The sequence below is a fragment of the Streptomyces gossypii genome (assembly GCF_025165795.1).
Lineage (GTDB): Bacteria > Actinomycetota > Actinomycetes > Streptomycetales > Streptomycetaceae > Streptomyces > Streptomyces gossypii.
The window spans coordinates 341,998-569,717 of the sequence record NZ_JAJAGO010000003.1 but is presented as its reverse complement, the minus strand read 5'-3'; the positions used below and the strand labels follow the sequence as shown (position 1 = coordinate 569,717).

Sequence of the window (227,720 nt, the reverse complement as noted above, 5' to 3'; positions counted from 1 at the left end):
TCGGCCAGGACCGGATCGAGACGGTCCGCGGCTTCGGCTACAAGCTGAAGGGTTGAGGGCTCGGTCCCGCCACGCAGATGAAGCGCCTCCCCCTCCCCGGCCCGCTCCGCCACGGCTTCCTCCGCAACGGCCTGCGCACCGGTCTCCGCTGGAAGCTGAGTGCCGCCATCGCGCTGGTCGGTGCGCTGGTCGCGCTCGCGCTCAGCCTCGTCGTGCACAACGCCGCGCGCGGCACCATGCAGGACAGCAGCCGCGATGTGCAGGACGAGCGGCTGCAGTACGCGCGCCGCATCTACGACTCCACGGGGCAGATCCCCTTCGGGGCGCGGATCGACGATCCCGCACTTCCCGCTGCGCTGCGTGGGGCTGTCGAGCAGGGAAGGCGGGCGACCTACCTGGAGGAGCGAGGCGGCGGCCCGCCCGTCGTGTGGGCGGCCACCCCGCTGCCGGACGACCGGATCATGTCCCTGCGCACCCGCTTCGCCGACCGCTACGACGTGCTCACCGACCTCGACCGCTCGCTGATCATCGGTTCGCTGTCGGTGGTGCTGGGCGGCTGCGCGCTGGGAGTGCTGGTCGGCGGCCAGCTCTCACGCCGCCTGCGCAAGGCCGCCGACGCGGCGAGCGAGGTCGCGGGCGGCGACACCGAGGTGCGGGTACGGGACGCCATCGGCGGGCGGCGGCTGCGGGTACGCGACGAGGCGGACGAACTCGCCGACGCCATCGACGCCATGGCCGACGCCCTCCAGGCCCGGCTGGAGGCGGAGCGCCGCGTGACGGCCGACATCGCGCACGAACTGCGCACCCCGGTCACCGGCCTGCTCACCGCCGCCGAACTGCTGCCCGAGGGCCGCCCTGCCGAGCTGGTACGGGACCGCGCGCAGGCGCTGCGCCAGCTGGTCGAGGACGTGCTGGAAGTCGCCCGGCTGGACGGCGCGCGGGAGCGGGCCGAGCTCCAGGAGGTGGCGCTCGGGGCGTTCGTACGGCGCCGGGTCTCGGTCGCGGCACCGGAGGCGCGGGTACGGATCGTCGCGGACGCCATCGTCACCACCGACCCCCGGCGGCTGGAGCGCATCCTGGGGAATCTCCTGGCGAACGCCGCCCGGCACGGCCGCCCCCCGGTCGTCGTGACCGTGGACGGCCGCCGCATCCGGATACGGGATCACGGCCCCGGATTTCCGGAGCGGCTGCTGAAGGAGGGGCTGAGCCGGTTCCGCACCGGGAGCACCGACCGCTCGCAGTCCGGGTACGGGCTGGGGCTGACCATCGCGGCAGGTCAGGCCCGGGTGCTGGGGGCACGTCTGACGTTCCGCAACGCGGAGCCGGACGAGCCGGCCGCGCCCGGCGAGGAGGCGGCCGGGGTTGCCCGGACTGCCGGGGGCGGCACCGGGGAGAACGGGGAGGCAACCGGGGAGAGCGGGGAGGTGACCGGGGAGCCGGGCGCCGGGGGCGGCACCGGTGCGGTGGCCGTGCTGTGGCTGCCGGAGTCGCCCCCGACCGAGCCCTCCACCCCGCCCGGTGGGGTCCCCCTCATGATCCGCCGCCGCTGACGCAGTCGCCCGCTCCCGACGAAAGACCCTGGTGCCGCGCGACGCCGGGCGTACTCATGCCTCCACGGTGACACGCCCCTCTGACAGCGGGCCCTCCCCGGACTCCTTGCCGGTTGCCACCCCTGAAGCATTCTCGGGCGCGTCACCCGAGGCGCCGCCGGCCGTCTCACCGGAGGTGTCGCCCGAGGTGCCGCCGGAGTCCTCGGCGGGCGAGTCGGCGCCGCCCCGCAGCGGGGTCTCCCTGATGAACCACGCCAGGACGAAGATCAGCACCGTCAGCGAGGCCGCCAGCAGGAAGACCGTGTGCGTGCCGTTGGAGACGGCCTGCTCGTACGCCCTGCGCACCCCGTCGGGCAGCTTGGCCAGCGAGGCCGCGTCGAGCTGGCTGTTGCCGCCCGCCGCTCGTTCCGCCCCGGCGCTGCCGAGCCGGTCGGTCATGGTGTCCTCCACCTGGCCGGCGAAGAGGGTGCCCATCAGCGCGACGCCGAAGGAGCCGCCGATCGTACGGAAGAGGGTGGCCGAGGAGGAGGCGACGCCCAGGTCCTTCGGCTCCACACTGTTCTGCGCGATCAGCATCGTGAGCTGCATCAGGAAGCCCATCCCGGTGCCGAGCAGGGCCATGTAGAGCCCGGCGGTCAGCCGGCTGGTGCCGGTGTCCATCTGGGCGAGCAGGAAGAGGCCGACGGGGATCAGCGCGCCACCGATGAGCGGGTAGACGCGGTACTTGCCGGTGGCGGTCGTGGCGCGGCCGACGAAGACGGAGACGATCATCAGCGGCAGCAGCAACGGCAGCAGCAGGAGCCCCGAGTTGGTGGCGGAGGCGCCCTGGACCGCCTGCTGGAAGAGCGGCAGGAAGGTCATGGAGCCGAACATCACGAAGCCCAGCAGGAAGCCGATGACGATGACGAGGGAGAAGTTCCGGTTCCGGAAGATCCCGAAGGGCATTATCGGTTCGGGGACGCGCTGCTCGACGTAGACGAAACCGGCCAGGGAGGCCAGCGCCAGCACCGACAGCCCGATGATCACACCGGAACCCCACGCGTACTCCGTACCGCCCCAGCTGGCGACCAGCACGGTCGCGGTGATGACGGTGGTGAGCAGCGCCGCGCCCACATAGTCGATGCGCCCCTCCGAGCGCTTCTTCGGCAGGTGCAGCAGCGTCACGACCATGACCATGGCGATGATGCCGAGCGGCAGGTTGATGTAGAACGCCCAGCGCCACCCCAGATGGTCGGTGAGGGTGCCGCCGACCAGCGGCCCGCCGATCATGGCGAACGACATCACCCCGGCCATCATGCCCATGTACTTGCCGCGCTCGCGGGGCGGCACCAGGTCGGCCAGGATCGCCATGGCACCGACCAGCAGACCGCCCGCGCCCAGGCCCTGCAGCGCCCGGAAGCCGATCAGCTGCCCCATGCTCTGCGCCGCTCCCGAGGTGGCGGAGCCCACCAGGAAGATGACGATGGAGATGAGGAAGGTGCCCTTCCTCCCGTACATGTCGCCGAGCTTGCCCCACAGCGGGGTCGAGGCGGCGGTCGTGAGGGTGTACGCGGTGACCACCCACGCCAGGTGGTCCAGGCCGCCCAGCTCGCCGACGATGGTGGGCATCGCGGTGCCCACCACCATGTTGTCGAGCATGGCCAGCATGACGGCGATCATCAGGGCGGAGAGCATGACACGGAGGCTGCGCTGGTCGGGCAGGTGAGAGGGTGGCGCTTCGGTCTTCAGGGCTGCGTCACTCATGATCTTCTTCCACCGGGTTCAGGAATGCGGCTGGCGGCTGGCGGCTAGCACGGAGAGCCACGACTTACTTGACGCCCGGCTAGTTGAGTACAGTGGAGAAACTAGAGCGCTACTAGCCGGGCGTCAAGTAAGTATCTGAGAGGGTAGCCATGAGCAGGGGAAACACCCGCCAGCGGATTCAGGACGTCGCGCTGGAACTGTTCGCCGAGCGGGGCTACGAGAAGACGTCGCTGCGCGAGATCGCCGAGCAGCTCGACGTCACCAAGGCCGCGCTCTACTACCACTTCAAGACCAAGGAAGACATCCTCCTCAGCATCTTCGAGGACCTGAACCGGCCGATCGTCGAGCTGATCGCCTGGGGCGAGCAGCAGCCCCGCACGCTGGAGACCAAGAAGGAGATCCTCCGCCGGTACGGCCAGGCGCTCTACGACGCGGAGCCGCTCTTCCGCTTCATGCAGGAGAACCAGGCCTCCATCCGCGAACTGAGCCTCGGCGAACGCATCAAGCAGCGGATGTTCGCGCTGTCCGGCCTGCTGGTGGAGCAGGACGCCGAACTGATCGACCGGGTCCGCGCGCTCACCTCGCTGTTCGCCATGCACGCGGGCATGTTCGCCATGCTGCAGACGGACGACGACCTCAAGGAGCGGCAGGAGGCGCACCTCCTCGTGGCGCACGAACTGATCACCACCGCGCACCACGGCGACTGACCTCACCCGGCACCCGCCCGTCCGGAGGAGTACGGTCCGGATCAGCAGCCCGGCCCGAAGAGAGGTGCACGACCATGCCGCAATCCGAGACCGCCACCGGCATACGCCTCGCCCTGTGGTCGAAGGACGATCTCGACCTCCTGCACCAGGTCAACACCCCCGAGATGCGCGCACACCTCGGAGGACCGGAGCGCGAGGAGCAGATCCTCTCCCGCCACGAGCGCTATCTCCAGCCCACCGACCCGGGCGTCAGCTGCATGTTCCGCATCGCCCTGCTCCCGGACGACGAATCGGCGGGCATCATCGGCTACTGGGAACGCGAGTGGCAGGGCGAGACCGTGTACGAGACCGGCTGGGGCGTGCTCCCCCACCTCCAGGGCCGGGGCATCGCGGTCGCGGCGGCCGTACGGACAATCGCGGCGGCACGCGCCCAGCGCAGGCACGCCCGCATCCACGCGTTCCCGTCCACCGGCAACCCCGCCTCGAACGCGATCTGCCGCAAGGCCGGCTTCACGCTGAGCGGCCAGTGCGACCTCGAATACCCGCCGGAAACGGGCAACATCATGCACTGCAACGACTGGAGCCTGGACCTGACGGACCCGGCTCCGCCCCCGCCCCCGGCGCGCTGAAGGGGCAACGCCCAAGACCGCAGAGTCCGTTCACCTCTCCGCCTCCCCCTGCCCAAGCCATAGCATCACCGTATGGAGCCCGCGACCCTCGGCGTACGACTCGCCACCACCGCCGTAGTGCCCCTGGTCAAGAAGCTGTTCGCACGGCCCGGCCCCGGAGCGGGGCTGGTCGCGGAGCCCGTGCGGATCTCCTCCCTCGTCTCCTTCCGGGGCGAGCAGCGCACCCTGGAGGAGGCCGACTTGGAGCGGCTGGCCGCCGAACTGACGCACCGCGCCATACAGTCCACCGGGCCGCACGAACACCCGGTTCCCGCCGACGAGGAGACGGCCGTCGCCCACGCGCTGGCGGGAACCCTCCAGGCCCTCGGTACCCTCACCATGGACGACGCGCAGGCGGTGCGCCTCGGCCCGCGGGAGTTCGCCCGCGAACTGCGGCGCCACGCCCCGCCGTCGGCCGGACACCTGAGTGCGGACGCCACGGGGCTGTACGAACGACTCGTGGACACCGCCGCCCTGCACATCCTGAACTTCTTCACCCAGCGCTCCGACTTCGTACCCCGCACCCTCGCGGAGCAGACCCGGCAGCTCGCCGAACACACCGCCGTACTCGACCTCCTGATCGCGCGCGTGCCCTCGCAGAGCGCCGAGGACGCCCGCTTCGAGCAGCGGTACGCCGAGCACATCATCCGTGGGCACGGCGAGTTGACCATCTACGGCCTCGACCTCCAGCACGCCCGCGAGTGGCCGTTGGACGCCGCGTACATCCCGCTGGAGGCCACGAACGGCGCGGGCACGCCGACGACCGCCGAACGCGCCCTGACCGGGCAGGACAGGGTGCTGTTGCGCGGCGCAGCGGGCTCCGGCAAGAGCACACTGGTGCAGTGGCTCGCGGTCACGGCGGCCCGCCGGACCTACTCCCCGCACCTCGCCCACCTGGTCGGCCGGGTGCCCTTCGTGCTGCCGCTGCGCCGGGTCGTACGGGAGGGACTGCCGCCCACGCCCGACCACTTCCTGCACGCCGTACGCAGCAGCACGGCCGGAGCACAGCCGCCCGGCTGGGCGGACCGGGTGCTGCGTGCGGGCCGGGGGCTGGTGCTTGTCGACGGGGTCGACGAGATCCCGGAGCACGAGCGGGAGGAGGTGCGGCGCTGGCTGCGCGAGCTGATGGGCGAGTTCCCCGGCAACCTGTGGCTGGTCACCTGCCGCCCCTCGGCCGTACGGGAGGACTGGCTCGCCGGAGAGGACTTCACGGAACTGACCCTCTCGCCCATGTCGCGAAACGATGTCGCGGGCTTCGTAGGCCGCTGGCACACCGCCGCAGGGGCCGGCACGGAACTGGCGGACGATCTGCTCGCCGCGATCCGCACCAGTGGCGACCTCGGCCGTCTCGCCGTAAACCCGCTGATGTGCGGCCTGCTGTGCGCGCTGCACCGCGAGCGGCGCGGCTTCCTGCCGCACAGCCGCAAGGACCTCTACGACGCGGCCCTGTCCATGCTGCTGGAGCGGCGCGACGTCGAACGCGCGGTGGGCGCGAGGTCGGAGCTGCGGCTCTCCAAGGACACCCAGGTCCAGCTGCTGCAACGGCTGGCGTACTGGCTCATCCGCAACGGCCAGGCAGAGATGAGCCGTGCGGACGCACTGGCCCAACTCACCGCGGCGCTGCGGAACATGGCGCACATCGAGGCGGACACGGAGACGGTCTACCGACTGCTGCTGGAACGCTCGGGCCTGCTGCGTGAACCCGCCTGGGAGCGCGTCGACTTCGTACACCGCACCTTCCAGGACTACCTGGGCGCCAAAGCGGCGGTGGAGGAGGGCGACTTCGGACTGCTCGTCGGCCACGGGGACGACGAGCAGTGGGAAGACGTGATCCGCATGGCCGTCGCCCACGCGCGCCCCGCAGAGCGGGCCCGGATCATGGAGGGGTTGCTCGACAAGTCATCTGTCCGCTCCGTCGTCCTGGCCGCAGCCTGCCTGGAGCAGGCGACCGAACTCGATCCGGACGTACGGCAACGCGCCCTGAGGTCCACCGCGGGTCTCCTGCCCCCCAGCAGGGTCTCCATGGCGCTGCTGCTCGCCGACTGCGGCCCGATGGTGCTGAGTCTGCTCCCCGGTCCGGCCGGACTGACGGAGAGCGAGGCGGAGGCGGTAGTCGTCACCGCGAGCCGCATCGGCACCGACGCCGCCCTCCCGGTGCTCAGGCGCTTCCGCACACACCCGTCACTCGCCGTGCGCAGCCAGCTCGCCTGGACCTGGCACCGCTTCGACACCCGGACCTACGCCGAGGAGATCATCGGCCATCTGCCGCAGGACGACCTCTACTTCGCGGTGCAGGACACCGCCCGGCTTCGGGCCCTACGAGAACTGGGCGGGCGCAGCCGCATCCAGCTCCGGGGAGCGTTCGACCTGTCCGAACTGGCCGCTCTCCCGCTCACGCATCTCTGGCTGCCGGGCGGCCTCCCCCCGGGCGACCGGGGTGAGTGGCTGCGCGACCTCCCCGACCTGCGCAGTCTCCGCCTTCCGCCGGAATCCGCATCCGACCCCGCCCCCATGCTCGCCCCGCACATCGCTGTCACTTACAGCGATGACGGGACGCCCCCGCCTCACGACGCTCGGCGTCCATCCGGACCTACTCGACGGAGCCACCGTGCACCTGGGCCCGCTGGCTGAGCTGGCACGGCTGCGGCGGGTCGAGTTGTTCCGCGTGCGCCGCACGCTGCACGCCGACCGTCTCCCACCGGAGGTGGAGGTCACCCGGACGCCCCGCCCCCGGCGAGACGTGGACCAGTTCCGGCCTCAGACCCCCCGGTAGACCTCACGCCGATGACCGAGGCCAATCACCTCGATGACGAGCTGCCCCTCGTCAACGCGGTAGATGACGCGGTAGTCGCCCACCCGCAGGCGGTAGCGGTCACCGTGGCCGGTGAGCTTGCGCACGGCCACGTCCGGCCGGTACGGGTCCTCACCAAGCGGGGTGAGGGCCTCCAGGATGCGCATCGCCGCATGCGGGTCGACGGCACGGAGCTGGCGACGCGCGTGCGCGGTGAAAGCGAAGCGGTACTTCACGCCGCGTGCCCCTGGTCGTTCTCTCCGAAGATGTCGGCCACGACCTGGGACATCGTGTAATGCGCCTGCCCCTCCTCGGTGCGAGCGGTCTCCTCGGCCTGGCGCGCGAAGTATTCGTCGATGGCATCCTCCAGCGCGTTGTAGTCGTCCATGGAGACCACGGCGGCGACGGGCTTGCCGTCGCGGGTGATGACGGTGGACCCGCCGCTCACCGAGCGGTCGATGATCTCAGCGAGGTGGGCTCGGGCTTCGCGGACTGTCACGGTGTCGTCCATGGGGGAAAATGTACACAGTAGTGCGTACACACGCCTTTCTCTGGACACCAACACGTCCTTTCTTGACTGATCGTTCTGAGTACGCGTAGCGTAGAGCCGTGGCCAGGACAAAGGAATTCGATCCCGATGCCGCGCTGCAGGCAGCTTTGGAGCTGTTCTGGCGGCGCGGGTACGAGGCGACGTCGATGAGCGATCTCGTGGAGCAGCTCGGCATCGGGCGGGCCAGCATCTACGCCACCTTCGGGAACAAGCACGAGCTGTACCTCAAGGCACTCGACCGCTATGGCGAGAAGCAGGACCCGGGGCTGCTCGAAGCGCTGTCGCAGCCGGGCGCCGCGCTGCCCGCAGTGCGGGAGCTGGTGCGCCGCTTCGCCGCCGAGGCGGGCTCGGAGCAGCGCTCGCGCGGATGCTTCGTCACCAACACCGCCGCCGAACTGGCGGCCCATGACCGCGAGGCCGCCCGCCGGGTGGAGGCCAGCTGGAGTCATCTGGAGACCCTGATGCACTCGGCCCTGGCGCGGGCGGGAATGCAGGGCGAGCTGCCCCCCGGGCGTGACCCGAAGCCGCTCGCGCGGATGCTGATCGTCCTGATGCAGGGCATGCGGGTGGTCGGGAAGGCATCGGCGGACCCGGCCCGGGTGCACGACGCGGCCGAGCAGGCACTCACGCTGCTGGACTGAGCCCGCACACCCCGTACCGCCGCACGCCCTCCGCTGCCGCGCCGCGCAGCGGACCCGCATGCCCAAATACTAGAACGCTCGGTCAATTATCAGGAGGGTCCAGCAGCATGAAAGCCGCCAGCCCACCCACGCTGGACAGCCCTCCGGCCGGCGCCGAGCGCAGCGCCCGCACCGCGTGGGCCTTCGCGCTGCTCGGTACCGTCCAGGCCGTCCTGATCTTCACGCTCGCCGCCCTCGCCGTGCCGCTGCCCCGCATCGGCGCCGAGTACGGCCTCCGACGGGCCGACCTGATCCTCCTCAACTCCGCCTACGGTCTGACCTTCGCCGGGCTGCTGCTCCTCGGTGCCAGGCTTGTCGACCGCCACGGCGCGCGGCGCGTGCTCACCGCGGGCCTGCTGGTGTTCGCTGCCGCCTCGCTCGCCGCTCCCTTCGCGCCCGGCTATCCCACCCTGCTCACCGCCCGCTTCGCGCAGGGCACCGGAGCGGCACTGCTCGCGCCGGCCGCCATGGGACTGCTGCGCGCACTGTTCCCCGACCCCCTTGCCCACGGGCGCGCCCTGGCCACCTGGGGCGGGCTCTCCCTGCTGGGGGCCACCGCCGGAACTCTGCTCTCCGGCGCCATCTCGGCCTCGGTGTCCTGGCGCTGGACCTTCGCCGTACCGCTGCTGGTCGCGGTCGCCGGGCTCGCGCTCGGACCCCGGCTGCTGCCCGCAACCGCCCCGCCGCCCCCGCACGAGAAGCGGCCCGCACTGGACCTGACCGGGGCCCTGCTCGCGACCTCGGGCATCATCCTGGCCAGTTACGGCCTGGTGCTCACCGACGCGCGGGCGTGGTCCTCGGCGGCCGTGCTGGTGCCCCTGCTCACCGGTGCCGTCCTGCTCGGCGCCTTCCTCCTCGCCGAACTGCGGGCCCCCGACCCGCTGCTGCCCCCGCGCTTCCTGCTGCGGCCCCGCCGCGCGCTGGCACTGGCCGCCATCGCGCTCACCGCCACCGGCACCGCGATCACCTTTCTCCTGCTCTCCCTGCACCTCCAGCAGGTGCGGGGCTGGTCACCGCTGGAGAACTCCGGCGCGTTCGTGCCGTTCGCCGTCGCGCTGCTGTGCTCCTCCCGTGCCGCCGGGCCGCTGATCGCCCGCCGGGGCACCGTCGCCGTGACCGCCACCGGCCTCGCCGTCGGCGCGGTGGGGCTGGCCCTGCTGTCGGCCACCGGGCTCGACCCCGAACTCCCGTACGCACTCGGGCTGCTGCCCGGCCTCGTCCTGCTGGCCGCCGGGGCCGCCGCCGCGTTCGCCGGGGCCGCCGTGCTGGCCGCCGCGGACGTGCCGCCGCGCCAGACCGGCCTGGCCGGAGGCGTGCTCAACACCGCGATGGAGCTGGGACCGACGGTGGTCCTCGCCCTGCTGCTCACCTTCGGCGGCGACGCGCGCCCGCTGGCGGCGGCCGGCGCGGGCCTGGGGCTCACCGCCCTCGGCATCACCACCCTGCGCGGCCGCCCGCACCGCCTGCGAAGCCCGAGCGCCGCCCGACGGACCACCTGAAGCGCACCACCGAACCGAACCAACCGAACGAACCGACGAAACCCACACCACCCACTGGGAGACCCCTATGTCCACGCCCGCCACCACCGCTCCCACCACCGGCCCCGGCCGTTTCGACGGCAGCAGTGTCCTCGTCACCGGCGCCGGGTCCGGCCTGGGCCGTGCCATCGCCCTCGCCTTCGCCGCAGAGGGCGCGCGGGTGTCCGTCGCCGGGCGCACCGCCGCCACCCTCGACGAGACCGCCGCCCTGATCGAGGCGGCGGGCGGCACCGCCCTCGCCGTCACCGCCGACGTCACCCGCGCCACCGACGTACGGGCCCTGGTCGCCCGCACGGTCGAGCACTTCGGCGGCCTCGACATCGCCGTCAACAACGCCGGACTTCTCCGGGGCGGCGGCCAGCCCCTCGGTGATCTGGCCGAGGAGGACTGGCAGGCGCTGCTCGACACCAACGTCACGGGCGTGCTGCTCTCCATGCAGGCCGAGATCGCCCACATGCGCGCCAACGGCGGCGGCGCGATCGTGAACCTCTCCTCCAATCTCGGAGCGCACATCAGGATTCCCGGTGTTGCCGGGTACATCGCGTCCAAGGCCGCCGTCAGCGCGCTCACCCGCGCCGGGGCCCTGGACCACATCGGCGACGGCATCCGGATCAACGCCGTGAGCCCCGGTGCCTCGGACACCCTCATGTCCCTGCAGCCCGGTGAGAGCGAAGCCGAGCGGGCCGTGCGCATGAAGGAGCAGTCGCCGGTCGGCCGGGTCTCCACGACGGCCGAGGTCGCCGCGGCGGTGCTCTTCCTGGCCTCGCCGGAGGCCGGGTCGGCCGTCGGCGTCGACCTGGTGATCGACGGCGGTTCCTCCGCCTGACGGGACCCGCACGGCTGGACGACCGGTACGACCAGCATGGCTGTTCTCATCCCAGGGGCCGCCCGGCCACGTGTCCGCCGGGTGGCCCCACCGCCAGTTCGGCCCAGACCGTCTTGCCCGGCGCAGGGGTCCGGGAGGCGATGCCCCAGCGGGTGGCGAGCGCGTCCACCAGGCACAGCCCGCGGCCCGCGTCGGCGAGCGGACACGGCGGCGCCAGCAGGTCCGGGCCCGGCGGTACGCGGTCGCCACGGGTGTCGGAGACCTCGACGCGCAGCGAACCCATGGTCAGCAAGAGGCCGAGCTCGAAGTCCCGCCCCGGCACGCAGCCGTGCGTGGCGGCGTTGGTGGCCAACTCGGCGACGATGAGCCCGACGGACTCGGAAAGCGAGCTGCGGTAGGGGATCAGCCAGCTGTCGAGCTGGTGGAGAGCCAACAGCCGGGCCAGCCGCGCACCGCGTCGGGTGGAGCTGAACCGCTGATTGAACACACGTACGGTAACCGAAGGTTGGCGCTGCGTCTGAGGTGCCATGCACTCACCGTGCCCCGCACACGCGCTGGTTGATCCGACTCCGAATTAATACGCTCGGTAGTATTGCGCACGCGTACGGTTACCTACGTCTCGTCGCGTCCTCCCGCCCTCAGGCCCGAACGGACGTACGGGCCTGTCGGGTGGCCTGGGACCACGGCACCCACCGAGTACCTGTACCCGGAGTCGATCCGCCGCACAGGCCCTACCCTGGAGCCGGGTACTCAAGGTACCCGCGCAATCACCGATGTCGGCGTCAACTTACGCCGTACGCCTGCCAGATGGCCCCCGGGGGAGCCTCATGGAACCGGTACGCCTGCCCTCCAGCGCCACCGCACCGCTCGTCGCAAAGCTCTTCGGCGCCCAACCGCCGACCGCCGACACGGACGAACTGATCGCCGGGCTCGTCTCCTTCCGAGGCGTCAGCCCGCAGTGCAGCTACGGCGACCTGGACCGGCTGGCCGCGGAGTTCGTACGGCTCGGCCTGGCCGGGCGAGAGCTGCCCGGCACCGAGGCCGACGAGGTGGCGTCGGTACTGGCCCGCACTCTCGCCATCATGGGCGAGCTGGACACCACCGACGTGCTGGCCGTACGGCTGGGCCCGCAGGACTACGCGCGCCGACTGCGTGCCGAAGTCCCAGGTGCGGCTCGGGAGTTGTCCCAGGAGTCGGCCTGTTTCCACGACAGCCTGCTGGTGGCCGTCTGCCTGCACGTGCTGAACCTGCTGATCGACCGCTCCCCCGGGCTGGCCGAGCGGCTGCCGGAGCGCAGCCACCGCATCCGGCAGCTGGTCGACCTCGGCGACGTGGCGGCCGTACGGCGGCGCCCCGCGCCGTCACCGCAGGACGCGGAGTTCGAGGAGCGGTATCTGCGCAGCATCGTCGGGAAGTACAACCGGGTCACCATCTACGGCATCGACCTGCCGAACCCCAACACCCCCGACAACTGGCCCCTGGACGCCACCTACCTCAGCCTGGGCGCCGAGTTCGACGCCACGGAGGACCCATCGCCGCCGGAGCCCGTCATGCCGGCGGACAGAGCGCTGGCGGGCCAGGAGCGCGTACTGCTGCGCGGCGTCGCCGGTTCCGGAAAGACCACCCTTGTGCAGTGGCTGGCGGTCTCCACGGCGCGCGGACAGCTGCCGGAGGAGCTGGAGCCGTTGCGCGGACGCATCCCCTTCGTACTGCCCGTGCGCCGCTTCGCCCGCGACGGCTTTCCCAACCCCGACGACTTCCTGACCGCCGTCGGCCATCCCCTCGCGGCCGAGGCCCCCGAGGGGTGGGTGGTACGCGTGCTGGCGGAGGAGCGGGCGCTGCTGCTGATCGACGGGATCGACGAGGCGCCGGAGGGGCGGCGGGATGAGCTGCGGGACCAACTGCGCCGAGTGCTGCGGATCTACAGCGGCAACTTCTGCCTGGTCACCGCACGCCCGCCGGCCGTCGGCGCGGAATGGCTGGCCGACGAGGGCTTCAACGAACTCTCCCTCGTCCCGATGACCCGCGACCAGGTCGCCTCGTTCATCACCGCCTGGCACCACGCGGCCCGTACCGACGAGGGCAAAGACCACCGCAAGCTGGACGACTACCGGGAGAAGCTCGTCCAGTCCATTCCGCTCTACCGCGAGCTGCGCGGGCTGGCCACCAACCCGCTGATGTGCGGCCTGATCTGCGCGCTCAACCGGGACCGCTCCGGCTCCCTGCCCAAGGGCCGCCGCGAACTGTACGAGGCGGCGATGGAGATGCTGCTCCAGCGGCGCGACCCGGAGCGGCGGGTGCTGTACGCGGACGAGGTGTCCGTCCAGCGGGCACCGCGCGAGCGGCTGCTGCGGAAGCTCGCCTACCGGATGCTCGTCGACCAGCGGCCCGTACTGGACGAGGCCGCCGCGGTCGGGGAGATCGCCCGCCATCTGCCCGCGATCCCGGCACTGGCCCGGCAGGGCTCGCCGGAGGAGATCTTCAGCCATCTGCTCCAGCGCACCGGTCTGCTGCGGGCCCAGCAGGACGGTGCGGTGGAGTTCGTCCACCGGACCGTGCAGGACTACCTGGCCGCCAAGGAGGCCGTCGAACGCCGCGCCTTCGGCCTGCTGCTGGAACACGCGCACGAGCCGGAGTGGGAGGAGGTGATCCGGATGGCCGTCGCGCACGCACGCCCCAGTGAGTGCGCCGAGCTGCTGGAGGGCCTGATCGCCCCCGGATACACCGGCTTCCAGCGCAACCGGCGGCGGCTGCTCGCAGCCGCCTGCCTGGAGCATGTAACCGAGCTGGACCCGGAGACGCACGCCCGTATCCGCCGGGAGACCCAGAACATGGTGCGGCCCTCGAACATCGCCGCCGCGCGCGGGCTGGGCTGGGTCGGACCGATCGTGCTGGAGATGCTGCCCGACCCCGGGACGGTCTCCGACGACGAGGCACACCGGCTCGCCGTCACCGTGACCCGGATCAACGATGACGCGGCCGTCCACTACCTGGCCAGCCTGCGGGACCGCTCCTCGCTGCCGCTGCGGGCGGAACTCGCACGCGGCTGGCGCAACTTCGACACCGAGCGGTACGCGGACGAGGTCATCCGGCACCTCGACCCGGAGGGCCTCTACTTCCCCGTCACGGAACGGGTGGAACTGGCGGTGCTGGCGAAACTCGGCGGACGGGAGTGCGTACAGATCGCGGGGCACTTCACGGTCGACGAGCTGCGGGAGGGGCTGGTACGGGAGCGGCTGACACACCTGTGGCTGGCGTACGACCTGGGCGCGGGCGGCCTGGAATGGCTGGAGGCGTTCCCGAAGCTGACGACGTTGCGGGTGAATCCGCGGCTCCCCCGCGTCACCGGCATCCCGGAGGGCATCCGCCTCATCTCCTGACCGTGCGGGACCTCTCGCCGCGAGGTACCCACACGTCAGGGCCCCTGCCTGGTGGCAGGGGCCCTGACGGTGAGCGTGCGGCTTACGCCTCCTTGGAGAGGTTCGGCGTCGTGCCACCCGCCGCGGACTCGACCGGCGGCGCGTCCGGCAGCGGCGACTTCTCCTCGCCCCGGAAGGTGAAGGTCTTCGCGTCGCCCTCACCCTCCGTGCCGACGACCACGATGTGGCCGGGCCGCAGCTCACCGAAGAGGATCTTCTCGGAGAGCAGGTCCTCGATCTCGCGCTGGATCGTCCGGCGCAGCGGCCGGGCGCCCATCACGGGGTCGTAGCCCTTCTTCGCGAGCAGTTCCTTCGCCTCCGTGGACAGCTCGATGCCCATGTCCCGGTCCTTCAGCCGCTCGTCCACCTGGTGGAGCATCAGGTCGACGATCTGGATGATGTCTTCCCGGGTGAGCTGGTGGAAGACCACCGTGTCGTCGACACGGTTCAGGAACTCCGGGCGGAAGTGCTGCTTCAGCTCGTCGTTGACCTTGTTCTTCATCCGCTCGTAGCCCGTGTGGACGTCGCCCTGGGCCGCGAAGCCGAGGTTGAAGCCCTTGGAGATGTCCCGGGTGCCGAGGTTGGTCGTCATGATGATGACCGTGTTCTTGAAGTCCACGACCCGGCCCTGGGAGTCGGTCAGCCGACCGTCCTCCAGGATCTGCAGCAGTGAGTTGAAGATGTCCGGGTGAGCCTTCTCGACCTCGTCGAAGAGGACGACTGAGAACGGCTTGCGGCGCACCTTCTCGGTGAGCTGGCCGCCCTCCTCGTACCCCACGTATCCCGGGGGCGAGCCGAACAGCCGGGAGACGGTGTGCTTCTCGCTGAACTCCGACATGTCGAGGGAGATCAGCGCGTCCTCGTCGCCGAAGAGGAACTCGGCGAGCGTCTTGGACAGCTCCGTCTTACCGACGCCGGACGGGCCCGCGAAGATGAACGAGCCACCGGGACGCTTGGGGTCCTTCAGCCCGGCACGGGTACGGCGGATCGCCATGGAGAGCGCCTTGATGGCGTCCTTCTGACCGATGACGCGCTTGTGCAGCTCGTCCTCCATGCGCAGGAGCCTGCTCGACTCCTCCTCGGTCAGCTTGAAGACCGGGATGCCGGTGGCGGTTGCCAGGACCTCGGCGATCAGATCCTCGTCCACCTCGGCGACGACATCCATGTCGCCGGCCTTCCATTCCTTCTCCCGCTTCGCCTTCTGGGCGAGCAGCTGCTTCTCCGTGTCGCGGAGCGAGGCAGCCTTCTCGAAGTCCTGCGAGTCGATCGCCGACTCCTTGTCCCGGCGGACGTTGGCGATCTTCTCGTCGAACTCGCGCAGGTCCGGCGGCGCCGTCATCCGGCGGATCCGCATGCGGGACCCTGCCTCGTCGATGAGGTCGATCGCCTTGTCCGGCAGGAAGCGGTCCGAGATGTAACGGTCTGCGAGCGTGGCGGCGGCGACCAGGGCCGGGTCCGTGATGGACACCCGGTGGTGCGCCTCGTAACGGTCGCGCAGACCCTTGAGGATCTCGATGGTGTGCGGCAGCGACGGCTCCGCGACCTGGATGGGCTGGAAGCGACGCTCCAGGGCGGCGTCCTTCTCCAGGTGCTTGCGGTATTCGTCGAGCGTCGTGGCACCGATCGTCTGCAGCTCGCCGCGGGCCAGCATGGGCTTGAGGATGCTGGCGGCGTCGATCGCGCCCTCGGCGGCGCCCGCGCCGACCAGGGTGTGCAGCTCGTCGATGAACAGGATGATGTCGCCCCGGGTGCGGATCTCCTTGAGCACCTTCTTCAGGCGCTCCTCGAAGTCACCGCGGTAGCGGGAACCGGCGACCAGGGCACCCAGGTCCAGGGTGTAGAGGTGCTTGTCCTTGAGGGTCTCGGGCACCTCGCCCTTGACGATCGCCTGGGCCAGGCCCTCGACGACCGCGGTCTTGCCGACACCCGGCTCACCGATGAGCACCGGGTTGTTTTTCGTGCGACGGGACAGCACCTGCATGACCCGCTCGATCTCCTTCTCGCGCCCGATGACCGGGTCGAGCTTGGATTCGCGGGCGGCCTGCGTCAGGTTGCGGCCGAACTGGTCCAGCACCAGGGAGGTGGAGGGGGTGCCCTCGGCAGGGCCACCCGCGGTGGCCGCCTCCTTGCCGCCGGAGTAACCGGAGAGCAGCTGGATCACCTGCTGCCGCACGCGGTTCAGATCGGCGCCCAGCTTCACCAGGACCTGGGCTGCGACGCCCTCGCCCTCGCGGATCAGGCCGAGCAGGATGTGCTCCGTGCCGATGTAGTTGTGGCCGAGCTGAAGCGCTTCCCGGAGCGACAGCTCCAGGACCTTCTTCGCACGGGGAGTGAAGGGGATGTGGCCGGAGGGCGCCTGCTGGCCCTGGCCGATGATCTCCTCCACCTGCTGGCGGACCGCCTCGAGCGAAATCCCGAGGCTCTCCAGTGCCTTAGCGGCGACACCCTCTCCTTCATGGATCAGTCCCAGAAGGATGTGCTCGGTGCCGATGTAGTTGTGGTTGAGCATCCGGGCTTCTTCCTGAGCCAGGACGACAACCCGCCGCGCGCGGTCGGTGAACCTCTCGAACATCGTTAATCGCTCCTCAGAGCGGTCAGGCAGTTAGGGGTCGGTCCCCTCCCTGTCCTTCCGCAGCTTAGTCCCGCAACGGGGGACCGCTCATTCCAACTGCCGACGCCCGTCCCGGGCCTCCTGCCCCGAACAGCTGACAACAGTTCCAACCCGATGGTGCGAGACGATGTTCCCGCAGGCCAGGCGTATTCACCTGGATCACGTACGCCGATGGCGAACGCTGCACCGCCGACACGCCCGTCTCCCCTGCCCATCGCCACTTGACCCCCGTTCCACTAGGAACTTCCTACCCGCTGACACTGACAGTCCATGCGGGGTGACCGTATGCATCCGCTGCGAGCGAACAAGCTTGCGCACACGCTGCGTCCCGTGGCCCCGACTGTTCGTCACCCGGACGCCTTCCGCGGTCGACTCGCATACGCCACCTCCCGCACGACTCCTACCCGCTCAGCTCACGATCCCACGGCCGTACGCCGGACACCCGGACGTCCGCTGGTGCCGCGGGGAACGAGGAACTCGGCCGGGGCGGGCCGGAAAGCCGGGAATGAGGCGCGAAGGCCCGTCCGGCCGGCCCGCCGGACGTGAGCGGCGGGAGGCCGCCGTCTGGCTGCGGCCTCCCGCACGGGGACGCAAGGGCGAGCGAGCCCACCGAACCCTGCCCGCGCTGGATCTCGATCGGTGCGGCACCCGAATCCGATCCCGCACCCGATCTCGTACGCCTGGTCGACGCCGTGGCGGCAGAAAGCCACCGGGCTCGTTTGCGGCGTACGCATTTCCCTACCGCTTCGGCTGTCGCCGCGGCGGTTCAGCCGTTGGCCTTCTCGTAAGCCTCACGGATGTTGGCCGGGACGCGGCCGCGGTCATTGACCTCGTAACCCTGCTCCTTCGCCCAGGCACGGATCTTTGCCGTGTCCTGACCAGAGCCACCCGCCGCTGCCGCAGCACGGCCCTTTCCTCGCGCGGAACGGCCGCCGGTGCGGCGGCCGGCCTTCACAAAGTCCGCCAGTGCGTCACGGAGCTTGTCCGCGTTGGCGGTGGTGAGGTCGATCTCGTAGCTCTTGCCGTCGAGCGCGAACGTCACGGTCTCATCGGCCTCGCCGCCTTCGAGGTCATCGACCAGAAGAACCTGAACCTTCTGTGCCACCGGTAACTCCCATTCGTCATCGAAAACCGATTACGGATACTGCCGACGAAAGCAAACCGCTTTTCCGCGAGAAACACAAACCCTCGATGAGAGTTTACCCTCCCACCCCGAGGGGATTCACGGGATCTTTCGGACATAGCGGATCAGTCAGAGATGCAGCAGCATCCGGCTGTTACCCAAGGTGTTGGGCTTCACCCGTTCGAGACCGAGGAACTCGGCGACACCCTCGTCATAGGAACGCAGGAGCTCGCTGTAGACATCACCGTCGACCGGCGTCTCGCCGATCTCGGTGAAGCCGTGCTTGACGAAGAACTCCACTTCGAAGGTGAGACAGAAAATGCGGCGCACGCCGAGCCAGCGAGCCGTCTGCAACAGCTTCTCCAGCAGCAGATGCCCCACCCCGGAGCCCTTCAGCGCCGGGTCGACCGCGAGAGTTCTGACCTCAGCCAAGTCCTCCCACATGACATGCAGCGCACCGCAGGCGACCACCTCGGCGTCATGGTCGCGTTCTGCGACCCAGAACTCCTGGATGTCCTCATAAAGGGTCACGGTCGCTTTGTCGAGCAGGATACGATCGCGCGAGTAGGAGTCCACGAGACGGCGTACGGCATGGACATCAGCCGTACGCGCGCGCCGCACGGTCACCGCACTCGCGCGGGTCAGATGATCGGGCATACCAGGACGCTATCTCTCCGGCACATCGGAGCGCACGCCGCTCACCTGTACGACCCGAAGAGCATCCCGGAGCGCGTCGCCCTCTTCCGCCGACATCATCCCGAAGAAGTCCACGAGCGCGGCCGCGAGGTTGTCACTGGCCGACCACGCTTCGTGCATCAGCGCGGCCGAGTAGGCGGCCCTGGTGGAGACGGCGGCATATCGATAGGCTCGGCCCTCTTGTTCGCGCCGGAGCCAACCCTTCTGATGCAGGTTGTCCATTACCGTCATCACTGTCGTGTAGGCGATCGACCGTTCCTGTTGCAGGTCTTCGAGCACTTCTCGCACAGTGACCGGGCGGTTCCACTGCCATACCCGTGTCATGACGACGTCTTCCAACTCTCCCAATGGCCGAGGCACAGGAGAATAATAGGCGGAGATGTCGCGAATTCAGCCGTCCGTCTTGCGTGCGGCCGCGTCCACGATGGCATCCTCCTTGGCCTTGTTCGCGCCGCCCTGGCTCTTCACGATGGTCACGACCAGCGCGGTGAAGGCGATCGCCATCACGATCGGCGGGGTCAGAGCAGAGACGTAATCCATGGCCGTCGGCCTCCTCGGTGTGCGGCTTTCCTCAGCCTAACCCCCGGGCGGGACGGTCCCGGGCGTGCCCCTGGGCCTGACGGCCCGGACCCGATCGCCCGCTGCGCAGCGCATTCGCGGCGGGGCGCGGCGGGTGTGCGCGTGGCCGGCCACGGCCTGATCCCCTGAACCGCCCCTCCCCACTGCCGCCGCTCTACGGCTCCGCCGCGCGGCGGGACTGCACCGCTGACCCGGCCCCGACCACCGCTGACCCGGCCCCGACCCGAGCGGACTCACGCAGGAAACGCCCCGCCCGACTGTGCGCAGCCGGGCGCGACCCGCTCCGGTGACCCGCCCATACCCGCTGCCCCCGATCTGCGGCCCCGCGCGCGGCGCGGCTCCGGCCCCCCGGTTCGCCGGGGAACCGGGGCGAACTCGGCTCATGCGCGGAACGCCGCACGCGGTGAGGCGCGTGGGCGTGCGGGACCGGGCGGAGCCACCCAGGCCCCCGGCAGCGCGGGGCTGCCGGGGGCCTGGGTGGCTGGGTGGCTGGGTGGCTGGGTGGCTGGGCGGCTGGGTGCTCGCGACCTCCCCCGCGACAGGGGGGAGGTCGTTTTGGGCAGGGGCTACTCGGAGGCCGCTGCCGCACAGCAGAGGTGCGGGTCGGGGGGTGGGAGAAAGGGGGGTACTTCCTGGGCGGGCAGAGCCCAGGGGGAGGAGCTCCGGCGGCACCCCCAGTCCGGGAGGGCCTCCTGCGGGGGCTCCGCCGGGCGCCTGCGGGGCGGGAACACTTCGGCCGGGGTGGGCACCGGGCGGGACGGTGCGGGGGCCTCCGGGGGTGCGGCGGGCTTTTTGGCGGGACGCTTGGCGGGGGGCTTCTCCGGGGCCTCGTCCGGACGCTCCTCGGGAGCGGACGCAGGTGCGACTGCGGGCGGCTCGGCAGGGTTCTCGCCCGGTGCTTGTTCCCCGGTCTCCTCCCCCGCTTCCTCCGGGGCCTCGTCCGGGCCGCCGGCGCGCGGGTGCCCGCTGCCCCCGGCCGTCCGCTCCGCGGAGAGCGCGGAACGGCCCCCGGGGAGTACGAGCAGCCGCGCCCGTACCGCTCGCGCGGCGAGCCGTTCACCGCGCCGGAGCAGTTCCGCACGGCGGGCCGCCTCCACCGGGCCCGCGGGATCCGCACACAGCAGTCGGAGTGCGGCCAGATCGTCGGGACGGGGCAGATAGCCCGCGGCGAGGGCGTCTTCCAGTTGCTCGAGATAGCCCGCCGCGGAGCCGGGCAGGGCTGCGCGGTCTCGGGCCAGGTCGGCCAGCACGAAGGAGCGGAGTCTGCTCCCCTCGCGGACGGCTTCGTCCAGAGCCTCGGCTAGCTGGCGGTAGGCCCCGGTGTCGCCGGTGTCGGAGCTGTGCACCGGTGCGGGCTGAAGGGCGACGGCGAGGGCGCCTCGGAGCACACGCAGCTCGTCAGCGCTGAACGCCATGCCGCCTCGGGATCCGTATGGCGTGGGCATGGGGTGACTTTAGGTGTTTTGGCCACTAAATCGCCTTATGAACCGGCCTATGGCGTGGCGCCAGACCCAGGCCGGGTCCGGGCGGGTCAGCGGAGCAGGCCGCGCTCAGCCGCGCGCGACGTTGCGTTCGTAGACGAGGCGCAGCCCGATCAGCGTGAGCCAGGGCTCGTGCTCGTCGATGACCGGGGACTCGCCGAGGACCATGGGCGCGAGGCCGCCCGTCGCGATGACGGTGACATCGTCCGGCTCGTCGGCCAGCTCGACCGACATCCGCCGGACCACACCGTCGACCTGGCCCGCGAAGCCGTAGAGGATGCCCGCCTGCATGGCCTCCACCGTGTTCTTGCCGATCACGCTCCGGGGCCGTGCCAGCTCGATCTTGCGCAGCTGTGCGCCCTTCACGCCCAGCGCCTCGACGGAGATCTCGATGCCGGGGGCGATGACGCCGCCGACGTACTCTCCGCGTGCCGAGACCGCGTCGAACGTGGTGGCGGTGCCGAAGTCGACGACGACGCACGGGCCGCCGTACAGCTCGATCGCGGCCAGCGCGTTGATGATCCGGTCGGCGCCGACCTCCTTCGGGTTGTCCATGAGGATCGGCACCCCGGTCTTCACCCCCGGTTCGACGAGTACGGCGGGGATGTCGCCGTAGTAGCGGCGGGTGACCTCGCGCAGCTCGTGCAGGACGGACGGCACCGTCGAACAGATCGCGATGCCCTCGATGTTGTCGCCCAACTCCTCGCCGAGCAGCGGGTGCATGCCCATCAGACCCTGGAGGAGTACTGCCAGTTCGTCGGCGGTGCGGCGGGCGTCGGTGGAGATGCGCCAGTGTTCGACGATCTCCTCGCCGTCGAAGAGGCCGAGGACGGTGTGGGTGTTCCCGACGTCGATCGTCAGCAGCATGTCAGCGGCCCCCGCCGTCGCGTCCGGCGTCCTGGCCTTCGGCCTCGGCCGCGTCTTCCCGCAGGTCGAGTCCGATGTCGAGGATCGGGGACGAGTGGGTGAGGGCGCCGACGGCGAGGTAGTCGACGCCGGTCTCCGCGTACGCGCGTGCGTTGTCCAGGGTGAGGCGGCCGGACGACTCCAGCTTCGCGCGGCCCGCGACGAGTGCCACCGCCTCGGCGGTCAGCTCCGGCGAGAAGTTGTCGAGCAGCAGCAGTTCGGCCCCTTCCCCGAGGACGGGTTCGATCTGGTCGAGCCGGTCGACCTCCACCTCGATGGGCAGGTCGCCGGCGCCGGATTCCCGCAGCGCGTCGCGTACCTGTTTGAAGGCCTGGACGACGCCGCCCGCCGCGATCACATGGTTGTCCTTGATGAGCGCCGCGTCCGAGAGCGCGAATCGGTGGTTGACCCCGCCCCCGCAGCGGACGGCGTACTTCTCCAGGGCGCGCAGCCCCGGGGTGGTCTTACGGGTGTCGCGGACCCGCGCGTCCGTCCCGGCTAGGGCGTCCGTCCAGGCGCGGGTGGCGGTGGCGATGCCGGACAGGCGGCAGAGCAGGTTGAGCGCGCTGCGCTCCGCGGTCAGCAGGTCGCGGGTGCGGGCGCGTACGGTCAGCAGCAGCTGGCCCTGGGCCACCCGGTCGCCGTCCTCGGCGTGCCGCTCGACCTCCAGCTCGTCGGAGCAGACGACCGACAGGACGGCCTCCGCGACCCGGAGCCCGGCGACGGTGCCCGCCTCGCGGGCGGTGAAGTCGGCGGTGGCCCGCGCGTCTTCGGCGATCGTCGCCACCGTGGTCACATCCACGCCGTGGGCGAGATCCTCCTCGACGGCGAGGTGCGCGACGTCCTCGACCTGGACGGGGTCGAGACCCGCGTCCTGGAGGAGCTCGGCGAGCCCGGGGTCGAGGCCGCAGTCGAGCGGGTCGAGACCGTAGTCGCGGCCCTGGCCGCCCTCCCGGTCCCCGCAGCCGCAGCTGTCGCCGCAGCCCCCCGTGGTGGCCTCGGGGGCGGCGCCGATGTGGAGCAGCGGCACGTCCACCGATTGCGGGCGGCGCTCTTCGTCGGAGGTGGGGCTGGTCAAGACTTCTCCTTGCGGGCGGCCGGATCGGCCGCCGCTGCGGTGACGGGCGGGAAGGCGGTCGCGTCGGTCGTACGAAACGCGAGCGTGTCGAGCGTAGGGCTCTGCTGGTCCGGGCGCAGGGTGATGACGAGATGGCGCCGCCACGCGGCGTCGTCGCGCTCCGGGTGGTCCTCGCGCCAGTGGCAGCCGCGGGTCTCGGTGCGGCGGATCGCGGCGGCCACCAGTACCCGCGCCACCAGCTGGAGGTTTGCGGTCTCCCAGGTGTCCACTCCGGGCTCGGCGGGCTTGTCCTCGGTGTCCGCGTGCAGCGCGGCGAGCTGGGCGGCGGCCTGGGTGAGGCTCTCCTCGGAGCGGAGTACGCCGGCGCCGTGGGTCATGATCCGCTGGAGTGCGGTCCGGGCGGCGGGCGGCAGCAGCGGCGTCACGGTGGCGGCACTGTCGGCGCTGTCGGCGCTGTCGGCGCTGTCGGCGCTGTCGGCCGGGGAGAGCGCGGGCGCCGGGCCGCTCTGCCCGGTGGGCTGCCCGGTGGCCTGCTCCGTGCTCAGTTCCGAGATGTGCTCGGCGATGTGCTCGGCGAAGACCAGGCCCTCCAGCAGGGAGTTCGAGGCCAGCCGGTTCGCCCCGTGCACCCCCGTGCAGGCGGTCTCCCCGCAGGCGTACAGCCCGGGGACGGTCGTACGCCCGTGCAGGTCGGTGCGGACGCCGCCGGACGCGTAGTGCGCGGCCGGGGCGACGGGTATGGGTTCCGTGACGGGGTCGATGCCGTGGGCGCGGCAGGCGGCCAGGATCGTCGGGAAGCGCTGCTCCCACATGGGCGCGCCGAAGTGCCGGGCGTCCAGATACATGTGGGTGGTGCCCTGTTCGCGCATCCGCCGGGTGATCGCCTTGGCGACGATGTCGCGCGGTGCCAGTTCGGCCAGTTCGTGCTGGCCGAGCATGAAGCGCTCACCGTCCGCGTCGACCAGATGTGCGCCCTCTCCGCGTATGGCCTCCGAGATGAGCGGCTGCTGCCCCTCCGCGTCCGGGCCCAGGAAGAGCACGGTGGGGTGGAACTGCACGAACTCCAGGTCGCTCACCTCCGCCCCCGCGCGCAGCGCCAGCGCCACACCGTCCCCCGTCGAGACGGCCGGGTTCGTCGTCGCGGAGAAGACCTGGCCCATGCCTCCGGTCGCCAGTACGACGGCCGGGGCGTGGACGGCGCCGACGCCGTCGTGCTGCCCCTCGCCCATGACATGGAGGGTGACGCCCCTGGTGCGCCCGTCGGGACCGGTGAGGAGGTCGAGGACGAGCGCGTTCTCGACCGTGCGTATGCCCTGCCCCTGCTGGGCCCGCACCGCCTCCACCAGGGCGCGCGATATCTCCGCGCCCGTCGCGTCGCCGCCCGCGTGGGCGATGCGGCGCCGGTGGTGGCCGCCTTCGCGGGTGAGCGCCACGGTGCCGGTGCGGGGGGACGTGTCGAAGCGTGCGCCGCTGGCGATCAGCCGGTGTACGGCGGCCGGGCCCTCGGTGACGAGCGCGCGGACGGCGTCGTCGGCGCACAGGCCGACGCCCGCGACCAGGGTGTCGGCCTCGTGCTGCTCGGGGGTGTCGTCCTCGCCGAGCGCGGCGGCTATCCCGCCCTGCGCCCAGCGGGTCGAGCCGTCGTCCAGGCGCGCCTTGGTGACCACGACGGTGCGCCGGCCCGCCGCCGCACAGCGCAGCGCGGTGGTGAGCCCGGCGACACCGGAGCCGACCACGACGACATCCGCGTCCAGTGTCCAGCCGGGGGCGGGGGCGGGCAGGTTGGTCACCCGTGGTGCGGGCGCGGTGGGTGCCGGTGCCCTGCCGGTCCCGGTCGGGATCTCGGTCTCGGTCGGGGTCTCGGTCTCCGCGTCGGGGGTGTCGTCGGGGGTCATGCGGCGCCTCCTGGCTCTGCGCGGCGGCGTGCGGGTGCGCGGTCTGTCCACAGCATGTGCAGAAACGCTCCAGCACGGGGGCGTACTGCGAAGGTAGCGCCGTGGCGCCCGTCAGGGCGGCGCGGGATGGCGGCAGGCGCGTGCGGCTGCAAGGCGCAGGGAGGAGAGCGCAGCGGGCTGCGCCGACGACGGACAACGCAGCGAGCGTGCGTGCCGGACCCCGCGAGACAGGCGGGACTTCTCCAGCACGCCCCAGGCCCGCCGCGGCTGCGCGCGGGGATTGCTGTCATCAGTGGGCTCCCGGTGAGACGGCCGGGACGGTGGTGCCGGGTGCGGGACCGGCCGGGGCGGGCGCCGTGCCGGGGAGGTGGACGGGCATGTTGTCGATCAGCCGGGTGGCGCCGACCCGGGCGGCAACCGCGAGCAGCGCTTCGCCCGCGAAATCGTCCGCGACCCCGGTGAAGTCCGCCGGGTCGACGAGCGCCAGATAGTCCAGGGCGAGGGATGGTCCGGCACCGGCCGCCGCCTCGTCCAGCACCCGCCGCGCCGCTTCCCGTACGGCCACCGGCCCCCCGTCCGCCGCCGAACGGGCGGTGGTCAGGGCGCGGGAGAGCGCCAGCGCCGTGTCCCGCTCCGCCGCCGAGAGGTAGCGGTTCCGGCTGGAGAGCGCGAGTCCGTCGGGCTCGCGGACGGTGGGGACCCCGACGATCTCGACGGGGAAGTTCAGGTCGCGCACCATCCGCCGTATGAGGGCCAGCTGCTGGGCGTCCTTGCGGCCGTAGAAGGAGACTCCGGGCCGGGTCAGATGGAGCAGCTTGGCCACGACCGTGAGCATGCCGTCGAAGTGGCCCGGCCGCGCGGCGCCCTCCAGCCGCTCGCCCATCGGCCCGGCGGTGATCCGCACCTGGGGCTCGCCGCCGGGGTAGACCTCCTCGGCTGCGGGCGCGAAGACGGTGTCGGCGCCCGCGTCGCCGGCGATGCGCAGATCGGCGTCCAGCGTGCGGGGATAGCGGTCGAGGTCCTCGCCCGCTCCGAACTGGAGTGGGTTGACGAAGACCGTGACGATCACCTGGCCGTCCGGGCCGACCCTTCGGCGGGCGGCTCGGATCAGGGCGGCGTGACCGTCGTGCAGTGCGCCCATGGTCATCACGACCGCGCGCTCCGACAAGGGCGTCTCGGACGGTTCGGACAGCTCCGCTGCCGTACGGGCCAGTCGCGGGAGACTGCCGGTCATCTCCGGTGCCGCCGGATCTCCCTCGGCATGGCCGCTCGCCGTTGCGGCGGAAGGATGTGTCACTGCTCTCCTCCTCGGTCGCCGTCGTTACCGTCGTCGCCGCCGCCGGGCTCGCCGCCGCCGCCCGCCGGGCCGGGGGCCGGGGGCTGCGGCGCGGACAGCACTCCGAGCAGGTCCTCCGCCAGCTCCGGCTTGAGCAGCCCGTGCGCCAGCGCGCGGTCCGCGGTCGTACGTGCCATCGCCAGATATCCGGCGACGGCGTGCGGCGCGTGCGCGCGCAGTTCGGTGATGTGCGCCGCGACGGTGCCCGCGTCACCGCGGGCCACCGGCCCGGTGAGGGCCGCGTCCCCGGAGCGCAGCGCGTTGTCGAGCGCGGCGCCGAGCAGCGGGCCGAGCATCCGGTCGGGGGCGGACACGCCGGCGCTCCGCAGCAGTTCGAGGGACTGTGCGACCAGCGTGACCAGGTGGTTCGCGCCGATGGCCAGCGCCGCGTGGTAGAGCGGGCGGGCCTCCTCCTCGATCCACTCCGGTTCGCCGCCCATCTCGATGACGAGCGCCTCGGCGGCGAGCCGCAGCTCCTCGGGCGCGGTCACGCCGAACGAGCAGCCCGCGAGCCGCTCCACGTCCACCTGTGTACCGGAGAAGGTCATCGCCGGGTGCAGCGCCAGCGGCAGCCCGCCCGCCCGCGTCGCCGGCTCCAGCACCGCGGCCCCGTACCGCCCGGAGGTGTGCACCAGGAGCTGCCCCTGGCGGACGGCACCGGTCTCGGCGAGCCCCGCCACCAGGCCGGGCAGCGCGTCGTCGGGGACGGTGAGCAGCACCAGATCGGCGCGGGCCAGTACCTCCGCGGGACCGACGAGCGGGACACCGGGGAGCAGGGCCGCCGCTCTCCTGCGGGAGGCGTCGGAGACGCCGGAGGCCGCGACCGGACGGTGCCCGGCGAGCCGCAGCGCCGCGGCGAGGGCGGATCCGACCCTGCCGGTACCGACGACGCCGACGCTGAGCCGTGCCGGGCGGTCCTCGGCCCGCAGGGCGGGTGCGGGGTGCTGCTGAGCGTTCACGGAGCCATGACCTTCCGTCTTCCGTTCCGGTCCGCGGTGGGTACCGGACGATGCCCGGCCATGCTACGTGAGCGCGTCAGCGACCCGGATCCGGCGGCGGCGCACGCCGCCGGATCCAAGCCTGGCGTCACTTGTCGATGTCGCCGACCACGAAGAAGAAGGACCCCAGGATCGCCACCATGTCGGCGACGAGCGTGCCGGGCAGCAGCTCCACCAGGGCCTGGATGTTGTTGAACGAGGCCGAGCGGAGCTTCAGCCGGTGCGGCGTCTTCTCGCCCTTGGAGACGAGGTAGTAGCCGTTCAGCCCGAGCGGGTTCTCCGTCCAGGCGTAGGTCGCGCCCTCGGGAGCCTTCAGCACCTTGGGCAGCCGCTGGTTCACCGGCCCGGGGGGCAGCTCGGCGAGCCGGTCGAGGCAGGCGTCGGCCAGGTCGAGGGAGTTGTGCGCCTGCCCGAGCAGCACCTCGAAGCGGGAGAGGCAGTCGCCTTCCCGCCGGGTGACGACCCGCAGTACGTCCTGCAGTTCGCCGTAGGCGAGATAGGGCTCGTCGCGGCGCAGGTCGAAGTCCACGCCGGAGGCCCGTGCGATGGGCCCGCTCACGCCGTAAGCGTGTACGACCGAGGGTGCCAGCTCTCCCACGCCGCGGGTGCGCCCACGGAAGATCTCATTGCCCAGCACGAGCCGGTCGTAGACGTCCATCCGGGAGCGTACGGCCGCCACGGCCTGCCGGGCGCGCCCCGCCCAGCCCGCCGGGAGGTCCTCCTTGAGGCCGCCGACCCGGTTGAACATGTAGTGCATGCGTCCGCCGGAGACCTCCTCCATGACGTTCTGGAGCTCTTCGCGTTCACGGAAGGAGTGGAAGACGGGCGTGATGCCGCCGAGTTCCAGGGGGTAGGAGCCGAGGAACATCATGTGGTTCAGCACGCGGTTCAGCTCGGCGAGCAGGGTGCGGGTCCACACGGCGCGCTCGGGGACCTCCATGCCGAGCATCCGTTCGACGGCCAGTACGACACCCAGCTCGTTGGAGAACGCCGAGAGCCAGTCGTGCCGGTTGGCCAGCACGATGATCTGGCGGTAGTCGCGTGCTTCGAAGAGCTTCTCGGCGCCCCGGTGCATGTAGCCGACCACCGGTTCGGCGGCGCCGATCCGCTCGCCGTCCAGGACGAGCCGCAGCCGCAGCACGCCGTGCGTCGAGGGGTGCTGAGGGCCGATGTTGAGCACCATGTCCGTGCTCTCCGCGGCACCTCCGATACCGACCGTCGTCTCCGTCATGGCCATAGTCTGACAGCCTTCTCGATGCGCGCGGTTCGCCCGTGATGCGCTCGGTTCGCCTCATGCGCTCCGCTCCCTCGGGACACCGCTGCCCACCGACGTCGGTTTTCCGTTCCCCTCTGAGGAGTACCGAGCGCATCGAACCCCATACCCTGACGCCATGACGACGGCCACCGAAGCCCACCGCTCCCCCGGCGAACGGTGGCGCGGTGTGGAGGGTGCACTGCTGCGCCTGCGGCGGCTCGTGCTGCTCTGCGCCCTGCTGCCGCTCGCGTTGCTCGCCGGGCTGCTGCCCGGTCTGCTGGCGGGCGCGGTGTGGTCCCTGTGGGCGCTGCCGCCGCTGGCCGGCGCGGCCTGGGGCTGGGGCGCACTCGCCCGCAACTGGCGCTCCTGGAGATACGCGGAGCGTGCGGACGACCTGCTGATCGCCCACGGCGTGCAGTGGCGGAAGACGACGGTGGTGCCGTACGGGCGGATGCAGCTTGTCGAGGTCACCTCGGGCCCGCTGGAGCGGCGGTACGGGCTGGCCCGGCTCCAGCTGCACACCGCCGCCGCGACGACGGACGCGACGGTTCCCGGCCTGACGCCCGCCGAGGCCGAGCGGCTCCGGGACCGCCTCACTGAACTGGGCGAGGCCCGCTCGGCGGGTCTGTGAGCGGCCGGACGGCGAGCGGAGCGGGACGCATGACGGTAAGGTCCCGGCTCCCGCAGCGCCCGGAGGGCAACCGGCTGCACCCGATCACCCCCTGGCGCCGCGCCTGGGCGCCCATCGCCGGCCTCACCGCGTTCGCCGTGCAGGACTTCGAGCGCACCCGCGGGTGGTTCGAGGAGCTGACGGTGGGCTGGCTGATCCTCGGCTTCGCCGCGGTGATCCCGGCCGCCGCCGCGTACGGCTTCTTCTCCTGGTGGTTCACCAGTTACGTGGTGACGGACACCGAGCTGCGCATCCGCACCGGACTGGTCTTCCGGCGGGTCGCGCACATCCGGCTGGACAGGATCCAGGCGGTCGACGTGAGCCGCCCGCTGCTCGCCCGTATCGCCCAGGTCGCCAAGCTCAAGCTGGACGTCGTCGGCACCGAGGCCAAGGACGAACTCGCCTATCTGGGGGAACGCGAGGCCGTGGCGCTGCGCGCCGAGCTGCTCGCGCGGGCGGGCGGTATGGCGCCCGACGCGGCACCGGAGGTGGGCGAGGCACCGGCCAGGGAGCTGCTGCGGGTGCGTTCTGGCACGCTGATCGTCGGGCTGCTGCTGCTCGGCGGGGTGTGGGCAGCGCTGGCGGCCGTACTGGTCATACCGACGCTGATCTATCTGGCCACCGAAAGCCTGTGGCCCACGCTCGCCGTCGCCCTGCCGCTGCTCGGCGGCGTGTGGGCGAGCAGCATCGGCCGCTTCCTCACCGAGTACGACTGGACGGTGGCCGAATCACCGGACGGCCTGCGCATCGACCACGGCCTGCTGGACCGGGACCACGCGACCGTACCGCCGGGACGCGTGCAGTATGTGCGGATCAGCGAGCCGCTGCTGTGGCGGCGGCGCGGCTGGGTGCGGGTAGAGCTGGAGATCGCGGGCGCGGCGAAGGGCAAGGGCGGCGTGCTGCTGCCGGTCGCCACCCGTGAGGACGCGGCGGGCGTACTGGCGCGGGTGCTGCCCGGGGTCGACCTGGCCGCCGCCGCCGGTGCCGCCACACCGCCGCCGAAGCGGTCCCGCTGGTGCGCCCCGGTGCGCCGGTGCGGCTACGCGCACGGGGTGACCGGCACCGTCTTCGTCACCCGGTACGGACTGCTGCGCCGCCGTACGGAGCTGGTGCCGCACGCGAAGGTGCAGAGCGTCCGCTTCGGGCAGGGGCCGTGGCAGCGGCGGATGCGGCTGGCGAACGTCTCGGTCGACCACGGTGCGAACGGCTGGGCGGAGGCGCGGCTGCGCGACGAGGAGGAGGCACGGGCACTCGTCGCCGCTCAGGCAGAACGCTCCCGCACGGGCCGCCGCGAGGCGGGCCCGGAGCGGTGGCTGACGGGACCGGCTCAGTAGAGCGGAAACTGCGAGGTGTCTATGGTCCACTCGCCGACACTGACGGTCTCACCAAAGGTGAAGGACTCGCGGTGCTGGTATGCGGGCCCGCCGTCTTCCCCAGGGCCGATCTCGGAGAGCACGACGCCGGTGCCGAGGCGCGGATCGACGATGACATAGCACGGGATGCCGATCCTCGGGTAGTCGCGCATCTTGCCCGTGTAGTCGTTCTCCGGGTTGGACTTCGAGACGACCTCCATGGCGACACGGATCTCCTTGGGGTCCACGTAGTCGCCCTGCTCGTCCAAGGAGTCCAAGGGGAGCACCAACAGGTCCGGACGGCGCATCACGCCTGCGGCCGGGTCCTCGATCTCCGCACCGCCATGGGCGACCAGGCTCGGATCGATGTCGTCCAGCTGATGGTTCAGCTGACGGGCCGTGAGGGCCACGATGAACTCGTGACGTTTTGCCGGACTCATCATGATGGTGATCTCTCCCCCTGAGACCTCGACGGCCCACGCCTCGGGCACATGGGACATCTCTTCGGCGATCTCGCGCATCCGCGCGTAGGCCACAGCCATGGCGACACCTCTCTCGGTGGGTCTCGTCCTGATCAGCTTACGGGTGGCGGGCGCCGCACCGCGTCACCCGAACGGGTCGGCTACACCCACCGGGCACACCAGCCAGCTGAAGGCGCCCAGGCCGTGCGGGTCGGTCAGCTCAGCCGCCTCGCCCGCAGTGCGCAGGGCACGGACGTAGCCTGCCGGGTCGGCGGACGCCAGAGCCAGTGGCGGGCGGCCGCCGTGCACACCGAGGGCGTGCAGCACGGCGCGCTGGGTGTGCACGGCGCCGACGCCACCGTCACCGTCACCCGCCGCGGCTGCCGCGCAGGCGTCCAGTGCCACATGTGCGGTCAGATCGCGCTCGCCGTCCGGGACGGGCCGCACCTCGCGTCCGTCGAGGTAGCCGGTGAGGGTGCCGAACGGCGGACGGTCCGCACGCGTGTGCCCGTAGTCGGCGGCGACGGCCAGCCCCGCGTCCAGCGTGTGCACGGCCTCGGCCCAGGCCGTGTCGCGCGGGCTGCCGATCTCCGCCCGCAGCCCCGGCCAGGGAGCGCCTCCCGGGACGGGAGGAGCCCCGTCCCGGCCGCCGAGCGGCCACCAGCGGGCCAGCCAGTCGGCATCCTCGCCGACTACCGGGCCGCCGAGCCGCTCCGTGCCCGTACGGTCCACCTCCACATAGCGCGGAACGCCCACCGCGTCCGTCTCCGCGAGGTCCACCGGCACGTTGTCCAGCCATTCGTTGGCGAAGACCAGCCCCGTCACCGAGCCCGGCGGCGGCAGCTCGCGCCGCCAGCCGATCCGCGGGTCGAGCCCCTCCGGCCGCGATGCCCGCTCGACCGCGACCGGCCGCACCCGGCGGGCGAGGCCCGCCGCCGGGCCCCCGTCCGCACCGTCCGTCTCGGCCAGCGCGTCCAGCACTCCGCGCAACAGCTCCCCTCGCCCCGCGCCGACATCCAGCAGGGTCAGCTCCGCGGGGTGCCCCAGCGCGGCGTCGACCCGGGCCAGCAACCGGGCCACCGCCTCCGCGAAGAGCGGCGAGACGTGCACGGAGGTACGGAAGTGGGCCCCGGGCTCCTCCCGCATGAAGAAGCCGTCCGGGCCGTACAGCGCCCGGTCCATCGCCCTCCGCCAGCCGCAAGGGCACCCGCCCCCGCCGTGCCCGCCGTCTCCATCGCTGTTCAGCTGCCCGCTCACGCCGATACGGTACGGGGACGGCCGCTTCCGGCGGCGCGGCCTCCACCTTGTGGAGTAGGTGAACGTTTTACGGATCGGCCGTCCGGCTGACCCATCCACCCGCTTCCCGTACATACGCTGGGTTACGTGCACCGCATCTATGATTTCATCCGCAGACACCCGACAGGGGTGGACGTCTTCTGGGCCGTCCTGCTGCTGCTGACGTCCGCAGGTTGGATCATCGCGAGCACCCAGGCCGACCTGGAGGGTGCGCCGCAGGGCCCCGTGGCGCAGGCGGCGGCCGTACCCATCTCACTTGCGCTGAGCGCCGTGGTGGCGTGGCGCAGGCGGGCCCCCGAGCGCATGCTGCTGCTCGCCGCGGGCACGGGGTGCGTCCAGCTCGTCGTGGACGTCCCGCAGTTCTTCGGAGACTTCGCCTTCCTGGTGATCATCTTCACCGTGGCCTCCCGGTCGGTGCAGTGGGCGTCCCGGTTCGCCCTGGCCAGCGCCTTCGCCGCGCCCACCATCGCCTCCGTCCGGTGGCCCTCACCGAAGCAGGACACCACCGAGGCCGTGTTCGCCTGCCTGCTGCTCACCGCGGTCTTCCTGCTGGCCTGGGTGCTCGGCGACTCGATGCGCACCCGGCGCGCCTACTACGACCAGCTGGAGGAGCGCGCCGCCCGGCTGGAGAAGGAGCGCGAGGCGCAGGCAAAGGTCGCGGTCGCCGCGGAGCGTGCCCGGATCGCACGCGAGCTGCACGACGTCGTGGCGCACAACGTGTCGGTGATGGTCGTGCAGGCGGACGGCGCCGCGTACGTCCTGGACGCCGCTCCAGGCCAGGCCAGGCAGGCGCTGGAGACCATCTCGGGCACCGGCCGCCAGGCGCTCGCCGAGATGCGCCGCCTGCTGGGGGTGCTGCGGACGGGTGAACCGGCGAAGGACGGCGGCGAGTACGTACCGCAGCCCGGGGTCGAGCAGCTCGCGGACCTCGTCGACCAGGTGCGCGGGGCCGGGCTCACCGTGAGCTTCAAGATCCAGGGAACGCCGCGTCCGCTGCCCAGCAGCGTGGAACTCACGGCCTACCGCATCGTCCAGGAAGCGCTGACCAACACCCGCAAGCACGGCGGTCCGGACGTCGGCGCGAATGTGCGACTCACCTACGGTGACGGCGAGCTCGCCCTCCTCGCCGAGGACGACGGGCGCGGCTCGCAGCGCGATCTCTACGAGGACGGCGGGACGGACGGTCTCGGCCACGGGCTCATCGGTATGCGGGAGCGGGTGGGTATGGTCGGCGGAAATCTGGAGGCGGGGCCCAGGCCGGGCGGCGGCTTCCGCATCAGCGCGGTGCTGCCGCTGAAGGGCGCGCACTGACGCGGCCACGGCCGCACACGCCCCGCACCCACCTCACCGACCCTGTCGCATCAGCCCTCGCTCGCCCCAGGCCCGCACCGCCCCCAAGCCACCAGATCCGCACGCACCAGATCCGCACGCACCAGCCCGCGCCGAGCGGGTACCGAGAGTTAGGGACTTCCGCATGGCCATCCGCGTGATGCTCGTCGACGATCAGGCGCTGCTGCGCACCGGCTTCCGCATGGTGCTCGCGGCGCAGCCGGACATGGAGGTCGTCGCCGAAGCCGGAGACGGCGTGCAGGCCCTGGAGGTGCTGCGCGGCACGAAGGTCGACGTGATCCTCATGGACGTCCGGATGCCGCATCTGGACGGAGTGGAGGCGACCCGCCGCATCTGCGACGGCAGCGGCGGCCACGAGCCGAAGGTGCTGATCCTGACCACCTTCGACCTGGACGAGTACGCCTTCAGCGCGCTCAAGGCCGGTGCCAGCGGCTTCATGCTCAAGGACGTGCCGCCCGACGAGCTGCTGAGCGCCATCCGCGCCGTGCACAGCGGTGACGCGGTGGTCGCGCCGAGCACCACCCGGCGGCTGATCGACCGCTTCTCGAGCGTGCTGCCCGCCACCGTGCCCGAACCGCTCGCCCGGGAACTGGAGCGGCTCACCACCCGGGAGCGGGAGGTGCTGGTCCTCATCGCGCAGGGCCTGTCGAACGGCGAGATAGCGGCCAACCTGACCCTGTCGGAGGCCACGGTCAAGACGCATGTGGGCCGGATACTGACCAAGCTGGGGCTGCGCGACCGCGTGCAGGCGGTGGTCCTCGCGTACGAGACGGGGCTGGTGCGGGCGGGCGGCTAGCGGAGGATGCCCGCCAGGAAATCGCTGCCGAGCCTGGCGGCGACCGTCAGGTCCAGCTGGTGCAGCACGTACCGCCCCCGCCGCCGGGTGGTGACCAGTCCCGCCTTCTTCATCGTCGACAGATGCCGGGAGACCTCCGGCGCGCTCATCCCGACCACCTCCACCAGCTCCACCGTTGAATACGCGCCACGCGCCAGGAAGCGGGCCAGCTCCATCCGCCTCGGGTGCGCCAGCGCCTCCAGCCGCTGCCGCACGATCTGGACGGACGGCGGCCGCGGCAGGTCCGGTTCGTCCACGGGATAGTGCACGACGGGACGCCAGCCCGCCGCGTGCAGCACCAGCAGGTGCGGCCAGCCCATCGTGGTCGGCACGAAGGTGATCCCGGCCCCGACGGCCGGGTCCAGGGCCGTGGCGAGCCCGTCCGTCAGCTTGTCGGCGGAGATGCGGCCCTCGCCCGTCAGGCTCAGCGCGGGCGAGATCGCGGCCAGCGCCTCGGCGAGCCCCTTGTGGCGCAGCAGATCCGCCTTGTGACGCGCGTCGGCGGCCAGCTGTACGCGCAGCCGCTGCCAGGTGTCCGCGAAGAACGCCTGCTCGCAGTCCTCCAGGAGGCGCCGTATCCAGGCCCGTATGGCGGGCGGATCGGTCAGCAGCCGACGGGTGAAGTCCTCCTGCCGCGGACCGCGCGCCGCGGCTGTCTGCAGTGCGCGCTCCCGGCCGGGCGGGTCGATCAACGGGGAAGGACCGCCCGAGTTGTAGGTGGCGGAGCAGCTGAATTCCAGCGCGGACGCGACGAAACGCTCGTCGTCCAGCTGGTCCAGGATGTCCAGCTCCTCGGCCAGCGTCGCACCGGGCTGCCCCTGCCGGTCCGGCACCGCCGCGAACGCCATCAGGATGTCGGAGAAGCCCGGACTCCACAGGAAGTGCGCCTCGTACAGCCGGTCGGCGAGGTCCGGCTTGAGCCCGGCGGCGGTAGCGGCGGTCCAGCCGTGCAGACCGGGATGGTGGCCCGGCGCCGCGAGTGCGTGCAGGGCGTTGCCCAGCTCGGCCAGCGGGGAGGGGCTGAAGACGATCCGCTCGGCAGGCAGGCCGGTGATGTCGATGTCCACGCTCATGACGCCATGATGCATGGCACCCGAACGAGTGACGGCCTCGTTTGACTGCCTCGGTCAATCGGCACGACGGGCCGGACGGGCAGGTTGCACGGTGGTGCTCAGCCCACCCGAGGGCAGCTTCGGATCACCTCGGGCCGCGTCGGTCGCAGCGGTCCGCAGCGGCCGATGTCTGTCCACGCCGGACCAGGAGGACACCATGAGCGTCACCCAGCAGTACGCACTCGACCTCTACCGCTCCACCCAGCACGGCACCACGCCCCCGCCCGCCCCCGGCACCCACGACTGGCGGACCGTACGGGAGCTGCGCGACGCGCACCTGGATTCCCGGCGGCTACGGAGGCGCGGCGGCGACGGGCCGAAGGGCGCGGGACTTCTCGGGCGCCTGGCACGCCGGGTGACGCGCACGCCGCGTGCCCGTCGGCCGGAGGCGGCGTCACCCTCCGGCTCCGGGCAGGCGCAGTGCTGCGCGTGAGACCCGAGGGCGAGGGATCAGATCGCGCGGCGCAGTGCGGAGGCGCCCAGCTCTGAGCTGTCCGCAGCGGGCTTGCCGTCCTGGTGCCCCGGCCGGTCCACGCGCTCGACACGATCCACCCGGTCGACGGCGCCTTCGCCATAGACGTCGTCGTCGGGGCCGGGATCGTCGGGCTCGGCCAGATCGATCACCTTCCCCGCGCCGCCGGGCGGCGAGGGCCTCGCCACCGCGACCGCTGTCCCCGGCCCGGACGTGTCCTCAGCCGGTTCGGCGCTCGCCTCCTTGGGTGACCCGAAGAAGTCGAACTGGCCTTCCGTCTGCTGCGACTGCGGCCGAGGAGCAGGGGTGCGGGGGACGAGCGCGGAAGCCGTCGCGCCCGCCCCGGGCTCCGGCACCGGACGCGACTGCACCCGCGCCTGCTCCGGGTGCTGCTCCGGGTGCTGCTCCGGATGCTGTTCCGGATGCTGTTCCGGCGACTGCGCCCGTGGCGCTTCCTGCTGGGCCAGCCGCAGCTCCCGCTGCCGTGCGGCGCTCCGCTTCAGATGCCGGAGCGCCTCACTCGCCTGCAGATACGTCAGCGGGGTCGGGGCTCCCGAGGCGGCACGGTGGTCCGTCACCTGTGCGGTCAGTGCGGGTGCCGCTGCGCCGGCCTCTATCTCCAGCTGCCGCCGTCCCTCCAGTGCGCTGGCCCGCCCGGTCTCCGCCTTGGCGTACCGCCGCAGCAGCGCCGCGTGCTCACTGCGCAATCCGGCCAGTTCGGCGCGCTTGTCGCCGAGCTTCGCCTCCAGGGCCGCGCGCAGCTCGCGGGCCTCCTCGAGGTCACCCTCCAGATCGGCCTGGCGTTCCTCGGCCCGCCATTCCACGCCCGTCTGCCGCGCCTTCACTTCGGCAAGGCGGCGGCCCGCGCGCCGGTCCCACCTGCGCGCCAGCACCGCCGCCGAGACCCCGGCCAGCGCGGCGGCGGCGGTGAGGCCGCGGAGCAGCACGGTGTCCGGATCTCCCAGGCCGGGATCACCGACCAGCCAGGCGCCACCCGCACAGGCCAGTCCGAAGGCCGCTATGGCCGTCGGTGGCAGGAGCCGGTGCAGAGACGGCGCATGGCGATGGCGTCCTCGTGACATGGCCTGAAATTTACCGGGTTCACCCCGGTCCGCGACACCGTGCGATGTCATCCTTTGCCCTCTCCACGCCACGGACCGTACAGACGCCGTCGCGGGTCCGGTCGGTTCCCGTCAGCCGCCCAGCAGGTCCTTCGACTTCAGATACTCCTCCGCGACATCCTTGGGCTTCTTGCGCTCGGAGTCGACCTGACGGTTCAGATCCATCAGGTCGTCGGTGGTGAGTACGCGGGTGAGCTTGCCGAGCACGGACGCGATGTCCTTGCTCCCCGCGTCCTTCGCGTTCACGACCGGAAGGACGTTGTCGGCGTTCTGCAGCTTCTTGTCGTCCTCCAGCACGACCAGGTCGAAGTCGGGGAGCGTGGCGTCGGTGGTGGTGGTGAGCACCATCTGGTCCTTGCCGTCCTTGACCGCCTGCTTCGACTGGACGGTGCCCACGCCCTTGGGGTCGACAGCGGCGACGTCGATACCGTACGTCTCCTCCAGACCGGGACGGCAGAAGGGGCGTTCCTCACATTCGTCACCGGCGGCGATCCGCACGGAGACGTCTGTGGCGCCGAGGTCGGACAGCGTCTTGAGCTTGTGCTTCTCCGCGAAGTCCTTGGTCACCGCGAAGGCGTTCTGGTCGACGGCTTCACCGGCCTCCAGGACCTTCAGGCCGCGTGGGCCGGCCAGCTTCTTCAATGCGGCGACGGTCTCGTCGACATCGCTGGAGGCGACGGGCTTCTCGGCGGCGGTCTTCGCGCCGTTCACCTTGGTGTTGAGGAATTCGGCGAGCGTGGCCGCGTACTCCGGAACGACGTCGATCTGGCCCTTCTCCAAGGCGGGTGCGTACAGCTCGCGGTTGTTCACCGTCTTGATCGTGGTGTCGTAACCCGCGTCGGAGAGCAGCTTCTCGTACATGTTCGCCAAGAGTTTCGATTCGGTGAATCCGGCCGAACCGATCGTCAGGGAGCCCTTGGCGTCGGCGTCCGCACCGCTGCCTCCTTCCTCCTCCAGGCTGTCGCTCCCGCAGGCGGAGATGCCCGCCGCCAGTACCGCCGTGGTGGCGAGGGCGAGAGTGCCGCGTGCTCCGCGCCGCAGGCGGGAGGAGCTCCTAGGTGCGTTCACAACTTCACCGTCCAAGTGTTCGAATATGAGAAGCACAGCATTACACAAGGGCTGTACGGCCTTCGGACGGCCTTTTGCCCTCTTCCCCGTCGTGCAACGGCGCTCCGGGGCCGGGCCGGGCTGCCTTGCGCTCCGCTCCCGCCCGCCTCCGCACCGGATCGAACAGCCTGCTCGCCACCACCAGCACCGCCTCGACCAGCAGCGCCAGCGCCGCGACCAGCAGCGCACCCGCCACCACCTGCGGCGTGTCGTACGTGTTGAAGCCTGCCGTGATGATCCTCCCGAGTCCTCCCCCGCCGGGCAGCGCTGCAAGCGTCGCCGTAGCGACGACCTGCACCGACGCGGACCGCACACCCGTCATGATCAGCGGGAAGGCCAGCGGCAGCTCGACTCGCACCAGCAGCTGACGCCCGTTCATCCCCATCCCCCGGGCGGCCTCCACCACGTCCCGGTCGGCCTCGCGCAGGCCCACATAGGCGTTGGTCAGCAGCGGCGGGACGGCGAACAGCACCAGCGCGACGATCGTGGGCCAGCTGCCGTACTCGCCCAGCGGGCTGAGCGTGAGCAGCACCAGCACCGCGAAGGTGGGCACGGCCCGGCCCGCATTGGAGATGTTGACGGCGAGAGCGCCGCCCCGGCCGATATGACCGAGCCAGAAGGCGATCGGGAGGGCGATCGCACAGGCCAGCCCGAGACTGACCACCGTCAGGACCAGATGCTCACTGAGCCGCTGCCACGCGCCGCCCTCACCGGACCAGTTGGCACCTGTGATCAGCCATTCCCAGGCCCCCGAGACCATGTCCACCGGCTCAACCCGCCTTTCCCGGCCGCACCCGGGCGGCTCGTGTCCGGTGCCGGGCCCATGGTGTCAGCAGCCGCTGGAGCCCGAGCAGCAGGACGTCCGCCAGTACGGCGAGCAGCACGCAGACCGCCGAGGCGGTGAGCACCTCCGCCTTGAAGAAGCCCTCCATGCCGCTGTAGATCAGATTGCCCAGCCCGCCGTAACCGACGATGGCACCGACCGTGGTCAGCGAGATGGCCGACACCGTGGCGATGCGCACGCCCGCCATCAGGGCAGGCACCATCAGCGGCAGCTCCACGCCCAGCAGCAGCTGGCGCGGCCCGTAACCCATGCCGCGCGCGGCCTCCCTCGCCTCCTCGGGCACCGAGGCGAAGCCCGCCAGTATGTTGCGGACCAGCACGGTCAGGGAGTAGAGGACCAGCCCGGTGACGACGACCGACGCCGAGATGCCGAAGAGAGGCAGCAGCAGCGCGAACATCGCGAGCGAGGGCACGGTGTAGAGCACCGTGGTCAGCGTCAGCACCGGCCCCGCGCCCCAGCGGCGCGCGGCCAGGGCCAGCGGAAACGCGGCGATCAGGCCGAGGAGCACGGACGAGAAGGCGATCCCCACATGCTGCAGCGTCGCGTCGAACAACTCCTCCTGGCGGGAACGTACGTACTCACCGCAGATCCACTCGTTGGCCGCCATGCAGCCTGCCGTGGTCACACTCGCTCACATCCATAGCAGTCAGGGACCTTTTCCGAGCTGCACACGACACAGCTGTCATGATGAAGTGTGATTCGTTTCGAACAGGTCAGCAAGCGCTACCCCGACGGCACTTGGGCAGTGAACGATCTCTCCTTCCAAGTGGCGGAAGGCGAACTGGTCACGCTCGTGGGTCCGTCCGGATGCGGCAAGACGACGACCATGAAAATGGTGAACCGGCTCATCGAGCCCACCGATGGCCGCATCCTGCTGGACGGGGCCGACATCTCCACCGTCGACCCGGTCGAGCTGCGCCGCCGGATCGGCTATGTCATCCAGCAGGTCGGGCTGTTTCCGCACAAGACCGTCCTGGACAACACCGCCACCGTCCCGCACCTGCTGGGCTGGCGGCGCTCGCAGGCCCGCGCGCGGGCAGCGGAGCTGCTCGAACTCGTCGGGCTGGATCCGGGCACGCACGGGGACCGCTACCCCGACCAGCTCTCGGGCGGCCAGCGGCAGCGGGTGGGCGTGGCGCGCGCCCTCGCCGCCGATCCCCCCGTCCTCCTGATGGACGAGCCGTTCGGCGCCGTCGACCCCCTCGTGCGCGAGCACCTGCAGAACGAATTCCTGAAGCTCCAGGAGACCGTGCGCAAGACCGTGCTCTTCGTCACGCACGACATCGAGGAGGCGGTACGCCTCGGCGACCGGATGGCCGTGTACGGGCACGGGCGCATCGAACAGCTCGACGCACCCGCCAAGATCCTCGGCGCCCCGGAAACCCCCTATGTGGCGGACTTCGTGGGCGCGGACCGAGGGCTGAAACGGCTGTCGGTGACGCCCGTACGGCGGAGCGACCTGGAGCAGCCACCGGTCGTCCGCCTAGACGACCTGCGGGAGACCGCCGCGGACCGCATGCGCGCCGAGGGCGCCCGCTGGGCCGTCGTGCTGGACGCCGCGGGCGGGCTGCACGGCTGGGTTTCGGCCGACACGCTGGATCCGTCGGCGCTGGGCTCAGAGGCGGCGTCGCCGGACAAGGACGCGACGGTGCAGCGGTACGCACGGCGGATGGAGGCGTGGCTCGCCGTGGGCTCCTCGCTCAAGCATGCCTTCAGCACCATGCTCCAGCACGACGCGGGGTGGATCGCCGTCCTGGACGGCGACCGCTTCGAAGGCGTCCTCACCCCTGCGGGGCTGCACGAGGCGCTGCGGCGCTCCATCGGCGAGGACGTGAACGTCACCGGCACGGCCGGCCAGGTGCCCACCGAGGCGGCGAAGCCCACCGCCTGACCCCGCTCACCGATCCAGCACGATCCGAACGACAGACCCTGAGGGCTGTCCCGTAGCCCCTGGTGGATCAGCGCGCGGCGTCAGATGCGGTGCTTCGCAAGGCGGAGGGGCGTCCTCATACTGGGCGTGTCCGGGCGTCCCGGCAACGCAGCGAGGTGCCGTAACTGTCGTCCTCCGCCCGCCAGGGATTACGGGACAGCCCTCAGGCGGGCGTCGCCGTCGGGTTGTCGTCGTCCTCGTCCTCCGGAAGCTTGCACACGCGTTCCAGATAGACCGCCGCCGCCAAGACCGCGACACCGGCCGCCACCGACAGCCCGGCGTACAGCGCCTGATCGCCACGGGCTGGCAGATCGATCTCGCTGAGCAGCAGAAAGACCCCTGTGCCGCCGTACATGCCCGACACCAGGGCGGCCACCAGCGCGCTCGCCTGTGCGAAGACCACCGCACGCGCGGCCATCATCGGATCGACGCCCTTCGCGCCCGGCTGCCGCTCCCGCTGCGCCTTGAGCCGGGAACGCAGCGACAGCGCCGTGGCGAGCAGCACCGCGGCGATGGCCGTCAGCACGATGGGCGCCTCGACCGGCACGCTGGGCAGCGAGCCCAGCGCGTCCAGCATCCGGGCGCCGGCCCAGGAGAGGACCCCGGCGATGGCGAAGAGCCCCGCCAGTGTCCTGATTCGCAGTTGTCTCACAGGTCACCAACGTCAGTCGGGCAGGCTCAGTTCCAGGTCGGCACGCGGCGAGACGTCTTCTCTGCCCACCGCGGTCAGCAGGTCGGCCACCGCGCCTCGGCCCGGCACCTCGGCCGCGGGCTCGATGTCGAACCACGGGGCGAGCACGAAAGCCCGCTCGTGCGCACGCGGATGCGGCAGCGTGAGGACCGGATCATCGGAGACGACGTCCTGGTACGCCACGATGTCGACGTCGATGGTGCGCGCGGCCCATTTCTCGTCGCGCACCCGCTCCAGGGCCTCCTCGATCGCCTGCCCGCGCTCCAGCAGCGAGGAGGGCGGCAGTGTCGTCCTGATCAGCACCACCGCGTTGAAGTAGGTGGGCTGGCTGCCCGGCTCGACCCCCCAGGGCACCGTCTCGTACACCGGGGAGACCGCCTTGACCCGCAGGCCGGGAGTGTCCGCCAGCGCGTCGACGGCGCTCTGCATGGTCTCGAGGCGGTTGCCGAGGTTGCTGCCGAGCGCGATCACTGCCCGCTGCGGATTGCTCAGTGTCGTGTCCGCCGCATCGACCTGGTGCACCACGGATGCGGGCACCGGCTGCACGGTCGGGTCGCTGTTCGGTGTCATACGTGGCTCCGCTTGATAGTGATGGTCACGTCGTCGAAGGGGACGGTGACCGGTGCCTCCGGCTTGTGGACGACGACCTCGACCTCACGGACGGCCTCGTGCGCGAGGCAGGCTTCGGCGATCCGCTCGGCGAGCGTCTCGATCAGATCGACGGGCTCACCTTCGACGAGGGCCACGACCTCCTCGGCCACGATGCCGTAGTGGACGGTCTTCGAGAGATCGTCGCTCGCGGCGGCGGGGCGGGTGTCCAGACCCAGGTCGAGGTCGACGATGAACGTCTGTCCCTCTTCACGTTCCCTCGCGAACACGCCGTGATGCCCACGGGCTCTCAGTCCGCGCAGTGCGACGCGGTCCACGCGCATCACTCCCGTCGGTAATCCCGGTCGGTCATCCCGGTTCTTCGGTCTGTCTGTCGGCGGGTCGGCGGACCGTACGGTGCACGCTGACCTGTCGAATCTACCTGCGGGCACTGACAGTCCCTGCCCGCGGGGGTCCGGCCCGTATGCGTCCGCGGCCCGGACACCGACGCGCGATCACGCGGCTCCCGGCCTCTACCCTTCGACACCTGGAGCCACTCCACCATTCCCGGACGAGAGCACCACGCGGCACCGGCACCACATTCCTGCGCCACTGCGCGAATGCGCCGCTGCGCCCTCCGCGGTCACCACTCGGTGCCTCGCCGCACAGGTCCTGCGGCGGGTGGACGCCTGGTGACGCCTGGTACGGCCATCCGACGCCGCACCGACCCTCGCGGGACCTGTGCGGCGAAGCACTAGGCTGGCGACATGACGACCTTGCGTGGCCGGGTGACTGGTCTGCCGGAGCTGGACCGGTGCGCGGTCATGGGCGTGGTGAACGTCACGCCCGACTCCTTCTCCGACGGAGGCCGGTGGTTCGACGTCGAGACCGCCGTCAAGCACGGGCTGGATCTGGTCGCCCAGGGCGCCGATCTCGTCGACGTCGGAGGAGAGTCCACCCGGCCCGGCGCGGCGCGGGTGGACGAGGCGGAGGAGCTGCGCCGGGTGCTGCCGGTCGTGCGCGGCCTGGCGGCGGACGGCGTGCGCGTCAGCGTCGACACCATGCGCGCCGCGGTGGCCGAGCTGGCGGTGGAGGCGGGCGCGGTCCTGGTCAACGACGTGAGCGGCGGCCAGGCGGACCCGGACATGATCCGCGCGGTGGCAGCCGCCGACGTGCCCTTCGTCGTGATGCACTGGCGCGGACAGTCGATCGACATGAACAACCGAGCAGCGTACGGAGAGGTCGTCCCCGAGGTGATCGCGGAGCTGCGGGCAACACTGGATCATGCGGTCTCCGGCGGCATCTCCCCGGAGCGGATCGTCATCGACCCGGGCCTCGGCTTCGCCAAGCGCGCCCAGCACGATCTGGCACTGGTGGCCGCGCTGTCCCGGCTGCGCGGCGAGCTGGGACGTCCGATCCTGGTCGCGGCCTCCCGTAAGCGGTTCCTCGGTGATGTGCTCGCAGGCGAGGGGGCCACCGTCCCGCCCCCGGCCCGGGAGCGGGACGCGGCCACGGCCGCAGTCACCGCACTGGCCGCCCGTGAGGGCGCCTGGGCGGTCCGGGTGCACGAGGTCCGCGCCAGCGCGGACGCGGTACGCGTCGCCCGTGCCGTCGAGGGCGCTGCGTGAGCGGGGCGACCGCGGACGGCGAAGCCGTCGAGGCGGCGAACACCGCGCTCTACGACGCGGTGGAACGCGGCGATCTCGACGCCCTGGCGGAGCTGTGGCTCGACGACGAGATCAGCGTCGTCCATCCCGGCTGGCCGGTCCTCACCGGGCGCGGCGAGGTGATGCGCTCCTACGCGCTGATCATGGCGAACACCGACTACATCCAGTTCTTCCTCACCGATGTGGAGGTCACGGTCCTCGGGGACACCGCGCTCGTCAGCTGCACGGAGAACATCCTCAGCGGCGGCCCGGCTGAGGAGGACGGCTCGGCGGGGCCACTGGTCGGCGGCCTGGTGGTGGCCACCAACGTCTTCCGCAGGGCGGAGGACGGCGGCTGGAAGGTGTGGTCCCACCACGGCTCGCCGGTGCTGGTCGAGGGCGAGGACGAACCGGACGAGGAGGACATCGAAGGCTGAGCCTGCCACCCGGCAGGCTCCAGCCGTCGGGTGGCCGGAGTCACCCTCCGCTCCCGGTCAGCCACTTTCGGAGGCCATTCCCCTCCGAGACGCCCTTGCGTCACAGCCAACTCGCCTATATTGATGCGGTATTGGCCAGAGTTTTTTGCCGTCCGGAACTGACCTGTGCATGAGGACTGTGAGAAATGACATCTGACGCATCGCGGTCCCCGGACCCGGTTCCAGCCCCCACCCCCACCCCCACCCCCACCCACGCCATCACCGGCGCCGACGGTGGCCCAACCGGCATCGGCCCCCGCACCGCACTCGCCGCACTCTGCGCACTGCTGGTCACCGCCCCCGCCTGCCTGCTCTCGGTGTACGCGGCACCGCAGTCGGCCAGGGCCGGAATCGCCTGGGGCAGCGGAGCGGCGGGGCTCGCGCTCTGTGCCGCCGTCGGCTTCGCCGCCTGGCAGCTCCTGGCCGGCCGTCGCCTGCGCGTCCTGCTCGCCGCCCAGCACGCGGAGGCCGACGCCCTCCGCGACGGCACGCTCCGGTTCGCCGAAGAGACCGTACCGGCCCTGGTGACGCGGCTGCGTGGCGGAGCCTCGGCGGACACCGCGCTGGCCGGCTTATCCCCGGCACCGTCGGACCCGGCGCAACGACGGGTGCTCGGCACGCTCGCCGCCGAGCTGCACCGCAGCGAGACCGCCCGGGCCACGGCGATGGCCGCCTGCGCGACCGCGGCGGGCCGGGCGCAGGCACTCACCACCAGCATGGCCGCAGACCTGCGGGAGATGGAGCACCAGCACGACGACGCCGACGTGCTGGGCGATCTGCTGCGGCTGGACCACCGCACTGCACAGACCGGGCGGCTCGCCGACTCCATCGCCGTGCTCGCCGGCGCCCGCTCGGAACGGCGCTGGGCCAAGCCCATCGTGATGGAGAGCATCCTGCGCGGCGCGATGGGGCGGATCAACGACTACCGGCGCGTCCGGCTGCACTCCACCTGCACCGCGGCAGTCGACGGGGACTCGGCCGAGGGTGTCATGCACGCACTCGCCGAACTGCTGGACAACGCGGCCACGTTCTCGCCGCCCACAGCGGAGGTCCATGTCTATGTGGAGGAGGTCTCCTCCGGTGTGGTCATCGCCGTCGAGGACGGCGGCCTGCTGATGGACGAGGCGGCGCTCGGCCGCGCCCAGAAAGCGGTCAACTCAGGTGCCGTGGCACCGGACACCCGCTCCGCCGCCCGGCTCGGGCTCACCGTGGTGGGACTGCTCGCCCGCAGACACGACCTGACGGTCTCCTACCGACCGTCCGCGCACGGCGGCACCGGCGTCCTGCTGCGGATACCGCAGGCGCTGATCACCCATCCGCACCCGGACACGGACACGGACACCCCGACGAGAGCGGCCGCCGTACGGGAACCGAGGCATCCCCGGCACGTGCAGCGCATGCGGGACGTGCAGGGCATCCTGGACGTGCGGGGCGTAGAGGATCTGCAGGACGCGCCGGAGGTCCCCGTCGTCCCGAGGGGCGCGGACGAGCCGCAGGCGGAGCACGGTGGCGCCGTACGGGACGAGGAGAGCGGCCTGCCCCTGCGGCGCTCCGTACGGAAACCGGCCGCCGCCCAGCGTCCGCCGGCCACCCCGCCCGCCGCTCAGCCGCGGGAGGCGCGCTCCCCCGAGGAGTCGGGCGCACGGTTCGCCGGCTTCCGCCGCGCCGGACGGGAACGCGTTGACGGGCCGGACGGGGCTGATGGGCCTGACTGGCAGGGCGGCACCCCGTCCACTCCCAGCGGCCCGCCCGCGTCCGCCCGTCCACGTCCGGAGGAGGGGGCTGAATGATCACCGGCACCCGGTACGCACGCCTCCTCCTACGTGACGGTCTCAGGCTCCGCCGGACGACCGGCCACTCCGAGGGCCGCCATGGGAACGGGCTCCTGGAAGAGCTGGGCGAGCGCCTCCGCGCGACCCCGCGCCGACAGGTCGACAGCTGCGGTCCACGATGACCAGGCCGGGCCGTGACGAAGTCCCGGACCGGCTCTACACCCTCACCGGTGGCCGCAGCCGCGCCGACACCCAGGTGTTCGACCTCGTGACGCTCGTCGTCGGCGCGTGCGACCCGGCGCCGGGCATGCAGTCCGAACACTCCGCCATCCTGCGGATCTGCCGCGCACCCACCGCGGTGGTGGAGCTGGCCTCCGACCTGGACCTGCCGGTCGGCATCGTGCGGATACTTCTGAGCGACCTGCTGGCGGCGGGGCGGATCACCGCGCGCCATCCACGGCCTGACGCGGCCGGTGCGGGCGGACGGCTGCCCGACACCGACCTCCTCCAGCAGGTACTCGCGGGCCTCCGCAGGCTCTGACCGCCGAGCGGGCCCATGCCCCTCGACTCTGTCACGTCCCTAGCGGGCCATGCCCCTCGACTCTGTCACGTCCCTAGCGGGCCATGATCAGACTCATCGCCTCGGCACGCGTGGTGGCGTCCCGCAGCTGGCCCCGTACGGCCGAGGTCAGTGTCTTGGCGCCGGGCTTGCGGACGCCGCGCAGCGACATGCACATGTGCTCGCACTCGATCACGACGATCACGCCGCGCGGTTCGAGGATCTCAAGCAGGGAGTCGGCGATCTGGGTGGTCAGCCGCTCCTGGACCTGGGGGCGGCGGGCGAAGACCTCCACCAGCCGCGCCAGCTTCGACAGCCCGGTGATCTTCCCGCTGGACGCCGGAATGTATCCGACATGCGCCACACCGTGGAACGGCAGCAGGTGGTGCTCGCACTGGCTGACCACCTCGATGTCCTTGACCAGCACCATCTCGTCATGGCCGAGATCGAAGGTGGTGGTCAGCACGTCCTCCGGGCGCTGCCGGAGACCGGCGAACAGCTCCCGGTAGGCACGCGCCACGCGGGCCGGCGTCTCCCGGAGGCCCTCCCGGTCAGGGTCCTCGCCCACCGCGAGAAGGAGCTCACGCACGGCGTTCTCAGCCCGCTTCTCGTCGAACTCGGCTATCGGCCCCTCGCCGTCCAGCGTCACCGGGTCGGTCATGTCTTCCTCGTTCCTCACGCGCGTACGCGCTGCAAAAGCGCGCGCCCCTCAGGCTGAAGAACCTGAGGGGCGCGGCCAGAATTCCGGGCAGGACGGCCCGGTGCGGTGTCAGGCCTCTGGGCGGGGCTCCTCGACCAGGTCGACGGACTCCCCGAGGGGGTCGGTCGGGCCGATCTCCTTGCCCTTCTCGATCGCCGGGGGCCCCCCGTTGGGGTTGGCCACGGAGGGCGGAGTGGTGACCGGAGGCCGGGTGGAGGGCGTGCGTCGCGAGGAGCCCGTCCACGCCGGGCGAAGCGGACGCTTGACGACGGTGGCGAAGATCTCGGCGATCTGCTCCTTGTTCAGCGTCTCCTTCTCGAGCAGCGCCAGCACGAGGTTGTCCAGGACGTCCCGGTTCTCGACCAGGATCTCCCAGGCGTCGTTGTGCGCCGTCTCGATCAGCTTCTTGACCTCCTCGTCCACCAGCCCGGCGACCTCCTCGGAGTAGTCGCGCTGGTGGCCCATCTCCTTGCCGAGGAACGGCTCGGAGCTGTCGGAGCCGAACTTGATCGCGCCGAGCCGCTCGGTCATGCCGTACTGCGTGACCATGGCACGAGCCGTCGCGGTCGCCTTCTCGATGTCGTTCGCCGCGCCCGTCGTCGGGTCGTGGAAGACGAGCTCCTCGGCCGCGCGGCCGCCCAGCATGTACGACAGCTGGTCGAGCATTTCGTTCCGCGTGGTGGAGTACTTGTCCTCGTCCGGCAGGACCATCGTGTACCCGAGGGCACGGCCTCTGGAGAGGATCGTGATCTTGTGCACCGGATCGGAGTTCGGCGAGGCTGCCGCGACCAGGGCGTGACCGCCCTCGTGGTACGCGGTGATCTTCTTTTCCTTGTCGCTCATGATCCTGGTCCGCTTCTGCGGACCGGCCACGACACGGTCGATCGCCTCGTCGAGGAAGTGGTTGTCGACAAGCTTCTTGTCGCTGCGGGCCGTGAGCAGCGCCGCCTCGTTGAGCACATTGCTCAGGTCGGCGCCGGTGAAGCCCGGAGTACGCCGTGCCACCGCGCTCAGGTCGACGTCGTCCGCGACCGGCTTGCCCTTCTGGTGCACCTTGAGGATCTCCAGGCGCCCCAGCATGTCCGGGCGGTCCACCGCGATCTGGCGGTCGAACCGGCCGGGACGCAGCAGCGCCGGGTCCAGGATGTCGGGGCGGTTCGTGGCGGCGATCAGGATGACGCCGCCCTTCACGTCGAAGCCGTCCATCTCGACCAGCAGCTGGTTCAGCGTCTGCTCGCGCTCGTCGTGGCCGCCGCCCATGCCGGCGCCTCGGTGGCGGCCGACCGCGTCGATCTCGTCGACGAAGACGATGGCCGGGGCGTTCTGCTTCGCCTGCTCGAACAAGTCACGCACCCGGGAGGCGCCGACACCGACGAACATCTCGACGAAGTCGGACCCGGAGATCGAGTAGAACGGGACACCCGCCTCACCCGCGACAGCCCGCGCGAGCAGCGTCTTGCCGGTGCCGGGGGGCCCGTAGAGCAGTACGCCCTTGGGGATCTTGGCGCCCACTGCCTGGAACTTCGCAGGCTCCTGCAGGAACTCCTTGATCTCTTCGAGCTCCTCGCACGCCTCATCCGCTCCGGCGACGTCCGAGAACGTCGTCTTCGGGGTGTCCTTGGTGATGAGCTTCGCCTTGGACTTCCCGAACTGCATGACGCGGGAGCCGCCGCCCTGCATCTGATTCATCAGGAACAGGAACACGACGATGATCAGCACGAAAGGCAGCAGCGAGAGCAGCATCCCGACGAACGGGTTCTGCTTCTGCGGCGAGACGGTGTAGCCGTCCGGAATCTTCTCGGCTTCGTATTGCGTGCGCAGCTTCTCAGCGAGGGCGACCCCCTGGTCGCCGATATAGCTTGCCTTGACCTTGTCGCTGCCCTCGACCTTGGCGCCGTCCTTCAGCTCGATCTTGACGACGTGCTCGTCGCCCGTCGTGAGCTGCGCGGACTTGACCTTGTCGTCGTAGATGGCTTGGACAACCTGACCGGTGTCCACCGTCTTGTGGCCCTCGGAAGAGCTGACGACCTGCATCAACACGACTACGGCGAGGACGGCCAGCACGATCCACATGACCGGCCCACGGAAGTATCGCTTCACGTCCATCCATACGGAGCGCGGTGGCGCCCCGTCCCTCCTGCCACAGTGAGTTGAAAAAGACTGACCTTCGGACGGTACCTCAGCATTGTCACCCGGCGCCGCCGAGGACAGTCAACTAGTCCCGTTCCCGTCTGTACCAACGGTGGACGGCCCGGATCCGTTCCCGGATGACGGACGGGCCCGCCGGCCCCGTCAGCCGCCGTAGACCGCGGGCGCCAGGGTGCCCACGAACGGCAGGTTCCGGTACTTCTCCGCGTAGTCCAGGCCGTAGCCGACGACGAACTCGTTGGGGATGTCGAAACCGACCCACTTCACGTCGATCGCCACCTTGGCGGCGTCCGGCTTGCGGAGCAGCGTGCACACGTTGAGCGAGGCGGGCTCCCGCGAGCCCAGGTTGGACAGCAGCCAGGAAAGCGTGAGGCCGGAGTCGATGATGTCCTCGACGATCAGCACGTGCTTGCCCTGGATGTCGGTGTCCAGATCCTTGAGGATGCGGACCACACCGGAGGACTGCGTCCCGGCGCCGTACGAGGAGACCGCCATCCAGTCCATGGTGACGGGAGACGACAGCGTCCGGGCCAGATCCGCCATGACCATGACGGCGCCCTTGAGCACCCCGACAAGCAGCAGATCCCGGCCCGCGTATTCGGCGTCGATCCCGGCGGCCAGCTCGGCCAGCTTCGCGTCGATCTCTTCCTTGGTGATGAGCACCGACTCCAGGTCGGTGCTCATGTCTTTCTCATTCACCCGTGCCGCTCTCGCTCGATGCCGGACCAGCCGGCGCTGTCAGCTCTGCCGGATGACCAGTCTGCCACCCTGCCTGCGCGCCTCCACCAGCCCGGGCAGGTTGATGGCCTGCTGGCCGTGCCAGGCCGTGATCAGCCGGTCCACCTCCTCGATGTGCCGGGCGAAGAGCGAGCCGGCGGGTGCACCGGCGGCGATGGCCGTACGGCGCAGCACTCGGCGGCGAACGGCGGGTGGCAGTGCGTGGAGCCGGGCGACATCCAGCTCACCGACGGCCGGCTCACCGACGGGCAGCTCGCCGACGGGCAGGCCGCGGACGGAGCGCTCGGCCTCGTCCGTCCAGGCATCCAGGGCGTCCGCGTCGTCGCGGGAGAGCCTTGCCGTGCGTGCGAGAGCCTCGATGACGCCCTTGCCGAGGGCCTTCTCCAGAGTCGGCAGCGCCTCGTGGCGGACCCGGGAGCGGGTGTAGGCCGGATCCGCGTTGTGCGGGTCGTCCCAGACGGGGAGCGACTGGACCATGCAGGCCCGGCGGGTCGTCTGCCGGTCGATGGCGAGGAAGGGGCGGCGATAGCGCCCGGACGGCCCGGACACCGCGGCCATGCCGGCCAGCGAGCGGGTGCCGGAGCCGCGGGCCAGGCCGAGCAGCACGGTCTCGGCCTGGTCGTCGCGGGTGTGGCCGAGCAGCACGGCGGCCGCTCCGGCGCGCTCGGCGGCGGCGTCCAGGGCGGCGTAGCGCGCCTCCCGGGCGGCAGCCTCGGGCCCGCCCTCGCGGCCGACGGCCACGGTGACGGTCTCGACAGGGTCGAGCCGGAGGGCGGTCAGCCGGGCGACGACGTCGAGTGCGCGCTCGGGCGAGCCGGACTGCAGACCGTGGTCGACGGTGATCCCCCCGGCGCGGACGCCGAGCCGTGGGGCCTCGAAGGCGACGGCGGAGGCGAGGGCCATCGAGTCGGCCCCGCCCGAACAGGCGACCAGGACCAGCGGCGGCACCGGGTGGGCGGTGTTTCCGGACTGGCCGGGCTGAGCAGAGTGAGCGGGGTGGGTGGAGTGAGTGGAGTGCTGCTGGCCGGAGCGCGCGGAGTGCTCGCGCAGGACGTCACGAAGAACGCGGCGGACCGCCAGGCGTATTGCGGCGACCGCGGGATGGGGACCCATGTCCGATTCACTTCCTCGAAGGGAGTTTTGTCACGCTGAGTGGATTGATGGTGACAGAGACGGGCTGCGTCCCTGAGCATCGCACGCTGACCCGTGACTAACGGTCCCTCGGATGGGTGATTGGTGAAGCACTCGGCAGGGTCAGTCAGCCTTGCGGTGCACCCTCGCAATCCAGTCCGCCGGTTTGGCGATCTCCGATTTGGTCGGCAGCGTGTTCGGCGAAGTCCATACCCGATTGAAACCGTCCATACCGACCTCCTCCACGACGGCCCGCACGAACCGCTCGCCGTCCCGGTACTGGCGCAGTTTGGCGTCCAGCCCGAGCAGCTTGCGCAGCGCCTGGTCGAGCCGCCCCGCCCCGGTCGCGCGCCGCTTCTGGAACTTCTCCCGGATCTCGGCGACGGTCGGCACCACCTCCGGCCCGACCCCGTCCATGACGTAGTCCGCGTGGCCCTCCAGCAGCGACATCACGGCGGTGAGGCGGTTCAGGATCTCGCGCTGCACGGGAGTCTGCACAAGCTCGACGAAGCTGCGGTCGCTCGCCTCCTCGCCCTCCTCCCCGGACGGCCTGGCACCCGTCAACGACTGCGCGGCCTCGCGCAGTCGTTCGAGGAGTGTGGACGGATCCACGTCCGTCTCACTCAGGAAGGACTGGATCTCACCCTGGATGTGATCCCGCAGCCAGGGCACGGCGGTGAACTGCGTGCGGTGCGTCTCCTCGTGCAGGCAGACCCAGAGCCGGAAGTCGTGCGGGGAGACGGCCAGCTCGCGCTCCACGTGCACGATGTTGGGCGCGACCAGCAGCAGTCGGCCGCCGCCCTCCGAGGACGCGGGCAGCTCCCGCGTCGCCGGTGCGAAGGTCTCGTACTGCCCGAGCACCCGGGAGGCGAGGAAGGAGAGCAGCATGCCGACCTCGACGCCCGTCACCTTGCCGCCGACGGCACCGAGCATGGCGCCGCCGGGACCGCCGGTGCGCCGCTCGTGCATCTTGCCCAGCAGGGGTGACAGCAGCTCGCGGAAGCCCGCGACGTTCGCCTTCACCCAGCCGGCCCGGTCCACGACCAGGACCGGGGGCGGGGTGTCGCCCGAGGCTGCGGCCTCCGCGTCCGTGCGGTTACCCATCCGGGTGAAGGTGCGCACATGCTCCTCGGACACCTTCGCGTGCTGCCGCAGCTCGGCGACGACGGCGCGCGCCTCGTCCCGGCTCACCTCGGGCCCCGGCCGCACCAGTCGGGTCGCGGTCGCGACCGCGAGATTCCAGTCGACCATCTCCACACCACCGAGGCTCGTCATAGCTTCACGGTACGTGCCACGGCCTCGCGGCGGGAGCCGACGACGGTAATGACCGGACGCGCGGCGCTCAGCGGCAGCCGCAGTTCGCCAGCGAGGAGGCGAGCTTGTCCAGCGCGGCCCCCGCTCCCTGCCGGTCCGTGGTGCCGGTGGTCATGAACGCGAAGACCAACTGCCGCCCGTCCGCGTCCACGACCGTGCCCGCCAGCGTGTTGACCCCGGTGAGGGTCCCCGTTTTCGCCCGAACGAGACCCGCGCCGCGCTCCGCGTCCGGGTAGCGGCTCTTCAGGGTGCCGGTGAAGCCCGCGACCGGCAGGCCGCTCAGGACCGGCCGCAGCTCCGGATGCTCCCCTCCGACTGCCTGCGCCAGGATGCTGGTCAGCAGCGATGCCGGAACCCGGTCGTCCCGGCTGAGCCCGCTCCCGTCCGCGAAGCGCGCGCCCTTGACCGGCAGGCCCAGCTTGGCCAGCCGCTTCCGCACCGCCTCGTCCGCGCCCTCGAAGCTCGCCGGCGCGCCGTCCGCCAGGGCGGTCTGCCGGGCGAGGGCCTCGGCGATGTCGTTGTCGCTGTGCGTCAGCGCCTGCTCGGCCAGCGCCGCGAGCGGAGCGGAGCGGTGCGCGGCCAGTTCCTCGGCGCCCTTCGGGGCCGTCGCAGGCCGGGTCGCGGTCCTGGTGACCTTCACTCCGGCCTTCGTCAGGCGCTGGGTGAACGCGCGTGCCGCCGCCGGAGCGGGGTCGACGGCGCGGGGCGCCGGGCCGTGGCGGCTTTCGTCCAGCCGGCCCTCGTTGACCATCAGAGGGGTGACGAGAGCGAGGTTCTCGTTCACTCCGATGCTGTGCCGCGCCGGGCCGGAGTAGAGCGAGGTGTCGTAGCCGACGGAGACCTCCACGGCGCCGCCCTCGCCGCCGCCGTCCTTGAGTGCGCGGGCGGTGTCCCGGGCGAGCTTGTCCAGCTGCTCGGCGGAGAGCGTGGGATCGCCGCCGCCGACGAGGATGACCTTGCCCTCCCCGGCCCGCACCACCCGGGTCTCGATCCGGTACTCGGGGCCGCGTGCGGACAGCGCGGCCACCGCCGTTGCGAGCTTGATCGTGGACGCGGGGGTGACGGGCCGCCCGGAGTCGACGTCCAGCAGCTGCCTGCCGCTGGCCGCGTCCACCACGGACGCCGTGCGCACCGGCCCCAGCGCCGCATCCTCCATCAGCGGTTCCAGGGCGTCCGCCAGCCCCTCGAGGGTGGGCGGCGGCGGGACGCCCGCGCCGCGTTCGCGGCCCGGCCCGGCCTTCGGCTCGCCGCCCAGCGCGGGCAGCACCGGGTGGGCGCTGGGGGCGGGGGCGACCATGCCCGGGCCCTTGTCCGAGGTGTGGTCCGCGCCACTCCCGTCCTCCCGGTCGGCCGCGCGGGCGCGCTCGGCCGTACGCTGGCCCGAGTCCCATGGTCCTGCCGCGGTCACCGCCGCGATCGCGACCACCAGTCCGACGGCGGCGGAACCCGCCGTCAGCCGCCAGGTCTGCCGCTGCTGCGGCGTGGCGGCCCGCCAACGCCGCCGGGTCCGCCGTACGGCGGCACGGGCGGTCTCGACGGTGGCGGCGGTTGCCCGTACAGCCCTGTCACGCACCTCGGACCAGCCCCTTTCGCAAGCACACATGTGCGTAGGGGACACTTAATCACCAGAACATGTGTTGATCACGGAGGAGCCTCCCTTGGAGTTCGACGTCGTCATCGAGATCCCGAAGGGGTCGCGGAACAAGTACGAGGTGGACCACGAAACCGGTCGCATCCGACTTGACCGCCACCTCTTCACCTCGACCGTGTACCCGGCCGACTACGGCTTCGTCGACCACACCCTGGGCGAGGACGGCGACCCGCTGGACGCCCTGGTGCTGCTCGAGGAGCCGACTTTCCCGGGCTGCATCATCAAGTGCCGGGCAATCGGTATGTTCCGTATGACCGACGAGGCAGGCGGCGACGACAAGCTGCTGTGCGTGCCCTCGTCGGACCCCCGGGTGGAGCATCTGCGCGACATCCATCACGTCAGCGAGTTCGACCGGCTGGAGATCCAGCACTTCTTCGAGGTCTACAAGGACCTGGAGCCCGGCAAGTCCGTCGAAGGGGCGAACTGGGTCGGCCGTACGGACGCAGAGGCGGAGGTCGAGGCGTCCCGCAAGCGCCTGGAGGCCCAGGGCGGTCACTGACCGCTGGGAAGCTGTTGTCCTACGAGAGCCCCTGCCGGGCGATCGGCGGCACGGTCACCGCACCGGGGCCAGCGTGCACCGGCAGCAGACGGGTGCCGCCGATCAGCTCGGGATGTCCTGCTCCGCCCAGACGACCTTGCCGGTCGTCGTGCGGCAGGAACCCCAGCGGCGGCAGAGCATGTTGATCAGCTGGAGGCCGCGTCCGCCCTCGTCCTGGAGGTCGGCGTGCTGGATCTGGGGCAGGTCGGGGCCGGTGTCCGAGACCTCGACCATCACCCGGTCGTCCCGCAGCAGCCGCAGCTGCCCCGGGCCGCTGCCGTAACGCAGCGCGTTGGCGACCAGCTCGCTGACGACGAGTTCGGTGATGTCCGACAGGTCGGCCAGTCCCCAGAGCTCCAGCTGCTCGGTCACCAGTTTGCGCGCGGCCGAGGCGGCCGTCCCGTCCCCGGGCAGTTCCCAGACGCGCAGTTCGGCGTCCGGCATGGTGCTGCGGCTGGTGGCCACCAGCAGTACGGCCTCGTCGAAACGGCCTTCGGCGTCATGCTCGGAGGCCATCAGCCCGGCCGCGTCCAGCTCTCCGAACGCCATCGCGGCCGCGGAGTCGCGCAGCCGGTCGAGCTGGATGTCCACATCCTCGTGCCGGTCCTTGACCAGGCCGTCGGAGTAGAGGACGAGCCGGTCGCCGTCGCGCACCGGTAGTTCCAGGGCGTCGTAGGGGATGACCCCTGCGCCGAGCGGCGCGCCGACCGGGACGTCGAGGAAGGTCGCCCGGCCCTCCGCGTCCACCAGGAGCGGAGGCGGATGCCCCGCACTGGCCAGCGTGTACGTCCCCTCGGCCGGGTCGTGGACCGCGCACAGGCAGGTGGCGACCTGTTCGTCCTCCAGGTCACGGGTGGCCAGATCCAGCCGGGCGAGCACCCGTTCGGGCGCGATGTCGAGGGTCATGAGGGTCCGTGCCACCGTACGCAGCCTGCCCATGGTGGCGGCCGCGGGCAGCCCGTGACCCATCACGTCGCCCACCACCAGGGCGATACGGCCGCTGGGCAGCGACACCACGTCGTACCAGTCGCCGCCCACGCCGTGCGCGTCGGCGGCGGGCGCGTAGTCGGCGGAGACGGTCAGGCCCGGCGTCTTGGGCGTGACCCGTGGCAGCAGGCTGCGCTGCAAGGAGACGACATGCTCGCGCTCCCGCCCGTAGAGCCGGGCGTTGTCCACGAAGACCGCCGCCTTGGACGCCAGTTCCTCGGCGAGCGCGACATCCGTCTCGGTGAACGGCGGGCTGCTGCCCGCCCGTACGAAGTCGGCGGTGCCGAGCAGCACTCCGCGGGCCATCAGCGGCACCGCCATGAAGCTGTGCACACCCTTCTCGCGCAGCTTGTCCGCCCGGCGGGGAGAGGGCGCCACCTTCAGGAAGTCGGCGGGGGCCTCCAGGTTGACCATGACGGACTCGCGGCGCATCAGGCACCGGTCGGTGGAGAGGGCGCCGGGATGTACGGCGACGTCGCCGATCGGGTCCGGCTCCAGGTCGGCGAGCGCCGGGACCGAGGCGACCGCTATGGCACGGGTGACTGGGATGCCCGTACTGGTGGAACGTTCCCCCTCCTCGCCTCGCAGCACCGACTCCAGCAGGTCGACGGCGCAGCCGTCGGAGAGCCGGGGCACGGCGAACTCGGCGAGTTCCCGTGCGGTCTGCTCCAGGTCGAGGGTGGTCCCGATCCTGCTGCTCGCGTCGTTCAGCCAGGCGAGGCGGCTGCGTTCGCCGAAGCGGTCGGCGAGGGCGGCGGCCTTGCGGCGCAGTCGGAACCGCCGGGAGACCTGGGAGAGCCGGGAACCTGCGGACTCACCGGACTTACCTTGGTCACCGGACTCACCGGGGCCACCAGGCTCACCGGAACGACCGGATTCACCGCCCCATCCGGACAGGCGCCGATCGCGGCTGCCGCGGTTCACCGTGCCGGCCTCCCGTCCCGTCCCTCGACGACTCGTGGCTCAAGTGTGTCCCCGCGGCGGAACCGCTGCCCGCCGGGGATCGCCATGTTAGCCACGTCACGGCGGGTGCAACCCCTTCTCGACGCTCTTGATCCTGTCCGTGACACCGCTGCCGATCCCAGGGGACGGAGTCGCTACGTTTCTCCCGCCACCCGCACCTTGACACGCGAAGGGCCGGCCGGGGGTGCCGGGGGCGGCGGAGGTCAGAATCCACGGGTGCGCTTGGCGGCACGGCGGCCCGGCAAGGGGGTCTCCACACCCGGGGTCTTGATGAACAGCCGGGCGAGCTCCCCGCCGAGGTTGACGCCGATGGCGATGGCGAGGGCGAGCGCGATGGCCTGGGAGATGTTCTCGATGCCCGGGTCCATGTTCCCCTGGGCCAGGTTGAGCAGACCGAAATAGGTGGCGCTGCCGGGCAGCAGCGGGCCGATGGCCGCGGTGATGTACGGCAGCGAGGAGGCGAACTGGTAACGCGACATCAGCTGCCCGAAGAGGCCCACCAGACCGGCCGCGGCGAAGGTGGCGGCGACCGGGTTGAGCTCGCCGACGTCCCGCATCGCCCCGTAGATCAGCCAGGCGACGCCGCCGTTGAAGGTGGCCAGCACCACAGTGTGACGTTCCTGCTGGAGCAGCACGCAGAAGGCCAGCGCCAGCAGCATCGCGGCGAACAACTGGATCTCCGGCCGCTCCTGGTGCTGCAGCGCTTCCGGGTCGAGCTCCGCGCCCAGCTCTCCACCGATGTACAGCACGATCAGCACACCGCAGACGATGCCGACGATGAGATAGATGACCTCCAGCAGCCGGGCGGAGGCGGTGATGTAGAAACCGGTGAGACCGTCGTGGACGGCGGCGACGAGTGCCCGGCCGGGGATCAGCGCGAAGAGACCGCCGGTGATCACGGCACCGGCCTGGATCTCGGCGGTGACGTTGGTCTCGATGAGCACGACCGAGACACCCATCGCGGCGGGCGGCATCGCCGCGGCCACGAACTGGTAGAACTCCGGCAGCCCCCGCCCGGAGCACAACCAGGCCAGCCAGTCGCCCAGGATCGCGCCGATCGCCGCCAGCACGAAAACCAGCCAGCCGCCGCCGACCAGCATCGAGGCGGCTCCGGCCAGCAGGCCGCTGGCCATCGACAGGGCACCCTTGCTGAACGGGTGACGGTTACGGCGCATGTCCGCGAGCCGCCGGTAGGACTCCTCCAGCGTCAGTTCGCCGGTGGTGACATCGGTGACCAGCCGGAACACGGCGGCCAGTCGGGTGTAGTCGGTGCCGCGGCGCCGTACGGTCCGGCTGAGCGTCACCGGGTCGTCCACCAGCGAGGGCTGATGGGTGATGGACAGCAGGGTGAAGGTGACCGTCGGCTCGCAGCGGTCCAGACCGAACGCGTGCGCGACGGCGAACATCGCCGCCTCGACGTCCTCCGCGCCCTCGCCGCCCGCGAGCAGCAGTTCACCGATACGCAGGGTGAGGTCGAGCACGCGGGGCACCGACGGGCCGACCGTGCCCTCCTCCTCGCCGCGGCTGCTCAGCTCCGGAGCGGGCCGCTCCGCCAGCGGCATCCGGACCATCGTGCGCATCCGGTCCTGCCAGGGCGGCAACGGGCGGGCCCCCAGGCGCGGAATGCCCTCCGGCGGAGTGAAACTGCTGGAGGGCTCGGCGGGGGGCGAGGCCAGCAGCCCCTCGGGTACGGCGAATTCCGAAGTGGTGTGCTCCTCCTCGGGCGGCGGCGGCAGCGGTACGCCGAACGGTGGCGTGAACGCGCTGTGCACCTCGTCCGGATGTGGTGCGCCGTCTGCCGGCTCCGGCTCGCTCCCGGACCCGGATCCGTCGTGCTGGGACTCCCCGGCCACTGTCCTCCTGCTCCTCGTCTACGTACGCAACCCCCTTGGCCGACGAGTTCCTCAACATCGGACAAGCCTCCGGCGTTCCCGCTCCCCGGCCGGAAACAAACGTTTCAGCCGGTGAACCGCCGCCTGCTGGCAGCATAGGAGGGTTCACCTCGACCCGCCCGAGGGGGGCGCGAAAGGCGCATGCGCCGGGGGCCCGCACCATGGGTGCGAGCCCCCTCCCCTGTCGCCGTCCGCCGGACCGGGCGGACGGCCCCCTACCGCTACACGCTCCGTACGGCGTTGGCCAGGATCGCGTCATGCAGATAGCGGGCCATGCCCGGCCTGATGTCCTCGTAATACGAGCGGAAGCGCTCGTCCCCCACATACATTCCGGCGAGCCCGGTGTGGATCTCGTAGTCGCAGTCGTAGTAGAAGCGGCAGATCTGCTGCCGGGCCTCCTCGGCCAGATCCATCGCAGCCTCGCCCTCCGAAGCTGCGCCGGAGTCCATCAGGGCGACGAAGCGGCGCTGCCAGTCCTCTTGTTCACCCTTGATCCGCAGCCAGTCCTCCTTGCCGTACGCGGCGGTGCGCCGCTGCGACTGGCGGTACGCGTCGCTGTCGCCCCAGCGCCGCTCCACCTCTTCGGCGTGCTCCTCGGGGTCGAAGTCGCCGAAGACCTCGAACTTCTCCTCAGGTGTGAGACTGATCCCCATCTTGTGTGCCTCCATTGCGTGTTCGACGGCCGTGGCCATCTCCCGCAGCCTGCCGATCCGCGTCTCCAGCAGCCGGTGCCGACGGCGCAGATGCTCGACCGGATCCGCGTCCGGATCGTCGAGCAGCACGGCGACCTCGTCCAGCGGGAAGCCCAGCTCCCGGTAGAAGAGGATCTGCTGCAGCCGGTCCAGGTCGGCGTCGGTGTACCGCCGGTGCCCCGCGTGGTTGCGCCCGCACGGGACGAGCAGGCCGATCCCGTCGTAGTGGTGCAGCGTGCGCACCGTGATGCCGGCGAACCGGGCCACCTGACCGACGGAGTAGCTCACGTCCGTCTCCTCTCTCGGATGTGAGCCCCAGCCTGCTGCCTCACGCCGCGTGGGGTGCAAGCAGCTCAGTCACCCAGCCGCTGATACCGCCGCACCGCCAGCGGGAGGAAGACCGCCAGCATGACCACCGGCCAGACCACCGCCATCAGCACCGCGTGATCCGTGACCCAGGAGTCACCGCCGCCCCAGACCGGGTTGGCGAACAGCTCCCGCACAGCCTGTGCCGTCGCCGACATCGGATTCCATTCGGCGATCGTGCCCATCCAGCCGGGCATGGTGTCCGGCGAGGTGAACGCGTTGGAGAGGAAGGCGACCGGCCAGATGAGGATCTGCACCGCCTGGACCATCTCCGGCCTGCCCGCCACCATGCCGAGATAGATCCCGGCCCACAGCATCGCGAAGCGCAGCAGGAGCAGCAGCCCGACGGCCGCCAGTGCGGCTGCGGGGCCGCCGTGCCAGCGCCACCCCATCACGAGCCCGGTGCCGATGAGCACCAGCAGGCCGAGCGCCGACTGGAGCAGGTCGATGATGCTGCGGCCGATCAGTACCGCCGAGGGTGCCATCGGCATCGAGCGGAAACGGTCGATGACGCCCTTGTCGAGATCCCGGGTGAGCTCGACCATCGTCGCCTCCAGGCCGAACGCCATGGCCAGCGCGAACATCCCGGGCACCAGGTACTCGCGATAGTCCCCGACCTCCATTCCGCCGCCGAGGAGGTAGGCGAACATCACCATCATCATGACGGGGAAGGCCAGCCCGACGATCACCGCCACGGGCTGCCGCCCCCAGTGGGCCAGGCCGCGCCGGGTCATCGTCCAGGAGTCGGAGAGTATGTACGCCGCGCTCATGCGCTCGCCTCCTCATACGTGCCGGTGACGGTGCCGGTGGCGCCGGTCAGGTGCAGGAAGACCTCGTCGAGGGTGGGCCGCCGCAGGGCGATGTCCTCCGCTTCGATACCGGCCGCGGCCAGGGCCCGTACGGTCTCCGCCAGCGCCGTCATCCGGTCCGTCACCGGGGCGCTGAGCAGCCGCCGGTCGGCGTCCGTGGTCACCGTGTCCGCGCGGGCCGCCATGCCGACGACCGAGGCCGCCGCAGCGAGCCCCTCGCGGTCGCGCACCACCACGTCGATCCGGTCCCCTCCCAGCCGGGCTTTCAGCTGGTCGGCCGTACCCTCCGCGACGATCCGCCCGTCGTCGACAAGGCACAGGGCGTCGGCGAGCTGATCGGCCTCCTCCAGATACTGGGTGGTGAGCAGCACCGTGGTGCCGCCGCCCACCAGCGTGCGCACGGCCTCCCAGACCTCCGTACGGCCGCGCGGGTCGAGGCCGGTGGTCGGCTCGTCCAGGAAGAGGATCTCCGGGTCCAGGATCAGGCTGGCGGCGAGGTCCAGCCGCCGCCGCATGCCGCCGCTGTACTTGCCGATGGGTTTGCGGCCGGTGTCGGCCAGCCCGAAGCGCGTCAGCAGTTCGTCCGCCCGGCTCCGCGCCCGCCGGGCCCCCAGGTGGTACAGCCGGGCGAACATCTCCAGGTTCTGCATTCCGCTCAGGTGTTCGTCCACGGCCGCGTGCTGGCCGAGCAGCCCGATCCTGCGGCGCACTTCGTCCGGGTGCCGGGCCACGTCGACTCCCGCGACCTCGGCGCGGCCCGCGGTGGGCCGCAGCAGGGTGGCGAGGATGCGGACGAGGGTGCTCTTGCCCGCGCCGTTCGGGCCCAGTACGCCCTGGACGGTGCCGCGCGGGACGGTCAGGTCCAGCCCGGCGAGCGCGTGCTTGGTGCCGTACTCCTTGCGCAGCCCCTCGGCAACGATCGCGTGATCGCCAGTCGTCAAAGCATCTCCTCCCAGGTCGTGCAGCTCGCACGAGTAATCAAATTTGACTACTTCGGCCAGAGGTTAGCGCCTCGCCACCTTGTAGTCAAACTTGATTACCGGGCTTGCCGAGAGCTAGCCGTTCTCGTCCGCGTACGGGTTGCCCGACTCGGGCGCCAGCACCTCCGGGCGGGCGCCGCTCTCCCCCGCCATCACGTACGCGCCGCTCGAAAGCCGTTCGATCAGACCGCGGGCCCACTGGGCACCGCTCTCCGCGGTGCTCACCCAGAGCCTCATGATCTCGCCGATGTGGCCCCATTCCTCGGGGTCACTGCCCCGCGGCGTCCAGTGCTCGCCCACCTCGTCGCGCCAGGCATCCAGCAGCGCCACCCGCTGCTGGAGCAGCTTGATCGCCTCGTCCCGGGGAAGGTCGACGATGAAGCCCACGCCGGAGGTGAGCATGTCGGGCTTCTCGTCGATGGCTGTCAGCGCGCTCCGCAGCAGCGCCAGGTACTCCGCCTCGCCCGCCTCGGTCAGCTCGTACTCGGTGCGGGGCGGGCCTCCCGCCGTACTGGGTGCGACGTCGTGGGCGAGCAGCAGTCCCTGCTTAGCCATCTGCTTGAGCGCGTGATAGATCGAGCCCGGCTTGGCGTTGGACCACTCGTTCGCGCCCCAGTACTCCAGGTCGTTGCGGACCTGGTAGCCGTGCGCCCGCCCGTGCTGGCGGACCGCGCCCAGCACCAGCAGCCGGATCGCTGACATCTCGCGTCCTCTTTCCCGAATCGTGCCGGACGACGGCCACCGGGTGGCCGTGATCCGGCACGGCCCAGCCTAGAGCGCACTGCCGGGCGCGGCGTCGCTGCCCCGGCTCAGCCGAAGTCCGGCTTCGGTGCCGCGCCGGTCTCCCAGACCAGTTCGAAGGCCGTCCGGCCGTCGATCGACTCGCGGATAACGTCCGCGTGGCCCGCGTGCCGGGCCACCTCGACGATCAGGGTCAGCAGCATCCAGCGCCAGGAGCGCGGCTCGTCGGGGTTCCACGGCGCCTGCGGCAGGTCGAACACGTCGTCGAGCGAGGGCACCGCACGTACCAGTTCCTCGGTCTCCCGGGCCACGTCCTCGTAGAAGGCGAGCACGCTCTCGACGGTCTCCGTACCTTCGAGCCGGAAGCAGCCGTCCCAGTTGGTCTCGTCACGGGCCACCGCGTGCGGCAGTCCGCAGGCGTCGCGCAGCCAGCCCTGCTCGACCTCGGCGACATGCTTGAGCAGCCCGGCGAGTGACAGGCTGCTCGCGCTCGGAGCGCTCACCGCCTGCTCGGGGCTCAGTCCGTGCAGCGCGCGCCGCATGCCGCCGCGCTGGGCTTCCAGATAGCCGAGCAGCGCACCGCGCTCGTCACCGGCGGTCTCGGCGTCAACCAGAGTGGGCATGGGCGTCACCTCTCGTCAGGGCCCTGTCGGGGCCTCGTTCCTGATGACTCCAAAGCTATGCGGTCATGCGGACAGCTCTGGTCCTCAAGCAGGAGCCTCACGGGAGGTTCTCAAGCAGGGATTCTCAAGCAGGGGTTTCTCATGCATCAGGTCCTCGGGCCCGGACGCACAAAACGCCGGGTGCGGGGTCTGCCCCCTCACACCCGGCGTCGGCATCCGTCTGCCCGGCCTCCTGTCCGCACCACAGCGCCGGACGGCGTCAGAACGGAAAAGCGCTGCGGCCGTGCTGGATGGAGATCCACTTGGTGACGGTGAACGCCTCCACCATCTGGTCGCCGTTCAGCCTGCCCAGTCCGGAGTGCTTCTCGCCGCCGAAGGGGACTATCGGCTCGTCCCCCACGGTCGAGTCGTTGACATGGACCATCCCTGTCTCGATGCGCCGGGCCACCGCGATGCCGCGCTCGACATCGCGAGTGTGAACGGCACCGCCGAGCCCGTACGGCGTGTCGTTGGCGACTCGTACGGCCTCCTCCTCGCCGTCCACCGGGATGATCAGGGCGACCGGGCCGAAGACCTCCTGGTGCAGCACCGCGGAGTCGGCCGGTATGTCCGTGAGCACGGTGGGCGAGACGACGTTGCCCTCGGTGCCGCCCCGCACCAGGACGGTCGCACCGTCCTCGATGGTCTGGTCGACGACGGCGGTGATGCTCTCGGCCTGACCGGAGTTGATCAGCGGGCCGATGTGCGTCGTCGGATCCTGCGGGTCGCCGACCTTCAGGGTGCGCACCTTGGCGACGAACTTCTCGGTGAACTCCTCCAGCACACTGCGGTCCACGATCAGCCGGTTGGCCGCCATGCAGACCTGGCCCTGGTGCACGAAGCGGCTGAACACGGCGGCGTCGACCGCGTAGTCGACGTCGGCGTCGTCCAGCACCAGCATCGCGCTGTTGCCACCCAGCTCCAGGATGACCTTCTTGAAGTGCGAGGCGCCGACCGTGGCGACATGGCGCCCGACCTTGTCCGAGCCGGTGAAGGAGATGACGTTCGCGGAGGGGTGCTCGATGAGGGAGTCGCCGATCTCGGCGATGTCGGTCACGACGACATTGAGCAGACCCGGCGGGAGTCCCGCCTCCTCCAGCACCTTGGCGACCAGCGCGCCGCCGCACACCGGGGTGTTCTGGTGCGGCTTGAGCACGACCGCGTTTCCCAGGGCGAGCGCGGGGGCGACGGACTTGATGGAGAGCAGGAAGGGGAAGTTGAAGGGGGAGATCACCGCGACCACGCCCACCGGGACGCGATACACGCGGTTCTCCTTGCCGTCCACCGGGGACGGCACGATCCTGCCCTCGGCGCGGAGCGCCAGCTGTATCGCCTCGCGAAGGAACTCCTTGGCGAGGTGCAGCTCGAACGCGGCTTTCAGACGGGTGCCGCCGAGTTCGGCGATGATCGCCTCGGTGAACTCCTGCTCGCGGTCCTCGATGATGCGCACCGCGCGCTCGAAGACGATCCGCCGCGAGTACGGGTTGGTGGCCGCCCACGCGGGCTGGTGGCGCTTGGCCGCGCGGTATGCCTGGTCGATCTCTTCGGTCGTGGCCACGGTGATCGAGGCGAGCTTCTCTCCGTTGTACGGATTGAAGTCGATGATGTCCCAGGAGCCGTTCCCGGGACGCCACTCACCGTCGATGTACTGAAGCGCCAAGTCCGTGAAGTAGGACATGCCATTCCTTCGGGGGGGTCGGAAGAGGCCGGATTCAACTTTTGATGGCATGTCATCGTACTTCTGTTTCAGGCAAGTTGGCGGATCTTCTGAAGCTGATCCCGCGTCTTGTCCGCACAGAGACTGACTTCGGCCAACCGGTTGAGCACGGCCTCGTAGCGGTCGACTTCTTCGCGCTTGTCGAGATACAGCGCACTGGTCAGCTGCTCCAGATAGACGACGTCCGACAGGTCCGACTCCGGGAAGCGAAGCAGCGTGAAAGCACCGCTCTCCGCGGCGTGCCCGCCGAGCTCGAACGGGACGACCTGCAGCCGGACGTTCGAGGCCTCCGAGATCTCGGCGAGATGCCTCAGCTGGGCGTCGAGCACGGCCCGGCCGCCGAACGGGCGGCGCAGCGCGGCCTCGTCCAGCACGCAGAGCAGCTGGGTGGCCTGCTCGGACAGCAGGAGCTTCTGCCGCTCCAGCCGGAGCGCGACCCGCCGGTCTATCTCCTCGTCGGGCAGACCCGTCTTGTGACCGCTGCTGATGACGGCGCGGGCGTAGTCCTCGGTCTGCAGCAGGCCGTGGACGAACTGCACCTCGTAGGTGTTGATGTGCGAGGCGGCGCCCTCGAGGCCCACGTATGTCTGGAACCAGCCGGGCAGCACGTCGCTGTAACTGTGCCACCAGCCGGCCTTGTTGGAGTCCCGGGCGAGGCCCAGCAGCGGCTCGCGCTCCGCCTCGTCCGTCACGCCGTAGAGCGTGAGCAGGTCCTGGACGTCACGCGCCTTGAAACTCACCCTGCCCAGCTCCATCCGGCTGATCTTGGACTCGGAGGCGCGGATCGAGTAACCGGCTGCCTCACGGGTGACCCCGCGTGCCTCGCGGAGTCGCCGCAGCTGGGAGCCGAGCAGGATACGGCGGACCATGGATCCGCTTGAACTACTCGTCCCGTTCACGCCGTAACTCTCACTGTTTGCCGGTCTTGTGTTCATTTCGATTAACCCTCCACCCCTTACTCGGGGGCAGTCTGCCATCTCCGGGCTTCGTTGCGTGCTCGTGTGATTACACACGATCGAAAGTAGCGCGTGCACGTGCATCTGCCCTTGCATCCGCCCAAGTCTTTGGGAACCATAGGGATCGCACAAGTGCACGCGGTGCTAAGGAAGTTGAAGACTCTACGACCAATGGTCTTGAGCTTTCTACGGGGGAGCACCGAGGACCGGGATCCGCGAGGATCATCACAGCCGCAAATGCCCAGGAGTGGCTCGCCATGGGGACCGAAGCATCGACCGTGCTCGAGCCGTTACGGCATGGACTCCCCGCACTCGATGCCGCCGCCCTGTCCGGGGCGGCGTCATGCGCGCTCCCGGCTCGCTACGAAGCCGTCAAGAACGCGCGGGAGTTCACCCGCAGGACACTCCACCGCTGGAGCATTACGGCCGAGTTCGACGACGTGGCGCTGGTGGTCTCCGAACTGGTGACCAATGCCATGCGGCACGGCGTGCCATCGAGTGCGCTTCCGGAGCTCGAACCTCCGGTACGGCTTCACCTGATGCGCTGGTCCGCGCGTCTGGTGTGCGCCGTGCGGGATCCGAGCTCCGAGGCGCCCGAGGTCACCGCCGTGGAGGACAGCGGCTTCGGTGAGTTCGTGGATTTCGCGGCGGAGTCGGGCCGTGGGCTGTGCCTCGTCGACTCCTTCAGCGACTGCTGGGGCTGGCACCCGCTGGCGGGCATGCTGCCGGGGAAGGTCGTCTGGGCGATGTTCCGGCTCAGCTCCTGCAGCTGAGGGCTGTCCCGTAATCCCTGGCGGGCGCACGACGACAGCCACGGCACCTCGCTGCGTTGCCGGAACGCCCGGACACGCCCAGCATGAGGACGCCCCTCCACCTTGCGAAGCACCGCATCTGACGCCGCGCGCTGATCCACCAGGGATCACGGGACAGCCCTCAGGGCGTGTTTTGAGAAGTCCCGCCGGAGGGGGATGGAATCAGCCCTGCACCAGGTGGTCGAACTCGCCGTCCTTGATCCCCAGCAGCATCGCCTGCACCTCGGCCGGCGTGTAGACGAGCGCGGGCCCCTCCGGGAAGCGTGAGTTCCGCACGGCCACATCACCCCCCGGCAGCTTGGCGAACTCCACACACGTGCCCTGTGAGTTGCTGTGCCGGCTCTTCTGCCACTGGACCCCTCGGAGGTCTCTGGCGGCCATTCCGTTGTACGCGTGAGGCACTGGAGTCTCCTGGGGGGTGGCACTGCGTCTGGTGCCCACGAGAAAGCGGCACCTCCAACTCTCCCGGATCATAACGCTGTTCACGTGCCAATGCATGCGTCAATGCACGTGCACGACCCCCAGTCGCTAGGTCATCACAGCCGGTCAGAAGCGTATGCATATGCCAGCGTCACAAGCGGAATACCTCTTATCGCTATCAATTCGATGTGCACGCATCCGATGACGGACGGTCTGTGTCATGTCTCAGGAAAAACTCACCGGCGTTCGCACGAACGGAAAGACGCAATTAACGCCCGTCTGCCTCCAGCGATCCGGAAAAAGATATAGCCCACGAGTACGGGGGCAGCGGAGGGCGTACGGCGCGACCTCGCGCGCGGGCGCATCATCGTAAGAAGGCTCGGCTGGCGTGGTGCGTGCGCCGCCGCGAGGGCAGGACGCAGGCAGGGCGCAGAGGCGTCCGCCGACCCTGGGAGGTGGCCGGGATGGCCGCATGGACAGCGGGCAGACAGGCCCGTGACACCTGGACCGCACAGCGGGCAGCGCCGACCCGGCGGGCACGAGGGCAGGCGCGGCGGGCCGCACGCCGCCTGCTGGCGCTGACGGCCGCGGCACTCCTCTGCGTGACCGCCGCCTGCGACACCTCCGAGGACGACTCGCAGCGCGATCCGCATGAGCGCGACCAGGCGCCGACGCACGGCCGCTCGCCGTTCACCGACGTGTCCGGCCGGCTCGGCCCCGTGCTGGCCGTCAAGATAGACAACGCGCCCGGGGCGCGCCCGCCCACCGGCCTCGAGAAGGCCGACCTCGTCTTCGTCGAGCAGGTGGAGGGCGGATCGAGCAGGCTGATGGCCGTCTACTCCCGGCGACTGCCGGATTCCGTCGGCCCGGTGCGCAGTGCGCGCGAGTCGGACATCGAACTGCTGGGCCAGTTCGGCCGTCCGGCGCTCGCCTATTCCGGTGTGCGTTCCGCTCTCCAGGACGACCTGCGCCGCGCTCCTGTGCGGCGGCTGCCACCCTCGAAGGCACCCGCCGCCTACTCCCGCTCGGACACCCGTGCGGCACCCCACAACCTCTTCCTCCGCCCCGAGGAGGCGCTGCGGTCCGCACCGGGCGTGAGCGCGCCCCGGGACATAGGCTTCCGCTTCGGTGCCGCACCGGCGGGCGGCGAGCCGGCCGCCCAGCACACCGTGCGCTATCCGGCGGCTTCCTTCCGCTTCGACTGGTCGCCCGGGGAGGGGCGCTGGCTGGTCTCGATGGACGGTACGGCGGCGCGCACGGCGGACGGCGAGCGGCTCGGCGCGCCGACGGTCATCGAGCAGCGGGTGACGGTCAGAGCCTCACGCTTCCGCGACGTCGCCGGGGCGGTCACCCCGTACATCGAGACCGTCGGCACCGGGAAGGCCACGGTGCTGCGTGACGGCAAGGCGTACGCAACCGAGTGGAAGCGGCCCACGGACGACTCCGGCACCACGTACACGCTGCCGGAGGGCGACGAGCGGATGACGTTCGCCCGCGGGCCGGTTTGGGTCGTCTACACGGCCCGCTGAGCGGCGCGGGAAGCACTTGACTTGAAGTGCCGTTGAACTTCTACGGTCATCCTATTCACTACTCGAGGGGCGACGGACATGAGCATGGAAATGACCGCGTGGAGCGCACTGCACCACGCACGCAACGCCAAGGAAGACCTGCACCCCTTCTCCAAGGCTGCGCTGGGCCGCATCGTGCGCTTCGCCCACCCGCACCACCGGAAGATCGGCTTCTTCCTGGCGCTGAGCAGTGTGCTCGCCGTGCTCACCGTCGCGACACCGCTGCTCGCGGGCCAGGTAGTCGACGCGATCGTGGACGGCAGCGAGACCAGCGTGGTGCTGTGGCTGGCCGGGGTGATCGCCCTCATCGCGGTGGCCGAGGCGGCGGTCGGCATCGGCACGCGCTGGCTGTCGGCACGGATCGGCGAGGGCCTGATCCTCCAACTGCGCACCGCGGTCTACGACCACGTGCAGCGGATGCCCGTCGCCTTCTTCACCCGCACCCGTACGGGCGCACTGGTCAGCCGCCTCAACAACGACGTGATCGGCGCCCAGCGCGCGTTCAGCGACACCCTCTCCGGAGTGGTGAGCAATCTGGTCACGCTGCTGCTGACGCTGGTCGTGATGCTGCGGATCTCCTGGGAGATCACGCTGCTGGCGCTCGTACTGCTGCCGGTCTTCGTGCTGCCCGCGCGCCGGATGGGCGCCCGGCTGGCCCAGCTGGAGCGCGAGCGCGCCCAGCACAACTCCGCGATGAGCACCCAGATGACCGAGCGCTTCTCCGCCCCGGGCGCGACCCTGGTCAAGCTCTTCGGGCGACCGGACGAGGAGTCGGCGGAGTTCGGCGACCGGGCGAGCCGGGTCCGGGACATCGGCGTGCGTACGGCGATGGTGCAGCACTACTTCATCACCGCGCTCACCCTCGTCTCCGCCCTCGCACTGGCCCTGGTCTACGGCCTGGGCGGCTTCTTCGCCCTGCGCGGCTCCCTGGAACCGGGCGCCGTCGTCGCGCTGGCGATGCTGCTCACCCGGCTCTACGCCCCGCTGACCGCACTGGCCAGCGCGCGGATGGAGGTGATGACCGCACTGGTCAGCTTCCAGCGGGTGTTCGAGGTGCTGGATCTGAAGCCGCTGATCGCGGAGAAGCCGGACGCGAAGGCGGTGCCGCCGGGGCCCGTCTCGGTCGAGTTCGACGACGTCCGCTTCGCCTACCCGTCCGCCGAGAAGGTCTCCCTCGCCTCCCTGGAGGAGGTCGCCACGCTGGACACCCGGGGCGGCGAGGAAGTGCTGCACGGCATCTCCTTCCGCGCCGAGCCGGGCCAGATGGTGGCACTCGTCGGCTCCTCGGGCGCGGGCAAGTCGACGATCGCGCAGCTCGCCCCGCGGCTGTACGACACCGACAGCGGCACCGTCCGGCTCGCGGGCACGGACGTACGGGATCTGACCGCCGCCTCGGTGCGGCACACCCTGGGCATGGTCACCCAGGACGGACACCTCTTCCACGACACGATCCGCGCCAACCTGCTGCTGCCCAGGCCGGAGGCGACGGACGAGGAGGTCTGGGACGCGCTGCGCCGCGCCCGGCTGGACGGGCTGATCGCGGGGCTGGCGGACGGGCTGGACACCGTGGTCGGAGAGCGCGGCTACCGGCTCTCCGGCGGTGAGCGGCAGCGGCTGACCATCGCCCGGCTGCTGCTGGCTCAGCCGCAGGTGGTGATCCTGGACGAGGCTACCGCCCATCTGGACTCGACCTCGGAGGCGGCGGTACAGGAGGCGCTGTCGGAGGCACTGCAGGGGCGCACGTCGGTGGTGATCGCGCACCGGCTGTCCACCGTGCGGGCGGCCGACCTGATCCTCGTACTGGAGGAGGGGCGGATCGTGGAGCGCGGAACGCACACCGAACTGCTCGCGGCGCAGGGGCGGTACGAGCAGCTGTACAGGACACAGTTCAGCGAGGAGGACGACTCCGGGAGCACGGGCGCAGGCCGGGCCGGTGAAGACCAGCCCGGTGCGGAGCTGACCCCGGCCGGCGGCTGAGCCGGCGCAGGCAGCAGCGGCACGGCGACGCGTACGAGCTGACTGGCCGTCATCAGGCGCTCCACAGGCCTCGCCCGACCGGACCCTCCCGGCGGGCGGGGCCTTCGTGCCGCCCGCACGATGAGCGGAGGGGCCGCCGGGTGGGCGGTCCGTCAGTCCGTCCACCGGGAAGGACCCGATCCGCCGTGACCTTCAGCCTTGACCAGCTGCGTCGCTGCACCGTGGCAGTCGACCTCGGCGCAGCCCGGACCCGCGTCCACGTCAAACACTCCGGACTCGTCGTCGACGAGCCGTCCGTCGTCGCGGTCAACACCTTCTCCGGTGCGCTGATCGCGGTCGGTGCCGGCGCCGAACGGATGGCGGGTCGCACGCCCGCGCACATCCGGGTCGTGCACCCCGTCACGGGCGGCATGGTCGTCGACATCGAGATGGCCCAGCGGATGCTGCGGGCCCTGGTCGGCGAGAAGGTACGGCGGGCCTGGCGGCGGCGCCCGATGCTGCGGGCCGCCGTGTGCGTACCGCAGAACGCGGACCCGCTCGCCCGGCGGGCGGCGGTGGAGACGCTGGCGGGGGTGGGTGCTCGCAGGGTCGAACTGGTGGACGCGCCGACTGCGGCAGGGGTGGGCTGCGGGCTCCCGGTGGAGCAGCCGGAGGCCACCATGATCCTGGTCTGCGGTGCCACCACCACCCAGGTGGCGGTGCTGTCGCTGGGCGCGATCGTCTCCGCGGCCACTGTGCCGATGGGCGGCGACACCATCCACCACACGCTCGTCCAGCACCTGCGCAACCACCACGAACTGCTGCTGCCCAGCCATGCCGTACGTCCGCTGCACATCGCGCTGAGCGACGCCGCCGCCGCCTCCTCCGTACCGACCGAGGTGCACGGGCGCGATGTGGTCACCGGCCTCGCCCGCACGGTCAGCGTCGATCCGCAGGACGTACGGAACGCCGTCCAGGCACCCGTCACCGCGCTGATCGACGCGATCCGTTCGGTACTCCACAACTGCCCGCCGGACCTGGTCGCCGATCTGGCCGAACGGGGCATGGTGTTGTCGGGTGGCACGGCGCTGCTGCCCGGTCTGGACGCCCGGCTGCGGGAGAGCACCGGCATGAGCGTGCACATCGCGGAGGACCCCGCGGGCTGCGCGGTGCGGGGGCTGGCGGCGATGATGGAAGGCAACGCACGGCCGTTGACGGTGCACGGCTGCCGCTGATCCGCCCGCATCCCCCGCATCCCCCGCACAGCCCGCACAGCCCGCACAGCCCGCACAGCCCGCACAGCCCGGACGCCTCCACAGCCCAGAACGCCCTGACAGTCCAGAAGCCCTGACGGCCCGGAAAACGCGGCGGAGGCGTGGGCCAGCTGGGAGCTGGACACCACGCCTCCGGTTCGGTCCGCAGCCGGCGTCAGGCGCTGGGCTGGCGCATGCGCTGAGGTTGCGGAGTAGTTGTCAGGGACATCGGGACGCTGTGAACTGACCGTGACGTATACGGGGGTGGGGACGGATGCTTGCCGTGCCACACCGCGTTCATCGAATCGATGCCGTAAGCCACTTCCCTGCACACACGGACCATCGCCGTCCAGGATGCGCGCATGGGTTCCTCCAGATGCCAATCAGGGGGCGGACCCAGTTGTTCTTACCGCCGATAGTGCCTCCCATAAGCCCTGTGTGCCAGCGATTCGGTTATCAGATTTTGTCCACTTCCTGCCATGGCGGGAGGCTGCTCCGCGCGCACCTTCGTACGCTGCTGCGATGCTGGTCGGAAGCGGTATGGAGCGGAGTGTGAAGCACGTTACGGCGGGCGGTTCGGAGGCAGTTCGGACGAGACGGGCGCCTTGGGCAATCATCTGGAGGCCCGGCAGGACAAGGGCCGGTCCCCCGCCGCAAATTACTCCAGACGGGGGACCGGTCAGCGGGCTCGGCTGGTTCAGGCGCCCACGGTGCCTGCCGGCTCCTCGGTCGGGGTGAGCGACCGGAAGCGCCGCAGCCGCAGGCTGTTGGCGACGACGAACACCGAGGAGAAGGCCATGGCCGCACCGGCGAGCATCGGGTTGAGCAGCCCGGCGGCGGCGAGCGGCAGCGCGGCGACGTTGTAGGCGAAGGCCCAGAACAGGTTGGACTTGATGGTGCCCAGCGTGCGCCGGGAGAGCCGGATGGCGTCCGCGGCCACCCGCAGGTCTCCCCTTACCAGCGTGAGGTCACCCGCCTCGATGGCGGCGTCAGTGCCGGAGCCCATCGCCAGCCCGAGATCGGCCTGGGCGAGGGCGGCGGCGTCGTTCACCCCGTCACCGACCATGGCGACACTGCGGCCCTCCGCCTGCAGGCGCTTCACCACGTCGACCTTTTCCTCGGGCATCACCTCGGCGATCACCTCTTCGACACCGACCTCGGCGGCGACGGACTCGGCGACCGCCTTGTTGTCCCCCGTCAGGAGAACCGGGGTCAGCCCCAGTTCACGCAGGCGGCGGACGGCCTCCGCACTGCCGGGCTTGACCGCGTCCGCCACCTCCAGCACCGCGCGGGCCTCGCCGTCCCAGGCCACCGCGATCGCCGTACGGCCCGCCGCCTCCGCCTCCGAGGCAGCGCGCCGCAGCACCGGGGGCAACTCCATCGCCCACTCCCGCAGCAGCCGCTGCCGTCCGACGAGCACCGCGTGGCCCTCCACGATGCCCTGCACGCCGAGGCCGGGGACGTTTCTGAAGTCCTCCGCCGCAGGGAGCGCACCCACCCGCTCCTCGGCACCACGGGCCACCGCACGGGCGATGGGGTGCTCGGAGGCGTGCTCCAGCGCACCGGCCAGCCGGAGCACCAGCTCCTCCTGGGCGCCCGCGTCACCCCGCTGCCCGTCGGCGGCCGTGCGCACGGCAAGCAGTGTCATGGTGCCGGTGGTGACGGTGCCGGTCTTGTCCAGCACCACGGTGTCCACGCTGCGGGTGGTCTCCAGTACTTCGGGCCCCTTGATCAGGATGCCGAGCTGGGCGCCGCGGCCGGTGCCGACCATCAGTGCGGTGGGCGTCGCCAGACCGAGCGCGCAGGGGCAGGCGATGATCAGCACGGACACCGCAGCGGTGAACGCGGCCGTCCAGCCCGCGCCGCTGCCCAGCCAGAAGCCGAGGGTGCCGAGCGCCAGTGCGATGACGACGGGCACGAAGACGCCCGAGATCCGGTCGGCGAGCCGCTGCACCGACGCCTTGCCGTTCTGCGCGTCCTCCACCAGCTTCGCCATCCGGGCCAGCTGGGTGTCGGCCCCGACGCCGGTCGCCTCGACCAGCAGCCTGCCGCCGACATTGACGGTGGCGCCGGTCACCGGGTCACCGGCCGCGACCTCTACCGGCACCGACTCACCGGTCAGCATGGAGGCGTCCACTGCCGAACTGCCCTCGATCACCCGCCCGTCAGTGGCGATCTTCTCCCCCGGCCGTACGACGAAGCGCTCGCCGACGGTGAGGTCCTCGGTGCGGATCAGCTCCTCGCGGCCGCCACGCAGCACCGTCACCTCGTTCGCACCCAGCTCCATCAGTGCGCGCAGAGCGGCACCGGCGGTGCGCTTGGAGCGCGCCTCGAAGTAGCGCCCGGCCAGGATGAACGCGGTGACCCCGGCTGCCGCCTCCAGATAGATGTTCCCCGCCCCGTCGCTGCGGGTGACGGTGAGCTCGAAGCCGTGCGTCATCCCGGGTGTCCCGGCCGTCCCGAAGAACAGCGCCCACAGCGACCACAGGAACGCCGCCGAGGTGCCCACCGAGACCAGCGTGTCCATCGTCGCCGCGCCGTGCCGGGCGTTGGTGAACGCCGCACGGTGGAAGGGCCAGGCCGCGTAGGTGACAACCGGGGCGGCGAGGGTGAGCGAGAGCCACTGCCAGTATTCGAACTGCCAGGCCGGGACCATCGCCATCGCGATCACCGGGACCGCCAGCAGCGCCGCCGTGATCAGCCGCTGCCGCAGGGGGGCCAGCACATCGGCGGCTTCGGCCCCCGGATGGTCGCCGCCGGGCGGACCGGGCGTGCCGTCCGGACGGGCCGGGGCGGGCGGGGTGGCCGAATAGCCCGTCGCCTCGACCGTGGCGACCAGGTCGTCCACCGCGACCTCCGCCGCCGCGTCGAAGGTGACCTTGGCCTTCTCGGTGGCGTAGTTGACGGTGGCCTGCACGCCCTCCATCCGGTTGAGCTTCTTCTCGACGCGGGCAGCGCAGGAGGCGCAGGTCATCCCGCCGATGGCGAGCTCCACCTCATGCTGGACGACGGGCGATGCGGTGGTCATACCGTGCTCCCTGAGTGCCGACTGGTGCGCCTGTTGACGACAACGTATACCCCAAGGGGGTATCTAGCCAAGCCTCGGATGCCCGCTTCACGCCGACCCGGCGCACCGGCCGCCCACGCCGCCAATGGGGTGACACGCCCCGCGCGACCGTAACCACAACGGGCCGCCATTCGTCACCAACAGTGACCGACCTGGTGCTGCTGTCTCCGTGGAGTCCGTACAGATACAGATTGAGGCGATCGACGATGGCCGACCCGCACGCCATCACGGTGCCGGTGATTCAGCTGCCCGCGCTGCCTCCTCCGGTGACCGAGGGTGCGGCCGCACTCGGCGCCCGAGGTCTCACCGATCAGCACCGGATGCGGCTGCACACGGAGCTGATCCGGGCGGGTGTGCCGCCGCACCCCGGCGATCTGCGGACCATCAAAGCGCTCGCGGAGCTGGACGAGAGCGCGGTGACCAGCGTCGCGCGGTGGATCCGGCAGGCGGCCCGCATCCCCGCAGCCCTGCCCCTGGCGCCGCCCGGCCGACCGGACCCGAGGATCGACCCCCGCCTCGTCGCCTGGTGAGAGAACAGCAAGAAGGCCCGGCAGCTGGCTGCCGGGCCTTCTTATGCAGTAGCGGGGACAGGATTTGAACCTGCGACCTCTGGGTTATGAGCCCAGCGAGCTACCGAGCTGCTCCACCCCGCGTCGTTGAAATGAACTCTACGGCACGCCTGACCGAATGCGAAATCCATTGCCGACGACCCCGACGAACCCGACGGCCGGACGCGCGGGAGGTGCGCTCCGGCCGCCGGGGCCACGGTGCCCGCCGGCACGCGAGGGGGGAGGCGGGGGTGAAGAGGCCGGCGCTACATCAGACGCGCTGCCAGAGCGCGGGTACGTTCGGGGGCTCCCAGCCTGCCTGGGCCTGGTGGCCCTGGAGGCATCGGTAGGTGACGCCGCCGTAGGTGACGCTGTCACCCGGCTGGTAGACGGTGCTCGCCGCCCAGGTGCCGCCCGGCGGCTCCGGGTCAGGACCGCCGCCGTCGTCGGTCGTGGTGAGTGTGGCGCCGTAGACCTGAAGCGCCTCGTTCACCGGCTGGAAGTACGTGGTGCCGCCGGAGGTGCAGTTGCCGGAACCGCCGGAGGTCATGCCCTGGGCCTGATCTCCCGATATGAACGAGCCGCCGGAGTCACCGGGCTCGGCACAGACATTGGTGCGGGTGACGCCCGAGACCGTGCCCTGCGGGTAGGTGACGCTGGTGTTCAGCTGCTGGACGGAGCCGCAGTGCCAGCCGGTGGTGGAACCGGAGCGACAGATCGAGGAGCCGACCTGTGCCACCGTGGACCCGGCCACCTGCTGCGGGCTGCTGTTCACCGTGGGGGTGGAGGTCCACTGGCTGTTGGCCGCGACATGGGCGTAGTCGTTGCCGGGGAAGCTGGAGCCGGTGAAGCTGCCCTGCGCCTGGCGGTTGGAGCCGGTGGTGGTCTGGCCGGGCTGACCGCAGTGGCCGGCCGTGACAAAGCCGGACTGGCCGCCCCTCGTCACGGAGAAGCCGACCGAACAGCGGCTGCCGCTGCCTATGTAGTAGGCGTCGCCACCGCGGATGTCGTAGAGCGCGCGGGGCTTGGCGTGCGACCGCTTCACGGAGACGGCGTCCGCGGCCACACCCGCGTCCTCGGCGAAGGTTCTCGCCTCGGACGGCTTGGAGCTGAGCAGCTCCACGGTGTTGGTGCGCACCTCCACGTACCAGACGGGGGTGGCGTCCGGCGCGTGCCGCTTCGCCGCGCGGTCCAGGGCGGACTTCGCGGCCTCCAGCTCGGCCAGGCTGTGCTTGACCACCTTGGCGCGGGCGCCCTGGCCCTCGATGCGGGAGACGGCCGAGGCGTCGGTGGTGGCCACCGTCAGCTTCGAGGTGTCACCGCTGACCCACGAACCACCGAAATCGCCCTCGAGCGCGAGCCGCAGACTGCCCGCGGTGGCACCCGCCTCCCGCTCGTTCACGAGCTTGGTCTTGGCCTCTGCGGTGCTGAGGCCCAAGTCCCGCTTCATGGCCTTGAGCATTCCGGGAGACACCTCCGGCGCATGAGCGGACGCCGAGGGGGGTGGCGATTCTGCGGGCCGTGCGGCTGCCGTGCCCGGCAGTCCGGCCAGCGCGAGTGCGCCGACCGCCACCACGGCGGAACACGCACCCATGACACGTCTGTGGAGCATGCGAATCTCCTTGGTTTCGGGGGTGCCGAAACCGTAGCGGCGGGTACGGCCTCCGGAGGAGCTGTCAGTCGGCCCCTGCCCTCGCGTTATGACCCCCTCCTCCCCCCTCCTCGTCCGGATGTGCCGCCAGCCACTTGGCATAGCTGACGCTGCGCTCCGCGGCCTCCGCGTGAGCCGCCCGTGCATGGGCGACTACCTCAGGAGCCGCCTCCGCCGCCGGGGCTTCGGAGTGCCAGCCGATCAAGTGCCGCCATTTCAACGGCACTCCGGCCAGCGGTACGGTCACCATCCCGGGCGTCGGCGGAAAGGTCGCCCGGCACAGCCCGACCGCCCGCCCCACCTGTACGAGATGCACACACGACGCGGTGTCCGTCTCGTACACCGAGGCGGGGGTGAACCCGGCGCGAGCGCAGGCCGCCGCGAAGCAGTCCGCGAAGCAGCCGTCACCCGGTACGTCGGCCCACGACTCACCCGCCAGTTCGTGCAGATCGATCTCCGTACGCCCGGCCAGCGGATGGCCGTTGCCCAGCATCACGAACACCGGGTCGATCCCGATCTCCCGCCACACCAGCCGGTCCGCCTCCGGCGGCAGGCTCTGCCCGCAGGCGCCGATCAACGCGAAGTCGACCCGCCCCTCGATCACCATCGACGCGATCTCCCGCTCCGACCAGGAGGTGTGTGTCGTCACCGGAGCGGAAGGATGGCTGCCGGCCAGCCGGTCCAGTACGCCGCCGAGCAGCGGCCCATGTGTGCCGCTGAGCCGCAAGCGCGGCATCCCCTGCGTCGCCTGGGTGAACCGCACGGCCTCCTCCTGGAGTTCACGCACCGTCGGCAGCAGGACTCGGACCCGCTCCAGCACCATCTCGCCGAGTGCCGTGGGCCGCACACCCTGGCGGCTCCGCTGGAACAGCTCCCCGCCGAGGGTCCGTTCGATCCGCTTCAGCTGTGCGCTGAGCGCGGGCTGCGCCACTCCGAGTGCCGTAGCAGCCCCAGTGAGACTGCCCGCGTCGGCGATGGCCCGGATCGTCTTCAGGTGCCGCAGCTCCAGATCCATGTGGCACAGCTTGGGGCTCCCCACCCTCCCCGGCAATACACGGGAACCCAGGCTCATTGACTATTCCGCGCCGCACCCGACAGGCCCTCAGCCCGCCCGGCGGCTCATCGCCTCCCCTCGCGCAAGCTCCTCACTACGGGCCTCCGCCATCTGACACACCTGGTCATAGGCGAGCCCGCCGAGGACGAGCCGATTGGGCGGACGCTCCATGGCGACCACCTCGCGTATCACCGGGGCGGCCTCCTCTGGGTTCGGATCGACGGTGTCCGCCCACATCGCGGCCAGCTTGGCGCGCAGTTGTGCGTACTCCTCCCGCTCCGCCGTCGCCGTCGTGCCCTGGGTGAACAAGCCGGTGGCATATCCGCCCGGCTGCAGGATGGTCACCTTGATTCCGAAGGGCTCCAGCTCCATCGCCAGGCCCTCACTCATCGAATCCAGCGCCGCCTTGCCCGCGCCGTACAGCGCGACGGAGGCGAAGCCGCTGCCGGAGCCCATGGAAGACATCTGCAGGAGATGCCCCGAGCCCTGCTCCCGCAACTGCGGCACGACGGCCTGGCTGACCCACAGCGCGCCGAAGAAGTTGGTGTCGAAGTGTGCACGGGCCTGCGCCTCCGTCACCTCCTCCGTCATCCCGAAGAGGAGCCCGCCCGCGTTGTTGACCACGACGTCCAGCCGCCCGAACACGGCGACGGCGCGCTCCACCCCGGCGAACACCGCCGCGCGGTCGGAGACGTCGAGCGAGAAGGTGACGAGAGCGCCCTCGTACTCGGCGGTGAGCGGTGCGAGCGGTGAGACATCGCGTGCCGTCGCGATGACGCGGTCGCCCCCGGCCAGCGCCGCCCTTGTCAGGGCGCGGCCCAGACCGCGCGAGGCGCCGGTGATGAACCAGACGCGGGAACCGGCGCTGCTGTTGGTGTTGGTGTTGGTGTTGGTGAGCATGTCACTCCTTGGCTGGGAAGGCAGGACGGTGAACAACGAGACGGTACGTCGCGTCTCGTCACGATGCTGACGTTAGTCCCGCCTCGATCCTCGCGTCAAGACGGACCGTCGCGTCTCGCCTGTGCGCTACCCTGGTGCCGTGTCGAATGAGAAGAAGCCCGATCCCACACGCCGCAGCGAAGCCTCCCGCCGGGCGATCCTCGCCGCCACCCGCGAGCTGGTCTCCGAGGCGGGGTACGGCAAGCTGACGATCGAGTCCATCGCCGCCCGCGCCGGTGTCGGCAAACAGACGATCTACCGCTGGTGGCCGTCGAAGGGCGCGGTGGTCTTCGACGCGTTCCTGGCCCTGAGCGACCCCGGCGGCTCCGGAGGCTCCGGCGGCTCCGGCGGCTCCGGCGGCTCCGGCGAGGGCATCGCGCTTCCCGACAGCGGGGACCTCGAAGCGGACCTCAAAGCGATCCTCCGGGCGACGGTCGCGGAGTTCGCGGATCCTGCCTTCGAGGCCCCCGTGCGGGCGTTGAACGCCGAGATCATCCACGATCCGGCGCTGGCCGACGCCTACCGCAAGAAGATAGCGAAGCCGGTCGACGAGGCGAAGAAGGAGCGGCTGCGCTCCGGCCAGCAGGCCGGCCAGCTGGACCCGGAGGCGGACCTCGACCTCGTACTGGAGGTGCTCTACGGCCCCCTGTACCAGCGCTGGCTGCTGGGCACGGGCCCGCTGACCCCGGAGTACGCGGACAGCCTGGCCGAGGCGGCACTCCGGGCGTTCGGCCCCCGCTGACGGCGGCCCGTCAGGAGTCCTCGGCGTCCTGCGGGTACCAGCGCAGTTCGACGGTGTTGCCGTCCGGGTCACCGATGTAGAGGGACTCCCCTGTGCCCCGGGCGCCGAAGCGGCGGCCGGGGCCGTCCAGCACGGTGAAGACTCCCGAATCCACCACCTCCTGCCAGTCCAGCGGCTCGACGGTCAGGCAGATGTGGTCCACGTTGGTCTCGCCCCGGGGCTGTTCCACCAGATCGATGATGCTGGTGGGGCTCACCCGCACCGACGGGAAGGGCGCTTTGCCCGCCCGCCACTCCTCGACGCGCACGGGCTCCAGCCCGAGCGGCCCGCAGTAGAAGTCGAGCGCACGCTCGGCGTCCGCGACGTTGAGCACGACATGATCGAACGCGACAACACGCATGGTGGTACCTCTTCCTGGCACGTATGTACGCATGTACATACTGGTGGTCAACCGGTCAGCACGGCGGGGCCCGTGAGCGGGCTCGGCGGCGTGCCCACTCTGGGCGCGGTGCCGCGTTCCCTCTTCCGGTACTCCTGCGGGCTGACGCCGTGCAGCCGTTTGAAGGCGGTGCTGAGCGCGAAGGCGCTGCTGTAGCCCACCTCCCGGGCGACCCGGGCCACGGTAGCGTCCGGCTCCCGCAGCAGGTCCGCGGCGAGCCCCAGCCGCCAGCCCGACAGGTACGTCATCGGCGGCTCGCCCACCAGTTCGGAGAAGCGGCGGGCGAGTGCCGCCCGGGAGACGCCGACTCGGGCGGCCAGCGCCGCCACCGTCCACGGATGCGCCGGGCTGCCGTGCAGCAGCCGCAGCGCCGGGCCGACCACCGGGTCACCCTGCGCCCGGTACCAGCCGGGTGCGCCGGAGTCCGGGCCCGCCAGCCAGGACCGCAGGATGTTGACGAGCAGCAGATCCAGCAGCCGGTCCAGCACCAGTTCCTGCCCCGGCTCGTCCCGGCCGATCTCCTCGGCGAGCAGCCCCACGAGTGCCGTCTCACCGGAGCCCGCGGGACGTATCAGCAGCGGGGGGAGCGCACCGAGGAGCCGTCGGCCGATCTCGCGGTCCAGCTGGTACGTCCCGCTGAGCAGCACGGCGGCCCCGCCGGAGTCGTCGCCCCAGGTGCGGACGCCCAGCGCCCTCGCATCCGTGACGTCCTCCCCCGCTCCCGTGCTGCACCGCTGGTCGGGGCCGACGACGACCTGGACGGGTGTGCCCGGGTCGTCGGCGAGGGTGTACGGGGCGGGCCCGCGCATCAGCGCGACGTCCCCCGGCCGCAGCCGCACGGGGCTGCCGCCGTCCGGCAGCACCCATGCCTCGCCGCGCACCATTGTCGCCAGTGAGAGCGGTGCCCCGTCCTCGATGCGCAGGGCCCAGGGCGGATTCAGGATCGACCGGAGCAGGAAGGCCCCGCTCGCCTTGGGTCCGTCCAGCAGTCCCGTGAAGCTGTCCATGCAACGGAGCGTAGACGCCGGATCGGCGCTGCGCACAGCGCTTTCGGCCCCGGGCCGCCACCGCTCCGGACGCCACCGCCCAGGCTCCGGCGCGCCGGAGGCACCCTCCTCGTTCAGGCGTCCCATACGCCGGTGGCCGCCGCGTCCCGGGCGAAGTCGGCGAAGTCCCGCGGCTCCCGCCCCAGCACGCGCTGCACACCGTCGGTGAGATGCGCGTTGCGGCCGTCCAGGATCAGCTGGAAGAGGGCGGCGAAGTCCTCCGGCAGGCCCTGTCGCTTCAGCTCCGCCCGGAACTCGTCGGCGCTGACCGGCGCATAGCGCACCTCGCGGCCGGTCGTCTCGGAGAGAATCGCGGCCACCTGGCGGAAGCTCAGCAGCCGGGGCCCCGACAGCTCGTACACCTCCTGGACGTGGCCGTCCTCGGTCAGCGCGGCGACGGCGACGTCCGCGATGTCGTCCGCGTCGATGAACGCCTCGGCTGCTTCGCCGGTCGGCAGCGCGAGTTCGCCCGCGCGCACCGGCTCCAGGAAGAAGCTCTCGTTGAAGTTCTGGTTGAACCAACTGGCGCGCAGAACCGTCCAGTCCGCTCCGGAGTCCCGCATGGCGCGCTCGCTCGCCTCCGCGCCCTCCTCGCCCCGGCCGGAGAGCAGCACCAGCCGCCGTGCTCCCTTGCTGACGGCGAACTCGGAGAACGCGCCCACGGCTTCGGCGGCGCCGGGGAAGGCGAGGTCCGGATAGTAGGTGAGGTAGACCGCGCCGGCACCTTCCAGCGCGGCCTCCCAGGTGGCCGGGTCCTCCCAGACGAACGGGGGTTCGGCGGACCGTGAGCCGATCCGTACGGGGCGGCCGAGTGCGGTCAGCCGTTCGGCGACGCGGCGGCCGGTCTTGCCGGTGCCGCCGATGACGAGTGTGTTCCGCTGTGCGGCCTGCTGAGGGTTCGCGTTGTCCGGTGTCATGTGTCCAGTACAGCCCTGGCCCGCGCGCCGGGCCATAGCCGAGAGGCTCACCGGCATGTGCGCACGTCCACGGGGTACGCCGGGCGCTGCCACGGCCGTCGGGGCACTCGACTCGCCGTGCCGCAATACAGCTGTTAAGCAACCAGAAAGGACCATTGTGGTCCGGTGCGGTGCGCACGACCATCGAGGCGAGGAGTTGTCGCCGTGACGACCACCGGCAGCACAGAGACGGAGCCACCGCGGGAGCGGCCGGGGCCGGTCCCGACGAGTCCGGGGAGGAAGGTCATCCAGTGGATGACCACCACGGACCACAAGACGATCGGCACCCTCTACCTGGTGACGACCTTCGCCTTCTTCATCTTCGGCGGGGCGCTGGCACTCATCATGCGCGCCGAACTCGCCCGGCCGGGCATCCAGCTCGTCTCGCACGAACAGTTCAACCAGGCCTTCACGCTGCACGGCACGATCATGCTGCTGATGTTCGCCACTCCCCTGTTCGCGGGCTTCGCCAACTGGATCATGCCGCTCCAGATCGGTGCTCCGGATGTGGCGTTCCCTCGGCTGAACATGCTGTCGTACTGGCTGTACCTCTTCGGCTCGCTCATCGTCGTCGGCGCCCTCCTCACCCCGGACGGGGCCGCCTCCTTCGGCTGGTTCGCCTACGCGCCGCTGAACAGCGAGTCGTTCTCACCGGGCGTCGGTCCCGACATGTGGATCATGGGGCTGGCCTTCTCCGGCTTCGGCACCATCCTCACCACCGTCAACTTTCTGACCACCATCATCTGCATGCGCGCCCCGGGCATGACGATGTTCCGGATGCCGATCTTCGTCTGGAACGTGCTGCTGACCGGCGTGCTGGTGCTGCTGGCCTTCCCGGTACTGGCTGCCGCGCTGCTGATGCTGGAGTCGGACCGGCAATTCGGCTCGCACGTCTTCCAGGCCTCGAACGGCGGCGCACTGCTGTGGCAGCATTTGTTCTGGTTCTTCGGACATCCCGAGGTGTACATCATCGCGCTGCCGTTCTTCGGCATCATTTCCGAGATCGTGCCCGTCTTCAGCCGTAAGCCGATTTTCGGTTATATCAGTCTCATCGGCGCCACCATCGCCATCGCGGGCCTTTCGGCGACGGTGTGGGCGCACCATATGTTCGCCACCGGCAGTGTGCTGCTGCCGTTCTTCTCGCTTCTGTCGTTTCTGATCGCCGTACCGACCGGCGTGAAGTTCTTCAACTGGATCGGCACGATGTGGCACGGGTCGCTCTCCTTCGAGACACCGATGCTCTGGTCGATCGGCTTTCTGGTGACCTTCCTCTTCGGCGGTCTGACCGGGGTGATCCTGGCGTCGCCGCCGATGGACTTCCAGGTGTCCGACACCTATTTCGTGGTCGCCCACTTCCACTATGTGGTATTCGGCACGGTCGTCTTCGCGATGTTCGCCGGGTTCCACTTCTGGTGGCCCAAATTCACCGGGAAGATGCTCGACGAACGGCTCGGGAAAATCACCTTCTGGACGCTCTTCACCGGCTTTCACGGCACCTTCCTCGTCCAGCACTGGCTGGGAGTGGAAGGGATGCCGCGCAGGTACGCGGACTATCTGGCGGCCGACGGCTTCACGGCTCTGAACACGGTGTCGACGGTCAGCTCGTTTCTGCTCGGGCTTTCCATGCTGCCGTTCATGTACAACGTGTGGAAGACGGGCCGGTACGGCAAGAAGATCGAGGTCGACGATCCGTGGGGCTACGGGCGTTCACTCGAATGGGCGACTGCGTGTCCGCCGCCACGGCACAACTTCCGCGCACTGCCGCGCATCCGTTCCGAATCCCCTGCGCTCGACCTGCACCGCCCGGATATCGAGCTGACCCCGCAGGCCAGGCACCAGCGCCTGGTCACGGGACTTGGGGAAACCGACACCAGGAGGGCACCATGACCGGCACGCCTCGACCCCCCGCAGAAGCCCGTCCGATCGTCGTCGGTACGGACGGCTCGCCGCACGCCGACAAGGCCGTGCTCTTCGCGCTCCGGGAGGCCCAGCTGCGCGGGGTCGGCCTGCGGGCCGTCTGCGCGTACTTCTACACCCCTGACCGCTACACGACGTACGGCTGGATGACCGTCCCGGACCCGGAGGGCAGCCTGTACACACAGCTTCGGGACAACGCTCTCGCGGAGGCGCACGAATCGGTAACCCGGCTGAAGGAGCGGATCGGCGGCCCCACGGTGGACGTGGAGATCATGGCCGAGCCCGGCCGGCCGGCGGAGGTGCTGCTGGACGTGAGCCGTGACGCCGGTCTGCTCGTCGTCGGCTCCCGGGGCTCCGGCATGTGGGGCAGGCTGACACTCGGGTCGACAAGCACCGAGGTGGTGCATCACGCGCATCTTCCCGTTGTCGTCGTCCCCGCCGACAGTGAGGTCGCCAGCGGCTGACGCGAGGCGGACATGCCGTCAGGTGCGGTCGATATGGACGCTGGTGGACTTCACCCGGGCCGTCGCCCGCATGCCGACCTCCAGCCCCAGCTCCTCCACCGCCTCCCTGGTCAGCAGTGAGACCAGGCGGTGCGGCCCCGCCTGGATCTCCACCTGGGCGGCGACATCGCCGAGCTTGACCGCGGTGACGATGCCGGGGAAGGCGTTGCGCGCCGAGGTGTAGGACGGCTCGTCCTCGGCGCCGCCCTGGCCTGCCTCGACCGAGAAGGCGGCCAGGTCCCTGCCGTCGATCACCCGGCGCCCGGCGTCGTCCCGGTGCGTCGCGACCCGCCCGGCATCCGCCCAGCGCCGCGCGGTATCGGGGCTGACGCCGAGCAGCCGCGCCGCCTGACCAATGGTGTAGGACTGCATACGCGCCAGAGTAGGCCAGTCTTCCTGGCAACTACGGCCTACCGGGCAGACACGCCTCCACCTGCGGCCCGCCACCGGCCGGTCAGGCGGGACTCACATGTCAGGCGGGGACCACGTGGAAGAAGTGCGTGGGCAGCTGGACGGCGACGGATTCGTGCACCTGCGCACACACCGCCGTGCCCGGCCGGTCGAAGGTGCCCTCCGGCGGCTCCGCGACCTTGATCACCGACTGGCCGGATTCGAGCAGCCGCGCGGCCATGGCGAAGTCCCCCACCAGCGCGCAGCCGGGCGCCACATGACGGTGGCGGCAGATCTGCACGTCCTCGCGGTCGAGATCCGCCAGCAGGCTCCCCGCGCCCACCAGTTCGGCGTAGTAGTCGCGTGGGTTCACCATCAGGGCGCGGCCGGTGCCGCCCGTCTGCTCTATCTCGTTGAAGGCGGCGAGCACCCCGTCGGTGTAGGAGCCGGTGTAGGGAAGCCGCGCCACATCCGGGTGCCGGAGCACGTCGAGGGTGAGCGCCCGGTTCTCGGCGGTGCCGAGCCGCACCATGAGCCTGCGGTCGATGAACGAGGCCAGGCCCTCCGGTTCGGCTGCCAGGCCCTCGGGGATCTGCGCCCAGGCGGTGATCGGCTCGATGCCGTACTCGGCCAGCGAGAAGCGGAAGTTCTCCTCCCGCAGCCGCCCCTCGCGCTGCTCCCCGGCCGCAGTCGCCCCGTCCGGCCTGGTCCCGTCCGGCCTGGTCCCGTCCGGCCTGGTCCCGTCCGGCCTGGTCTCATGCCAGGAGCGCACCTGCTCGGTGTCGGCCCGCTGGGCGCGGAAGAGGTTGCGGGCCGTCATCCGCGGCCGCTGCTTGCCCACCGCGAAGGCCTCGGTGAGGGTGAACTGGAAGTGCACCTCGGCCTTCTCGGGGTCGGCGAGATAGGCGCGGGCGAACTCCTCGCCCGGGGTGGCCGGTGTCGTGCTCGTCATGGAGGTCTCCTGGGTCTGGGTCCGGTGCCGCAACTGCTCAGTAGGCATGCGCGATGAGCTGCTCGTAGAAGGGGAGGTGGTGCTCGTAGAAGCCGCGCAGCCGCGCGTCGTTCTCGACGGTGACCTCGTACTCCCGCGCCGGGGCACGGAAGGCCGAGCTGGCGCTCGCGTCCCGGTGCCAGCGCTCGTTCTGGCGCCACTCGGGGCGTTCGCCCGGCCGCCAGGTCAGCGCCTCGGGCAGGAAGGGCAGGCCGACGCGCTCGCAGTAGCCGGCGACCACGGCGGACGGGTCCGCCAGCAGTCGTTCGGCCGAGACGACCACGGGGCGCCGGCCAGTCGCCTTCCAGGCCAGCTCGAACAGCGCGTACTGGTGCTCGTAGCCGATCTCGTGGCAGGCCAGTTCGGGCTTTACCGCGTGGTGGGAGGCGATCGTACGGGCCGGTTCGCGGACGATGAAGGTGTGGGTGAAGGAGGCGATCCGCTCCGGGTGGTCGAAGAGATGCTGGTAGTGGTACTCCAGCGTGTCCTTGAAGAAGACCTGTTTCCGGGTGCCCAGTTCCGCCAGCTGGGACAGCAGTTCGGCGGGCGTGCGGACGGTGACCGTACGCCCTTCCGCGCCCTCCGCACCGTCCACAGCGTCCACAGCGTCCACAGCGTCCACAGCGGGAACGGTGACCTCGCCGTGGTCGGTGAGCAGCACCAGCGGCTCGTGCACCACCGTGACGTCACCGCGCTCGGCCATCATCCGCAGAAATGCCGTGGAGACCGCACGCGGGTGGGCCCACAGGGCGATGACGGTCACATCGACCATGCCGTGGGCAGCCGGTCCCAGCGGTGGCCGCGCAGTTCGTCCAGCAGGGCGGGGTCGAGCGCGGGCGCCGCCCCGGAGACCGCCAGGTTGGCGCGTACGTGCTCGGGCCTGCGCATGCCCGGGATGACCGTGCTCACGGCGGGATGGTGCAGGATGAAGCGGAGGCTCAGCTCCGGCAGCGACATGCCCTCGGGCAGCACCTTCTTCAGCCGTTCGGCGCGCTCCACCGTCGGGCCGAGGTTCTCCGGGCCGAAGTAGACGGCTCGCCAGTCGTCCTCGGGGAAGACGGTGTCGCGGGTGAGGGTGCCGGTGAGGCCGCCCTCGTCGAAGGGGACGCGGGCGATGATGCCGATGTCGTCGCGCAGCGCGCGTGCGAACAGCTCGTCCTCCGGCGCCTGGTCGAAGATGTTGTAGATCACCTGGATGGCGTCGACCAGGCCGGTGTCCAGTGCCCGCAGGCAGTTGACCGGTTCCCAGCGGTTGACGCTGAGGCCGAAGCCGTCGATCACACCCTCCGCCTTGAGGTCGGCGACCACCCGCTGCCAGCTCTCCTCGCCGCTCCAGCGGTCCTCCCAGACATGGAACTGGAGCAGGTCGATCCGGTCGGTCCCGAAGTTCTCCAGGCTGCGGTGGACGTACTCGCGGATGTGGGCGGCGGGGTAGACGTCGTCCAGCGTGTCGTCCGGGCCGGGCGGCCATTCCCGGTTCAGCGGCGGGACCTTGGTCGCCACCCGCAGCCGCTCGCTGCCGGTGCGGTCGGCGTGCCGCCGGAGGAGGGCGCCCAGCATCTGTTCGCTGATACCCCGGCCGTAGGCCCAGGCGGTGTCGAAGAACGTGCAGCCGTCCTCGACCGCGAGGTCCAGGCAGTCCGGGGCCACGTCGTAGTCCCAGCCGGTGAATCCTCCGGGGCCGCCGCCGATCCCCCACATGCCGTAGCCGATCTCGCTGACCTGCCAGCCCAGTCGTCCCATGGTGCGGTAGTGCACGGTCGTCCTCTCGTTTCGTACGGGTCTGCGCGGTAGCCGCGCAGCGTGCTCAGAGCCCGGCAGGCTCTCCAGCGGTGAGCGTGGTGCTGTAGGCGTGGAGGGCCGCCTCCAGCGGCCGTTCCCGGAAGCCGTGCCGCGCGTCCAGGGCGGCGCACGCCTCCTTGGTGAAAAACCCGGGGTTGTCCGCCAGCAGCCGCCGGAAGTCCGGTACGCCACCCGGCCCGGTGGCCGGGAGCGCCGTCAGCAGACCGTGCAGCACGGCCACGGCGGGCTCCCCGCCCCCGGCCGCCCTCTCCCGCAGCGCGGCCATGAACTCCGCGGGCGGCACCGTACGCAGGGCGCCCCCACGCTCCGGACCGCCCCCCAGGTCGAGCGCGGCGAAGTCCACGCTGCCGTCCCGGAAGACGTGGTAGACGGCGCCGTCGGAAGGCTCGGCGAGCCCGGCGACCAGCCGAGCGGCCGCCTCGTCCACCGGCGTGTAGTCGGACCGCATCGGCACGTCGGGCCGGATGCCGAGCCGGAGCACGGCGGACAGCAGCAGATGGGTGAGCGCCCTCGGGTTGGGCACGCCGTTGTCGGCGGCGGGCATCACCTCGCCGAGCCGGTAGAGGGTCACCGGCGCGCCCCGCCTCCGGGCGGCGGTGAGCAGCCGCTCGGCCACCCACTTGGAGCGGCTGTACCCGCTGTTCGGTGCGGTGGCTGTGGCCGGGTCGAAGTCCTCCCGGAGGCGGCCCGGGGTACGGGAGGCGTGCTGTTCGAGGATCCCGAGGGTGGAGACGTGGTGCAGCGGTTTGGGCCGCACGGAGAGCGCGAAGCGGAGCACCTCGGCCGTGCCGGTGACGTTGGCGGCGCGGTGGGCCCGGTAGTCGAGGAGGAAGTTGACAAGGGCCCCGATGTGCAGCACGGCGTCACAGCTGGCGGCGTACGTCTCCCAGGTCTCCCGCGCCCAGCCGAACCGGGGGGCGCCCAGTTCGCCGGCGCGTGCGTCGAGGCGTTCCCCGAGGGACTCCTCCCACAGGCCCTGGGCGCGCAGCGTCCGTACGATCCGGTCCCGGGCGTGGGCGTCGTCGCGGGCCCGTACGACGCACACGGCACGGGCCGGGGTTGCCGACAGCAGCCGGTGCAGGGTCCTCGCCCCGACGAAGCCGGTGGCGCCGGTGACCAGGACGGTGCGTGGCGGAAGCGCCACCGGGGTGCCGGTGCCGGTGCCCGTGAACCGCTGGGCGCGGGCGGCCAGTTCGGCGAGATCGGCGGGCAGGCCGGAGTCGCGCTCCATGAGGGAGGCCACGACGGACGCGTCCCCGCCGCCCGCGTCCGGCCCGGTTCGTGTCCCTGCCTGCGACAGCACCGCCGCCAGGGCCTCCGGGGTGCGGTGCTCGTACAGTTCGGCCAGACCCACCGCCCGTGTCCCCGGTGCCGCGCTCTCCCTGATCCGCAGCATCGCGCTCAGCGCGGTCAGCGAGTCGGCGCCGCGCAGCAGGAAGTCGTCCCGCGTCCCGAAGGCGGGGAGGTCGAGGACGGTACGCATCACCTCGGCGATGCGTTCCGCGAGGGAGCCGCCGGGCCGGGGCACCGAGGCGGCGGGGGCCTCCGGGTCATCCGCGGCGGCCGGGCCGGCCGGCGGGACGGGCCGCGCCTCCGACTCCAGCTTCTCCTCGGCGAGCAGCCGGAGCGCCCGCAGGTCGACCTTGCCGTTGTCGGAGAGCGGCAGGCTCTCCACCACGAAGCAGTGCTGCGGCACCTGGATGCGCGGCAGCATGGCCACCAGGTGGGCGCGGAGCGCCGCCGGGGTGGTTCCCTCCTCGGCCGCCGCCGCGACCACCAGCCGGTTGCGCCCGTGCCGCCGGAGAGTCAGGGCCTTGGCCTGGATGACGCCGTGGCAGCCTTCGGCGGTGGTCTCGATCTCGGCCAGTTCTATCCGTACGCCGTCCACCTTGGTCTGCCGGTCGCGGCGGCCGGTGAAGCGCAGCAGTCCGGCCTGGTCGAACCAGCCCAGGTCACCGGTCCGGTAGAGGGTGTCGCCGGGTATCCGCGGGAACGGGTTGGGCACGAACACCTCGGCGGTGCGCGCCTGGTCCCCAAGGTAGCCGGCGCCGACGCAGGCGCCGCCGATCACGATCTCGCCGGTGGTGCCCGCGGGCAGCGGGCGCAGCTGCTCGTCGATGACGACGGCGTAGCAGTTGTCGATGGGGCGCCCGAGCGGGATGTGGTCGCCCTCGCTGCCGTCGATCCGGTGGAAGACCACGCCGATGGACGTCTCGGACGGGCCGTAGCCGTTGGTGATCTCCAGGCCGGGGAGCAGGGCGCGCAGCCGGTGCACGGCGTGCGGGATGATCTCCTCGCCGCCGACGACCAGATGACGCAACGAGGTCACCTTGCGCACCGCCGCGGGCTCGGCCTCCAGCAAGGCCAGCAGCATGCCGAGGATCGCCGGGACGAAGTCGGTGACCGTGACCCGGTAGCGGTGGATCGCCTCGACCGTCCGCTCCAGATCCAGGAACTCGCCCTGCTCGGGGATGATCGTGCGGCCACCGGTCGTCAGCGGCCACAGCAGCTGCCAGATCGCCGAGTCGAAGGTGTGGCGGCTGTTCTGGAGCACCACCTCCTCGCCGGTGGCGCCGAAGTAGCGGGACATGAAGCGGAAGCGGTTGGTCAGTCCCCCGTGCAGATTCACGGCGCACTTCGGCGTCCCCGTCGTGCCCGAGGTGAACACCCCGTAGACAGGCTGCTCCGGGCCCGGCGTCGGACGGGGGCGCACGGTGCTCGGCGTGATCCGCCCGGCCGAGACGACCAGCGCGGGCCGGTCCGTGCGGACCAGCGGCCCGGAGGTGACGACCCTGTCGGCGACAGGCGACGTGCCGGCCGCCGTGAGCCCGCTGGCTGTCGCCGACAGGGTCGTAAGCACCAGCGGCGGGTCCAGCTCCTCCAGCACGGAGCGCAGCCGCTCGTCCGGCCAGGCCGGGTCACAGAGCGCGAAGGCCGCGCCCGCCTTCATCAGCGCCACCATGCACAGCGGGAGTTCGACGCTGTTGCCGGTGACGACGGGCACCATGGCGCCGGGGCCGACACCGGCCGCCGCCAGTTCGGCGGCCAGGCCGTTGGCGAGCGCGTCGAACTCCGCGTAGGTCAGGGTCGTCTGGGCGGTTCCCCGGTGGATCAGGGCGATGCGGTCCGGTGTCCGGTCGGCCTGTTCCTCGATCAGCCTGTGCACGGGGCGGTACGGGCCGTGGTCGACACGGCTGCCGGCGGTCTGCCAGATGGTTTCCGACATGTCTCCGACCTCTCTGCGGGTGACAGGGTGGGGGCGCGGGGAGGTGGGTTCACGGCTCCTCGCGATCGGGTCCGTGGTCGCGGGCGGGGGTGAGGCCCGGGACCAGCGCGGCGAGCGCGGGCGGCGGCGCGTTTCCGGTGGCGAGCGCGGCCAGCAGCGCGCCGGCCGCGGGGGCCGTCTGGATTCCGTAGCCGCCCAGACCGGCCAGCCAGCAGAAGCCGGGGGCCCGGGGGTCGGTACCGATGACGGGTGTGTCGTCCGGGGTCGAGGTACGCAGCCCGGCCCAGATGTGGCCGACGTGCCGCAGGCGCAGGGTGCTCACCTGCTCGAAGCGGTGGACGGCGGTGGCGACGTCGAGGTCGCGGGCCCGTATGTCGCCGGGCGGCTCGGGGGTGTCGTCCACCGGGGAGAGCAGCAGGCCGCCGGACTCCGGTTTGGCGTAGAAGGTGTCCGCGACGTCGGAGACCATCGGCCAGCTGGACGCATCGGCCCCGTCCGGTGTCCGGGCGAGTGCGGCGGTGCGGCGGCGCGGCACGAGCCCCAGCGCCCGTACGCCCGCCGACCGCGCCAGCCGTGCCAGCTCATCGGCCCAGGCGCCGGCGGCGTTGACCACGACCGGGGCGGCGAACTCCCCCACCGCCGTGGACACCTGCCACTCCCCGGCGTCCCGGCGGAGGGCGTGTACCCGTGCGCCGGTCACCACGCTGCCGCCGGCGGCGCGCAGGCCCCGCAGGAAGCCCTGGTGGGTGGCGTCCACATCGACGTCGCAGGCGCCCGGCTTGTACAGCGCGCGGCCGAACGCCCCGGGCAGCAGCGCCGGGCAGAGATCCAGGGCGCGCTCCTCGTCGAGTTCGACGACCGGCTGCGGGGCGGTGGCCCCGGACACCTTGGCGGCCTCGAACTGCGCGGCGGTGCCCGGGGTTTCCAGTGCGAGCACGCCGCGCGGGGTGAGCAGCGGGGCGGTGGTGAAGCCGTCGGGCGGGGCCGTGTAGAAGCCCCGTGCGGCTATGGTCAGCGCCCGTACGGTGGGGTTGCCGAAGTACTCGGAGAACAGCGCGGCGGACCGTCCGGTGGCGTGCAGACCCGGGGACCGTTCCGCCTCCAGGAGGACGACGCGGCCGTGCCGGGCGAGGAAGTAGCCTGCCGCAGCACCCGCGATGCCGCCGCCGACGACCAGGAAGTCCGCCGCACCGCGGGCCGTGCCGGGGCTGGTGCCGTATCTCCCGGACACCGCGTTCACCCCTTCCCGGGCGCGGCGGTGTCGGCCGCGGCGGAATCGGGCACGGCCGTGCCGGGCACGGCCGTGCCGCCGGAGCGCGCCGCGTCCCGGGGCATCGTCAGGTACGCCACCAGCAGCGACAGCGCGGCGACTCCGGCCGCGACCAGGAAGCCCCGGCCGATGCCCGTGGCGAGCGCGTCCTCGGCGGAGGTGGTATCGGCCGCCGAGCCGACCGTCGACCAGACGACGGTGCCGAGCACGGCCAGCCCGGTCGCGCCGCCGATCTGCCGGGCCATGCTGAGGAGTCCGGAGGCGGCGCCCGAGTCCTCGTCGGCCACATCCGCCAGCGCGGCCAGCGTCAGCGGCACGCCGGTCACCGCGAGCCCGGCGTAGGTCAGCACGGTGGGCACCAGCATCCCGGTGGCGTAACCCCCGGACTCGCCGATCCGGGACAGCCACAGCATCCCGACGGTGGCGGTCAGCAGGCCGCAGCACACCAGCCTGCGGGCGCCGACGAGCGTGACGAGGCGGGAGCTGGCCCGTGCGCCGACGACGAGCAGGCAGGTCAGCGGGATGTAGACGAGCGCGGTCTCCAGCGGGCTGTAGTCCCAGACCTGCTGGAGGAAGAGAGTGAGGAAGAAGAAGATGCCGAACATCGCGGTGTTGGTCAGCGCCAGCACCGCGTACGTGCCGAAGCGGGTGCGGTCGGCGAACAGCCGCAGCGGCACGAGCGGCTGGCTCCCGCGCTTCTCGATCACCACGAACGCCGGGAGCAGCACGGCCGCCGCACCCAGCGCCGCGAGCACGGAGGGGTCGCTCCACTGGCCGCTCTCCGAGGCCCCGCTGATCAGGCCGTGCACCAGCAGCAGTGCGGCCAGCGTGCCGGTGAGCGCCCCGGCCACGTCGAACGTGCCGTGCTGGCGGGGCGTCTCGCGCAGCACCCGCCGGGAGAGGGCGAGAACGACGACGCCGACCGGGACGTTCACGAACATCACCCAGCGCCAGGACAGATAGGCGGTGATCACGCCCCCGGCCAGCAGCCCCACGCCGCCGCCCGCCGTGGCCACGGCGGTGTACCAGGCCACCGCCCGGTTGCGCTCCGGGCCCTCCGGGAAGGTCACCGCGATCAGCGACAGCGCGGCGGGCGAGGCGGCTGCGGCACCGACCCCCTGCGCCGTACGGCAGACGATCAGCAGCCACGGCTCCTCCGCGAACCCGCCGAGCAGCGAGGCGGCGGTGAACAGCACCACACCCGCCGTGAACATCCGGCGCCGCCCCAGGATGTCCCCGACCCGGCCGCCGAGGATCAGCAGCCCGCCGAAGGCGACGGAGAAGGAGGCGACGATCCATTCCAGGTCGGAGCCGCTCAGCCGCAACGACTCCTGGATGCTGGGCAGCGCGACATTGACGATGGTGGCGTCCAGCAGGAACATCAGCTGGGCCACGGAGATGACGGCGAGCGCGATCGCCCGCCGCCGGGCTCCGTCCGTGGTCATCGGTGGGTGGCGTATTCGATCTGGAGACGCTGACGCAGCGGGTGCCGGAGGACCTTCCCCAGGGAGTTCTTGGGCAGCTCCCAGACGAACTGCACCCGGTCCGGCCAGAGCACCTCGGCCATCCTCTCCTCCGCCAGATGGCGCCGCAGCTCCTCCAGAGTGGGCGGTTCCCCCTCGGCCACCACCACGGCGCAGACCAGTTCCGCGACGGGCACGCGCGGGTCCGGGTAGCCGACGAGCGCCACCTCCCGCACGCCCGGGTGCCGGATCAGCACGGACTCCACCTCGAGCGTCGAGACCTTCTGGCCGCTGGCCCGGGTGACCTGGTCCACGGACCGGCCGACGATACGGATGCCGCCGCGGCCGTCGTCGCGGGCCAGGTCGCTGGTGTCGAACCAGCCGTCCTCGTCCAGGCACGCCTCGTAGACGTCGCGCTGGCCGAGATAGCCGAGGCACTGGGAGGCGCCGCGCACCAGCAGCCGCCCGCCGCCGGCGTCCGTGTCCCCGCCGGTGCCGGCCGGGCCCCCGGCCTCCTCGGCGCCCGTCTCCGGCGCGATCCGCACCTCCATCGACGGCTCCGCGCGCCCGTCGCTGTGCCCCGCCCACCCCTCCGGGTCGTCGTCCCGGGTGACGGTGACCGCGCCGTTCTCCGTCATCCCCCACAGGGCCCGCACCGGGATGTCGAAGACCTCCCGCATCCGGGCGATCAACTGCGGCTGGATCGGCGCCGATCCGGAGACGATCTGCACCACGCTGGAGGTGTCCCGGGGCTCCTTGCCCTGCGCGTCCAGCATGTCGAGGAGATAGGCGGGCGAGGCGTACGCCCAGGTGATGCCGTGCCGCGCGATGAGGTCGAGCAGCAGTTCCATGTCGCGGTTCGTGTCCTGCACGACGCAGGTCGCGCCGAGCAGCAGCGGCATGAAGCAGGCGTACGACAGCCCCGCCATGTGGGTGGCGAAGTTGGGGATGGAGATGACGTCGTCGCCGGTGAGCCGGTGCGGGACGGAGACCGCGAGCACTGCCGCGTGCAGGGTGTTCTGGCTGTGCACCACGCCCTTCATCCGCCCGGTGGTGCCGGAGGTGTAGAGCAGCAGCGCCGGGTCGTCGGGGCCCAGCCGGTCCGCCTCGTCGACGCTGCTGCGCTCCTCCCAGGGCGTACGGACGAAGAAGGCGTCGAAGCCGAGCGCGCCGGTCGCCTCGGCGTCGCCGCACACCACCCGGTGCGCGAGGGTCTGCGGGGCGGCCTCCTGGAGGCGGGCGCCGTAGTCGATGTCCTGGAAGCGGTCAACGGTCACGCAGACCCGCGCCTCGCTCTCCCGCAGCACATGGCCCAGCTCGCGCACGTCCAGGGCGGGGATCACCGGAGTGGCGACGGCGCCCATCCGGTAGCAGGCCAGGTACAGGGCCGTCAGCTCCCAGCGGTTCGGCAGGTAGAGCGCGACCACATCACCGCGGCCTACCCCGAGTTCGCTCAGTGCAGCTGCGAATCGCTCGACGTACAACTGGAGGTCGGCATAGCTCAGTTCCCGAGCCGGGGCAGAGTCCTCGTACGCGATCACGGCGGGGTGGTCCCCCCGGTCGCGGGCCGCGGCCGACAGGTCGTCCAGGAAGGTGGTTTCGCGCCACCAGCCGGCCGCCCGGTACGCGGCGGCCCGCTCGGGCTCCGGCAAGACCAGTGTGTCCCACTTACCCACTGCGGCACCTCTCCTACGCGAGCAACTCCACCTGAGCAACCCAACCGAGCGGCTGAGCCTAGAGGATGACCGAAGGCTCGCGGAAGCCCCGTGCGCGAGCACCGTTTAGTCACTTGCAGAACCCAACTCCCGGCGGTGCTTGCCCCCTTGACAACGCTTCGGGTGCAGGTCAGGCTCACCCGAACAGCACGTGAGTGCGACGAGCGTGCAGCGCGGCACGTCAGTTCTGGGAGGCAGCGTGAAGATCGGCGTGCTCGGCTGGGACTACTCCGGAATCGATCCCGACGGCCACCACCTCGTCGACTACGGCCGCGAACGCGGGCACGAGACCTCCTTCTTCACGCTGGAGGACATCGCCTACCACCCGGGACCCGAGGGCCCCTCACTGACGCTCCGCGGTGAGCCCGCAGAGTCGTTTCAGGCCATCATCAACAGGTGCAAGCTCTACGGTGACGACTGGCAGGACCGGGTCGAGCGGCTGACCATGCTCAGCAACGTCCCAGGCGTCAGTCTCTTCGACCCCGCGGACGCCTGGGTCACCGGTTACAGCAAATTTCTGATGGCACAGCGGCTGGCCGCGGCCGGGCTGCCCATACCACCGATCCGGTCCGTGATGTCGCTCGCGGACGTCGAGTCGGCCTGTGCCGCGTGGGGGCCGGTGATCCTCAAACCGTCCTTCGGCTACCGCGGGATGGATGTGGAGCGCATCGTCGACCCGAGCGCCGACAAGGCGGTCGTGGAGGACCTGCTCGCCCGCTTCCCGACCCTGGTGTGCCAGCCGTACTGCCCGACCGAGGGCGGCGAGTACCGGATCGTGGTGGCGGGCGACGCCACCCCGCTCAACCTCCTCAAGCTGCCGGCCGCCGGTTCCTGGCGCTGCAAGACGATGGAGGGTGCGAGCTACGAGCGCTTCGACGCCCCCGAGGAGCTGGTCGACCTGTCCCTGCGCGCCACCCGCGCCATGGGGATGACACTCTCCGGGCTGGACGTCCTGCCGACCCGGGACGGCTATCTGATCCTCGAGGTCAACCCCATCCCCGGCTTCCTCGCCCTGATGGGGCGGGAGCAGCACCGGCAGGTGCTGGGCGGGGTGTACGACTGGGTCGAGGAGCGGACCGCGGCGGCCTGACCCGCGGAGAGCGGAGCCACCGTGCGCGACGCGCAGGCGGGGCGGCCGGACGGAGACCGGCGCGGCGGCGCTGGAGGGCCCGCACGTGGTCCACGGTCTCGTGCGAACAACCCCGTGCCGGGTCACGCCGGTGGCGTGCGGCCAGGGCCCCCAGGGGCCCGTACGGTCAGGGACTCCAGGAACGGCGCGTGGTAGAGCTCGGCGTCGACGAGTGCCTCGCAGAACAGATGGCCCGCCAGGCTCCGGCCGGGCCGGCCCGCGGCAGGCCCGGCGTAGCCGAGGATCAGCGTCGGGTCGTTCAGCGCGTCCAGCCGCAGCACCAGATCCGCCTCGTCGCCGCCCTGCGGATCTGCACACTCCTGCGAGGGCACCGCCCGGAAGCCCAGCGCCGTCTTGAAGCGCAGCAGCCCCGGCTGGGTGAGATGGCCCAGCAGGTTCGGCTCGTTCCCCATGGAGGCCCTACTGTATCCGCGTTCCCGCCCGGCCCGCATCGCCGCGAGATAGAGCGGGCGGGCCAGGCTGGAGCGGCGCCACCGGGCGCTGACCGCGGAGAAGCGGAGCACCACCAGGTCGACGGCCGGGCACTCCAGCAGCAGAACGCCGCCCGCCATTTCGTCACCCTCATAGCTGAAGACGCCGAAGAACTTCCGCGGCCCGTGCAGCACCACGTCCCGGTAGTCCAGCGCGAAGGGCACGCCGAAACGCATCTCGGACACCCGGTCCTGGTACAGCGCGAAGAACCGGTCGAGCGAATCCGGCGTCACCGGATCCTCCACCACCTCCCGCAGCCCGGCCGCGGCCGCCTCACGGCGGGCGCACCGTACGGACCTGCGCGCCGTGCGGTTCAGCCCGGCCAGGTGGGTGTCCTCGTCGGGACCCAGCGCGGACACCCAGGTGAGCACGGACGGCTTGTGGACGAAGCCCCGCTCGGCGAGCTCGGCCCAGCTCGCCGCGGGCGGATCCGGCACCCGGACGACGTCAACCGGCCGGTCCGCGCCGAGCCAGGGCTCGTCCGCCAGTTCCCTGGCCTCGATCAGTGCCAGCGCGAGACCGTATCGGTCGACGACCTCCAATGGTCTTCCCCGCTCAGGCCGTCGCCGCGGCGGACTCCGGCGAAGCCCCGGCCAGCCTGCCCGCGAAGCACTCCAGAGCACCGGACCAGCTGTCCACGTACTCGCCGACCAGCCGCTCGAACTCCGCAGCCTCCGCCTCCGTGGTGACCATCATCGTCATGCCGGTCTCCTCGTCGCTGACCTGCGCGGCATGCACGGTCTCCGCCTTGATGTGTGCGTCGATCCAGGCGAACTGGGGCGTCTCTCCGAAGACCTTCTCTCCCTCCACCCACACCTTCGCGTACATCCGGCGGAAGCCCACGGCGATGTCCAGCGCGATGGTCTCCACCACCCGCAGCTGGACGGCGGCGCCCAGCGGGGAGTCGGCCAGCCGCTCCATGTTCGTCAGCAAGTCCGCCACAGGTGCGGGGAGTTCCTCCGCGAGCTCCTGCGCCGCCGGGCCCAGCCGTGAGGCCAGCGGGGCGACGATGGTGTCGTCCCACCAGATGTAGTGAATTCCCGCGGGGCCCTTCGGGGCGACCGCGCTGAACTCCGGGGCCGCGTTGTCCAAGTCGTCACCGATGACCTGATACACCGTCTGGAAGGCGCCGAGCAGATCGCGCGTCGGTGCCTCCCGAGTGGAAAACGCACGGGCCATGGTGCCCAGTCCGGCGAGGGTGCTGAACATGAAACTCTTCGTCATCATCCGCCACCAGACGGCGACGTCGAGCGCGGCCTGCGGGGTGACGGAATCCACACTTCGCGCTTTGCCGAAGAAATTGTTGTCGGCACGTCGCAGACGCGCCCTGTCGATTTCCTTGTCCACCCGCTCGTCGAGCGCGTCGCGGTCGGTGGTGGAGAATTCAACGGCAGTGGTCACAATCACTCCTGATACTGGTGAGAGTTCCTGCGGACAGCCCCGGGGCGGGGCCTAGGGCCTGTCCTAGATGCCCAGCTTCTTCTTGACCTCGGCGAAGAACGGCACGTAGCGGTAGTCACGGGCCACCGGGTCGTAGTCGGTGTACTTGTCGGTGAGTGCGAGCAGTCGCTTGCGAACCGCCGCCACCGGCTCCTCCCGTATGTGCGCCTCGATTGCGTGGATCTCGGCGAGGAACCGTGCCAGCACCTCGGGGATCTCCGGACTCAGCTGTATGACCGAGTCCTTGACCCGGATACCTTCGTGCTGCTCCAGATATCCGAAGAGCAGCTGTGACGCCACCGCGTCGTAGTTCGGCCGCGGTATGCCCTCCACCGCGTAGCGCAGCAGCCGTTCCGAGAGGATGTACTCGTAGGCGGTGAGCGCCTCCTCGCGCGGAAGTTTCTCGTCGCCCAGCAGGGCGAGCATCGCGGAGACGTCCACCCGCAACTCCTCGAGCCCGGCCAGCGGCTTGTACTTCTTCGCGTCGAGGAAGTCCGGTATGGGCATGTCGCCCTGCCGGTGGTGGTACTCGTGCAGCCGCACCCACCAGGACGAGGCCTGCTCGACCGTCGCGTCCGGCGCTCCCTGGATCAGCGGGAAGCTGCCCTCGGCCATCACCGCGTCGATCATGCCCCGGGTGATCCGGTTGTGCCGCTCCACGAACTTGTCGATGAAGTAGAAGATGAGGTCGTCCGGGTCCTGGAGCCCGTCGAGGTGGTTCTCCGGAAAGAGCGCCACGACCACCCGGGAATGGAATCCCGCCGAGCGCCCGGTGATGCGCACCGGGGCGGTGTTGCTCGCGTACCGCTCGGCCAGATGCGCGTCCGCGGGCAGTTCCTCGTAGGTCAGGTAGTCCAGCGACAGCTTCGGGAAGTAGGAGGCGTCGAACAGCGAGAAGAGATGGTTGTCCCGGCGGCTGTTGATGTGTTCCTTCGTGGCCCGCAGACGCTCACCGGGAGTGAACGAGCGGATATCCTCCAGGAATGCCTGAGCGGCCGGTTGCCGGGAAAGATGCCGGGTGCCCTCGATCTGACGGGCCAGCTCCTTCAGGGTTTCTTCCGAGCGGTACGAGGCACGCTCCGGGAGCCCTTTCCGCAATGCGTCCACCTCGGCGAACACCGAGCTCATCTCGTCCATCACACGCCCCTCCTGGCTACCCACCCGGGCCATGCCGCGAAACACCCGATCCGGCGGGAAGGATTTGCGGCCGCACCGGCTTGCGCTGAGTCTCGCCGCACACACCCTCCGCTACCGCATGGTCCCGGTAAAGGCCGCGGTGACCACCGGAAACGCGGTGACCAAGAGGGAGCCTAACCGCGCCGACAGAGCCTGACCAGATCCTGGATCAGGCTCTTCCGCACATTCCCGCGCAGCACCAACTCGCCCCTGAATACTCGGGTGTTATCTCCCCAATGAGCCATTCCTGGGTGTGCCGAGCGGTGCCGCCCCAGCCGTGGGCCGTCCTCACTCCCCCGGGGCGGGGGTGAGGACCACGAACTCCGCCCCGGACGGGTCGGCGCAGACGGCCAGCCGGCCGACGCCGGGCGCGTCCTCCGGGCCCATCGACACCGTGCCCCGCTGGGCGGTGACGCCGGCCACCGTGGCGTCGCAGTCGTCCGAGCCGAACACCGGGTGCCAGTACGGCGTGCCGCCGGTCATCTGGAGGTACTCGGCAGGCACCTCGACCATGCCGCCGTGCATCCGCTCCTCGCTGACGCCCGCCGGGGTCAGCAGCGTGTACGTCCCCTCGCTGTCGCCCGGCATCGCCACGTCCTTGGTCTCCCAGCCGAAGAGACCACGGTAGAAGCCCCGCGCGGCGGAGGCGTCCGTCGTGCACAACTCGACCCAGGTCAGCGTGCCCGCCTCGTCCGCCGCCTCGATGCCCCGCACCCCGGCAGCCTCCCAGACCGCGAACTCGGCGCCGACGGGATCGGTGTACTGCGCCAGCCGCCCCGCGCCCTCCACCTCCATCGGCGGGACGCGGACCGAGCCGCCCAGCCGCTCCACCGCACGCGTCGCCGCGTCCGCGTCGGAGGTGCTGAAGTAGATCATCCAGGAAGAGCGGGCCTCTTCACCGCTCAGCGGGCCGAGCGCGCCCACCGTCCTGCCGTCGAGCTGGAAGAAGCCGAATCCGTCCGGCGCGGGCTCGTACGGCTCGATCCGCCAGCCGAACACCGCACCGTAGAACGCCGCTGCCGCGCGGGCGTCCCGCACGCCCAGATCCAGCCAGCACGGCGAGCCGGGAACGAAATCAGTCGTGATCATGATCATTTCCCTTCACGGATACCGATGCCACCAGCGTGGCACCCGCCACGGACATCCGCAGGCCGACGGGGCCGCCACCTCCGCGGGTCCTCGGGCCCGGCGTCGCCACCGCCGCGTCCGGCCTGCGCCGGAGACGGTGCGGGGCGACAATCGAGGAGGGGCCGCTTCGCGACCAGAGTCAGGAGTCGCCCATGAAGGCCGTGCAATACCGGAGTGTGGGCGCCGCCCCCGAGGTGGTCACCGTCCCCACCCCCGAGCCGGGCCCCGGGCAGGTGCTGCTCAAAGTGACCGCCGCCGGGGTCTGCCACTCGGACGTCGTCGTGATGAGCTGGTCGGCGGAGAACCTGCCCTTCCCGCTGCCGCTGACTCTCGGCCACGAGGGCGCCGGCACCATCGAGGCCGCTGGGCCGGGCGTCGAGACGCTGCCGCCGGGGACGCCGGTGGCGGTGTACGGCCCGTGGGGCTGCGGCGGCTGCCTCAGCTGCGCCCGAGGCCAGGAGAACTACTGCCGCCGCGCCGCCGAGCTGGGCATCTACCCGCCGGGGCTGGGCGCGCCGGGTGCCCTCGCCGAGTACCTGCTCGTCGACGATCCGCGCCACCTGGTGCCGCTCGGGGAACTGGACCCGGTGACAGCCGTCCCGCTCACCGACGCCGGACTGACCCCGTACCACGCGGTGAAGACCTCGCTGCCCAAGCTCGTCCCGGGCACCAGCGCCGTGGTGATCGGCACCGGTGGTCTCGGCCATGTGGCGATTCAGCTGCTGCGGGCGCTCACTCCCGCCCGGGTGTTCGCCCTGGATGTCACCGAGGAGAAGCTGCGGCTGGCCCGTGCGGTCGGCGCGCACGCGGCGCTGCAGTCCGACCTCGAAGCGCCCGACGCGATCCTGGAGATGACGGAGGGTCACGGCGCCGAGGCCGTCCTCGACTTCGTCGGCGCCCCGGCGACCGTGGACATCGCGACGGGCTGCGCGGCCGTCGAGAGCGACGTGTCCGTCGTCGGCATCGGCGGCGGTACGGCGTCCGTCGGCTTCGGCATCACCCCGTACGACGCGGCGGTGCGCGCACCGTACTGGGGCAGCCGGTCGGAGCTGATCGAGGTGCTGGAGCTGGCACGGACCGGGGTGATCGAAGTGCAGGTCGAGTCCTACGCGCTCGACGACGCTCCCCAGGTGTACGAGCGGTTGCAGGAGGGGCAGGTGAGCGGCCGCGCGGTGATCCTGCCCCACGGCTGACATCTGCGGCGGGACGATCCGCGGCTGGGGCCGGTGCTCGACCAGCTGAGCGAGGATCACCACGCGACACACCGACCGATACGCGCCGGTCGACCCGCCGACCCGCCGACCCGGCGCTAGCCGTGCCGCGCGTAGTGCCGCAGGGCCTTGGCGCGGTTGCCGCAGCCCGCCATCGAGCACCAGCGGCGGGTGCCGTTCTTGGAAACGTCGTAGAAGTGCAGGACGCAGTCCTCGTTCGTGCAGCCCCGGATGCGCTCGGGGCGGTCCGCGAGCAGCCGGAGGAAGTCCTCGGCGGCCAGCCAGGCGGGCAGCCAGGACGCCGCGTCCACCTCGACCTCGGTGCGCGGCTCGCCGTCCGGGGGCAGCAGTCGGCGGAGCCGTCCCCGGTCGAGCACGGAGTTGAGCGTGTCCGCGAGGCCGGGCTCCCAGGGGGCCGGGGCGTCGATGAGCGAGGCGAGCCCGGTCCGCGCCAGCAGCAGCCGGTCCAGGGTGGCGCGGTCGGCGGTGACCGCGCCGTCTCCGTCGCCGGTGGAGCCGCCGACGGAGACGGTGCGGTCACCGAGGGCCTTGCGCAGCGGCGAGCCGTCGAGCCAGCGGGCCAGGCCGCCGGTCGATTCCAGCAGGTCGTGGGCGCCGCCGGCGTCTTTCCAGCGCGTATTGAGCAGGTCGACCGACAGTGGCTCGCCGGTCAGCGGCCGCGGGTCGGTCTCGGATTGCCGGGGCACCGGGCGCTCCTTCCTTCGCGAGGACTGTGGCACCCAGCCTAACCGCCCATTCGGGGATCATCGGTTGAGCGCCTGCCGGGTCAGCCTGGGAACGGCCGGCGGCATCTGAAACCGCGCCGGTGCGCCGGGGGGCGGCACCGTGCGGCAGCACGGTCGCCAGCCCCCTGGACGCGGAGGCCCAGCACGGCGACAGGTCTCCTTGACACCCGTATTGGCCTACGCCAACATCCAAATTGGACTGTACCAAGTCCCCCCCTGTCACCGCGTCGACCAACTGGCGGGCCTCCGTGCGCGCCATGGGAGGTCTCTGCCATGGAGTCGAACAGCCGCTGCCGGGAAACGGCGCAGTTGGCCAACTGCGTACTGCAACCCGGGTTCGAAGGGACCACCGCCCCCGACTGGGTGCGCCGCAGAATCGCCGAAGGACTGCACTCCGTCGTGCTGTTCGGGCGGAACATCGTCGATGCCGAGCAGGTCGCCCGGCTGAACGACTCGCTGCGCGCCGAGAATCCGGATCTGATCATCGCCATCGACGAGGAGGCCGGGGACGTCACCCGGCTCGAAGCGTGGACGGGAGCCTCCCGGCCCGGCAACCTCGCGCTCGGCGCCGTCGACGACGTGGAACTCACCGAGGCCGTCGCGTACGACATCGGCAGCGAGCTGCGCAGCGTCGGCGTCTCGCTCAACTACGCGCCGAGCGCGGACGTCAACTCCAATCCCAGGAACCCGGTCATCGGCGTACGCTCCTTCGGCGCGGAGACCGGCGCCGTCGCCCGGCACACCGCCGCCTGGGTCCGCGGGCTCCAGAAGGCCGGTGTCGCCGCCTGCGCCAAGCACTTCCCCGGCCACGGCGACACGGCCGTCGACTCGCATCACGGCCTGCCCCAAGTCACCGCGAGCGCCCAGGAGATCGCGGCCACCGCCCTGCCGCCCTTCACCGCCGCGATGGAGGCGGGCGTACGGGCGGTGATGACGGCGCATCTGCTGGTACCGGCCTACGACGCCGAACTGCCCGCCACTCTCAGCCGCCGCATCCTGGTCGACCTGCTCCGTGACCAACTCGGTTTCGACGGCATGGTGGTCACCGACGCCATCGAGATGGGCGCGGTGACCGAGCGGTACGGCATCGACGGGGCGACCGTCCGCGCCGTGGTCAACGGGGTCGACGCGGTCTGCGTCGGAGGCGAGGACGCCGAGGAGTCGACCTTCGACCTGCTCTCGGCCGCGCTGGTGAAGGCCGTGGAGGGCGGCACGCTGGACGCCGAGCGGCTCGCCGAAGCGGCGGGCCGGGTACGGCACTTCGCTGCCTGGTCGGCGAGCCGCACCCGCGCGGCGGAGGCAGCCCCGGGCACCGGCGCGGTGGCCGGGCCGCAGATCGGACTGGTCGCCGCCCGGCGGGCCGTACGGGTGCTCGGCGCATCGGGGTCCGGATCACTGCTGCCGCTGCCCGACGCTCCTCATGTCGTGGAGCTGTCCCCGACGATGAACCTCGCCATAGGCGGCGTGACTCCGTGGGGAGTGGCCGCCCCGCTGAGCGAACTGCTGCCGGGCACCACCTCCGTCCGGCTGACCGAAACGGAACTGGCCGAAACGGAACTGGCCGGGGCGGACGGCCTGCTGGAGCGCTCCACGCTGGCACCCGCGGTCGGACGGCCACTGGTCGTCGTGGTCCGCGACGCGGCAAGGCACCCCTGGATGGAGGACGCGGTGCACCGGATGCTGCGCAGCCGCCCGGACGCGGTGGTCGTCGAGATGGGCGTCCCGAACGGACTGGCACCCGGCGCCGTGCACCTGCTCACGCACGGGGCCACCAGGGTCTCTGGCCTGGCGGCGGCGGAGGTGCTGGCCGGGAGGCCGTAACGGCCGGGCCGCAGCCGATGGGCCGCAGCGGCGCACCACGCGAACTAACCCCTTAAATGCGTTTGACAGGTTAGCGTCGGCATGGTCTCCTGATCACGTCAGCGCTAACCAGTCAAAGCATTTACAGGGGTTAGAAATGTCGAAGATCCACCACCGCACCGCCCTCGTCGACGGCCAGACCGTCTTCTACCGCGAGGCAGGCAACCCCGAAGCCCCCTCCGTCGTACTGCTGCACGGGTTCCCGACCAGTTCACACATGTTCCGCGAGCTGATCCCCGCCCTGTCCGACCGGTACCACGTCATCGCACCGGACCACATCGGGTTCGGCCGCTCCAGCACCCCCACCGTCGAGGAGTTCGACTACACCTTCGACTCCCTGGCAAGCGTCACCGGCCATTTCCTCGAACACCTCGGCGTGGACCGCTACTCGCTCTACGTGCAGGACTACGGCGCACCCATCGGGTGGCGGCTCGCCCTGGCCCACCCCGAGCGGATCACGGCGATCATCTCCCAGAACGGCAACGCCTACGAGGCGGGCTTCGACGCGTCCTTCTGGCCGCCGGTCTGGGCCTACGCCGCAAACCCCGGGCCCGAGACCGAGTCGGCCGTGCGAAGCGCGCTCGAACTCGACTCCATCCGCTGGCAGTACCTCCACGGCGTGCCCGACCCCAGCCTGGTCAGCCCCGACACCTGGGAGCACGATCACGCGAGGGTCCACCGGCCCGGCAACGAGGCGGTGCAGCTCCGGCTGTTCCGCGACTACGCGACGAACGTCGAGCGGTATCCGCAGGTGCACGAGTACTTCCGCACCAGCCAGGTGCCGCTGCTCGCCGTCTGGGGCGCCAACGACGAGATCTTCGTCCCCGACGGGGCCCGCGCCTTCGCCCGCGACCTTCCCGATGCCGAGATCCACCTGCTCGACGCCGGGCACTTCGCACTCGAGAGCGACCTCGACACCATCACCGGCTACATCCGGGGCTTCCTCGGCCGCGTCCTCCGCTGAGTCTCCCCCTCACCGCCGCGCCACATAGACCGTGTTGGTCGCGGTGCCCTCCTGGAGCGGATTGGCGAAGGTGACCACGCGCGCCTCCGACTCCGCGAAGACCTCCGCGAGCACGGCGCTGAACCGCTCCTCCGGCGGGTCGTTCGACCACAGCGCGAACACACCGCCCGGGTAGAGGCGTTCCGCCAGCGCCCGCAGGCCCTCGGGGCGGTAGAGCGAGGCGTGGCTCGGGTGCAGCACATGTTCCGGTGAGTGGTCGACGTCCAGCAGCACCGCGTGGAAGCGGCGCCCGGCGGTATCCGGGTCGAGGCCGTCGGGGTGGGTGGCCATAGCGAAGAAGTCGCCGTGGACGAAACGGCAGCGCGCGTCCTCCGCCAGCCGCTCCCCCAGCGGCACCAGCCCGCGTTCATGCCATCCGATGACCTCCCCCAGCGCCTCCACGACGGTCAGCGAGCGGACCCGCGTGTCGTCCAGCACAGCGTCGGCGGTGTAGCCGAGCCCGAGCCCGCCGACCACGACGTCCAGCTCCCCGCCCGCCGCCTGCGCCAGCCCGAGCCGCGCCAGCGCGATCTCCCCTGCCGTGAACATGCTGGACATCAGGAACTCGTCGCCGAGCTTGACCTCGTACACCTGCTCACCAGACGAGGGGTCGGCCCGGCGCCGGAGGCTGATCTCCCCCATCGGCGTCGGCTGCCAGTCGATCTCCTCGAAACGTGCCCTCATCCGGTTCCTCTCTCGGCTCTCGGCTCTCGGCTCTCCGCGCGCGGTGTCGTCCCCGCGGGTTCACCAGGGTGACACCGAATGCGGAGCCGGACGTTCACCGCTCGGACGTTCGCCGCTCCGGGGTCACGGATCGCGGCGTACGGTGAGCAGTGCCCCCACCAGCAGGGCCGCCGCGGCGTACGCGGCGAGCACGCCCAGGCCCGCCCAGGGTCCGATCGGCTGCCGTTCGAGATGCGTGGTGGCCTGCACGGCCAGCCCGGCGGGCATCGGCGCGTACCGCTGGATCCGTTCCTGCCACTGCGGGTCGGCGATGAGCCCGGAGAGCACGGGGGCGAGGTACAGCAGGGTCAGTACGGAGGTGAGGGCTCCGGCCGTGTCACGTACGGCGGCGGCGACCCCCAGCGCCAGCAGCGCGACCAGGGCGAGGTACAGCAACGTCCCGACTGCCGCCCGCAGCGTCGGACCGTCCGCGAGGGAGAGCGGCGGATAGCCGTGGGCCTCGGTGAAGCCGTTGCCGGGCAGCAGCGCGCGGCCCGCCGCCAGGGACCCGAGCACCGCGAGAGCCCCGGCGCCGAGCACGGCGCCCGCGACGACGGCCGCCTTGGCGAGCAGCAGCGTGACCCGGCGGGGGGTCGCCGCGAAGGTGACGCTGATGGTCCCGGTGCTGTACTCGCCGCTGATCATGAGTACGGCGAGTACGACGACCACGGCCTGTCCGAGCCGTACGCCGGTGAGGCTGAGTTCGGCGGTGTCCTCGAAGCACTGCGCGGGCGTGGGGCAGTTCTCCGTACCGACCGTGCCGGTGGCCGCGGCGCCCACCAGCACGGTCGAAGCGACCAGCGCGAGCAGCAGCCAGCCGGTGCTGGGCAGGGTGCGCAGCTTCGTCCACTCGGCGTGTACCGCGTGCCCGGCACGTACCGCGTGCCCGGCACGTACCGCGTGCCCGGCACGTACCGCGTGCCCGGCACGTACCGCGTGCTGCGGGCCCAGCGCGTCTTCCCGCGCGCTCATGCGTCACGTGTCCGGAGCCGACGGGCCGCCAGCGCCAGCGCGATCACGGTGTAGCCGCACAGCACGCCGAGCCCGGCCCACGGATCGATCACGGTGTCGTACCGGTGCACGGTCTGCTGGATGGCGAACCCGGCAGCAGGCGTCAGGCGTTCGAGCCAGGTCGCGGCCGACAGCGGGAGTCCGGTGGCCACGATCAGCGGCAGCAGCACGAGCAGCAGGACAGTGGTGATCGCGGCGGCACTGTGCCGCAGGAGCGCACCGACGGCCAGGCTGAACACGGCGATGACGGCCAGCAGCAGCGCCGTCCCCAGGACCGCGCGCAGGACAGGGCCCTCGGAGAGCGGCACGGGTTGACGGCCGCCCGAGCGGAGCACCGGCGCGGCGAGCAGGAACGCGCCGAAGGAGGCGACGAGCCCTGCGGCGAACGTGGCGGCTCCGATCACCACGGCCTTGGCGGCGAGGACGCGTCCGCGGCGCGGGCTGGCGGTGAAGGTGGTGCGGATCATGCCGCGGCGGTATTCGGCGGTGATGAACAGCACGCCGAGCGCGACGACCGCCATCAGCCCGATCAGCACACCGGAGAGCGTGTCCCGGGTGAGGTCGTCGACGAACTCGTCCCGTCCGATGTCACCCGTTCCGGTCACGGTGAAGGTGCCGTCCGCCTGAGTGAAGCCGCCTCCCGCGTGCCCGGCCGTCCGCTCGCGGTCGCGCCACGGCACGGACTGCGGCCCTCCCGCCTGCCCCTCCACCCGCACCTGATCGAAGGTGGCTTTGCCGTCGGTGGGGCGCCCCTCGACGGCCTCGCCGCCGAACTGCCGCGTCACCTCCACGTCGTCGGGCGAGCCGACGAACAGCCCGACCTTGACCGTACGGGGCAGTCCGCCGAGTTCGACGGTGCCGATCCTGTGCCAGTCGGCGCCGTCGGCCGAGACATGGCCGGTGACGGAGTCACCCGCGCGGGTCAGCTTCAGCCAGCGGGGCAGCGGGGCGTCCGCACCGCGCGCGGTGCCCGTCGTGTCGCCGCTGAAGCCCGTCTGCATCCGGACGCCGTGGTCGGGCGTACGGACGACCGCCGCGTACGAAGCCCCCGTCTGGTTGCTCTCCTTGAGCATGAGCCCGGCCTTGGCCCACGGGTCGCTGTTCTTCTGCGCGGTCACCCGGGCGACGAGGGTGCCGTCCCCGGTCAGCGGCCGGTGCACTAGGTGGCCCCGGTCCTGGTCGTCGCGGAGCACGCTCGCCCGCGCGTTGGTCTCGCCGTCGCCGCCCGCGTGGTCGGCGTTCGCCCCTCCGGCGGTGATCAGGGCGACCAGGATGGTCAGCACGACGGCCGCCGCCATGGTCAGTGCCCAGCGAGGGACCGACCTGAGCTTGGTCCACTCGGCAAGCAGCAGTTGCGGAAAGCCGTCCCGCGCGCCCTGCACCGAACTCCGGTACGGCGCTGGACTTCCCGTCGCGGACGCCGCGCCCGCGTCCGCGCCCGCGTCCGGTGCCGCGTCCGGTGCCGCCGCCCCTCCCGTCACGTCACTCACCGCTGCTCCCCGCCGTACCCCTGAAGTCGACCGCGTCCCTGGTGAGTTCCATGTACGCCTCCTCCAGCGACGCGCTGTGTTCGGCGACCCCCGAGAAGGGCACACCGCCCTCTCCCAGCAGCGCGACGATCCGCTCGGCGGTCATCCCTACGATGGTCAGCGCCTCCCGGTCGGTGGCGGCCACCACCGCGCCGGCGCCCGCAAGCACGGTCATTGCCTCCGACCGGCTCGCCGTACGCACCAGCACCCGGTCGCCCGAGGCCGCGGCCAGCAGTTCACGCACGCTGGTGTCGGCGACGAGACGGCCACGGCCGACCACCACCAGATGGTCCGCGCTGTCCTCCAGCTCGCTCATCAGATGGCTGGAGACGAGCACGGCGCGGCCCTCCGCCGCGAGTGACCGCAGCAGTCCGCGCATCCAGGCGATGCCCTCCGGGTCCAGGCCGTTGACCGGCTCGTCCAGGATCAGCACCGGCGGGTCGCCCAGGAGCGCGACCGCTATGCCGAGCCGCTGCCGCATCCCGAGTGAGAAGCCCCCGGCGGACCTGCCCGCCGCGCCGGACAGCCCGACGATGTCGATGACCTCGTCCACCCGCCGCGCGGGCAGACCGTTGGCGTGGGCGACCCAGAGCAGATGATGACGGGCGCCCCGGCTGGGGTGTACGGCCGCCGAGTCCAGCATGGCGCCGACCTCGCACAGCGGCGTGCGCAGCGACCGGTAGGGGCGGCCGCCGATGAGCGCGGTGCCCTCCTCGGGCCGGTCAAGGCCCATGATCATGCGCATCGTGGTGGACTTGCCCGCCCCGTTGGGGCCGACGAAGCCGGTGACCTGGCCCGGCCGAACCATGAAGGACAGTCCGTCGACGGCGACTGTCTGCCCGTACCGCTTGCGCAGCCCCCGGACTTCGATTGTTGCTTCCATACCCGGAGGCTACGAACCGGACGGGTGCCGGGTCGTCACCGTGCGGGGGCATTCCCGGCGGCCCTGCCCTGGGGACGGGCGCCGGGCTCGTCCCCCTGGCGGGGGACGCGGCGATCCGGTGACGGGGGACTCGCGGGCGGCGTCCGGGCGGTCACAATGGCGTCCATGAGGCAGACGGGGGTGCCCTACGGGGGTGCGTCGACGAGTCCGGCGGACAGGGGCGGCGGCGCGGCGCGCGACGGCATGCTGGTGGCCGGGGTCGTGCTCGCGCTGCTCGCGATCGCCGAGACGGTACTCCGCACCACGGTGGCCAAGACCGACGGCTCCGCCGTCTTCCTGCCGCTGGCCCTGCTGGTCGGGCTGTGCTGTACGGCACCGCTGACCGCCGCCCGCCACCACGCCGGGGCCGCCGCGACGGTGATCACGGCCGCCACCGTCCCCGCCGCAGTACTCCACCGTGGGCCGCTCGCCACCGGCCTGGTCGCCCTGTTCACCGTCTGGACCGTCCTCGCCCGGCGCCGCGTGCGCAGGGTCCGTGCCGAGGCCGCCGAGCGGGACACCTCCCGGCAGGACATCGAACACCGGCTCCTCGAATTCTCCGCGCGCGGCGAACGGGCCCGGATCGCACGCGAGTTGCACGACGTGGTGGCGCACCACATCTCGATGATCTCGGTGCAGGCCGAGACCGCACGGCTGACCACCCCCGGAATGCCGGAGGAGGGCGCGAAGAAACTGCTCGCCATCGGCGACACCGCCCGGACCGCGCTCACCGAAATGCGCAGGCTGCTCGGGGTGTTGCGCGAGGACGCCGGGGCCGGAGCCGAACCGACCCGGCAGCCGCAGCCGGGACTTCAGCAGCTCCTCGAACTGCTCGACGAGACCCGGGAGTCGGCGGGCGCGAGCACCCGGCTCATCGTCACGGGCCGGGTCACCGCGCTCGATCCGGGGCTGGAGTTGACGGCATACCGCATCGTCCAGGAGGCGCTGACCAACGTGCGCCGCCACGCGCCCGGCGCCGCCGCCGATGTGGAGATCGTCTACGGCCCGGACACGCTGCACCTGCGGGTACGCGACAACGGCCCCGGGCCCACGGCCAGTCGTGCCCGGAGAGGCGAGAACCGGGGCGACAGCCAGGGTCACGGCCTGCTGGGCATGCGCGAGCGCGCCGCCTCCGTGGGCGGCGAACTGCGGACCAGTCGGGCGCCGGTGGGCGGCTTCCTCGTCGAGGCCACCCTGCCCACCACACCGGGCACCGACAGCACCGAGACCGGTCCCGCCCAGCGGGAAGGAACCGCCGCATGACCGCCTCCTCCCCCGCTTCCTCCCCCGGCCCCGGCCCCGGCCCCGGTCTCGGTCCCGTGCGCGTCGCCGTGGCGGACGACCAGCAGGTCGTACGCGCCGGATTCGCCGCCCTGCTCGACACCCAGCCGGACCTCACCGTGGTCGGCACCGCCGCCGACGGCGCGGAAGCGATCCGGCTCTGCCACCACCAGCGCCCCGACGTGATCCTGATGGACGTGCGCATGCCCACCGTCGACGGCATCGAGGCGACCCGCCGCATCGTGGCCGCCACCGCCCACGACGATCCGCCGCGCGTCCTGATGCTGACCACCTTCGACCTCGACGAGCATGTGTACGACGCCCTCGCCGCAGGCGCCAGCGGCTTCCTCCTCAAGGACGTCACTGCCGAACGGCTCTTCGACGCCGTGCGGGTCGTCGCGGCCGGTGAGGCGCTGCTCGCCCCGAACATCACCCGCCGCCTGATCGGCGAGTTCACCCGCCTCCGCCCGCCCCCGGTGGCTCCCTCGCTGGGCGAGCTGACACCGCGCGAGACCGAGGTGCTGTGCCTCATCGCCGAGGGGCTGTCCAATGCCGAGATCGCCGCCCGGCTGGTGGTGGGCGAGGAGACGGTGAAGACCCATGTGAGCCGTCTGCTGCGCAAACTCGGACTGCGCGACCGGGCACAGGCGGTCATGACCGCGTACGAATCCGGGCTCGTCATCGCCCGCGCGAAGGGCCCGCACATCCCGCACCGGCGCGGAGGCGGCGAGCGCGTCTGACGGCCCCGGTCCCGTTCCCGTTCCCGGGCCCCTGCCCACGCCGTGAGCCCCGCAGTACCGTCGTGTGGAGCCGCGTACGGCGGGCCACAGGAAGGGAGTCGGCATGCAGATCGGCCAGCTGTCCGAACGCACCGGCGCGAGCCGCCGTTCGATCCGCTACTACGAGCAGCAGGGCCTGCTGGAGGCGCGGCGCACCAGCAAGGGCTGGCGGGAGTACGACGACCGGGCCGTCAACCAGGTGCGGAACCTGCGCGAGCTGCTGCGTGCCGGACTGCTGCTGGACGACATCCGCCAGGTGGCGCCCTGCCTGGAGATGAAGACCTCCGACTTCCTGGCCTGCGACAGCCCCGATGAGGGGACGCTCGCCATGTACGAGGGACGGCTCGCGGAGGTGGAGGCGAAGGCGGCCCAGCTCCAGCGGTACCGGGCCGAGCTGGTGGAGCGCATCGCGCGGCTGCGGGCCGGGGCGGCGGACACGGAGCACTTCTCGGAGCTGCTGCGCTCCGGCGCTTGACCTTGACACCGGTGTCACTGCCTAGCGTGCGGATCGATCCCATGACCCACGTAGGAGGTAGTGCCCCATGGCGCGATCCGCCGCCCTGCCCGGCTGGCTGTACGTACTGTTCCTGACCCTGCTGGCCACCGCCACCGACGAGTTCATCATCGCGGGTGTGCTGCGGGAGATCGCCGGGGACCTCTCGGTCAGCGTCTCGGCCGCGGGCCAGCTGGTCACCGTCTTCGCGGTCGTGTACGCGCTGGGCGCACCGACGCTCGCGCTGGTCTTCGCCCGTTTCCCCCGGCGCCCGGTGATGGTGGCCGGGCTGGCGGTGTTCGTCCTGGCCAACGTGGCGGCGGCGCTCTCCCCCGGATACGCCTCGCTGCTGGCGGCCCGGATCGCGGCGGCCCTGGCCGCGGCCGTGGTCACCGCGGCGGCGTTCACGATGGTGGCGATGCGGGCCCCGGAAGGCCAGCAGGGCCGCTACCTCGGCGTCGCCACGGCGGGCATGACAGCCGCGCTGTTCACCGGCGTCCCGCTGGGCACCTGGCTGGGCGGCGCCCTGGGCTGGCGCGCCACCTTCTGGCTTCTCGCCGCGGTCGGCACCCTCGCCGTCATCGGCCTGCTGACCACGGCCCCCTCGGTGCCGGGCGGCCCGAGCACGCCGCTGCGCGAACGGCTCGCTCCGCTGCGCCGCGTCGCCGTACTGCGGCTGGTCGCGGTGACCTTCCTGGCGGGCAGTGGAGGACTGATGTTCTACACCTACCTGTCCGCCTATGTGGCCGAGGCCGCCTCCGGCTCAGGCACCCTGCTGTCCGTCGTCCTGCTCGTCGTCGGCCTCGCGGGCCTGGCGGGCGCGCTGCTGGCAGGCCGGGCCGCCGACGCCTTCGGGCCCCGGCGGAGTCTGCGGGTGGTGATCGGCGGACACGCGCTGACGCTGCTGCTCGCCGCCGCGTTCGGCTTCAGCGGCATGGACGGGACGGCCGCGCCGGCGGTGCTGGTCGTACTGATCGCCTTCTGGTCGGTGTTCGCCTGGGCACTCAACCCGCCGATCCAGGGCAGCATCATGGCCGCGGCGGGCCCCGAGGCCGCCATGCCCGCGCTGGCGCTGAACATCTCGGGGCTGTACCTGGGCACCGGGGTGGCCGGGGCGGTGGGCGGCATCGTCATCGCCACCGCCGACATCCGGTTCGTCCCGTTGGCGGGCGGCGCCCTGATGCTGCTGTCCTTCCTGCTCACCCTCGCCCCGGAGCACACCCCCTCGTCAGACCGTGTGCGAGTACGGCCACCTGGTGGCCGTACTCGCACACGGACTCACGGGACAGCCAGCACGGAACAGTCCGTGTAACCCGTCTCTCCGGCCGCCGATGCGGTGCCGGGGGGCGGCGCGGGATTCCGTCCCGGTGTCACTCACCGGATCGCGCTACCGCGCATGGCGGGGAAGCCGTGGGTGCGTGCGGCGATCACCACGGCGAGGACCGGTACCAGGAGCAGCAGGATCGTCCAGGGGAAGGACGTGGTGCCGACCAGTCCGAGGAGGATGCCGCCCGCGACTCCGCCACCGGCCATCGCGGCGTTCCAGAGGGTGACCAGCATGGCCTGCACGGCGTCGCCGGAGTCACCGCCCGCGTCACCCGCGGCGGTCTGCAGGAGGGTGGGGGCGCCGCCCCAGCCCAGACCCCACAGCGTCACCGCGAGGTAGACCATGGCGGGGCTGTCGGACAGTACGGCGAGCAGCGCCGCCGCCACGCCGACCAGCAGGGTGCTGGCAAGGGTCAGCGCGCGCAGCCGGCGGTTGATGTGGGAGCCGACGGCCCAGATGCTGACCAGCGAGGCGGCACCGAAGACCAGCAGCACGACGTCCGTGGAGCCGCCCATGCCCAGCTCGTCCAGGTAGGTGGCGATGAAGGTGTAGAGGATGGTGTGGGCCAGCACGAAGACGAGGGTGACGAAGAGGACCGGGGCCACGCCCGGGATGCGCAGCGTGGGCAGCATCCGGGTACGGGCCTCCCGCCGCTGACCGGGGAAGTCCGGGACGGCCGCCGTGATCCAGCCGAGCAGTACGACCGTGAGCACCGTCATGATCAGGAAGGCCACCCGCCAGCCCAGCGTCTCGCCGAGGAAGGTCCCGGCGGGCACACCCAGCGCCAGGGCGACCGGGATGCCCGCCATGGCGAGGGCGATCGCCTTGCCCTGGAGGTGTGCGGGCGCCATCCGGCGGGCGTATCCGGCCAGCAGCGCCCAGGCGAGGCCCGCGGCCACCCCGGCGACGAAGCGGGCGGCCATGGTCAGGGGGTAGGCGGAGGAGAAGGCGGTGACGGTGTTGGCGACGGCGAAGAGCGCCATCGACGTCAGCAGCAGCCGCTTGCGCCGCCAGGCGGCGGTGGCCGCGGTCAGCGGGATCGCGGTCAGCGCCGTACCGATCGCGTAGACCGTGACGGTCTGCCCCGTCGCGGACTCGCTGACTCCGAGCTCGGCGCTCATCGCGGGCAGCAGCCCGGCGGGCAGCGTCTCGGTGAGGCTGGTGATGAAGACGGCCGTGGCCAGCGCCAGCAGCGCCAGTACGGGGAGTCTCTGCTGTTCCTGTTCCTGTTCCTGTTCCTGTTCCTGTTCCTGGGCACCGGTGGTGGGTGCGGTGGTCTTCGCTGCGGTCTTCGCTGCGGTACGCATCGTTGTGGTGTCCGTTCTGTGCTCCGGGTGTGGTGACGACAGTGCCCGCGAGCGCTTCGGAGGCGCTGATGGTCCGCTGACGGTCGGCCGCAGCAGGCCGCTCCGCCGTGTGTACGGTTCACGCATGCTGTTCGGGGTGCTCGGTCCGCTGGCGGTGTGGGACGGCGAAGGCCGGCCGGTCAGGGTTCCCGAGGTGAAGGTGCGGGCGCTGCTGGCCGATCTTCTGGTGCACGAGGGGCGGCCCGTCTCCGCCGACCGGCTCATCGACGACCTCTGGGGCGGGGAGCCGCCGGGCAATCCCGCCAACGCGCTCCAGGCCAAGGTCTCCCAGCTGCGCCGCGCCCTCGGCCGCGACCGCGTGCTGCACCAGCCGCCCGGCTACCGGCTTCGCCTCGACGGCGCCGGACAGCCCGAGACCGAGGCCGAGGTGGACGCGGACCGCTTCCGCTCCCTGACGGCCCGCGCCCGACTCCTGCCCGATCCGGGCGCCCGAGCGGCACAGCTCAGCGAGGCGCTGGAGATGTGGCGCGGCCCGGCGTACGCCGACTTCGCGGACGAGGAGTTCGTCCGCGCAGCCGCCCACCGCTTGGCGGAGTTGCGGCTCGCCGTCCTGGAGGAGCAGGCCGAGGCCCGTCTGGCGGCGGGCGACCACACCCTGCTCAGCGGGGAACTGGCCGATCTGGTCGCGCACCATCCGCTACGGGAACGGCTGCGCGCCGTCCAGCTGCGTGCCCTCTACCGGGCCGGTCGCCAGAACGAGGCGCTCGCCTCGTACGCGGAACTGCGGGAGCGCCTGGCGGATGAGCTGGGCCTCGATCCGGGCCCCGAACTGGCCGCGCTCCACCAGGCGATCCTGCGCCAGGACGTGTCACTCGCCCCGCCGCCGGTCGCCGCGTCCGCCCTGGAGCAGGCACCGCCCACCCCCGTTCGTCCCCGCTCGAACCTTCCGGCTTCGCTCACGGCGCTGGTCGGCCGCGACCGGTCGCTGGGCGAGCTCGGTCAGCTCCTCGGTCCGGCGGCGTCGGCGCCGCGGCTGGTCACGCTGACCGGTCCCGGCGGTGTCGGCAAGACGCGGCTCGCCGTGGAGGCCGCCACCCGCCTCGCCCAGGGCGCGGAAGCCGAAGCGGATGTCCCTGACGGCGTGTGGCTCGTCGAGCTGGCAGGTCAGCGCGGGGGCGGCGTCGACGAGCTCGTACAGCTGATCTCCACCGTGCTCGGCGTCCGCGACGACGCGCCCTCCGGCCTGCCCGGACTCGGCGGCGCTCCCCCGGCCCCCGCCGACCGGCTCGCGGCCGCCCTGCGCGACCGCCGCACGCTCCTCGTCCTCGACAACTGCGAACAGGTGGTCGGCCCGGCCGCCGAACTCGCGGAACTCCTGCTGCGCGCCGCACCCGGCCTGCGTGTGCTGGCCACCAGCCGGGAACCGCTGGGCCTCACGGGCGAGGCGGTGTATCTGGTCGAACCGCTCCAGACCGCCGACGCCGTACGGCTGTTCACGGCCCGCGCCGCCGCCTCCGCACCCGGCTTCGCACCGGACGAGGCCGCGACACGGGAAGCCGTCGCGGAGATCTGCCGCCGCCTGGACGGCATCCCGCTGGCCCTCGAACTGGCAGCGACCCGCGTCCGTGGCCTGGGCATACGGGAGTTGGCGGCCCGCCTCGGCGACAGCTTCCGGGTGCTCACCTCCGGCCGACGCGGCGCGCCCGCGCGGCAGCAGACGCTGCGGGCGGTCATCGACTGGAGCTGGGAACTGCTCAGCACCCCTGAGCGCGTCGTGCTGAGCCGCCTCGCCGTGCACCGCGACGGCTGCACTCTGGAGGCGGCCGAAGCGGTGTGCGCGGGCGACGGCGTGCCCCGCGAGGAAGTCCTCGATCTGGTGACGCGGCTGGTCGACCGGTCCCTCGTCGTCATGGTGGACGGAGGCTCCGCCGGTACGGCCCCCCGCTACCGGCTGTTCGAATCCGTCGCCGCGTACGCGACGGAGCGCCTGCGCGAGCGGGAGGACCTCACCGGCGTACGCGTACGGCATCTGCGCTACTACCTGGAGCTGGCCGAACGCGCCGAACCCCGTCTTCGCGGCGGCGACCAGCAGGCATGGCTCGCCCGCCTCGACGCCGAGTCCGCCAACCTGCGGGCCGCGCTCGACGAGGCGGGCGGCACGGAAGAGGCGGTACGGCTCGCCACCGCCCTCGCCTGGTGGTGGCTGCTGCGCGGCCGCCTCAGCGAGGCCCACCGCAGCCTTGCGGCCGTACTCTCCGCCGCCCCGGAGGACGCCGTACGTAGCGAACTTCCCCTCCTCCGCCAGGCGTTCGCCCTGCTCACAGGTGACCGGACGTCTGCGCCCGCCGCCGACGCGCCCCAGTCGTCCCTGGCACCGGCCCACGCCCTGCGGCACGCCCGTTCCCTCTGGCTCTTCGCGTACGGGCTCTTCAACGCGGGCGACCCGGCCGCCAGCGAGGACGCCAACGCCCGCGCGTTCGACCTCTTCACCAGCGGCGCCCCCGACGCAGCGGACCCGGCCGACCCGGCCGACGTCCGATGGGGCACGGCCGCGACTCTCGGTCTGCGTGCGATGCACGCACTCACACGGGGCGATCTCACCACTCTGGAGTACGACGGGCTGCGCAGCGCCGGGATTCACCGTGAAGTCGGTGACCGTTGGGGTGAGTTGCAGACGGTGCAGCCGCTCGCCGCACTGGCCGAGATCAAGGGCGACTACGCGGAGGCCGCACACCTCCAGGGCGAAGGTCTGCACATCGCCGAGGAGTTGGGCCTCGAAGCGGAGGTCTCCACCCGCCTCTCCGGCCTCGGCCGCCTGGCGCTGCTCGCCCACGAATGGGACCGGGCCCGCGCACTGCACGAGCGGGCACGGCAGTTGGCCGCCACACAGGGCTCCCGGTATGGCGAGATCCACGCGGAGATGGGCCTCGCCCTCGGCGCCCGCCGCTCCGGCGACCTGGACGGCGCCGAGCGGCATCTGCTGCACATCCGCGACCGCCACAGCCAGGTGTCCTCGGCGGTGGGCGACCATCTGCTTCACGCCGAGTTGGGCTTCCTCGCCGAACAGCGCGGCGACGCGGCCCAGGCTTCGGCCCACCACCTCCGCGGACTCGACCTCGCCCGCTCCATCGGGGACCCGCGCGCCCTGGCCCTCTCCCTGGAGGGCCTGGCGGGCGCGGCGGCGCTTGCCGGGGACCCGGCAGCGGCAGCGCGCGCGGCCCTGCTCCTCGGCGCAGCGCACGCCGCCCGCCACAGCGTGAACGCCCCACTGCCACGGGCCGAACGCGCCGACGTCGACCGCATCACGGCCACTGCGACCGCGACCCTCGGCCAAGCCGCCTTCACGGAGTCCTTCCAGCAGGGCACGACCCTCGCCCCAGCGGCGGCCGTCCGCTGCTGAGACACGCCCGCTTCGAACTTGTGTGCGATGAAGGGCCTACAGTGGTACTCCTGGAGATCACAGGGACACATCTCTTCTCGCTTGGAGTGAGCAATGTCTGTTCGCCGTGTCGTGCCCAACATCCAGTCGGAGGCCGAGCAGGAGAACCGGGAGTTCTACGGCCTGCTGGGCTTCCAGGAGGTCATGAACCTCGGCTGGATCATGACGCTCGCCTCCCCGTCCCACCCGACGGCCCAGGTGAGCATCATGCCCAGCGACAAGACCGCACCCGTCACCCCCGACATGAGCGTCGAGGTGGACGACGTCGACGCGGTCCATGCGGCCGTACGGAAGAGCGGCGCGGAGATCGTCCACCCCTTGCAGGACGAGGAGTGGGGCGTACGGCGATTCTTCGTCCGCGACCCCAGCGGCCGAGTGATCAACGTACTCACCCACCGCTGACATCACTCCCGTCCTCCTGCTCCTCGGGCACCCCCTGCTCAAGACGTGGGATCCGGTCGCCTCTGCTCCGCGCGATGCGGTGCACCTCGCGCAGCGACTCGGTCATGCGCGCCGCGACGAAGCGGATCTGCTCGGGCGTGGCCGTGCCGTCGGAGAGCAGGTCCGCCACGTGGTCGAGCAGATCGGCGGCCATGTCGAGTTGCACACTCTCGACATTGTCAGCGACCCGCGAGATATACCCGGTGCCGTCACCGATGACGTAGCACGGGTTCCCCTCGGGGTTGCACCACGGCAGCAGTCGGCTGTTGTGGGCGCCCGTCTGCCCTGCATGGCTGATCACGCGGGCACCCCCACCCCGTGAACGGGGCACCAGCACGCCATCTCACGCTCGTACGCGACGAGGTAGGGCCGTACGAGTGCGCTGTCCTCACCCCGCAGGACGGGTTCCGCGGGCGCTGGGCGAGGCTGCGGCATAGGGGTTACGGGTGGCGGCCGGGTGCCGAGGCGCTCGGTTTCGAGCGCCCGATGATGGCCGGGCGGGGGCCACAGGAGGCGCAGCAGCGGCTCCAGGAGACGGGCGATAAGGTTCAGCACGTCGTCAACTCCACTCTGTTAGTTGATGGCCACGCCCCGGACCGTGTGCAGCGGTCGCGGGGTTTTTCGCGTGCGGACGACCAGCCGAGTGGCCGGACCACGCTGTAGTAATCCACTCACAGAGTGAGACGAGTCGGGCTACGCTCACCGGGGGTTTGATGTGACAACGCCTTCGTCTCACAGGAGTTGACGGTGAGTAATACCTATGGGGAATGGCTGAAAGCCCAACGCGAGACGACGGGCCTGACCCAGCAGGAGTTGGCCGACGCGGTCATCATGACCCGCTCGCACATCTCCCACATCGAAGCGGGCCGGCGCGTCCCCTCCAAGGAGGACGCCCGCCGCCTGGACAAGGCCCTGAACACGGGTGACGTGCTGAGCAGTTTTCTCCCGCAGACGGACGCGGTCGTAGCCGACTACTTCGAAACGGCTCGCCTACTCGAACAGCAGGCGACAGTAATCCGCGAGTTCGCGCTGTCTTTCGTGCCCGGCATTCTCCAGACCGAGCCGTACGCACGCGCGGTTCTGCGTGTCGGCTTCCCTCCTCTGAGCGAAGAGGAACGTGACAGGCTCGTCGTCACACGGCTTGAGCGATCGAAGATCCTTTCCGCCCCAGTACAGCCCGTAGTGTGGGCGCTGCTGGACGAGGCGGTACTACGCCGCCCTGCTGGCGGCCCAGAGGTCATGGCGGCACAGATCACGCATCTCGTCCGCCTGGTGGAGGACGAGCGCGTCCGCGTACACGTGGTGCCGTTCGGGCTGGGCATCCACCCACTCATGCAGAGCATGTTGACCCTGATGTGGTTCGAGGACCAGCCCCCGGTTGCCTACTCTGAGGGCCTGCAGATCGGCAAGATCCACGATGCCCCGGCCACCGTCGAACGGCTCCGGGGCGCCTATGATCTCGCGCTAGGCGACGCACTGCCGTTGAACGAGTCCCTTGCCCTGATGCAAGCGACAGCAAAGGAATACCAACGTCATGAGTGACTGCACCATACCGCTCTCTTCCTCCCTGACCGGCTGGCGCAAGTCGTCCTACAGCGGGAACGAGGGCGGCAGTTGCGTCGAGGTGCTGGACGGGCACCCGTCCGGCGTCCCCGTCCGGGACTCCAAGTCCCCGCACGGCCCCGCACTCGTCTTCGGCACACACAGCTGGTCAGCGTTCATCACGGCCGTCAAGACGCGCGGTTAGCCGACGCGTCAGCGGCCGGTGGAGCCGTCGATCCGCTCGCGGAGAATGTCGGCGTGGCCCGCGTGGCGGCCGGTCTCTTCGATCATGTGCACCAGGACCCATCGCATCGATGGTGGCTGGCCCCGGCGCGGGGGTCGCGGGGCGGGGAGAGCCAGATCCGGGCAGGCGTCGATTACCTGGTTCGCCTGCTCGACGCTCTTCCGGTAGTCGGCGAGCACGCCGTCGGCTGTGTCCTCTGCTGACGGCCGCAGGGTCGCGGGCCAGTTGGCGACGTCCTCACCGAGGAAGTAGAAACGTTCGACGCACGCCAGGTGCTTGAGCAGGCCGAGAAGGTTGGTGCCCGAGGGCACTCCGCCCGTACGGACTTGCGGTTCCGGCACGTCCGCGACCTTGTCCGCGACCGACGCCCGCAGATAGTCGAGGAAGCCTTGCAGGGTGGCCTTCTCGTCGGCGCCTGTCGACGGAGGTCCGGCGTTGGCTGGCATCGAGTCAGTCCGTTCCGGTGAACTGTACGAGCAGGACGTTGTCGATGACGGTGGCGGTCTCACCAGCGGGTCCGGTGGCCTGGCGGTGGGGCATGTCGGCGCGCAGGACGGACCAGCGCGCGGGGTCGAGGTCCAGTTCGGCGGCGGTCTCTGTCGGTGTGGCGTAATGAGTGTCGGGGTCCTGGTTCCATGACCAGGGCGCGGTGGAGCCGTGGTCGACGATCAGTAGGAGGCCGCCGGGTCGCAGGGCCCGTGCTGCGGTGCGCAGGACTCGGCTGCGGGGCAGCGCGAACGGGGTGTGGAAGTACTGGGCGGAGACGAGATCGAACTTGTCGGCCGGGAAGCTCCTGGCCAGATCGTGCTGCTCGGTGGTGGTCCGGTCGGCGAGGCCGAGCTCGCGGGCGCGTTCCCGCACCCCTTCGACCGCGGTGGTGGAGATGTCCACTGCGGTGACCTGCCACCCCTGCTGGGCGAGCCAGATGGCGTCGCCGCCTGCACCGCAGCCCAGGTCCAGGGCGGCGCCGGGGTCCAGCGGCGCGGCGGTCTCGGCGAGCAGCGGGTTGGCGCGTGCGCCCCAGGTGCGCTGGGTGCGGTAGTGCCGCTCCCAGAACACCTCGGGCTCCTCGCCTGCGGCGGCGTCGGGTCGTGAGCGTGTGGAATCCATCAGAGTTGCCCCTTCGTCGACCGGCGTGCCGAGCGTGATCGGATACGCACCTTCGCCGCCGGTGATGTACCGACAGCATCGCCACCGCTGTTCCGTCCTTGCAAGAAAAGTTGCGGATCCGCATTATCGAGGCATGGACAGGGACAGCATGGAAATACCCGCAGGAGACGTTCTGGCCGGAGTCGGGCCGCATCTGCGTGCTCTGCGCAGGGCGCGGAGCGCCACGCTGGCGACGCTGGCGGACGAAACCGGGCTCACGGCGAGCACTCTGTCCCGGCTGGAGAACGGCAAGCTCCGCCCCACGCTGGAGCAGCTGCTTCCGCTTGCCCGGGCGCACGGTGTCCCACTCGACGATCTCGTCGCGGCGCCGCCCACCGGCGACCCGCGCATCCACTTGCGACCCGTGCGGCGATCCGGGCTGGTGATGGTGCCACTGACCCGGCGGGCCGGCGGCATCCAGGCTTACAAGGTGATCTATCCGCCCGCCGGTCGAGCATCCACGAGGAACCTGCAGACTCACGACGGCTACGAGTGGTTCTATATCCTCAACGGACACGTCCGATTCGTGCTCGGCGAGCAGGAGTTCCGACTCGGGGTCGGCGAGGCCGCGGAGTTCGACACCCGCACACCGCACTGGATCGGCAGCGCCGACAGTCAGCCCGCGGAGCTGCTCGCCCTCTTCGGCGCACAAGGAGAACGCGCCCACCTGGCACCGTCCAAGCCCTGACCGTCTCAGTGTCCCGACGAAAGCCGGTCGGCTTCCTGCGCTGCACGCTCCAGCCGGCTCCGGTACTCCTCCCACCAGGCCGCGTCGCCCGGCGGCATGCTGTCGTTGCTCTTGTTCATCCCCACGGAACCGTCCATGAGTTCCCGGAGGATGTCGGCGTGCCCGGCGTGCCGGTGCGTATCGGCGATCACGCGTACCACGGCGTGATGCAAGGTCACCTCGTCCCGGTCGTCGGGCCACCACGGCACTCTGCCGACCGTGTCCAACGCCAGCGCGTCGATCGTCGCGTCCGCGTGCGCCCACGCCCGGCGGTAGAGCCCCACGATGTCCTCGCGCGACTCCTCCGCGGTGACCCACATGTCCCCGTTGGACTCGGCAGCGTCTTCGAGCCAGGGCAGCAGCTCACCGGACGGCCGCCCGAAGGTGTCGCCGAGATAGCCCAGCTCCACGGTGGCCACGTGCTTCACCAGACCGAGGAGGTTCGTCCCGGTCGGCGTCAACGGACGGCGAATGTCGTACTCCGAGAGCCCGTCGAGCTTCCACACCAGCGCATCACGCGCGGACTGCAGATAAAAGCGAAGATCAGCCTTGGCATCCCATGCGGTCATCAACTCAGTCTGCTGCCCGCAAGATCCCCGTCAACCCCTTTCCTCCACCGCTGACAGCGGCCTCCGGTCAGGGGCGGCGGGCCGCAAGGACGCAGAACTCGTTCCCCTCCGGGTCGAAAAGTGTGACCCAGCTCTCCTCACCCGTTTGGCCGACGTCGGCGTGACGAGCACCTAGGCCGACCAGGCGACGGACCTCTTCGTCTTGCTCCCTGTCTGCCGGGTTGACGTCGATGTGGAGCCTGTTCTTCACGGTCTTGCCCTCGGGCACGTGCGCGAATGTCAACAGCGGTGGCACTGGGCCACGAGGGTTCTTGCCTTCAGGCTCCACAGGCGGCCCAATGGTGACAATTCCTTCCTCTTCGTCTTCGTCTTGCACCTCGTAGTCAAGAACCGAGCACCAGAACCGGGCGAGACCGCCGGGATCGGCACAGTCGATCGCAAGCTCGGTGAACTTACTGGCCATGTCAGGACCTCCCGGTCACGTAGCAAGTCCGCCAAAGGACCCACACCAACCGCGGTATGCGAGGGCGAGTGGCGATGCCTTGGCCAATGGTGTCGCGGTGAAGAATGTTCGTCGACTCTTCCCCATCGCTGCTTCCGGCGGACGCCCGCGAGGCGGCCAAACGACAGACCCCAAGGGCTGTCCCGTCAGCCCTGTCGGGACAGCCCTTAGGACCGCATCCCGAACAGGAAGCGGGTCGCCCGCGTGCGGCGGACCAGCAGCTCGTACGCGGAGAGGGTGAGGAGGAGGGCGATCGCCACGATCACGGCGTACTCAACCAGGATCGGCGCCGACCAGCCGACCACGAGGTATGCGACGGCGACCACCAGCGGCTGGTGCAGGACGTACAGCGGCAGCACGGCTGCGGCGAGATAGCCGTAGACGCGTCGGCGCGTCGTCGGAGCCGGGTTCGGCGCCGCACGCGGTTGCTCTGGCCGCCGACGGTCAAGGAGGCCCGGGATGGCGACCACCAGGCACCATCCGGCCGCACCGAACAGCGCCCGTGAGGCGGTGGCCAGGGCGGTCATCTCCGTGAAGGGCTCGTCGGCCAGGGCGAAGCCGGGGCCGGCTGCCGCGAACAGCAAGGCGCCGAGCCAGGCTGCGGTCCCGGCGTCGCGCCGCATCACGGTGCGGAAGCGGTCGTCGGCGGCGAGGGCGAAACCGGCAGCGAAGAACAGCAGGTACGACCAGCGGTGCCAGCCCGCGTACTCCTCTTCCAGCCGTGCGAAGGCACAGATCGCCGCGAAGGCGAGGGCCGGCAGGAACACGACGCCCTGCCGGTGCAGGGTCGCCTCCGCCACCCGGTCGCTGAGGCGGCGGGCGCGCTCGCGCGGCAACCACCGGTGGAACGGCGCCAGCATGAGGGAGAACGCCAGGAGGAGCACGACGAACCAGAGATGGCCGGTCTCGAAGTGCTCGCCCTGGACGAGGAAGGGGAACTCTTCGGGCTCCAGGTGCACGTCGTAGAAGCGGGGCAGGAAGCCGAGGTACGACTCGTGGTAGCCGGCGTCGGCCGAGCGCAGCCGCAGCCACTGGGGCAGCGGGTTCAGCGCGAGGGTCGCGAAGACCAGTGGAACACCGAGCCGCAGCAGCCGCTCGCTGGCGAAGCCGCCCGCGCCGCGGCGCTGAAGCGAATGCCAGGCACCGAGGCCGGAGATGAGGAACAGCAGCGGCATAGCCCAGACGACCCCGAACCCGGCGATGATCACGATGACTTCGGTGGTCTCGGTGTTCTTGACGTAGAAGTCGTCGTCGGCAGCGAATACGAGCGCCGAGTGGAAGAAGACCAGCCCGATCACGACCAGCGTCCGGACCGCGTCCAGCTCCGGCCGCCGCTCCGGTAACGGCGCCTGCGCCGACTCTGTGTACGCCGCCATGTCTGCGCCCCCGTCGCCTGTACGGCACCAGTGTTGGGAAGACGGCCGCCGGGCGCTACCCCCGCGACCGTCTTCGCCCACATTGAAGATCAACTGCCGGTACACGCCTGGTCCGGCCGGTCCGCCACCGACGGGTCGGGCGTTGACGAAGCCGGGACGGGTCATCCCGCCCAGGGGTTCTCCACTGCCCAGGTGACGTCGTCGGCGAAGGACGCTCTGGTCTCGTACGGTGCGGTGGAGCCGCCGTTCCCGGCGAGCCACAGCTCCGTGTCGTAGTGGCGCAGGTACTTCTGCGGGTAGTTGTACGACCGGAAGGACACTCCGTCGGCGGTGCCGCTCAGGCCGGGTACCGCGCACCAGGTGGCGTCCTCGCGGAAGAGGAGTGAGCCGTCCGGCGCGGCACGCTGGACGCGCGACTCCTGGTGCCGCAGGTACTCGCCGGGGTAGTTGCGCGACTCCAGCGAATAGCACGACGGGTCCGCGAGGCCGGGGACGATCTTCCAGGTCGCGTCCTGCTTGAGCAGGTCCGGGCTGCCCGCGTCGACGGGCTCGGTGAAGCCGAGTGCGTCGTAGTGGCGCAGGTAGCGGTCGGTGAAGCCCGGGGTGGTGACACGCAGCGAGCGGTAGGCGTCCCGGGGCAGGTCGACCGAGCCGCCCACCCGTCGGCCCTCGATGAGCGCGCGGTTGGCCTCCTTCACCCGGGCGGCGTCGACCTTGAGTTCGCGGCGGTCATATGTCCACAGCCCGTTCGCCTCGTTCTCCACGTCGGTGATCTCGGTGTAGATCGCCTGGGACAGGCCCTGTCCGCGCTGCAGTTGCTGGACGGCGACGGTCAGGCCGACGTAGCGGTCGGTGAGTTCCTGCTCGTCGTCCACCATCTCGTATCCGAAGCCGTCGCCCGGACTCCATTCGTGCCCTGGCACGACCAGCCCGAGGCCGCCGTACTCGCCCAGCGCCGAGATGCGGGTGCTGCTGGGTGGCGTGGGCCTGCCGGGCCCGACGTAGACGTGGGAGTCCACGATGTCGCCGTTGCCGGTGTCGTGCCAGCCGGAGGCGCCGGTAACCAGCCGGGAGGAGTCCCACCCCTTGACCATGTCCGCGATGCGCGCGCCGTCGTACTGGCCCCAGCCCTCGTTGAACGGGACCCAGTTGACGATCGAGGGGAAGCTGCGGTGCTGGTCGACCATCGCGCGCAGCTCCCGCTCGAACTGCGTACGCGAATCCTGCGTCGGCTCGCCGTCCATCGAGGGCATGTCCTGGATGACCATCAGGCCGAGCCGGTCCGCCCAGTAGTAGTAGCGGTCGGGCTCGACCTTCACGTGCTTGCGCACGGTGTTGAAGCCGAGGTCCTTGTGCGCCTGGAGGTCGAACCGCAGCGCGTCGTCGGTGGGCGCGGTGTAGATGCCGTCCGGCCAGTAGCCCTGGTCCAACGTCCCCTGCTGGAAGACGGGTTCGCCGTTCAGTACCGGACGCAGCACGCCGTCGACGACCGCCTTGCCGATCGAGCGCATGCCGAAGTATCCGGTGACCTTGTCGACCTGCCGGCCGCCCTGCTCCAGGGCCACGTCCAGGTCGTAGAGGAAGGGGTCGTCCGGTGACCACAGGTGCGGGTCGGGCACCGGCACCCGCACGGGCTCGCCCGGTGCGCCGGTGGCCGATCCCACGACCCGGTCGCCGTCGCGAGCGGTCACCCGGACCGTCGTGCCCGTGGCGCCTGCGGTGCGGGCGGTGACGGCGAGCCGCTCGCCCGTGACGTCGGGCTCGGTGTCCAGCCTGGTGACGTGAGCGGCGGCGGTCGGCTCCAGCCAGACCGTCTGCCAGATACCGGAGGCGGAGGTGTAGAAGATGCCGCCGGGGTTGTCGCGCTGCTTGCCGACCGGCTGGCCGCCGCCGTCGGTGGGATCGTGGACTCCGACGAGCAACTCGTTGTCCCCCGCGCGGAGGGCGTCGGTGACATCCAGGGTGAAGCTGTCGTAGCCGCCGCTGTGGGCGCCCACCTTGGTGCCGTTGACCCAGACGTCCGCCTTCCAGTCGACGGCGCCGAAGTTCAGCTGCACCTGTCGGCCCTGCCAGTCCTGCGGCACCGTGAAGGCGCGGCGGTACCACATGCGGTCGTGGCTCTCCCGGATGCCGGACAGGGCCGACTCCTCGGGGTAGGGCACGAGGATCTCGCGGTCCAGGGTCTGTCCGAACGGCGGCTGCTCCCCTTCTGCGGCGGGCTGCCACTGCCAGGTGCCGTTGAGGTTCTTCCAGTCCTGCCGTGTCATCTGCGGCCGGGGGTACTCGGGCAGCGCGTTGTCCGGTGAGACCTCTGCCGTCCACGGCGTGGTCAGCTCGGCTGCCTGGGCGCCGGGGGGCGCGTCGGCCTGGGTATCGGCCTTGGCGTCAGGACTGGCAGCGGGGCTTGGCCGGGCGTGTGCCAGGCCGCCGACGCCGGGCAGCAGCATGGCGAGCAGACCGCTCAGCAGCAGGAGGGAAAGCGTTCGCCGCAGGATCGGGGGCGGCGCGGCTAATCGTGCGGGGGATCTCATGGGGGCCTCCAGGGGGAGAGTTGTATAACGTTAGAAATATCCTGGACATGACAGCACCGCCCCGAGGGTCTGTCCAGGCCCTGGACGATCGCCGCCCTCCTGGAATCGAAGATCTGGCAGAGGTCAGAGCGGAGCTCGACCGCGTGATCGGGCAGGTCACCGCGGCAGCCGTGGTCACCGAAGATGCGAGCCCGGCACCGGCCGGGCTCGTGACGGTGCCCCGTCGGCCCGGGGGCGGGACGTCAGATGCGGCGGGCGAGGAGGTAGGCGCGGCGGGTTTCGGCCTCGTGGGCATAGTGCGTGCGCTCCATGCGCATCTCCACGGCGAACCCGGCGGCTTCGAGCAGTCCCGCGACATGTGCGGGCTCAAGGAAGCGGAAGTCGATGTCCACGTCGTGGCCCCACCATTCGTCCAGGTGCCGGACTTCCTCACCGACATGGAAGGCGAGCAGCAGAAGCCCGGCGGGCCGCAGTACCCTCCGCGCCTCCTCGACGGCGCGGCGCAGATCGGCGGGATCCAGGTGGATGATCGTGTAGAAGGCGACAGCGGAGCCGAATTCGCCGTCCTCGGCGGGGAGTTCCAGCAGGTCGCCTTCTCGGAACTCCACCTGTGCGAACCGGGCGCGACCGGCCTCGACCATGCCCGCGGACAGATCGATCCCGACCGTACGCGCGCCCCGATCGGCGAGCCAGGCGGCCAAGTGGCCGGGGCCGCAGCCGAGATCGGCGATGGGGCTCCCTGGTTCGGTCTGCTCCAGCAGGGCGGCGAGAAGCGCCCGGTCGAGGGGCTTTTCGGTGAACTCGCCGTGCAGCCTGGTCGCGTACTCCTCGGCCACGGTGTCGTAGCTGCGGCGTACGGAGTCGTGGTGCGCGCGGTCTCCCATACGGGCCAGCATCCCACGGGCAGTTGAGGCAAGAACGGTGTACCGACGATGCGGCTCCCGCTGATCGCCGCGTACGGCAGGAGCACACCGGGCCGGTAGTGCTGCGTCCTCCACCAGCCTGCACGGCGCAGCACTAGTGTCCTGGGTGTGGACACGACGCTTCGGCCCGCCGCGCGGGTCATCTGCCTGGACGCCGCCCACCGCCTGCTGCTGCTCCGCTGGCGTGATCCGTTCGACGGGTCGTGGCTCTGGGAGCCGCCGGGCGGGGGCATCGAGGCGGGCGAGACGCCGCTGGTGGCGGCGCGACGCGAACTGGCCGAGGAGACCGGGCTGGACCCGGCCGCGGTCATCGACCGGTCGGTGCCGGTGGAGCGTGACGTGTGGTGGAAGGGCAAGCGGTACGTCGGGACGGAGCGCTTCTTCCTCGCCTGCTTCACCGAGGAGCAGCCGGCGCTGGTGCGTACCGGTCTGCTCCCCGACGAAGAGGCAAGCCTCGACCGGCATGCCTGGATCGCGCCGCCCGCACTGGAGTCGTTGCCGGATCGGCTCGAACCGCCGCAGTTGAGGGCCACTGTCGCTTCCCTGGTGCGGGAGGGCCCCTGGCGTGAGCCGCTTGTCTGATCCCAGATATAAACCGGTAAAGTACTGTCTTCCCATGCGATGGCCCACCATGACACTGAGCGCCAGCTTTCATCGCAAAACTCGGTGAAACGGCAACATTTGCAGGACTCAATTTCAGCTGGACGCAGCTTTACCGGTTTATGGACAACGCGTCGGGGCTGACGCTAGATTGAGCTGCGTCGTAGATCCACCTGGTCCGAGTCAGGCGATTGGAGCCACCCGATGAAGGACGTCACCCAACTGGCCGAGGGCTGGAGTCTGCGCCACGAGGAGGCGCTGCTCCCGGCCCAGGTTCCCGGCTGCGTCCACACCGATCTGCTGGCTGCCCACCTCATCCCCGACCCGTTCATCGGCCTCAACGAGACCGACGTCGCCTGGGTCGGCAGGCGCCCCTGGACTTACCTCACGGACCTGTCCGAGCAGAGTGCACATGAGCGCACCGACCTGGTGTTCGACGGCCTGGACACCGCCGCCGAGATCGCCCTCGCCGGTGAGGTCCTCGGCAAGACGCGCAACATGCACCGCGGTTACCGCTTCGACGTCACCGGACGCACCGGAGCGCTGGAGATCCGCTTCGCCTCCGCCTACGACGAGGCCTCGGCCGTCCGGAGCCTGACCGGTGAGCGGCCCAACGTCTATCCGGAGCCGTTCCAGTACATCCGCAAGATGGCCGCCAACTTCGGCTGGGACTGGGGCCCGACGGTGGTGACGGCGGGCATGTGGCGGCCCGTACGGCTGGAGCACTGGTCGACCGCCCGCATCGCCCGGGTACGCCCCCTGGTCACGGTCGACGAGGACGGAACCGGCCGGGTGGAGATCCACCTGCGGGTGCAACGCACCGAGCAGGGCGAAGGCAAGGGGCTCATCGCACGCGCGAGCCTGGCGGGGGCGCAGGCCGAGGTGTCCTTCGACGGCGACGAGACCGTGCTCCGACTCACCGTCGCCGAGCCCGACTTGTGGTGGCCCCGCGGGTACGGCGAACAGCCTCGCTACGACCTCGACCTGACGTTGCTGGACGAAGCGGGCACCCTGGACACCTGGCAGCGCCGGATCGGCTTCCGGACGATCGAGCTGGACCGCTCCGCCGACGAACACGGCACCGGGTTCACCCTCGCCGTCAACGGCGTGCGGATCTTCGCCCGCGGAGTCAACTGGATCCCCGACGACGTGCTGCCCTCCCGCGTCACCCCGGAGGACTACCGCGCCCGCCTCACCGCGGCCGCCGAAGCCAACATCGACCTCGTACGCGTGTGGGGCGGCGGCATCTACGAGGACGACGCCTTCTACGACACCTGTGACGAACTCGGCCTGATGGTCTGGCAGGACTTCCTCTTCGCCTGCTCCGCCTACCCCGAGGAGCAGCCGCTGCGCGGCGAGATCGAAGCCGAGGCGCGTGACAACGTCGTCCGCCTGATGCCCCATCCGAGCCTGGTCCTGTGGAACGGCAACAACGAGAACCTGTGGGGCTTCCGCGACTGGGAGTGGGAGCCCGCCCTCGCGGGCGACTCCTGGGGAGAGGGGTACTACCTCGGGCTGCTGCCACGCGTCGTCGCGGAACTCGACCCCACCCGACCGTACGCGGCGGGCAGCCCGTGGTCCGGCTCCTGGGACCACCACCCCAACGACCCCGAGCACGGCACGTACCACTCCTGGGATGTGTGGAACCGCCTGGACTACACGGAGTACCGCGCCGACGTACCGCGCTTCGTCGCCGAGTTCGGCTGGCAGGCGCCACCGGCGATGGCCACCCTGCGCCGAGCGCTGCCCGGCGAGGAACTCGCCCCCGACTCCCCCGGGATGCTGCACCACCAGAAGGCCGAGGGCGGCAACGCGAAGCTGAACCGCGGCGTGGCACACCACTTCGGCCTTCCCGAGGGCGACTTCGACCGCTGGCACTACCTCACCCAGGTTGTGCAGGCACGTGCCGTCGCCGCCGGCATCGAGCACTGGCGGTCGCACTGGCCCGTCTGCGCGGGCACCGTCTTCTGGCAGCTCAACGACTGCTGGCCGGTCAGCTCCTGGGCCGCGATCGACGGTGACGGCCGGAAGAAGCCGCTGTACCACGAGGTACGCCGGGTGTACGCGGACCGGCTGCTGACCTTGGCGCCGGAAGCCGACGGGCTCACGCTCGCCGTCATCAACCAGTCGGCCGAGGAGTGGCGGACGGCCGTCACACTGCGGCGCCTGGAGGCGGACGGTGCCGTGGTGCGCGAGGACGTCCTCGACGTGGTGGCCGGGCCCCGGTCGGTCGTACGCCTGCCGGTGCCGCCGGAGCTGGCACCGGCGGAGCGGTCGCCCAAGGAGTTTCTGGTTGCCGACGCGGACGGACTGCGGGCGGTGCACTTCCCGGTGACCGACAAGGAGTTCGCCTACCCGCAGCCGCAGTTCGACATCCGGCTGGAGCCGGTGCACGGGCAGGAGCCCGGCGAGCGGGGCGAAAAAGACAAGGTCGACGTCGTGGTGACGGCACATACCCTGGTGAGGGATCTTCTCCTGCAGGCTGACCGGCTCGCTCCCGGGGCAAGTGCGGACTGCGGTCTGCGGACGCTGCTGCCCGGTGAAGAGGTACGCATCCGGGTGAGCGGCTGGCCGCCCGCCGACACCGACGCCGACACCGATGCCCGCACAGCCGACAGCAGCACCGACAGCAGCACCGCCGGTACGGACGCCGTCCGGGCCGCGTTGTTCAGCGTGGACCCGGTGTGAAGACCTCGGCCACCCGCGTCACGATCAACGATGTCGCCACTCGGGCAGGGGTGTCCAAGGGTGCGGTCTCCATGGCCTTCAACAACAGGCCGGGGGTCTCACAGGCCACCAGGGAACGCATCTTCGAAGCCGCCCGCGCACTCGGCTGGGCCCCCCACCGGACCGCTCGCAGCCTCTCCAGCCAGCGCGTCGACATCGTCGGTCTCGCGATCTGCCGTCCGGCCCGGCTGCTCGGCCTCGAACCCTTCTACATGGAGTTCATCTCCGGCATCGAGGGCGTCCTGGCCAAACAGCAGTGCTCCCTGCTGCTGCGTCTGGTGCGTGACCTCGACGAGGAGATCGCCCTCTACCAGAACTGGTGGCAGAGCAAGATGATCGGCGGTGCCATCCTGGTGGACTTCCACCAGGACGACCCGCGCGTCCCGGCGCTCGAGGCCGTCGGGCTGCGGGCCGTGGCCGTGGGACACCCGTCCCTGACAGGCTCGTTCCCGTCGGTCTGGACGGACGACGCCACGGCCAGCGCCGAAGCGGTGCGCTATCTGGCCGCGCTGGGCCACCGCCGTATCGCACGCGTCGGCGGCCCCGCGGGGCTCGGCCACAGCGGCATCCGGGCGACCGCCTTCCAGTCCACGATGGCCGAACTCGGCCTGGAGGGGCACCGCCAGGTGGCCACCGGATTCGCGGGCGAGGAGGGAGCACGGGCGACGCGCGGCCTGCTGCTGTCGCCCGACCGGCCGACGGCGATCGTTTACGACAACGACATCATGGCCGTCGCAGGCGCCGCGGTGGCGGCCGAGATGGGCCTCGTCGTACCCGACGACCTGTCCTTGCTGGCGTGGGACGACTCGCAGTTGTGCCGTCTGACGCATCCGACCCTCTCGGCGATGAGCCACGACGTGCACCACTTCGGTGAGCAGGTCGCGCGCACCCTGTTCGAGGTGATCGCCGGCTCGCACAGCGGGTCGCTCCAGGTGCCCACACCCTCGCTCACGCCCCGCGGCTCCACGGCGGCGCCGAAGCGCGGATAGACGCGACGAGGCACAGCTCCGGGGTCTCCGCTGCCGCAGCGTCTACCCGGGCGCAGGTGACAGGCCCTTGTCCCGCAGCCAGCGCAGGTGCGCCGGAGCGGTGCCTCCCTGGCCCCCGGAGTGGTTGGCGAAAGGCCAGACCTTGATGGCGGTGGCCCCCGCGTAGCGGTGGTAGGCCGCGTACACGGTGGACGGCGGACAGACCGGGTCCATCAGGCCCACGCTGAACAGCGCCGGGGCCTGGGCCCGCCGCGCGAAGTGCACACCGTCGAAGTAGCTGAGCGTGGCGAAGGCCCGCTCGGGGTCGTCCCGCGTGTGATTCCGCAGATAGTCGACGAGTTCGACGTAGGGCCCCTCGGTGGCGACCTGTGCTCCGCGCCTGAAGTGGCAGAGGAAGGGCACATCGGGAAGTGCCGCCGCGACGTCCTGGCCCGCCAGCCCGGCAACGGCAATGGAGAGGCCGCCGCCCTGGCTGTTGCCGCGGACGATGATCCGGTCCGGATCGACCTGCGGCAGGGAACGGGCGGCGTCCACTGCGCGGACGCAGTCGGTGATGAAGCGCCGGTAGTAGTGCTCACGCGGGTCCTGGATACCGCGCGTCATGAAGCCGCGCACCCACTGGGGGCCGCTGGCCTCGTACTGGTCCGGAGTGTCGTGGCCCTGACCACGGCTGTCGACGACGAGGTGGGCGTATCCGGCGGACGCGTAGACCAGGTGGTCGGTCGGCAGCCCCCGTCCTCCCGCGTAGCCGATGTAGCTGATCACCGTGGGCAGTGGGCCGCCGGCCCCGGCCGGAAGGATGAGCCAGGCGGCGACGGGCTGGCCGTGCCAGCCGGGGAACCGCACGTCGTGGACATCGACGGTGGACAACAGGGTGTCCTCGACGGGCGTGACGCGCAGGTCGCCGCCTGCCTCGCGGGAAAGCCGCAGAGTCTCCTCCCAGAAGGCGTCGAAGTCCTCCGGCTCCGGTATCTCCTCGCGCAGGCTTTCCAGTTGCTCGGGCGGCAGGTCGGTGAACGGCATGAGGGTGACTCCTCCAATGGGTTCTCCGGCCGGTGCAGTTCAGGTCCAGGGCATCCCACCGTGCCGTGCCACGATGCTAAGGGGTGCCCTCGAAGTAGCGCCGTTTACCCGGAGGGCGGTGCTGGCGGATGCTGGTGCGTGCGGCTGCAAGGCGGAGCTTGAGGCACCCCAGGGCCTCCCACGCCAGCGGGGGTCGGTGCATGCACCCCGCCGCCGATCACCACCCTCTCGAGTCAGACGAGGGCGATCGTCGCGGCGATGGCGGCGGCCAGCACCTGCCCGGCGATCGCGGCGCCGCTGGCGAAACCCTCCACGCGGCCGCGCGCACCGCGAGGACAGAGCGGGCGGCCGGGGTTCAGCCTCGCTCGGCGGCGAACGGGCAGCCGGAGGCGAAGGCCAGCCGGGCGAAGCGTTCGCCCATGCGGCGGTGTGTGGCGGCGTCCGGGTGGAGCTGGTCGGGCAAAGGCAGCTCGGCGTGGTCCGCCTCGCCGTAGAGCTCGCGGCCGTCGAGGTAGTACAGATGCGGATCATCGGCCGACCGCTGCCGCACGATCCGGGCCAGCTCCTCGCGGATCACACCCAGGGTCAGTTTCCCGCTCGCGCGCTCCGCCGGGTCGCCCATGGCCTCAAACTTGATCTTCCCCGAGCTGAGGTTGCTGAGGTCCGGGGCACTGGGGCCGGGCGTGTCCTCGTGGATGGGGCACAGGACGGGTGAGATGACCAGCAGCGGTGTGCTGGGCCGCCCCTCGCGGATCGTGTCGAGGAAGCCGTGCACCGCCGGTCCGAAGGCCCGCAGGCGCATCAGGTCGGTGTTGACGAGGTTGATGCCGATCTTGACGCTGATCAGGTCGGCGGGGGTGTCGCGCAGGGCGCGGGCGGTGAACGGATCGAGCAGGGCGCTGCCGCCCAGGCCCAGGTTGATCAGCTCCACGCCGCCGAGAGAGGCTGCCAGGGCGGGCCAGATGTTACTGGGGCTCGCGGCGTCGGAGCCGTGGCTGATCGAGCTGCCGTGATGCAGCCACACCCGGCGGTCCCCCTCCGGTGCGGGCTCGATGGCGGCGTCGGTGCGCAGGAGGGCGAGTTCGGTGGTCTCGCCCTGCGGCAGCCAGATCTCGATGTCCTTGACGCGGTCGGGCAGGCCGGTGAACCGGACGGTGCCGACGGCGCCGGGCCGCGTCTCGGTCGTCCCGGCGGCCATGTCGATGACCAGGGTGTTGCCGCCCGTCCCAGTGGCCTGACAGGCCAGACGGCCGTCGACGAACAAGTCGTACACGCCTTCCGGGCGAGGCGGGGCACCCGCGTAGACCCGCCTGGTGGGCAGCGCGTCCAACTCGACGGCGGTGGCCCGGCTGCGGAACACCAGCCGTACGCCGGACGGCTGGCTCTCTGCCATGGCCAGTTGCGCGTCGGCGCACTGGGCGCGCGCCCTGGCGGGCAGCCGGTGCGGCAGCACCCCGTGCTCGGTGTGCTCCACGTCGAGAGCGCCGCGCAGGAGGCCGGCGGTGACGGGCGTGGTGACCCAGTTGTCCTTGGTGTGCATTACCTCAACCTGTCTCATGTCTCCCCCTGCCTGCGCCTGCGGGATGCTGCTCAGGTCGCGGGCCAGTTCCGCAGCAGGGCGTCGAGGGCGTCCAGCGTCCGTTCCCAGGATTCCTGCGTACCGGGTGTGCTGTGGCTGAACGCTCCGCCCGCCTCCAGGCTGACGTAGCCGTGGAAGACGCTGCCCAGCAGCCGGACCGCGTGCGTCTGGTCCGGCTCCGTCAGGTCGTATCCGCGCAGGATCGCTCGCGTCATCTGTGCGTGCCTGCTGCCGGCGCTGGCGGCCGCCGCCTCCGGGTCGAGGCGCAACTGGGCCGCGGCGTAGCGGCCGGGATGCTCGCGGGCGTAGTCGCGGTAGACGTTCGCGAAGGCGGCCAGCGCGTCCTTCCCGGCCCGCCCTGCCAGGGCGGCGGCGCCCCGGTCGGCGAGTTCCTCCAGGGCGAGCAGGGCGATCCTGGTTCTGAGGTCCTGGGAGTTCTTCACGTGCGAGTAGAGACTCGCGACCTTGACGTCGAACCGTCGGGCGAGCGCCGAGACGGTCACCCCGTCGAAGCCGACCTCGTCGGCCAGCTCCGCTCCTGCCCGGGTCAGGCGGTTCGTGGTCAGCCCTGCGCGTGCCATACCCCTCCTTCCGTTCAGTGTAGCTATTATGCATTTGCCTAACATCTTTAGGCAAATTAGCCTGGCTTTTATGAAACCCCTGAGCGAGCAAGAGATCCGTGCCGCCTTCGTGAACTGCACAAAGGGCCAGGCCAAGCGACTGTCCATCCCCCGCGACCTGGCCGAGCGGCCCTGGGACGACCTGGACTTTCTCGGCTGGCGAGACCCCCAGGCCCGCGAGCGCGCCTACCTCGTCACCGAACTGGACGGCCGCCCGAAGGCACTCGCACTGCGCTGCCCCAGCCCCGCCCCCTGGCAGCCGCGGCGCGGCATGTGCTCGGTATGCCTCACCACCCACACCGGGGGCGTCTCCCTGATGGTCGCGCCGAAGGCGGGAAAGGCCGGGCAGCAGGGCAACTCGGTGGGCATCTACCTCTGCGGTGACCTCTCCTGCTCGCTGTACGTCCGCGGCAGGAAGGACGCGGGCGCCGGCGGACGGCTCCCCGAAGCGATGACACTGGACGAGAAGATCCACCGGACGGTGACGAACGTCGCCGCGTTCGTCACCAACGTGATCACATGACCGCGTGACCGACGGAGGCCGCGGGACCGGCGTAGGCCGGAACGGGGCACATCAGGCAGGCACTTGCTCGGCCCTTCGGCGAACGGCGGCCACGGCGCTCGCGGGGCGTGCATTGTGCTCGGCGAACAGCCGCGCCACGAGTTCGCCCCGGCTGGACACCTCCACCTTGCCGAACACGGCCTTGAGATGGTCGCGCACGGTGTGCGGGGAGATGAACAACTCTGCGGCGATCTCCGTGGTGGGCAGCCCGCGCGTGATGAGCTGAGTGATCTCCAACTCACGCGGCGTCAGACCGTAGGCCTCGGCGATGAGGGCCGCCAGATCGGCGGCGGCCGCCGGCTCGATGACGAGCGCCACCGGACCGGGCCGCCCGGCGGGGCCGCTGAGGCAGGAGGCATGGCAGGTCAGCCAGTGACCGTCGACCGTGCGGATACGCACCCTCGCGCCGCCCCGGTCGCGGCCCCGGGCGATCGCCCGCGCCTGCAACGCCGTGGCGACCACCCAGATCGGCAGCCTCAGGCCCAACTGCGAGGGGATGGAGGGGCCGTCAGGGAGCCTTGAGAGGTGCTGCCGCGCCTCCTCGTTGATCGATGTCGGCTCCCCGGAAGGGTCGAACAGCACAAGTCCGGGCGCCGGCGCGTCGATTCTGCCGCCGGATGCCGACGGGCGGGCGAACCGGCGCAGGCATGCGGCCAGCGGACCGGACAGACCGGCGAGCAGCGAGGTCTCGGCCGGGCCGAACGCCGCTCCACCACCCCTGCGGAACAGGCTCACCACGGCCCACGGCCGGTCGCCGACCCGCAGCACGGCCCGTAGCTCGTCGTCCACACCCTGACTCTCCAGCAGCCTGCGGAAGCGCGAACTGCGCCCGGGGAGATCGCCGGTGGCCGCGCGCAGGCCGGCCGCCGGGACGGCGGCGCGGGCGAGGTCCCGGAACGGGACGACGTTCTCCTCCAGGAGTTCGCTTTCCCAGTAGTCGGCGCAGCCTGCGCCGGAGCCCATGTTCTCCACCAGCATCGGCGCGGTGATGAGACCGGTCTCCGGGTCGGTGGCCGCCCACACGGCCGAGTCGAACGGGACGAGCCGGCCCAGCTTGGCGGACGTACGGCTGAAGAGGTCGAGAGCGTCGGTGGCCCGCTCCGCACCTGACAGCACCTGGGCGTGGCCGCGCGCGTCGGGCATGGATGGCCTCCTGTGGTCCGGATGCCCCCAGCCTGCCGGATCTCTCCGCCTGCGCCAATCCCCCGTTTGAGGGGGCCGCTCCCAGCCGGTCACCGCTCGCGGGGGATGGGGCCCGGCTCCGGCAGCGGCGAGGCTCGAAGAGACCCAGCCCCGTGCGGTGTTCGCGGCGGGCGACCTCGGGCACAGGCCCCAGCACGCGGAGGAAGAACATGGAAATCGCAATCGTGGGAGCGGGCGCTGCCGCGGTCGGCCTGCTGGACGCGCTGGCGGCCACCACCGCAGGCAATCCCGGCGGCCCTGGCACCACTGGCACCCCTGGCACCCCTGGCACCTCTGGCACCTCTGGCACCTCTGGCAGCATCACGGTGTTCGAGCCCTCGCCGCATCTTTGGCGAGGCCGCCCGTACGGCCCGGATCTGGACACGGTGCTGGTCAACGCTCCACCCGCCATCATGTCGATCCGTTACCAGGACTTCGGGCACTACGAGGCATGGCTGGGCACTCGAGGCGCCGCCCATCTCGACCCGGCGCTGGGACAGCCACTGGTCCCGCGCGCCCTCTACGGCGAGTACCTGGAGCACACTGCCGAGGCGGCCATGGCCACCCTGCGCGCAGGCGGCTGGCGGGTGCGGGTCGTCACCCAGCGCGTCACCGGGGCGGCCCGGTCCGGGGACCGCCTGTCGCTCCAGACCGAGGACGGGCGTGCGCACGACGCCGACCACGTGGCCCTGTGCGTGGGCGGAGGAACACCCCAGGACCCCTACGGTCTCGACGGAACCCCCGGCTTCGTGGGCGACCCCTACCCGCTGGCACGCACGCTCGGCCAGGTCCCGCCCGGCAGCGACGTCGCGGTCATCGGGAGCGGCCTGACCGCGGTCGACGTCGTCGTGTCACTCGCCGCACGCGGGCACACCGGTCAGATCACTCTGCTGTCCCGCAGCGGCGTACTGCCCCACGTCTGGCAGCGGCCGGTCGGCCACCGGCCGCAGCAGGTGACCGCCGAACGGGTCGGGGCGCTGCACCGGAAGCACGGCGTCGTCACCCTTGAGGACCTCATCGGCCTGCTCCGCGCCGAACTGGCGGAGGCAGGAGAGGACTTCGACGGCTTCGTGGCCGAACTGCTGGCGACCGAGACCGAAGACCCCGCCCGGCGTCTGCGTGCCCAGCTGGCCGCTGTCGACGACTCCAGGATCGGCCGCCGGGTCCTCCAGGAGACCGCGCACGCCGTGGGCCCGTACGCGTGGCGGCTGCTGCCCGAGCCCGACCGCCTGCGGCTGCGGCGCCACTTCCGCCTGGCGACCAGCGTCGCTTCACCGATGGTCCCGGTGAACGCCGCGGTCATGATGCGGCTGCTGGACTCCGGGCAACTCGTCCTCGCCCCAGGCGTGCGCAAGATCGAAGCGGCGAACGGGCAGTTCCGGGTGCAAGGCGACGACGGCGAACGCACTCCGGATGTCGTCGTCAACGCCATGAATCCGCCGCCGCGCGCGATTCCTCGCGCGGCCGGACAGCTGGCCACGGCCCTGCTGTCCGACGGGGCGGCCGACCTCCACCCCTCCGGTGGTCTCCTCCCGGCCGACCCGCGGCTGCACGTAGTCGGAGACCTCGCCGGTGGCGGCCCGTTCATCACCTCCAGCATCCTGGGCATAGCCGCCCAAGCCAGCCGGGCAGCCCAGGCGATCGTCACCGCGCCGGACGCAGCACGGGCCACCTGACCTGGACCCCGCCTCAGCAGGCCACGCCGTCATCCTGGCCTGGCGTTCCCACGCGTCGAGGTAGCGGCCGGTGAGCCCGTCGGGGGCACGCTCCGGGTGAAGAGGTTGCAGAAAGCCAGAGCGGACCTCGCAGAACGGTATGCGGGGGCCCGGGGGGAAACAGTCGACGTGCCGGGTTCGCGGCTGAGGCGTTCATGCGGGCGGCTCCAGGAAGAAGTGGGCGTACGGCACCGGCCACCGCCTCGTGGCCGAGGCCGTGGCCGGTGTAGCCGTCCTCGCCGTATGCGGTGCCGTGGTCGGAGCAGACGATGACGAAGCAGCGGCGGCGGGACCTCATCGCAGTGAAGAGGCGCCCGATGTGCCGGTCGATGTACTCCAGGGCGGCGGCGTGGGTGGCACGGGTGTCTCCGGCCTCGCGGGAGGCGCCGTACAGATGGAACCAGTTGGGCTGATGCAGCGCGGACGCGTTGACGAAGAGGAAGAGGCGCTGCTCGTTGGGCAGTCGGGCGACGATCCGTTCGGCGTGCACGGCCTGCGCTTCGACGGAGGTGGGCGAGGTGACGCCGAACGCGGGCTGCCAGTGGCTCTCCTGGAACATGCCGGGGAGCACGCTGCCGAGCGCCCCCTGCTTGTTGAAGAAGCTGACACCGCCGATGCACACCGTGCGGTATCCGGCCGCGGCGAGTCCGGAGACCAGGTCCGGGGTGTCGAACACCCAGGTGCGGCCGGCGGTCGTCTCGCTGCCCGCGAAGCGCCCGGCGAACAGCCGGGGGTGCGGGCCGGGAGCGGCCGGGGTGGGCAGGAACCCAGCGAACATCGCCTGGTGGGAAGCGAAGGTGAAGTTTCCGGGCGCGTGGCGCGTCTCCCAGAGGCCGCCGGGGAGATGGTGGGCGAGATGCGGGATGCGCCCGGCGGCGACGTCGTGGCGGAGGGTGTCCAGGGTGATCAGGAGCAGGTCGTCCCGGCCGACGACCTGGTTCATGTCAGGCAGCCGGTGCGGAAACGGTTTGGTGAGCCGGACGACCTCACGCGGCGGAGCGGCCGGTGGCGCGCCCGGCACCACGAACGGAGGCATTTTCGGTGGCATGCTCGGTGGACCGGCCGGCCACACGGGCGGTGGCACGGTCGGCCGCAGGGTGATTCCTCTCCTGTGGTGCGGTCCCCTCCCCCGCCCGCATGGCGGCGACCTGGGCGGCGTAGGTGTCCAGGCCCTCCGCGCCGCCGCCCGGCATCCCGGTGAGGCCGGGCCGCACGTCGCCGACGGCCACGCAACGAAAGACGCGGCCGTCCCACCCGCCCTCGTCGGCATCGTCATGATCGAGGTCGAGGGTCACGTCGGCGCTCTCCAGGGAATACCGGAAGCGCTGCTGGAGCGCCTCACTGATGAAGTGGTGGTGAAGGTCATCAACTCCACCCCAGGAACCCGACGGCACCAGCCGTACCTACTGGCTCCGCGTCCCACCCTCCACCCAGACCGCCAGGGCGGGCGTCGCCTGGACCTTCGGCCTCCAACCGGAGGAATACGCCCCATCCCGCGAGACATAAGACACCGGGGCACCAGCTCCCGCCACCACCGGCACCCACCCCCGAGCCGCCGTACTGCTCATCGGCGTTCCTTCTGGTGTGCCCAGCGGCGCCCGAATAGGCAAAAGCCCCAGGTCACGGCGAGTGAGTCCTGGGGCTTTCACGGAGCCGCCTGGGGGAGTCGAACCCCCGACCTACGCATTACGAGTGCGTCGCTCTGGCCGACTGAGCTAAGGCGGCTTGCCGCGTGCGCCGACTGGCGGGCGCAGCGGGACCAGTTTACACAGCTCTCGGGGGTGGTCGGCGCCGCCCGGGGTCGGCGGCGGTGGGGTGGGTCAGGAGCAGCGTTTGCCGTCCTTGGGGGCCTTGCCGTCCAGCAGGTAGCTGGTGATCGTGGAGTCGATGCACTCGTTGCCCATGAAGGCCGTGTGCCCGTCGCCCTCGAAGGTGAGGAGCCTCGCCGTGGACAGCTGGCCCGCGAGGCCCTGGGCCCAGATGTAGGGCGTGGCCGGGTCGCGGGTGGTGCCGACCACGATCATCGGGGCGGCTGCGTCGGCGGTGATGCGGTGCGGCTCGCCGGTGGGGTCCTGCTGCCAGTAGGCGCAGTTCAGGGAGGCCCAGGCAAATCCGCGGCCGAAGACGGAGGAGGCCTTCTCGAATTCGGGTACCGCCTTCTCCACCTCTTCGGGGCCGGAGAAGGCCGCAGGCAGGTCGAGGCAGTTCACGGCCGGGTTGGCGAACATGATGTTGCCGTACGAGCCGTCTGGTTCCCGCTCGTAGTAGGAGTCCGCCAGGGCGAGCAGGCCGCTCCCGTCGCCTTTCATCGCCGCCGCCAGCGCCTCGCGCAGCTGGGGCCAGAGCGCCTCGGCGTACATCGACTGGATCACACCCGTGGTGGCCTGCGATTCGGTCAGCGTGCGGGAGCCGCCCGTCATCAGCGGCTTGGCGTCGACCTTCTTGAAGAAGGCGCTGAGCCGGGCTGCGGCGTCCTTGGGGTCCTTGTTGCCCAGCGGGCAGTCGGACTGTTCCACACAGTCCTCGGCGAAGGCATTGAAGGCGGTGTCGAAGCCGCCCGCCTGCTGTACGTTCAGCTCGCGCGCGGTCAGCGACGGGTCCATCGCGCCGTCCAGTACGAGCCGCCCGGTGCGCTTGGGGTACAGCCCGGCGTAGGTGGCTCCGAGGTAGGTGCCGTACGACGCCCCGTAGTAGTAGAGCTTGTCGTCGCTGAGCGCCGCCCGCAGCACGTCCATGTCGCGTGCCGCCTCGACGGTGGAGACGTGGCCGAGCAGGCCGCTGGAGCGCTGCTCGCAGCCCTTGGCGAAGCTCTTGTAGGCGTCGACCAGCTTGTCGGTCTCCTTGCCGCTGTCGGGAGTCTGGTCCACCCGGGTGTACGAGTCCATCTCGCGGTCGGACAGGCATTCGATCGGTTCACTGCGGGCCACACCCCTGGGGTCCATGCCCACGAGGTCGTACCGCTCCCGCAGCTCGCCCGGGAAGCCGATCGCCGCCGCCTGCTGCAGGTACTCGATCGCGGAGCCGCCCGGCCCGCCCGGGTTGACCATCAGCGAACCGATCCGCTTCCCGTCACCCTCCGCCTTCTTGCGGGAGACCGCGAGCTTCAGCTCCTCGTCGCCCGCCGGCTGCTCGTAGTCGAGCGGCACGGTGAGGCTGGTGCACTCGAAGCCGACGACACCGCACTCGCGCCACTTGAGCTTCTGGCCGTAGTACGGCTTGAGCTCGGCCGGGATCTCGGCGGGCAGCGCTTTCAGCGGCTCAGCGTCCCCGCCCGGCGAACGGGTGCTGGTGGGCGCCTCCTTCGTCCTGCCCTCCTTTTCCCGCTCGGATCCGTCCGAGTCCTCGCCGCCGGAGGTGCAGCCGGACATCAGCAGCACGGCCGCCACGAACACGGTGGAGGTGGTGCGAAGCAGTCGCCTGGTGTCCATAGAGCCCAATCCCTAGCAGTGCGGCACCGTGCGACGTGTGCAGGACGCGTCAGACGGGGCGAACGGACGCAGCGGTGCGGAGCAGTCCCGAGGAGCGTATCCGCACGGGGTGTCAGCCTGCGCGCAACGACATCGTCATAGCCTCGACCGCGAGCAGCGGCGCGACGTTGCGGTCCAGCGCCCGGCGGCAGTCGAGGATGGCCTCGATGCGCCGCAGCGTGTGCTCCGGCCGCGACGCGCCCGCGAGCTGCTCCACGGCCGGCCGCACCTCCTCGTTGGCCAGCGCGACCGCCGACCCCAGCTGCCATGCGAGCACATCCCGGTAGAAGCTCGTCAGATCGGTGAGAGCGAGATCGAGCGAATCGCGCTGCGTCCGCGTCGAGCGCCTCTTCTGGCGGTCCTCCAGCTCCTTCATCGCTCCCGCCGTACCCCGCGGCATCCGCTTGCCCTCGGCGCCGCCCAGTGCGGTACGCAGCGCCTCCGTCTCGTGGGTGTCGCGCTCGCCACCGGCCTGCTTGGCGTCCTCCCCGGCGGCGTCGACAAGCTCCTGCGCCGCCTTCAGCGCTTCACCGACATCGGCCACCCGCCCGGGCAGCCGCAGCACGGCGGACCGGCGGGCCCGCGCCCGCTCGTCGGTGGCGAGTCGCCTGGCGCGCCCGATGTGCCCCTGGGTGGCGCGGGCGGCGACCGCCGCCGTCTCCGGCTCGACGCCGTCCCGCCGGATGAGCGTCTCCGCTACCGCCTGGACCGGCGGAGTCCGCAGCCCAAGCGTGCGGCAGCGGGAGCGGATCGTGGGCAGCACATCCTCCGTGGAGGGTGCGCACAGCAGCCAGACCGTACGGGGTGCGGGCTCCTCCACGGCCTTGAGCAGGACGTTTCCCGCGCCCTCGGTGAGCCGGTCGGCGTCCTCGATGACGATGACCTGCCAGCGCCCTCCCGCCGGCGACAGCTGCGCCCTGCGCACCAGCTCCCGGGTCTCCTTGACGCCGATGGTGAGCAGATCCGTACGGACGAACTCGACGTCGGCATGTGTACCCACCAGGGTGGTGTGGCAGCCGTCGCAGAAGCCGCAGCCCGGCTGACCGCCCAGCGCGCGGTCGGGGCTGACGCACTGCAGTGCGGCGGCGAAGGCACGTGCTGCCGTGGATCTGCCGGAGCCGGGCGGGCCGATGAACAGCCAGGCGTGCGTCATGGAGGATGCTCCGCCGCCCTGACCGGCGCCGGTGACGTACGCGTCGGCGTCACGGGCCGCCGTGGTCAGCTGCGCGGTCACCCGGTCCTGCCCGACCAAGTCGTCCCATACCGCCATGGCTCTCCCGACTGCTCCCGCCGCTGCTCGTTCTGCTCAGGTCTGCTCTGCTCGGCTGCTCATGCCCTCTCAGGCCCTCGTGTGCTGCACGAACCGCGGGGCCTGCCGCACCGCGACCATTGTGCGCGACGCCACCGACAACGCGAGGACAGCCCGGCGCCGCGCGTCCGTCAGCGGCGGCGGCGCCCGTCCTCCCCGCGGTCTTCGGGCCAGGGCTCGCCCGGCTCCTCGCGCGGGCCGAGCAGCTCGTCGGCGAGGGTCGGCACATCGTCGAGAGGGGTCTCCTCGGCCCACTCCGGACGGCGCCGCTGCGGCCGATCGGACTCCTCGGACTCCTCGGCCTCCTGGGCGCCCCCCTCCGGGATCTGCGGCAGCTCACGGGTACGCTCCGCCTCGCCCGGCTGCTCCGGCTGCACGGCGGGCATGACGGTCGTCTCGTCCTCCCGGCCGGAGCCCGCACCACCAGAACCTGCACCACCGGAGCTCGCACCGCCGTACTGCGGGAACTGGGTGGTCTCATCCTCGCTGTCCGGGCGCGCACCCGCCGAGGGGTCGACGCGCGGGATCTGGACGGTCTGCGAGGCGTCGTCGGCAGCCTGCCGGTGCGGGACCTCCTGGGTGCTCTGCGCGTCCTCCGCGTCCCGGGCGGGCCACTCGCTCCCGCCGATAATGGGGATCTGCGCCGTGGAGGCGTTGTCGGCCTCCGCGCCAGTGCCGGACTCCGCTCTCGCCTCCGCCGCGCGAGCAGCCGCGTGCGCCGCCGCAGCGGCTTCGGCCTCGGCCTCCCGATCGGCCGCCCGCAGCCGCTCCGCTCGCAGCAGCGCCTCCTCCGCCTTGCGCTGCTTCTCCAAGCGCCGCTCGTTGGCCTCGGCACGCAGCCGGGCTTCCTCCTCGGCCCGGCGCCGCAGCCGCTCCTGCTCGTCCCGGTGCCGCTGCTCCTCGGCCTCGCGCCGCTTGCGCTCCTCCTCCGCGCGGAGCCGTGCCTCCTCTGCCCGCTGCCGGGCTTCTTCGGCGCGGCGGGCCTCCTCACGCTGCCGTTCGAGCTCGGCCTCGCGGCGCTTGCGCTCCTCCTCCTCGGCGCGCAACCGGGCGATCTGCTCTTGGCGTTCGCGCTCGAGGCGCTCTTCCTCGGCCTTCCGCGCCGCCTCTTCCTCCGCCCGGCGGCGGGCTTCCTCCTCGGCCGCCTTGCGCGCTTCCTCACGGGCCTTGATCTCGGCCTCGGAGAGCGGCAGCACCTGGTCGAGGCGGTGCCGTACGACGGTGGTGACGGACTCCGCCTCCTGCCCGGCGTCCACCACGAGATAGCGCGCGGGGTCGGCCGCGGCCAGCGCCAGGAATCCGGCGCGCACCCGCTGGTGGAAGGTGGCGGATTCGGACTCCATCCGGTCCGGGGCCTCGGTGAAGCGCTCACGCGCCGTCTCCGGCGAGATGTCGAGCAGCACCGTCAGATGCGGAACGAGGCCGTCCGTGGCCCAGCGGGAGATCCGGGCGACCTCGGTGGGCGACAGCTCACGGCCCGCGCCCTGGTAGGCCACGGAGGAGTCGATATAGCGGTCGGTGATGACGACGGCGCCGCGCTCGAGCGCGGGCCGTACCACCGAGTCGATGTGCTCGGCGCGGTCGGCGGCGTAGAGCAGGGCCTCCGCGCGGTCGGAGAGACCTGCTGAGGAGACGTCCAGCAGGATGGAGCGGAGCCGCTTGCCGATCGGGGTCGCACCCGGCTCGCGGGTGACCACGACCTCATGGCCCTTGTTCCGTATCCACTGGGCGACGGCCTCGGCCTGGGTCGATTTGCCGGCTCCGTCGCCGCCCTCGATCGCGAGGAAGAAGCCTTGTGCTGCGGGGCCCTGAGCGGGCGCTGATCCGCCGAATGCGTCCCGCAGGTCGTGCCGGAGCGGGACACCCTGGCGGTCGTCCGCCCGCCCGAGCAGGAGTGCCGCCACGGGGAGCAGCAGCGCGCCGATGAGCATCAGGGTGAAGGCGGCGCCGCCGTGTTCGAAGACGAACTCGCCGTTCTCCATCCGGTGCGGGCCGATGATCCCGGCCAGCACCGGCGCGAGGAGGGCGGCCAGCGCTATCGAGAGCCGGACGACGGCCTGCAGGTGCTCGGTCGTACGGGGGACGCGGAACGCCTCGGTCTCCTGGTCGAGCAGGGTGTGCCCGGTGTGCGCGGAGACACCGGCTGCGAGCCCCGAGCCGAAGACCAGCGCCAGGACCGTCGCCGGGTCGGGGGTGAGCCCGGCGGCGAGCAGCACGATGCCGGTGAGTCCGATCGCCAGTGCGAGCAGCCTGCGGCGGGAGAGGCCGGGAAGCGTACGCGGCGCGAGACGGATGCCCGCTGCCGTGCCGCCGGTGAGCGCCAGGACGAGCAGGCCGAAGCTGACGGGGCCGCCCCCGAGGTCGGCGGCCTGCAGTGCGGCGAGCGACACGGCGGCCGCGATGGCGGCGGCGACCGCCGCGCAGGCCAGTACGAAGAGCGCGAGGGAGCCCGTACGCCCCTTGTCCGGCCCGGCGCCCGTGCTGGGACGGCGCAGGCCCTCCAGCGGGGAGCGGGGGCGCGGCGTCTCGGCGTCCGGGAGTTCCAGGAAGTACAGGATGGAGAGCGAGGCGGCGAACAGCCCGGCTGCCATATAGGCGGCGAGGGCAGCCTGATGGGTGTCGAACCAGTCGATGCCGGTGCCGAGCAGATTGCTGACGAGGGAGACCACGACAAGCACGGCGGCCGCGACCGGCACCGCGACGAAGCCCGTGCGGAGCCACAGGCGCCGCAGGGCGTCATGGTGGTCGGGCAGCGGCCGGACGGCGGCGCCCTCGGGGGGCGGTGCGGGAAGCAGCGCCGGAGCGGCGCCGTCCTTCGCCACCGTCCAGAAGCGCTCGGCGACGCCCGTGACGAACACGGTGATGAGCAGGACGGCGAAGGCGTTCTCCGGAGTCCACTCGATCCACAGCGGGGCGATGACCAGGGCGACCGCACGGAAGCCGTCGGCGCCGATCATGGTCCAGCGGCGATCGAGAGCACCGCCGGGCGCGGTCAGCGAGGAAAGCGGGCCGAGCAGCAGCGCACCGAAGAGGAACGTCGCCAGCAATCGCGCGCCGAAGACGGCCGCGACGGCGAAGGCGATGCCGCGGTAGCCACCGCCGAAGATCGGGTCGCTGCCGGTCAGCGGAGCGAGGATGGCCGCCTGGAGTGCGAGCAGCAGCAGCACGAGAACGGCGAGTGCGTCGCCGACCCCGCCGGTGAACTGCGCGCTCCACAGCCGCCGGAGCGGCCCGTAGCGCAGGAGTGCCCGCACGGCGCGCTCGCGGGATTCCGCGGCGAGTGCGTCGTCGGCGGCGGGGCCACCAGGGGCCACGCCTGTTGGCTGCTCTGGACGCGTCATCTTGCCAGCGTATAGGGAGCCGCCGACACGAAGCGGCCCCGCCCGAACAATTGGGCGGGGCCGTGGCCGTACCAGGGCGGGGTGCCGAGCGCGCAGGGCGCCCGGCGAGAGCCCTGACACACAGTCGCGGACTCCTGGTTACTCCGGCGGCGCTTCTCCTTCGGCTGCCGCCTTCTTGGCCGTTGCCTTCTTGGCCGGAGCCTTCTTCGCCGGTGCCTTCTTCGCGGGAGCCTTCTTGGCTGCCGCCTTCTTGGCCGGAGCCTTCTTCGCGGGAGCCTTCTTCGCCGCCGTCTTCTTCTTGACCGGCGCCTTCAACCGCTTGTCGGCCAGCAGCTCGAAGCCGCGCTCCGGCGTGATCGTCTCGACCTCGTCGTCGCGCCGCAGCGTCGCGTTCGTCTCGCCGTCGGTGACGTACGGACCGAACCGGCCGTCCTTCACGACAACCGGGCGCTCGCTCTCCGGGTCGGTGCCCAGCTCCTTGAGCGGCGGCTTGGCCGCGGCCCGGCCACGCTGCTTGGGCTGCGCGTAGATCGCCAGCGCCTCGTCGAGCGTGATGGTGAAGAGCTGCTCCTCGGACTCGAGCGAACGCGAGTCCGTCCCCTTCTTCAGGTACGGCCCGTAGCGTCCGTTCTGAGCGGTGATCTCGGTGCCCGACTCCGGGTCCGTACCGACCACGCGCGGCAGCGACAGCAGCTTCAGCGCGTCCTCGAGCGTCACCGAATCGAGTGACATCGACTTGAAGAGTGAGGCGGTGCGCGGCTTGACGGCGTTCTTGCCCGTCTTCGGCGTGCCCTCGGGCAGCACCTCGGTGACGTACGGCCCGTAGCGGCCGTCCTTGGCGATGATCTGCCGCCCGGTCTCCGGCTCCGTGCCCAGTTCGAAGTCGCCGCTCGGCTTGGCGAGCAGCTCTTCGGCGTAGGCGACGCTCAGCTCGTCCGGCGGCAGATCGTCCGGTACGTCGGCGCGCTGGCCCGGCTCGTCCGGGTTCTCGGAGGCCTTCTCCACGTACGGGCCGTAGCGGCCGACGCGGAGCATGATGCCCTCGCCGATGGGGAACGAGGAGATGCCCTTTGCGTCGATCGCGCCGAGGTCGGAGACCAGTTCCTTCAGGCCGCCCAGGTGGTCGCCGTCTCCGTTGCCGGAGTCGGCGGCGGATCCGGCGGGCGAGCCGGCTGCGGTGTCGTCCGGGTGGCCGACGCCGAAGTAGAAGCGGCGCAGCCATGGCACGGACTCGGCGTCCCCGGAGGCGATCTGGTCGAGGTCGTCCTCCATCTTGGCGGTGAAGTCGTAGTCGACGAGCCGCCCGAAATGCTTCTCCAGCAGGCCGACGACGGCGAAGGAGAGGAAGGACGGGACCAGTGCCGTGCCCTTCTTGAAGACGTAGCGGCGGTCGAGGATCGTGCCGATGATCGAGGCGTAGGTCGACGGGCGGCCGATCTCCCGCTCCTCCAGCTCCTTCACCAGGGTGGCCTCTGTGTAGCGGGCCGGAGGCTTGGTGGCGTGCCCGTCGACGCTGATCTCGTCGGCGGTCAGCGGGTCGCCCTCGGTCACCTGGGGCAGCCGCCGCTCGCGGTCGTCCAGTTCGGCGTTGGGGTCGTCGGCTCCCTCGACGTATGCCTTGAGGAAGCCGTGGAAGCTGATGATCTTGCCGGTGGTGCTGAACTCCGCGTCCCGGCCGTCCACGCTGCGCCCGCCGGCCTTGACGGTGACCGACTGGCCCGTCGCGTCCTTCATCTGCGAGGCGACGGTCCGCTTCCAGATCAGCTCGTAGAGCTTGAAGCGCTCACCGGTGAGCCCGGTCTCGGCGGGGGTGCGGAAGCGGTCGCCGGACGGGCGGATCGCCTCGTGCGCCTCCTGCGCGTTCTTGACCTTGGTGGTGTAAGTCCGCGGCCTCGTAGGCAGGTAGTCGGCCCCGTAGAGCTGGGTGACCTGGGCGCGGGCCGCGTTGATCGCGGTGTCCGAGAGCGTCGTGGAGTCCGTACGCATATAAGTGATGAAGCCGTTTTCGTACAGCTTCTGTGCCACCTGCATGGTCACCTTCGCGCCGAAGCCGAGCTTGCGGCTCGCCTCCTGCTGCAGGGTGGTCGTACGGAACGGTGCGTACGGGGAGCGGCGGTACGGCTTCGACTCGACCGAGCGGACCGTGAAGGAGGCGTCGGCGAGCCCGGCGGCCAGCTCGCGGGCCGCGGCCTCGTCCAGCTGGAGAACCTGGGCGGTGGCGCTCGCGCTCTTGAGCTGCCCGTCGGAACCGAAATCCCGGCCCTGGGCGACGCGGCGGCCGTCGACGGCGGACAGTCGTGCCCCGAAGGTGCCAGGGTCGGAGCCCTCCCGGCTTCCCTGAGCAGCGCCGGTCGCAAAAGTGCCGGTCAGGTCCCAGTACTCGGCGGTGCGGAACGCCATCCGCTCGCGCTCCCGCTCGACGACGAGCCGGGTGGCCACGGACTGGACACGGCCCGCCGAGAGCTTCGGCATGACCTTCTTCCACAGGACCGGTGAGACCTCGTAGCCGTAGAGGCGGTCCAGGATGCGGCGGGTCTCCTGCGCGTCGACGAGCTTCTGGTCGAGGTCGCGCGGATTGTTGACCGCCTCGCGGATGGCGTCCTTGGTGATCTCGTGGAAGACCATCCGGCGGACCGGGACCTTGGGCTTGAGCACCTCGCGGAGATGCCAGGCGATGGCCTCGCCCTCCCGGTCCTCATCCGTGGCGAGAAGGAGTTCGTCGGATTCGGCCAGCAGCGCCTTGAGCTTCTTGACCTGGTCCTTCTTGTCGCTGTTGACGACATAGAGCGGCTCGAAGTCGTGGTCGACATTCACGCCGAGGCGGGCCCAGGACTCGCCCTTGTACTTGGCCGGCACTTCGGCGGCACCGTTGGGGAGATCGCGGATATGCCCGACGCTGGCCTCGACAACATACCCAGGGCCGAGATAGCCCTTGATCGTCTTGGCCTTGGCGGGCGACTCTACGATCACGAGTCGGCGCCCGCCGTTCGCGGTCTCGCTGGTCGGGGACAACTTCGCTCTTCTCTCCGGTCGGCATCGGTTTCGCTGCGGAGTGTGACGGTACCTCCCGCCCTCATGTCAAACGGGAAAACTCCGCAACGCCTCGAACGGTAACCCGACAACCGCCATTCCTGCCGCCGCGAGGGCCGGCCGGGATCAGCCGGAGAGAAGCATCCAGGCACCGCCGATGGCCGACAGCAGGCCGAATCCGCCGGTCAGGGCCAGGGCGGCAAGGGGCTGCACACCGTCGGCGACGGGCTGGCCCCGCCATGCGCGTGTCGCTGTCCACAACAGCAGCCCGGCGCCGAAGACGGCGAAGGACAACCCAGCCAGGACCGCAGGTCCGCTCTCCATGGGCACCACCCTGGCACCCGCGGTGGACGTACTCACGAACGCCGGGTGAACGCTACGCCGGCTCCGGGACGGGCAGCAGGAAGCCCTGCTCCACCAGCAGCCTGATCGCCTCCGGCGTACGGTCGCGCAGCCGCACCGGGTCCTCGCCGAGAAGCTGGGCGATCGCGTCCAGAATCCGGCCCGCCGGCAGTGAGCCGTCACACACTCCGGCGAATCCGGCGCCGACGGTGTCGACCTTGGTGGCCCGGCGCATGCCGCGGTGCTGCCGGAGCACCACATGTTCCGGATCCTCCGCCCCGGGCAGCCCGACCTGCTCCTGGACGACCTGGTCACCCAGCTGGAAGTGCCAGGTGAGCAGAGCGGCGTCATCGGTGCCGCGCAGGAAGTCCTGGCGGTCGAAGTGGGCACGGACGACCTCACCGAGTGGCTGTTCGACCGGATGCGGCCAATCTTCGGCGATCACCGACGGGAGTTCCGCATCCGTCGCCCGAAGCGTGATCCAGCCAAACCCGATGGATTTCGTGCCACGTTTCTCGAACTCGTCCAGCCACGCCTCATAGCGGGCGGCGTACTCCGCCGGATCGGTCAGATGGTCACCGGCATCGCGCAGCCACAGCTCCACGTACTGCATGACGTCCTGCACCTCCCGCTGCACGATCCAGGCGTCGCAGCCGGCGGGCACCCAGGACGACACCCGGTCCCGCCAGTCCTCGCCCTCGCGGTGCTCCCAGTTGGCGAGCAGCTGGCAGTAGCCGCCGTCCGCCAAGTACGCGGCAGACTCCTCGACGAGCGTGCGGCACAGGTCGTCCCCGCTCATCCCGCCGTCGCGGTAGGTCAGCCGGGCGCCCGGGGAGATGACGAACGGCGGGTTGGAGACGATCAGGTCGTAACCGGGTTCGCCGGCCACCGGTTCGAACAGCGGGCCCTCCCGCAGGTCCGCCTCCGGTGCCCCGGAGAGCGCCAGGGTGAGCCCGGTGAAACGCAGGGCGCGCGGGTTCACGTCGGTGGCGGTGACGCGGGTGGCGTGCTGGGCCGCGTGCAGGGCCTGGAGACCGGAACCGGAGCCGATGTCGAGCACGCGGTCCACGGGCGCACGCACGGTGATCCCGGCAAGGGTCGTGGAGGCACCGCCGACACCGAGGACGACGTCCTCCGGTGCCACAGGCTCCGCGCCCGTGGCGCGGGAAGCGCCGGCGGCTCCGCCCGCACCACCGACGGCGCAGCCGAGGTCGGAGACGATCCACCAGTCCTGGCCCTCGGGGCCGCTGTACGGACGGATGTCGACGGTGGCGCGGACGGAAACGGACGCAGAGGGGGACGCAGGAGCGGGCTCCTGTTCGAAGGGTACGAGCCAACCGTCGGCCAGAGCCTCCTCGAGGTGCGGGAGGGCGCCGACCGCCCGGTCCCGGCTGACCGGCCGCTGCAGCAGGAACAGTTGCACGAGCGTCGCCAGCGGCCCGCCCGCCCGGGTGGCGCGCAGCGACGGGACGGTCTCGCCACGGGCGAGCGCCGAGTAGGCGGGAGCACCGAGCAGCTCCAGCAGCCCGTCAGCGGTGAAACGGGCGGAGAGCAAGGCCTCGCGCAGCCGGAGGGTGGATTCGGGCGTGGGCTCGGGGAGCGGGTGGGTACTCACGGCACCCATTGTGGCGCCCGGGGAACCTCCGGCCGCAGGGCGCACCGGGAAAACACGTCCCGACGGCAGGGCTCTTCCGTCGGGACGCGGGGCGAGCGAGGAGCCCGGAGGTCACGCGCTCGGCGGGGCTCCGGTGGCCGGCCGCTTGCAGCCCTTCTGCTCGGCCATCGCCGTGCCCAGATCACCGGACTGGAGCTTCTGCAGCGAGACGTCACCGCTCTTGCCGAGCTTGCCGAGCTTCGTCGCGAGTTCCTTGAGGCCGGAGGCGAAGTCGGCCTGGTCCTTGGTGCTCATCTCGTCGACCGTCGTCTTCAGCCCGGCGTACTGCGTCGAGAGCCCCCGCAGCTCCTTCACCGCGTCCGTCTGCAGCTTCTTTCCCTTGTCCACGGGAGGTTCACCGGCGTCGTCGACCGCGTCGGCGAGTGCCTTGTACGCCTCGGAGATGTTCTGGAAGGCGGCAGAGTCGATCTTCTTCACCTCTTCGGGTGACTTCTTCTGCTGAGATGCCTCGTTGATGGAGGCATTCGCCTTCTGGATCTTCGTGACCTGTGGTTTCACCTGGTCGCAGACCTTCTTGGCCCACGCGTCCGTCTTCTCGCCGCTGTCGTCATCGCTGCTGCAGCCCGTCAGCGCCAGTACGAGTGCCGCACCGCCGGACAGTGCGGCCGTGAGCTTCTTGTTCACCGGATCGGTCCCTTCGTGGCTTCCGGCCGGAACTTACACGCCGCGGGGCCCTCCACGGTGAGTCGGACGGGGCTTCTGAGGCTAGTTGCGCCATTTGCGTCACACTACGGTGCGCCCGCCGACTGCCCGCACGGGGCAGCCGAAAGGGTGGGCGAAGCGCCAACGCGCCTCGCCCACCCAGATGTTACGGCTGGTCAGCCGGCCGTCCGTCCGCCTTCCGTCAGGATGCTGTAACGGGATCGGTCGGCTTGGCGACCCGCTCGTTGTTGCCTTCCTCACCTACGGCGATCCCGCGCCGCTTGGAGACGTACACGGCGCCGATGATGACCAGACCGGAGAGCACCGCGATCGTGGCACGCACCGCGGTGCTCTTGTCGTCGCCGTAGCTGAACTGCACAATGGCGGGCGCGATCAGCAGGGCCACCAGGTTCATCACCTTCAGCAGCGGGTTGATCGCCGGACCGGCGGTGTCCTTGAACGGATCGCCGACCGTGTCACCGATCACCGTGGCCTCGTGGGCCGCGCTGCCCTTGCCGCCGTGGTGGCCGTCCTCGACCATCTTCTTGGCGTTGTCCCAGGCACCGCCCGAGTTGGACAGGAAGACCGCCATCAGCGTGCCCACGCCGATCGCACCCGCGAGGAACGCGGCCAGCGCGCCGACCCCGAAGGCGAAGCCGACACAGATCGGCGCGAAGACCGCGAGCAGCCCCGGTGTGGTCAGCTCACGAAGCGCGTCCTTCGTGCAGATGTCCACCACCCGGTGGTAGTCCGGCTTCTCGGTGTAGTCCATGATTCCGGGCTTCTCCCGGAACTGCCGGCGCACCTCGAAGACCACCGCTCCGGCCGAGCGGGACACGGCGTTGATCGCCAGCCCGGAGAAGAGGAAGACGACTCCTGCGCCCAGCATCAGACCGACCAGGGTGCTGGGCTGGGCGATGTCCAGGACCTCCAGCATCTCGGCCGTGGCGGCCCCCACGCTGCCCAACTCCTCGTCCAGCGCCTCGGACAGCTCGATGCGGTACGAGCCGAAGAGCGCCGCCGCGGCGAGCACGGCGGTGGCGATGGCGATGCCCTTGGTGATGGCCTTCGTCGTGTTGCCGACCGCATCGAGATCGGTGAGCACCTGCGCGCCCGCACCCTGGACGTCACCCGACATCTCGGCGATGCCCTGCGCGTTGTCGGAGACGGGCCCGAAGGTGTCCATTGCCACGATCACGCCGACGGTCGTCAGCAGGCCGGTGCCCGCCAACGCGACCGCGAACAGCGCCAGCATCAGGGTGCCGCCGCCGAGCAGCATGGCGCCGTAGACGCTGAGCCCGATCAGCAGCGCCGTGTAGACCGCCGACTCCAGGCCGAGTGAGATTCCGGAGAGCACGACCGTCGCAGGCCCGGTCAGGGACGTCCTGCCGACGTCCCGTACGGGCTTGCGGGTGGTCTCCGTGAAGTAGCCCGTCAGCTGCTGGATCAGCGCGGCAAGCACGATGCCGATGGCGACCGCCAGAACGGCCAGCACCTGCGGATTGCCGTCCTGAGCCAGGATCTCCTCCGGCGCGCTGTCCAGATCCGCGTAGCTGGACGGGAGGTAGGTGAACGACGCGATGGCGACGAGCACCAGCGAGATCGCCGCAGAGATGAAGAACCCGCGGTTGATGGCGGTCATGCCGCTGCGGTCGGTGCTGCGCGGAGCGACCGTGAAGATGCCGATCATCGCCGTGATGACACCGATCGCCGGCACCAGCAGCGGGAACGCCAGACCGGCGTCGCCGAAGACGGCGGTGCCCAGGATCAGCGCGGCGACCAGGGTGACCGCGTACGACTCGAAGAGGTCGGCCGCCATGCCCGCGCAGTCGCCGACGTTGTCGCCCACGTTGTCGGCGATGGTCGCGGCGTTCCGCGGGTCGTCCTCGGGAATGCCCTGCTCGACCTTGCCCACCAGGTCGGCGCCGACATCGGCCGCCTTGGTGAAGATTCCGCCGCCGACACGCATGAACATCGCGATCAGCGCGGCGCCGAGGCCGAAGCCCTCCAGCACCTTGGGCGCGTCGTCGGTGTAGACGAGCACAACCGTCGCGGCGCCCAAAAGGCCGAGGCCGACGGTGAACATCCCGACGACACCGCCCGTACGGAAAGCGATCTTCGTCGCGGCGTGTGCGACCGCGCTCAGGTCCTTGGCTGGCTCGCCTTCGGCAGGCGTCGCCTCACGCGCCGCGGCCGCCACACGCACATTGCTGCGTACCGCGAGCCACATGCCGATATAGCCGGTGCCCGCCGAGAATGCGGCGCCCACCAGGAAGAACAACGAGCGGCCGAGCCGCTGGGTCGAATCGTCGGCCGGGAGGAGGAACAGCAGGAAGAAGACCGCGACGGCGAATACGCCGAGGGTGCGCAACTGCCGTGCCAGATAGGCGTTTGCGCCCTCCTGCACGGCTGCCGCGATCTTCTTCATGCTGTCGGTGCCCTCACCGGCGGCAAGCACTTGCCGCACAAGCACCACACCGACACCGAGCGCGGCGAGCGCCACGATCGCGATCACGGTCACGAGACCGCGGTTGCCGCTCGTCAGTACGGCATCAGCGAGGTGCTGGTGCTTCTGAAGTGGGCTGATATGCCCCGCCATTCGTCCTCCTTGACGTTTGGCACATGGGCGCGCGCAAGCACGCTCAGGCGTCCTGCTGCAAAGATGGTGGACGGATTCTAGGGAGCGCCTCTAGATCAAAACAGAGCGCGACAGCAGCAATTCGCCGTCAGAGAGCCAAGATCGAATGAAGGAGGCGTGCAGAATTCCCTCGTTAGAGGGAGGCTGCTGAATTGACGGAGTGAGAAATGATCTTTTGAATGATCATTCAGGGGAGAACCGGAGCGGGCGCCGCAGGCCAGCTCATACGGATGACTCCACCCTTCTCATCAGCGGTGATCTCGACATCGTCGACCAGTCCGCTGATCACCGCGAGGCCCATCTCACCGTCGGCCTCGTCGTCCGACGGGCGGCCGGGGGCTTCGTCCCCCGCGCCACGCACCAGCGTGCCGGCGGCCGCAGGGGCTTCGTCGCCGACCTCGATGGAAAACTTCTTCTCGTCCTCGATCAGCGCCACCCGGACCGGGCTGTCGACGCCGTTACTCATGTGCAGGCCCACCGCGCGCGTGCACGCTTCGCCGACGGCGAGGCGCACCTCGTCCAGCACGGCCTCATCGACCCCGGCACGGCGTGCCACAGCGGCAGCCACCAGCCGCGCCGTCCGCACATGCTCAGGAAGCGCGCTGAAGCGGAGTTCCACGGTGGCCATGCCGTCCCCCTCGGTCTAACGGGTGCTCTGCGGGTATGCATTCACAACTGCCGGGCCCTCGTCCGAGCCCGGCAGTCGCACTTCCGATGTCCGGTCCGGCCGCCCAGCCAGGTGGCCGGGCCGGACGGCCGTTGTCGTCAGTCGGTGGCCGACACGGCATCGTCAACCGAGCCGTGAATCGGGAACACCTTGGTCAGACCGGTGATACGGAAGATCTTCAGAATGCGTTCCTGATTGCAGACCAGCCGCAACGAGCCCTCGTGCGCACGCACGCGCTTGAGCCCACCGACGAGCACACCCAGACCGGTGGAGTCCAGGAAGTCGACACCTTCCATGTCCACGACGAGGTGGTAGCTGCCGTCGTTCACCAGCTCGACGAGCTGCTCGCGCAACTTGGGCGCGGTGTATACATCAATCTCGCCACCGACCTCGACGATCGTACGATCGCCAACAGTACGGGTCGACAGGGACAGGTCCACGGATCCTCCAGCACCTTGCTATCGAGCGGTCCGCCCCTGGGGCATGCCCACTGAGGGCTCCCCTCCTGGGGTCTCCCGCCCGAGGCGGGCGACGGCAGGGGACGGATCGGCAGCCGCAGAAGCATTCAATCACTTACCAGCAGGCATGCACGACGCCTTGCGGCCATTGTCCATCACGCTGGTGACAGACTCGGTGCCGATGGCCAACAATCACCAGCCACTGACCGTGCTCGACCGCCTCGCGGCCGGGCCGGACCGGGCTGCGCGCATCACCCATACGGAGCATGTGCCCGCTCGGGTCGGCCGCCATGCCGACTGGCCTGAGCGGATCCGTCCGGAAGTGATCGACGCCGTCCGCGCCAGGGGCGTCGACCGGCTGTGGGAGCATCAGGCGCGCACCGCCGCACAGGCCCTGGCGGGCACGTCCACCGTCGTGGCGACCGGCACCGCCTCCGGCAAGTCCCTCGCGTATCTCGTGCCGACGCTGAGCACGCTGCTGGACGGGGCGGAGGCGCCGAACGGCAGGGGCACGACCGCGCTCTACCTCGCGCCCACCAAGGCGCTGGCCGCCGACCAGCGCCGTGCCATCACCGCTCTCGCCGCACCGCTGGGCACCGCCGTACGGCCCGCAGTCTTCGACGGTGATACGCCGTTCGAGGAGCGCGAGTGGGTGCGGCTCTTCGCCAACTATGTGCTCACCAACCCGGACATGCTCCACCTGAGCCTGCTCCCCGGCCACGCCCGCTGGTCCTCCTTCCTGCGCGCACTGCGCTACGTCGTCATCGACGAGTGCCACACCTACCGCGGTGTCTTCGGCTCCCATGTCGCCCAGGTCCTGCGACGGTTGCGGCGGCTGTGCGCCCGCTACGGATCCGATCCCGTCTTCCTCCTCGCCTCCGCGACCTCCGCCGACCCGGGCGAGACGGCCTCCCGCCTCACCGGCGTCCCGGTATCCGCCGTCACCGAGGACGCCTCCCCGCGCGGTGAACTGGTGTTCGCACTCTGGGAGCCGCCACTGACCGAACTGACGGGCGAACGCGGCGCACCCATCCGCCGCACGGCCACCGCGGAGACAGCCGAACTGCTCACCGACCTGACCGTCCAGGGCGTCCGCACCGTCGCCTTCGTGCGGTCCCGGCGCGGCTCCGAACTCATCTCGCTCATCGCCCAGGAACGGCTCGGGCACATCGACCGCGACCTGCCCGCACGCGTGGCCGCCTACCGGGGCGGCTATCTCCCCGAAGAGCGCCGCAGCCTGGAACGCGCCCTGCACTCCGGCCAACTCCTCGGCCTGGCCGCCACCACCGCACTCGAACTGGGGATCGACGTATCGGGCCTGGACGCCGTACTCATCACCGGCTATCCCGGCACCCGCGCCTCCCTCTGGCAGCAGGCGGGGCGGGCCGGCCGCATGGGGCAGGGCGCCCTCGCCATCCTCATCGCCCGGGACGACCCGCTGGACACCTACCTCGTCCACCACCCCGATTCCGTCTTCCGGCATCCGGTCGAATCCACCGTCCTGGACCCGGACAACCCCTATGTCCTGGCCCCGCACCTGTGCGCCGCGGCGGCCGAGATCCCGCTCACCGAGGCGGACTCGGCACTCTTCGGAAGCGAAACCCCCGGCCTGGTACAGCAACTCGAGGAGCGCGGGCTGCTCCGGCGCAGAGGCACCTCCTGGTACTGGACGCGGCGTGAACGGGCCGCCGGGCTCACCGGCATCCGCGGCAGCGGCGGCAAACCCGTGCAGGTCGTCGAGGCTGCGACCGGGCGGCTCCTGGGCACGGTGGACGCGGCCGCGGCCCACACCGGCGTCCACGAGGGCGCGGTCCACCTGCACCAGGGCCGCACCTATGTCGTGCGGCGACTCGATCTGGCGGACTCCGTAGCCCTCGTCGAGGAATCCAGCCCGCCCTGGTCCACGATGGCCCGGGAGCGCACCTCCGTCTCCGTCATCGAAACCGACACCGTGACCCCCTGGGGCACGGGCAGCCTGCGTTTCGGCTCCGTCGAAGTCACCAACCAGGTCGTCTCCTATCTCCGCCGCAAGCTGATCACCGGCGAGATCCTGGGCGAGTCCAAGCTCGATCTGCCACCACGGACGCTGCGCACCCGCGCCGTGTGGTGGACGGTGACCGAGGATCAGCTCGACGCCGCCCGGATCACACCGGAAATCCTGCCCGGTGCGCTGCACGCCGCCGAGCACGCCTCCATCGGACTGCTGCCCCTCTTCGCCACCTGCGACCGCTGGGACATCGGCGGCGTGTCCGTGCCCCTCCATCCCGATACCGGACTGCCCACCGTCTTCGTCTACGACGGTCATCCGGGCGGCGCGGGTTTCGCCGAGCGGGCCTTCCGCACTGCCCGGGAATGGCTCACCGCCACCGGTGAGGCGATCGCCTGCTGCGAGTGCGACTCCGGTTGCCCCTCCTGCGTGCAGTCCCCCAAGTGCGGCAACGGCAACGACCCGCTGCACAAGGCCGGTGCCGTCCGGTTGCTCCGACAGCTGCTCTCCGGCGCTCCCGCCGACCCCGGCAGCCTTCCGAGGGCCGAGAGAACCTAGCTCGCCGGGCCCCGCACGAGTCCGCCTGCCCTGCTCGGGGCGGGAATGCCCGGCGCCGATCGGGCCCGCACGGGAGCGGGCCCGGGGCGTGTAGGGCCCGACGCTCACGCTGGCCGTGAGATCGGCCGTCTCGCCGGTCACCGAGCACCGGGTCAGCCGAGCCTCCTGGGCCTCTGCCACCCGCCGTGCGGCCGCGCAGGCCACAGACGGGCCCTCCAGCGCCCGGTCGGCCGCCGCGAGAGCGGCCAGATCGGCGGCTGCAGCGGCCCGGTGGCGGGCGGCCACCACCTGGCCGAGCACGAGCAGCGAACCGAAGACGGCGCACAGCAGCGCGGCGCACAGCGCGGCCCACACCGATGCGGAACCCCGGTCGCTCCGGAAGCGAGACGACACCACCTCTTCTGCGACCGACGGCGCCGCAGCCGACGGCACCCAGGCCAACGGCACCGCAGCCGACGGCGCAGCCCGCAGCGTCACCGAGCTTCCTCCTCGGTCGGCTCCGCCATCGCCACGGCCACCGCGCGCAGCGGGACCGTCAACGGACCCGGCCCTGCCGACTCGGCCCGCACACGGACCCGGATCAGCGCCCCCTCGCGGGAGAGTTCGACAACCGCCCCGCCGGGCGCCGCCGACCGCGCCGCACGGACCACCGCCTCCCGCGACTCGCCCCGCGCCGCAGCCCGCGCGCCCGCCCGGGCTGCGTCCACGCACTGGATCAGAGCGGACGCGGACATCAGCCCCCACAGCAGCATCCCCAGGAGCAGCAGCAACGACGGCACCACCACCGCCGTCTCGGCCGTCACCTGGCCCCGGTCGTCGCACCGCTCAGGCAGCCGCATGCAGCGCCTGCTCGATCATCCGCTGCAGTGCGTCACCGACCGCAGCACTCGTGAGGACCTTGTAGAGCACCGCGGCGAAAGCGCACGCCGCGATCGTGCCGACCGCGTACTCGGCCGTGCTCATCCCCCGGTCAGCGCCTTGCTGGGCGCACCGCATCAGCTGCCATCGCTGCCGCGCCGCCCGTCGTACCCGCTCCAGCATTCCCGCCCCCTCATCCTTGATCCGCTCTCGTCTCCGGCAGCCCGTACGGGCGTCCAGCCTCTGCATTCCCCTTGCTCACAGCAGCGCGTCGGCCAGGCCGAGGACCACCGGGGCCACTCCCACCGCCAGGAACGCGGGCAGGAAGCACAGCCCCAGCGGTCCGGTGACCAGGACGGCGGCCCGTCGTGCCCGCCCCGCCGCCGTACGCGCGCGCCGGGCGCGGCACTCCGCCGCCAGCCGGGAGACCGGCTCCACGGCGGGGACTCCGGTGCTCCCGGCACGCTCCAGGCAGCGCGCCAGCCCCTCATGCCCCGGAAGGGCGCCGAATCTGCCCCATACCGCGCCTGGTTCGCCGCCCAGTCCCAGCTCGGTGGCGGCCCGCAGAAGCCGGTCGCCCAGTGGACCGCCCAGTGAACGACCGACCGCGGCAGCGGCCTGCCCCGGGCCCGAGCCCGCTGCGAAGCAGGCGGCGAGCAGTTCTGCGGCCAGCGGCAACTGGCCTGCCGAAACACTCGCCTCCCACCGCGCCACCACAGCGGTCTCGTCACGCGCACGCGCCCGCAGCCAGACGCGGCCGCCGTAGGCTCCTGCGCACCCGCCGACCACTCCTGGGACGCCGCCGACGACGATCACTCCGAAAGCCAGCACCACCAGCGGCAGGGCCCTCTCCCAGCGGGCGCTCAGCCGGCGGCCGACGCCCGGCAGCCTCGTCCGCGTCGACACGGCCGGCACAGTCGGCGTCTGTGCCGACCCCGGCACCGGAGCCCGGCGAATGCCGCGCCACGTACGGCCCGCCCCACCCGGCAGCGTCGCCACCAGCCCGTACGCACGCCGCCGCCGGAACTGGTCACGCCGCCAGCCGCGCAGCACGTCGAGGGCGCATACGGCCGCGCCGAGCAGAGCCAGCGCCGTCCACACCCTGGGGACGAACATCACGGCGGCCCGCCGCCTTCAGCCACTCGCACCAGCCGCGCCACCCATGCCAGCCCCGCCCACTCGAGCAGCCCGCCAACCGCCAGACAGGCCAGCCCGGGAGCGGTGTGAAGCAGCACCCGCAGCGGCTCCGCACCCATCGCGCTGCCCAGGAACAGGCCGAAGAGCGGAAGCAAGGCAAGAACGAGAGCAGTGGATCTCGGACCTGCAAGCTGCGACCGCAACTCCTCCCGCTGATCGTGCTCCGCCTGCAGCGCACCGGCCACCCGGTCCAGCCCGGCGGCCAGCCCCGCGCCTCCGTCCGCAGACACCTGCCAGCAGGCGGCCGCTCCCCGGAGACCCTCCGCGCCCGGCAGCGACGCCGTCTCGCGCAGGGCCGCCGGCACGTCCCCGCCGAAGCGGGCCGCCGCCAGCAGGGACGAACCCTCCTCCCCCAGCGTCGCGGGCCCTGCCGTCAGCAGTGCCTGGTCCGGCAGGAGTCCAGCCCTCAGCTCCCCGGCCACCGCCGCGCACAAGCCGATCACGGCTGTCTCCCGACGCTCCGCCGTACGCCTCCTGTCGCGCGTCGCCAAGCTCCGGGCCGCCAGCGGGACGGCCAGGGCGCCGGCCAGAGCCGGCAGCGGCGACTCGCCTACCAGCGCCAGCACCACACCTGCCGGCAGGAACCACCACTGGTGCCGGGCACGGGTACCGAAGCGCCGGCGCAGGCGGGCTTGCAGCTCGCAGTTGCGGACGGGGCTCCGCCGGGCACCGGGCAGCGGTGCCTCACTGCTGCCCGCGAGCACCAGCCGGGCCCGCCTGGGCCCGGCGTGGCCCCCGGCCATCAGCCAGGCCGCCACGCCGGCGCAGAGCATCGCCGCACAGACCGGAAACGCCTCCGCGCCGGGGCCGCCCGCACTCACGCTCACTCCGGCCCCCGTCATCCCCTGACCCCGCCTCGCGCGCACAGCCGCTCCAGTCGCTGGCGGCCCCGCTGGGCCACGAAGCCGTCGGCGCTCCACCTGGCTGCCGGAACCGTAGCGACCAGCCCTTCTCCGTCCCGCTCCAGTACGTGGATCTCGGCGATCCGGCGACAGCCCGCGCGGTCCCGCACAAGGTGGACGATCACATCCAACGCTGCGGCCAACTGGCTGTGCAGCGCGGCACGGTCGAGCCCGGCCGTAGCCGCGAGAGCCTCCAGCCGGGCGGGCACGTCGGCTGCGGCATTGGCGTGCAGAGTGCAACAACCGCCCTCATGGCCCGTATTAAGAGCGATCAGCAAATCTGTGACCTCACTGCCACGCACCTCGCCGACCACGAGCCTGTCGGGCCGCATCCGCAGGGCTTGGCGCACCAGATCCCGCAGCCCGACCCGGCCGACGCCCTCCTGGTTGGCGGGGCGGGCCTCCAAGCGCACCACATGGGGATGGTCCGGGCGCAGCTCGGAGGAATCCTCGGCGAGCACGATCCGCTCCTGCGGGCCGACCAACCCGAGCAGGCTGCTGAGGAGCGTGCTCTTCCCCGAACCCGTCCCGCCGCTCACCAGAAAGGACAGGCGGGCGTCCAGCATCGCCCGCAGCAGCCGGTCGCCGCCGGGAGGTACGGTGCCGGCCGCCATCAGCTCGGCCAGCCCGAAGGCCCTGGGCCGCACCACCCGGAGGGAAAGAGCGGTGCAGCCGACCGCGACCGGCGGAAGCACCGCATGGAGGCGTGTCCCATCCGGCAGCCGGGCGTCCACCCAGGGCCGGGCGTCGTCCAGTCGGCGCCCCGCCGAGGTGGCCAGCCGCTGCGCGAGGCGGCGCACCGCGGCCGCGTCGGTGAAACGGACCCGTGTCCGCTCCAGCCCGCCGCCCCTGTCGACCCATACCTCCTCCGGACTGGTGACCAGCACATCCGTGACAGCGGGATCGGCCAGCAGCGGCTCCAGCGGGCCGGTGCCGACCAGCTCGGAACGCAGCGCCTCCACCACCCGGAGCACCGCGCTGTCCCCCAGCAGCCGCCCCTGCGACCGCAGCGCCGCCGCGACCCTCGCAGGCGTCGGCTCTGCTCCCGTCTCGGCCAGCCGCACCCGCACCGCGTCCAGCAGCGCTCCTCCCGCAACGGGCTCTTCCACCGCGGGGCCTCCGGCTGCCGCATGCCCGGCCGACCCGCCTCCTTCCGCGCGGCCGACCGGCCGCCCCCGGCTGACCGGACCCGCGGCCGCCCATGCCCTGTGGCCCTCTCGCATACGGCTCATGCCGCGACACCTCCGCCAGGCAGGCCACCGGTCAGGGAGCGGTCCCAGAACTCACGGCAGAAGCGGGCCAGCGCACCGCCCTCCTCGGAGCCCGGCGGACGGCCCTGCTCGACCGCCTCCAGCAGCCCTGCCTCCCAGGGCAGTTCGCCCGCGAGGCTGAGCCCCAGCAGACCGGCGACCTCGTATTCGTCGAGCCCCGGGCCGTCATCGCGGACGCGGCGGCCTCCCTGCGAGCCCGGCGTACGCACCACGGCGCGCAGATCGCGCAGAACCATCCGGGTACTGGCCGCGACGCGGTGCGCGGCTGCCACCGCGCGCAGCTCTGCCGGCACCACCAGAAGGCCGAGATCGAGCTGCGCCAGCGCTTCGGCGACCGCTTCGTCCATCCGGCGGGGCAGATCCACGACGACAACTCCCCCACGCCGACGGGCCGCCCCCAGCACGGACCTCATGGCGTCCCCCGAGATCAGCACGGAATCGCCGCGGTCCCAACTGAGCACGCTCAAGTCGTGCAACCTCGGCAGCGATTCCTCCAGCGCGACGCCACCGACCCGGCCCCGCGACTCCGCGAACGCCGGCCATCGCAGGCCCTCCGTACGCTCCCCGCCGAGCAGCACATCCAGGCCACCACCCAGCGGGTCGCCATCGATCAGCATCGTGCGCCGCCCCAGCCCTGCCGCCGTGACGGCCAGGGCGCAGGCGAGGGTGGACGCTCCGGCGCCACCACGGCCGCCGATCACCCCGACCGTCAGCGCGGGTGCTCCGAGACCCTCGGCCGCGTCGGCGATCCGGCCCGTCAGCCAGGGCTCGGCATCGGGCAGCACCACCACGCCCTCGGCGCCGATGCCCGCGCCCCGCTCCCATACCCCCGGGTCGTCCAGATCCCGGCCGATCAGCAGTACTCCCGCACGGCGCTGCGCCCCGGACGGCCACCCGCCGCCACGGCCTGTCCCGAGTGAGGCGCCGGCGCAGTCGTCCCCGACCAGAACCAGGGGTGAGTGCTCCCAGGAGGCCGCCCCGCTCCACTGCGCCCAGTCCACCCGCTCGAGGGGCGCGCCATGCGCCACCTCCGCCTCGGCACCGGCCGCCGCACACAACCGCAGCAGGTCGTCGAGGAGCTGCTCGTCCTCCGTGACAATCAAGATGGTTTCGGCCATGCCCGAGTCCCCTTCACGCTTCCCATACCGGCTCCGCGAACTCCTGCGGACACCGCTGGGAATCACGATGCGGCGAACCGGAAAAACTTGGGGATCATGGTCGAAATCCGTGGACAACTCGGCAGTTGTGCATAACTTGCTCGCTCAAACCGGTGACTTCCGGAGAGCATCCTGTTGATTACGCGCAGTTACGTGTTTACTGATCCACGGGAAGCGGCCACCGAGGGCCACGAGAGAGAGGAGAGCGCCCGATCGATCACCAAAAGGCATCCGGACATGCGACGACCCCCGCCGGGGGGGAGAGCGGGGGTCGTCCCCACGGCCGACTCGGGGGGGGAGGAGTCGGGCCGGGTGAGCACGGTCGCGAACGATCCGTGACTTCCATGGTGTACCCGAAGGCCTTCTCAAGCAAACCAACGCGCACCAGCTTACGCCGAATGGTGGGCGCCTATGCTCTCAGTTGTGGAAATCCAGTCGCTGCCCCGCACGGCCGCCTTCTTCGACCTGGACAAGACGGTCATTGCGAAGTCGAGCACGCTCACCTTCAGTAAGTCCTTCTACCACGGTGGCCTGATCAATCGCCGAGACGTACTCCGCGCTGCATACTCCCAGTTCGTGTTTCTCCTCGGAGGTGCCGATCACGACCAGATGGAGCGGATGAGGGAGTACCTCTCAGCACTCTGCCGCGGCTGGAACGTCCAGCAGGTGCGGGAGATCGTCGCCGAGACCATCCACGACCTGATCGACCCGATCATCTACGACGAGGCCGCCTCCCTCATCGAGCAGCACCATCTGGCGGGCCGGGACGTGGTCATCGTCTCGACCTCGGGCGCCGAGGTCGTCGAGCCGATCGGCCAGTTGATCGGGGCCGACCGCGTGGTGGCGACTCGCATGGTGGTCGAGGAGGGCGTCTTCACCGGCGAGGTCGAGTACTACGCCTACGGTCCCGCCAAGGCGGAGGCGATCAAGGAACTGGCCCGGACGGAGGGGTACGACCTCAGCCGCTGCTACGCGTACAGCGACTCCGCGACGGACCTGCCCATGCTGGAGGCGGTCGGCAATCCGTACGCGGTCAATCCCGGCCGGGCCCTGCGCAGAGAGGCGCTCGCCCGTGACTGGCCGGTGCTCTCCTTCTCCCGGCCGGTGCGCCTCAAGCAGCGGCTGCCTTCTCTGTCCATGCCGTCGCGCCCGGTCCTGGCCGTCGCCGCAGCAGCGGTGACGGCAGCGGCCGCGACGGCTGGGCTTGTCTGGTTCGCCAGCAAGCGACGCGCCCGCTTTAGCGCTCTTTGAGATGAAAAGTAAAGTTCTTCCGTGAGGACTTCCGCTCAACCTCTCCTCGCGGTACAAATGAATTAACGGCCCGCGAGACCAGCGGCATTCGAGTGGATGTTGCATCACGCACAGGCCCCACGGACCGGAGCATGAAAACTGGGAACCCACGCGCAGCCGACCCGCGATTCGGGCCAGTCGCACCAGGTGACGGGCGAAGTCCCGACCTGATGGACGATATTTCGTGCACGCACTGGTAACCCGGTGGACATGCCAGCGGCGGCACCGAGTCTGGAGCGGTGCCGCCGCAACTTCCGTCCAGGGCACGCGAGCCCAGCAAGATCCAAACGGGACAGCCCTCAGGCCGCTCCGCGCTGCATCGCCTCACACACCGCGGTGCTCTCGCGCGCCCCCAGCTCCGCCGCCCGGCCGCAGTGCGCGATCCACTCCGCCACGCCGCCCGGCGCCCCCGAGGCGTAGCGGCCGAGCGCTCGGCGGTAGGCGCCGACGCCCGCTTCCGCGTGACCGACCTCGGCAGGGGAGACGGATTTCGGATCGAGGCCGCTGCCCACCAGTACGATCCGCTCCGCCGCCCGCGCCACCACACCGTTGTGCGAGACGAAGGGCCGGAGCGTCGCCAGCTCCCCGTGCACCACCGCCGCCAGCACCAGGGCGGGCGCCGAAGTCCCCGCCACGACCAAGCCGGAGAGCGCGTCGAGCCGGGCCGACACCTCCTCGGCCGTCGGCAGCGCCACCTCTGGTTCCCGCCCGGCTTCCGGCCCCGCCACGGTCTCGCCCGCCAGTCGCGGCCTTCCCACCGACTCCCCGGATGCGGCACCGCCCGCCGCCACCAGGTGCAGCCTCGCCAGCACGCGCAGTGGTGACTGCCGCCATACGTCCAGCAGTTGCCCGCTCTCCGCCGTCACCCGCAGCGCCGCGCCGACCGTACGGGCCTCGTCCTCGGCGCCGAAGTCGCTGCGGCGGCGGACCTCTTCCAGCCCCCAGTCCGCGCCCTCCAGCGCGGCCGAGGCGCGCGCACCGCGCAGTGCCGCCTCCGCGCTGACCTCACTGCTGCGCCGCCGCATGACCCGGTGTCCGTAGACCCGGTCCACTGCCTTGCGCATGGCCTCCACCGCCTCGGCCACACCGGGCAACGCCCCGAGCGGGACCAGCGGATCCGGGGGGCCGGAAGTGGCTCCACCTCCGGCCCCGGGGCCGTCGGCGGAGCTGGAGGAATCGGCGGAGCCGGCACGGCCAGCGGTGTTACTCATGCGTACGACCCTACGCATCCACCCAGCCCCGCACGCCCCTCGATCGAGTGGTCTTCTTCACTCACCTTCACCACTCTCCGCGTCCATTTGAATACTCTGCCGCACATGAAGATCGCTTTCGTTGGCAAGGGCGGCAGTGGCAAGACCACACTGTCCTCACTGTTCATCCGCCGTCTCGCAGCACACCGGATCCCTCTGATCGCCGTGGACGCGGACATCAACCAGCACCTCGGCAGCGCCCTGGGACTGGACGAGGACGCCGAATCCGCCGCAGTGCCCCCGCTGGGGGCCAGACTTCCCCTCATCAAGGACTATCTGCGAGGTGCCAATCCCCGGATCACCTCGGCGGCAACCATGATCAAGACAACGCCGCCGGGTGAGGGCTCCCGGCTGCTCCGCATCTGTGAGGACAACCCCGTCTATGACGCCTGCGCTCGCACCGTGCCCCTGGAGGGCGGCGACATCCGGCTGCTGGCGACCGGACCGTTCGCCGAGTCCGACCTGGGTGTTGCCTGTTACCACTCCAAGGTCGGCGCGGTGGAACTCTGTCTCAACCACCTCGTGGACGGGCGCCGTGAGTTCGTTGTCGTCGACATGACAGCGGGCAGCGACTCCTTCGCCTCCGGGATGTTCACACGTTTCGACATGACCTTCCTGGTGGCCGAGCCGACCAGGAAGGGGGTCGCGGTCTACCGCCAGTACAAGGAGTACGCACGGGACTTCGGCGTCTTGGTGAAGGCCGTCGGCAACAAGGTGCACTCCCCCGAGGACCTCCGCTTCCTCCGGGAGGAGGTGGGTGACGACCTGCTCACCACCTTCGGGCAATCGGACTGGGTACGGTCCATGGAGAAGGGCCGCCCCCGCCCCCTCAGCGAGCTGGAGAACGCCAACCTGCTCGCACTGCACACGCTCCACGAAGCCGCGGATGCGGCGTACGCCGGGCGCGACTGGAACCGCTACACGCAGCAGATGGTGCACTTCCATCTGCGCAACGCGGAGAGCTGGGGGAATGCGAAGACCGGAGCGGACTTGGCTGCGCAGGTGGATCCGGGCTTCGTCCTGAGCGAAGCGCCCACACCACAACCCGCTGAGCTCTCAGGGTGACGACGGAGGTGGCGGGGACGTGCGGCGGGTCGAAGGCGGGGCGAGGAAGGAGTGCCAGCCGCCGGTGGGCTTCTCGCCGACCCGCAGGGTGCGCAGCGTGCGGAGTACCTGAGGGTCCTGTACGTCCAGCCAGTCCACGAGTTGCCTGAACGACACGCAGCGGACGTCCTGCTTGCCGCAGACCTCCTTGATCACATCCTCGACCGCGTCCATGTAGATGCCGCCGTTCCACTGCTCGAAGTGGTTGCCGATGATCATCGGCGCACGGTTGCCCTCGTATGCGCGTGCGAAGCCCTGCATCAGGCCGTCGCGCATCTGCTGCTGGTAGCCCGGGCGCAGCGCGGGCGGACCGTCAACGGTCTTGGACTGGTTGGCGAGGAAGTTGTAGTCCATGGACAGCGTCTCGAACGACCGGCCGGGCATGGGGATCTGCTGGAGTGGCAGGTCCCACATCCCGCCCTCCTTGTCCGGCCAGACCTGGGTGCCGTTGCCGCTGGAGTCGTAGCGGAAGCCCATCTCCCTGGCCGCCGGGAGGAGGTTCGTGCGGCCTTCGAGACAGGGGGTACGGCCGCCGATCAGTTCCTTCTCGTAGTCGAAGGGCAACGGCTTCATCTTCTTCCAGCCGGTGGTGGTCTTCCAGTTCTTGACGAACCACTTGGCCTGACTGATCTCGCTCTTCCACTGCTCGGCGGACCAACTGCCGACACCGCCGGGCCCGCAGAAGTGTCCGTTGAAGTGGGTGCCGATCTCGCTGCCGTCGAGCCATGCCTGGCGCACCTGGCGAAGTGTCGACTGGATGTTCTCTTTCCTGAGGTAGCCGATGTCGGAGGCTCCGGGCGAACGGCCGGGCGGGTTGTAGCGCTCCTGCTGCTCCTCGGGAAGCAGATAGATCCCGCTCAGGAAGTACGTCATCGAGGCGTCGTATTTCTTGGCGAGTTCACGGAAGCGCGAGAAGAGCGCATTTCCGTCCTCGCCCGCGCCGTCCCAGGAGAAGACGACGAACTGCGGCGGCTTCTCGCCGGGTTCGAGCTTCGCCGGAGTGGGCTGGTGGGGCTGTTCCCCGGTGTACGAGGTGGAGCCGTCGCCGATGAGCCGGGGCTCCCCGGCCTGTCGAGTGCCCTGGTCGGAGTCGCGGGCCGGCTTGCCGTCGCGTTCGGAACCGGTCTCCTTTGAGCCGCCCGCGCATCCTCCGAGCAGTACCGCGAGCGCGCTCAAGGCGGCCGTACCAGCAGCCCAGCGCCGATTGCCCGTCATGGGCCCACCTCTCCCTGCTATTTGTGTGACTAGCGTTTTTTATGCCTAGTCACGGTCGCATGCAGAGGAAGATGGACCGGTATGACAAGCGGTTCCATATTACTTTTCACCTGATGGACGGAACCTTGCACCCATTCGCCATCAGGCACTTCTCCAATTCTTTACGCTCCGTTACGGTCTGTTTACTGACCCTTGAGGGTGTCGAAAACAACACGTGCCGTGACGAGCCCCGGAGGAGATGACGGACCGATGTCCGCCCGTACCCCCGCACGCCCCGCCACCCGTATCCCCGTACACGGGGCCGACCTGTCCGCTTCCATCTCCGTGTTTCTCATCGCGCTGCCGCTGTCCCTTGGCATCGCGCTCACCGCCGGGGCACCGCTGCAGGCCGGGCTGATCGCCGCTGCGGTCGGCGGCATCATCGGCGGCCGTCTGGGCGGCTCGCCGCTCCAGATCGGAGGCCCCGCCGCCGGGCTCACCGTGGTCACGGCCGACCTCATCCACCTCTACGGCTGGCGCACCACCTGCGCCATCACCATCGGTGCCGGGTTGCTCCAACTCTGCCTGGGGTTCCTGCGGGTGGCACGCTCAGCGCTGGCGGTCAGTCCCGCGATCGTGCACGGAATGCTGGCCGGAATCGGCGTGACCATCGCCCTTGCCCAGCTGCACATCGTGCTCGGAAGTTCCCCGGAGAGTTCCGCGGTCGCCAACGTCGTCGCGCTTCCCGGTCAGCTCGCCGACCCGCACACCGGAGCCCTCGCGGTGAGCGCGGTGACCATCGCCGTCCTGCTGTCCTGGCCCCACCTGCGACGGCGCTGCGGCGAACGCGAAACCGCGGGGCGAAGTCCGGCCCTCTCCGCCACTCCCGGTGACCGGACATGCCCCCGGCGGCTGACCCGGATCACAGCCGCGGTCACCCGCGTGATCCCCGCAGCGCTCGTCTCCGTGGGCCTGGCGACAGCCGTCGCCGCGATCGGCGGGTTCCAGATCGCCCACGTCGACCTGCCCTCCTGGCGCAGCCACGCGCTGCCCGAAGCACCCAGCGGGCCCGTACTCGGGCTCCTCGCCGCCGTGCTGACGGTCACCCTGGTTTCGGGCGTCGCCACGCTGCTGTCCGCCGTCGCCGTGGACAAGATGGTGGCCGCCCGGGAGTCCGGCGCCGGCCACACCGAAGACCGGATCCCCCGCTCGGACCTCGACCGGGAGCTGCGCGGCCTCGGTATCTCCAACATGGTGTCCGGAGGGCTCGGCGGTCTGTCGATCGCCGGTGTCGCCGTGCGCAGCTCGGCGAATGTCGCGGCGGGCGCGGTCAGCCGTAACTCCGCGATCCTGCACGGGGTGTGGGTGGTGCTCGCCGCCGGGCTGCTGGTGTCGGTCCTGGAGCTGATCCCGCTGGCTGCGCTGGCGGCCCTGGTGATGGTGGTCGGGATCCAGATGGTCAGCCTCACCCACATTCGTACGGTGACCCGGCATCGCGAGTCGGTGGTCCATGCCGCCACCACCGCCGGTGTGGTGCTGCTCGGGGTGCTGGAAGGGGTCGCCGTCGGCGTGGCGTTCGCGGTCGTGCTGGCGCTGCACCGGCTCACTCGTACGCGGATCACCACCGATGTGGTCGAAGGTGTCCACCGGGTGCGGGTGGGCGGGCAGCTGACGTTTCTCGCGGTGCCGCGGCTGAGCAGGGCTCTGGGGCAGGTGCCGGAGGGGGTGAGCGCCGCAGTGGAGCTGGACGGCTCCTTCATGGACCACGCGGCGTTCGAGACTCTCCAGGAGTGGGCAGCGGCCCATGAGGCGCGCGGCGGCAGCGTGGAGGTGGCGGGCCGGGCCGGGGCGCGGATCGCGGAGCCGGCCGCAGACCACAGCTGCTCCCCCTGGACGCCCTGGCGCAACCACCAGTGCACCCGACCATCCGGGGCTTCCTCCGGGCACACCCACCGGGGACAGCTGCTCAGCGGAGTCAGCAACTTCCAGCGGACCACGGCACCACGGGTACGGGACGAGCTGGCGCGGCTGGCACGGGAGGGTCAGCGGCCTTCGCAGCTCTTTCTCACCTGCACGGACTCCCGGCTGGTCACCAGCATGATCACTTCCAGTGGTCCGGGCGATCTGTGCACCGTCCGCAACATCGGCAACTTCGTACCGCTGCCCGGGGGCGGCCTGACGGGTGAGCCCACGGCCGACGACTCGGTCGCGGCGGCGATCGAGTACGCGGTGGACGTACTGGAGGTGGAGTCCATCACCGTCTGCGGTCACTCGGACTGCAATGCGATTCAGGCGCTGTACGCCGCCGAGTCGGTGATCGCCCCGGGCCTGTCCGGCTCCTCCGATCCATCCGACGCCACGTGTCCTCCCGCGACGCCGCTGGTCCGCTGGCTGCGCCACGGCGGTCCGAGCATGCGCCGGCTGGCCGCTCAGGGGGGTGCGGCTCCCCGGCTCGCGAGCCGGGAATCCGAGGGGACCGAGCTGCTGTGCCTGACGAACGTGGTGCAGCAGCTGGAGCATCTGAGAGCACACGAGTGCGTGGCGCGCCGTCTCGCCGAGGGCCGACTGGAGCTGCACGGCATGTACTTCCATGTCGGCGAGGCGCAGACCTATGTGATGGACCGTACTGACCCGGCAGGCCGTGCGGAATCGGGTCGCGAGGGCATCCGGCGGGGACCGCAGCCTGCGGTCTTCACACCCGTACGGCCCGAGGCGGGCTCGCCCGTGCCCAGGATTCCGTGGGCATCGCGAGCGGATCATCGGGCTTGGGAGCACCGCTGACGTGGAAAAGGTGGCGGTGGGTCACGCGCCGGGCGTGAGCAACGCGTGGCCGGGGCCCAAGGACCGTCCATGACAGCGCCAGGCTCACAGGTCTAAACCAATTTTTCCTGCAACCCTTGTCACCGGGCAGCCAGGCTGATGAGCTAAGCGCCTGGGAGACATCGGACACCCAGGATTGGGAGAAGTCGTGAGCAACGAAAGCCTGGCCAATCTACTTAAGGAAGAGCGGCGGTTCGCGCCCCCCGCCGACCTGGCCGCCCACGCCACCGTGCAGGCTTCGGCCTACCAGCAGGCGGACGCCGATCGGCTGGGCTTCTGGGCCGAACAGGCGCGCCGTCTCAGCTGGGGTACCGCACCGACGGAGACCCTCGACTGGTCGAACCCGCCCTTCGCGAAATGGTTCGCGGACGGCAAGCTCAATGTCGCGTACAACTGCGTGGACCGCCATGTCGAGGCGGGCCACGGCGACCGGGTGGCCCTCCACTTCGAAGGCGAGCCCGGCGACAGCCGTTCCGTCACCTACGCGGACCTCCTGCGTGAGGTCTCCCAGGCCGCCAACGCCCTCACCGAGCTGGGCGTCACCGCGGGCGACCGGGTGGCGATCTATCTGCCGATGATCCCGGAGGCGGTCATCTCGATGCTGGCCTGTGCCCGCATCGGCGCCCCGCACTCGGTGGTCTTCGGCGGCTTCTCGGCCGACGCCCTCGCCACCCGCATCGAGGACGCCGACGCCCGGGTCGTGATCACGGCCGACGGCGGTTACCGCAAGGGCGGCGCCAGCCCCCTCAAGCCCGCCGTGGACGAGGCGCTCACCCGCCCCGGCACGGACAGGGTGCGCAGTGTCCTGGTCGTACGGCGTACCGGGCAGGAGGATGTCGCCTGGACCGAGGGCCGGGACGTGTGGTGGCACGAACTGGTCGGCCGTCAGCCGGAGGAGCACACCCCGCAGGACTTCGACGCCGAGCACCCGCTCTTCATTCTCTACACCTCCGGCACGACCGGCAGGCCGAAGGGCATTCTGCACACGGCCGGCGGCTACCTCACCCAGGTGGCCTACACCCACCACGCCGTCTTCGACCTGAAGCCCGAGTCGGACGTCTTCTGGTGCACCGCTGACGTCGGCTGGGTGACCGGCCACTCGTACATCGTCTACGGCCCGCTGGCCAACGGCGCGACCGAGGTGCTCTACGAGGGCACGCCCGACTCCCCGCACAAGGGCCGCTGGTGGGAGATCGTGCAGAAGTACGGCGTCACGACGCTCTACACCGCGCCGACGGCGATCCGCGCCTGCATGAAGTGGGGCGACGAGATCCCGGCGAAGTTCGACCTGTCCTCGCTGCGCATCCTGGGCTCGGTCGGCGAGCCCATCAACCCGGAGGCGTGGATCTGGTACCGGCACCACATCGGCGCCGACCGTACCCCCGTGGTGGACACCTGGTGGCAGACCGAAACCGGCGGCATCATGATCAGCCCGCTGCCCGGGGTGACGGAGGCCAAGCCCGGCTCGGCCCAGGTGCCGCTGCCCGGCATCTCCGCGACCGTCGTCGACGACGATGCGCGCGAGGTGCCCGACGGCGGGGGCGGCTATCTGGTGCTCACGAAGCCGTGGCCGGGCATGCTCCGCACGATCTGGGGAGACGACCAGCGCTTCCTGGACACCTACTGGAGCCGCTTCGAGGGCAAGTACTTCGCTGGCGACGGCGCCAAGAAGGACGAGGACGGCGACATCTGGCTGCTGGGCCGGGTGGACGACGTGATGCTCGTGTCGGGGCACAACATCTCCACAACCGAGGTCGAGTCGTCCCTGGTCTCGCACCCCAAGGTCGCCGAGGCGGCGGTCGTCGGGGCCGCCGACCCGCAGACCACGCAGGCCATCTGCGCCTTCGTCATCCTGCGGGGCGAGGCGAAGGAGGCGGAGGGCCTCGTGGAGGAACTGCGGCAGCACGTCTCCAAGCAGCTCGGCCCCATCGCCAAGCCGAGGCGGATCCTGCCGGTCGCGGAGCTGCCGAAGACGCGTTCGGGCAAGATCATGCGCAGGCTGCTGCGCGACGTCGCCGAAAACCGCGCCCTGGGCGATGTCACCACCCTCACCGACTCCTCGGTGATGGATCTCATCCAGGCCAAGCTCCCCGGGGCGAGCGAGGACTGACCGGCGGCACGCGGCCGTAAGGAAACGCGGAGACGGAAAGACGCGGAGACGAGGGGCACCCGGCCACGGCCGGGTGCCCCTCTCCATGCCCCTCCGCACGCCCTCCCCGCGCCCGTCCCCATGCGCCTCCCCATGCCCCTCAGGGTTTTCGCTAGGCTGACGGGCCGACAGACCGGCTCTCCTGCTCCTCCGTTCCCCAGCGGTCCGGATCGGCCCACCCGGCTCGGGCGGGCTCAGCACCGACACCTCCCCGAAGTGGCCAACCGCTGGAGGACGACGGACGATGATGGTCCGGCATCATCTGACTGACGAGTAGACACCTAGCGAAGCAAGGAGACACCCGATGAGCGCAGCCGACGACGGCCGCAGCCTCGGCGAGCTGGTCGCCGCCGCCACCACAGAGCTGTCCGCACTCGTGCACGACGAGATCGCGCTGGCCAAGGCGGAGGTCAAGCAGGACGTGAAGCGGGGGGCGATCGGCAGCGGCGCCCTGATCGTGGCCCTCGTGCTGATCCTCTTCTCCCTGCCGGTACTGAGCTTCGCCGCCGCGTACGGCATCCACAACCTGGGGCTGGGCCTCGCCTGGTCCTTCCTGATCGTGGGCGGTGCGTTCATCGTGCTCGCGGCGCTGCTCGGCTTGGTGGCGAAGATCATCCTCAAGCGGATCGAACCGCCGAAGAAGACGATGGAATCGGCAAGGGAGACGGCGATGGTCCTTTCCAAGGTCAAGCCGCACCCCCGCGCGGCCCAGAACGGCGGAGTGTCCCGGAGGGGGACCGCAGCCCAGCGCGAGGAGCAGGCCCAGGGGACGCGACGCACGGTGGACATGGACAAGCCCGCCGTGTGAGCGCCCGGTGTGACAGTCTCGTTGACATGACACTCCCTGACCGTTCCGCCGAGGTCATCCGTGCCGCCGGCCCATGGACGCACCGGGACGTGGCGGCCAACGGAGCGCTTTTCCACATCGCCGAGGCCGGTGAGGGGCCGCTGGTCCTGCTGCTGCACGGCTTTCCCCAGTTCTGGTGGACCTGGCGGCACCAGCTGACCGCCCTCGCCGACGCGGGATACCGCGCCGTCGCGATGGACCTGCGCGGGGTGGGCGGCAGCGACCGTACGCCCCGCGGCTACGACCCGGCGAATTTGGCGCTGGACGTCACCGGCGTCATCCGCTCGCTCGGCGAACCGGACGCGGCGCTGGTCGGGCACGACCTGGGCGGCTATCTGGCGTGGACGGCGGCCGTGATGCGGCCGAAGCTGATCCGGCGGCTGGCGGTGAGCTCGATGCCGCACCCGCGTCGCTGGCGGGCGGCCATGCTGGGTGACGTACGGCAGACGGCGGCGGGGTCGTACGTCTGGGGCTTCCAGCGGCCCTGGATTCCGGAGCGCCAGTTGGTCGCGGACGACGGCGCGATGGTCGGCAGGCTGATCCGCGACTGGTCCGGCCCGAAGATGTCCGAGGGGATCGAGGAGAGGGCCGCTGCGGACGCCGGCACCGATGCCGACGACACCGCGGTGCGCGCCTACGAAAGGGCGATGTGCATCCCGTCGACGGCGCACTGCGCGGTGGAGCCGTACCGCTGGATGGTGCGTTCGCTGGTGCGACCGGACGGCTTCCAGTTCAACCGCCGGATGAAGCGGCCGGTAAGGGTGCCGACGCTGCATCTGCACGGTTCGCTGGACCCGGTGCTGCGGACGAGGAGCGCCGCCGGATCGGGAAAATACGTGGAAGCGCCGTACCGCTGGCGGCTCTTCGACGGGCTCGGTCACTTCCCGCATGAGGAGGATCCGGCGGCGTTCTCGGGTGAGCTGATCGAATGGCTCAGGGATCCCGAGCCCGACCGCTGAGCCCCGACCGCTGAACCCCGACCGCTTAGCCCTGACCGCTGAACCCGCCCCAGGGGAGCGTGCGTACGGGGCCACGGAGATCCGCTGGGGGCGTGGCGCGGGACTTCATACATGTGCCTGCCGCATAGACCATTTGGGGCGCGCTGACACGGTTAGCGACCTTGGGTGAGGGGCAGAGTGCCGGGTATGGGCTGGACGCACGACTATCGTGACGTTGCACGCGAGCACAGTTATCTGAGGGGGCGGCTCTCCGCGCGGCGCGCGGAGCAACGCGTTCTCCGAGATCACCCGCATCCCGAGATGGGCATCCCGCGGATTCTGCGCCGCCGGGCGCGCTGGGTCGGGGCGCGCCTGCGCCACCAGCGCGGCTGACGCGCCGCAGCACACAGCACGGCCACCCGGACCGCCGACTACCGGATCTCCCGCTCAGCGCGCCCGCGTTCGGGGAGTTCGCGCTGGGGAGTTCGTGCGCGTCCGCCGCGTGGGCTGATGGTGGCCGGATCGCGGGATCGCCGGACAGAAGCGCATCTGTTCGCCTACGCTGAAGTGCATCCCCACAGCAGCGCGCCTTGTACACGGCGGCCCTGAGGCGTCACTCACCGAAGTCCCGACTGAACCCACAGTTGAATGAGAAACCGCCTGATTCGCCCTGTTGCAAAGGCCCAGCTCATCCGCAATTCACTCCGTTGGGTGATCTGCCGCGCACGCATAGTCCGTTCGGACCATTCAAGATTGGGCCGCGCGGGGGTGTTGCACCCTGCCCTCCTTCCGTAACGTCCTCAACTGGCAACGGTGAATATGCCGCTTGCCGCCGTGGGGGAGCCTCGATTCGGGAGAGGACGGCGCCGGCTATGAGCTGGGTAACCGACTGGAGTGCACAGGCAGCCTGCCGCACTACCGATCCGGACGAACTGTTCGTACAGGGGGCGGCTCAGAACCGCGCCAAGGCAGTCTGCACCGGATGTCCGGTGCGGACGGAGTGCCTGGCCGACGCCCTGGACAACCGGGTGGAGTTCGGCGTGTGGGGAGGAATGACCGAGCGGGAACGAAGAGCGCTTCTTCGCCGCCGGCCGACGGTCACTTCGTGGCGCCGTCTGCTGGAAACGGCACGCGCCGAGTACGAGCGCGGCAGCGACATGCTGTCCGTGGACCTCGACACGGTGGAGGAGTGCGTGAGTTACGCGGTGGCGGCGGGCTGACCGGCCCGTTCACCACTGGCACGCGCGATCCGCTCAACCGGCCTGCCCGGCAGGCTGGTCGGCGAGACGCGCGCCGATGGCCCGCAGCCCCGGCAGATCATGTACATCGCCGGGGAGCGCGGCCACCTCCGCCACGGGCACCTCCGGGTGCAGCGCGGCGAAGCGGTCACGGGTGCGCAGCTCGCGCGCGAGCACACGCATCCGCTCGGCGTGCAGCCGCAGCAGTCCAGCGGCCAGCAGTGTGGTCGCAGCACCGTCGCTGTTGTCGTCGCCAGGGTCGGATACGGGTACGCCCGCGTGATCGGCGCTACTGATGTGGTGGTGAGCGGTAGGGCTGTCGTCGGGAGCGTGCGGGGACGGATCGGTGAGGTGGGCTTCGGGGGAGCCGTCCTCGGGAGGCGCGCCATCGGACCGCGGGACATCGGACCGCCCGGCACCTCGTAGATCACCCTTCCCGGTCACATGATCGACAATGCCGCCGTCCTCAAGATTTTCCGCCGCGGCCAGCGCCCGCTCGGCGCTCAGACCGACCTCGCTGCCGTGCATCCGGTTGAGCACCAGCCCGGCCAGCGGCATCTGATCAGCGGCCAGCCGCTCCACGAAGTACGCCGCCTCGCGCAGTGCGTCCCGCTCCGGCGCGGCCACCACCAGGAAGGCGGTGCCGGGAGCTTGGAGCAGCCGGTACGTGGCGTCGGCACGGGTGCGGAACCCGCCGAACATCGTGTCCATGGCCGCCACGAAGGTCTGGACGTCGCGCAGCAGCCCGGCCCCCAGCAGCTTGTTGAGCGCGCCGGTGAACATCGACAGCCCGGCCATCCCCAGATGCACGAACTTCATCCCCGCCCGGCCGCCCGCCTTCGCCGGACCCGAAAGCACCCGGATGAACGGGCCGTCCAGGAAGGAGCCCAACCGCTTCGGAGCGTCCAGGAAGTCCAGCGCGGAGCGGCTGGGCGGGGTGTCGACGATGATCAGATCCCACTCGTCGCGGGCCCGCAACTGCCCCAGCTTCTCCATCGCCATGTATTCCTGGGTGCCCGCGAAGCCCGCCGACAGCGAGGCGTAGAAAGGGTTCTCCAGAATGGCGCGGGCCCGCTCCTCGTCCGCGTGCGCCTCGACGATCTCGTCGAAGGTCCGCTTCATGTCGAGCATCATGGCGTGCAGTTCACCGCCCGCCTCGCCGCCCACCCCCGGCACCACGCGCGGTGTGTTGTCCAGTTCGGTCAGCCCCATGGACTGCGCGAGCCGGCGCGCCGGGTCGATCGTGAGCACGACGGCACGCCGCCCGCGCTCGGCGGCCCGTACGCCGAGCGCCGCCGCCGTGGTGGTCTTGCCGACGCCGCCCGCGCCGCAGCACACCATGATCCGCGTCTCCGGATCGTCGAGCAGGCCGTCGACGTCCAGCACCGGGACGTCCGCCAATCCTCCGCGTCCGGACGTGGCATGAGCAGTCACTTGAGCACCCCCTGATCGCGCAGGTCGGCGGAGAGCGCATAGAGCCCCGCCAGGTCGCCCCCGTCGGCGAGCAGTCCCAGCTCGTAGACCGGCAGCCCCAGTTCGTCGATCTCCGCGCGCTGGGCCCGCTCCAGGGCGAGTCGTTCGGCGTACTCGCGGCCCTGCCGCAGCAGGGGCTCCACGAGCCGGTCGGCCCGTCCGCCGGGCCGGTCGCCGCCGAGCCCGACGCGGGAGAGGGCGTGCGCCAGTCCCGCACGCGCCCCGCCTCCAGCCCCCAGCGGCGCTTCAGCGGCTTCGGCGGTGCCGACGGGCACTTCGCCGGTGCCGGCGGCCGCCCCGGCAGCCGTGTCGAGGGCTGCCGTGTCGAGGGCTGCCGTGTCGAGCAGCTGAGGGCGCGTCATGTTGACCACCACGCTGCCCACCGGGAGCCCGGCGGAACGCAACTCCGCGACACCGTCCACGGTCTCCTGCACCGGCATCTCCTCCAGCAGTGTGACCAGATGCACGGCGGTCTCGGCCGACTTGAGCACCCGCATCACCGCCTGCGCCTGGTTGTGCACCGGGCCGATCTTGGCGAGCCCGGCCACCTCGTCGTTCACACCGAGGAAACGGGTGATGCGCCCGGTGGGCGGCGCGTCCATCACCACCGCGTCATAGACCCGCCTGCCCTTGCGGTCCCGGCGGCGCACGGCCTCGCACGCCTTGCCGGTGAGCAGTACGTCGCGCAGCCCCGGGGCGACGGTGGTCGCGAAGTCGATCGCACCGATCTTGTTGAGCGCGCGGCCCGCGCTGCCCAGTTTGTAGAACATCTGGAGGTAGTCGAGGAGCGCGCGCTCGGCATCGATCGCCAGCGCGTACACCTCACCGCCCCCATACGCGACGGCGATCTTGCGTTCCTCGTACGGCAGCGCCTGCGTCTCGAAGAGTTGTGCGATGCCCTGCCGTCCCTCGACTTCGACCAGAAGCGTCCGCCTCCCCTCGTCCGCGAGCGCGAGCGCGAGTGCGGCGGCGACCGTCGTCTTGCCAGTGCCGCCCTTGCCGGTAACCACGTGCAGCCTGCTCACGGCTGGAGCCTAACCACCGCCTCCGGGACGCACGCGCGCGGTCCGCAGGGAAGCGGGGCATCGAGCGTGGGCGTGGAAGCAGAAGCGTGGAAGCGGACGCGCCGGTCTGGATTAGGGTCGTGCCATGACGAAGTGGGAATACGTGACCGTGCCGCTGCTCGTACACGCGACCAAGCAGATCTTGGACACCTGGGGGGAGGACGGCTGGGAACTGGTCCAGGTCGTCCCCGGCCCCAACAACCCGGAGCAGCTGGTTGCCTATCTGAAGAGGGAGAAGACCGCATGAGCGGCTCGGTGGAGGCCCGGCTCGCCGAACTGGGCATGACGCTTCCGGAGGTCTCGCCGCCCGCGGGCGTGTACGTGCCGGCGCTGCAGTCCGGCAGTTACGTCTACACGGCTGGGCAGGTGCCGTTCGTGGACGGCAAGCTCCCGGCCGCCGGAAAGGTCGGCGCCGAGATCAGTGCGGAGCAGGCCAAGGGGCTTGCCCGCATCTGCGCGCTGAACGCGCTGGCGGCGGTCAAGTCGGTGACGGGCGACCTCGACCGGATCGCGCACGTCGTCAAGGTGACCGGGTTCGTCGCCTCCGCGCCGGACTTCACCGGCCAGCCGGGCGTCCTCAACGGCGCGAGTGAGCTCCTCGGTGAGGTGCTGGGCGAGAAGGGCGTGCACGCACGCAGTGCCGTGGGCGTTGCCGTGCTGCCCCTGGACGCGCCGGTCGAGGTCGAGATCATGGTGGAACTGCTGGACAGCTGAGCGTCCCGCAGAAGCCGCAGGGGGCTGCTCGGGGCGCTCCGGGCCGCAGCGGGCGACGAGGGTGCGGGTAAGGGCCGGGAGCGCCGCTGCGGAGCGCGCCGGCAGCTTCCCGCCGCCCGGACAGGCAGGTCACCGTGCCCTCGAACATCCGGGCAACGACCCGTAGCATCCGGGCATGTCCACCATGAATGGCCAGTGGTACCCGGCGGAGTGGCCGGAGCGCATCCGCGCCCTCGCTTCCGGGACGCTCACGCCGGTCGCGCCGCGCCGGGCGGCAACCGTCATGCTGCTCCGGGACGCGGTCCCCGACGCGGGCAGCGGGGCAGGTCCCAAGACGGGCGGCTCTGCTGGCGAAGGCACGGCGCGCGGGCGTACGGCGGGCGAAAGCACGGCGGCTGAAGGCACCGCGCCCCAGTGCGCCGCTACCGGGGCGTGCGAGGTGTACATGCTGCGCCGGCGCGCCTCCATGGCCTTCGCCGGGGGTGCGTACGCCTACCCCGGCGGCTCCGTCGACCCGCGTGACGAGGAGACGGGGCACGACGAACGGGACGAAGAGGGCAGCGGCGGGCGCCGGCTTCGCTGGGCTGGACCGTCCCGCGCCGAGTGGGCCGCCGTCCTCGGGACCGACGAGGCGGGCGCCCAGGGCATCGTCTGCGCCGCCGTACGGGAGACCTTCGAGGAGTCCGGCGTACTCCTCGCCGGGCCCGACGCTGAGACCGTCGTGGCCGACACCACCTCCGCCGCCTGGGAGGCCGACCGGGCCGCCCTCGTCGCCCGCGAACTCTCCTTCGCCGGCTTCCTGCACCGCCGCGGGCTGCTGCTCCGCAGTGACCTGCTCGGCTGCTGGGCACGCTGGATCACGCCGGAGTTCGAACCGCGCCGCTACGACACCTGGTTCTTCGTCGCCGTGCTCCCCGCCGGACAACGGACCAGGAACGCCTCCACCGAAGCCGACCGTACGCTGTGGATCAAGCCCGCGGACGCAGCCGCGGGCTACGACCGCGGGGAGTTCCTGATGATGCCGCCGACCGTCACCACGCTGCGCGAGATCCGGCACCACCCGAGCGCCGCCGCAGCGCTCAGCGCCAGCGCGGACCGCGACCTGACGCCCGTACTGGCCCGCGCGAGACTCCTGGGCGACGACATCGTGCTCAGCTGGCCCGGCCACGACGAATTCACCAAGAAGGTCTCCCGATGACCGTGCCCCCTGCCGACGCCCCTCCGCCCGGCCGCCCGCGCGACGGCGCCATCGACGGCTCCGCCACCGCACGCGCCCTGTGCGTCCTGGCGTCCAACCCGTCCGTCCTGACGCTGGACGGCACCAACACCTGGATTCTCGCCGAGCCCGGCTCCGACCAGGCCGTGATCGTCGACCCGGGGCCGCTGGACGAGGTCCATCTGCGGCGAGTGGCCGACCTCGCACAGGCGGGCGGCAGACGCGTCGCCCTCACGCTGCTCACCCATGGCCACTGGGACCACGCGGAAGGCGCCGCGCGCTTCGCCCAGCTCACCGGCAGCCCGGTACGCGCGCGGGACCCCGCGCTGCGGCAGGGCGGCGGAGATGGGCTGGAAGTCGGGGACCTCATCACGGCGGGCGGCCTGGAGCTGGTGGTCGTACCGACGCCGGGACACACAAGGGACTCAGTGTCCTTCCAGCTGCCCGCCGACCGGGCCGTGCTGACCGGGGACACGATCCTCGGGCGCGGCACGACCTTCGTGGCCCACCCTGACGGACGGCTGGGCGACTACCTCGACTCGCTGCGGCTGCTGCGCTCACTGACGGTCGACGAAGGCGTCAGCACGCTGCTGCCGGGGCACGGGCCCGTACTGACGGACGCACGGGGCGCGGTCGAGTACTACCTCGCCCACCGGGCGAACCGGCTGGCGCAGGTCGAGACGGCTGTCGAGAGCGGCTGCCGTACGGCCCCGGAGGTCGTCGCACAGGTGTACGCGGAGGTGGACCGGTCGCTGTGGCCCGCGGCCGAGCAGTCGGTCCAGGCACAACTGGAGTACCTGCGCGAGCACGGCCTGCTTTGAGCCTCCGGTTCACCGGCCGCACGGCCCTGCGGGGGCTTGCCCCCGGCAGGGGCCGCAGCGTGCCGCCGTGCGCTCGTGCCGAGTCGTGCCGGGTCGTTCACCCGAGCCCGGGTGAACGACCGCGGCCCCCGATCTTCGCCATGGCACGGCCGTGCGCTGCGTTCCCCGATCGGCCGACCAGGGCGTGTCCCCTACGAGGCCGGTCAGGCACGTTGCGCCTGACCGCACCAGGGACGCCCCGCTACTGGACGAACCGTCCGACACGGCACCAGCCGGGTCGAACCGGCAAGCACATGCCCGCACGCCTTGTGGCCAGGGACGCGCGGCGTGCAGGACGCGGAGAGCTCGCTCCGCAACGGGGCCCAGGAGGGGCCGGACGGCACGGCTGTGCCCACGGCGTGGTGCGGCGGTTCCCAGCCGACCTCAACCCAGATGCACGGCTGACCGCACCGTCTCGCCCCGTGTCGCGTCCGGTCGGCGTCCCAGCCGCCCGCCGTCGGGCGCCCGCGCAGGTCAGCACGGCGGAGGCGGCGGCCGTACGCCGCCGCACGCGCAGCGGCGCGTGAGACGGAGGCGCACCACCGTCGGCGCACCCAGCGCTAGCGGCTCCGCTTCGCCAGTCGCTCGATGTCGAGCAGGATCACCGCGCGTGCCTCCAGCCGGAGCCAGCCGCGGCCCGCGAAGTCGGCGAGCGCCTTGTTCACGGTCTCCCGGGAGGCGCCGACGAGCTGTGCCAGTTCCTCCTGGGTGAGGTCGTGCACCACGTGGATGCCCTCCTCCGACTGCACGCCGAAGCGGCGCGACAGGTCGAGGAGCTGCTTGGCGACGCGTCCGGGCACATCGGAGAAGACCAGGTCGGACATCGAGTCGTTGGTACGGCGCAGCCGTCGGGCGATGGCGCGGAGCAGCGCGGAGGCCACCTCGGGCCGGACGTTCAGCCAGGGCTGGAGGTCGCCGTGGCCCAGGCCGAGCAGCTTGACCTCGGTGAGCGCGGAGGCCGTGGCCGTACGGGGGCCGGGGTCGAAGAGGGAGAGCTCGCCGATGAGCTCACCCGGGCCGAGCACGGCCAGCATGTTCTCCCGGCCGTCGGGCGAGGTGCGGTGGAGCTTCACCTTGCCCTCGGTGACGACATACAGCCTGTCGCCGGGGTCTCCTTCGTGGAAAAGTGCATCGCCGCGGGCCAGTGTCGTCTCGGTCATGGAGGCGCGCAGCTCAGCGGCTTGCTCCTCATCGAGCGCCGCGAAGAGCGGGGCGCGCCGCAGAACGTCGTCCACGAGTTCTCTCCTTGTCGACCTGCCCATGGGGCTCTTTGTGGCACCCCATGATGCCGGACGGTAAAGCAGTGGGATCAGTCACAAGTTTGACGCACTCACGCGGTCGTCCGTACGGCAGGGGGCCGATTGGGCTGTGAATTGCCTACGTGAGGGGCGGATGCCGGACGTTCGCGCTACGCCGGGCGAGTGTCCCCCAGGCCGGTGGGGCGGGGGCTTTGGGGCAGCCGGGCAGGTGAGCAGATCAGATGATTCCGCTATGAGTGAACGCGTTTCGACCATGTAAACAATCCCGACAAAGCCGACCAAGCGGGCAGCGTGGCGAGTGCAGCGGTAAGGGGCAGTCGCGAAGACGACTGCCCCTTACCGCTGCACGGTGGGCCTGCGCGGTGGACCTGCGCGGTGGACGGCGCGAGGTGAACCGCGCCGTGGACCGCGCCCGCATCAGGCGGCCACCGCCACCGCCTGCACCGCCGGTGTGCGGAGAGTGCCGCGTGCCGTGCCCAGGCTGGTGATCAGCGTGGCCGCTGCCGCGACCCCGACGACCGCCAGCCAGATACCCGGCCCCTGATCGCCCGGCCACACGGCGTCGGTGCGGAGCATCGTGAAGGGCAGGATGCCCGCCACCGCCGCCACCGTGCCGAGGAACACGCCGGTCACCGTGAGCACCAGGCCCTCCACGCCGACCATGCCCATGACCTGTCCCGGAGTGGCTCCGGCGAGGCGCTGCTGGCCGAACTCCCGGCGGCGGTAGGAGGTCGCCGCGTACAGGCTGTTGATCAGCATGATGCAGGAGAAGACGACGATGATGCCCACGACAACGAAGTTCAGGGTTTCGAGGTTCTTGTCCTCCACCGACTTCGTCAGCCCGGAAGCCTCGATCGCGTCGCTCTCGACCGCCTGCATGTACAGCGTCGCGGTCGCCATGCCGGTGAAGACGATCAGCGGCATCAGCACTCCGGAGAGCTCCGCGGCGCGCCGGCGCATGTTGTGCACCGTCAGATAGCCGCTCGCCCCGGCCAGCGCCGTGATCGGCCCCCGCAGCCTGCCCAGCAGACCCGTCAGCAGCACCGGGGAGAAGAGGGCGAAACCGACGGCCAGCAGAATCGCCCCGTACGCCGGGGGCGCCATCGCCGCGGCGTCCGTCTCGTCCATGGCGAAGGTGGTGCTCACGGAGGCGGCTCCGACCACCAGCGCGCCCCAGGCCGCGAGGTTCCGCATCCTGCCGCGCTCCTTACGGGCCCCTGCCAGCGCCTTCGTCGCCCGGCGCACCGCCAGGAAGGCGGCGGCGACCGAGGCCAGCAGCGTCACGCTGATCCCGGAGGAGAGCGCGATCGGGCCGAAGGCGTAATCGACGCTCCCGGCCACCTGGCCGCTTTCCTGGAACTGGTCGAGCAGCGCCTGCCCGCCCAGCACCGCGGGACCGATGGCCAGCACCGCCCCGACGAGGGCGACCGCCGCCGACTCCCCGACGATCATCCGCTTGATCTGCGCCGGGGTGGCCCCGGTGCTGCGCAGCAGGCTGATCTCCTCACTCCGCTGACGCACGTTCACCGTCAGCGTGGAGGCGACGGCGAAGAACACCAGCAGGGTGCCGTAGCCACCGACCACCGCCGCCGCCGTGGTGAGCGACTCCGCGCTGACGTCGTCGACGCCCGCGGCGCCCGCCGTGTCGTGCATCGCGTTGAACGTCATGACGATCACCGCGCCCAGGAAGGCGGACAGCAGCGTCGCGGCGAAGCGTCCGGGACGCTGCCGGATCGAACGCATGGCCAGTACGAACATCGCTCACACACCTGCCTGCATCTCGTCGTTGACGCTGTCGCCGAGGTGCGCGAGCCGCTCGGCGACGGCGTCCACGGTCGGCGCGTTCAGCTGGCCCGCCAGCCGCCCGTCCGCCAGGAAGACCACCGAGTCGGCGTACGAGGCGGCCATCGGGTCGTGGGTCACCATGACGACCGTCCGGCCGTGCAGCCGTACGGACCCCTGCAGAAGCCGCAGCACATCCCGCGCGCTGCGGGTGTCCAGCGCGCCTGTCGGTTCGTCGGCGAAGACCACGCTCGGCTCCGTGACAAGCGCCCGCGCGATGGCGACGCGCTGCCGCTGGCCGCCGGAGAGCTTGTCGGGATGATGCTCCATCCGGTCGGCCAGCCCGACACCGGCGAGGATCTCCTCCGTACGGGCCCGGTCGACGCGCCGCCCGGCGAGCTTCAGCGGAAGCACCGTGTTCTGCGCCACGGTCAACGTGGGCAGCAGGTTGTACTGCTGGAAGACGAAGCCGATCCGCTGCCGCCGGAACTTCGTCAGCGCTGCCTCACTGCCGCCCGTCATCTCCTCACCGTCCACCACCACCCGGCCGTGGTCCGGGCGGTCCAGACCCGCCGCGCACTGGAGCAGCGTCGACTTCCCGGAGCCGGACGGCCCCATCACCGCCGTGAAGCTGCCGGCGGGCAGGCTCAGGTTCACTCCGTCCAGTGCGGTCACCGCGTTCTCCGCATCGCCGTAGGTCTTGGTGACCTCGACAAGGCGCAGGGCTTCGGAACTGCCGACGGGGGTTTCTCTCCTCGGACGACGAACCATGTCAACTCCTCTTTCCGGCACACTCACTGCTCGACTACGAAGCTACGAGCGGTGACCGTCCCGCACACGGGGCGTACATCCCGAACGGCTTGGGAGGTACAACCCGAGTACGGGGTGTCGTTGGGTACACCGCAGCCAGCGTCTGTGCGGTGCACGCCTGTGTGTGCCGGGCACTGACGATTCACCCAAGCCTCTGTTCGCCTGCTGCCTGTCGGTGGCGGCCCGTAGGCTGACCGCATGGCGAAGAGTGAGGTGTCAGGGGCGGCCGAGAGTCGGCCTGGAATCAAGAGGGCCAGAGTCGCGCCGACGCGTACGGGCCTGGTCAGGCAGGCGCGGCGGATCAACCGGGCGCTGGCCGAAACGTATCCGTACGCCCACCCCGAGCTGGATTTCGAGAGCCCGTTCCAGCTCCTGGTGGCCACGGTGCTGTCCGCGCAGACGACGGACCTCCGGGTGAACCAGACGACGCCCGCGCTCTTCGAGCGGTATCCGACGCCCGAGGACATGGCCATGGCCGTGCCGGAGGAGCTGGAGGAGGTGATCCGGCCGACGGGGTTCTTCCGCGCGAAGACGAAGTCGCTGATAGGGCTGTCCACCGCGCTGCGCGACCACTTCGGCGGCGAGGTGCCGGGCACGATAGAGGAGCTGGTCACGCTCCCCGGCGTAGGCCGCAAAACGGCGAACGTCGTGCTGGGTAACGCCTTCGGCGTGCCGGGCCTCACCGTGGACACGCACTTCGGGCGCCTCGTCCGCCGGTTCGGCTGGACTCGCGAGGAGGACCCTTCGAGAGTCGAGGCGGCGATCGCGGCGATCTTCCCCAAGAGCGAGTGGACGATGCTCTCGCACCGGCTCATCTTCCACGGCCGCCGCGTCTGCCACTCCCGCAAGCCCGCCTGCGGCGCCTGCCCCATCGCCCCGCTCTGCCCCTCGTACGGTGAGGGCGAGACCGATCCGACGAAGGCGAAGAAGCTGCTGAAGTACGAGATGGGCGGCCAGCCCGGCCAGCGGCTCAAGCCGCCGGAGGACTTCCCGGGCGAGCCCGCACCCGCGCAGGTCCCACGGTGAGCGGGGGCGCGGCGGGGCGCCGTACGAGGTGCTCCGCTGTCCCGCACCGCACCTGGGCGGGCGGCGCCGGGCGGGGTCGCACCCCTGCGCGTCACACCTCGCCGTCCCGTACCGCCCGGGAGCGCGGATGACGGGCCCGCAGCAGGAGCAGGGCGGCTCGGTCAGGCTCAGCAGCGAAGGCCTGCCCGGTTGGCTGGAGCCCGTCGAGCGGGTGGCGCGGGAGGTCGAGCCCCGGCAGCTCAGCCGCTTCCTGCCACCTGCCGGGGGCGGCGGCAGACCGTCCGCGGTGCTCATCCTCTTCGGCGAGGGCCCGCGGGGCCCGGAGCTGCTGCTGATGGAGCGCGCCAGCAGTCTCCGTTCGCACGCAGGCCAGCCCTCCTTCCCCGGTGGCGCCCTCGACCCCGAGGACGGCGACCCGGCGGGCGAGGGGCCGTTGCGGGCCGCGCTGCGGGAGGCCGAGGAGGAGACCGGGCTCGATCCCTCCGGTGTGCAGATATTCGCGACCCTTCCCGCGCTCTACATCCCGGTCAGTGATTTCGTCGTGACCCCGGTGCTGGGCTGGTGGCGGCGTCCGACGCCGGTGGCGCCGGTGGATCCGGCCGAGACCGCCCGGGTCTTCACCGTCCCGGTCGCGGAGCTGACCGATCCGGTCAACCGCGCCACCACCGTGCACCCGAGCGGGCACCGTGGCCCGGCGTTCGCCGTCGGCTCCGCACTGGTGTGGGGCTTCACGGCCGGGGTGATCGACAGGGTCCTGTACTTCGCCGGCTGGGAGCGGGCGTGGGATCGCGGGAAGCTCGTCCCACTCGATCCGCATGCGTGAGGCCGCGGGCGGCGGGCGTGATTCCGTGACGGGCGTGCGTGAGACGGTGGCCTCCGTAAGCGGTGACATCTCTGCGAGGCTGATTCGGTGAACGTGCTGGACATACTGCTCGTGCTCGCCGCCGTGTGGTTCGCGATCGTGGGCTACCGCCAGGGCTTCATCGTCGGCATCCTGTCGGTGATCGGCTTCCTCGGCGGCGGTCTCGTCGCCATCTTCGTGCTGCCGGTGCTGTGGGGAGAGCTGACCGACGACGCGTCGCCGGGCACGGTCGGTGTCATGGTGGCCGTGGCGGTCGTGATCATCTGCGCCTCCGTCGGACAGGCGTTCACCACGCATCTGGGCAGCAAGCTGCGCCGCTATATCACCTGGTCACCCGCGCGCGCCCTGGACGCGACGGGCGGCGCGCTGGTCAATGTGGTGGCGATGCTGCTGGTCGCCTGGCTGATCGGCTCCGCCCTCGCCGGTACGGCACTGCCGACGCTGAGCAAGGAGGTACGGGCCTCCAAGGTGCTGCTGGGCGTGTCCCGCGTGCTGCCGGAGCAGGCGAACACCTGGTTCGCCGACTTCTCCTCGGTGCTCGCGCAGAAGGGCCTGCCGCAGGTCTTCTCACCGTTCTCGAACGAACCGATCACCTCCGTCCCGGCGCCCGATCCGAAGCTGGCCAAGAGCCCGGTGGTGGCTCGCGCGAAGGAGTCCATCGTCAAGGTGGTGGGCACCGCGACCAGCTGCGGCAAGGTCCTGGAGGGCACCGGATTCGTGTTCGACGATGGGCGGGTGATGACGAACGCGCATGTCGTGGGCGGAGTCGACGAGCCGACGGTGCAGATCGGCGGCGAAGGCAGACTCCATGACGCGACGGTCGTGCTGTACGACTGGGAGCGCGACATCGCCGTCCTCGACGTGCCCGGCCTGAGCGCCCCTTCGCTGCCCTTCGCCGAGGGCGACGCCTCCACCGGCAACGGCGCGATCGTCGCCGGATTCCCGGAGAACGGCGCCTTCGACGTCCGAGCCGCCCGCGTGCGGGGCCGCATCGAGGCGGGCGGCCCGGACATCTACCACCGGGGCACCGTCCACCGCGACGTCTACTCCCTCTTCACCACCGTCCGGCAGGGCAACTCCGGCGGACCGCTGCTCACACCCGAAGGCGAGGTGGTCGGGGTGGTCTTCGCCAAGTCGCTGGAGGACGACGACACGGGTTACGCGCTCACGGTCGACGAGGTGCGCGAGGACATCAAGCTGGGCCGTACCGCCGAGGGCCAGACGGACACCGAAGGGTGCGCGCTCTGAGTTGAGGCGCGGGCGGGTGCCACCGGTCCGGCGCCAACCGTCTGGCGGCCCCCGTCCGGCGCCACCCGCCCCGGTGCCGTCCGCTGCCACCCGTCCGCCGAGCCACTTCGAGCCCTTTGCAGGGCGCCACTGCCCGTCCGGCAGCCCACCCCTTAAGCTTCCTTCCATGGCTACGAAGCGCGCGGGCAGTGGGCTGACCGTCACCCAGCAGACCGCCAAGTTCCTCGGCGTCAGTGTGCTCGCCGGGGCGGTGCTGGCCGGGATCGCCCTGCCGGCCGCCGGGCTGGTCGGGCTCGCCGCCAAGGGGTCGGTGGAGGGCTTCGACGAGATCCCCGCCAATATGAAGCGTCCGCCGCTGAGCCAGCGGACCACCATCCTGGACGTCAACGGGGATGAGATCGCCAAGGTCTACTCCCGCGACCGCACCGTGGTGGATTTCAAGCAGATCTCCCCGCACATGCGCAAGGCCATCGTCGCCATCGAGGACTCCCGTTTCTACGAACACGGCGCGATCGACCTCAAGGGCGTGCTCCGAGCGCTGAATCAGAACGCGCAGTCGGGCGAGAACGTCCAGGGCGCCTCCACCCTGACTCAGCAGTACGTCAAGAACGTCTTCGTCGAGGAGGCGGGCAACGACCAGGAGAAGATCGCCGACGCCACGCAGCAGTCCGGCGCGGCCGGTATCGGCCGCAAGATCCGCGAGCTGAAGTACGCGATCCAGGTCGAGGAGACGCTCGGCAAGAAGCAGATCCTGGAGAACTACCTCAACATCACCTTCTTCGGGCAGCAGGCTTACGGCGTGGAGGCGGCGGCTCAGCGCTACTTCTCCACACCCGCCAAGGACCTCAATCTGGAGCAGTCCGCGCTGCTGGCGGGGCTCGTGCAGTCACCGAGCCGCTACGACCCGGTCAACGACCCGGACGAGGGCAAGAAGCGGCGCGACATCGTCCTCTCCCGGATGGCCGAGGTCGGCGACATCAGCAGCAAGGAAGCCGCGGCGGCCAAGAAGAAGCCGCTCGGCCTGAAGGTCAGCCAGCCCAAGAACGGCTGCATCACGGCGACCAAGGGCGCCGGCTTCTTCTGCAACTACGTGGAGGAGGTCTTCCTCTCCGACAAGGCGTACGGCAAAACCCGCAAGGAGCGCGTGAAGCGCTGGAACCAGGGCGGTCTCACGATCAAGACCACCCTGGACCCGAAGGCCCAGGCCTCGGTCCAGGCTTCCATCGAGAACCACGTGAACCAGTCGGACGAGGTCGCTACCGCGGTCAGCATCGTCGAGCCGGGCACCGGCAAGATCCTCGGCATGGGGCAGTCGCGGCCCTTCGGGTACGGGAAGAACCAGACGGAGATCAACCTCGCGGTCAACGAGGACATGGGCGGCGGCAGGGGCTACCAGCCCGGCTCCACCTTCAAGCCGGTGGTCGCGGCCGCGGCACTGGAGCAGGGCACGAGCGTCTACCAGAAGTACAAGTCGCCGTACAAGATGCCCTATCCCAGCCCGGTCGCCCAGTGCGACGGCAAGTCGTGGACGAACGGGGCCGGCTCCACGGTCGAGAACGAGAACGAGACGGAGGTCGGCCCGTACCGCATGAAGGAGGCGACCGCCCTCTCCGTCAACACCTACTACGTCGAGCTCATCAGCGAGATCGGGATCTGCCCGGTCACCAACATGGCCAGCCGCCTGGGCCTGGACCGCGCGGACGGGAAGAAGTTCCAGCAGGTCCCGTCGATGGCGCTGGGTGGCCAGGAGATGGCACCGCTGTCCATGGCCGCGGCGTACGCCACCTTCGCGAACAACGGCGTGCACTGCACCCCGATCGCCATCGAGTCGATCACCGACGCGCACGGCAAGGCGCTGAAGGTGCCGAAGTCGACGTGCGAGCGCGCCATGTCCGAGCAGACCGCCAAGACGGTGAACTCCCTGCTCCGTGGCGTCGTCGAGGACGGCACCGGCCAGAAGGCCGGGCTCACCGGCCGGGACAGCGCGGGCAAGACGGGTACCACGGACGAGCGGTACGCCGCCTGGTTCGTCGGCTACACACCGCAGGCTGCGGGCGCGGTGTGGGTCGGCGACCCGAAGCACGAGCGGCGCATGGTCGACATCACCATCGGCGGCCAGTACCACCCGAAGGTCTTCGGTGGCGCGGTGCCCGGCCCGATCTGGCGGGACGCGATGAGCGGGGCACTCGAGGGCAAGCCGCCGACCAACCTGCCCACCGTCCCGATCAAGGACGACAAGAAGGAAGAGAAGAAGGACAAGGGCAAGAAGAAGGACAAGGAAAAAGAGAAGGACCGGCGTGACCGGGGCGGCAAGAAGCCTTCCGGCGGGTCCGACAATCCGTGGCCGGACGTCAGCTTCCCGCCGGACATGACCGGTGGCGGAGGCAACGGCGGAAACGGCCGGGGTAACGGCGGAGGCGACGGCGGGTGGCCCGAGCTCAGGTGACCGCCAGGATGTCGTGAGCAGGAGTGTGGGGCCCCTCCTTCGGGACGGGCCCCACACTCATGACCGCAACGCTCATGCTGATCACCGCGCTGCCCAGCCGGGGCGTCCTGCCCAGCCGCCGGGAGCGCCCCGCTCAGGCCCGCGCACAGGCCGGTGCTCAGCCCCGCCAGCCGCCGACTCAGGGCGCCAGCCGCCGCCTCAGCCCGCCAGCCGCCGCTTCACCGCAGCGGCCACCCGGCCGCCCTCGGCCCGGCCGGCCACCTTCGGATTCACGATCTTCATCACGGACCCCATCGCCCGGGGCCCCTCGGCCCCGGCCGCCTTCGCCTCCCCCACCGCCTGGGCGACCAGCTCGGCCAGCTCCTCGTCCCCCAGCTGCTGCGGCAGGTAGCCCGCGAGCACCTCGCCCTCCGCCCGCTCCCGCTCGGCCTGCGCGGCCCGGTCGCCCTGTGTGAACGCCTCGGCCGCCTCCCGGCGCTTCTTCGCCTCGCTTGCGATCACCTGGCGCACCTCTTCGTCGGAGAGCTCGCGGGAGGCGGTGCCCGACACCTCCTTCTTGGTGATCGCGGTGAGCGTCATCCGCAAGGTGGCGGAACGCAGCTCGTCCCGCGCCTTCATCGCGGCGGTCAGGTCGTCCCTCAGCTGGGATTTCAGGGTGGTCATGCCGCTGAGTGTGCCAGCAAGCGAGCCCGCCGCCCACTGCATTGTGGCTGCGCCGTCTGCAACGATGGCTTTATGCGCGCGCGATACGGAATCCCCCTCGGCATCACTGCACTCGGCGCCGCCTGCGTCGGCTACGCGACGGGCATAGAGGCCCGTTCCTTCCGGCTGCGGCGCGTCAGCGTGCCCGTACTGCCACCCGGCACCCACCCCCTCCGGGTCCTCCAGATCTCCGACATCCACATGGTGGGCGGGCAGGGCAAGAAACGGCGCTGGATCCAGTCCCTCGCCGGGCTGCGTCCGGATTTCGTCATCAATACGGGGGACAACCTGTCGGACCCGGAAGCCGTCCCCGAGGTGCTGGACGCACTCGGGCCGCTGCTGGCCTACCCGGGGGCGTACGTCTTCGGCTCGAACGACTACTACGGGCCGAAGCTCCGCAACCCCGCCCGCTACCTCCTCGAGGCAGCCAGCGGGCGGCACGGGCTGAACGGCAACGCTCCCGCCGTCGGCGCGATCCACAACCCCTGGGAGGGCATCCGGGACGCCTTCGACGCGGCGGGCTGGATCGGGCTCTCCAACGCACGGGGGCGGCTCAAGCTCCCGGGCGGCCAGGAGATCGCTCTGACCGGGCTCGACGACCCGCACATCAAGCGCGACCGCTACAGCGAGGTCGCCGGAGGCCCCGAGACCGACGCGGATCTCGCGCTGGCCGTCGTGCACGCCCCCTACCTCCGCGTACTGGACGCCTTCACCGCCGACCGCTACCCGCTGATCCTCGCCGGGCACACCCACGGCGGCCAGCTGTGCGTGCCCTTCTACGGCGCCCTGGTCACCAACTGCGACCTCGACGCCCGGCGGGTGAAGGGCCTCTCCACTCACCGTGCCGGAGGCCACCAGGCCCACCTGCACGTCTCCGCGGGCTGCGGCACCAACCGCTACACCCCCGCCCGCTTCGCCTGCCCCCCGGAGGCGACGCTGCTCACCCTGACCGAACGGACCTGACCGGCCCCGGAGCCCCCGAAACCGGATTTCGCGTCCGGGCCGCCCTGGGCTAGAGTGTTGCTCGTTGCTTCGGGGTGTGGCGCAGCTTGGTAGCGCGCTTCGTTCGGGACGAAGAGGCCGTGGGTTCAAATCCCGCCACCCCGACTGAAGGAACAGCACATCAGGGGCCCGGTCCGCGAAAGCGGGCCGGGCCCCTGAGTGGTTTCCGGAGCCGTCCTGGGAGCCGGACGGGGAATCCGGCTCTTAGAACCACACGCGCGACTGCGGGGTACTCCAGCGCGAAGCGGTTCTGACACGAACGGCCCGTGCAGGCGCCTTCCTCTCCCGATATGCCACCGCCCCCGGATCCCACCTGCAGGTCCTGCGGCTCACGATGGGCGGAGCTCGGGCCCGTCTCTCCCTGCCGTTCGACTTCCCGAGCAGGGCCAAGTGAGCAGGGGTCAAGCAAGCGGGGCCCGCTTATTTAGATACACACACGTATGTATGCTGGCTGTGAGTGGGCCTCAAAGGAGGGATGCTGAATGAAGAGCCAGTTGGTTCAGCAAGCGCGGCGAGGCGAGGCGACCGAGCCAGGCGGCCCCGGCCGTAGTCGCGCCACCCAGGCTGATCGCAGCGCGCGCACGCGCGGCGCGCTGCTCGAATCGGCCGCACGGGGCCTGTCCCGCTACGGCTACGGCAATCTCAAGCTGCAGCAGGTGGCCCGCGACGCCGGGTACACGCGTGGTGCGCTCTATCACCAGTTCAAGGACAAGCAGGATCTGGCCCTGGCCGTGTGCGCGTGGTTCCGCGAGACCTACTGGCAGGAGGTGGCGCGCTTCGTCGAGCAGGAACCTGAGCCCGTCGCGGCGCTGCTCACCCTCGCGCGCGGCCACGCCGTCTTCTGCCGACGCGACGTGGCGCGCGTGCCGATCGCGCTGCGGCTGGAGTTCAGCGGGCAGGACCATCCCGTCGGGCGCGAGGTCGAGCGGAACTACGAAACGCTTCTCACGCGCTGCGCCCACCTCATCGACGCCGGGCGCGAGGCGGGAACGATCCCGCCCGGTCGGCCTACCAGGACCCTCGCGCTCGCCTTCGTCGGCGCGCTGGAGGGAACAGTGATCGCACTGGCCGGCCAGGCTCCGGACGATGAGCTGCTCGCAGCCCACGCCGTCGCGGGCGTACTCGGAGTCCCCACCTCGTCATGACACATCACTGAGCTGAGCAGATGGAGGTCCACGAATGAAACTCCCGGACGCCGCGCACACCTCCCGGCCCTGGCGGATCCACCAGATGACGCCCGACTTCCGCCTCTACGACGTGTGGGCCCTGCCCACGCCGGGAGGCCCTGACGACTTCCCGCACCTGGTGCGGCAGACCTCCGCGGGCGACACGTCGGACAACCCTTCCCGGGTCGCCCGCATCCTCTTTGCGATCCGCTGGAAACTCGGGAAGCTGCTCGGCTGGGACAACCCCGACTCCGGCGTCGGCTCCCGGGTGCCGACGCTGCGCGACCGGTTGCCAGCCGATCTGCGTGACGCCCCGTTCGGACCGGAGTTCGACCGCCTGCCCTTCCGCTCGATCTACCTGGCGGACAACGAGTGGGCGTCGGAGATGAGCAACCGAACCGTGCACGGGGTGATGCACCTGAGCTGGGTCCCGGACGGAGCCGGCGGCTACCGCGGCCAGATGGCCGTACTGGTCAAGCCGAACGGCCTGTTCGGCAAGGTTTACATGGCTGCGATCGCACCGTTCCGGCACCTGCTCGTGTATCCGCCGCTGATGCGGGGCATCGCAGCCGAGTGGCGAGCCGACCCGCCCCAGAAGCCCCGGAACCTCTCCCCCGCGAACTGATGCCATATCAGGAAGGGTTGCCCGCCCGGACGGCGAGCGGGGTGCACCTCATCTGACGCGGCACCAGTTCCCCCGGGCGGGCCGACGCCCGCAGCTACGCGCCGGAGAGCAGCGGATCGTAGGCGGTCGAGCGGCGGCGGCCCGACATGAAGGAGAGGAAGTCGTTCACGAACGCGCTGCGGGAGTAGCCCGCGTCGGCGCCGTCCACGGTGCGCCGGAAGCCGGTGCGGAACAGGGCCCGGTACTCGTCCGCGTCGATGAACTGGTTGCCGTCCGTGTCGGTGACGCTGAAGAGCACCTCGGCGACCCGGATCAGCGCGGGCCCCGCCAGGGAAGGGACGGCGGCGGCGTACTCCGCTCCGCTGATGCGGCCGTCGCCGTCGAGGTCGAGGGCCGACTGGAGTTCCCTCCACCACTCGGCGAACGCGCGGTAGAGCTTGGTCTCCTCCGGTTCGTCCAGGTCGAGGCAGGAGGCCAGCTCCCGCGCCATGGCGGCGAGGTCGGGCCAGTCCAGATAGCCGTCCCCGGTCTGGTCGAGTACCTCGGTGAAGAAGTCTTCAGCGCTCCGCTGCGGCTCGGTCTTCTCGGCGGAGCCGTGCTGCACGGGGAAGGGCGTGACCAGCCGGAAGAGGGCGCCGGCCCGCCTCACCCGGTCGCGCAGCGCGGCGAGTGCCGCGGACTGGGGGTCCTCACCGTCCGGGGAGAGGTACAGCAGCCGGGTGAGATCCTCGGTCCGCAGCCAGTTGTCGGGCAGGAAGCGGGCCAGACCTGCGGTCATATAGGCGCTCTGCATCAGCGTCCGGGCGCCGGGGACCTCCGGTAAACCCGCCCGTCGGCGGAAGGGCCCGGGGAGGGACGCCACGGTGATCGTGCCGATGACCGGCCCGGCGACCGCGCGTCCTGTCGCCCACACGGTGGGCAGGCCGCCCAGCAGGGGCGGCGCCGGGAGGTGGTCGAAGAGCTTGTAGAGGATGATGCGCAGCGCCTCCGTGTTCTCCAGCTCCTCCTCGACCATGCGGTCGTAGTACTGCCAGAACTCCTTCAAGGTGGGGGGAAGCTGGGCCCCCTGATCCCCCAAAGTAGTCAGGAACGCCTGGAATTCGGCGTAGAGCCGCTCCATGGTGCGCTGGTCGAGCGGCTGCCCGCTCAGTCGGCACATGGTCACGGAGCTCTCGAACAGGGTCGCGATCACCCAGGCGCGGGCCTGGGGGTCCATCGCGTCGTAGGGCCGGTTCTGTGTGTCCGTGCCGGTCATCCGCGCGTGCATGCGGTTGAGCCGCGCCGCCTCGCGCTCCCGCGCGTGCTCGTCGGCGCCCGACATGCGCTGCAGGCTCATGAGGGTGTTGCGCAGCCGTCGCCATGGGTGCGCCACGAAAACCGAGTTGTCGATGAGGGCTGCGCCGATCTGCGGATGGGCGGCCTCCAGCACCGTGGCCCGGAGCATGGCGAGTGCCCAGCGCGGATCGTTGAAGAACCGGTGGAACTGCGAGTCAGGGCCGAACAGAGATCCGGGGGGTCCTTCGGGGACCGGCCCCCCGGCAATCGGCGGTGCCGGGACCGGCGGTACGGGACCACCGCCCCGGTCGGTCGGTCCGGATTCGTGCTGGCTGGGGCGACTGCTGCCTGTGTACGTCACGGGTGCGGTTCTCCGTTCGCGTGCGGCGTCACGCCGCCGAAGCGGCGACTGCGTTGCTGGTAGGTGTGCAGGCACTCCAGGAAGTGCGGTGCGCGGAAGTCGGGCCAGAGCACCGACGGGAAGATCCACTCGGCGTAGGCCACCTGCCAGAGCATGAAGTTGGAGATGCGCTGTTCGCCGGAGGTCCGGATGACGAGGTCCACGTCGGGTGTGTCGGGGACGGGCAGATGAGCGGCGAAGCACTGCTCGTCGACGTCATCGGCGGGCACCCCGGCGCGGATGAGGGAGCGTGCCGCCTCGACGATGTCGCCGCGCCCGCCGTGGTCGAAGGCCACTGTCAGCGTCATGCCACGGTTGGCCTCGGTCAGCGTGGTGAGGTCGGCGAAGTCCCGGGCCAGCGGTCCGGGGATTCTCGGATCCGATGCTCCGAGGAACCGGCAGCGGATGCCGCGCGCGTGCAGCAACGGGGCGTGTTTGCGTACCACTCGGCGCACCAGTTGCATGAGGAAGTCGACTTCTTGGCTCGGGCGTCGCCAGTTCTCGGTGGAGAACGCGTACAGGCTCAGCCACTGCACCCCCGAGGTCCGCGCCGCCTCGATCACGTCGATCACCGTGGTCTCCGCCGCGCGATGGCCCGACGTACGGGGTTGGGACCGCTGGGCCGCCCATCGGCCGTTTCCGTCCATCACGCAGGCGACATGGCGCGGAACGGTCCCTTGGCGGGCTTCAGGTATCACGCGTTCTCCCCCGGCTGTCACAGCACGGTCCCCCGCCGGAGTGCCGCTCGGATCGACACTCAGCAGAGTGTCGGTACCCGTCCGCAGGCGCAGCGGAATGTCCGGGACTTCACCCCTGGGACACCAGTCGGATTATTGCCACGTGGGTCGATAGCCGGCCTTCGCGGAAGCGCGTTCATCTGAATTAAGCACGCCCCTACAACGAATGAGTGGCGGTGTTTGCCCTGCTCACGTCAGTCGTTGGCATCCATGAACAAGAAAAAGGTAAGGGCTGTCCCGTGATCGGGGGCAATCTCGTCACGCCGTAACCGCCCCCGCCACAGCCGAGCCCGCCGCCCAGGCGGCGGCTGGCTGGCCGACCCTCCGGTGCATCCGGCCGGGTCGGGCGTCCGACCGGAGGCTGCTGCCGCGCTCGTGGCGATCGTCATGGTGGCGTCCGTTCCGTCGCGGCTTCTCGGTCTGCCTCGATCCCCCGCCCTTCGGCGGGGTCACCGCGGGAGGAAGCACGCTCCGGCCTGCCGCCCGGGTCAGGGTTTGCGGCGCTCCGGGGCGGCGGGTGCCACCGCGTCGCGGCCGTCTCCGGCGGCGGGGCCGTCCGTCGTTGCACTCGCACGCTTGCCCGGGCGCAGGATGCCCGCACCCAGGGTCAGCCCGAAGGCCAGGGCCGTCACCAGGCCGAACGACACCGTCAGCGAGGTCAGGTCGGCGATTCCGCCGATCGCTGAGGGCGCGATCAGGCCCGAGGCGTAGGTGATGGTGGCGACGCCTGCGATGGCCTGGGAGGGCGCCGGGCCGCTGCGAGCCGCCGCGACGTAGGCGACCGGCACGACCACCGCGACCCCGAGCCCGAGCAGCCCGAAGCCCGCCATCGTCACGGCGGCCGAGGGCGCACTGATCACCAGCAGGCCGCCCAGACCGGCCAGCACCCCTCCCCCGCGCACCGTGCGTACGGCGCCGAAGCGGTCGATGACCTTGTCGCCCGCGAGCCTGGCCAGGGCCATCGTCAGGACGAAGGCGGTGGTGGTGGCCGCGGCGAGGCCGGGTGAGGTGCCCAGGACGTCCCGCAGGTAGACCGCCGACCAGTCCAGGCTCGCGCCCTCCGCGAAGACCGAACAGAAGGCTACGGCTCCGATGAGGACCGCCGTCTTGGGCGGTGCCGCGAAGCGCGGCGGCGGCTCGGTGTCCGGCTGGCTGCGGATGCCGAGGGCTCCCCGGCAGGCGAGCAGCCCGCACACGGTCAACCCGGCCGAGGCAAGGCCGTGATGAACCCGGGCGTCGGTGCCGAAGTGCGCCGCGACGGTGCCGCCGACGGAGCCGACCAGCACCCCGACGCTCCACATGCCGTGCAGTCCGGACATGATCGACCGGCCGAGGCGCGCCTCCGTCTCCACCCCGAGCGCGTTCATCACCACGGCGGACATCCCCGCGGCGGCCCCGTAGAAAAAGAGCGCGCCGCACAGCGCGACGAAGTTCGGGGCGTATCCGGGGAGGACCAGCGCCAGGGTCCACAGGACCAGCAGGACGCGTAGCGCGCGCCCCTCGCCGTAGCGGTGGCTCACCGCCCCGGCCATGGGCATCGCCAGCAGACCGCCGAAGGCCGGGAAGGCGAGGGCGAAGCCCAACTGCCCGGCGGACACCCCGGCATGCTCCTGAATCCACGGGATACGGGTGGCGAAGCTTCCGGTCACCGCGCCGTGTGCGCAGAAGACGGCGGCTACGGCGATGCGGGCTCTCCCCAGCTGCGGTCCCCCGGCGTGCCCGGTGTGCCCGGTGTCGCCGGTGCCGCCGGTGCCCCGGTGCTCTGTCGGTTCGTCTGCTGCCGTCATGCCGGCTCTTCCTCCCCTGGGAAAGCCGCCTCCCTCAGGTGCGGCGTTCGAGAGTCGGTAAACTATCAGGGACCCTTCCTGAAAGAAAAGAACCCCGCACCCGAGCACCTCCAGCGAGATCTGAGAGGATCCGCGCATGCCTCCCGCCTCACCGAGCACCGCCCGGGCCCTCAACGACCGGCTCGCGCTACGGCTGCTCCAAGAGCGCGGGCCCCTCTCGGCGAGCGAGCTCAAGACCCTCACCGGGCTCGCCCGTCCGACGGTCGCCGACCTGGTCCAGCGGCTTCAGGACACCGGCCTGATCCGGCTCGTCGGCGAGTCCGCCACCAAGCGCCGGGGCCCCAACGCGCGCCTCTACGGGATCGCCGCCGACCGGGCGCACCTCGCCGCCCTCGACATGCGGACGGACGGCGTCCGCGTCCTCGTCACCGACCTGCTCGGCACCACGCTCGCCGAGTCCGCGCTGCCCGTCAGCCCGGACACCCCGTCGGAGGCCGCCGCGCGCGGGTCCGCCGATCTGCTCGAACAGACGGCGAAGCAGGCGGGTGCGGAGCCGCTGCACACCGTCGCCGTCGGCGCACCCGGACTGATCGATCCGGCCACCGGCGCCCTGCGCGAGACCTCCGGCCGCGCCTGGCACCACCAGCTGATCGCCCTGCTCCAGCAGCGGCTCCCGGCCACCGTTCGGCTGGAGAACGAGACGAACCTCGCCGCCATGGCCGAGCAGCGCCAGGGCGCGGCACGGGACCGCGAGTCGTTCGTACTGCTCTGGCTCGGCGACGGCGTCGGCGCGGCGGTGGTCCTCGACGGCAGGCTGCGGCGCGGCACTTCGGGCGGCGCCGGTGAGATCGGCTTCCTGCCGGTGCCGGGCACTGTGGGGCTGCCGTCGGCCGTGAGCTGCGAGGGCGGCCTGCACTCACTCCTCAGCGCTACGGCCGTATGCGCGCTCGCCGTCGAGCACGGCTTCGCCGCCACGGCCGGTACCGGGGACACGCCCGCAGCCCAGGAGACGGTCCGCGCCGCCGTGGCGGCCGGTGCGGGCGGCGAGCCGTTCCTGACCGCCCTCGCCTCCCGTGTCAGTCTGGGCGCCGCCGCGGTCACCGCCATCCTCGACCCCGGCTGCGTCGTGCTCGGCGGCGAACTGGGGCAGGCGGGCGGCACGGTTTTCGCCACCCTCGTCCAAGAGCAGCTGGCTGCGCTGTCCCCGCTGCGTACGGAGGTACGGCCCGGCGAGCTGGGCGGAGCGGGTGTGCTGCGCGGGGCACTGCTCGCCGCCCAGGACGCGGCCCAGCAGGTGCTCTTCCCTCCGGTGGCCTGACGGGTCAGTGCGGGCCCGCCGCTCGGGGACGGCTCCACGGCCGGAGAGACGGCCGGCGCCCGGACCGCCGAGGGGGGTCGGCGGCCCGGGGTCTGGGGTCAGCCGAAGCTGACGGGACCGTTTCCGGCCGCCCGTGCCGAGGTCCCGCTTCCGGAGCGTCCTGCACAACTCCCGGCCGTGCGGGAGGTTCTTGGGGTTCACCCGGACGGCCGTGTTCGAGCACCTTTATGGACGTACTTGACGGGCAGCCCGTTTCCTCGGGCGCCGGGCGGGGACGGCCAACCGAGTGAACCTCGGCCGAGGAGACAATGGGTTCATGACGACGAACCGCGAAGCAGGCGCCGAGACCGCGCCACCCGCTCCCACCAGCCCGGCAACCCCGGAGACCCCGGAGACCCCGGAGACCCCGGAGACCATCCCCGCCGAGACCGTGCCCAACTGGGAACAGCGCTTCCGCGCCCCCCGCGTCGGCCTCCCGGACTGGGCCGAGGACGCCCCCGACCGCTCGCTGTTCGTCTCCAACGCCACCGGGACCTTCGAGCTGTACGCCTGGGACCGCACCACCGGCACCCAGCGCCAGGTCACCGACCGCCCCAACGGCACAACTGACGGCACCCTGACGCCCGACGGCGAGTGGATCTGGTGGTTCTCGGACAAGGACGGCGACGAGTTCGGCGTCTGGCTGCGCCAGCCCTTCGGCGGCGGCCCAGACGAGCCCGCGACCCCCGGCCTGGCGGCCTCGTACCCGGCCGGGCTGGTCCTGGGCCGGGACGGCACCGCCGTCGTCGGCCGCTCGACCGACGATGAGGGCTCGACCCTCCATGTCGTACGTCCCGGCGCCGAGCCCGCCGAGATCTACCGGCACCCGGAGTCCGCCGGTGTCGGCGCCCTCTCGCACGACGGCACCCTGATCGCCGTCGAACACACCGAGCACGGCGACGCCATGCACTCCGCGTTGCGCGTGGTGCGCCCGGACGGCAGCAAGGTCGCCGAGCTGGACGACTCCGCGGGCGGCACCGAGGAGCTGGGGCTGACCACGCTGGGCTTCGCCCCCGTCGCGGGCGACTCGCGGCTGCTCGTCGGCCATCAGCGGCGCGGCCGGTGGGAGCCGATGATCTGGGATCCCGTCAGCGGCCGGACGACGGATCTGGAGATCGACCTGCCGGGTGATGTCGGCGCCGAGTGGTATCCGGACGGCAGCGCGCTTCTGGTCGTCCACAGCCACCAGGCGCGCAGCGAGATGTGGCGGTACGAGATCGCCTCCGGCACCCTCGTACGGGTGGAGACGCCCGAGGGTTCGGTATCCGGCGCGACCGCCCGGCCGGACGGGACGGTGGAGTATCTCTGGTCCTCGGCCGCGCGTCCCCCGCAGGTGCGTTCGACTTCCGGCGCGGTGGTCCTCGATCCCCCGGGGGCAAAGGCGCCCGAGTCGGTGCCCGTCGAGGGCGTCTGGGTGGAGGGGCCCGGGGGCGCCGTGCACGCGCTGGTGCAGAAGCCCGCCGGAACCGGCCCGTTCCCCACCGTCTTCGATGTGCACGGCGGCCCCACCTGGCACGACAGCGACGCGTTCGCGGGGCAGCCCGCCGCCTGGGTCGACCACGGCTACGCGGTCGTACGCGTGAACTACCGCGGCTCGACCGGCTACGGGCGCGCCTGGACGGACGCGCTCAAGCACCGGGTGGGCCTGATCGAACTGGAGGACATCGGCGCCGTACGGGAGTGGGCCGTCGCGTCCGGTCTCGCCGACCCGGAGCGGCTGGTGCTGGCAGGCGGCTCGTGGGGCGGATATCTGACGCTGCTCGGCCTGGGCACCCAGCCCGAGGTGTGGGCGCTGGGTCTGGCGGCGGTGCCGGTCGCGGACTACGTCACGGCCTACCACGACGAGATGGAGGCCCTGAAGTCGATGGACCGCACGCTGCTGGGCGGCACCCCGGAGGAGGTGCCGGAGCGCTACGCGGCGTCGTCACCGATCAGCTATGTCGACGACGTACGGGCGCCCGTCTACATCTCGGCCGGGATGAACGACCCTCGTTGCCCGATCCAGCAGGTCGAGAACTATGTGGAGCGGCTCGCCCAGCGCGGCCACCCGCCCGAGGTCTACCGCTACGACGCGGGACACGGCTCGCTGGTGGTGGAGGAGCGGATCAAGCAGCTCCGCTTGGAGATCGAGTTCGCGTCGCGTCATCTCGGCTCTCCGCAGGTGCCGGAGGTGCCTCAGGTGCCGGGTCCTCAGGGCTGAGGCCCAGCTCCGCGTCCTTCGCCAGCTCCGCTTCGCGGCGGAACAGGCGGAACCACATGAACAGGACGAAGCCCGCGAAGACGAACCACTCGGCCGTGTAGCCGAGGTTCTGGAACGCCTTCATGTCGAGGCCGGTGTTGGCGGGTGCGACCGGCGGCACCGGCTTCAGCGGGGCGTCCGTGCGCTGCACCGTGATCCAGGCGGCGTGCACGTCGTAGGGGACGAGGTTCACCAGCGAGGCATCACTGATGATGCCGAGCTGGCCCTCGGGCAGCGCGCCCGGCGACGCTCCGGGCGTCCGCTCCGACTCGGTCGACTGGAGCGAGCCGGTCACGGTCACCTCGCCGTCCGGGGCCTCGGGCACCTTGCCCGGGTCCGGACTGCCGGGCAGCCAGCCCCGTACCACCGGGAGGGCCTTGCCGGAGTCGGTGCGCAGCAGGTTCAGCACGTAGAAGCCGCGCTCACCGTCGAGTCGCCGGTCCGGTACGAGAAGCGGGTGCTCGGTGTCGAAACGCCCGGTGGCACGGGCGGCACGGCCACTGGTCTCCTGGGTGACCGGCAGCAGCGTGCTCAGCGGCGCGGTCCTCGCCTCGGCGGCGTCGGCGGCCGAGCGCTCCTGCTGCTGGTGGTTGTCGACGCGCGCCTCGAAGCGGGTGAGCTGCCAGCTGCCCATGAAGAGGCAGACCGGGATCGCCAGCACGACGAAGACGTTGATCCCCCACCATCGGGGAGTCAGCAGGAACCGGTACACGCATCAAAGGTACGGCTCCGCCGCACGGCCTCCGTCGCCAGGGTCCGGGGACGACCGCGCCGCACCCGTCCGGCGTACGTACGGTGCCGCGTCCGGTCGGGATCAGCTTTCTCAGGACCCCGCGAGCACTCCCGTGCGATAGACCGTGCCGGCGCAGGCTCCGGGCAGGACCGTGCCCGCCACGGCGGTGTCGCCGACATCGGGCGTGTGGCTCACGGAGACGCTGGCGTCGGCCCTGCCATCGCCACCGCCTCCGCCCCCGGCGTCACTCCCGCCGTCACTGCCGCCCGCACCCGCCCCGCCGGACGTCTCCGGTTCGCCGCCGCCCGTGCCGGCGCCGCCGGTGTCCGTGTCGGGTGTGCCGTCGCCGCTCTCCACCGGCTCGCCGCTGGTGCCGGTGCCGGTGCTGGGCGAGCCGTCACCTCCCTCCGCCGTGCCGCCGTCGTCGGGCGGTGGCGGTGTGGTGGAGGTGGCACAGCCGGTGGTGCCACCGCCCTCGCGCGGAATCCACGCGAACTCCACCACGTACGCGGCTCCGGGCTCGAGCACCAACTGCGCCGGTGCTGCCCCCGGGTCGGAGAGCAGGCTGGTGGCGCTGTCGCCCGAGGTGTGGTTGACGACCTGTATCCCGGCGCTCCTCGCCTGGCCCTGCGCGCTGATGCCGACGACGCCTTCGCCCTCGACGGTGCAGGTGGCCGCGGAGGTGTTCTCGACGCGGAAGGAGCCGTGGATACGGCCCTGGCCGTCCGCCTCGCCGACGTTCGCGGACGCCGCTCCCAGCTGGTCCGGTCCGCAACTGGGGGCCTGGGTGCCTCCACTGCTGCTGGGGTCGGGATCCCGTGTCGCGCCCGAGGTGGGCTCGCCGGATTCGGCCTCGGACTTCTTGTCGCCCTTGCTCTTGCTGGGCTTCTCCCTGTCGGGAGAGTCCTTGCTCTGCCGGCTGCTGTCCTCCTCGGGCTCCTCGTCGGGGCCCTGCGACTCCGAGTGGCTCGCCGCGTGCATGGGCTTCCCACCACCGGGCACGATGTCCACCTGAAGCAGTCCGGGGATGGCGGCGCCACCGAGCAGTACGGCAGCCGCCGCGCCGATCAGAGCCTGACGGCGGTGCGCGCGGCGGGCCGGTACGGCCTTGCGGAGATGATCGAGGGTGGCGGGGGATGGTTTGATGTCCCGCACGGTGTCGCGCAGCAGCCGCCGCAGCTCGTCCTCGCCCAGCAGTGAGGGTTCCGCTTCCGGCTTTGACTCCGGGTCCGGCTCCGGGTCCGGGTCGGACTCCGGCTCCGGCGAAGCGTCGGCCTCGGTTGCTTTGGTGTCCCCGGTGTCCTCGGCGGCTTCCGCGTCGCTCGAGGCGCCTTCCGCTTCGTTCACCCCGGTCGCCGGCTCCGGCTCCGTTTCCGGCCCCAGCCGGTCCGCACTGTCCCCGGTGCCTTCACTGCCCGGGATTTCCCGCTCCCGGCCACGCCTGTCGGGATCCTCCCCACGACTGCTCATGACACCGCCTCCATGGCGACCCGGAGTGCGGCGATCCCACGGGAGCCGTACGCCTTCACGGAACCGAGTGAGAGCCCCAAAACCTCTGCGACCTGCGACTCTGTCATGTCCGCGAAATAGCGTAGCACCAGCACTTCACGCTGACGGCGCTGCAGCCGACCCAGCGCCTTCTTCAGTTCGTCGCGCTCGATCCGGTCATACGCGCCCTCTTCCGCGCTCGCCATGTCCGGCATCGGCTTCGACAGCAGCTTCATGCCGAGGATGCGACGGCGGAGCGTGGAGCGGGAGAGGTTGACGACGGTCTGCCGCAGATACGCGAGGGTCTTCTCCGGGTCGCGGACCCGCTTGCGGGCGGAGTGCACCCGGATGAACGCCTCCTGGACGACGTCCTCGCAGGACGCGGTGTCATCCAGGAGCAACGCCGCCAGCCCCAGCAGCGATCGGTAGTGGGTGCGGTAGGTCTCGGTGAGGTGGTCGACCGTGGTGCCCGCAGTGGTGCCCGCTGCCATCTCGTCGTCAGCGCCCCCGAGTGCCGGGGCTTTGGACGCGGGTTGCGCTGGCCGAGTGGCAGGCCAGGGCGCTATCACCGGCATACCTCCGATGCCGACACGCACACCGCGCCCCGGAACTGTCGTGATTCCCAGTACTTCTGCCACGCCTGTTGGACACCCATCCCCCTGTCAGGGTTGTACGCGTGAGTGGGCGTTCTCCACCCCACCCGGAAAGCCCCCATGCGTACCAGCTCTTCCCCAATGTCCCAGTTTCCCCAGCGACTTCGTGTCCTGACAGCGGAGACTTGGCGACCCCGAAGACGGTTTCCCGCCAGTGTCGGTTCCGATGGCGGGCGGGAATTCTCCTACGGAGAGCAGACACGAGCCATGGTCCGGGCCTGTGAGCTGATCACCATATCTTCACAGATGACACGGCAGAAAGCACACCCTTCACAGCCGCGGACCGGCGAAGAAAACGGACAGGAAGGAATGCCCGCTCCCGCAGGTCAGTGCCCTGAGGCGACCGCCTCGGCGATCTGCACGGCGTTGAGCGCCGCGCCCTTGCGCAGATTGTCGCCGCAGACGAAGAGTTCGAGCACCCTCGGGTCGTCCAGCGAGCGCCGCACCCGTCCGACCCAGGTCGGATCCGTGCCGACCACATCGGCCGGAGTGGGGAACTCCCCCTCGGCCGGGTCGTCGCACAGCACCACACCCGGGGCGTTCGCCAGGATCTCGTGCGCCCCGGACACCGACACCTCGCGCTCGAACCGCGCGTGCACCGACAGCGAATGCCCGGTGATGACCGGCACCCGCACGCAGGTGGCGGAGACCCGCAGATCCGGCAGGCTGAGGACCTTCCGGGTCTCGTCCCGGACCTTGAGCTCCTCCGAAGTCCAGCCGTCCTGGGCGAGGGTGCCCGCGAACGGCACGACGTTCAACGCGATCGGCGCCGGATACGGCACGGTGTCACCCAGTGCGCGCCGTACGTCGCCCGGTTTCGTCCCCAGTTCCGTGCCCGCGACGAGAGCCAGTTGCTCGCGAAGCGTCGCCACGCCCTCACGGCCGGAGCCAGAGACCGCCTGATAGCTGGAGACGATGAGTTCGTCCAAACCCCACTCCGAGTGCAGGGCCCCGACCGCGACGATCATCGCCAGCGTTGTGCAGTCCGGGTTGGCGATGATGCCTCGCGGACGGACCCGTGCCGCGTGCGCGTTGATCTCCGGGACCACGAGCGGCACATCGGGATCCATACGGAAAGCCGCCGAGCCGTCCACCACCACCGCGCCCTGGCCGACGGCGACCGGCGCCCACTGGGCCGCGACCTCGTCCGGCACCAGGAGGAGCACCACATCGGCGCCGGCGAGGGCCTCCTCACCCAGCGGGAGGACCTCGACCTCCTCACCGCGGACCGACAGCTTGCGTCCGGCTGACCGGGGCGAGCCGATCAGCCGGATCTCGCCCCACACGTCCTGCCGCTCGGACAGCAGCCCGCGCAGCACGGCACCGACGGCGCCGGTGGCACCGACGACCGCCAGGGTCGGCCCGCCGCCGGATATCACCTGCCACTGCCTCCATAGACAACGGCCTCGTCGGTGTCGCTGTCGAGACCGAAGGCCGTGTGAACCGCGCGCACCGCGTCGTTGACGTCGTCCTCACGCGTCACGACCGAGATGCGGATCTCGGAGGTGGAGATCAGCTCGATGTTGACCCCGCTGTTGGACAGCGCCTCGAAGAAGGTGGCGGTGACGCCCGGGTTCGTCTTCATGCCCGCGCCGACGAGGGAGATCTTGGCGACCTGGTCGTCGTAGCGCAGCGACTCGAAGCCGATCTCCTCGCGGGACTTCTCCAGCGCGGCGATGGCCTTGCGGCCCTCCGACTTGGGGAGCGTGAAGGAGATGTCCGTCAGACCGGTGGTGGCGGCGGAGACGTTCTGCACGACCATGTCGATGTTGATCTCCGAGTTGGCGATCACCCGGAAGATCATCGCGGCCTCGCCCGGCTTGTCCGGCACTCCCACGACCGTGACCTTCGCCTCGGACGCGTCATGCGCTACACCCGAGATGAGCGCCTGTTCCATCGCCTGTTCCCCTTGTCCGCTCTCTGCGTTCTGCGGCCGGCCGCTGACCCAGGTGCCGGGTAGGCCGGAGAAGGACGACCGTACATGGATCGGCATGTTGTACCGGCGCGCGTACTCCACGCAACGATGCAGCAGCACCTTCGAACCGGACGCCGCCAACTCCAGCATGTCCTCGAACGAGATCCACTCGATCTTGCGTGCCTTCTTCACGACCCTCGGGTCCGCGGTGAAGACGCCGTCGACATCGGTGTAGATCTCGCAGACCTCGGCACCCAGCGCGGCGGCCAGGGCGACGGCGGTGGTGTCCGAGCCGCCGCGGCCGAGCGTCGTGATGTCCTTGCTCTCCTGTGAAACGCCCTGGAAGCCCGCGACGATCGCGATGTTCCCCTCGTCCACGGAGCTCTGGATACGGCCCGGCGTCACATCGAGGATCCGTGCCTTGTTGTGCACGGAATCGGTGATCAGACCGGCCTGGCTGCCGGTGAAGGACTGCGCCTCGTGGCCCAGCGATTTGATCGCCATCGCCAGCAGTGCCATGGAGATGCGCTCTCCGGCGGTCAGCAGCATGTCGAACTCGCGCCCGGAAGCGACCGGGGACACCTCTCCAGCGAGATCGATCAGCTCGTCCGTCGTGTCGCCCATCGCCGAGACCACGACGACCACTTGATGGCCGTTCTTCTTGGCTTCGACGACCCTCTTGGCAACGCGCTTGATGCCTTCGGCATCGGCAACGGAGGAGCCGCCGTACTTCTGCACGACAAGGCCCACGTGTGCTCGCTCCTCGTAACTCACCGGGGCCCGTATCGGCCGGGGCCCCGCTTCGGCTCAGTTTACCGAGTGGACGGGAATCACCCCATCCGCTCTCACACCGCGAGACGCGCGGTGGTGCCGTCCGACGGCACCCGCCGCTCATCCGCTCGCAGCGCGGCGAACGGGCGCCACATTGCACCCGTCCAGCCGAAAGCCCTGCCCGCTGCCCGGCCTGCCACACGGAAACGTGCGGCAGCTCACACGATGCGGACTGCCGGACTCCGGCTGTTCAGCGCACCGCACGGCCCGCGTTCACCCGCGTGTGAGGCCCGTTCGAGGCTGCTTCCGCTTCGTGTGGTTCACCCGAATGGATGCGCCCGCGTGGATTAACTCACCTGCGCCCCTACGGTCGGCACTGGAGTGAATTTCGCCCGATACGGGAGGATCTCATGCGTCTTCGTACTGCTGTGGCCGCAGGCGTACTGGCCGCCGTCACACCACTGTCCCTGTCCACCGTGGCAACTGCCCAGGGCGACAAGGACTGCAAGGACCACGCCTCCCAGAAGGAGGCGCAGCGGACCTTCGACGCCGACACGTCGGACCCGCAGAACATCGACACCGATGACGACCAGAAGGCATGCGAGACCTGGCCTCCCGGCCCGGGCGACCCGTCGAACGCGGGAGACGGCGGCGAGGCCCCCGAAGGCTCGGTCGACGCGGGCGCCGGGGGCGCCTCGCAGGACCCGGCGAACGCCACCCTGCCGCTCGCCATCGCAGCCGGGGCCTCCCTGGCCGCCGCGGGCGGCGTGCTGGTCGTACGCCGCCACCTGTCCTCAGAGCCGGACTCGTGAGGAGCGCGCATCATCAGCCGCCGTCGCGGCAGCATGGACGGCACGCACGCGCCACACGGCAGGGGCGGTGCCCGTTGGCCGGGCATCGCCCTGCTGTGCGTCTGCGCGCTGGCCGCCGGATGCGGTACGGAAAGCGGCGGCGCGGGCGGCCCGCCCGGCACCGCCGAGGCCCTGCCCGTGCAGCAGCAACGGGAACCCGGCGCGGGAGGGGATGGCGGAGCCGGTGCGGGGCCCGGCACCGAACCCGAGCGGCCCGCACCGTCTCCGGAACACAGCGCCGCCGATCCGGTACGCCTGCGCGTGCCCGCCCTCTTCCTCACGGCCGCCGTCGGCCCCCTGGACACCACCGGCCGTGAGCATGCCCTGGCCACCCCCGACGACCCGTCAGCCACCGGCTGGTGGCGCGACGGCCCCGAACCGGGCGAGGAGGGCCCGGCCGTGCTGGTGGGCCACTACGACTCCGACACCGGCCCGGCCGTCTTCCACCGCCTCGCGGACCTGCGCCCCGGCGACGCGGTCCTCATCGACCGCGCCGACGGCAGCACCGCCGCTTTCCGCGTCCGCGCGAGCGAGAGCCACGCGCAGGACGCCTTCCCCACCGCCCGCGTCTACGGCGACACCCAGGGCCGCGCGGCCCTGCGCCTGATCACCTGCGGCGGCACGTACGACCGCGCGGAAGGGCACTACCTGGAGAACCTGATCGTGTACGCCGAACTCGCGGCCACCGGCGCCGGGTCGCCTTGAGGCCCAGCGCCCACCGCACCATGGCGCCGTCGGCCGGCGAGCCGGCTGACGGCGCCATGGTGCGGGACCGCGGGAGGAGGTGCGGGGAGAGTCAGGCGGGCAGGCTGTTGGAGCAGCTCATGGTGGCTCCCTGCGAAGAGTCGCCGCCGCTGGAGAACGGACCGATCCGACGGTTCCGCTCGTAGCTGGAGCAGCTCTTGGACTGATGGACGACTACCTTGCCGTCTTCGCTCGTGTAACGGCTCTCGCTCTTCTGGGAGCAGTGAGTGCTGTCCCCGTCCTTTGTGCACACGGGTTCACCGGAATTCGCGTAGACCTGGGTGACACCGCCGACCGTCAGAGCGAGGCCGCCCAGGGCCCCAGCCAGCGCTACCATCTTTCTCGAATTCAGCATCTGTTTCTTTCTGAAGTCCATGCCCGCAGAATGCGCACGAGACTGAAGGAGGGACAGTCACCGCCGCACAGCGGGCGAGTGGGGGGTAAAAGGGGAACGGGCCCCGACGGCGGCACCCCGAGCCTGTTCCGTTGGGGCCCGTTCACCGTCAGCCAGAAATTAGCCAGCCGCGTTGCTGCAGCCCATCGTCGAGCCCTGCTTCTGGACCGTCTGACCCGGGTTGCCCTCACCGTTCAGGAGGTTGCCGAGCGCACCGTTCAGAACGCCGATGTTGCTCAGGACGCTGATGTTGAGGTCGTGGGACTTGCAGTTGGTGGTCTGGTTGATCTCGGTGCTCGGGCCACCGGCAACCGCGGTGCCGACGCCGAAGAATCCGACAGACCCAACCATGGCGGCCACTACGGCAGCCCTCTGAAGCTTGCGCATCATCTCTCCGTTTCATCACGGTACAGCTCACTGCGAGCCGCATTTCACGAGTGATGCTAGTCGCGCGCTTTTGGAACACGATGCGACACACCAAGGACTTCACTCTTTTGTTGCGACCAGGGAAATGTGTCGCCGATTAGTAGTAGCAATTACCCACTGGAATGAATTTCCACATTATTGGTTCGTCGAGGAAACCGAGAGGCTGACGAGCGACGCGGTACGGCATGGAGCACGGTGGAGCACAACGCAGCGTGGCCGGGCCCTTGGGGCCCGGCCACGCGCGGTTCATGAGGTGCACGGTCTGTTCCGGCTCAGGAGTCCGGACAACGGGGACCGCCCCGCTTCACTCAGGTGCGGTCAGCCGCCCACGACGTTGTTGCAGCCCATGGTCGAGCCCTGGCTGAAGACGGTCGCGCCGGGGGCACCCTCACCGTTCACGGCGTTGCCGGCCAGGCCGTTCAGAACGCCGATGTTGGAGAGCACCGAGACGTTCGCGTCGTGCGACTTGCAGTTGGCGGACTGGTTGATGGCGAGGCCGCCGCCCCCGTGGCCACCACCCGCGACGGCGGTGCCGGCGCCGACGATGCCGACACTGCCGACCATGGCCGCAACAACAGCAAGCTTCTGAAGCTTACGCATTATTCTCCCTGCCTTCGTAATCCACGGAGACCCCTTGTGAATCTCCGATAGGGAGGACACTGATGCGGAATGCCGGTGATCCTGGGGAGGCTCGCCGGGGTCCGGGACACGTCGCGAAGCTTCACCCATCCGGCGGATCGGCTCATGGCCGCCCACGGTGCCGCCATGAGCACACGAAAAGGCCCCAAGCCAACGACTGGGGGCCTTTACGGTGACGCAGCGGCTATCACTACGCCTTGTTGAAAGACGGGTTGACCTGCTCGCAGGTGACCCCATCCGTCTGAGCCGGGCTCAGCACGGCCACGGGTGCGTTGACCTCAACCACCGTCTGGGGGCTGCACTCCTGCGCGGCGCGGTTGACGTTGGACGTGGTGGACTCGGACCGCGCCTTGACCTGGTTGTTGACCTGCTGCGGCGCCTGCCGCTGCGCCTGCTGCGGGGCCTGCTGCTGCGGAGCGGCCTGCTGCGGAGCGGCCTGCTGCGGAGCGGCCTGCTGCGGGGCGGCCTGCTGCGGGGCGGCCTGCTGCGGGGCCACGAGCGTCGGCAGCATGGCCACCTGGTTCACGACCACCTGCTGCAGGTTGGCCTGCGGCGCCTGCTGCGGGGCCTGCTGCGGGGCCTGCTGCTGCGCGGCGGGCTGCTCCGCGGCGTGGTTGGGGCAAGCCGCGGCGCTGGAGGCGCCGAGGGTGGCCAGACTGCCGACGGCCGCGACGACAATGGCGACCTGCTGGAACTTGCGCATGGAATCCCTTTTCCTTTCAACTGCACTGACGTGCTTGCTTTTCACGATGTAGCGGAGCGAACACCGCGAGTCACCGCACAGTAACAGCATTCACGGAGCGCAAGTTACCTGCGAAACACGGCCGGACGGGCGCCGGGATACCGAACTGAGCCGATTATCCGGCGAATAGAGCCAGCATTGCCAGAGAGGGCTGCCTGATCATCGGTTCACCATCACTGCATTCGGGTGACAAGGTGCGGCAGCTCCCGAGTCCGTGGTTTCCTTTCGCACCCCTGGTCGTTACACACGTATCGGCCGCGCGGGAATCCGCCGGGCCCAACACCGGAACGCCGTGAAGAGGAAGGGATACAGACATGGACCACAAGAGGGCCGCTGCCGCTTTCGCCGCTGTACTGATCGCCGGAGGGACCGCTTCGGCCGCATCCGCCGCCGACACCTCGGCACCGACGACTGGAACCCCCACCTCGGCGCTCTCCGGAATGTGGCACGAGGCCACCCGCGGCGAGACGGTCTCCCGCCAGGACGACACGACCGCCAAGGAGCGTCCCAAGCGCGTCCGTCTGAGGATCGCGAACATTCCGCTTGGCGTGTAGCAGGCCGGACTGGTGCGCGCCCTGGAGGCCGTAGCCGCGGGCTACAGGCCCGGGGCACCCCACACCGGGAACCATCGGGAGAGATCCTGCTCGACGCGGAGGTCGTCCGCGAGGGCGGAGCGTACTTCCAGCTCCAGGGCGTTGTCCCGCTTCTCGCCGCCGCCCGGAAGCGGGGCGAAGGGGTAGAACGTGCCGCGCTTGTAGAGGTAGACGAGCGCGAGCGGGCGCGTACCGGAGGCCCTGTCCCCTGCGGGAGCGCCCTGGAAGCCCATCAGGGAGCAGAGCAGCTGCGGACCGAAGCCGCCGTCCTGGAGCGCGGTGTTGACGGCGTGCAGGTCGTTGACCGTGGCCTCCGGTTCATCGGACGGGTGGCGGGAGAGCAGCCAGGTGTAGCCGTACGTGTCCCGGCTGAACTCGACCGGGATACCGCCCCGTACGGTGTCCGCGTCGAGCAGCTCCCGCACCTCCTGCTGGATTCGGGCGAAGGCGCCGCCCTCGACGCTGGCGAAGCAGACGGAACCGAGGCCGGTCGGGGTGAACCCGGCAGCCGCCCGGAGCGTTACCGCCGCCGAGGGCAGGGCGAAGAGCTGGTCGAGGTCGGGCCGTACCGGCTTCGTCCGGCCCAGCAGGGAGTCGAGGAATCCCATGCCACTCCTTCCGGTGACGAGTGGTTCCCGCTACGAGTACCCGAGTTGCGTCGAGATACGGCTCAGCTGCTCGAGGCGCTGTTCCAGGGTCGGGTGCGAGGAGAGCACCCTGCTCAGGCTCTGGCGGCTGGAGAAGGCCGGTGCGAAGTAGAACGCGTTGAACGGCTCCGCCTGGCGCAGATCCCGCGACGGAATGCGGGCCATGTCTCCGGTGACCTTGGTCAGCGCGGCGGCGAGTGCCGAGGGGCGGCCGGTCAGCAGGGCGGCGGCGCGGTCCGCGGTCAGCTCGCGGTAGCGGGAGAGCAGCCGGGTGAGCAGGAAGCTGATCACGTAGACGACGGCGCTGACCAGCGGGACGAGCAGGACGAGGATCGCCGTGTTGTTGTTTCCGTCGCCGCCGCGGCCGCCGCGCATCATGCCGCTCCACAGGGCGACACGGGTGATCGTGCCCGCCAGCACGCCGAGGAACGAGGCGATGGTCATCACCACCACATCGCGGTGGGCCACATGCGACAACTCGTGTGCGAGCACCCCCTCCAGCTCGGCGGGCTCCAGCCGCCGCATCAGGCCCGTCGTGGCGCACACCAGCGACTTCTTCTGGTTACGGCCGGTGGCGAAGGCGTTCGGGATGTCCGAGTGGGCGATCGCCACCCTCGGTTTCGGCATGTCCGCCAGCGCACACAGCCGGTCCACCGCGCCGTGCAGTTCGGGTGCCTGCTCGGGCGTGACCTCACGGGCTCCCATGCTGTACGCGGCGATCTTGTCGCTGAACCAGAACTGCAGGATGAACAGGCCCCCGGCCAGCACCAGGACGAGCGGCCAGGCCCCCTCCATCAGCACGATCAGCGCACCGACGAAGACCACGTACAGCAGCCCGATCAGGAACATGGTCACCGCCATGCGGCTGGTCAGCCCCCTGTCCGGGGCGAAACGAGTCCGTGCGGCCATGGGGCCCTCCGATCTTGCGCAGCACTCCCTCGCGGGCAACGTCACCCCACTTCGGACTGTACGCCTTGCGGGGGTATGAGTGCGTTGGTCCGGACCGGCCGTCCGGGCGCGCACGGCTGACGCCCGCGGACACCGGCCCGGCCAGGGCGACGCTCGGAAACCGGCCCACTCCGGCGGGTGGCAGTCTCCCGCCGGGCTGAAGGAGCGCCGGGGCGCCAAACAGCCGCGGCGGACAGCTGCGGCGGACAGCGCACAGCGCGGGCGGGCCCGGTGGCACCGGACCCGCCCGCGGTTCGTACGGTCAGCGGCGCCCGTCCAGCAGAGTCTCCGCCTCGCTCAGCGGCGACGGCTCCGCTCCGCCGATGAAGTCGCCCGGAAAGCCGAGCGCGAAATCCACCGCCGAGGTGAGGCGTTCGGCCGCCTCCGGCGGCAGTACGACGTCCAGCGCGCCCAGGTTGTCGCGGAGCTGCTCGGCTGAACTGGCCCCCAGGATGGGGTGGATGGCGCGCGAGCGGGACCGTACCCAGGCGATGGCCACCTGTGCGGGCGAGTGCCCCAGCTCGTCGGCCACCTCCTCGAGGACCCGTACGGCCGTCAGCTCACGGTCGCTGAGCTCCGAGGTGTGTCCCGGTGGCCCCGCCGGACGGGGCTTCCGGCCGGACAGCAACCCGTGTGCCAGCGGTGACCAGGTGGTCACCGTCATGCCGAACGCCTCGGCCATCGGCAGCAGCTCGCGCTCGACGTCACGGTTGAGCATGTTGTACGGCACCTGGAGCCCGGCGAAGGGAGTCCAGCCACGCCATTCCGCGAGGGTGTTGGCCTGTGCGACGACCCAGGCGGGGGCGTCCGACATGCCGACGTAGAGGATCTTCCCGGCACGCACGGCGTCGTCCAGGGCCCGCATCGTCTCCTCGACCGGCGTGTGCCGGTCCCACAGGTGCGCCCAGTACAGGTCGATGTGGTCGGTGCGCAGCTGCCGCAGGCTCGTCTCCAGCGAACGCGTGAGGTTCTTGCGGTGGTTGCCGCTCGCGTTCGGATCGGTGCCGTCCCGCGTCATCGTGTACTTCGTCGACAGGACGAACCTGTCGCGGCGGCCTTCGAGCAGCTCCCCGAGGATGCTTTCGCTCGCGCCACCGCGGTAGTTGACCGCCGTGTCGAGGGCGTTGCCGCCCGCGTCCGCGTACAGGTCGATCATGCGGCGGCATTCCTCGAGCGACGCCCCGCCCTGGCGTCCGGCCCCTCCGCCGAAGGCCATCGCACCGAGGAACACCTCGGAGATCCGTAGGCCGGTACGTCCCAACAATCGGTATCGCACGAGAATTCGCTCCCCTAGTCGGCCATAGCGTATGGGCTCTTGGACCGCGCGTCATGGAGCGCGGTGGCCCACCAGGTGAGCTGGTCGAGCAGCTCCTTGGCCGCGCCGTTCGCCTCGGTGGGAGCCGCGGGGCGGCCGTCGGCGTCGAAGGGAGCCTCGAACCGGTTGAAGCTGACGACGTCACGCATCGTCACCGCATGCAACTCGGCGAAGACGAGGCGCAGCCCCTCGACGGCACGCAGACCGGAGGCGGCCCCGCCGTACGAGACGAAGCCGACCGGCTTCGCCTGCCACTCGGAGAAGTGCCAGTCGACGAAGTGCTTGATGGACGCCGGGAAGCTGTGGTTGTACTCCGGTGTCACCACGACGAAACCGTCCGCCGAGGCGAGCCGTGCCGAGAGCGCCCGCATCTCGGCGCTGCGGCCGGCCACGTCGACCAGCTCCTCGGGGCCGGGTGGCAGCGCGGCGGGCAGCTGCGTGTCCGCCAGGTCGATGGTGTCGACGTTGAAGCCGCCGTGCCGCTGCGCCTCCTCCACGAACCAATTCGAGACGGTCGGCCCGTAACGGGCCTCCCGGACACTGCCGAGGATCACGGCGAGCTTGAGCGGAGTGGCAGCGGACGCGGGATGAGTCGATTCGTGAGTGGACATGACAGGGCTCCCGAGATTCGTGAGGTGGTGGCGTGAGGTGGTGGGCGGCGGGTTGCCGTCGGGATGGTGCGTGAGTGCCACGCTGCGGGAGCGCACGCCGCCGAGGAAGGCCCAGCCCAGACGGGCACTGAGAGGGCCACCCTCCGACCCCGGCATGGCGGGTACGTTGTCACGGTGAGCGACAACGAGCTGGGCATCTATCTGCGCGCACGCCGGGAAGCCGTCACCCCCGCCGACGTCGGGCTCCCCGGCGGGCCCCGCCGCCGTACGCCGGGGCTGCGCCGCGCCGAGCTGGCCACCCTCGCCGGGGTCAGCGTGGAGTATCTGGCGAGGCTGGAGCAGGGGCGGGACCGCCACCCCTCCTCGCAGGTGCTGGGCGCGCTCGCGGTGGCACTGCACCTCTCCGCCGAGGAACGGTTCCATCTGCGACGCCTGACGAAGGCGAACGGCGGCGACGATGCCCAGCTCTGCCCGTCCGCGATCGAGCCGCCGAGCCAGGCGGTACGGCCCACCGTGCGGGCCCTGCTCGAACAGCTGGAGCCCACGCCCGCCGTGCTGCTCAACCGGCTGAGCGAGATCCTCGCGTACACCAGCGGGTACGAGCGGCTGGCCGGACCACTGGGGCTGCTGGACGGAGCGCCGGACGGGCGCCCGCCCAGTCTGCTGCGGTTCCTCTTCACGGACGACCGCGCCCGGCGCGTGTACCCGGACTGGGAGCGCGTCGCCGACGATCAGGTCGCCATTCTCAAGAGCGAGTCGCTGCGCACCGATCCATCCGTCCTGGCACTCGACGAGGAGCTGGGCCGCGCCGCCGGGAAGCTCTTCACCGACCGGCTGTCCACGGTGACCGGGTTGCCGCGCCCCACCGGTGCCGAGCGGCTGGTGCATCCCGAAGTGGGTGAACTGCGGCTCTCCTACGAGACCCTGGAACTGCCGGGCGACCGCGATCAGCGGCTGCTCGTCCACCTGCCCGCCGACGACGCGACCTCGGCCGCGCTGGACCGGCTGACCGGGCGCCGCCCCGGCGCGCTGCACGCCGTGAGCGGCTGACCGGCCGCGGCTGACCGGGCGCGGTGACCGGGCGCGGTGACCGCCGCCGATCACGGCTGACGGACCGCGGCTGACCAACCGCGGCCGCGCACGCATACTGTCTCCATGGGCTCAAGCCAGGGCTCCGGCACGCAGGACACCGGCGACGCACGAGCGCAGCGGCCGGAGCAGCGACGGCAACAGGCGGCGGGCGGCTCGTACTCCTTCGTACGGGCACCGCAGCCGCGAGGCGGTGCGATCGCCTCCATGATCGGCTACCGGGTGACGGACGGTGATCCGTTTCTGCACCGGGGGCTGCCCTCCCCCGCTCTGACGCTCGTCTTCTCGCTCGACGAACCGATCGTCTCCGGCGAGTCCGCCGCACACGCCGAGAGCGCACGGGCGTACCGCACCGAGATCGTCGTCGGCGGCCTGCACCAGCGGCCCGCCTATGTGCGGCAGCCGAGCGACCAGGCCGGAATCCAGCTGGCCGTACACCCGCTGGCCGCACGTGCGCTGCTCGGCATACCCGCCCGTGAGCTGACACGGATCGCCGACGAGGGCTCCGATGTCCTGGGCTCCCAGGCATCCCTGGTGCGTGAACAGCTGTGCGACCAGAGCGGGTGGGCGGAGCGCTTCACGACTCTTACCGACTTCCTGCGGCAGCGGGCGGCGGCCGGGGCAGAGCGCGGCAGCGGCGTACGGCCCGAAGTGGCCGAGGCGTGGCGGTGGCTGGCATCCCGCCGGGGGACGGGCTCCATGGACGGCCTGGCCAGGCACGTCGCCCTGAGCGCACGGCAGCTGACCACACTCTTCCGGCAGGAGGTGGGGATGAGTCCGAAGCAGGTAAGCCGTCTCATGCGGTGGGAGCGGGCCCAGCAGGCGGTCACCTCGGCGGTCGCGGACGAACGGCGGCCGGACCTCGCGGCGATCGCCGTCCGGTGCGGCTTCTACGACCACTCCCACCTGGTGCGCGACTTCCACCAGTACACCGGGCTGAGCCCAACCGCGTGGATCACGGAAGAGCGCCGGAATATCCAAGCCGGGGGGCACCGCAACGGAGAAGGGTGGCAGGTATGAACACCACGCCATCGAACACCACGCCATCGAACACCGCAGCAAGCAGCGCGACAGGCAGCGAAGCGACCGCGGAGGCGCCCGCGCCGACCGTATGGCCGACCCTCCAGGCACAGGACGCTCCCGCGCTGATCGACTTCCTCACCGGCACTGTGGGATTCCTGCGTACCGCCGTCTACCGCGACGGCGACCGGGTGGCCCACGCCGAACTCAGCTGGCCGGAGGGCGGGGGCGTCATGCTGGGCTCGTACCAGCCGGATGCCGAATGGTCCCGGCCGCCGGGCTCGTTCGGCGCGTATGTCGTCACCGAGCACGTCGACGCACTGTACGACCGGCTACGTGCCGCCGGGGCCACGGTCACCCGGGAGATCACGGACCAGGATTACGGCAGCCGCGAATTCGTGATCAAGGACCCGGAGGGCAACATGTGGGCCTTCGGCACCTACCGGGGCGCCCCGCGGGCCTGATGCGGGCCTGAGACGGGCCTGAGACGGCGGCCTTGCCTCGCCCTGCCCGGGCTCAGCCCGGCTCAGCCCGGCTCAGCCCGGGCAGCTGCCGTCGGCGACTTCCGCCATGAGGCCGAAGCTGTCGACAGGCTCGGTGATCAGGCCGCCCTCCCCGTCGGGCACGGCGATCGAACCGGCGTGCTCGGACGGGGACGGCTCCACCGTCAGGCAGAAGCGGTACGAGTCGTGGTCGTGCCAGGTGAGCTCATGGTGCAGCCCGCCCTCCTCGAAGACCGCCAGTGCACCGCCTGTTCGGGCGAGGGGCGCGGTTTCGCCTCCAGCCGGGACGCGGCGTCCTCGGCGACCTCGCTGGCCTCGTCGCTGCTGAGCGACTGCGCGTCGACAGTCCGCCAGCCCTGGCAGGCGGCGAAAGCGAAGAACGGCAGGGTGAGCAGAGCCAGTACACGGCGCGATCGGTAGTTCTGTGGGGGAACCGCTCCCGCTCGTACGGGTGCCCGAACACACAGGAGGTGAGCCAGGGGCGCGAGGCACGGTGGCCACCCAGCCCGATGCCGACAGACCAGCGTGACCACGCGCGCCGAGCAGACCTGTTCGCACACCCGGCCAGACCCACGGCTCCGCCGCAAGACGGCCTGTCGACGACGGGCAACGCGGCGGCGGCGGCGCGCAGAGGGCAAGGGCACCCGCGCGGAGAGCGCCCGCGCGGCAGACGACCGACGTGGTGGTACCGGCCGGTCCGCACTACGCCTGCCCGGCCCGCACCTCCGCGGCCGCGATCCGGTTGTTCTGGGCGGTGAGCCGGCGGATCGCGGGGGCCCCGACCAGGGTGACCACGGAGGCCATCACCGTCGGGATCACCAACGCGACCGGCAGCGAGGAGTGCTCGGCGACGAAGCCGAGGACCGCCGGGCCGAGCAGCAGTCCGGTGTAACCGAACGCGGTGATCAGTGACAGGGCCCGCCCCATCGCGCTTCCGGTGGCACCGACGGCGCTGAAGACGACCGGCACCACCGTGGCCAGCCCGACTCCGGCCAGCCCCCAGCCCGACCACGCGCACACGACGCTCAGCGCACCGTCCGCCAGCGGCGCCGCCAGGATGAGCACATAACCGGCAGTTGCGTGGAGTCCGGCGAGCTGGATGGTACGTACGGGCCCGAAGTAGGCGCGCAGCGGATCACCCAGCAGCCGTACGGTGGTCATCGCCACCGAGAAGATCGTGTAGGCGAGGGGTGCGGCGGCGGGGTCGACGTCCAGCACCCAGCGGGCATGCACGGCGGCCCAGTCCATGGCGGCGCCCTCGCTCAGGTGGCCCGCGAAGGCGGCGACACCGAGCAGCGCGACCAGACCCCAGCGGAGCGAGAAGGCGGGTGCGGGGCGGTCGGCCGGGCCTGCCCCGGCGGGCCCCTCCTCGGCACGCGGCACCTCGGCGGTCGGTACCTCGGCAGGCTCCGCTCCTGCGCCCGGCGCGCCCGAGCCAGCCCCGGCGCCCGAGCCCGGCGCGGCGCCCGAGCCCGGCGCGGGCAGCAGCCCGCGCGCCGCCACCATGAATGCGAACGGCACCAGCACCGCCGCCCCCACCAACAGCGCCGGCCCGTCGACTCCGAGCCGCAGCCCTCCGGCCGTCAGTCCGCCGGCCGCCGCTCCCCCCAGGCTCCACACCCCGTGGAACGCCGAGACGATCGGCCGCCCGTAGCGGCGCTCGACCTCGACCGAGTGCGTGTTCATGGAGACCTCCACGGCCCCCACGCCCAGTCCGAACACCACGGCGAGCACCGCAAGCCAGCCGTACGAGTCCGCCAGCGCGGGCCCGAGCAGGAGGATCGCCGAGGCGGGCCCGGCGACCCGGCACATGCGGGTGCTCGACAGCAGGTCGATGAGATGGCCCGCCGCGAGCATGGAAAGCAGTGCGCCGCCCGCCACGAGCAGAAGCACCGAGCCCAGCCGGGCGGGCCCGAGGTCGAGCCGGTCGTTCAGCGCGGGCAGGCCGGTGGCCCATACGCCCATCACGAAGCCGTTCAGGAGGAAGAACGCGAAGACGGCGAAGCGGGCCCGTCGCGCGACAGGATCGGGAGCCGCGGACCGGTTAATTATGTTCACGTCGCGAGCATAAGCGCCTCCCACTGCTGCCACAATGGCGTTATGGACAGCGCCAGAACCAGCGGCGATCTGCGCGAACACAACCGCGTACGGCTGCTCCGCGCCGTGCACGACTGCGGCGCGACGCGCACGAGATCACAGCTCACCAGGGATCTCGCGCTCACCCGAGGCACCGCCTCGGTACTGGTCGCCGGGCTCGGTGCAGATGAGCTGCTGGGTGAGGCCCCCGCCACGGCGCACACCCGCGGCCGCCCCACCCAGGTGCCGGGCCCGCATCCGCACGGCCCGGTCGCACTGGCGGTGGATCTGCGCGAGGACTCCTGGGAACTGGCCGTCTGCGAACTGGGCGGCCGGGCGGCGGTGGTGGAGAACCAGCCACACGACGGCACCCCGGACGGTGCCCTGCTGCCGCTGGCCGCCGCCGTACGGGAGCGGCTCGAACGGCTCGGCCCGCGTGTCGTCGGCGTGGGCATGTCGGTCGCGGGCCCGGTACGGGACGGGACCCTCCTGGACATCGCCCATCTGGGCTGGCGCGACATCGACGTCGCCGCGCGGATGAACCTCCCGGGCCGCCAGGCCCAGGGGGGATCCGGTCCGGGGATCTCTACGCCGCAGGCAGGGGACGCCTCGCAAGCGGAGGCCCGCCCTCGTACCGGGCGTACTCGGGCGCCTGAGACAACGCGGCGGGCCGCGGTGCCGGGCGACACGGGCTCGAGAAGATCCACCGGACAGGCCCCTGCTGCCGTCCCGCTGCACATCGGGAACGACGCCCGGCTTGCGGGCCTGGCCGAGGCCCGGCGCGGCGGGCTGCAGGGGGTGCGGGTGGGCCTGCACCTGCATATCGCGTTCGACCTGGGCGGCGCGCTCCTCGTCGACGGCAAGCTGCTGCACGGCGACTCGGGCACAACAGGCGAGTTCGGGCACCTGCCGCTGACGGGCAACCAGGAACCGTGCCGATGCGGGGCCACCGGCTGCTGGGGCCTTGACGTCGGCGGAAACGCGCTGCTGCGGCACATGGGCCTGGCGGCGGGCGGCGGGCGCGGCTGGGACGCGGCGGAACGCATCCTCGCGGAGGCGGGCCGCGCGGCGGCGACGCGGGACGCAGCCACGGAGGCGGCGGCCACAGACGCTGCGGGCCCAGACGCCGCGAGCCCAGACGCCGCGAGCCCAGACGCTGCGGGCACGGGTCACGCCACGGCCACCACAGCCGTCACCGCGAACGCGCGCGCACTGGGCACCGGCATCGGCGCGCTGATCAACGGCCTCGACCCGGAAGCCGTCACCCTCTCCGGCCTGGGCGTCGAACTGCACGCACTCGCCCGCGACACCCTCCACGCCGCCTGCACGGACAGCCTGATGGCCTTCCGGCGCGACCGGCCACGGCCCGTACGCATCGCCGCGTCATCCCTCGGACGCCACGGGCCGCTGACGGGCGCGATGGAATCGGTGTTCGACGCGTTCCTCAGCCCCGAGGGCCTCGCGGCCTGGCGCACGGCACGGGACGCGGGAACCGTACGCCTCGCACCGGAGGCGCCCGGCGCGCCCGAAGCCGCGGACGTGCCGCAGCGCACGGACACGCCGCCCGGAGCCAGTGCCGCGTCAGGCAGGGTTCGCCCTGCCTGACACGGCCCTACGCGTCGCCCGGCTTGATCCCCAGCGGAGCGGCGATCTCCGCCGCCATCACCGCGCCGGCCTCGGCCTCCAGTTCGCCGTCGTCACTGGTCGCATTGCTGTCCGTGTCCAGCCCGTCCAGCTCGTCGAGCGGCGTGTCCAGCCGTACGTGCGCCACCAGCGACTGCAGCGCGCGGAGCGCGGCGGAGGCCGTCGGCCCCCAGTTCGACAGGTACGAGAACTGCCACCACCACAGGCCCTCGCTCACCCGCCCGGCCCGGTAGTGGGCCATGCCGTGCCGCAGGTCGGTGACCACATCGGCGAGGTCATCGGAGATGCGGCAGGCGACGGGTGCGCTGCGCGGCTGGTAGGGGTCGAAGACCTCCGAGTAGACGTCGATCGGCTCCAGCAGCGAGGCCAGCCGCAGCCGCAGCTCGTCCACGTCGGGCTCGGGACCGACATCCGGCTCGTAGCGCTCGTCGGGCACGATGTCCTCGTGCGCGCCCAGTCGGCCCCCGGCCAGCAGGAGCTGGGAAAGCTCCAGCAGAAGATACGGAACGGCGCTGTCGGGATCGTCGCCCTTGGCGACCTCCGAGACCGAGACCAGGAAGCTCTGCACCTGGTCGCAGATCTGGACGGCGAAGTCGTCCGGGTCATCCTTGATCGAGTTCAGCGTGGCATCAGACATCCAGCGTTCGCCTCCCCTCGAAGGCCCGCCCAAGCGTGACCTCGTCGGCGTATTCCAAATCTCCCCCGACAGGGAGACCGCTGGCCAGGCGGGTGACCTTCAGGCCCATGGCGGAGACCAGCCGGGCGAGATACGTCGCCGTGGCTTCCCCCTCCAGATTGGGGTCGGTGGCGAGGATCAGCTCCGTCACCGAACCGTCCGCCAGCCGCGACAACAACTCTCGTATGCGCAGATCGTCGGGGCCGACGCCTTCGATCGGACTGATCGCGCCGCCCAGCACGTGATAACGCCCGCGGAACTCGCGAGTCCGCTCGACGGCGACGACGTCCTTCGACTCCTCGACCACACAGATCACCGACGGGTCGCGACGCGGATCGGCACAGACCCGGCACTGCTCCTCCTGCGCGACATTGCCGCACACGGAACAGAACCGGACCTTCTCCTTCACCTCGGCGAGCGCGTGCACGAGCCTGCGTACGTCCGCGGGCTCGGCCTGGAGGATGTGGAAGGCGATCCGCTGCGCGCTCTTCGGACCGACGCCGGGCAGCCTGCCCAACTCGTCGATGAGGTCCTGGACCACGCCTTCATACACGGATCCTGCTCGCTTCCCTAGATCCTGCGCTCACCTGCACCCGGTCTCCGGTCTCCGTACCGTAATCGGCGGAACGTCCGCGCTGCCAGCGGTACTGCTGGCAGTACCGCTAGAAAGGCAGCCCCGGCATGCCGCCGAGACCCTGCGCAAGCGGGCCGAGCTTCTGCTGCTGGAGCTCCTGGGCAGCATTCGTCGCGTCCCGCACCGCGGCGACGACGAGATCCGCGAGGGTCTCCGCCGTCTCCTCCGGAGAAGCCGCCTCCGGATCCAGCGCCCGCGGGTCGATCAGCAGACCCTGGAGCTCTCCCGATCCGGTCACGGTCGCCTTCACCAGGCCACCGCCCGCGGTCCCCTCGACGGGCGTCTCGGCGAGCTCCTGCTGCGCCGCGGCGAGGTCCTGCTGCATCTTCTGGGCCTGCTGCAGCAACTGCTGCATGTCAGGCTGGCCACCACCGGGAATCACGACTTGGCTCCTGGCTCGTCGACGACGGATGTGCTGGGCCTGAGCCTACGTGGTCACCTGCCGCTGTGGCCTGTTCCGGGGTGTTTCCGCCGCTCGCCCCGGCGGAAGCCCTGGGCGGGGCACTCACAGGCGCGGCCCGTCCCGAAAAACCCAAGCCGCGCCGGAAGACCCAAGCCGTGCCGGAAACACACGCGCCGGAACGGCTCCCGCACGAACTACTCGTGCAGGAACTAGTCGTGCAGGAACTCCTCCACCAGCGTCGCCCCGAGCTCCCGGACGATCAGATCGTGGCCGGACAGCGCGGTCTCGTCCAGATCCGGGTCATCCTCGGCGGGCATGTCGTCCTCGAACGGCACGGCGGGTGCCGGGACAGAGGACGAGGACGATGCCGACGCCGCCCCCGAAGAGGCGGCGGCCGTGGCACCGGCCGTCTGTGCGGAGGCCAGCGCCTGGCGCGCACCGGATGCGCCACCGGCGGACGTGCCCGGCCCCTGGGACGGCGGTGAGGCCGCCGGCCGCGCCACGGCTTCGCCCGCACCGGTATCCCCACCGGGCCCCGCACCCGGTCCGGCCCCCGGGCCGCCACTGAAGCCTGCACCGCCACCGGAACCGGTAGCGCCACCTCCCGCACCGAAGCCACCGCCGCCGCCACCACCGCCACCGAAGCCGCCGCCGGGCGAGGGTGGTGGAGCAGGTGCGCCGCCGAAGCCGCCACCACCGGGCGCGCCGCCGCCTCCCCGGCCCGACTCGGACTGACCGTGACCGGTGCCGCCCGACGGATCGACTATCGCCTCGACCTTCCACTGCACCTGAAGCGCATCACCGAGGGCCTGACGCAGCACCTCTTCGCTGCCGCTGTTGGCGAAGCTGTCCCGCGCGCCCGCGTTGGAGAATCCGACCTGGAGGGTCGTCCCGTCGAAGCCCATGACCTGGGCGTTCTGGCTGAGCAGAATCCAGGTGAAACGGCGGCGGTTCTTGACCGCCTCCAGGATCTGGGGCCACATCTGCCGCACCTGGGCCGCGCCCTGCGCGCTGTCCTGACCACCGCCACCCGGGGCAGCGGCCCCTGCTGCCACCGGCCCCGGCGGCTCCACCGACTGCTGCGCCAGCTGCTCCGGCACGTCCGGCCGCTGCGACACGGCCCCGCCCGGCCCGGTGGCGGCGGGCGGCGGGTCGGCGGCCTCACGTGCGGCACCCGGCCACGCACCCGGCCGACGGGCACCCGCCCCACTCGCCTCTCCCCCGGCTACGGCACCGGCACCGGGGCTGGCGCCGGGCCATGCGCCCGGACGCCGCTGCTCTTCGGCAGGGGCGGGCACCGGCACGTCGCCGGGCTGCCCCGGCCCACCGGACATCTCCTGACCGACACCCCCGCCAGGTGACTGCTCCGGGGGCGGCGCCGGAGCAGGTGCCCGAGGTGTCTGTGCTTGGGCTGGTGCTTGTGCCTGGGGCTCCGGCGCCCCAGGCACCATCCCAGGAGCCGAGCCCACGGCTCCCGCCACCCCGGCCCCGGCCCCGGCCCCGGCCCCGGCCCCGACGCTTCCAACTCTGACGCCGTCCCGCTCCAGGCGGTCCAGCCGGGCCTGCACCGACCGCTCGTCGGCGTACGCCGCAGGCAACAGCACCCGCGCGCAGATCAGCTCCAGCTGAAGCCTGGGCGAGGTGGCGCCCCGCATCTCCGTCAGACCGGTGTTGACCAGGTCCGCCGCGCGGCTCAGCTCCGCAGCCCCGAACACCGACGCCTGGGCGAGCATCCGCTCGACCACGTCCGCAGGCGCGTCGATCAGGCCCTTCTCCGTCGCGTCCGGCACGGCGGCGAGAATCACCAGGTCGCGGAGGCGCTCCAGCAGATCGGCAACAAAGCGGCGCGGCTCATGCCCGCCCTCGATCACCCGGTCGACGATCTCGAAGGCCGCCGCCCCGTCGCCCGCCGCGAAGGCGTCCACGACGGAGTCGAGCAGGGCGCTGTCCGTGTAACCGAGCAGTGCCGTCGCCATCTGGTACGTCACGCCGTCCTCGGTGGCACCGGCCAGCAGCTGGTCCATCACGGACATCGAGTCGCGCACGGAGCCCGCCCCGGCCCGTACGGCCAGGGGCAGCACCGCCTCGTCGACCGGGATCGCCTCGCGCTCACACACCTGGGCCAGGTAGTCGCGCAGCGTCCCCGGCGGCACCAGCCGGAACGGATAGTGGTGCGTACGCGAACGGATCGTGCCGATCACCTTCTCCGGCTCGGTCGTCGCGAAGATGAACTTCAGATGCTCCGGCGGCTCTTCGACGACCTTCAGCAGGGCGTTGAAGCCCTGCGGACTCACCATGTGCGCCTCGTCGATGACGTAGATCTTGTACCGGCTGGAGGCCGGGCCGAAGAACGCCTTCTCGCGCAGCTCACGCGCGTCGTCCACGCCTCCGTGCGAAGCGGCG

201 protein-coding genes, 3 tRNA genes and 3 pseudogenes (2 of these 207 only partly in view) are annotated in these 227,720 nt (G+C 71.1%); 78 read left to right on the top strand and 129 right to left on the bottom strand.

The window, feature by feature from the left end; genetic code table 11:
* Together LHJ74_RS09040 and LHJ74_RS09035 are read left to right on the top strand one after the other, a co-directional pair.
* A protein-coding gene (locus LHJ74_RS09040; protein ID WP_260217324.1) for a response regulator crosses the window boundary here: on the top strand, positions 1–56 show its final stretch. The gene continues 745 nt to the left of window position 1, outside the view; 56 of the gene's 801 nt are visible here — the last part of the coding sequence; the start codon falls outside the window, past its left edge; it ends in the stop codon at positions 54–56.
* A 21-nt stretch (positions 57–77) separates the two neighbouring features.
* Positions 78–1,550: a sensor histidine kinase gene (locus tag LHJ74_RS09035; RefSeq protein ID WP_260217323.1), complete on the top strand. Its 1,473-nt coding sequence runs from the start codon at positions 78–80 to the stop codon at positions 1,548–1,550.
* Positions 1,551–1,604: 54 nt separating this feature from the next.
* On the opposite strand, the gene LHJ74_RS09030 is transcribed toward LHJ74_RS09035, so the two are convergent.
* A complete protein-coding gene (locus LHJ74_RS09030) occupies positions 1,605–3,293 on the bottom strand; it encodes an MDR family MFS transporter (RefSeq protein ID WP_260217322.1) in 1,689 nt (562 codons plus the stop codon).
* Positions 3,294–3,442: 149 nt separating this feature from the next.
* Here LHJ74_RS09030 and LHJ74_RS09025 point away from each other — a divergent pair, with 149 nt between their 5' ends.
* The 3 genes from LHJ74_RS09025 to LHJ74_RS09015 all read left to right on the top strand — a co-directional run bounded on the left by LHJ74_RS09025 (position 3,443) and on the right by LHJ74_RS09015 (position 7,299).
* Positions 3,443–4,000: a TetR/AcrR family transcriptional regulator gene (locus LHJ74_RS09025; protein ID WP_260217321.1), complete on the top strand. Its 558-nt coding sequence runs from the start codon at positions 3,443–3,445 to the stop codon at positions 3,998–4,000.
* Between the two features lie 74 nt (positions 4,001–4,074).
* Positions 4,075–4,629: a GNAT family N-acetyltransferase gene (locus tag LHJ74_RS09020; RefSeq protein WP_260217320.1), complete on the top strand. Its 555-nt coding sequence runs from the start codon at positions 4,075–4,077 to the stop codon at positions 4,627–4,629.
* A gap of 72 nt (positions 4,630–4,701) precedes the next feature.
* Positions 4,702–7,299 (top strand): NACHT domain-containing protein, encoded by a 2,598-nt coding sequence (locus LHJ74_RS09015; RefSeq protein ID WP_260217319.1) that lies wholly within the window; start codon positions 4,702–4,704, stop codon positions 7,297–7,299.
* 126 nt (positions 7,300–7,425) lie between these two features.
* Here the strand turns inward: LHJ74_RS09015 and LHJ74_RS09010 are convergent, their stop codons facing one another.
* Entirely contained in the window at positions 7,426–7,695 is a 270-nt protein-coding gene (locus LHJ74_RS09010; protein WP_260217316.1) for a type II toxin-antitoxin system RelE family toxin, read from the bottom strand.
* A complete protein-coding gene (locus LHJ74_RS09005; protein ID WP_260217315.1) occupies positions 7,692–7,970 on the bottom strand; it encodes a type II toxin-antitoxin system Phd/YefM family antitoxin in 279 nt (92 codons plus the stop codon). Before LHJ74_RS09005 ends, LHJ74_RS09010 begins: the two co-directional genes overlap by 4 nt.
* A gap of 98 nt (positions 7,971–8,068) precedes the next feature.
* Here LHJ74_RS09005 and LHJ74_RS09000 point away from each other — a divergent pair, with 98 nt between their 5' ends.
* The 3 genes from LHJ74_RS09000 (at position 8,069) to LHJ74_RS08990 (ending at position 11,053) form a co-directional block, all read left to right on the top strand.
* Entirely contained in the window at positions 8,069–8,650 is a 582-nt protein-coding gene (locus LHJ74_RS09000; RefSeq protein WP_260217314.1) for a TetR/AcrR family transcriptional regulator, read from the top strand.
* A 107-nt stretch (positions 8,651–8,757) separates the two neighbouring features.
* Complete coding sequence (locus tag LHJ74_RS08995; RefSeq protein ID WP_260217313.1) at positions 8,758–10,188, top strand: MFS transporter; 1,431 nt, start codon at positions 8,758–8,760, stop codon at positions 10,186–10,188.
* 67 nt (positions 10,189–10,255) lie between these two features.
* The gene (locus LHJ74_RS08990) at positions 10,256–11,053 is read left to right on the top strand and encodes an SDR family NAD(P)-dependent oxidoreductase (RefSeq protein ID WP_260217312.1); all 798 of its coding nucleotides are present in this window, start codon (positions 10,256–10,258) and stop codon (positions 11,051–11,053) included.
* 46 nt (positions 11,054–11,099) lie between these two features.
* On the opposite strand, the gene LHJ74_RS08985 is transcribed toward LHJ74_RS08990, so the two are convergent.
* Complete coding sequence (locus LHJ74_RS08985) at positions 11,100–11,582, bottom strand: ATP-binding protein (protein WP_260217311.1); 483 nt, start codon at positions 11,580–11,582, stop codon at positions 11,100–11,102.
* 298 nt (positions 11,583–11,880) lie between these two features.
* Here LHJ74_RS08985 and LHJ74_RS08980 point away from each other — a divergent pair, with 298 nt between their 5' ends.
* Entirely contained in the window at positions 11,881–14,433 is a 2,553-nt protein-coding gene (locus tag LHJ74_RS08980) for an NACHT domain-containing protein (RefSeq protein WP_260217309.1), read from the top strand.
* 82 nt (positions 14,434–14,515) lie between these two features.
* On the opposite strand, the gene LHJ74_RS08975 is transcribed toward LHJ74_RS08980, so the two are convergent.
* From LHJ74_RS08975 to LHJ74_RS08920, 12 genes are all read right to left on the bottom strand, one after another.
* A complete protein-coding gene (locus tag LHJ74_RS08975; RefSeq protein WP_260217308.1) occupies positions 14,516–17,044 on the bottom strand; it encodes an ATP-dependent Clp protease ATP-binding subunit in 2,529 nt (842 codons plus the stop codon).
* 805 nt (positions 17,045–17,849) lie between these two features.
* Positions 17,850–18,188 (bottom strand): histone-like nucleoid-structuring protein Lsr2, encoded by a 339-nt coding sequence (locus LHJ74_RS08970; protein WP_260217306.1) that lies wholly within the window; start codon positions 18,186–18,188, stop codon positions 17,850–17,852.
* Between the two features lie 147 nt (positions 18,189–18,335).
* Entirely contained in the window at positions 18,336–18,863 is a 528-nt protein-coding gene (locus LHJ74_RS08965; RefSeq protein WP_260217303.1) for an amino-acid N-acetyltransferase, read from the bottom strand.
* A 9-nt stretch (positions 18,864–18,872) separates the two neighbouring features.
* The gene (locus LHJ74_RS08960) at positions 18,873–19,262 is read right to left on the bottom strand and encodes a BlaI/MecI/CopY family transcriptional regulator (RefSeq protein WP_260217302.1); all 390 of its coding nucleotides are present in this window, start codon (positions 19,260–19,262) and stop codon (positions 18,873–18,875) included.
* A 30-nt stretch (positions 19,263–19,292) separates the two neighbouring features.
* Entirely contained in the window at positions 19,293–19,442 is a 150-nt protein-coding gene (locus LHJ74_RS08955; RefSeq protein WP_260217301.1) for a hypothetical protein, read from the bottom strand.
* 605 nt (positions 19,443–20,047) lie between these two features.
* Positions 20,048–20,926 carry a hypothetical protein gene (locus LHJ74_RS08950; protein WP_260217300.1) on the bottom strand — a complete coding sequence of 293 codons (879 nt, stop codon included), beginning with the start codon at positions 20,924–20,926 and terminating at the stop codon, positions 20,048–20,050.
* 105 nt (positions 20,927–21,031) lie between these two features.
* Positions 21,032–21,829, bottom strand: a complete 798-nt coding sequence (locus LHJ74_RS08945) for a type III pantothenate kinase (RefSeq protein ID WP_260217299.1) — start codon at positions 21,827–21,829, stop codon at positions 21,032–21,034.
* A gap of 1 nt (position 21,830) precedes the next feature.
* Positions 21,831–22,946, bottom strand: a complete 1,116-nt coding sequence (nadC, locus tag LHJ74_RS08940) for a carboxylating nicotinate-nucleotide diphosphorylase (RefSeq protein WP_260217298.1) — start codon at positions 22,944–22,946, stop codon at positions 21,831–21,833.
* The gene (locus LHJ74_RS08935; RefSeq protein WP_260217296.1) at positions 22,943–24,841 is read right to left on the bottom strand and encodes an L-aspartate oxidase; all 1,899 of its coding nucleotides are present in this window, start codon (positions 24,839–24,841) and stop codon (positions 22,943–22,945) included. The genes nadC and LHJ74_RS08935 overlap by 4 nt, the downstream gene beginning before the upstream one ends.
* 289 nt (positions 24,842–25,130) lie before the next feature.
* Entirely contained in the window at positions 25,131–26,075 is a 945-nt protein-coding gene (gene panC, locus LHJ74_RS08930; RefSeq protein ID WP_260217384.1) for a pantoate--beta-alanine ligase, read from the bottom strand.
* Positions 26,076–26,134: 59 nt separating this feature from the next.
* Positions 26,135–27,136, bottom strand: coding sequence for a Rossmann-like and DUF2520 domain-containing protein (locus LHJ74_RS08925; protein ID WP_260217295.1), 1,002 nt, complete (start codon positions 27,134–27,136; stop codon positions 26,135–26,137).
* Positions 27,137–27,263: 127 nt separating this feature from the next.
* Positions 27,264–28,406: an NADH-quinone oxidoreductase subunit D gene (locus tag LHJ74_RS08920; protein WP_260217294.1), complete on the bottom strand. Its 1,143-nt coding sequence runs from the start codon at positions 28,404–28,406 to the stop codon at positions 27,264–27,266.
* 160 nt (positions 28,407–28,566) lie between these two features.
* On the opposite strand from LHJ74_RS08920, the gene LHJ74_RS08915 reads away from it, so the two are divergent.
* Both LHJ74_RS08915 and LHJ74_RS08910 read left to right on the top strand, forming a co-directional pair.
* Positions 28,567–29,061 (top strand): PH domain-containing protein, encoded by a 495-nt coding sequence (locus LHJ74_RS08915; RefSeq protein WP_260217293.1) that lies wholly within the window; start codon positions 28,567–28,569, stop codon positions 29,059–29,061.
* Between the two features lie 29 nt (positions 29,062–29,090).
* A complete protein-coding gene (locus LHJ74_RS08910) occupies positions 29,091–30,434 on the top strand; it encodes a PH domain-containing protein (RefSeq protein WP_260217291.1) in 1,344 nt (447 codons plus the stop codon).
* On the opposite strand, the gene LHJ74_RS08905 is transcribed toward LHJ74_RS08910, so the two are convergent.
* Both LHJ74_RS08905 and LHJ74_RS08900 read right to left on the bottom strand, forming a co-directional pair.
* Positions 30,428–30,994, bottom strand: coding sequence for a Uma2 family endonuclease (locus tag LHJ74_RS08905; protein ID WP_260217289.1), 567 nt, complete (start codon positions 30,992–30,994; stop codon positions 30,428–30,430). The two genes, LHJ74_RS08910 and LHJ74_RS08905, sit on opposite strands and share 7 nt — an antisense overlap.
* Before the next feature lie 63 nt (positions 30,995–31,057).
* A complete protein-coding gene (locus LHJ74_RS08900; protein WP_260217383.1) occupies positions 31,058–32,095 on the bottom strand; it encodes an SAM-dependent methyltransferase in 1,038 nt (345 codons plus the stop codon).
* Between the two features lie 201 nt (positions 32,096–32,296).
* On the opposite strand from LHJ74_RS08900, the gene LHJ74_RS08895 reads away from it, so the two are divergent.
* Both LHJ74_RS08895 and LHJ74_RS08890 read left to right on the top strand, forming a co-directional pair.
* Positions 32,297–33,520, top strand: a complete 1,224-nt coding sequence (locus tag LHJ74_RS08895; protein WP_260217288.1) for a sensor histidine kinase — start codon at positions 32,297–32,299, stop codon at positions 33,518–33,520.
* 163 nt (positions 33,521–33,683) lie between these two features.
* Complete coding sequence (locus LHJ74_RS08890) at positions 33,684–34,355, top strand: response regulator (protein WP_260217287.1); 672 nt, start codon at positions 33,684–33,686, stop codon at positions 34,353–34,355.
* On the opposite strand, the gene LHJ74_RS08885 is transcribed toward LHJ74_RS08890, so the two are convergent.
* Positions 34,352–35,467 (bottom strand): DUF5937 family protein, encoded by a 1,116-nt coding sequence (locus LHJ74_RS08885; protein ID WP_260217286.1) that lies wholly within the window; start codon positions 35,465–35,467, stop codon positions 34,352–34,354. The two genes, LHJ74_RS08890 and LHJ74_RS08885, sit on opposite strands and share 4 nt — an antisense overlap.
* A gap of 196 nt (positions 35,468–35,663) precedes the next feature.
* Between LHJ74_RS08885 and LHJ74_RS08880 the strand changes: the two genes are divergently transcribed.
* Positions 35,664–35,939 (top strand): hypothetical protein, encoded by a 276-nt coding sequence (locus LHJ74_RS08880; protein ID WP_260217387.1) that lies wholly within the window; start codon positions 35,664–35,666, stop codon positions 35,937–35,939.
* Positions 35,940–35,956: 17 nt separating this feature from the next.
* Here LHJ74_RS08880 and LHJ74_RS08875 read toward each other — a convergent pair whose 3' ends face one another.
* The 4 genes from LHJ74_RS08875 to LHJ74_RS08860 all read right to left on the bottom strand — a co-directional run bounded on the left by LHJ74_RS08875 (position 35,957) and on the right by LHJ74_RS08860 (position 39,657).
* The gene (locus LHJ74_RS08875; RefSeq protein ID WP_260217285.1) at positions 35,957–37,060 is read right to left on the bottom strand and encodes a hypothetical protein; all 1,104 of its coding nucleotides are present in this window, start codon (positions 37,058–37,060) and stop codon (positions 35,957–35,959) included.
* 111 nt (positions 37,061–37,171) lie between these two features.
* Positions 37,172–38,140, bottom strand: a complete 969-nt coding sequence (locus LHJ74_RS08870) for an ABC transporter substrate-binding protein (RefSeq protein ID WP_260217382.1) — start codon at positions 38,138–38,140, stop codon at positions 37,172–37,174.
* Positions 38,141–38,207: 67 nt separating this feature from the next.
* Positions 38,208–38,972 carry an ABC transporter permease gene (locus LHJ74_RS08865; protein ID WP_260217284.1) on the bottom strand — a complete coding sequence of 255 codons (765 nt, stop codon included), beginning with the start codon at positions 38,970–38,972 and terminating at the stop codon, positions 38,208–38,210.
* Between the two features lie 4 nt (positions 38,973–38,976).
* The gene (locus LHJ74_RS08860) at positions 38,977–39,657 is read right to left on the bottom strand and encodes an ABC transporter permease (RefSeq protein WP_260217283.1); all 681 of its coding nucleotides are present in this window, start codon (positions 39,655–39,657) and stop codon (positions 38,977–38,979) included.
* A gap of 87 nt (positions 39,658–39,744) precedes the next feature.
* Here LHJ74_RS08860 and LHJ74_RS08855 point away from each other — a divergent pair, with 87 nt between their 5' ends.
* A complete protein-coding gene (locus tag LHJ74_RS08855; protein ID WP_260217281.1) occupies positions 39,745–40,941 on the top strand; it encodes an ABC transporter ATP-binding protein in 1,197 nt (398 codons plus the stop codon).
* Between the two features lie 202 nt (positions 40,942–41,143).
* On the opposite strand, the gene LHJ74_RS08850 is transcribed toward LHJ74_RS08855, so the two are convergent.
* The 3 genes from LHJ74_RS08850 to folB are packed head-to-tail and all read right to left on the bottom strand — an operon-like array spanning position 41,144 to position 42,597.
* The gene (locus LHJ74_RS08850; RefSeq protein ID WP_260217280.1) at positions 41,144–41,632 is read right to left on the bottom strand and encodes a DUF3180 domain-containing protein; all 489 of its coding nucleotides are present in this window, start codon (positions 41,630–41,632) and stop codon (positions 41,144–41,146) included.
* A 12-nt stretch (positions 41,633–41,644) separates the two neighbouring features.
* Positions 41,645–42,241, bottom strand: a complete 597-nt coding sequence (gene folK, locus LHJ74_RS08845; RefSeq protein ID WP_260217277.1) for a 2-amino-4-hydroxy-6-hydroxymethyldihydropteridine diphosphokinase — start codon at positions 42,239–42,241, stop codon at positions 41,645–41,647.
* Positions 42,238–42,597, bottom strand: coding sequence for a dihydroneopterin aldolase (gene folB, locus LHJ74_RS08840; protein ID WP_375546695.1), 360 nt, complete (start codon positions 42,595–42,597; stop codon positions 42,238–42,240). The genes folK and folB overlap by 4 nt, the downstream gene beginning before the upstream one ends.
* Before the next feature lie 429 nt (positions 42,598–43,026).
* On the opposite strand from folB, the gene folP reads away from it, so the two are divergent.
* The 4 genes from folP to LHJ74_RS08820 all read left to right on the top strand — a co-directional run bounded on the left by folP (position 43,027) and on the right by LHJ74_RS08820 (position 46,694).
* On the top strand, positions 43,027–43,887 hold the full coding sequence (folP, locus tag LHJ74_RS08835; protein WP_260217270.1) for a dihydropteroate synthase: 861 nt from the start codon (positions 43,027–43,029) through the stop codon (positions 43,885–43,887).
* Positions 43,884–44,342, top strand: coding sequence for a nuclear transport factor 2 family protein (locus LHJ74_RS08830; RefSeq protein WP_260217268.1), 459 nt, complete (start codon positions 43,884–43,886; stop codon positions 44,340–44,342). Before folP ends, LHJ74_RS08830 begins: the two co-directional genes overlap by 4 nt.
* A gap of 185 nt (positions 44,343–44,527) precedes the next feature.
* Positions 44,528–46,171 carry a sensor histidine kinase gene (locus tag LHJ74_RS08825; protein WP_260217266.1) on the top strand — a complete coding sequence of 548 codons (1,644 nt, stop codon included), beginning with the start codon at positions 44,528–44,530 and terminating at the stop codon, positions 46,169–46,171.
* Between the two features lie 160 nt (positions 46,172–46,331).
* Positions 46,332–46,694 carry a DUF742 domain-containing protein gene (locus LHJ74_RS08820; RefSeq protein WP_260217265.1) on the top strand — a complete coding sequence of 121 codons (363 nt, stop codon included), beginning with the start codon at positions 46,332–46,334 and terminating at the stop codon, positions 46,692–46,694.
* 73 nt (positions 46,695–46,767) lie between these two features.
* Here the strand turns inward: LHJ74_RS08820 and folE are convergent, their stop codons facing one another.
* The 6 genes from folE to dacB form a co-directional block, all read right to left on the bottom strand.
* Entirely contained in the window at positions 46,768–47,373 is a 606-nt protein-coding gene (folE, locus tag LHJ74_RS08815; protein WP_260217264.1) for a GTP cyclohydrolase I FolE, read from the bottom strand.
* Between the two features lie 108 nt (positions 47,374–47,481).
* Complete coding sequence (ftsH, locus tag LHJ74_RS08810; RefSeq protein WP_260217262.1) at positions 47,482–49,518, bottom strand: ATP-dependent zinc metalloprotease FtsH; 2,037 nt, start codon at positions 49,516–49,518, stop codon at positions 47,482–47,484.
* Positions 49,519–49,704: 186 nt separating this feature from the next.
* Entirely contained in the window at positions 49,705–50,244 is a 540-nt protein-coding gene (hpt, locus tag LHJ74_RS08805) for a hypoxanthine phosphoribosyltransferase (protein ID WP_260217257.1), read from the bottom strand.
* Between the two features lie 54 nt (positions 50,245–50,298).
* On the bottom strand, positions 50,299–51,411 hold the full coding sequence (gene tilS, locus LHJ74_RS08800; protein WP_260217254.1) for a tRNA lysidine(34) synthetase TilS: 1,113 nt from the start codon (positions 51,409–51,411) through the stop codon (positions 50,299–50,301).
* A gap of 141 nt (positions 51,412–51,552) precedes the next feature.
* On the bottom strand, positions 51,553–52,704 hold the full coding sequence (locus tag LHJ74_RS08795; RefSeq protein WP_260217252.1) for an Rv3626c family coenzyme F420 biosynthesis-associated protein: 1,152 nt from the start codon (positions 52,702–52,704) through the stop codon (positions 51,553–51,555).
* Between the two features lie 67 nt (positions 52,705–52,771).
* Positions 52,772–54,346 carry a D-alanyl-D-alanine carboxypeptidase/D-alanyl-D-alanine endopeptidase gene (dacB, locus tag LHJ74_RS08790; protein WP_375546694.1) on the bottom strand — a complete coding sequence of 525 codons (1,575 nt, stop codon included), beginning with the start codon at positions 54,344–54,346 and terminating at the stop codon, positions 52,772–52,774.
* A gap of 55 nt (positions 54,347–54,401) precedes the next feature.
* Between dacB and LHJ74_RS08785 the strand changes: the two genes are divergently transcribed.
* Positions 54,402–54,893, top strand: coding sequence for an inorganic diphosphatase (locus LHJ74_RS08785; RefSeq protein ID WP_260217228.1), 492 nt, complete (start codon positions 54,402–54,404; stop codon positions 54,891–54,893).
* 102 nt (positions 54,894–54,995) lie between these two features.
* Here LHJ74_RS08785 and LHJ74_RS08780 read toward each other — a convergent pair whose 3' ends face one another.
* From LHJ74_RS08780 to LHJ74_RS08740, 9 genes are all read right to left on the bottom strand, one after another.
* Positions 54,996–56,843, bottom strand: a complete 1,848-nt coding sequence (locus LHJ74_RS08780) for an ATP-binding SpoIIE family protein phosphatase (protein WP_375546693.1) — start codon at positions 56,841–56,843, stop codon at positions 54,996–54,998.
* Positions 56,844–57,085: 242 nt separating this feature from the next.
* Positions 57,086–58,735 carry a threonine/serine exporter family protein gene (locus tag LHJ74_RS08775; protein ID WP_260217226.1) on the bottom strand — a complete coding sequence of 550 codons (1,650 nt, stop codon included), beginning with the start codon at positions 58,733–58,735 and terminating at the stop codon, positions 57,086–57,088.
* Positions 58,736–58,995: 260 nt separating this feature from the next.
* Positions 58,996–59,754, bottom strand: coding sequence for a MerR family transcriptional regulator (locus LHJ74_RS08770; protein WP_260217225.1), 759 nt, complete (start codon positions 59,752–59,754; stop codon positions 58,996–58,998).
* A gap of 65 nt (positions 59,755–59,819) precedes the next feature.
* Positions 59,820–60,602 (bottom strand): ABC transporter permease, encoded by a 783-nt coding sequence (locus LHJ74_RS08765; protein ID WP_260217223.1) that lies wholly within the window; start codon positions 60,600–60,602, stop codon positions 59,820–59,822.
* Positions 60,599–61,582 (bottom strand): ATP-binding cassette domain-containing protein, encoded by a 984-nt coding sequence (locus tag LHJ74_RS08760; protein ID WP_260217218.1) that lies wholly within the window; start codon positions 61,580–61,582, stop codon positions 60,599–60,601. The genes LHJ74_RS08765 and LHJ74_RS08760 overlap by 4 nt, the downstream gene beginning before the upstream one ends.
* 114 nt (positions 61,583–61,696) lie before the next feature.
* Positions 61,697–62,323 (bottom strand): PadR family transcriptional regulator, encoded by a 627-nt coding sequence (locus LHJ74_RS08755; protein WP_260217217.1) that lies wholly within the window; start codon positions 62,321–62,323, stop codon positions 61,697–61,699.
* Positions 62,324–62,430: 107 nt separating this feature from the next.
* Entirely contained in the window at positions 62,431–62,985 is a 555-nt protein-coding gene (locus LHJ74_RS08750) for a DinB family protein (RefSeq protein ID WP_260217216.1), read from the bottom strand.
* A 259-nt stretch (positions 62,986–63,244) separates the two neighbouring features.
* Positions 63,245–64,702: an aldehyde dehydrogenase family protein gene (locus LHJ74_RS08745; RefSeq protein WP_260217214.1), complete on the bottom strand. Its 1,458-nt coding sequence runs from the start codon at positions 64,700–64,702 to the stop codon at positions 63,245–63,247.
* A gap of 68 nt (positions 64,703–64,770) precedes the next feature.
* Entirely contained in the window at positions 64,771–65,610 is an 840-nt protein-coding gene (locus LHJ74_RS08740; protein WP_260217212.1) for a Sco1979 family transcriptional regulator, read from the bottom strand.
* Between the two features lie 344 nt (positions 65,611–65,954).
* On the opposite strand from LHJ74_RS08740, the gene LHJ74_RS08735 reads away from it, so the two are divergent.
* Positions 65,955–66,470: an ATP-binding protein gene (locus LHJ74_RS08735; RefSeq protein ID WP_260217210.1), complete on the top strand. Its 516-nt coding sequence runs from the start codon at positions 65,955–65,957 to the stop codon at positions 66,468–66,470.
* Between the two features lie 201 nt (positions 66,471–66,671).
* Here LHJ74_RS08735 and LHJ74_RS08730 read toward each other — a convergent pair whose 3' ends face one another.
* On the bottom strand, positions 66,672–66,911 hold the full coding sequence (locus tag LHJ74_RS08730; protein WP_260217208.1) for a DUF397 domain-containing protein: 240 nt from the start codon (positions 66,909–66,911) through the stop codon (positions 66,672–66,674).
* 482 nt (positions 66,912–67,393) lie between these two features.
* Here LHJ74_RS08730 and LHJ74_RS08725 point away from each other — a divergent pair, with 482 nt between their 5' ends.
* The 3 genes from LHJ74_RS08725 to LHJ74_RS08715 all read left to right on the top strand — a co-directional run bounded on the left by LHJ74_RS08725 (position 67,394) and on the right by LHJ74_RS08715 (position 71,688).
* Complete coding sequence (locus LHJ74_RS08725) at positions 67,394–68,458, top strand: DUF3048 domain-containing protein (protein WP_260217206.1); 1,065 nt, start codon at positions 67,394–67,396, stop codon at positions 68,456–68,458.
* A 78-nt stretch (positions 68,459–68,536) separates the two neighbouring features.
* A complete protein-coding gene (locus LHJ74_RS08720; protein WP_260217205.1) occupies positions 68,537–70,474 on the top strand; it encodes an ABC transporter ATP-binding protein in 1,938 nt (645 codons plus the stop codon).
* 185 nt (positions 70,475–70,659) lie between these two features.
* Positions 70,660–71,688: a rod shape-determining protein gene (locus LHJ74_RS08715; protein WP_260217203.1), complete on the top strand. Its 1,029-nt coding sequence runs from the start codon at positions 70,660–70,662 to the stop codon at positions 71,686–71,688.
* 715 nt (positions 71,689–72,403) lie between these two features.
* Here the strand turns inward: LHJ74_RS08715 and LHJ74_RS08710 are convergent.
* Positions 72,404–74,734 carry a heavy metal translocating P-type ATPase gene (locus tag LHJ74_RS08710; protein ID WP_260217202.1) on the bottom strand — a complete coding sequence of 777 codons (2,331 nt, stop codon included), beginning with the start codon at positions 74,732–74,734 and terminating at the stop codon, positions 72,404–72,406.
* A 245-nt stretch (positions 74,735–74,979) separates the two neighbouring features.
* Here LHJ74_RS08710 and LHJ74_RS08705 point away from each other — a divergent pair, with 245 nt between their 5' ends.
* A complete protein-coding gene (locus tag LHJ74_RS08705) occupies positions 74,980–75,303 on the top strand; it encodes a hypothetical protein (protein ID WP_260217201.1) in 324 nt (107 codons plus the stop codon).
* Between the two features lie 49 nt (positions 75,304–75,352).
* Here LHJ74_RS08705 and LHJ74_RS08700 read toward each other — a convergent pair.
* From LHJ74_RS08700 to LHJ74_RS08685, 4 genes are all read right to left on the bottom strand, one after another.
* A tRNA-Met gene (locus tag LHJ74_RS08700) sits at positions 75,353–75,426 on the bottom strand.
* A 166-nt stretch (positions 75,427–75,592) separates the two neighbouring features.
* Complete coding sequence (locus LHJ74_RS08695; protein WP_260217200.1) at positions 75,593–76,933, bottom strand: carbohydrate-binding protein; 1,341 nt, start codon at positions 76,931–76,933, stop codon at positions 75,593–75,595.
* Between the two features lie 64 nt (positions 76,934–76,997).
* Positions 76,998–77,987: a LysR family transcriptional regulator gene (locus tag LHJ74_RS08690; protein WP_260217195.1), complete on the bottom strand. Its 990-nt coding sequence runs from the start codon at positions 77,985–77,987 to the stop codon at positions 76,998–77,000.
* 87 nt (positions 77,988–78,074) lie between these two features.
* Positions 78,075–78,926, bottom strand: coding sequence for an SDR family NAD(P)-dependent oxidoreductase (locus tag LHJ74_RS08685; protein WP_260217192.1), 852 nt, complete (start codon positions 78,924–78,926; stop codon positions 78,075–78,077).
* A 139-nt stretch (positions 78,927–79,065) separates the two neighbouring features.
* Here LHJ74_RS08685 and LHJ74_RS08680 point away from each other — a divergent pair, with 139 nt between their 5' ends.
* Positions 79,066–79,707: a TetR/AcrR family transcriptional regulator gene (locus LHJ74_RS08680; protein ID WP_260217191.1), complete on the top strand. Its 642-nt coding sequence runs from the start codon at positions 79,066–79,068 to the stop codon at positions 79,705–79,707.
* Between the two features lie 10 nt (positions 79,708–79,717).
* Here LHJ74_RS08680 and LHJ74_RS08675 read toward each other — a convergent pair whose 3' ends face one another.
* The 3 genes from LHJ74_RS08675 to LHJ74_RS08665 all read right to left on the bottom strand — a co-directional run bounded on the left by LHJ74_RS08675 (position 79,718) and on the right by LHJ74_RS08665 (position 82,109).
* On the bottom strand, positions 79,718–80,107 hold the full coding sequence (locus LHJ74_RS08675) for a VOC family protein (RefSeq protein WP_260217190.1): 390 nt from the start codon (positions 80,105–80,107) through the stop codon (positions 79,718–79,720).
* Positions 80,108–80,154: 47 nt separating this feature from the next.
* The gene (locus tag LHJ74_RS08670; protein WP_260217186.1) at positions 80,155–81,153 is read right to left on the bottom strand and encodes an AraC family transcriptional regulator; all 999 of its coding nucleotides are present in this window, start codon (positions 81,151–81,153) and stop codon (positions 80,155–80,157) included.
* A gap of 113 nt (positions 81,154–81,266) precedes the next feature.
* Positions 81,267–82,109, bottom strand: coding sequence for an NmrA family NAD(P)-binding protein (locus LHJ74_RS08665; protein ID WP_260217184.1), 843 nt, complete (start codon positions 82,107–82,109; stop codon positions 81,267–81,269).
* A 204-nt stretch (positions 82,110–82,313) separates the two neighbouring features.
* Here LHJ74_RS08665 and ctaD point away from each other — a divergent pair, with 204 nt between their 5' ends.
* Both ctaD and LHJ74_RS08655 read left to right on the top strand, forming a co-directional pair.
* Positions 82,314–84,035, top strand: coding sequence for an aa3-type cytochrome oxidase subunit I (gene ctaD / locus LHJ74_RS08660; protein ID WP_375546692.1), 1,722 nt, complete (start codon positions 82,314–82,316; stop codon positions 84,033–84,035).
* The gene (locus LHJ74_RS08655) at positions 84,032–84,529 is read left to right on the top strand and encodes a universal stress protein (RefSeq protein ID WP_260217178.1); all 498 of its coding nucleotides are present in this window, start codon (positions 84,032–84,034) and stop codon (positions 84,527–84,529) included. Before ctaD ends, LHJ74_RS08655 begins: the two co-directional genes overlap by 4 nt.
* A gap of 18 nt (positions 84,530–84,547) precedes the next feature.
* Here the strand turns inward: LHJ74_RS08655 and LHJ74_RS08650 are convergent, their stop codons facing one another.
* The 8 genes from LHJ74_RS08650 to LHJ74_RS08610 all read right to left on the bottom strand — a co-directional run bounded on the left by LHJ74_RS08650 (position 84,548) and on the right by LHJ74_RS08610 (position 95,387).
* A complete protein-coding gene (locus LHJ74_RS08650) occupies positions 84,548–84,940 on the bottom strand; it encodes a TOBE domain-containing protein (protein WP_260217177.1) in 393 nt (130 codons plus the stop codon).
* Positions 84,941–85,040: 100 nt separating this feature from the next.
* Entirely contained in the window at positions 85,041–85,910 is an 870-nt protein-coding gene (locus LHJ74_RS08645) for a family 3 encapsulin nanocompartment shell protein (protein ID WP_260217173.1), read from the bottom strand.
* Between the two features lie 37 nt (positions 85,911–85,947).
* On the bottom strand, positions 85,948–86,721 hold the full coding sequence (locus LHJ74_RS08640; protein WP_260217171.1) for a sulfotransferase-like domain-containing protein: 774 nt from the start codon (positions 86,719–86,721) through the stop codon (positions 85,948–85,950).
* The gene (locus LHJ74_RS08635) at positions 86,709–87,707 is read right to left on the bottom strand and encodes an aldo/keto reductase (RefSeq protein ID WP_260217170.1); all 999 of its coding nucleotides are present in this window, start codon (positions 87,705–87,707) and stop codon (positions 86,709–86,711) included. Before LHJ74_RS08635 ends, LHJ74_RS08640 begins: the two co-directional genes overlap by 13 nt.
* A 49-nt stretch (positions 87,708–87,756) precedes the next feature.
* Complete coding sequence (locus LHJ74_RS34145; RefSeq protein WP_311203273.1) at positions 87,757–90,978, bottom strand: non-ribosomal peptide synthetase; 3,222 nt, start codon at positions 90,976–90,978, stop codon at positions 87,757–87,759.
* Positions 90,979–91,027: 49 nt separating this feature from the next.
* Complete coding sequence (locus LHJ74_RS08620; RefSeq protein ID WP_260217169.1) at positions 91,028–92,209, bottom strand: NAD(P)/FAD-dependent oxidoreductase; 1,182 nt, start codon at positions 92,207–92,209, stop codon at positions 91,028–91,030.
* 5 nt (positions 92,210–92,214) lie between these two features.
* Positions 92,215–93,693 (bottom strand): MFS transporter, encoded by a 1,479-nt coding sequence (locus tag LHJ74_RS08615; protein WP_260217167.1) that lies wholly within the window; start codon positions 93,691–93,693, stop codon positions 92,215–92,217.
* Complete coding sequence (locus LHJ74_RS08610; protein ID WP_260217165.1) at positions 93,690–95,387, bottom strand: AMP-binding protein; 1,698 nt, start codon at positions 95,385–95,387, stop codon at positions 93,690–93,692. The genes LHJ74_RS08615 and LHJ74_RS08610 overlap by 4 nt, the downstream gene beginning before the upstream one ends.
* Positions 95,388–95,625: 238 nt before the next feature.
* Between LHJ74_RS08610 and LHJ74_RS08605 the strand changes: the two genes are divergently transcribed.
* On the top strand, positions 95,626–96,516 hold the full coding sequence (locus LHJ74_RS08605; RefSeq protein WP_260217158.1) for an ATP-grasp domain-containing protein: 891 nt from the start codon (positions 95,626–95,628) through the stop codon (positions 96,514–96,516).
* Between the two features lie 122 nt (positions 96,517–96,638).
* Here LHJ74_RS08605 and LHJ74_RS08600 read toward each other — a convergent pair whose 3' ends face one another.
* The 4 genes from LHJ74_RS08600 to LHJ74_RS08585 form a co-directional block, all read right to left on the bottom strand.
* Complete coding sequence (locus LHJ74_RS08600) at positions 96,639–97,589, bottom strand: GNAT family N-acetyltransferase (protein ID WP_260217155.1); 951 nt, start codon at positions 97,587–97,589, stop codon at positions 96,639–96,641.
* A gap of 13 nt (positions 97,590–97,602) precedes the next feature.
* Positions 97,603–98,448: a DUF6202 family protein gene (locus tag LHJ74_RS08595; RefSeq protein WP_260217153.1), complete on the bottom strand. Its 846-nt coding sequence runs from the start codon at positions 98,446–98,448 to the stop codon at positions 97,603–97,605.
* Between the two features lie 63 nt (positions 98,449–98,511).
* Positions 98,512–99,624: a DUF6421 family protein gene (locus tag LHJ74_RS08590; protein WP_260217148.1), complete on the bottom strand. Its 1,113-nt coding sequence runs from the start codon at positions 99,622–99,624 to the stop codon at positions 98,512–98,514.
* Between the two features lie 327 nt (positions 99,625–99,951).
* Entirely contained in the window at positions 99,952–100,752 is an 801-nt protein-coding gene (locus LHJ74_RS08585) for a VOC family protein (protein WP_260217147.1), read from the bottom strand.
* A 191-nt stretch (positions 100,753–100,943) separates the two neighbouring features.
* Between LHJ74_RS08585 and LHJ74_RS08580 the strand changes: the two genes are divergently transcribed.
* Positions 100,944–101,984, top strand: coding sequence for an NAD(P)-dependent alcohol dehydrogenase (locus LHJ74_RS08580; protein ID WP_260217144.1), 1,041 nt, complete (start codon positions 100,944–100,946; stop codon positions 101,982–101,984).
* Positions 101,985–102,100: 116 nt separating this feature from the next.
* Here the strand turns inward: LHJ74_RS08580 and LHJ74_RS08575 are convergent, their stop codons facing one another.
* Positions 102,101–102,709 carry a CGNR zinc finger domain-containing protein gene (locus LHJ74_RS08575; RefSeq protein ID WP_260217143.1) on the bottom strand — a complete coding sequence of 203 codons (609 nt, stop codon included), beginning with the start codon at positions 102,707–102,709 and terminating at the stop codon, positions 102,101–102,103.
* 312 nt (positions 102,710–103,021) lie between these two features.
* Here LHJ74_RS08575 and LHJ74_RS08570 point away from each other — a divergent pair, with 312 nt between their 5' ends.
* Positions 103,022–104,569: a glycoside hydrolase family 3 protein gene (locus LHJ74_RS08570; RefSeq protein WP_260217141.1), complete on the top strand. Its 1,548-nt coding sequence runs from the start codon at positions 103,022–103,024 to the stop codon at positions 104,567–104,569.
* A 136-nt stretch (positions 104,570–104,705) separates the two neighbouring features.
* Positions 104,706–105,572, top strand: a complete 867-nt coding sequence (locus tag LHJ74_RS08565) for an alpha/beta fold hydrolase (protein ID WP_260217139.1) — start codon at positions 104,706–104,708, stop codon at positions 105,570–105,572.
* Between the two features lie 9 nt (positions 105,573–105,581).
* Here the strand turns inward: LHJ74_RS08565 and LHJ74_RS08560 are convergent, their stop codons facing one another.
* The 4 genes from LHJ74_RS08560 to LHJ74_RS08545 all read right to left on the bottom strand — a co-directional run bounded on the left by LHJ74_RS08560 (position 105,582) and on the right by LHJ74_RS08545 (position 109,757).
* On the bottom strand, positions 105,582–106,295 hold the full coding sequence (locus tag LHJ74_RS08560; protein WP_260217137.1) for a spermidine synthase family protein: 714 nt from the start codon (positions 106,293–106,295) through the stop codon (positions 105,582–105,584).
* Positions 106,296–106,418: 123 nt separating this feature from the next.
* Entirely contained in the window at positions 106,419–107,306 is an 888-nt protein-coding gene (locus LHJ74_RS08555) for an ABC transporter permease (RefSeq protein ID WP_260217136.1), read from the bottom strand.
* A complete protein-coding gene (locus LHJ74_RS08550; protein ID WP_260217135.1) occupies positions 107,303–108,835 on the bottom strand; it encodes a DUF1349 domain-containing protein in 1,533 nt (510 codons plus the stop codon). The genes LHJ74_RS08555 and LHJ74_RS08550 overlap by 4 nt, the downstream gene beginning before the upstream one ends.
* The gene (locus LHJ74_RS08545; protein WP_260217133.1) at positions 108,828–109,757 is read right to left on the bottom strand and encodes an ABC transporter ATP-binding protein; all 930 of its coding nucleotides are present in this window, start codon (positions 109,755–109,757) and stop codon (positions 108,828–108,830) included. Before LHJ74_RS08545 ends, LHJ74_RS08550 begins: the two co-directional genes overlap by 8 nt.
* Positions 109,758–109,922: 165 nt before the next feature.
* Between LHJ74_RS08545 and LHJ74_RS08540 the strand changes: the two genes are divergently transcribed.
* The 4 genes from LHJ74_RS08540 to LHJ74_RS08525 all read left to right on the top strand — a co-directional run bounded on the left by LHJ74_RS08540 (position 109,923) and on the right by LHJ74_RS08525 (position 113,661).
* A complete protein-coding gene (locus LHJ74_RS08540) occupies positions 109,923–111,059 on the top strand; it encodes a sensor histidine kinase (protein ID WP_260217132.1) in 1,137 nt (378 codons plus the stop codon).
* Complete coding sequence (locus LHJ74_RS08535; RefSeq protein WP_260217129.1) at positions 111,056–111,817, top strand: response regulator; 762 nt, start codon at positions 111,056–111,058, stop codon at positions 111,815–111,817. The genes LHJ74_RS08540 and LHJ74_RS08535 overlap by 4 nt, the downstream gene beginning before the upstream one ends.
* A 103-nt stretch (positions 111,818–111,920) precedes the next feature.
* Positions 111,921–112,331: a MerR family transcriptional regulator gene (locus LHJ74_RS08530; RefSeq protein WP_260217127.1), complete on the top strand. Its 411-nt coding sequence runs from the start codon at positions 111,921–111,923 to the stop codon at positions 112,329–112,331.
* A gap of 67 nt (positions 112,332–112,398) precedes the next feature.
* The gene (locus tag LHJ74_RS08525; protein WP_260217123.1) at positions 112,399–113,661 is read left to right on the top strand and encodes an MFS transporter; all 1,263 of its coding nucleotides are present in this window, start codon (positions 112,399–112,401) and stop codon (positions 113,659–113,661) included.
* Positions 113,662–113,723: 62 nt separating this feature from the next.
* On the opposite strand, the gene LHJ74_RS08520 is transcribed toward LHJ74_RS08525, so the two are convergent.
* Entirely contained in the window at positions 113,724–114,983 is a 1,260-nt protein-coding gene (locus LHJ74_RS08520) for an MFS transporter (RefSeq protein ID WP_260217120.1), read from the bottom strand.
* Between the two features lie 124 nt (positions 114,984–115,107).
* Between LHJ74_RS08520 and LHJ74_RS08515 the strand changes: the two genes are divergently transcribed.
* Together LHJ74_RS08515 and LHJ74_RS08510 are read left to right on the top strand one after the other, a co-directional pair.
* Complete coding sequence (locus LHJ74_RS08515; RefSeq protein WP_260217119.1) at positions 115,108–118,383, top strand: AfsR/SARP family transcriptional regulator; 3,276 nt, start codon at positions 115,108–115,110, stop codon at positions 118,381–118,383.
* Positions 118,384–118,476: 93 nt separating this feature from the next.
* Positions 118,477–118,824, top strand: coding sequence for a VOC family protein (locus LHJ74_RS08510; RefSeq protein ID WP_260217118.1), 348 nt, complete (start codon positions 118,477–118,479; stop codon positions 118,822–118,824).
* Here the strand turns inward: LHJ74_RS08510 and LHJ74_RS08505 are convergent.
* Positions 118,811–119,164, bottom strand: coding sequence for a hypothetical protein (locus LHJ74_RS08505; RefSeq protein WP_260217116.1), 354 nt, complete (start codon positions 119,162–119,164; stop codon positions 118,811–118,813). The two genes, LHJ74_RS08510 and LHJ74_RS08505, sit on opposite strands and share 14 nt — an antisense overlap.
* Before the next feature lie 446 nt (positions 119,165–119,610).
* Here LHJ74_RS08505 and LHJ74_RS08500 point away from each other — a divergent pair, with 446 nt between their 5' ends.
* Both LHJ74_RS08500 and LHJ74_RS08495 read left to right on the top strand, forming a co-directional pair.
* Positions 119,611–120,405, top strand: coding sequence for a helix-turn-helix domain-containing protein (locus LHJ74_RS08500; protein WP_260217112.1), 795 nt, complete (start codon positions 119,611–119,613; stop codon positions 120,403–120,405).
* Entirely contained in the window at positions 120,398–120,610 is a 213-nt protein-coding gene (locus LHJ74_RS08495) for a DUF397 domain-containing protein (protein ID WP_260217110.1), read from the top strand. The genes LHJ74_RS08500 and LHJ74_RS08495 overlap by 8 nt, the downstream gene beginning before the upstream one ends.
* An 8-nt stretch (positions 120,611–120,618) precedes the next feature.
* Here LHJ74_RS08495 and LHJ74_RS08490 read toward each other — a convergent pair whose 3' ends face one another.
* Complete coding sequence (locus LHJ74_RS08490; protein WP_260217104.1) at positions 120,619–121,095, bottom strand: DinB family protein; 477 nt, start codon at positions 121,093–121,095, stop codon at positions 120,619–120,621.
* A gap of 4 nt (positions 121,096–121,099) precedes the next feature.
* Complete coding sequence (locus LHJ74_RS08485) at positions 121,100–121,759, bottom strand: SAM-dependent methyltransferase (RefSeq protein ID WP_260217100.1); 660 nt, start codon at positions 121,757–121,759, stop codon at positions 121,100–121,102.
* Between the two features lie 133 nt (positions 121,760–121,892).
* Here LHJ74_RS08485 and LHJ74_RS08480 point away from each other — a divergent pair, with 133 nt between their 5' ends.
* Complete coding sequence (locus LHJ74_RS08480; protein ID WP_260217098.1) at positions 121,893–122,486, top strand: helix-turn-helix domain-containing protein; 594 nt, start codon at positions 121,893–121,895, stop codon at positions 122,484–122,486.
* A 5-nt stretch (positions 122,487–122,491) separates the two neighbouring features.
* Here the strand turns inward: LHJ74_RS08480 and LHJ74_RS08475 are convergent, their stop codons facing one another.
* The 5 genes from LHJ74_RS08475 to LHJ74_RS08455 form a co-directional block, all read right to left on the bottom strand.
* Complete coding sequence (locus LHJ74_RS08475; protein ID WP_260217096.1) at positions 122,492–123,094, bottom strand: DinB family protein; 603 nt, start codon at positions 123,092–123,094, stop codon at positions 122,492–122,494.
* Positions 123,095–123,161: 67 nt separating this feature from the next.
* Positions 123,162–123,557, bottom strand: coding sequence for a VOC family protein (locus LHJ74_RS08470; RefSeq protein ID WP_260217094.1), 396 nt, complete (start codon positions 123,555–123,557; stop codon positions 123,162–123,164).
* Positions 123,558–123,763: 206 nt separating this feature from the next.
* Positions 123,764–124,972 (bottom strand): acyltransferase family protein, encoded by a 1,209-nt coding sequence (locus LHJ74_RS08465; protein ID WP_260217093.1) that lies wholly within the window; start codon positions 124,970–124,972, stop codon positions 123,764–123,766.
* 161 nt (positions 124,973–125,133) lie between these two features.
* Positions 125,134–127,503 carry an AbfB domain-containing protein gene (locus LHJ74_RS08460; protein WP_260217090.1) on the bottom strand — a complete coding sequence of 790 codons (2,370 nt, stop codon included), beginning with the start codon at positions 127,501–127,503 and terminating at the stop codon, positions 125,134–125,136.
* A 242-nt stretch (positions 127,504–127,745) separates the two neighbouring features.
* On the bottom strand, positions 127,746–128,387 hold the full coding sequence (locus LHJ74_RS08455) for a class I SAM-dependent methyltransferase (protein WP_260217089.1): 642 nt from the start codon (positions 128,385–128,387) through the stop codon (positions 127,746–127,748).
* A gap of 147 nt (positions 128,388–128,534) precedes the next feature.
* Here LHJ74_RS08455 and LHJ74_RS08450 point away from each other — a divergent pair, with 147 nt between their 5' ends.
* From LHJ74_RS08450 to LHJ74_RS08440, 3 genes are all read left to right on the top strand, one after another.
* Positions 128,535–129,008 carry an NUDIX hydrolase gene (locus LHJ74_RS08450; RefSeq protein ID WP_260217088.1) on the top strand — a complete coding sequence of 158 codons (474 nt, stop codon included), beginning with the start codon at positions 128,535–128,537 and terminating at the stop codon, positions 129,006–129,008.
* 222 nt (positions 129,009–129,230) lie between these two features.
* Complete coding sequence (locus LHJ74_RS08445; RefSeq protein WP_260217084.1) at positions 129,231–131,714, top strand: glycoside hydrolase family 2 protein; 2,484 nt, start codon at positions 129,231–129,233, stop codon at positions 131,712–131,714.
* A complete protein-coding gene (locus LHJ74_RS08440; protein WP_260217082.1) occupies positions 131,711–132,742 on the top strand; it encodes a LacI family DNA-binding transcriptional regulator in 1,032 nt (343 codons plus the stop codon). The genes LHJ74_RS08445 and LHJ74_RS08440 overlap by 4 nt, the downstream gene beginning before the upstream one ends.
* 42 nt (positions 132,743–132,784) lie before the next feature.
* Here the strand turns inward: LHJ74_RS08440 and LHJ74_RS08435 are convergent, their stop codons facing one another.
* The 3 genes from LHJ74_RS08435 to LHJ74_RS08425 form a co-directional block, all read right to left on the bottom strand.
* A complete protein-coding gene (locus LHJ74_RS08435) occupies positions 132,785–133,765 on the bottom strand; it encodes an acetylxylan esterase (RefSeq protein WP_260217081.1) in 981 nt (326 codons plus the stop codon).
* A 355-nt stretch (positions 133,766–134,120) separates the two neighbouring features.
* Positions 134,121–135,323 carry an SGNH/GDSL hydrolase family protein gene (locus LHJ74_RS08430; RefSeq protein ID WP_375546691.1) on the bottom strand — a complete coding sequence of 401 codons (1,203 nt, stop codon included), beginning with the start codon at positions 135,321–135,323 and terminating at the stop codon, positions 134,121–134,123.
* A gap of 32 nt (positions 135,324–135,355) precedes the next feature.
* Entirely contained in the window at positions 135,356–135,925 is a 570-nt protein-coding gene (locus LHJ74_RS08425; RefSeq protein ID WP_260217078.1) for a TetR/AcrR family transcriptional regulator, read from the bottom strand.
* A 70-nt stretch (positions 135,926–135,995) separates the two neighbouring features.
* Between LHJ74_RS08425 and LHJ74_RS08420 the strand changes: the two genes are divergently transcribed.
* On the top strand, positions 135,996–136,487 hold the full coding sequence (locus tag LHJ74_RS08420; protein ID WP_260217076.1) for an FBP domain-containing protein: 492 nt from the start codon (positions 135,996–135,998) through the stop codon (positions 136,485–136,487).
* 51 nt (positions 136,488–136,538) lie between these two features.
* Here the strand turns inward: LHJ74_RS08420 and LHJ74_RS08415 are convergent, their stop codons facing one another.
* A complete protein-coding gene (locus tag LHJ74_RS08415) occupies positions 136,539–137,669 on the bottom strand; it encodes a helix-turn-helix transcriptional regulator (RefSeq protein WP_260217074.1) in 1,131 nt (376 codons plus the stop codon).
* A gap of 209 nt (positions 137,670–137,878) precedes the next feature.
* Here LHJ74_RS08415 and LHJ74_RS08410 point away from each other — a divergent pair, with 209 nt between their 5' ends.
* On the top strand, positions 137,879–139,384 hold the full coding sequence (locus tag LHJ74_RS08410; RefSeq protein WP_260217071.1) for an FAD/NAD(P)-binding protein: 1,506 nt from the start codon (positions 137,879–137,881) through the stop codon (positions 139,382–139,384).
* 192 nt (positions 139,385–139,576) lie between these two features.
* Here LHJ74_RS08410 and LHJ74_RS08405 read toward each other — a convergent pair.
* A pseudogene (locus tag LHJ74_RS08405) lies at positions 139,577–140,366 on the bottom strand (STM4013/SEN3800 family hydrolase).
* Positions 140,367–140,772: 406 nt separating this feature from the next.
* Here LHJ74_RS08405 and LHJ74_RS34140 point away from each other — a divergent pair.
* Positions 140,773–140,929 (top strand): annotated as a pseudogene (locus tag LHJ74_RS34140) (DUF6745 domain-containing protein); the annotation flags it as partial.
* A 145-nt stretch (positions 140,930–141,074) separates the two neighbouring features.
* Here LHJ74_RS34140 and LHJ74_RS08395 read toward each other — a convergent pair.
* The 11 genes from LHJ74_RS08395 to bldG all read right to left on the bottom strand — a co-directional run bounded on the left by LHJ74_RS08395 (position 141,075) and on the right by bldG (position 156,974).
* Positions 141,075–141,148, bottom strand: a tRNA-Thr gene (locus LHJ74_RS08395).
* Positions 141,149–141,243: 95 nt separating this feature from the next.
* Entirely contained in the window at positions 141,244–142,851 is a 1,608-nt protein-coding gene (locus LHJ74_RS08390) for an alpha/beta hydrolase (RefSeq protein ID WP_260217069.1), read from the bottom strand.
* A gap of 112 nt (positions 142,852–142,963) precedes the next feature.
* The gene (locus LHJ74_RS08385) at positions 142,964–144,160 is read right to left on the bottom strand and encodes a DNA polymerase III subunit delta' (RefSeq protein WP_260217067.1); all 1,197 of its coding nucleotides are present in this window, start codon (positions 144,158–144,160) and stop codon (positions 142,964–142,966) included.
* A 170-nt stretch (positions 144,161–144,330) separates the two neighbouring features.
* Complete coding sequence (tmk, locus tag LHJ74_RS08380; protein WP_260217056.1) at positions 144,331–147,540, bottom strand: dTMP kinase; 3,210 nt, start codon at positions 147,538–147,540, stop codon at positions 144,331–144,333.
* 138 nt (positions 147,541–147,678) lie between these two features.
* A complete protein-coding gene (gene topA / locus LHJ74_RS08375; RefSeq protein ID WP_260217055.1) occupies positions 147,679–150,552 on the bottom strand; it encodes a type I DNA topoisomerase in 2,874 nt (957 codons plus the stop codon).
* A gap of 144 nt (positions 150,553–150,696) precedes the next feature.
* Positions 150,697–150,894 (bottom strand): hypothetical protein, encoded by a 198-nt coding sequence (locus LHJ74_RS08370; protein WP_260217053.1) that lies wholly within the window; start codon positions 150,892–150,894, stop codon positions 150,697–150,699.
* A gap of 52 nt (positions 150,895–150,946) precedes the next feature.
* Positions 150,947–152,527, bottom strand: coding sequence for a DUF7059 domain-containing protein (locus LHJ74_RS08365; protein ID WP_446033482.1), 1,581 nt, complete (start codon positions 152,525–152,527; stop codon positions 150,947–150,949).
* Positions 152,528–152,638: 111 nt separating this feature from the next.
* A complete protein-coding gene (locus LHJ74_RS08360) occupies positions 152,639–153,211 on the bottom strand; it encodes a small secreted protein (protein WP_260217050.1) in 573 nt (190 codons plus the stop codon).
* A 220-nt stretch (positions 153,212–153,431) separates the two neighbouring features.
* Positions 153,432–155,828: a sodium-translocating pyrophosphatase gene (locus tag LHJ74_RS08355; RefSeq protein ID WP_260217045.1), complete on the bottom strand. Its 2,397-nt coding sequence runs from the start codon at positions 155,826–155,828 to the stop codon at positions 153,432–153,434.
* Between the two features lie 226 nt (positions 155,829–156,054).
* A complete protein-coding gene (locus LHJ74_RS08350; protein ID WP_260217041.1) occupies positions 156,055–156,495 on the bottom strand; it encodes an ATP-binding protein in 441 nt (146 codons plus the stop codon).
* A 137-nt stretch (positions 156,496–156,632) separates the two neighbouring features.
* Positions 156,633–156,974: an anti-sigma factor antagonist BldG gene (gene bldG / locus LHJ74_RS08345; RefSeq protein ID WP_027748352.1), complete on the bottom strand. Its 342-nt coding sequence runs from the start codon at positions 156,972–156,974 to the stop codon at positions 156,633–156,635.
* 145 nt (positions 156,975–157,119) lie between these two features.
* On the opposite strand from bldG, the gene LHJ74_RS08340 reads away from it, so the two are divergent.
* A complete protein-coding gene (locus LHJ74_RS08340; RefSeq protein WP_260217039.1) occupies positions 157,120–159,537 on the top strand; it encodes a DNA 3'-5' helicase SftH in 2,418 nt (805 codons plus the stop codon).
* A 120-nt stretch (positions 159,538–159,657) separates the two neighbouring features.
* Here LHJ74_RS08340 and LHJ74_RS08335 read toward each other — a convergent pair.
* From LHJ74_RS08335 to ssd, 7 genes and pseudogenes are all read right to left on the bottom strand, one after another.
* A pseudogene (locus LHJ74_RS08335) lies at positions 159,658–159,891 on the bottom strand (Rv3654c family TadE-like protein); the annotation flags it as partial.
* Positions 159,892–160,010: 119 nt separating this feature from the next.
* A complete protein-coding gene (locus tag LHJ74_RS08330) occupies positions 160,011–160,376 on the bottom strand; it encodes a TadE family type IV pilus minor pilin (RefSeq protein ID WP_260217037.1) in 366 nt (121 codons plus the stop codon).
* Positions 160,363–160,644: a DUF4244 domain-containing protein gene (locus LHJ74_RS34370; RefSeq protein ID WP_375546690.1), complete on the bottom strand. Its 282-nt coding sequence runs from the start codon at positions 160,642–160,644 to the stop codon at positions 160,363–160,365. The genes LHJ74_RS08330 and LHJ74_RS34370 overlap by 14 nt, the downstream gene beginning before the upstream one ends.
* Before the next feature lie 9 nt (positions 160,645–160,653).
* Positions 160,654–161,511: a type II secretion system F family protein gene (locus LHJ74_RS08320; RefSeq protein WP_260217035.1), complete on the bottom strand. Its 858-nt coding sequence runs from the start codon at positions 161,509–161,511 to the stop codon at positions 160,654–160,656.
* A complete protein-coding gene (locus LHJ74_RS08315; RefSeq protein WP_260217023.1) occupies positions 161,511–162,434 on the bottom strand; it encodes a type II secretion system F family protein in 924 nt (307 codons plus the stop codon). Before LHJ74_RS08315 ends, LHJ74_RS08320 begins: the two co-directional genes overlap by 1 nt.
* Positions 162,431–163,726, bottom strand: coding sequence for a TadA family conjugal transfer-associated ATPase (locus tag LHJ74_RS08310; protein WP_375546689.1), 1,296 nt, complete (start codon positions 163,724–163,726; stop codon positions 162,431–162,433). Before LHJ74_RS08310 ends, LHJ74_RS08315 begins: the two co-directional genes overlap by 4 nt.
* Positions 163,723–164,883 carry a septum site-determining protein Ssd gene (gene ssd / locus LHJ74_RS08305; RefSeq protein WP_260217017.1) on the bottom strand — a complete coding sequence of 387 codons (1,161 nt, stop codon included), beginning with the start codon at positions 164,881–164,883 and terminating at the stop codon, positions 163,723–163,725. The genes LHJ74_RS08310 and ssd overlap by 4 nt, the downstream gene beginning before the upstream one ends.
* 450 nt (positions 164,884–165,333) lie before the next feature.
* On the opposite strand from ssd, the gene LHJ74_RS08300 reads away from it, so the two are divergent.
* Positions 165,334–166,173 carry an HAD family hydrolase gene (locus tag LHJ74_RS08300; protein ID WP_260217016.1) on the top strand — a complete coding sequence of 280 codons (840 nt, stop codon included), beginning with the start codon at positions 165,334–165,336 and terminating at the stop codon, positions 166,171–166,173.
* Positions 166,174–166,511: 338 nt separating this feature from the next.
* Here the strand turns inward: LHJ74_RS08300 and LHJ74_RS08295 are convergent, their stop codons facing one another.
* Entirely contained in the window at positions 166,512–167,423 is a 912-nt protein-coding gene (locus tag LHJ74_RS08295) for a Fic family protein (protein WP_260217011.1), read from the bottom strand.
* Between the two features lie 105 nt (positions 167,424–167,528).
* Between LHJ74_RS08295 and LHJ74_RS08290 the strand changes: the two genes are divergently transcribed.
* Complete coding sequence (locus LHJ74_RS08290; RefSeq protein ID WP_260217010.1) at positions 167,529–168,527, top strand: ATP-binding protein; 999 nt, start codon at positions 167,529–167,531, stop codon at positions 168,525–168,527.
* Here LHJ74_RS08290 and LHJ74_RS08285 read toward each other — a convergent pair.
* The gene (locus tag LHJ74_RS08285) at positions 168,519–169,781 is read right to left on the bottom strand and encodes a polysaccharide deacetylase family protein (RefSeq protein WP_260217009.1); all 1,263 of its coding nucleotides are present in this window, start codon (positions 169,779–169,781) and stop codon (positions 168,519–168,521) included. The two genes, LHJ74_RS08290 and LHJ74_RS08285, sit on opposite strands and share 9 nt — an antisense overlap.
* A gap of 249 nt (positions 169,782–170,030) precedes the next feature.
* Here LHJ74_RS08285 and LHJ74_RS08280 point away from each other — a divergent pair, with 249 nt between their 5' ends.
* From LHJ74_RS08280 to LHJ74_RS08255, 6 genes are all read left to right on the top strand, one after another.
* Positions 170,031–172,541, top strand: coding sequence for a bifunctional SulP family inorganic anion transporter/carbonic anhydrase (locus LHJ74_RS08280; RefSeq protein WP_260217008.1), 2,511 nt, complete (start codon positions 170,031–170,033; stop codon positions 172,539–172,541).
* Between the two features lie 187 nt (positions 172,542–172,728).
* Positions 172,729–174,690, top strand: coding sequence for an acetate--CoA ligase (gene acs / locus LHJ74_RS08275; protein ID WP_260217007.1), 1,962 nt, complete (start codon positions 172,729–172,731; stop codon positions 174,688–174,690).
* A gap of 343 nt (positions 174,691–175,033) precedes the next feature.
* Positions 175,034–175,537: a phage holin family protein gene (locus tag LHJ74_RS08270; RefSeq protein ID WP_260217004.1), complete on the top strand. Its 504-nt coding sequence runs from the start codon at positions 175,034–175,036 to the stop codon at positions 175,535–175,537.
* A gap of 26 nt (positions 175,538–175,563) precedes the next feature.
* Positions 175,564–176,535, top strand: coding sequence for an alpha/beta fold hydrolase (locus tag LHJ74_RS08265; RefSeq protein WP_260217001.1), 972 nt, complete (start codon positions 175,564–175,566; stop codon positions 176,533–176,535).
* Between the two features lie 186 nt (positions 176,536–176,721).
* Positions 176,722–176,907 carry a hypothetical protein gene (locus LHJ74_RS08260; protein ID WP_260216999.1) on the top strand — a complete coding sequence of 62 codons (186 nt, stop codon included), beginning with the start codon at positions 176,722–176,724 and terminating at the stop codon, positions 176,905–176,907.
* Between the two features lie 479 nt (positions 176,908–177,386).
* Positions 177,387–177,734, top strand: a complete 348-nt coding sequence (locus tag LHJ74_RS08255) for a WhiB family transcriptional regulator (protein WP_260216998.1) — start codon at positions 177,387–177,389, stop codon at positions 177,732–177,734.
* Positions 177,735–177,767: 33 nt separating this feature from the next.
* Here the strand turns inward: LHJ74_RS08255 and bagB are convergent, their stop codons facing one another.
* Together bagB and bagA are read right to left on the bottom strand one after the other, a co-directional pair.
* Positions 177,768–179,093: an ArsA family ATPase gene (bagB, locus tag LHJ74_RS08250; RefSeq protein WP_260217374.1), complete on the bottom strand. Its 1,326-nt coding sequence runs from the start codon at positions 179,091–179,093 to the stop codon at positions 177,768–177,770.
* A gap of 89 nt (positions 179,094–179,182) precedes the next feature.
* Positions 179,183–180,250, bottom strand: a complete 1,068-nt coding sequence (gene bagA / locus LHJ74_RS08245) for an ATPase BagA (RefSeq protein ID WP_260216997.1) — start codon at positions 180,248–180,250, stop codon at positions 179,183–179,185.
* Between the two features lie 124 nt (positions 180,251–180,374).
* Here bagA and sp36 point away from each other — a divergent pair, with 124 nt between their 5' ends.
* The 4 genes from sp36 (at position 180,375) to LHJ74_RS08225 (ending at position 183,040) form a co-directional block, all read left to right on the top strand.
* Complete coding sequence (sp36, locus tag LHJ74_RS08240) at positions 180,375–180,536, top strand: Sp36 family protein (protein ID WP_260216996.1); 162 nt, start codon at positions 180,375–180,377, stop codon at positions 180,534–180,536.
* Positions 180,533–181,003, top strand: coding sequence for a RidA family protein (locus LHJ74_RS08235; protein ID WP_260216992.1), 471 nt, complete (start codon positions 180,533–180,535; stop codon positions 181,001–181,003). Before sp36 ends, LHJ74_RS08235 begins: the two co-directional genes overlap by 4 nt.
* Before the next feature lie 175 nt (positions 181,004–181,178).
* Complete coding sequence (locus tag LHJ74_RS08230) at positions 181,179–182,201, top strand: NUDIX hydrolase (protein ID WP_260216990.1); 1,023 nt, start codon at positions 181,179–181,181, stop codon at positions 182,199–182,201.
* Complete coding sequence (locus LHJ74_RS08225) at positions 182,198–183,040, top strand: MBL fold metallo-hydrolase (RefSeq protein WP_260216988.1); 843 nt, start codon at positions 182,198–182,200, stop codon at positions 183,038–183,040. Before LHJ74_RS08230 ends, LHJ74_RS08225 begins: the two co-directional genes overlap by 4 nt.
* 599 nt (positions 183,041–183,639) lie before the next feature.
* Here LHJ74_RS08225 and LHJ74_RS08220 read toward each other — a convergent pair.
* From LHJ74_RS08220 to LHJ74_RS08210, 3 genes are all read right to left on the bottom strand, one after another.
* On the bottom strand, positions 183,640–184,314 hold the full coding sequence (locus LHJ74_RS08220) for a Crp/Fnr family transcriptional regulator (RefSeq protein ID WP_237318794.1): 675 nt from the start codon (positions 184,312–184,314) through the stop codon (positions 183,640–183,642).
* 441 nt (positions 184,315–184,755) lie between these two features.
* Positions 184,756–186,096: an ABC transporter permease gene (locus tag LHJ74_RS08215; protein WP_260216984.1), complete on the bottom strand. Its 1,341-nt coding sequence runs from the start codon at positions 186,094–186,096 to the stop codon at positions 184,756–184,758.
* A 3-nt stretch (positions 186,097–186,099) separates the two neighbouring features.
* The gene (locus LHJ74_RS08210; RefSeq protein ID WP_260216979.1) at positions 186,100–186,891 is read right to left on the bottom strand and encodes an ABC transporter ATP-binding protein; all 792 of its coding nucleotides are present in this window, start codon (positions 186,889–186,891) and stop codon (positions 186,100–186,102) included.
* A 237-nt stretch (positions 186,892–187,128) separates the two neighbouring features.
* Here LHJ74_RS08210 and nth point away from each other — a divergent pair, with 237 nt between their 5' ends.
* The 4 genes from nth to LHJ74_RS08190 all read left to right on the top strand — a co-directional run bounded on the left by nth (position 187,129) and on the right by LHJ74_RS08190 (position 192,512).
* On the top strand, positions 187,129–187,956 hold the full coding sequence (gene nth / locus LHJ74_RS08205; RefSeq protein WP_260216978.1) for an endonuclease III: 828 nt from the start codon (positions 187,129–187,131) through the stop codon (positions 187,954–187,956).
* Positions 187,957–188,083: 127 nt separating this feature from the next.
* Positions 188,084–188,779 (top strand): NUDIX hydrolase, encoded by a 696-nt coding sequence (locus LHJ74_RS08200; RefSeq protein WP_260216977.1) that lies wholly within the window; start codon positions 188,084–188,086, stop codon positions 188,777–188,779.
* A gap of 87 nt (positions 188,780–188,866) precedes the next feature.
* Positions 188,867–190,066, top strand: coding sequence for a MarP family serine protease (locus LHJ74_RS08195; protein ID WP_260216976.1), 1,200 nt, complete (start codon positions 188,867–188,869; stop codon positions 190,064–190,066).
* 166 nt (positions 190,067–190,232) lie between these two features.
* A complete protein-coding gene (locus tag LHJ74_RS08190; RefSeq protein ID WP_260216975.1) occupies positions 190,233–192,512 on the top strand; it encodes a transglycosylase domain-containing protein in 2,280 nt (759 codons plus the stop codon).
* Positions 192,513–192,710: 198 nt separating this feature from the next.
* Here LHJ74_RS08190 and LHJ74_RS08185 read toward each other — a convergent pair whose 3' ends face one another.
* Complete coding sequence (locus LHJ74_RS08185; RefSeq protein WP_260216974.1) at positions 192,711–193,175, bottom strand: GatB/YqeY domain-containing protein; 465 nt, start codon at positions 193,173–193,175, stop codon at positions 192,711–192,713.
* A 72-nt stretch (positions 193,176–193,247) separates the two neighbouring features.
* On the opposite strand from LHJ74_RS08185, the gene LHJ74_RS08180 reads away from it, so the two are divergent.
* From LHJ74_RS08180 to LHJ74_RS08165, 4 genes are all read left to right on the top strand, one after another.
* Complete coding sequence (locus LHJ74_RS08180) at positions 193,248–194,177, top strand: metallophosphoesterase (protein ID WP_260216972.1); 930 nt, start codon at positions 193,248–193,250, stop codon at positions 194,175–194,177.
* A gap of 70 nt (positions 194,178–194,247) precedes the next feature.
* A tRNA-Pro gene (locus LHJ74_RS08175) sits at positions 194,248–194,321 on the top strand.
* Between the two features lie 377 nt (positions 194,322–194,698).
* Positions 194,699–195,361, top strand: a complete 663-nt coding sequence (locus LHJ74_RS08170) for a TetR/AcrR family transcriptional regulator (protein WP_260216966.1) — start codon at positions 194,699–194,701, stop codon at positions 195,359–195,361.
* Positions 195,362–195,395: 34 nt separating this feature from the next.
* A complete protein-coding gene (locus LHJ74_RS08165; protein WP_260216965.1) occupies positions 195,396–196,007 on the top strand; it encodes a DUF2867 domain-containing protein in 612 nt (203 codons plus the stop codon).
* Between the two features lie 94 nt (positions 196,008–196,101).
* Here LHJ74_RS08165 and LHJ74_RS08160 read toward each other — a convergent pair whose 3' ends face one another.
* The 3 genes from LHJ74_RS08160 to LHJ74_RS08150 all read right to left on the bottom strand — a co-directional run bounded on the left by LHJ74_RS08160 (position 196,102) and on the right by LHJ74_RS08150 (position 200,206).
* Positions 196,102–197,550: an oxygenase MpaB family protein gene (locus LHJ74_RS08160; protein ID WP_260217373.1), complete on the bottom strand. Its 1,449-nt coding sequence runs from the start codon at positions 197,548–197,550 to the stop codon at positions 196,102–196,104.
* An 89-nt stretch (positions 197,551–197,639) separates the two neighbouring features.
* Positions 197,640–198,380, bottom strand: a complete 741-nt coding sequence (gene uppS, locus LHJ74_RS08155) for a polyprenyl diphosphate synthase (protein ID WP_260216952.1) — start codon at positions 198,378–198,380, stop codon at positions 197,640–197,642.
* A 527-nt stretch (positions 198,381–198,907) separates the two neighbouring features.
* The gene (locus tag LHJ74_RS08150) at positions 198,908–200,206 is read right to left on the bottom strand and encodes an MFS transporter (RefSeq protein ID WP_260216951.1); all 1,299 of its coding nucleotides are present in this window, start codon (positions 200,204–200,206) and stop codon (positions 198,908–198,910) included.
* A gap of 136 nt (positions 200,207–200,342) precedes the next feature.
* Here LHJ74_RS08150 and LHJ74_RS08145 point away from each other — a divergent pair, with 136 nt between their 5' ends.
* Positions 200,343–201,524, top strand: coding sequence for an ROK family transcriptional regulator (locus LHJ74_RS08145; RefSeq protein ID WP_260216950.1), 1,182 nt, complete (start codon positions 200,343–200,345; stop codon positions 201,522–201,524).
* Positions 201,525–201,840: 316 nt separating this feature from the next.
* Positions 201,841–203,763: a S9 family peptidase gene (locus tag LHJ74_RS08140; RefSeq protein WP_375546688.1), complete on the top strand. Its 1,923-nt coding sequence runs from the start codon at positions 201,841–201,843 to the stop codon at positions 203,761–203,763.
* Here the strand turns inward: LHJ74_RS08140 and LHJ74_RS08135 are convergent.
* From LHJ74_RS08135 to LHJ74_RS08115, 5 genes are all read right to left on the bottom strand, one after another.
* Positions 203,669–204,514 (bottom strand): SURF1 family protein, encoded by an 846-nt coding sequence (locus tag LHJ74_RS08135; RefSeq protein WP_260216948.1) that lies wholly within the window; start codon positions 204,512–204,514, stop codon positions 203,669–203,671. The genes LHJ74_RS08140 and LHJ74_RS08135 overlap by 95 nt on opposite strands.
* A gap of 111 nt (positions 204,515–204,625) precedes the next feature.
* The gene (locus tag LHJ74_RS08130) at positions 204,626–206,005 is read right to left on the bottom strand and encodes a hypothetical protein (RefSeq protein ID WP_260216947.1); all 1,380 of its coding nucleotides are present in this window, start codon (positions 206,003–206,005) and stop codon (positions 204,626–204,628) included.
* Positions 206,002–206,661, bottom strand: coding sequence for a SigE family RNA polymerase sigma factor (locus LHJ74_RS08125; protein ID WP_375546687.1), 660 nt, complete (start codon positions 206,659–206,661; stop codon positions 206,002–206,004). The genes LHJ74_RS08130 and LHJ74_RS08125 overlap by 4 nt, the downstream gene beginning before the upstream one ends.
* A gap of 341 nt (positions 206,662–207,002) precedes the next feature.
* Positions 207,003–208,055, bottom strand: coding sequence for an aspartate-semialdehyde dehydrogenase (locus tag LHJ74_RS08120; RefSeq protein WP_260216944.1), 1,053 nt, complete (start codon positions 208,053–208,055; stop codon positions 207,003–207,005).
* A complete protein-coding gene (locus LHJ74_RS08115) occupies positions 208,052–209,341 on the bottom strand; it encodes an aspartate kinase (protein WP_260216938.1) in 1,290 nt (429 codons plus the stop codon). The genes LHJ74_RS08120 and LHJ74_RS08115 overlap by 4 nt, the downstream gene beginning before the upstream one ends.
* Positions 209,342–209,772: 431 nt before the next feature.
* Between LHJ74_RS08115 and LHJ74_RS08110 the strand changes: the two genes are divergently transcribed.
* Positions 209,773–210,174, top strand: coding sequence for a GVDTG sorting domain-containing protein (locus LHJ74_RS08110; protein WP_260216936.1), 402 nt, complete (start codon positions 209,773–209,775; stop codon positions 210,172–210,174).
* Positions 210,175–210,207: 33 nt separating this feature from the next.
* A complete protein-coding gene (locus tag LHJ74_RS08105; RefSeq protein WP_260216935.1) occupies positions 210,208–210,918 on the top strand; it encodes a class F sortase in 711 nt (236 codons plus the stop codon).
* Positions 210,919–211,009: 91 nt separating this feature from the next.
* On the opposite strand, the gene LHJ74_RS08100 is transcribed toward LHJ74_RS08105, so the two are convergent.
* The 4 genes from LHJ74_RS08100 to LHJ74_RS08085 all read right to left on the bottom strand — a co-directional run bounded on the left by LHJ74_RS08100 (position 211,010) and on the right by LHJ74_RS08085 (position 213,119).
* Positions 211,010–211,312 (bottom strand): hypothetical protein, encoded by a 303-nt coding sequence (locus LHJ74_RS08100; protein WP_260216933.1) that lies wholly within the window; start codon positions 211,310–211,312, stop codon positions 211,010–211,012.
* 159 nt (positions 211,313–211,471) lie between these two features.
* On the bottom strand, positions 211,472–211,702 hold the full coding sequence (locus tag LHJ74_RS08095) for a hypothetical protein (protein WP_375546686.1): 231 nt from the start codon (positions 211,700–211,702) through the stop codon (positions 211,472–211,474).
* A 393-nt stretch (positions 211,703–212,095) separates the two neighbouring features.
* Positions 212,096–212,377, bottom strand: coding sequence for a hypothetical protein (locus LHJ74_RS08090; protein WP_260216930.1), 282 nt, complete (start codon positions 212,375–212,377; stop codon positions 212,096–212,098).
* Between the two features lie 229 nt (positions 212,378–212,606).
* Entirely contained in the window at positions 212,607–213,119 is a 513-nt protein-coding gene (locus LHJ74_RS08085; RefSeq protein ID WP_260216929.1) for a hypothetical protein, read from the bottom strand.
* A gap of 353 nt (positions 213,120–213,472) precedes the next feature.
* Here LHJ74_RS08085 and LHJ74_RS08080 point away from each other — a divergent pair, with 353 nt between their 5' ends.
* Positions 213,473–213,712 (top strand): hypothetical protein, encoded by a 240-nt coding sequence (locus tag LHJ74_RS08080; protein WP_260216925.1) that lies wholly within the window; start codon positions 213,473–213,475, stop codon positions 213,710–213,712.
* 41 nt (positions 213,713–213,753) lie between these two features.
* On the opposite strand, the gene pspAB is transcribed toward LHJ74_RS08080, so the two are convergent.
* From pspAB to LHJ74_RS08060, 4 genes are all read right to left on the bottom strand, one after another.
* Entirely contained in the window at positions 213,754–214,359 is a 606-nt protein-coding gene (gene pspAB / locus LHJ74_RS08075) for a PspA-associated protein PspAB (RefSeq protein WP_260216921.1), read from the bottom strand.
* A gap of 30 nt (positions 214,360–214,389) precedes the next feature.
* A complete protein-coding gene (htpX, locus tag LHJ74_RS08070) occupies positions 214,390–215,307 on the bottom strand; it encodes a zinc metalloprotease HtpX (protein ID WP_260216918.1) in 918 nt (305 codons plus the stop codon).
* A 301-nt stretch (positions 215,308–215,608) separates the two neighbouring features.
* On the bottom strand, positions 215,609–216,622 hold the full coding sequence (locus tag LHJ74_RS08065; protein ID WP_260216917.1) for an aldo/keto reductase: 1,014 nt from the start codon (positions 216,620–216,622) through the stop codon (positions 215,609–215,611).
* Between the two features lie 14 nt (positions 216,623–216,636).
* Positions 216,637–217,272 carry an NADPH-dependent FMN reductase gene (locus LHJ74_RS08060; protein ID WP_260216915.1) on the bottom strand — a complete coding sequence of 212 codons (636 nt, stop codon included), beginning with the start codon at positions 217,270–217,272 and terminating at the stop codon, positions 216,637–216,639.
* Between the two features lie 174 nt (positions 217,273–217,446).
* Here LHJ74_RS08060 and LHJ74_RS08055 point away from each other — a divergent pair, with 174 nt between their 5' ends.
* The 3 genes from LHJ74_RS08055 to LHJ74_RS08045 all read left to right on the top strand — a co-directional run bounded on the left by LHJ74_RS08055 (position 217,447) and on the right by LHJ74_RS08045 (position 219,845).
* Complete coding sequence (locus LHJ74_RS08055) at positions 217,447–218,322, top strand: helix-turn-helix domain-containing protein (RefSeq protein ID WP_260216914.1); 876 nt, start codon at positions 217,447–217,449, stop codon at positions 218,320–218,322.
* 105 nt (positions 218,323–218,427) lie between these two features.
* A complete protein-coding gene (locus LHJ74_RS08050) occupies positions 218,428–219,381 on the top strand; it encodes an AraC family transcriptional regulator (RefSeq protein WP_260216912.1) in 954 nt (317 codons plus the stop codon).
* Positions 219,378–219,845, top strand: a complete 468-nt coding sequence (locus LHJ74_RS08045; RefSeq protein WP_260216909.1) for a VOC family protein — start codon at positions 219,378–219,380, stop codon at positions 219,843–219,845. The genes LHJ74_RS08050 and LHJ74_RS08045 overlap by 4 nt, the downstream gene beginning before the upstream one ends.
* A gap of 72 nt (positions 219,846–219,917) precedes the next feature.
* On the opposite strand, the gene LHJ74_RS08040 is transcribed toward LHJ74_RS08045, so the two are convergent.
* Complete coding sequence (locus LHJ74_RS08040; protein ID WP_260216906.1) at positions 219,918–220,046, bottom strand: hypothetical protein; 129 nt, start codon at positions 220,044–220,046, stop codon at positions 219,918–219,920.
* 45 nt (positions 220,047–220,091) lie between these two features.
* On the opposite strand from LHJ74_RS08040, the gene LHJ74_RS08035 reads away from it, so the two are divergent.
* Entirely contained in the window at positions 220,092–220,304 is a 213-nt protein-coding gene (locus tag LHJ74_RS08035) for a hypothetical protein (protein WP_260216904.1), read from the top strand.
* 282 nt (positions 220,305–220,586) lie between these two features.
* Here the strand turns inward: LHJ74_RS08035 and LHJ74_RS08030 are convergent, their stop codons facing one another.
* Positions 220,587–221,942, bottom strand: coding sequence for an MFS transporter (locus tag LHJ74_RS08030; protein WP_260216899.1), 1,356 nt, complete (start codon positions 221,940–221,942; stop codon positions 220,587–220,589).
* A gap of 42 nt (positions 221,943–221,984) precedes the next feature.
* Between LHJ74_RS08030 and LHJ74_RS08025 the strand changes: the two genes are divergently transcribed.
* Positions 221,985–223,565, top strand: a complete 1,581-nt coding sequence (locus tag LHJ74_RS08025) for an ROK family protein (RefSeq protein ID WP_260216898.1) — start codon at positions 221,985–221,987, stop codon at positions 223,563–223,565.
* A 7-nt stretch (positions 223,566–223,572) separates the two neighbouring features.
* Here the strand turns inward: LHJ74_RS08025 and LHJ74_RS08020 are convergent, their stop codons facing one another.
* The 4 genes from LHJ74_RS08020 to LHJ74_RS08005 all read right to left on the bottom strand — a co-directional run.
* On the bottom strand, positions 223,573–224,241 hold the full coding sequence (locus tag LHJ74_RS08020) for a DUF5063 domain-containing protein (RefSeq protein ID WP_260216897.1): 669 nt from the start codon (positions 224,239–224,241) through the stop codon (positions 223,573–223,575).
* On the bottom strand, positions 224,234–224,833 hold the full coding sequence (gene recR, locus LHJ74_RS08015) for a recombination mediator RecR (RefSeq protein WP_260216895.1): 600 nt from the start codon (positions 224,831–224,833) through the stop codon (positions 224,234–224,236). The genes LHJ74_RS08020 and recR overlap by 8 nt, the downstream gene beginning before the upstream one ends.
* A 109-nt stretch (positions 224,834–224,942) precedes the next feature.
* Positions 224,943–225,269, bottom strand: a complete 327-nt coding sequence (locus LHJ74_RS08010; protein WP_260216894.1) for a YbaB/EbfC family nucleoid-associated protein — start codon at positions 225,267–225,269, stop codon at positions 224,943–224,945.
* 257 nt (positions 225,270–225,526) lie between these two features.
* Positions 225,527–227,720: the 3' portion of a DNA polymerase III subunit gamma and tau gene (locus LHJ74_RS08005; protein WP_260216892.1), read on the bottom strand. 287 nt of this gene lie beyond the right edge of the window; 2,194 of the gene's 2,481 nt are visible here — the last part of the coding sequence; its start codon lies beyond the right edge, outside the window; it ends in the stop codon at positions 225,527–225,529.

Excerpts from the sequence above, each read along its gene's own strand:
- LHJ74_RS09035 (WP_260217323.1), top strand. The coding sequence starts at position 78 with ATGAAGCGCCTCCCCCTCCCCGGCCCGCTCCGCCACGGCTTCCTCCGC.
- LHJ74_RS09030 (WP_260217322.1), bottom strand. The coding sequence starts at position 3,293 with ATGAGTGACGCAGCCCTGAAGACCGAAGCGCCACCCTCTCACCTGCCC.
- LHJ74_RS09025 (WP_260217321.1), top strand. The coding sequence starts at position 3,443 with ATGAGCAGGGGAAACACCCGCCAGCGGATTCAGGACGTCGCGCTGGAA.
- LHJ74_RS09020 (WP_260217320.1), top strand. The coding sequence starts at position 4,075 with ATGCCGCAATCCGAGACCGCCACCGGCATACGCCTCGCCCTGTGGTCG.
- LHJ74_RS09015 (WP_260217319.1), top strand. The coding sequence starts at position 4,702 with ATGGAGCCCGCGACCCTCGGCGTACGACTCGCCACCACCGCCGTAGTG.
- LHJ74_RS09005 (WP_260217315.1), bottom strand. The coding sequence starts at position 7,970 with ATGGACGACACCGTGACAGTCCGCGAAGCCCGAGCCCACCTCGCTGAG.
- LHJ74_RS08995 (WP_260217313.1), top strand. The coding sequence starts at position 8,758 with ATGAAAGCCGCCAGCCCACCCACGCTGGACAGCCCTCCGGCCGGCGCC.
- LHJ74_RS08990 (WP_260217312.1), top strand. The coding sequence starts at position 10,256 with ATGTCCACGCCCGCCACCACCGCTCCCACCACCGGCCCCGGCCGTTTC.
- LHJ74_RS08985 (WP_260217311.1), bottom strand. The coding sequence starts at position 11,582 with ATGGCACCTCAGACGCAGCGCCAACCTTCGGTTACCGTACGTGTGTTC.
- LHJ74_RS08980 (WP_260217309.1), top strand. The coding sequence starts at position 11,881 with ATGGAACCGGTACGCCTGCCCTCCAGCGCCACCGCACCGCTCGTCGCA.
- LHJ74_RS08975 (WP_260217308.1), bottom strand. The coding sequence starts at position 17,044 with ATGTTCGAGAGGTTCACCGACCGCGCGCGGCGGGTTGTCGTCCTGGCT.
- LHJ74_RS08965 (WP_260217303.1), bottom strand. The coding sequence starts at position 18,863 with ATGCCCGATCATCTGACCCGCGCGAGTGCGGTGACCGTGCGGCGCGCG.
- LHJ74_RS08955 (WP_260217301.1), bottom strand. The coding sequence starts at position 19,442 with ATGGATTACGTCTCTGCTCTGACCCCGCCGATCGTGATGGCGATCGCC.
- LHJ74_RS08950 (WP_260217300.1), bottom strand. The coding sequence starts at position 20,926 with ATGCCCACGCCATACGGATCCCGAGGCGGCATGGCGTTCAGCGCTGAC.
- LHJ74_RS08945 (WP_260217299.1), bottom strand. The coding sequence starts at position 21,829 with ATGCTGCTGACGATCGACGTCGGGAACACCCACACCGTCCTCGGCCTC.
- LHJ74_RS08935 (WP_260217296.1), bottom strand. The coding sequence starts at position 24,841 with ATGACCCCCGACGACACCCCCGACGCGGAGACCGAGACCCCGACCGAG.
- panC (WP_260217384.1), bottom strand. The coding sequence starts at position 26,075 with ATGACCGGCAGTCTCCCGCGACTGGCCCGTACGGCAGCGGAGCTGTCC.
- LHJ74_RS08920 (WP_260217294.1), bottom strand. The coding sequence starts at position 28,406 with ATGACGGAGACGACGGTCGGTATCGGAGGTGCCGCGGAGAGCACGGAC.
- LHJ74_RS08915 (WP_260217293.1), top strand. The coding sequence starts at position 28,567 with ATGACGACGGCCACCGAAGCCCACCGCTCCCCCGGCGAACGGTGGCGC.
- LHJ74_RS08910 (WP_260217291.1), top strand. The coding sequence starts at position 29,091 with ATGACGGTAAGGTCCCGGCTCCCGCAGCGCCCGGAGGGCAACCGGCTG.
- LHJ74_RS08905 (WP_260217289.1), bottom strand. The coding sequence starts at position 30,994 with ATGGCTGTGGCCTACGCGCGGATGCGCGAGATCGCCGAAGAGATGTCC.
- LHJ74_RS08900 (WP_260217383.1), bottom strand. The coding sequence starts at position 32,095 with ATGGACCGGGCGCTGTACGGCCCGGACGGCTTCTTCATGCGGGAGGAG.
- LHJ74_RS08890 (WP_260217287.1), top strand. The coding sequence starts at position 33,684 with ATGGCCATCCGCGTGATGCTCGTCGACGATCAGGCGCTGCTGCGCACC.
- LHJ74_RS08885 (WP_260217286.1), bottom strand. The coding sequence starts at position 35,467 with ATGAGCGTGGACATCGACATCACCGGCCTGCCTGCCGAGCGGATCGTC.
- LHJ74_RS08880 (WP_260217387.1), top strand. The coding sequence starts at position 35,664 with ATGAGCGTCACCCAGCAGTACGCACTCGACCTCTACCGCTCCACCCAG.
- LHJ74_RS08875 (WP_260217285.1), bottom strand. The coding sequence starts at position 37,060 with ATGTCACGAGGACGCCATCGCCATGCGCCGTCTCTGCACCGGCTCCTG.
- LHJ74_RS08860 (WP_260217283.1), bottom strand. The coding sequence starts at position 39,657 with ATGGCGGCCAACGAGTGGATCTGCGGTGAGTACGTACGTTCCCGCCAG.
- folK (WP_260217277.1), bottom strand. The coding sequence starts at position 42,241 with ATGACACCGAACAGCGACCCGACCGTGCAGCCGGTGCCCGCATCCGTG.
- folP (WP_260217270.1), top strand. The coding sequence starts at position 43,027 with ATGACGACCTTGCGTGGCCGGGTGACTGGTCTGCCGGAGCTGGACCGG.
- LHJ74_RS08825 (WP_260217266.1), top strand. The coding sequence starts at position 44,528 with ATGACATCTGACGCATCGCGGTCCCCGGACCCGGTTCCAGCCCCCACC.
- LHJ74_RS08820 (WP_260217265.1), top strand. The coding sequence starts at position 46,332 with ATGACCAGGCCGGGCCGTGACGAAGTCCCGGACCGGCTCTACACCCTC.
- folE (WP_260217264.1), bottom strand. The coding sequence starts at position 47,373 with ATGACCGACCCGGTGACGCTGGACGGCGAGGGGCCGATAGCCGAGTTC.
- ftsH (WP_260217262.1), bottom strand. The coding sequence starts at position 49,518 with ATGGACGTGAAGCGATACTTCCGTGGGCCGGTCATGTGGATCGTGCTG.
- hpt (WP_260217257.1), bottom strand. The coding sequence starts at position 50,244 with ATGAGCACCGACCTGGAGTCGGTGCTCATCACCAAGGAAGAGATCGAC.
- tilS (WP_260217254.1), bottom strand. The coding sequence starts at position 51,411 with ATGGGTCCCCATCCCGCGGTCGCCGCAATACGCCTGGCGGTCCGCCGC.
- LHJ74_RS08795 (WP_260217252.1), bottom strand. The coding sequence starts at position 52,704 with ATGACGAGCCTCGGTGGTGTGGAGATGGTCGACTGGAATCTCGCGGTC.
- dacB (WP_375546694.1), bottom strand. The coding sequence starts at position 54,346 with ATGTGTGCTTGCGAAAGGGGCTGGTCCGAGGTGCGTGACAGGGCTGTA.
- LHJ74_RS08765 (WP_260217223.1), bottom strand. The coding sequence starts at position 60,602 with ATGAGCGCGGCGTACATACTCTCCGACTCCTGGACGATGACCCGGCGC.
- LHJ74_RS08755 (WP_260217217.1), bottom strand. The coding sequence starts at position 62,323 with ATGTCAGCGATCCGGCTGCTGGTGCTGGGCGCGGTCCGCCAGCACGGG.
- LHJ74_RS08750 (WP_260217216.1), bottom strand. The coding sequence starts at position 62,985 with ATGCCCACTCTGGTTGACGCCGAGACCGCCGGTGACGAGCGCGGTGCG.
- LHJ74_RS08745 (WP_260217214.1), bottom strand. The coding sequence starts at position 64,702 with ATGTCCTACTTCACGGACTTGGCGCTTCAGTACATCGACGGTGAGTGG.
- LHJ74_RS08740 (WP_260217212.1), bottom strand. The coding sequence starts at position 65,610 with ATGGTCCGCCGTATCCTGCTCGGCTCCCAGCTGCGGCGACTCCGCGAG.
- LHJ74_RS08735 (WP_260217210.1), top strand. The coding sequence starts at position 65,955 with ATGGGGACCGAAGCATCGACCGTGCTCGAGCCGTTACGGCATGGACTC.
- LHJ74_RS08725 (WP_260217206.1), top strand. The coding sequence starts at position 67,394 with ATGGCCGCATGGACAGCGGGCAGACAGGCCCGTGACACCTGGACCGCA.
- LHJ74_RS08720 (WP_260217205.1), top strand. The coding sequence starts at position 68,537 with ATGAGCATGGAAATGACCGCGTGGAGCGCACTGCACCACGCACGCAAC.
- LHJ74_RS08710 (WP_260217202.1), bottom strand. The coding sequence starts at position 74,734 with ATGACCACCGCATCGCCCGTCGTCCAGCATGAGGTGGAGCTCGCCATC.
- LHJ74_RS08705 (WP_260217201.1), top strand. The coding sequence starts at position 74,980 with ATGGCCGACCCGCACGCCATCACGGTGCCGGTGATTCAGCTGCCCGCG.
- LHJ74_RS08695 (WP_260217200.1), bottom strand. The coding sequence starts at position 76,933 with ATGCTCCACAGACGTGTCATGGGTGCGTGTTCCGCCGTGGTGGCGGTC.
- LHJ74_RS08690 (WP_260217195.1), bottom strand. The coding sequence starts at position 77,987 with ATGGATCTGGAGCTGCGGCACCTGAAGACGATCCGGGCCATCGCCGAC.
- LHJ74_RS08685 (WP_260217192.1), bottom strand. The coding sequence starts at position 78,926 with ATGCTCACCAACACCAACACCAACACCAACAGCAGCGCCGGTTCCCGC.
- LHJ74_RS08675 (WP_260217190.1), bottom strand. The coding sequence starts at position 80,107 with ATGCGTGTTGTCGCGTTCGATCATGTCGTGCTCAACGTCGCGGACGCC.
- LHJ74_RS08670 (WP_260217186.1), bottom strand. The coding sequence starts at position 81,153 with ATGGACAGCTTCACGGGACTGCTGGACGGACCCAAGGCGAGCGGGGCC.
- LHJ74_RS08665 (WP_260217184.1), bottom strand. The coding sequence starts at position 82,109 with ATGACACCGGACAACGCGAACCCTCAGCAGGCCGCACAGCGGAACACA.
- LHJ74_RS08655 (WP_260217178.1), top strand. The coding sequence starts at position 84,032 with ATGACCGGCACGCCTCGACCCCCCGCAGAAGCCCGTCCGATCGTCGTC.
- LHJ74_RS08650 (WP_260217177.1), bottom strand. The coding sequence starts at position 84,940 with ATGCAGTCCTACACCATTGGTCAGGCGGCGCGGCTGCTCGGCGTCAGC.
- LHJ74_RS08645 (WP_260217173.1), bottom strand. The coding sequence starts at position 85,910 with ATGACGAGCACGACACCGGCCACCCCGGGCGAGGAGTTCGCCCGCGCC.
- LHJ74_RS08640 (WP_260217171.1), bottom strand. The coding sequence starts at position 86,721 with ATGGTCGATGTGACCGTCATCGCCCTGTGGGCCCACCCGCGTGCGGTC.
- LHJ74_RS34145 (WP_311203273.1), bottom strand. The coding sequence starts at position 90,978 with ATGTCGGAAACCATCTGGCAGACCGCCGGCAGCCGTGTCGACCACGGC.
- LHJ74_RS08615 (WP_260217167.1), bottom strand. The coding sequence starts at position 93,693 with ATGACCACGGACGGAGCCCGGCGGCGGGCGATCGCGCTCGCCGTCATC.
- LHJ74_RS08590 (WP_260217148.1), bottom strand. The coding sequence starts at position 99,624 with ATGGACGAGATGAGCTCGGTGTTCGCCGAGGTGGACGCATTGCGGAAA.
- LHJ74_RS08585 (WP_260217147.1), bottom strand. The coding sequence starts at position 100,752 with ATGATCACGACTGATTTCGTTCCCGGCTCGCCGTGCTGGCTGGATCTG.
- LHJ74_RS08580 (WP_260217144.1), top strand. The coding sequence starts at position 100,944 with ATGAAGGCCGTGCAATACCGGAGTGTGGGCGCCGCCCCCGAGGTGGTC.
- LHJ74_RS08570 (WP_260217141.1), top strand. The coding sequence starts at position 103,022 with ATGGAGTCGAACAGCCGCTGCCGGGAAACGGCGCAGTTGGCCAACTGC.
- LHJ74_RS08565 (WP_260217139.1), top strand. The coding sequence starts at position 104,706 with ATGTCGAAGATCCACCACCGCACCGCCCTCGTCGACGGCCAGACCGTC.
- LHJ74_RS08560 (WP_260217137.1), bottom strand. The coding sequence starts at position 106,295 with ATGAGGGCACGTTTCGAGGAGATCGACTGGCAGCCGACGCCGATGGGG.
- LHJ74_RS08555 (WP_260217136.1), bottom strand. The coding sequence starts at position 107,306 with ATGAGCGCGCGGGAAGACGCGCTGGGCCCGCAGCACGCGGTACGTGCC.
- LHJ74_RS08545 (WP_260217133.1), bottom strand. The coding sequence starts at position 109,757 with ATGGAAGCAACAATCGAAGTCCGGGGGCTGCGCAAGCGGTACGGGCAG.
- LHJ74_RS08540 (WP_260217132.1), top strand. The coding sequence starts at position 109,923 with ATGAGGCAGACGGGGGTGCCCTACGGGGGTGCGTCGACGAGTCCGGCG.
- LHJ74_RS08535 (WP_260217129.1), top strand. The coding sequence starts at position 111,056 with ATGACCGCCTCCTCCCCCGCTTCCTCCCCCGGCCCCGGCCCCGGCCCC.
- LHJ74_RS08530 (WP_260217127.1), top strand. The coding sequence starts at position 111,921 with ATGCAGATCGGCCAGCTGTCCGAACGCACCGGCGCGAGCCGCCGTTCG.
- LHJ74_RS08525 (WP_260217123.1), top strand. The coding sequence starts at position 112,399 with ATGGCGCGATCCGCCGCCCTGCCCGGCTGGCTGTACGTACTGTTCCTG.
- LHJ74_RS08520 (WP_260217120.1), bottom strand. The coding sequence starts at position 114,983 with ATGCGTACCGCAGCGAAGACCGCAGCGAAGACCACCGCACCCACCACC.
- LHJ74_RS08515 (WP_260217119.1), top strand. The coding sequence starts at position 115,108 with ATGCTGTTCGGGGTGCTCGGTCCGCTGGCGGTGTGGGACGGCGAAGGC.
- LHJ74_RS08510 (WP_260217118.1), top strand. The coding sequence starts at position 118,477 with ATGTCTGTTCGCCGTGTCGTGCCCAACATCCAGTCGGAGGCCGAGCAG.
- LHJ74_RS08495 (WP_260217110.1), top strand. The coding sequence starts at position 120,398 with ATGAGTGACTGCACCATACCGCTCTCTTCCTCCCTGACCGGCTGGCGC.
- LHJ74_RS08490 (WP_260217104.1), bottom strand. The coding sequence starts at position 121,095 with ATGCCAGCCAACGCCGGACCTCCGTCGACAGGCGCCGACGAGAAGGCC.
- LHJ74_RS08485 (WP_260217100.1), bottom strand. The coding sequence starts at position 121,759 with ATGGATTCCACACGCTCACGACCCGACGCCGCCGCAGGCGAGGAGCCC.
- LHJ74_RS08480 (WP_260217098.1), top strand. The coding sequence starts at position 121,893 with ATGGACAGGGACAGCATGGAAATACCCGCAGGAGACGTTCTGGCCGGA.
- LHJ74_RS08475 (WP_260217096.1), bottom strand. The coding sequence starts at position 123,094 with ATGACCGCATGGGATGCCAAGGCTGATCTTCGCTTTTATCTGCAGTCC.
- LHJ74_RS08470 (WP_260217094.1), bottom strand. The coding sequence starts at position 123,557 with ATGGCCAGTAAGTTCACCGAGCTTGCGATCGACTGTGCCGATCCCGGC.
- LHJ74_RS08465 (WP_260217093.1), bottom strand. The coding sequence starts at position 124,972 with ATGGCGGCGTACACAGAGTCGGCGCAGGCGCCGTTACCGGAGCGGCGG.
- LHJ74_RS08460 (WP_260217090.1), bottom strand. The coding sequence starts at position 127,503 with ATGAGATCCCCCGCACGATTAGCCGCGCCGCCCCCGATCCTGCGGCGA.
- LHJ74_RS08455 (WP_260217089.1), bottom strand. The coding sequence starts at position 128,387 with ATGGGAGACCGCGCGCACCACGACTCCGTACGCCGCAGCTACGACACC.
- LHJ74_RS08445 (WP_260217084.1), top strand. The coding sequence starts at position 129,231 with ATGAAGGACGTCACCCAACTGGCCGAGGGCTGGAGTCTGCGCCACGAG.
- LHJ74_RS08435 (WP_260217081.1), bottom strand. The coding sequence starts at position 133,765 with ATGCCGTTCACCGACCTGCCGCCCGAGCAACTGGAAAGCCTGCGCGAG.
- LHJ74_RS08430 (WP_375546691.1), bottom strand. The coding sequence starts at position 135,323 with ATGAGACAGGTTGAGGTAATGCACACCAAGGACAACTGGGTCACCACG.
- LHJ74_RS08425 (WP_260217078.1), bottom strand. The coding sequence starts at position 135,925 with ATGGCACGCGCAGGGCTGACCACGAACCGCCTGACCCGGGCAGGAGCG.
- LHJ74_RS08420 (WP_260217076.1), top strand. The coding sequence starts at position 135,996 with ATGAAACCCCTGAGCGAGCAAGAGATCCGTGCCGCCTTCGTGAACTGC.
- LHJ74_RS08415 (WP_260217074.1), bottom strand. The coding sequence starts at position 137,669 with ATGCCCGACGCGCGCGGCCACGCCCAGGTGCTGTCAGGTGCGGAGCGG.
- LHJ74_RS08410 (WP_260217071.1), top strand. The coding sequence starts at position 137,879 with ATGGAAATCGCAATCGTGGGAGCGGGCGCTGCCGCGGTCGGCCTGCTG.
- LHJ74_RS08390 (WP_260217069.1), bottom strand. The coding sequence starts at position 142,851 with ATGGACACCAGGCGACTGCTTCGCACCACCTCCACCGTGTTCGTGGCG.
- LHJ74_RS08385 (WP_260217067.1), bottom strand. The coding sequence starts at position 144,160 with ATGGCGGTATGGGACGACTTGGTCGGGCAGGACCGGGTGACCGCGCAG.
- tmk (WP_260217056.1), bottom strand. The coding sequence starts at position 147,540 with ATGACGCGTCCAGAGCAGCCAACAGGCGTGGCCCCTGGTGGCCCCGCC.
- LHJ74_RS08370 (WP_260217053.1), bottom strand. The coding sequence starts at position 150,894 with ATGGAGAGCGGACCTGCGGTCCTGGCTGGGTTGTCCTTCGCCGTCTTC.
- LHJ74_RS08355 (WP_260217045.1), bottom strand. The coding sequence starts at position 155,828 with ATGGCGGGGCATATCAGCCCACTTCAGAAGCACCAGCACCTCGCTGAT.
- LHJ74_RS08350 (WP_260217041.1), bottom strand. The coding sequence starts at position 156,495 with ATGGCCACCGTGGAACTCCGCTTCAGCGCGCTTCCTGAGCATGTGCGG.
- LHJ74_RS08340 (WP_260217039.1), top strand. The coding sequence starts at position 157,120 with ATGCACGACGCCTTGCGGCCATTGTCCATCACGCTGGTGACAGACTCG.
- LHJ74_RS08330 (WP_260217037.1), bottom strand. The coding sequence starts at position 160,376 with ATGCGGCTGCCTGAGCGGTGCGACGACCGGGGCCAGGTGACGGCCGAG.
- LHJ74_RS34370 (WP_375546690.1), bottom strand. The coding sequence starts at position 160,644 with ATGCAGAGGCTGGACGCCCGTACGGGCTGCCGGAGACGAGAGCGGATC.
- LHJ74_RS08320 (WP_260217035.1), bottom strand. The coding sequence starts at position 161,511 with ATGTTCGTCCCCAGGGTGTGGACGGCGCTGGCTCTGCTCGGCGCGGCC.
- LHJ74_RS08315 (WP_260217023.1), bottom strand. The coding sequence starts at position 162,434 with ATGACGGGGGCCGGAGTGAGCGTGAGTGCGGGCGGCCCCGGCGCGGAG.
- LHJ74_RS08310 (WP_375546689.1), bottom strand. The coding sequence starts at position 163,726 with ATGAGCCGTATGCGAGAGGGCCACAGGGCATGGGCGGCCGCGGGTCCG.
- ssd (WP_260217017.1), bottom strand. The coding sequence starts at position 164,883 with ATGGCCGAAACCATCTTGATTGTCACGGAGGACGAGCAGCTCCTCGAC.
- LHJ74_RS08300 (WP_260217016.1), top strand. The coding sequence starts at position 165,334 with ATGCTCTCAGTTGTGGAAATCCAGTCGCTGCCCCGCACGGCCGCCTTC.
- LHJ74_RS08295 (WP_260217011.1), bottom strand. The coding sequence starts at position 167,423 with ATGAGTAACACCGCTGGCCGTGCCGGCTCCGCCGATTCCTCCAGCTCC.
- LHJ74_RS08290 (WP_260217010.1), top strand. The coding sequence starts at position 167,529 with ATGAAGATCGCTTTCGTTGGCAAGGGCGGCAGTGGCAAGACCACACTG.
- LHJ74_RS08285 (WP_260217009.1), bottom strand. The coding sequence starts at position 169,781 with ATGACGGGCAATCGGCGCTGGGCTGCTGGTACGGCCGCCTTGAGCGCG.
- LHJ74_RS08280 (WP_260217008.1), top strand. The coding sequence starts at position 170,031 with ATGTCCGCCCGTACCCCCGCACGCCCCGCCACCCGTATCCCCGTACAC.
- LHJ74_RS08270 (WP_260217004.1), top strand. The coding sequence starts at position 175,034 with ATGAGCGCAGCCGACGACGGCCGCAGCCTCGGCGAGCTGGTCGCCGCC.
- LHJ74_RS08265 (WP_260217001.1), top strand. The coding sequence starts at position 175,564 with ATGACACTCCCTGACCGTTCCGCCGAGGTCATCCGTGCCGCCGGCCCA.
- LHJ74_RS08260 (WP_260216999.1), top strand. The coding sequence starts at position 176,722 with ATGGGCTGGACGCACGACTATCGTGACGTTGCACGCGAGCACAGTTAT.
- LHJ74_RS08255 (WP_260216998.1), top strand. The coding sequence starts at position 177,387 with ATGAGCTGGGTAACCGACTGGAGTGCACAGGCAGCCTGCCGCACTACC.
- bagB (WP_260217374.1), bottom strand. The coding sequence starts at position 179,093 with ATGGTGTGCTGCGGCGCGGGCGGCGTCGGCAAGACCACCACGGCGGCG.
- sp36 (WP_260216996.1), top strand. The coding sequence starts at position 180,375 with ATGACGAAGTGGGAATACGTGACCGTGCCGCTGCTCGTACACGCGACC.
- LHJ74_RS08235 (WP_260216992.1), top strand. The coding sequence starts at position 180,533 with ATGAGCGGCTCGGTGGAGGCCCGGCTCGCCGAACTGGGCATGACGCTT.
- LHJ74_RS08230 (WP_260216990.1), top strand. The coding sequence starts at position 181,179 with ATGTCCACCATGAATGGCCAGTGGTACCCGGCGGAGTGGCCGGAGCGC.
- LHJ74_RS08225 (WP_260216988.1), top strand. The coding sequence starts at position 182,198 with ATGACCGTGCCCCCTGCCGACGCCCCTCCGCCCGGCCGCCCGCGCGAC.
- LHJ74_RS08215 (WP_260216984.1), bottom strand. The coding sequence starts at position 186,096 with ATGTTCGTACTGGCCATGCGTTCGATCCGGCAGCGTCCCGGACGCTTC.
- LHJ74_RS08210 (WP_260216979.1), bottom strand. The coding sequence starts at position 186,891 with ATGGTTCGTCGTCCGAGGAGAGAAACCCCCGTCGGCAGTTCCGAAGCC.
- nth (WP_260216978.1), top strand. The coding sequence starts at position 187,129 with ATGGCGAAGAGTGAGGTGTCAGGGGCGGCCGAGAGTCGGCCTGGAATC.
- LHJ74_RS08200 (WP_260216977.1), top strand. The coding sequence starts at position 188,084 with ATGACGGGCCCGCAGCAGGAGCAGGGCGGCTCGGTCAGGCTCAGCAGC.
- LHJ74_RS08190 (WP_260216975.1), top strand. The coding sequence starts at position 190,233 with ATGGCTACGAAGCGCGCGGGCAGTGGGCTGACCGTCACCCAGCAGACC.
- LHJ74_RS08185 (WP_260216974.1), bottom strand. The coding sequence starts at position 193,175 with ATGACCACCCTGAAATCCCAGCTGAGGGACGACCTGACCGCCGCGATG.
- LHJ74_RS08180 (WP_260216972.1), top strand. The coding sequence starts at position 193,248 with ATGCGCGCGCGATACGGAATCCCCCTCGGCATCACTGCACTCGGCGCC.
- LHJ74_RS08170 (WP_260216966.1), top strand. The coding sequence starts at position 194,699 with ATGAAGAGCCAGTTGGTTCAGCAAGCGCGGCGAGGCGAGGCGACCGAG.
- LHJ74_RS08165 (WP_260216965.1), top strand. The coding sequence starts at position 195,396 with ATGAAACTCCCGGACGCCGCGCACACCTCCCGGCCCTGGCGGATCCAC.
- LHJ74_RS08150 (WP_260216951.1), bottom strand. The coding sequence starts at position 200,206 with ATGACGGCAGCAGACGAACCGACAGAGCACCGGGGCACCGGCGGCACC.
- LHJ74_RS08145 (WP_260216950.1), top strand. The coding sequence starts at position 200,343 with ATGCCTCCCGCCTCACCGAGCACCGCCCGGGCCCTCAACGACCGGCTC.
- LHJ74_RS08140 (WP_375546688.1), top strand. The coding sequence starts at position 201,841 with ATGACGACGAACCGCGAAGCAGGCGCCGAGACCGCGCCACCCGCTCCC.
- LHJ74_RS08130 (WP_260216947.1), bottom strand. The coding sequence starts at position 206,005 with ATGAGCAGTCGTGGGGAGGATCCCGACAGGCGTGGCCGGGAGCGGGAA.
- LHJ74_RS08110 (WP_260216936.1), top strand. The coding sequence starts at position 209,773 with ATGCGTCTTCGTACTGCTGTGGCCGCAGGCGTACTGGCCGCCGTCACA.
- LHJ74_RS08105 (WP_260216935.1), top strand. The coding sequence starts at position 210,208 with ATGGACGGCACGCACGCGCCACACGGCAGGGGCGGTGCCCGTTGGCCG.
- LHJ74_RS08100 (WP_260216933.1), bottom strand. The coding sequence starts at position 211,312 with ATGCTGAATTCGAGAAAGATGGTAGCGCTGGCTGGGGCCCTGGGCGGC.
- LHJ74_RS08095 (WP_375546686.1), bottom strand. The coding sequence starts at position 211,702 with ATGGTTGGGTCTGTCGGATTCTTCGGCGTCGGCACCGCGGTTGCCGGT.
- LHJ74_RS08090 (WP_260216930.1), bottom strand. The coding sequence starts at position 212,377 with ATGCGTAAGCTTCAGAAGCTTGCTGTTGTTGCGGCCATGGTCGGCAGT.
- LHJ74_RS08085 (WP_260216929.1), bottom strand. The coding sequence starts at position 213,119 with ATGCGCAAGTTCCAGCAGGTCGCCATTGTCGTCGCGGCCGTCGGCAGT.
- LHJ74_RS08080 (WP_260216925.1), top strand. The coding sequence starts at position 213,473 with ATGGACCACAAGAGGGCCGCTGCCGCTTTCGCCGCTGTACTGATCGCC.
- pspAB (WP_260216921.1), bottom strand. The coding sequence starts at position 214,359 with ATGGGATTCCTCGACTCCCTGCTGGGCCGGACGAAGCCGGTACGGCCC.
- htpX (WP_260216918.1), bottom strand. The coding sequence starts at position 215,307 with ATGGCCGCACGGACTCGTTTCGCCCCGGACAGGGGGCTGACCAGCCGC.
- LHJ74_RS08060 (WP_260216915.1), bottom strand. The coding sequence starts at position 217,272 with ATGTCCACTCACGAATCGACTCATCCCGCGTCCGCTGCCACTCCGCTC.
- LHJ74_RS08050 (WP_260216912.1), top strand. The coding sequence starts at position 218,428 with ATGGGCTCAAGCCAGGGCTCCGGCACGCAGGACACCGGCGACGCACGA.
- LHJ74_RS08045 (WP_260216909.1), top strand. The coding sequence starts at position 219,378 with ATGAACACCACGCCATCGAACACCACGCCATCGAACACCGCAGCAAGC.
- LHJ74_RS08035 (WP_260216904.1), top strand. The coding sequence starts at position 220,092 with ATGGTGCAGCCCGCCCTCCTCGAAGACCGCCAGTGCACCGCCTGTTCG.
- LHJ74_RS08025 (WP_260216898.1), top strand. The coding sequence starts at position 221,985 with ATGGACAGCGCCAGAACCAGCGGCGATCTGCGCGAACACAACCGCGTA.
- LHJ74_RS08020 (WP_260216897.1), bottom strand. The coding sequence starts at position 224,241 with ATGTCTGATGCCACGCTGAACTCGATCAAGGATGACCCGGACGACTTC.
- LHJ74_RS08010 (WP_260216894.1), bottom strand. The coding sequence starts at position 225,269 with ATGCAGCAGTTGCTGCAGCAGGCCCAGAAGATGCAGCAGGACCTCGCC.